This window comes from Streptomyces sp. NBC_00631 (genome assembly GCF_045206895.1).
Taxonomy (GTDB): domain Bacteria; phylum Actinomycetota; class Actinomycetes; order Streptomycetales; family Streptomycetaceae; genus Streptomyces.
Genome location: NZ_CP107734.1, coordinates 10891257 through 11076837, shown reverse-complemented (window position 1 = coordinate 11076837; position 185581 = coordinate 10891257). Strand labels below are relative to the sequence as shown.

Annotated in this window: 150 protein-coding genes, 1 tRNA gene and 36 pseudogenes (1 of these 187 running past the window's edge); 87 read left to right on the top strand and 100 right to left on the bottom strand. The window is 68.7% G+C overall.

Features of this window, described 5'->3' with window-relative positions:
• Positions 1-545, bottom strand: a 545-nt coding sequence (locus tag OHB00_RS50080) for a S8 family serine peptidase (RefSeq protein WP_406445534.1), incomplete at its 3' end; no start/stop codon positions are given.
• Between the two features lie 253 nt (positions 546-798).
• Between OHB00_RS50080 and OHB00_RS50075 the strand changes: the two genes are divergently transcribed.
• A complete protein-coding gene (locus OHB00_RS50075; RefSeq protein ID WP_406429969.1) occupies positions 799-1521 on the top strand; it encodes a BTAD domain-containing putative transcriptional regulator in 723 nt (240 codons plus the stop codon).
• A 178-nt stretch (positions 1522-1699) separates the two neighbouring features.
• Entirely contained in the window at positions 1700-1939 is a 240-nt protein-coding gene (locus OHB00_RS50070; protein ID WP_406429971.1) for a hypothetical protein, read from the top strand.
• A gap of 2296 nt (positions 1940-4235) precedes the next feature.
• Here OHB00_RS50070 and OHB00_RS50065 read toward each other — a convergent pair.
• Both OHB00_RS50065 and OHB00_RS50060 read right to left on the bottom strand, forming a co-directional pair.
• Positions 4236-4508, bottom strand: a complete 273-nt coding sequence (locus OHB00_RS50065) for a hypothetical protein (protein WP_406429973.1) — start codon at positions 4506-4508, stop codon at positions 4236-4238.
• Complete coding sequence (locus tag OHB00_RS50060; protein ID WP_406429975.1) at positions 4508-4744, bottom strand: hypothetical protein; 237 nt, start codon at positions 4742-4744, stop codon at positions 4508-4510. Before OHB00_RS50060 ends, OHB00_RS50065 begins: the two co-directional genes overlap by 1 nt.
• Positions 4745-5023: 279 nt before the next feature.
• Between OHB00_RS50060 and tcmP the strand changes: the two genes are divergently transcribed.
• Complete coding sequence (tcmP, locus tag OHB00_RS50055) at positions 5024-6202, top strand: three-Cys-motif partner protein TcmP (protein ID WP_406429977.1); 1179 nt, start codon at positions 5024-5026, stop codon at positions 6200-6202.
• Between the two features lie 34 nt (positions 6203-6236).
• Here the strand turns inward: tcmP and OHB00_RS50050 are convergent, their stop codons facing one another.
• From OHB00_RS50050 to OHB00_RS50025, 6 genes and pseudogenes are all read right to left on the bottom strand, one after another.
• Complete coding sequence (locus tag OHB00_RS50050; protein WP_406429979.1) at positions 6237-6983, bottom strand: DUF5131 family protein; 747 nt, start codon at positions 6981-6983, stop codon at positions 6237-6239.
• A gap of 222 nt (positions 6984-7205) precedes the next feature.
• Positions 7206-7580, bottom strand: a pseudogene (locus OHB00_RS50045) (transcriptional regulator); the annotation flags it as partial.
• Between the two features lie 846 nt (positions 7581-8426).
• On the bottom strand, positions 8427-8909 hold the full coding sequence (locus tag OHB00_RS50040; protein WP_406429981.1) for a hypothetical protein: 483 nt from the start codon (positions 8907-8909) through the stop codon (positions 8427-8429).
• 19 nt (positions 8910-8928) lie between these two features.
• On the bottom strand, positions 8929-9582 hold the full coding sequence (locus OHB00_RS50035) for an RNA polymerase sigma factor (RefSeq protein WP_406429983.1): 654 nt from the start codon (positions 9580-9582) through the stop codon (positions 8929-8931).
• A gap of 191 nt (positions 9583-9773) precedes the next feature.
• A complete protein-coding gene (locus OHB00_RS50030) occupies positions 9774-10349 on the bottom strand; it encodes a transcriptional regulator (RefSeq protein ID WP_406429985.1) in 576 nt (191 codons plus the stop codon).
• A 1-nt stretch (position 10350) separates the two neighbouring features.
• Complete coding sequence (locus OHB00_RS50025; RefSeq protein WP_406429987.1) at positions 10351-11916, bottom strand: helix-turn-helix domain-containing protein; 1566 nt, start codon at positions 11914-11916, stop codon at positions 10351-10353.
• 571 nt (positions 11917-12487) lie between these two features.
• Between OHB00_RS50025 and OHB00_RS50020 the strand changes: the two genes are divergently transcribed.
• Entirely contained in the window at positions 12488-14968 is a 2481-nt protein-coding gene (locus OHB00_RS50020) for a Helicase associated domain protein (protein WP_406429989.1), read from the top strand.
• Positions 14969-16326: 1358 nt separating this feature from the next.
• Positions 16327-16851: a hypothetical protein gene (locus tag OHB00_RS50015; protein WP_406429991.1), complete on the top strand. Its 525-nt coding sequence runs from the start codon at positions 16327-16329 to the stop codon at positions 16849-16851.
• Positions 16852-17028: 177 nt separating this feature from the next.
• Here the strand turns inward: OHB00_RS50015 and OHB00_RS50010 are convergent, their stop codons facing one another.
• Positions 17029-17223, bottom strand: a complete 195-nt coding sequence (locus OHB00_RS50010; RefSeq protein ID WP_406429993.1) for a hypothetical protein — start codon at positions 17221-17223, stop codon at positions 17029-17031.
• 384 nt (positions 17224-17607) lie between these two features.
• Here OHB00_RS50010 and OHB00_RS50005 point away from each other — a divergent pair, with 384 nt between their 5' ends.
• The 7 genes and pseudogenes from OHB00_RS50005 to OHB00_RS49975 all read left to right on the top strand — a co-directional run bounded on the left by OHB00_RS50005 (position 17608) and on the right by OHB00_RS49975 (position 25724).
• Positions 17608-18663 (top strand): glycosyltransferase family 2 protein, encoded by a 1056-nt coding sequence (locus tag OHB00_RS50005; protein WP_406445536.1) that lies wholly within the window; start codon positions 17608-17610, stop codon positions 18661-18663.
• 93 nt (positions 18664-18756) lie between these two features.
• Positions 18757-19026, top strand: a complete 270-nt coding sequence (locus OHB00_RS50000) for a hypothetical protein (RefSeq protein ID WP_406429995.1) — start codon at positions 18757-18759, stop codon at positions 19024-19026.
• Positions 19027-19190: 164 nt separating this feature from the next.
• Positions 19191-21473, top strand: coding sequence for an NHL repeat-containing protein (locus OHB00_RS49995; RefSeq protein ID WP_406429997.1), 2283 nt, complete (start codon positions 19191-19193; stop codon positions 21471-21473).
• Between the two features lie 683 nt (positions 21474-22156).
• Positions 22157-23275, top strand: a complete 1119-nt coding sequence (locus tag OHB00_RS49990) for a DUF6192 family protein (protein WP_406429999.1) — start codon at positions 22157-22159, stop codon at positions 23273-23275.
• 3 nt (positions 23276-23278) lie between these two features.
• Complete coding sequence (locus tag OHB00_RS49985) at positions 23279-23707, top strand: RacP protein (RefSeq protein ID WP_406430001.1); 429 nt, start codon at positions 23279-23281, stop codon at positions 23705-23707.
• Between the two features lie 56 nt (positions 23708-23763).
• Positions 23764-24456: pseudogene (locus tag OHB00_RS49980) on the top strand (IS5 family transposase); the annotation flags it as partial.
• A gap of 66 nt (positions 24457-24522) precedes the next feature.
• Positions 24523-25724 (top strand): IS3 family transposase gene (locus tag OHB00_RS49975; protein WP_406430003.1). Its coding sequence is split into 2 segments (ribosomal slippage): positions 24523-24808 and positions 24808-25724, totalling 1203 coding nucleotides; the frame shifts between segments, so codons are not numbered across the junction.
• Positions 25725-25876: 152 nt separating this feature from the next.
• On the opposite strand, the gene OHB00_RS49970 is transcribed toward OHB00_RS49975, so the two are convergent.
• Positions 25877-26527: a TetR/AcrR family transcriptional regulator gene (locus OHB00_RS49970; protein ID WP_406430005.1), complete on the bottom strand. Its 651-nt coding sequence runs from the start codon at positions 26525-26527 to the stop codon at positions 25877-25879.
• A gap of 76 nt (positions 26528-26603) precedes the next feature.
• Between OHB00_RS49970 and OHB00_RS49965 the strand changes: the two genes are divergently transcribed.
• The 3 genes from OHB00_RS49965 (at position 26604) to OHB00_RS49955 (ending at position 29558) form a co-directional block, all read left to right on the top strand.
• Positions 26604-27623 (top strand): NAD-dependent epimerase/dehydratase family protein, encoded by a 1020-nt coding sequence (locus OHB00_RS49965; RefSeq protein ID WP_406430007.1) that lies wholly within the window; start codon positions 26604-26606, stop codon positions 27621-27623.
• Between the two features lie 431 nt (positions 27624-28054).
• Positions 28055-28894 (top strand): IS5 family transposase, encoded by an 840-nt coding sequence (locus OHB00_RS49960; protein WP_406430009.1) that lies wholly within the window; start codon positions 28055-28057, stop codon positions 28892-28894.
• A 124-nt stretch (positions 28895-29018) separates the two neighbouring features.
• A complete protein-coding gene (locus OHB00_RS49955; protein WP_406445532.1) occupies positions 29019-29558 on the top strand; it encodes an AAA family ATPase in 540 nt (179 codons plus the stop codon).
• A gap of 8 nt (positions 29559-29566) precedes the next feature.
• Here OHB00_RS49955 and OHB00_RS49950 read toward each other — a convergent pair.
• Both OHB00_RS49950 and OHB00_RS49945 read right to left on the bottom strand, forming a co-directional pair.
• Positions 29567-30384, bottom strand: a protein-coding gene (locus OHB00_RS49950; protein ID WP_406446346.1) for an IS5 family transposase whose coding sequence is annotated in 2 segments (ribosomal slippage) — positions 29567-30046 and positions 30049-30384 — 816 coding nt in all. Because the reading frame shifts where the segments join, the coding sequence is not laid out codon by codon here.
• An 80-nt stretch (positions 30385-30464) separates the two neighbouring features.
• Positions 30465-30584: pseudogene (locus tag OHB00_RS49945) on the bottom strand (IS5/IS1182 family transposase); the annotation flags it as partial.
• Positions 30585-30665: 81 nt separating this feature from the next.
• Between OHB00_RS49945 and OHB00_RS49940 the strand changes: the two are divergent.
• Complete coding sequence (locus OHB00_RS49940) at positions 30666-31037, top strand: VOC family protein (RefSeq protein ID WP_406445531.1); 372 nt, start codon at positions 30666-30668, stop codon at positions 31035-31037.
• A gap of 27 nt (positions 31038-31064) precedes the next feature.
• Here OHB00_RS49940 and OHB00_RS49935 read toward each other — a convergent pair whose 3' ends face one another.
• Together OHB00_RS49935 and OHB00_RS49930 are read right to left on the bottom strand one after the other, a co-directional pair.
• Complete coding sequence (locus OHB00_RS49935; RefSeq protein ID WP_406445529.1) at positions 31065-31886, bottom strand: class I SAM-dependent methyltransferase; 822 nt, start codon at positions 31884-31886, stop codon at positions 31065-31067.
• 236 nt (positions 31887-32122) lie between these two features.
• Positions 32123-32332 carry a hypothetical protein gene (locus OHB00_RS49930; protein WP_406445527.1) on the bottom strand — a complete coding sequence of 70 codons (210 nt, stop codon included), beginning with the start codon at positions 32330-32332 and terminating at the stop codon, positions 32123-32125.
• A gap of 304 nt (positions 32333-32636) precedes the next feature.
• On the opposite strand from OHB00_RS49930, the gene OHB00_RS49925 reads away from it, so the two are divergent.
• From OHB00_RS49925 to OHB00_RS49915, 3 genes are all read left to right on the top strand, one after another.
• On the top strand, positions 32637-33020 hold the full coding sequence (locus tag OHB00_RS49925; protein WP_406445525.1) for a ribosomal protein L7/L12: 384 nt from the start codon (positions 32637-32639) through the stop codon (positions 33018-33020).
• A 173-nt stretch (positions 33021-33193) separates the two neighbouring features.
• Positions 33194-33856 carry a hypothetical protein gene (locus OHB00_RS49920; protein ID WP_406445523.1) on the top strand — a complete coding sequence of 221 codons (663 nt, stop codon included), beginning with the start codon at positions 33194-33196 and terminating at the stop codon, positions 33854-33856.
• Between the two features lie 95 nt (positions 33857-33951).
• Complete coding sequence (locus OHB00_RS49915; RefSeq protein WP_406445522.1) at positions 33952-34536, top strand: YrhB domain-containing protein; 585 nt, start codon at positions 33952-33954, stop codon at positions 34534-34536.
• Here OHB00_RS49915 and OHB00_RS49910 read toward each other — a convergent pair.
• The gene (locus tag OHB00_RS49910) at positions 34518-34991 is read right to left on the bottom strand and encodes a hypothetical protein (protein ID WP_406445520.1); all 474 of its coding nucleotides are present in this window, start codon (positions 34989-34991) and stop codon (positions 34518-34520) included. The genes OHB00_RS49915 and OHB00_RS49910 overlap by 19 nt on opposite strands.
• 254 nt (positions 34992-35245) lie before the next feature.
• Here OHB00_RS49910 and OHB00_RS49905 point away from each other — a divergent pair, with 254 nt between their 5' ends.
• Positions 35246-36820: a hypothetical protein gene (locus OHB00_RS49905; protein WP_406445518.1), complete on the top strand. Its 1575-nt coding sequence runs from the start codon at positions 35246-35248 to the stop codon at positions 36818-36820.
• Positions 36786-36991, top strand: a pseudogene (locus OHB00_RS49900) (hypothetical protein); the annotation flags it as partial. The gene OHB00_RS49905 and the pseudogene OHB00_RS49900, both read left to right, overlap by 35 nt.
• A 51-nt stretch (positions 36992-37042) precedes the next feature.
• On the opposite strand, the gene OHB00_RS49895 reads toward OHB00_RS49900, so the two are convergent.
• Entirely contained in the window at positions 37043-38245 is a 1203-nt protein-coding gene (locus OHB00_RS49895) for an IS110 family transposase (RefSeq protein WP_406445516.1), read from the bottom strand.
• Positions 38246-38543: 298 nt separating this feature from the next.
• Between OHB00_RS49895 and OHB00_RS49890 the strand changes: the two genes are divergently transcribed.
• A complete protein-coding gene (locus tag OHB00_RS49890; RefSeq protein ID WP_406445514.1) occupies positions 38544-39650 on the top strand; it encodes an IS110 family transposase in 1107 nt (368 codons plus the stop codon).
• Positions 39651-39719: 69 nt separating this feature from the next.
• Here OHB00_RS49890 and OHB00_RS49885 read toward each other — a convergent pair.
• Positions 39720-40581, bottom strand: a pseudogene (locus tag OHB00_RS49885) (IS110 family transposase); the annotation flags it as partial.
• A gap of 92 nt (positions 40582-40673) precedes the next feature.
• On the opposite strand from OHB00_RS49885, the gene OHB00_RS49880 reads away from it, so the two are divergent.
• Both OHB00_RS49880 and OHB00_RS49875 read left to right on the top strand, forming a co-directional pair.
• Positions 40674-41156, top strand: a complete 483-nt coding sequence (locus OHB00_RS49880) for a helicase associated domain-containing protein (protein WP_406445512.1) — start codon at positions 40674-40676, stop codon at positions 41154-41156.
• Positions 41157-41638: 482 nt separating this feature from the next.
• A complete protein-coding gene (locus OHB00_RS49875) occupies positions 41639-41941 on the top strand; it encodes a chitin-binding domain-containing protein (protein WP_406445510.1) in 303 nt (100 codons plus the stop codon).
• Between the two features lie 356 nt (positions 41942-42297).
• Here the strand turns inward: OHB00_RS49875 and OHB00_RS49870 are convergent, their stop codons facing one another.
• From OHB00_RS49870 to OHB00_RS49850, 5 genes are all read right to left on the bottom strand, one after another.
• Positions 42298-42510 carry a DUF6207 family protein gene (locus OHB00_RS49870; protein ID WP_406445508.1) on the bottom strand — a complete coding sequence of 71 codons (213 nt, stop codon included), beginning with the start codon at positions 42508-42510 and terminating at the stop codon, positions 42298-42300.
• Positions 42511-42741: 231 nt separating this feature from the next.
• Positions 42742-43263 carry a hypothetical protein gene (locus OHB00_RS49865; RefSeq protein ID WP_406445506.1) on the bottom strand — a complete coding sequence of 174 codons (522 nt, stop codon included), beginning with the start codon at positions 43261-43263 and terminating at the stop codon, positions 42742-42744.
• Positions 43264-43361: 98 nt separating this feature from the next.
• A complete protein-coding gene (locus tag OHB00_RS49860) occupies positions 43362-44105 on the bottom strand; it encodes a Crp/Fnr family transcriptional regulator (RefSeq protein WP_406445504.1) in 744 nt (247 codons plus the stop codon).
• 2 nt (positions 44106-44107) lie between these two features.
• Positions 44108-44254 carry a hypothetical protein gene (locus OHB00_RS49855; protein WP_406445502.1) on the bottom strand — a complete coding sequence of 49 codons (147 nt, stop codon included), beginning with the start codon at positions 44252-44254 and terminating at the stop codon, positions 44108-44110.
• 1364 nt (positions 44255-45618) lie between these two features.
• Positions 45619-45834, bottom strand: coding sequence for a hypothetical protein (locus tag OHB00_RS49850; protein WP_406445501.1), 216 nt, complete (start codon positions 45832-45834; stop codon positions 45619-45621).
• A 997-nt stretch (positions 45835-46831) separates the two neighbouring features.
• Between OHB00_RS49850 and OHB00_RS49845 the strand changes: the two genes are divergently transcribed.
• The 6 genes from OHB00_RS49845 to OHB00_RS49820 all read left to right on the top strand — a co-directional run bounded on the left by OHB00_RS49845 (position 46832) and on the right by OHB00_RS49820 (position 51453).
• Positions 46832-47176, top strand: coding sequence for a hypothetical protein (locus OHB00_RS49845; RefSeq protein WP_406445499.1), 345 nt, complete (start codon positions 46832-46834; stop codon positions 47174-47176).
• Positions 47177-47880: 704 nt separating this feature from the next.
• Positions 47881-48510, top strand: coding sequence for an RNA polymerase sigma factor (locus OHB00_RS49840; RefSeq protein WP_406445497.1), 630 nt, complete (start codon positions 47881-47883; stop codon positions 48508-48510).
• A gap of 196 nt (positions 48511-48706) precedes the next feature.
• Positions 48707-48955: a hypothetical protein gene (locus OHB00_RS49835; protein WP_406445495.1), complete on the top strand. Its 249-nt coding sequence runs from the start codon at positions 48707-48709 to the stop codon at positions 48953-48955.
• A 209-nt stretch (positions 48956-49164) separates the two neighbouring features.
• Positions 49165-49494 carry a hypothetical protein gene (locus tag OHB00_RS49830; protein WP_406445493.1) on the top strand — a complete coding sequence of 110 codons (330 nt, stop codon included), beginning with the start codon at positions 49165-49167 and terminating at the stop codon, positions 49492-49494.
• 665 nt (positions 49495-50159) lie between these two features.
• A complete protein-coding gene (locus OHB00_RS49825; protein ID WP_406445491.1) occupies positions 50160-50321 on the top strand; it encodes a hypothetical protein in 162 nt (53 codons plus the stop codon).
• A gap of 658 nt (positions 50322-50979) precedes the next feature.
• The gene (locus tag OHB00_RS49820) at positions 50980-51453 is read left to right on the top strand and encodes a VOC family protein (RefSeq protein ID WP_406445489.1); all 474 of its coding nucleotides are present in this window, start codon (positions 50980-50982) and stop codon (positions 51451-51453) included.
• A 33-nt stretch (positions 51454-51486) separates the two neighbouring features.
• Here OHB00_RS49820 and OHB00_RS49815 read toward each other — a convergent pair whose 3' ends face one another.
• From OHB00_RS49815 to OHB00_RS49805, 3 genes and pseudogenes are all read right to left on the bottom strand, one after another.
• The gene (locus OHB00_RS49815) at positions 51487-52422 is read right to left on the bottom strand and encodes a DUF5996 family protein (RefSeq protein WP_406445488.1); all 936 of its coding nucleotides are present in this window, start codon (positions 52420-52422) and stop codon (positions 51487-51489) included.
• Between the two features lie 291 nt (positions 52423-52713).
• Positions 52714-52821, bottom strand: coding sequence for a hypothetical protein (locus OHB00_RS49810; protein ID WP_406446344.1), 108 nt, complete (start codon positions 52819-52821; stop codon positions 52714-52716).
• 70 nt (positions 52822-52891) lie between these two features.
• Positions 52892-53464 (bottom strand): annotated as a pseudogene (locus OHB00_RS49805) (TnsA-like heteromeric transposase endonuclease subunit); the annotation flags it as partial.
• A 512-nt stretch (positions 53465-53976) separates the two neighbouring features.
• Here OHB00_RS49805 and OHB00_RS49800 point away from each other — a divergent pair.
• Both OHB00_RS49800 and OHB00_RS49795 read left to right on the top strand, forming a co-directional pair.
• On the top strand, positions 53977-54468 hold the full coding sequence (locus OHB00_RS49800) for a hypothetical protein (protein WP_406445486.1): 492 nt from the start codon (positions 53977-53979) through the stop codon (positions 54466-54468).
• A 152-nt stretch (positions 54469-54620) separates the two neighbouring features.
• Complete coding sequence (locus tag OHB00_RS49795) at positions 54621-55193, top strand: GNAT family N-acetyltransferase (RefSeq protein ID WP_406445484.1); 573 nt, start codon at positions 54621-54623, stop codon at positions 55191-55193.
• 108 nt (positions 55194-55301) lie between these two features.
• On the opposite strand, the gene OHB00_RS49790 is transcribed toward OHB00_RS49795, so the two are convergent.
• Positions 55302-55775 (bottom strand): glutaredoxin domain-containing protein, encoded by a 474-nt coding sequence (locus tag OHB00_RS49790; RefSeq protein ID WP_406445483.1) that lies wholly within the window; start codon positions 55773-55775, stop codon positions 55302-55304.
• Here OHB00_RS49790 and OHB00_RS49785 point away from each other — a divergent pair.
• The 6 genes and pseudogenes from OHB00_RS49785 (at position 55660) to OHB00_RS49760 (ending at position 61285) form a co-directional block, all read left to right on the top strand.
• Positions 55660-56340, top strand: coding sequence for a transposase (locus OHB00_RS49785; RefSeq protein ID WP_406445481.1), 681 nt, complete (start codon positions 55660-55662; stop codon positions 56338-56340). The two genes, OHB00_RS49790 and OHB00_RS49785, sit on opposite strands and share 116 nt — an antisense overlap.
• Before the next feature lie 83 nt (positions 56341-56423).
• Positions 56424-56666, top strand: a pseudogene (locus tag OHB00_RS49780) (helix-turn-helix domain-containing protein); the annotation flags it as partial.
• 200 nt (positions 56667-56866) lie between these two features.
• Entirely contained in the window at positions 56867-57166 is a 300-nt protein-coding gene (locus tag OHB00_RS49775; protein WP_406445479.1) for a putative quinol monooxygenase, read from the top strand.
• 168 nt (positions 57167-57334) lie between these two features.
• Entirely contained in the window at positions 57335-58195 is an 861-nt protein-coding gene (locus tag OHB00_RS49770; RefSeq protein WP_406445477.1) for a helix-turn-helix domain-containing protein, read from the top strand.
• A 576-nt stretch (positions 58196-58771) separates the two neighbouring features.
• Positions 58772-59716 (top strand): GNAT family N-acetyltransferase, encoded by a 945-nt coding sequence (locus OHB00_RS49765; RefSeq protein WP_406445475.1) that lies wholly within the window; start codon positions 58772-58774, stop codon positions 59714-59716.
• 333 nt (positions 59717-60049) lie between these two features.
• Positions 60050-61285, top strand: a complete 1236-nt coding sequence (locus OHB00_RS49760) for an IS701 family transposase (protein ID WP_406445474.1) — start codon at positions 60050-60052, stop codon at positions 61283-61285.
• Between the two features lie 224 nt (positions 61286-61509).
• On the opposite strand, the gene OHB00_RS49755 is transcribed toward OHB00_RS49760, so the two are convergent.
• Positions 61510-61785 carry a carbohydrate-binding protein gene (locus OHB00_RS49755; protein ID WP_406445472.1) on the bottom strand — a complete coding sequence of 92 codons (276 nt, stop codon included), beginning with the start codon at positions 61783-61785 and terminating at the stop codon, positions 61510-61512.
• Between the two features lie 200 nt (positions 61786-61985).
• A pseudogene (locus OHB00_RS49750) lies at positions 61986-62252 on the bottom strand (glycoside hydrolase family 30 beta sandwich domain-containing protein); the annotation flags it as partial.
• A 158-nt stretch (positions 62253-62410) separates the two neighbouring features.
• Here OHB00_RS49750 and OHB00_RS49745 point away from each other — a divergent pair.
• Entirely contained in the window at positions 62411-62599 is a 189-nt protein-coding gene (locus OHB00_RS49745; RefSeq protein ID WP_406445470.1) for a hypothetical protein, read from the top strand.
• A 26-nt stretch (positions 62600-62625) separates the two neighbouring features.
• Here the strand turns inward: OHB00_RS49745 and OHB00_RS49740 are convergent, their stop codons facing one another.
• The 4 genes and pseudogenes from OHB00_RS49740 to OHB00_RS49725 all read right to left on the bottom strand — a co-directional run bounded on the left by OHB00_RS49740 (position 62626) and on the right by OHB00_RS49725 (position 67904).
• On the bottom strand, positions 62626-63441 hold the full coding sequence (locus OHB00_RS49740; RefSeq protein ID WP_406445468.1) for a hypothetical protein: 816 nt from the start codon (positions 63439-63441) through the stop codon (positions 62626-62628).
• A 432-nt stretch (positions 63442-63873) separates the two neighbouring features.
• Positions 63874-64281, bottom strand: a pseudogene (locus OHB00_RS49735) (carbohydrate-binding protein); the annotation flags it as partial.
• A 72-nt stretch (positions 64282-64353) separates the two neighbouring features.
• Positions 64354-65910 (bottom strand): annotated as a pseudogene (locus OHB00_RS49730) (carbohydrate-binding protein); the annotation flags it as partial.
• A gap of 734 nt (positions 65911-66644) precedes the next feature.
• The gene (locus OHB00_RS49725; protein WP_406445466.1) at positions 66645-67904 is read right to left on the bottom strand and encodes an ROK family protein; all 1260 of its coding nucleotides are present in this window, start codon (positions 67902-67904) and stop codon (positions 66645-66647) included.
• Positions 67905-68067: 163 nt separating this feature from the next.
• Between OHB00_RS49725 and OHB00_RS49720 the strand changes: the two genes are divergently transcribed.
• The 6 genes from OHB00_RS49720 (at position 68068) to OHB00_RS49695 (ending at position 76675) form a co-directional block, all read left to right on the top strand.
• On the top strand, positions 68068-69384 hold the full coding sequence (locus OHB00_RS49720; RefSeq protein WP_406445464.1) for an ABC transporter substrate-binding protein: 1317 nt from the start codon (positions 68068-68070) through the stop codon (positions 69382-69384).
• 5 nt (positions 69385-69389) lie between these two features.
• Positions 69390-70385, top strand: a complete 996-nt coding sequence (locus OHB00_RS49715) for a carbohydrate ABC transporter permease (RefSeq protein WP_406445462.1) — start codon at positions 69390-69392, stop codon at positions 70383-70385.
• A gap of 25 nt (positions 70386-70410) precedes the next feature.
• Positions 70411-71250: a carbohydrate ABC transporter permease gene (locus OHB00_RS49710; protein WP_406446342.1), complete on the top strand. Its 840-nt coding sequence runs from the start codon at positions 70411-70413 to the stop codon at positions 71248-71250.
• A gap of 20 nt (positions 71251-71270) precedes the next feature.
• Entirely contained in the window at positions 71271-72629 is a 1359-nt protein-coding gene (locus OHB00_RS49705) for a GH1 family beta-glucosidase (RefSeq protein ID WP_406445460.1), read from the top strand.
• 208 nt (positions 72630-72837) lie between these two features.
• Positions 72838-75360: a beta-glucosidase gene (locus OHB00_RS49700; RefSeq protein ID WP_406445459.1), complete on the top strand. Its 2523-nt coding sequence runs from the start codon at positions 72838-72840 to the stop codon at positions 75358-75360.
• 100 nt (positions 75361-75460) lie between these two features.
• Entirely contained in the window at positions 75461-76675 is a 1215-nt protein-coding gene (locus tag OHB00_RS49695) for a glycoside hydrolase family 1 protein (RefSeq protein ID WP_406445458.1), read from the top strand.
• 381 nt (positions 76676-77056) lie between these two features.
• On the opposite strand, the gene OHB00_RS49690 is transcribed toward OHB00_RS49695, so the two are convergent.
• A complete protein-coding gene (locus OHB00_RS49690; protein ID WP_406445457.1) occupies positions 77057-78202 on the bottom strand; it encodes a LacI family DNA-binding transcriptional regulator in 1146 nt (381 codons plus the stop codon).
• A gap of 468 nt (positions 78203-78670) precedes the next feature.
• Between OHB00_RS49690 and OHB00_RS49685 the strand changes: the two genes are divergently transcribed.
• The 6 genes and pseudogenes from OHB00_RS49685 to OHB00_RS49660 all read left to right on the top strand — a co-directional run bounded on the left by OHB00_RS49685 (position 78671) and on the right by OHB00_RS49660 (position 86560).
• Complete coding sequence (locus tag OHB00_RS49685; RefSeq protein WP_406445455.1) at positions 78671-79945, top strand: sugar ABC transporter substrate-binding protein; 1275 nt, start codon at positions 78671-78673, stop codon at positions 79943-79945.
• Positions 79946-79948: 3 nt separating this feature from the next.
• Positions 79949-80911 (top strand): carbohydrate ABC transporter permease, encoded by a 963-nt coding sequence (locus OHB00_RS49680; protein WP_406445453.1) that lies wholly within the window; start codon positions 79949-79951, stop codon positions 80909-80911.
• A gap of 11 nt (positions 80912-80922) precedes the next feature.
• Positions 80923-81813 (top strand): carbohydrate ABC transporter permease, encoded by an 891-nt coding sequence (locus OHB00_RS49675; protein ID WP_406445452.1) that lies wholly within the window; start codon positions 80923-80925, stop codon positions 81811-81813.
• A gap of 135 nt (positions 81814-81948) precedes the next feature.
• Positions 81949-83943: pseudogene (locus OHB00_RS49670) on the top strand (carbohydrate-binding protein); the annotation flags it as partial.
• A gap of 24 nt (positions 83944-83967) precedes the next feature.
• Positions 83968-84375: pseudogene (locus OHB00_RS49665) on the top strand (carbohydrate-binding protein); the annotation flags it as partial.
• Between the two features lie 460 nt (positions 84376-84835).
• A pseudogene (locus tag OHB00_RS49660) lies at positions 84836-86560 on the top strand (SpoIIE family protein phosphatase).
• A gap of 329 nt (positions 86561-86889) precedes the next feature.
• On the opposite strand, the gene OHB00_RS49655 reads toward OHB00_RS49660, so the two are convergent.
• Together OHB00_RS49655 and OHB00_RS49650 are read right to left on the bottom strand one after the other, a co-directional pair.
• Entirely contained in the window at positions 86890-87681 is a 792-nt protein-coding gene (locus OHB00_RS49655) for a hypothetical protein (RefSeq protein WP_406445451.1), read from the bottom strand.
• Positions 87678-88313, bottom strand: coding sequence for an ABC transporter ATP-binding protein (locus OHB00_RS49650; RefSeq protein ID WP_406445450.1), 636 nt, complete (start codon positions 88311-88313; stop codon positions 87678-87680). Before OHB00_RS49650 ends, OHB00_RS49655 begins: the two co-directional genes overlap by 4 nt.
• 195 nt (positions 88314-88508) lie before the next feature.
• On the opposite strand from OHB00_RS49650, the gene OHB00_RS49645 reads away from it, so the two are divergent.
• Together OHB00_RS49645 and OHB00_RS49640 are read left to right on the top strand one after the other, a co-directional pair.
• Positions 88509-89735, top strand: coding sequence for a flavin-containing monooxygenase (locus OHB00_RS49645; protein WP_406445448.1), 1227 nt, complete (start codon positions 88509-88511; stop codon positions 89733-89735).
• A gap of 682 nt (positions 89736-90417) precedes the next feature.
• Positions 90418-91416, top strand: a complete 999-nt coding sequence (locus tag OHB00_RS49640; RefSeq protein ID WP_406445446.1) for a hypothetical protein — start codon at positions 90418-90420, stop codon at positions 91414-91416.
• Positions 91417-91960: 544 nt separating this feature from the next.
• Here the strand turns inward: OHB00_RS49640 and OHB00_RS49635 are convergent.
• Together OHB00_RS49635 and OHB00_RS49630 are read right to left on the bottom strand one after the other, a co-directional pair.
• Positions 91961-93238, bottom strand: a pseudogene (locus OHB00_RS49635) (IS701 family transposase).
• A 52-nt stretch (positions 93239-93290) separates the two neighbouring features.
• A complete protein-coding gene (locus OHB00_RS49630; protein ID WP_406445444.1) occupies positions 93291-94412 on the bottom strand; it encodes an IS630 family transposase in 1122 nt (373 codons plus the stop codon).
• Positions 94413-94541: 129 nt separating this feature from the next.
• On the opposite strand from OHB00_RS49630, the pseudogene OHB00_RS49625 reads away from it, so the two are divergent.
• The 3 genes and pseudogenes from OHB00_RS49625 to OHB00_RS49615 form a co-directional block, all read left to right on the top strand.
• Positions 94542-94712, top strand: a pseudogene (locus OHB00_RS49625) (ATP-binding protein); the annotation flags it as partial.
• Positions 94713-94894: 182 nt separating this feature from the next.
• Positions 94895-95746, top strand: coding sequence for a class I SAM-dependent methyltransferase (locus tag OHB00_RS49620; RefSeq protein WP_406445442.1), 852 nt, complete (start codon positions 94895-94897; stop codon positions 95744-95746).
• Between the two features lie 140 nt (positions 95747-95886).
• A pseudogene (locus OHB00_RS49615) lies at positions 95887-96354 on the top strand (transposase); the annotation flags it as partial.
• Positions 96355-96385: 31 nt separating this feature from the next.
• Here the strand turns inward: OHB00_RS49615 and OHB00_RS49610 are convergent.
• Positions 96386-96673 carry a hypothetical protein gene (locus OHB00_RS49610; RefSeq protein ID WP_406445440.1) on the bottom strand — a complete coding sequence of 96 codons (288 nt, stop codon included), beginning with the start codon at positions 96671-96673 and terminating at the stop codon, positions 96386-96388.
• Between the two features lie 534 nt (positions 96674-97207).
• On the bottom strand, positions 97208-98053 hold the full coding sequence (locus tag OHB00_RS49605) for a hypothetical protein (RefSeq protein ID WP_406445438.1): 846 nt from the start codon (positions 98051-98053) through the stop codon (positions 97208-97210).
• Positions 98054-98472: 419 nt separating this feature from the next.
• Here OHB00_RS49605 and OHB00_RS49600 point away from each other — a divergent pair.
• Together OHB00_RS49600 and OHB00_RS49595 are read left to right on the top strand one after the other, a co-directional pair.
• Positions 98473-98713, top strand: a pseudogene (locus OHB00_RS49600) (helicase associated domain-containing protein); the annotation flags it as partial.
• 338 nt (positions 98714-99051) lie between these two features.
• Positions 99052-99710: pseudogene (locus OHB00_RS49595) on the top strand (transposase); the annotation flags it as partial.
• A gap of 385 nt (positions 99711-100095) precedes the next feature.
• Here OHB00_RS49595 and OHB00_RS49590 read toward each other — a convergent pair.
• Positions 100096-100550 (bottom strand): annotated as a pseudogene (locus OHB00_RS49590) (lamin tail domain-containing protein).
• Between the two features lie 476 nt (positions 100551-101026).
• Between OHB00_RS49590 and OHB00_RS49585 the strand changes: the two are divergent.
• Positions 101027-101977 (top strand): hypothetical protein, encoded by a 951-nt coding sequence (locus tag OHB00_RS49585; protein ID WP_406445437.1) that lies wholly within the window; start codon positions 101027-101029, stop codon positions 101975-101977.
• Between the two features lie 4 nt (positions 101978-101981).
• The gene (locus OHB00_RS49580) at positions 101982-103160 is read left to right on the top strand and encodes a CapA family protein (protein ID WP_406445435.1); all 1179 of its coding nucleotides are present in this window, start codon (positions 101982-101984) and stop codon (positions 103158-103160) included.
• 29 nt (positions 103161-103189) lie between these two features.
• Here the strand turns inward: OHB00_RS49580 and OHB00_RS49575 are convergent.
• Positions 103190-103654 (bottom strand): annotated as a pseudogene (locus tag OHB00_RS49575) (LysR substrate-binding domain-containing protein); the annotation flags it as partial.
• Between the two features lie 124 nt (positions 103655-103778).
• Between OHB00_RS49575 and OHB00_RS49570 the strand changes: the two are divergent.
• Together OHB00_RS49570 and OHB00_RS49565 are read left to right on the top strand one after the other, a co-directional pair.
• Positions 103779-103940: a hypothetical protein gene (locus OHB00_RS49570; RefSeq protein ID WP_406445434.1), complete on the top strand. Its 162-nt coding sequence runs from the start codon at positions 103779-103781 to the stop codon at positions 103938-103940.
• Positions 103941-103954: 14 nt separating this feature from the next.
• The gene (locus tag OHB00_RS49565; RefSeq protein WP_406445433.1) at positions 103955-104464 is read left to right on the top strand and encodes a hypothetical protein; all 510 of its coding nucleotides are present in this window, start codon (positions 103955-103957) and stop codon (positions 104462-104464) included.
• 323 nt (positions 104465-104787) lie between these two features.
• Here the strand turns inward: OHB00_RS49565 and OHB00_RS49560 are convergent, their stop codons facing one another.
• The 5 genes from OHB00_RS49560 to OHB00_RS49540 form a co-directional block, all read right to left on the bottom strand.
• Positions 104788-105252 carry a transposase family protein gene (locus OHB00_RS49560; protein ID WP_406445432.1) on the bottom strand — a complete coding sequence of 155 codons (465 nt, stop codon included), beginning with the start codon at positions 105250-105252 and terminating at the stop codon, positions 104788-104790.
• Positions 105174-105557, bottom strand: a complete 384-nt coding sequence (locus OHB00_RS49555) for a GNAT family N-acetyltransferase (RefSeq protein WP_406445430.1) — start codon at positions 105555-105557, stop codon at positions 105174-105176. Before OHB00_RS49555 ends, OHB00_RS49560 begins: the two co-directional genes overlap by 79 nt.
• Before the next feature lie 154 nt (positions 105558-105711).
• Complete coding sequence (locus tag OHB00_RS49550) at positions 105712-106425, bottom strand: alpha/beta hydrolase (protein WP_406445429.1); 714 nt, start codon at positions 106423-106425, stop codon at positions 105712-105714.
• Between the two features lie 47 nt (positions 106426-106472).
• Positions 106473-108095 (bottom strand): alpha/beta fold hydrolase, encoded by a 1623-nt coding sequence (locus OHB00_RS49545; protein ID WP_406445427.1) that lies wholly within the window; start codon positions 108093-108095, stop codon positions 106473-106475.
• 4 nt (positions 108096-108099) lie between these two features.
• Positions 108100-108804 carry a hypothetical protein gene (locus OHB00_RS49540; protein WP_406445425.1) on the bottom strand — a complete coding sequence of 235 codons (705 nt, stop codon included), beginning with the start codon at positions 108802-108804 and terminating at the stop codon, positions 108100-108102.
• Between OHB00_RS49540 and OHB00_RS49535 the strand changes: the two genes are divergently transcribed.
• Positions 108794-109489, top strand: coding sequence for a hypothetical protein (locus OHB00_RS49535; RefSeq protein ID WP_406445423.1), 696 nt, complete (start codon positions 108794-108796; stop codon positions 109487-109489). The genes OHB00_RS49540 and OHB00_RS49535 overlap by 11 nt on opposite strands.
• 94 nt (positions 109490-109583) lie before the next feature.
• Here the strand turns inward: OHB00_RS49535 and OHB00_RS49530 are convergent, their stop codons facing one another.
• A complete protein-coding gene (locus OHB00_RS49530) occupies positions 109584-110339 on the bottom strand; it encodes a hypothetical protein (RefSeq protein WP_406445421.1) in 756 nt (251 codons plus the stop codon).
• Positions 110340-111383: 1044 nt separating this feature from the next.
• Here OHB00_RS49530 and OHB00_RS49525 point away from each other — a divergent pair.
• A complete protein-coding gene (locus OHB00_RS49525; protein WP_406445419.1) occupies positions 111384-111989 on the top strand; it encodes a hypothetical protein in 606 nt (201 codons plus the stop codon).
• A gap of 672 nt (positions 111990-112661) precedes the next feature.
• Here OHB00_RS49525 and OHB00_RS49520 read toward each other — a convergent pair.
• From OHB00_RS49520 to OHB00_RS49510, 3 genes are all read right to left on the bottom strand, one after another.
• Positions 112662-112895, bottom strand: coding sequence for a hypothetical protein (locus OHB00_RS49520; RefSeq protein WP_406445417.1), 234 nt, complete (start codon positions 112893-112895; stop codon positions 112662-112664).
• Positions 112896-113547: 652 nt separating this feature from the next.
• Positions 113548-113892: a hypothetical protein gene (locus OHB00_RS49515; protein WP_406445415.1), complete on the bottom strand. Its 345-nt coding sequence runs from the start codon at positions 113890-113892 to the stop codon at positions 113548-113550.
• Between the two features lie 1053 nt (positions 113893-114945).
• Entirely contained in the window at positions 114946-118701 is a 3756-nt protein-coding gene (locus OHB00_RS49510) for a hypothetical protein (RefSeq protein ID WP_406445414.1), read from the bottom strand.
• A gap of 144 nt (positions 118702-118845) precedes the next feature.
• On the opposite strand from OHB00_RS49510, the pseudogene OHB00_RS49505 reads away from it, so the two are divergent.
• The 4 genes and pseudogenes from OHB00_RS49505 to OHB00_RS49490 form a co-directional block, all read left to right on the top strand.
• A pseudogene (locus OHB00_RS49505) lies at positions 118846-119168 on the top strand (transposase); the annotation flags it as partial.
• A gap of 343 nt (positions 119169-119511) precedes the next feature.
• Positions 119512-120075 carry a hypothetical protein gene (locus OHB00_RS49500; RefSeq protein ID WP_406445412.1) on the top strand — a complete coding sequence of 188 codons (564 nt, stop codon included), beginning with the start codon at positions 119512-119514 and terminating at the stop codon, positions 120073-120075.
• Positions 120076-120319: 244 nt separating this feature from the next.
• Complete coding sequence (locus OHB00_RS49495; protein WP_406445410.1) at positions 120320-120700, top strand: peptidoglycan-binding protein; 381 nt, start codon at positions 120320-120322, stop codon at positions 120698-120700.
• Positions 120701-120980: 280 nt separating this feature from the next.
• Entirely contained in the window at positions 120981-121889 is a 909-nt protein-coding gene (locus OHB00_RS49490; RefSeq protein ID WP_406445408.1) for a peptidoglycan-binding protein, read from the top strand.
• Between the two features lie 464 nt (positions 121890-122353).
• Here OHB00_RS49490 and OHB00_RS49485 read toward each other — a convergent pair whose 3' ends face one another.
• From OHB00_RS49485 to OHB00_RS49435, 11 genes and pseudogenes are all read right to left on the bottom strand, one after another.
• Positions 122354-122563 carry a hypothetical protein gene (locus OHB00_RS49485; protein ID WP_406445406.1) on the bottom strand — a complete coding sequence of 70 codons (210 nt, stop codon included), beginning with the start codon at positions 122561-122563 and terminating at the stop codon, positions 122354-122356.
• Positions 122560-123396, bottom strand: a complete 837-nt coding sequence (locus OHB00_RS49480) for an antibiotic biosynthesis monooxygenase (protein WP_406445404.1) — start codon at positions 123394-123396, stop codon at positions 122560-122562. The genes OHB00_RS49485 and OHB00_RS49480 overlap by 4 nt, the downstream gene beginning before the upstream one ends.
• A gap of 13 nt (positions 123397-123409) precedes the next feature.
• A complete protein-coding gene (locus tag OHB00_RS49475; RefSeq protein WP_406445402.1) occupies positions 123410-123814 on the bottom strand; it encodes an SDR family oxidoreductase in 405 nt (134 codons plus the stop codon).
• A gap of 64 nt (positions 123815-123878) precedes the next feature.
• Positions 123879-124142, bottom strand: a pseudogene (locus OHB00_RS49470) (SDR family NAD(P)-dependent oxidoreductase); the annotation flags it as partial.
• 86 nt (positions 124143-124228) lie between these two features.
• The gene (locus tag OHB00_RS49465) at positions 124229-125209 is read right to left on the bottom strand and encodes an aldo/keto reductase (protein ID WP_406445400.1); all 981 of its coding nucleotides are present in this window, start codon (positions 125207-125209) and stop codon (positions 124229-124231) included.
• A 90-nt stretch (positions 125210-125299) separates the two neighbouring features.
• Complete coding sequence (locus OHB00_RS49460) at positions 125300-125629, bottom strand: carboxymuconolactone decarboxylase family protein (protein ID WP_101403394.1); 330 nt, start codon at positions 125627-125629, stop codon at positions 125300-125302.
• A 44-nt stretch (positions 125630-125673) separates the two neighbouring features.
• Positions 125674-126930, bottom strand: coding sequence for an MFS transporter (locus OHB00_RS49455; RefSeq protein WP_406445398.1), 1257 nt, complete (start codon positions 126928-126930; stop codon positions 125674-125676).
• 126 nt (positions 126931-127056) lie between these two features.
• Positions 127057-127344 (bottom strand): annotated as a pseudogene (locus OHB00_RS49450) (aldo/keto reductase); the annotation flags it as partial.
• A gap of 213 nt (positions 127345-127557) precedes the next feature.
• A complete protein-coding gene (locus OHB00_RS49445) occupies positions 127558-128445 on the bottom strand; it encodes a helix-turn-helix transcriptional regulator (protein ID WP_406445396.1) in 888 nt (295 codons plus the stop codon).
• Between the two features lie 454 nt (positions 128446-128899).
• Positions 128900-130037: pseudogene (locus OHB00_RS49440) on the bottom strand (IS110 family transposase).
• Between the two features lie 2 nt (positions 130038-130039).
• Positions 130040-130666 carry a TetR/AcrR family transcriptional regulator gene (locus tag OHB00_RS49435; RefSeq protein ID WP_406445394.1) on the bottom strand — a complete coding sequence of 209 codons (627 nt, stop codon included), beginning with the start codon at positions 130664-130666 and terminating at the stop codon, positions 130040-130042.
• Positions 130667-130833: 167 nt separating this feature from the next.
• Here OHB00_RS49435 and OHB00_RS49430 point away from each other — a divergent pair, with 167 nt between their 5' ends.
• Entirely contained in the window at positions 130834-131796 is a 963-nt protein-coding gene (locus OHB00_RS49430; RefSeq protein WP_406445392.1) for a zinc-binding dehydrogenase, read from the top strand.
• 225 nt (positions 131797-132021) lie between these two features.
• Here OHB00_RS49430 and OHB00_RS49425 read toward each other — a convergent pair.
• The 6 genes and pseudogenes from OHB00_RS49425 to OHB00_RS49400 form a co-directional block, all read right to left on the bottom strand.
• Positions 132022-132335: pseudogene (locus tag OHB00_RS49425) on the bottom strand (hypothetical protein); the annotation flags it as partial.
• A gap of 325 nt (positions 132336-132660) precedes the next feature.
• The gene (locus OHB00_RS49420; RefSeq protein WP_406445390.1) at positions 132661-133632 is read right to left on the bottom strand and encodes a Rieske 2Fe-2S domain-containing protein; all 972 of its coding nucleotides are present in this window, start codon (positions 133630-133632) and stop codon (positions 132661-132663) included.
• A gap of 338 nt (positions 133633-133970) precedes the next feature.
• On the bottom strand, positions 133971-134177 hold the full coding sequence (locus tag OHB00_RS49415; protein ID WP_406445389.1) for a hypothetical protein: 207 nt from the start codon (positions 134175-134177) through the stop codon (positions 133971-133973).
• A 78-nt stretch (positions 134178-134255) separates the two neighbouring features.
• Positions 134256-135263, bottom strand: coding sequence for an aromatic ring-hydroxylating dioxygenase subunit alpha (locus OHB00_RS49410; RefSeq protein ID WP_406446340.1), 1008 nt, complete (start codon positions 135261-135263; stop codon positions 134256-134258).
• 135 nt (positions 135264-135398) lie between these two features.
• On the bottom strand, positions 135399-136499 hold the full coding sequence (locus OHB00_RS49405) for a hypothetical protein (protein ID WP_406445387.1): 1101 nt from the start codon (positions 136497-136499) through the stop codon (positions 135399-135401).
• A gap of 274 nt (positions 136500-136773) precedes the next feature.
• Positions 136774-137859 carry a polyprenyl synthetase family protein gene (locus OHB00_RS49400; RefSeq protein WP_406445385.1) on the bottom strand — a complete coding sequence of 362 codons (1086 nt, stop codon included), beginning with the start codon at positions 137857-137859 and terminating at the stop codon, positions 136774-136776.
• Positions 137860-138602: 743 nt separating this feature from the next.
• Between OHB00_RS49400 and OHB00_RS49395 the strand changes: the two are divergent.
• Positions 138603-138986, top strand: a pseudogene (locus OHB00_RS49395) (transposase); the annotation flags it as partial.
• A 3-nt stretch (positions 138987-138989) separates the two neighbouring features.
• Here OHB00_RS49395 and OHB00_RS49390 read toward each other — a convergent pair.
• Positions 138990-139264, bottom strand: a pseudogene (locus tag OHB00_RS49390) (transposase family protein); the annotation flags it as partial.
• A gap of 987 nt (positions 139265-140251) precedes the next feature.
• On the opposite strand from OHB00_RS49390, the gene OHB00_RS49385 reads away from it, so the two are divergent.
• The 4 genes from OHB00_RS49385 to OHB00_RS49370 all read left to right on the top strand — a co-directional run bounded on the left by OHB00_RS49385 (position 140252) and on the right by OHB00_RS49370 (position 142329).
• Positions 140252-140530: a hypothetical protein gene (locus tag OHB00_RS49385; RefSeq protein ID WP_406445383.1), complete on the top strand. Its 279-nt coding sequence runs from the start codon at positions 140252-140254 to the stop codon at positions 140528-140530.
• Positions 140531-141296: 766 nt separating this feature from the next.
• Positions 141297-141503, top strand: a complete 207-nt coding sequence (locus OHB00_RS49380; RefSeq protein WP_406445381.1) for a hypothetical protein — start codon at positions 141297-141299, stop codon at positions 141501-141503.
• Complete coding sequence (locus OHB00_RS49375) at positions 141500-141883, top strand: hypothetical protein (protein WP_406445379.1); 384 nt, start codon at positions 141500-141502, stop codon at positions 141881-141883. Before OHB00_RS49380 ends, OHB00_RS49375 begins: the two co-directional genes overlap by 4 nt.
• A 188-nt stretch (positions 141884-142071) precedes the next feature.
• A complete protein-coding gene (locus tag OHB00_RS49370; protein ID WP_406445378.1) occupies positions 142072-142329 on the top strand; it encodes a beta-ketoacyl synthase N-terminal-like domain-containing protein in 258 nt (85 codons plus the stop codon).
• 111 nt (positions 142330-142440) lie between these two features.
• Here OHB00_RS49370 and OHB00_RS49365 read toward each other — a convergent pair whose 3' ends face one another.
• Together OHB00_RS49365 and OHB00_RS49360 are read right to left on the bottom strand one after the other, a co-directional pair.
• Entirely contained in the window at positions 142441-142602 is a 162-nt protein-coding gene (locus OHB00_RS49365) for a hypothetical protein (RefSeq protein WP_406445376.1), read from the bottom strand.
• Between the two features lie 95 nt (positions 142603-142697).
• Entirely contained in the window at positions 142698-143429 is a 732-nt protein-coding gene (locus OHB00_RS49360; protein WP_406445375.1) for a dienelactone hydrolase family protein, read from the bottom strand.
• Between the two features lie 586 nt (positions 143430-144015).
• Here OHB00_RS49360 and OHB00_RS49355 point away from each other — a divergent pair.
• Positions 144016-145222 (top strand): annotated as a pseudogene (locus OHB00_RS49355) (NF041680 family putative transposase); the annotation flags it as partial.
• 194 nt (positions 145223-145416) lie between these two features.
• On the opposite strand, the gene OHB00_RS49350 reads toward OHB00_RS49355, so the two are convergent.
• Positions 145417-146766, bottom strand: a complete 1350-nt coding sequence (locus tag OHB00_RS49350; RefSeq protein WP_406445373.1) for a ferric reductase-like transmembrane domain-containing protein — start codon at positions 146764-146766, stop codon at positions 145417-145419.
• A gap of 158 nt (positions 146767-146924) precedes the next feature.
• Here OHB00_RS49350 and OHB00_RS49345 point away from each other — a divergent pair.
• Positions 146925-147757 (top strand): annotated as a pseudogene (locus OHB00_RS49345) (IS5 family transposase).
• Positions 147758-148740: 983 nt separating this feature from the next.
• On the opposite strand, the gene OHB00_RS49340 reads toward OHB00_RS49345, so the two are convergent.
• From OHB00_RS49340 to OHB00_RS49265, 16 genes and pseudogenes are all read right to left on the bottom strand, one after another.
• Positions 148741-149337, bottom strand: coding sequence for an SMI1/KNR4 family protein (locus tag OHB00_RS49340; RefSeq protein ID WP_406445371.1), 597 nt, complete (start codon positions 149335-149337; stop codon positions 148741-148743).
• 84 nt (positions 149338-149421) lie between these two features.
• Positions 149422-150083 (bottom strand): annotated as a pseudogene (locus tag OHB00_RS49335) (IS5 family transposase); the annotation flags it as partial.
• A complete protein-coding gene (locus OHB00_RS49330) occupies positions 150084-150233 on the bottom strand; it encodes a hypothetical protein (protein WP_406445369.1) in 150 nt (49 codons plus the stop codon).
• Positions 150234-150566: 333 nt separating this feature from the next.
• A pseudogene (locus tag OHB00_RS49325) lies at positions 150567-151054 on the bottom strand (DeoR/GlpR family DNA-binding transcription regulator); the annotation flags it as partial.
• Between the two features lie 250 nt (positions 151055-151304).
• The gene (locus tag OHB00_RS49320; protein ID WP_406445367.1) at positions 151305-152897 is read right to left on the bottom strand and encodes an FAD-dependent monooxygenase; all 1593 of its coding nucleotides are present in this window, start codon (positions 152895-152897) and stop codon (positions 151305-151307) included.
• A complete protein-coding gene (locus tag OHB00_RS49315; RefSeq protein ID WP_406445365.1) occupies positions 152894-153751 on the bottom strand; it encodes a fumarylacetoacetate hydrolase family protein in 858 nt (285 codons plus the stop codon). Before OHB00_RS49315 ends, OHB00_RS49320 begins: the two co-directional genes overlap by 4 nt.
• Positions 153748-154641, bottom strand: coding sequence for a dioxygenase (locus tag OHB00_RS49310; RefSeq protein WP_406445363.1), 894 nt, complete (start codon positions 154639-154641; stop codon positions 153748-153750). The genes OHB00_RS49315 and OHB00_RS49310 overlap by 4 nt, the downstream gene beginning before the upstream one ends.
• Positions 154638-155576, bottom strand: a complete 939-nt coding sequence (locus OHB00_RS49305) for an alpha/beta hydrolase fold domain-containing protein (protein ID WP_406445361.1) — start codon at positions 155574-155576, stop codon at positions 154638-154640. Before OHB00_RS49305 ends, OHB00_RS49310 begins: the two co-directional genes overlap by 4 nt.
• Positions 155573-158248: a family 78 glycoside hydrolase catalytic domain gene (locus tag OHB00_RS49300; RefSeq protein WP_406445360.1), complete on the bottom strand. Its 2676-nt coding sequence runs from the start codon at positions 158246-158248 to the stop codon at positions 155573-155575. The genes OHB00_RS49305 and OHB00_RS49300 overlap by 4 nt, the downstream gene beginning before the upstream one ends.
• Positions 158245-160674: a beta-glucosidase gene (locus OHB00_RS49295; RefSeq protein ID WP_406445358.1), complete on the bottom strand. Its 2430-nt coding sequence runs from the start codon at positions 160672-160674 to the stop codon at positions 158245-158247. The genes OHB00_RS49300 and OHB00_RS49295 overlap by 4 nt, the downstream gene beginning before the upstream one ends.
• Before the next feature lie 49 nt (positions 160675-160723).
• Positions 160724-161722 carry an oligopeptide/dipeptide ABC transporter ATP-binding protein gene (locus OHB00_RS49290; RefSeq protein ID WP_406445356.1) on the bottom strand — a complete coding sequence of 333 codons (999 nt, stop codon included), beginning with the start codon at positions 161720-161722 and terminating at the stop codon, positions 160724-160726.
• The gene (locus tag OHB00_RS49285; protein ID WP_406445354.1) at positions 161719-163686 is read right to left on the bottom strand and encodes a dipeptide/oligopeptide/nickel ABC transporter permease/ATP-binding protein; all 1968 of its coding nucleotides are present in this window, start codon (positions 163684-163686) and stop codon (positions 161719-161721) included. The genes OHB00_RS49290 and OHB00_RS49285 overlap by 4 nt, the downstream gene beginning before the upstream one ends.
• Complete coding sequence (locus OHB00_RS49280) at positions 163683-164624, bottom strand: ABC transporter permease (protein ID WP_406445352.1); 942 nt, start codon at positions 164622-164624, stop codon at positions 163683-163685. The genes OHB00_RS49285 and OHB00_RS49280 overlap by 4 nt, the downstream gene beginning before the upstream one ends.
• Before the next feature lie 52 nt (positions 164625-164676).
• On the bottom strand, positions 164677-166194 hold the full coding sequence (locus OHB00_RS49275; protein ID WP_406445350.1) for an ABC transporter substrate-binding protein: 1518 nt from the start codon (positions 166192-166194) through the stop codon (positions 164677-164679).
• Between the two features lie 109 nt (positions 166195-166303).
• Positions 166304-167251, bottom strand: coding sequence for an alpha/beta hydrolase fold domain-containing protein (locus OHB00_RS49270; protein ID WP_406445349.1), 948 nt, complete (start codon positions 167249-167251; stop codon positions 166304-166306).
• 1 nt (position 167252) lies between these two features.
• Positions 167253-167798 (bottom strand): quercetin 2,3-dioxygenase, encoded by a 546-nt coding sequence (locus tag OHB00_RS49265; RefSeq protein ID WP_406445347.1) that lies wholly within the window; start codon positions 167796-167798, stop codon positions 167253-167255.
• Positions 167799-167968: 170 nt separating this feature from the next.
• Between OHB00_RS49265 and OHB00_RS49260 the strand changes: the two genes are divergently transcribed.
• From OHB00_RS49260 to OHB00_RS49250, 3 genes are read left to right on the top strand one after another with little or no spacing between them, the layout of a single operon-like run.
• Positions 167969-168772, top strand: a complete 804-nt coding sequence (locus OHB00_RS49260; RefSeq protein ID WP_406445345.1) for an IclR family transcriptional regulator — start codon at positions 167969-167971, stop codon at positions 168770-168772.
• Positions 168773-168789: 17 nt separating this feature from the next.
• Positions 168790-168918, top strand: coding sequence for a hypothetical protein (locus tag OHB00_RS49255; RefSeq protein ID WP_406445343.1), 129 nt, complete (start codon positions 168790-168792; stop codon positions 168916-168918).
• 6 nt (positions 168919-168924) lie between these two features.
• Positions 168925-170034, top strand: a complete 1110-nt coding sequence (locus OHB00_RS49250; protein ID WP_406445341.1) for a substrate-binding domain-containing protein — start codon at positions 168925-168927, stop codon at positions 170032-170034.
• Positions 170035-170094: 60 nt separating this feature from the next.
• On the opposite strand, the gene OHB00_RS49245 is transcribed toward OHB00_RS49250, so the two are convergent.
• Entirely contained in the window at positions 170095-170238 is a 144-nt protein-coding gene (locus OHB00_RS49245) for a helix-turn-helix domain-containing protein (RefSeq protein WP_406445340.1), read from the bottom strand.
• A gap of 334 nt (positions 170239-170572) precedes the next feature.
• Here OHB00_RS49245 and OHB00_RS49240 point away from each other — a divergent pair.
• A tRNA-Met gene (locus OHB00_RS49240) sits at positions 170573-170649 on the top strand.
• A 227-nt stretch (positions 170650-170876) separates the two neighbouring features.
• Here the strand turns inward: OHB00_RS49240 and OHB00_RS49235 are convergent.
• Complete coding sequence (locus tag OHB00_RS49235) at positions 170877-171209, bottom strand: WhiB family transcriptional regulator (RefSeq protein ID WP_406445338.1); 333 nt, start codon at positions 171207-171209, stop codon at positions 170877-170879.
• Between the two features lie 274 nt (positions 171210-171483).
• Here OHB00_RS49235 and OHB00_RS49230 point away from each other — a divergent pair.
• Positions 171484-171819 (top strand): annotated as a pseudogene (locus OHB00_RS49230) (transposase family protein); the annotation flags it as partial.
• A gap of 213 nt (positions 171820-172032) precedes the next feature.
• Here OHB00_RS49230 and OHB00_RS49225 read toward each other — a convergent pair.
• Complete coding sequence (locus OHB00_RS49225) at positions 172033-172971, bottom strand: sigma-70 family RNA polymerase sigma factor (protein ID WP_406445336.1); 939 nt, start codon at positions 172969-172971, stop codon at positions 172033-172035.
• Positions 172972-172981: 10 nt separating this feature from the next.
• Positions 172982-174172 (bottom strand): NAD(P)/FAD-dependent oxidoreductase, encoded by a 1191-nt coding sequence (locus OHB00_RS49220; protein WP_406445335.1) that lies wholly within the window; start codon positions 174170-174172, stop codon positions 172982-172984.
• 242 nt (positions 174173-174414) lie between these two features.
• Here OHB00_RS49220 and OHB00_RS49215 point away from each other — a divergent pair, with 242 nt between their 5' ends.
• Positions 174415-174849 (top strand): HIT family protein, encoded by a 435-nt coding sequence (locus OHB00_RS49215; protein ID WP_406445333.1) that lies wholly within the window; start codon positions 174415-174417, stop codon positions 174847-174849.
• A 370-nt stretch (positions 174850-175219) separates the two neighbouring features.
• Here OHB00_RS49215 and OHB00_RS49210 read toward each other — a convergent pair whose 3' ends face one another.
• The 3 genes and pseudogenes from OHB00_RS49210 to OHB00_RS49200 form a co-directional block, all read right to left on the bottom strand.
• Positions 175220-175867: a tetratricopeptide repeat protein gene (locus OHB00_RS49210; protein WP_406445332.1), complete on the bottom strand. Its 648-nt coding sequence runs from the start codon at positions 175865-175867 to the stop codon at positions 175220-175222.
• A gap of 217 nt (positions 175868-176084) precedes the next feature.
• Entirely contained in the window at positions 176085-176366 is a 282-nt protein-coding gene (locus OHB00_RS49205; RefSeq protein ID WP_406445331.1) for a WD40 repeat domain-containing protein, read from the bottom strand.
• A gap of 42 nt (positions 176367-176408) precedes the next feature.
• Positions 176409-176684, bottom strand: a pseudogene (locus OHB00_RS49200) (WD40 repeat domain-containing protein); the annotation flags it as partial.
• A gap of 265 nt (positions 176685-176949) precedes the next feature.
• Between OHB00_RS49200 and OHB00_RS49195 the strand changes: the two are divergent.
• Entirely contained in the window at positions 176950-177072 is a 123-nt protein-coding gene (locus OHB00_RS49195) for a hypothetical protein (protein ID WP_406446394.1), read from the top strand.
• A 45-nt stretch (positions 177073-177117) separates the two neighbouring features.
• Here the strand turns inward: OHB00_RS49195 and OHB00_RS49190 are convergent.
• Positions 177118-177437, bottom strand: a pseudogene (locus tag OHB00_RS49190) (helix-turn-helix domain-containing protein); the annotation flags it as partial.
• A gap of 1010 nt (positions 177438-178447) precedes the next feature.
• Here OHB00_RS49190 and OHB00_RS49185 point away from each other — a divergent pair.
• The 3 genes and pseudogenes from OHB00_RS49185 to OHB00_RS49175 form a co-directional block, all read left to right on the top strand.
• Positions 178448-178930 (top strand): annotated as a pseudogene (locus tag OHB00_RS49185) (AraC family transcriptional regulator); the annotation flags it as partial.
• 208 nt (positions 178931-179138) lie between these two features.
• Positions 179139-179963: an alpha/beta fold hydrolase gene (locus OHB00_RS49180; RefSeq protein WP_406445329.1), complete on the top strand. Its 825-nt coding sequence runs from the start codon at positions 179139-179141 to the stop codon at positions 179961-179963.
• 673 nt (positions 179964-180636) lie between these two features.
• Positions 180637-181260 carry a hypothetical protein gene (locus tag OHB00_RS49175; protein WP_406445328.1) on the top strand — a complete coding sequence of 208 codons (624 nt, stop codon included), beginning with the start codon at positions 180637-180639 and terminating at the stop codon, positions 181258-181260.
• Positions 181261-181448: 188 nt separating this feature from the next.
• On the opposite strand, the gene OHB00_RS49170 is transcribed toward OHB00_RS49175, so the two are convergent.
• On the bottom strand, positions 181449-182531 hold the full coding sequence (locus OHB00_RS49170) for a hypothetical protein (RefSeq protein WP_406445326.1): 1083 nt from the start codon (positions 182529-182531) through the stop codon (positions 181449-181451).
• A gap of 48 nt (positions 182532-182579) precedes the next feature.
• Entirely contained in the window at positions 182580-183665 is a 1086-nt protein-coding gene (locus OHB00_RS49165) for an SPFH domain-containing protein (RefSeq protein ID WP_406445324.1), read from the bottom strand.
• A gap of 131 nt (positions 183666-183796) precedes the next feature.
• Here OHB00_RS49165 and OHB00_RS49160 point away from each other — a divergent pair.
• Positions 183797-183895, top strand: a pseudogene (locus OHB00_RS49160) (RNA-binding protein); the annotation flags it as partial.
• A 100-nt stretch (positions 183896-183995) separates the two neighbouring features.
• Here the strand turns inward: OHB00_RS49160 and OHB00_RS49155 are convergent.
• Positions 183996-185234 carry a 4-hydroxybenzoate 3-monooxygenase gene (locus OHB00_RS49155; RefSeq protein ID WP_406445322.1) on the bottom strand — a complete coding sequence of 413 codons (1239 nt, stop codon included), beginning with the start codon at positions 185232-185234 and terminating at the stop codon, positions 183996-183998.
• Positions 185235-185374: 140 nt separating this feature from the next.
• Positions 185375-185581, bottom strand: the end of a protein-coding gene (locus OHB00_RS49150) for an endonuclease/exonuclease/phosphatase family protein (protein ID WP_406446338.1). The gene runs 2190 nt beyond the window's last position; only the last 207 of its 2397 coding nucleotides appear in the window; its start codon lies beyond the right edge, outside the window — the gene reads right to left on this strand; its stop codon occupies positions 185375-185377.

Here is a 185581-nt window from a genome sequence, read left to right as displayed (position 1 = left end):
GATCCGGTTGCCCCAACCGCGAGCACGCTTGGCACTGCAGCGGGCACTTGCAGGCAGTCGCATCCGTCGTTGCCGGCGGCCGCGACGACGAGGACCCCTTGCTCGGCACATAGTCGCAGGGCTCGTCCCAGCAGTTCGTCCGGCTGCCCGTCTGGAACGCGCTCACCGCCGCTGACGTTGATGATGTGGGCGCCCTCCTGGACGGCGCGCTCGATGGCCCGGGCCAGATCCAGTTGGGGGACCCGGGCCTCGTCCCCGTCCCGGAACACCGGCAACAGCAGTCCCCGGCAGCGTGGGGCGATGCCGGTCACGCCCGTTCCAGGCTGTCCGAAGATCAGACTGGTGACGAGGGTGCCGTGCAGAGACATCGGCCCGGCTCCGGGAGCCTGGGTCACCAGTGTGTCGATTCTCGTCAGGTCGGCGCCCTCGAAGCAGGGGTGGGACAGCTCCACTGGCCCGTCGAGAATGGCAACGCACACTTCGGTGCTGCCAAGGAGCTCCTCCTGAGGGGCTTCCAGACCTCGAAGTACGGACCGGGCTTCCATCCCAACTCCCACTCGCTTGCCTTGTTCTGTCCGTGAGCATCCGCCAGCCCTGTGCGGCGTGCGTTGTCCGGACGGTGCAAGAGGCGTTCCGCGATCGTTGCCCGCGCATCATTCATGTGTTCTTGACGCAGGCCGGACAACGATCGCGGAACGCCTCAGAGGGCTTGAGGACACGGCCGCGGACCTGCGGCTGACGGGAAAGAGGTGGCTACACCCGGATGCGTGTGGCACATGCCAGTTGCACAGTGAGGATGTGTTGCTGAACGAAACTTCGAACGAAGTATCCCTCGAACTGCTGGGCGACTTTGAGCTCGTCTGCTCTGGTCACAGGGTGCGTCTGCCTGTCGGAGCTCAGCGTTTGCTGGCATTCCTGGGGCTGCAGAGCGACGGCATCCATCGAGGTGCCGCGGCACAGCAGATGTGGCCCGACTACCCCTGCCACCGGGCCGCCGCCAATCTGCGCTCAGCTCTATGCCAGGGAAGACGCACCGGCTGTGTCCCCCTCGTTGACTGCCTTGGGCAACGATTGCGGCTTTCGCCCCTAGTCCGCGTCGATCTGCACACGGTCGGCGCAGACGCACGGAAGATCGTCGATGGCCTGGGCCCGCCCCGCGACGCCGAAGCGCTCATCGACGACCTCACGCGGGAACTACTGCCCGACTGGAACGACGAGTGGCTGGATCTGGACCGTGAACGCTGGAACCAGCTGCGCCTCTACGCCCTCGAAGGCTTGGCCCAGCGATTGCTGGCGGCAGAGCAATACCTTCCTGCCCTCCAGGCTGCGCTTGCGGCCATCGCCATCGACCCCCTCCGGGAGACCGCCCACCGGATCGTGATCGAGATCCATCTGGCGGAGGGCAACGTAGCGAGCGCCGTACGGCGCTATCAGCACTACTCCGACTTCCTCTTGCGGGAACTCCGTGTGAGCCCCTCGCCGCAGATGACCAGCCTCCTGCAAGGCTTGCTGTCCGCCTAACACCTGGCCGGCATGCTGCGGTGACGCGGCCGTGACGCTCCTCGAACGCTGCAGGGAACATCTCCACTACGGGCCCGGCGGAGGCTGGTGGCCGCATCGGAGTCCCCATCGTTCACGGGGATGCAGGTGCCTCCCGCACAATCCTCCATTGGCGGGCTCCTGAATGATCAGAAAGGAGATGAACGTGGTGGACACTCGTTTCAACCAGGAAACGGAACGCAGGCCGGCCGGCCTGTCCATGCCCGTGCAGGCGCCACCCGTCTACCGCTCCGCAGCCGGCACCGCAGGCGCTGCCCCTGCCGGTGGCGTCCAAGCCGACGGCCTCGGGTCGTTTTTCGGCGGCCTCGTGGACGACCTGTCGCACGCAATCCCTGGATCTGGCGCCGTCGGTGACGTTCTGGGCTGGCTCGGCCTCTGAGGAACGTGGTGCCGGCGGCCCGGCGGCTGCCGGCACCAACGGCGGCGGAAGAGATCCTCGCGGTAAGCCGTAGCCAAACGGCATGCTCAGGCCGGTGGTCTCACCCCGCAAGGCGAGGCATCGAGGGAGCGGGTGCGCATGCTGTGGCCGCCGATGGCTTGCGCGGGGCGTGAAGAACACGGTGATCGCGAGAGAACTGCGCCTCAGCGGTCGGTGACGGGGCGACGCCGGTCCTGGCGGCCCGGCTCCCCGAGCTGAGCACCACAAGAGACCACACGCCCATTTTTCATCGGGCACGACGGCAAAACGAAAGGAGTATGATCATGATGTATCAGACTACGCGTGCCGAGGCAAGGCGCCGACCAGCCGCCGCACTCAATATGCCGCAGCAGGCGCCGCCCATCGACCGCACCGAAGCCGCCGCTGTAGGTGCCCCAAATGCGGCCCCTGGCGTCGAAGCAAACATGATCGCGCCGCCGTTCCTCGACTGGCCATGGACAGGGACAAACAGCCCATGGACGGGGACAGGGCCAGGGACAGGGCCAGGCTTCCACATCCCCCCCATCATCGCCTGACCACTTGTGAGCCGATGCGCTCGCAGCCGGTCCTCTTCGAGCTGTGAACGCCTGCCCTTTCGGGTTCTGAGGATGTGGTGTCGGCAGCCGTCGGCTGCCGACACCGACTCTCACGGTTGCGACCGTGAGAAGTCATGGAACCTGAAGAACGAACCCATACCGGCCTCATGGCGGCCACCGCATTCATCTCACGCTGGTGACGGTGACCCCCAGAGTGTGAGATAGCCCCGCGGCAGGCCGTGGCGACGAGGTACGCGCAAATCACGGTGCTCTTGCCCCGCGGGACCAAGCCAACATCACGGTGCTCTCGCCCCGCGGGACCAAGCCAACAAGGAGCGGTTGCACGGATGGGCCGCCAATGCTTGCCCAGGGCCGAGGAACGTGGTGCTCGCGAGAGGAATGCGCTTCAGCAGCGGGCGACGCAGTGCGCCGGTCCTGGCGGCCCGGCCTGAGCACCACAGATAGCCACTCGCCCGTGCGGTTTACGTCCCGGCCGAGCCAGCCGCTCGCCGCCCCCTCAATGTGGGACAGCCCTTAGTGGCTTCAGCAGCAGGTCCAGGCATCGGCGTGCCGGGCAGGTGATGTTTCTGCGTGACGGCAGCCGTTCATGCTGAAGATGGTAATGATCTAGCGTGCCGACACCAAATGCCCCTGAACCCCCAACTCATAAAAAGCACTGGTCGCAGCTTTCCCAATGGGTGACTGGCCACATCAAGAAGCTGCTGGGAGTCATCATTGTGGCGATCGTTGGGGTGGTAGCTCAGCAAGTCGCTGTGACGTGTTCCGCCACAAAGCCTCAACGGTCAACACAAGTTCATTACATCCGCCTTTTTGATGAGGAGGGAGGACTAGTTCCTCCCTTCAAAGTAACTGAGAGCATTAGTGGGGCCACATGTACTTCAGACTCCCACGGAAGCGGCGATCTCAACGCTTGGCGCTGTGGTACCCCAGATAACTACATCCGGGATCCCTGCTGGTCCACGCCGTGGAGTGCAGCAGGAGACCGTGACATGGCGTGCATTGATTCACCTTGGGACTACGGGGCACTCCTCTTGCTGGCACCCAAAGTATACGTAACGTCAGATTGGTCCACTTCGCCTTACCGGAAAAAGACCCCGTGGGCTCTGCAACTTCGAGACCCCACTAAACACAACCGATCACTTCACTGTGTATGGGTGCAGGGAAACGCAGTTCAAGAGATCTACGGTATGCGCATAAACTATTTCTGCTGGCCCATCGGGCATGAGTGGCAGACTTCGCACCTGGTTGCTAACGCATGGGGTGAACTTGACATGTCGCATTCTCTTTACAGAGTGGCCTTCACCGAAGTCGGAAGTAGTGAAGTTCGCCAAGCGGATGTCACGGACACGTGGCCTTGAGAGAAGCAGCCGAAGAAAACACCAGCTGCCAGCTGCCTATATCCGGCAAGCTGCTGGGCGGGTCGACAGGCGGCATGAACCGCATCCGGCAGGGGAAAGACGTCGCCGACCACCTTGTGCCCCCGGCGGCGGTCGGCCAGTACGAGACGGGAGCCGCCCGCCCGCGCCCCGACCTGGTACCGCACCTGGCGAAGGTCCTCGACGTGCCGGTGGGGTTCTTCATCGCCGTATGCCGGACACTATTCGCTCCGGGACCGCGTGGGAGAGTGCCGGTGTGGTTTCCGGTATAGGGGGCCAGTCGTCGGAGATGACTTCGGTGGCGCCGCCGAGCAGCAGCGTGGATCAGACCTCTATGTAGGCGACGACGACCACGGTGCGCAGGGCGGTGACGAAGTACAGGATTCGGACGGCTTCGACATCGTCGGTGTACTGGCGCAGCTGGGGGCCGGTGGTGTCGCCGGGGAGCGGCTGGCCGGCGTCGGGGTCGACGGAGATGACGACTAGGGCGCGGTCCAGGGCGTGGATGTCCGCCTCGCTGGTGATGTTCTCCAGCTGCTTGGCGGCGGCGTCGGAGAAGGCGATCCGGGCGCGGCGGGGTCCGTGTCCTTGAGGCATCAGGCGACGGCCGGCCGCTGCGCGGCGAGCCGGGCAAGGTGCGCCTCGCGCAGCTCTTCCCACGGGGTGCAGTCCTCGACCGCGGGCAGGCCGTTCTCGGCGATGTCCTCCAGGACGGCGGCGAACTGGTCCGCGCGTTCGCGGGTCTGAGCCGCGTACGCGCGGACGGCGTCGGCGGCCGCGGGCTCCAGCCGCTGCCGGACGACTCCGTCGGCGGGAGCCGGCTGGTCGGTCATCAGAGCCTCCAGGCACGGTACGGGCGTGTGCTCTCACGGTACCGCTGCGCAGGTGGAGCGGGGATGGGCTGTTGCCATCTGCGCCGGCTTCGGGCACTGAGGTAGGCGCTCACTCGAACGGGCTACGTCGGGAACCGGGGGCAGGGGCTGCGTGATCTTTTCCGGCGTAGCCGCTGCTGCTGGGGGGCGGGTGGCGTGATGAACCTCTTGTCGGGTTCGGGTGGGTGGCTGACCATGCATTAAAAACGGTTAGTTGAGCCGTGGTGGAGTGGGGGCTCTATGTCCAGCGGAACGGGTGGGGATTACTGGAAAGACAAGGCTCTGCCGAGCGTGTTCAAGCACGAGTTACTGAAGCGCTATTTGCCTCAGTTCGGCGGCATGACGGGGTCTCAGTCGCAGGACAAGCGTGTGGTCTATCTGGACGGGTACGCGGGTGAGGGCCGCTACGAGAACGGCGAGCCTGCCTCGGCGGAGATCGCCCTGCGGGTGGCCTCCTACTTCCGTGCCCGGCACGGAATCACCATGGAGTGCTTCTTTACGGAGGCCCAGCAGAAGTCGTTCGAGCGGTTGAACCAGGTTGTCGAGCACTACCAGGCCAGCAAGGTGGTGGCCCATGCCAGCCGCGGCGAGGTTGACACAGTTCTCGACAGCGTGGTTCAGCGGGCTGCGCGCGCGCCGCTGTTCCTCTTCCTGGACCCGTGCGGGCTGGTTCTGCCTCAGCGCCGGCTCGTGGATGTGCTGGCACGGCAGCGGCCGCAGAAGAAGCCGCCGACCGAGCTGCTGATGAACTTCAGCATGATGGCTGTGTGGCGCCTGGGTGGTCACGTCCGCTCCCCCAACGGCAACGAGAGGTCGTTGCAGCGCTTTGACGACGTGTGTGGCGGCCCCTGGTGGCGTGAGTACTTCGCCGAAGCCGCTGCCCCCACCGCGAAAGAGGGTGCTGCTGAGGACGCCATCGAGGCTGTGGCGGCCGAGTACTCCCGTCTGCTTGCCCAGCGCACCGGCATGTTCGTGCAGTCGGTACCGGTCTCCCACGATGCGCACAAACGCGCTGTCTATCGGCTGGTCTTCGCCACGCGCAGTCAGTACGGCCTGTGGGTGTTCGGCGATTCGGTCGCCCGGGCGCGGGACGAATGGTGGAAGACGCTGGATGCGCGCGAGGAGAGCGAGGGGAAGCTGGCGCTGTGGCCCATGCGCCCGGACCCGAAGGAGATCGCGCTGGGGGCGATTCCCAAGATCGCGGACAACCTGGAGAAGGTTCTGCTGCGCAGCCGGCAACCGGTGAAGCTTGTGGACCACACGTTGGAGATCTTCGGGGACTTCTACGGGCAGGTGACCGAGCCGGCGGCGCGCCAAGCTGTACAGCGCCTGCACAAGCAGGGCAAGACGCCGAGCGACGGTGCGGGTGTGAAGAGGACCCGGGAGATCACGGTCCATCCCAGGAGTGCCGCCGCATGACGGGCCGGTCCGGGCATCGCTGTGCCCGGACCGCTCACACGGCAACTGGCAGCGGCATCTGGTCCCAGGTACGGCCGTCGAGCTCGCGGCCGCCGGCCTTCGGTGTGCGGCCGCCCCACTGCTTGAAGAAGAACGCCACCTGCGCACGCTGGCAGGTGTCACGGATCTGGGTCACCCATGCTTCGTCCAGCGGCCGATGCCCCGGCCCGGATTCGCCTCCCGCGATGACCCAGTCGATGCCGGTCAGTTCCAGGCCATCCAAGGGACCCAGCAGCGGCTCACACGACAGGAATTTCACCTTCGCCGGCACCTGCCGCAGGTCGTCCACGCGCGGCAGTTCCTTCGCGCTCTCCACCGAGACGCCCATCCACAGGTTCTCCGGCCACTCCAGCCGGTCGGCAACCTGCCGCAGGCGCCGCGCCCGTTTGGTCAGGACCTGGTAGGTGTGCTGCGGGGTATCCGCGATCACGTCGAAGACGCGGCGCACATAGTCGAGCGGCACCCGGGCGTGAAACAGGTCGCTCATCGAGTTCACGAACACGGTGCGCGGGCTCTTCCACCCGTACGGCACCGCCAGCGCGTCTGGATGCACCGTCAGCCCGAAACCGAGCCCGGACGTCCGCGGGTCGCCGTCAGCCTGGTACTTCGGCGAGCCCATCGCTTTCAGCCGTTTCGCAAGCGTCAACGCGTAGCAGTTGTCGCAGCCTTCGGAAACGCGGTCACATCCTGTGGTCGGGTTCCACGTCGCCTCGGTCCACTCGATCGAACTGCGATCACCCACGGCCGGCCCTCCATCCCCTCGAACCGGACCTGTCCGCCCGAACCGCTGCGGCTTGTCGTGCCCAACGAGACGGCTCACGACCGGTACCGGCATCCAACCATCCGGCTTCCGTGCGGCTCCCATCACCCCATCGATAGAACAGAAGTTCCCATCCTGTGGGGTGATGGGCCCGCTGTAAAGGCGCCGTCATGCGGCGAACCCGATCTTGGTGACGTACTCGTACTAGCCCCACTGGGAACCGAGGTCGACGACCTGGTCGATCCACGCGTCGTCCAGCTCCTGCTCGGCCAGCGACCCACGCGGCGACGATCCGGTCCCACCGTCGCACGTTCAGGGTCCGGAACTCCACGGGACGCTGGCGCGGGCGGTCCACCTGTGACTGGTTGAGCGGGTGGAACTCCACGCGGGTGCCTCGCCCCTCGCGGTTGAGGCGGGCGAGCAGGTAGCGGGCGACGTTCTCGCGCCGGACCGTGCGGTAGGCCTGCTCGATCGCTGTGAGGCTTGCGCGCGACGGGTGCCGGCGAGCCAGGCCTGGACGGTCCGGTCCGGTCCGGTCCGGTCAGTGACGGTGAGGCCGGCCGCGCGGGCGGCGGCGCGGACTGGACGTTCCCCGAGTGGGCGGTGGCCATGCACGGCACGGTCAAACCCCACTACCAGCCCGAGGGTGTCTACGCGGGCACCCTGCTCGGCCGCCTGGAGGCCCTTCACAACAACCGGAGGATCTGGTGTGTGGGTGCTGGTAGTGCGGCTCGGCGGACAGAACCAGTTCTCGGTGGCGATGTTGCAGCACACCTAACCAGTGGTCGCCCGTGTGGGAGTTGAGGATGTGATGGGGGTCGGAATCTGTGGCTGGCCGGCGGGCGGTGCCTCGGCCGGGGTCGGTACCGGGGGCACGCTTGTCTGAAAGACGCTCGGGTCTTTCTCCCAGACAAGATAGAGCGCCGTAAGGATGCCGAGCCCTACTAGAATGGCTGCTCCCAGTCGCGGATTTCGGTAGGCGATATATACGCCCGCGCCCGCGAGTGCGAGAGCGACGATAAGAAGCAGGGTCATCGAAGCTGCCTCTTTTCTCGCGGTGAAGCATTTGCCGGATGGTTCATGAGGCTCCTCCTCGGTCTCATTATGAGGACGGAGCCACGGGTTAAAATATTTCAATCGAGTCAAGAATTATGAAGGGCTCGGACACCACCCCTCGTGGTGTCCGAGCCCTCTGCGTTACGTCGATCCCTAAACGTGATTGCTGGCTAGTTCGGGCCTTCCCCCTAGAAGGCCACGCCCCCTGTAGCCGGGATCAGGGATCGACGTACCCCCGAACAATCGGTTCACTACCTGATTGGAGTAACTAGGTCTCCTTAGGCAGCGTTGATTGATCACTATCATCTTTCCACTATCGAGACTTGTGGCTTTAGCGGCGCCACAAGTCGGACTGGCGCGCTGAGATTTTCAGCGTATTGAGCTCTGAAGCTGGTGGATGCTCTGCAGAACGCTGGGTCGTTCAGCAGATGGATCGAGGGCAAGTTCATCGACAATCTCGACGGCCACTTCGTCGCCAGCGTCTGCCGCGTGGAGCCACCACGCGAATGCTGCTATTTCGTCGTCGACCTGCTCAACGATCTCCGCGATCCTCCTTAGGACACCTCCCTTCCCCTTCTCCTGCTCTTCTTCCGATGCAGCTGTGGGGAGAAGGCCCCGCAGCTCTTCCAGGAGGTCCTCCGGTTTCGGGGGAACGAGCCATGCCTCCTGGTTGTCTTCCTCGGCCCCGGCTGGCTGCGGGCAGCTAACTGCCCTTGCTACACCGCAGGCTGCCGTGCCCCGAGCAATCCCTATCTTTGAGAAGAGTTCATCAAGGAATTGCTCGGGGTCGGGTCGGTCGCCTGAGGAAGATCGGGAGTTGAGCGCCAAGGTGAGCTTTTCTGCGATGTTCACTATGGCTTCCTCCCTTCTCTTAGTTCCTCTTGTAGGCTTCCTCAAGAGCCTTGAGGGCCCTTTTCTCGTAGCGGCGTGCAGTTGCCTCCGAGATACGGAGGACTGCTGCTACCTCTGCGATCTTGAGTTCCTGCGCGTAGCGCAGGTGGATAACCAGACGCCAAGTCGGATTCAAGGTTCGCAGGACATCGAGCATCCTGTTAAAGCTGTCATCGTCCTCGACGCGTGAGTATTCGTCGATCCCGACGATTACTTTCCTGGCATCTTCTTCTTCTCGTTCTTGCCGGGACTTTCCGCTTCGGATCGTGTCGATCGCCGCATTAGCGATGGATCTGTACGCATAGCCCCGGTTGTTCAAAATGCGAATCCTGAATTCCGGAGCGGGCCAATTTTTCCAGAACTTAAGGAATATGTCCTGGACCGCATCCTGCGCATCCCAGAGGTTGCCAGTGATCCGGTGAGCGACCCTGATGAAACTTGCCGTGTGTTCTTCGCAGTATTTAACGAAGTCGGCACAGGCTTCCGGGGATATCGCCTCTGTGGCGCGAGTGGCTATCTCTCGTCCAGAGTTCAGGCCCGGCGTGGCTTCCGGGTCTGGGGACTCGCTGGTGAACGGAGACGTTGAGGGCTCTCCGTCCTCCTGCGGGTCGTCGAAGTGGTCGCCGATCTTCATCGACGGCCCCCTTCTCGGTACGACCGGCTCGGCCCCCGTGTCCCAGAGAAGGCACCGAGTCCGATGGGCCGGGGCGGAAAACCCTGGCTTGTAAGGGATGACGGAGCAGCAGCACGGTTTCCGTCACCTTGGCCCAAGATCTTTTCCAAGTCGGCGACTTCGCTGGTCGGGCACCGGTGCGCAGCACGCTGTCATGCGGCGAATCCGATGTTGGTGACGAACTCGTACTGGCCCCACTGGGAGCCGAGGTCGACCACCGCATCGTCAACCCACGCGGTGTCCAGCGCTTCGTCATCGTCGGCGGCCCATGCAGCGACGATCCGGTCCCAGTGCCGCACGTTCAGCGTCCGGAACTCCACAGGCCGCTGGTGCGGGCGGGAGACCTGTGACTGGTTGAGCGGGTGGAACTCCACACGGGTGCCGCGCCCCTCCCGGTTGAGGCGGGCGAGCAGGTAGCGGGCGACGTTCTCCCGCCGGACGGCGCGGTAGGCCTGCTCGATCGCGGCGAGGTTCGCGCGGGACGGGGAGCGGGTGCCGGCGAGCCAGGCCCGGATCGTGCGGGGCGTTGCGGTGAGGCCGGCCTGGCGGGCGGCGGCGCGGGCGTGGTCGGTGCGGGTGAGGTAGTGCAGGCGGGCGAGCAGGCCGCGCCGGGCGGTGATCGGGGTCGCGACGTAGCCGGCGAGCGCGTCGAGCTGGCGGGCGACGGCTTCATGGCCCTTGATGCCGCGCGCACCGAACTTGCCGAAGTCGAGGTTGCGCTCGGGCATGTCAGGCCTCTTCCGGGGTCGGGATGCCGGCGTCGCCGACGGTGTAGACGTCCTTGACCTTGACCTCGGTCACGCCGCGCCCTTCGGGGAAGACAGCTTGCCAGTCGCCGGCCACGTGGAGTTCGTCGGTGCCCATGGCGCGGACGACCATGAGGCCTTCGTCGTAGGCGCGGTGGGCCTTCCACCACAGGTTCGCGAACGCCTGGCTGCGGATGAGGTGCATCCAGTCGGTGCGGTAGAGCTCGCGGTTGTAGTTCGACTCGCCCATGGTGGAGACGAACTTGGAGTACATGGCCTTGACGTACTCCAGCGTCACGTCGTCGCCGTCGGCGATCGCCTGGTCCCGGGCGTCTTTCAGGGTGATCCGGAACTTCTCCAGCAGCCCCTCGGTGGCCCCGGACGTCCACGACTCGTGGATCACGGGAGGGTCGCACAGGCCGTACTTCGGTCCCGAGACCCGCAGCAGCAGGCGCAGGGTCGGCTCGGTCACCCACAGCGGGCCCGGTTCGTCCCGGCTGCCGATCGGGTTGGGCAGGTAGGCGTCGTGGTCCCAGTCGGGCGGGGTGATCAGGTGGACACCGGCCCGGCGCCGGTCGTGCTGGTCGCCCTCGGAGTGCTCCAGCTGCCCGAGCGGCAGGTACGTCTTGAGCGCGGACAGGTAAGCGCCGTTGATGTCCAGCGCGGTCACCTCGTGGACGCCGGCCGGGAGTTCGGGCCGGGTCCATTTAGGGCGGGCCTCCCAGACCTGGTCGGCGCCGCGCGCACTCTGCTTGCGCAACACGTCCGGCAGCCACGGGTGCGCGACGACATCGTACCGGCCGCCCTTGCGCGCCTGGTCCAGGAGCGCCATCGCGTCCGGGATCGCCCGCTTCACCAGCGCCGCCGTCGCGCCCGTGACGTCCCCGCCGTACTCGCCGAGCGCGGCCTCAACCGCCGAGGAGATCCGCCCGGCCAGCGGGTCGGGGGCGTCGGCGGGCCGTACCCGGCGGCCGGCCGCAACGACCCTCACCCCGCGCGAGCCAGGCCGTGCCGACGCGGCGCAGCCCCGATCACGTGCGCCGGCAGCCGGAGCGGCCGTCGGCGCGGGTGCGGGTTCCGGCTGCGGGGCCGAAGCCGTGGTGGTGCACTCGGCGGGGTCCAGGTGCTGCGGGAACCCGGCGACCTGGTGGCGGGCCAGCTGCCCACACAGCACACAGGGCTGGGGCGCGGCGAGCAGGTCACCGTCGTCGCCGAGGTCCTGGTCGCCGTCGTCGGTGGTGGTCCCGGTGGTCGCGGCCGGGCTGGAGGCGGCAGTGGCCGTGCGGGTGTCGAGCTTGGCCTGTGCCTGCTCCAGGAAGTACGCGTACCGCTCGCGGGCCTCGCCGCTCGGGTCACGGCCGGCTTCCCAGCCGCTGAGCGTCGACGCGCTCACGCCGACCGCGCGGGCCACCTGAGCCCGCGACAGGCCGACGTCTTCGCGCAGTTGGCGCCGGAGTTCCGGGCGCAGCAGCGGGACTTCCTCCCGGACTCCGGCGAGCAGAGCGTCGATCGCGGCGCGGCCGGCGGTGTTGTTCGTGTCCCGGTCCATCGGGACTTCCTTCCTTGATCGCCCGTGTGGCGCTGTGGGGGCCGCTTTGCGTCCTGTACGGCAACAGGCGGAGGGGAAAGTCCGGCGGCTCTTCCGAAAGCATCGCCATAATAACTCGCTGTGAGGCATTATGGTGTCTGTAAGACGTCTTTCCCCAGTTCCCCGAAGGGCGCGTGCTGATGACCACGGACCCTCCCCCCGCCCTCTCTGCGCCCGCGTCAGAGGAGTTGTGGACCGTCTCCGTGGTGGCCGACTACCTGGGGTTCACGGGGGAATCGGCGACTGGTTCGGCCCGCAGGCAGCTGTCGCGGTGGGGCATCGCCGCTGTGGCACGGGAGCCCGGCCGGAGCGGTCAGTCGTTGTATCTGGCGGCGCAGGTCCGTGCGGCGCACGAGGCGCGCCCCGGGCGCGGTCGGCATGGAGCGCGCAGGACCGAGGGCGGGCGCTTCACGACATCCACGGGCACCCAGCACGGCGCCGCACCCTGCACATAGCAGGGCGGCCGTCCACGTCCCAGCGCACGGCCGCCCACCCAGTCACCAGAGCTCACCAGACCAGGAGGACGCCCATCGTGGCCGTCACGCTTCGCCCGCATCAAGTCGAGGCAGTCGGTGCGGTGCTGCGCCATCTCTCGGAGCAGCCCGGTGCAGGGATCCCGCCCGAGGGTCTGCGTACCCAGGTCATCGCCGCAACCGGGTCCGGCAAGACGCTGATCGGTGTGGCAGCCGCCGACCGCCTGTCCGCACGGCGGGTGCTGGTCCTGGTCCCGACGCTGGACCTGCTGTTGCAGATGGCGGCCGCGTGGCGGGCGGGCGGCCGTCACGGCGCAATGATCGGCGTCTGCTCGCTGCGGGGCGCGGACAGTCAGGGTCTGCCGTGCACGACGGACCCGGACGAACTGATCGCGTGGACGGCCGGCCCCGAGACCGTGACGGTGTTCGCGACGTACGCGTCGGTGGGCATGGGCACGCTCCAGCGGGCTCACGCCGCCGGGTTGAGGGTGTGGGACCTGATGGTCGTGGACGAAGCCCATCGCGTAAGTGGTGACGGTCTCAAGCCGTGGGCGGCCGTGCACGACCAGACCCAAGTCCCCGCCGTACGGCGGCTGTACATGACGGCGACGGCGCGGATCTGGGAGGCGGAGGGGGAGCGGCCGCGGCTGGTCGCGTCCATGGACGACGACTCCGAGGTGTTCGGACCGGTCGCCTACAAGCTAAAGCTCAGTGAGGCGATCCGGATGGGCCTGGTGGCGCCGTACCAGGTGCTGTGCCTGGACATCCGCGACCCCGACCTCTACGCCGCCCTCACCACCGAGGCGACCGGCTCCGACGCGGTCCGCGGGGCCCGGCTCGCGGCAGTGCAGACGGGCCTCATGCGGGCGGCCGTCGAGGAGCGGTTCAGGCGGGTACTGTCCTTCCACAGCAGGGTCGGCGAGGCGGAAGCCATGGCGGCCGCCGTCCCCGCGACGGCGGCCCGGCTCGCCGAGGACAACCCCGAGACGTTCCCGCCCGCCGGGCAGGTGTGGTCGGCATGGCTGTACGGCGAGCACGCACCCGCGCACCGCCACTTGGTCTTGGAGGAGTTCGCTTCCGACTACCTCGCAGGCCCCGGCCCGGACGGCACGGACGTACGGGCCGAGCTTCGGGTGCTGTCGTCGGTGCGGGTGCTGGGTGAGGGCGTCGACACCGATTGCGACGCAATCCTGTTCGCCGACGCCCGCGGCTCAATGGTCGACATCGTGCAGATGGTCGGGCGCGCCCTGCGCATGCGGCCCGGCGTCGGGAAGCTGGCCACGCTGATCGTCCCGGTCTTCCTCGGCGCGGACGAGGACCCGAACGAGCTGCTGACTTCCAGCGCCTACGGCAGCCTAGCCAAGATCCTCGGAGCGCTGAGAGCCCACGACACGGACACCATCGAAGCGCTCGCCGACCCCCGCGTGCGCAACGCCCGCCCAGTAGCGGACACGGACGACGACCGCGAGGATCAGGAGGACGGCGTCCTGGAGGAGGTCGCGCGGGTGGGTGCGGCGGCGGCCGGGGTGCTCAGGTTCAGCGAGGAACGCGATCCCGCTGCCCTCGCGCAGTTTGTCAGGCTGCGGGTGATCGACCCCGAAGCCGCGTACTGGCGGCGCGCGATCGAGGTGGCCACCCGGTGGCTGCGCGAGACCGGCAGCACCGAGCTGCGCGTGCCCTACACGTGGGTGTCGCCCGAGGAGTGGGGCGCGGCCGGAAATCATCCGCTGGGGGTGTGGATCGCGGATCAACGAAAGTACTACGCGGCCGGGACCCTGGAAGCCGCACGGGTGACCGAGCTCGAGGCGCTCGGGATGCTGTGGTCGGTGCAGGCGTCCGCGTGGGAGGCCGGACTCACCGTCGCCCGCGCCTACACCGACGCCCACGGCCACCTTCTCCCGCCCACCGGAGCCGTGTTCGGCGGGGACAGCTTCCCCATCGGGGTGTGGCTGAAGAACCAGCGTGCAGCGGCCAGGAAGACGGCGGAGAACGCCGAACGGCGCGCGGCCGGGGAAACCGTCCCCTACGCCGGAGAACTGTCAGAGGCCCGTGTGGAGACTCTCGCTGACCTCGACCCCGGGTGGTGCCCGACGGCATGGGACATCGGCTGGCAGCGCTCCTACCGGCTCACCCTCGCCCACCGGAAGGCAGGCGGCACGCTCCCGGCCGGACCCGGTGAACTCATCGTCCAGGGCGAAGACCTGGGCGCCTGGATCGCAGGGCAGCGGACTGTGTGGGACAAGCTCATGCCCGCACAGCAGTGGCTCCTGGAGTCGGTCGGGATCGAGCCTCCGGCGGAAGGTGAGCCGGTGCCGGGGGCGTCGCGGACGCAGGACGCACGGTGGGCCGCAAACCTCGCCGCCGCCCGCAAGTTCCACGCCCGCGAAGGCCACCTGTCCGTGCCCCGCAAGCACATGGAAGCCGTCAACGGCGTCGAGCACAAGCTCGGGGCGTTCCTCGACAACACCCGCCGCCGCGCCGCCAAACTCAGCGAACAGCGCCGCGCCGAACTCGACCAACTCGGCATGCGCTGGACCTAGAGCGCACTCAGACGGCTCACCCCGTAAAGATCCAGGGCGGGCCGTCGACGTGCGGGTGGTTGTGAAGGGCGGTCGCCTACGCGGCGAAAGGCTCCATGAGGCATCAGCCGAACGATCGTCCTCATAGGCAATAGGTGAGGCCCGGGGACACTGTCCCCTCCACAACCACACCCTCCACAACACAGGCAGACGGCCGGCCATTCCCCGGAGGCAGACAAAGCGGGAGGCGTACGCCGCGGTGCGCGGAGCGGACGCCTAGAGTGCCTGCTTCGACCCGGCTCCGTACGGGACACCTCTGCAGAGCGGACTTCAAATCGCCGCCGCCTGCCACCCACGCCTTCGGGACACCTCCGCAGGCGCGGAGCGGACAGCCCGAGCCAGCGGCGCAGCTCGTGCGTCTCCAGGACACCTCCGCGGGCGCGGAGCGGACGCGAGGCCGGCGCACGCTATCTCGCCGGCGTCCGGGACACCTCCGCGGGCGCGGAGCGGACGGATCCGTGGTGATCCAGGTGGAGGCCCTGTTCGGGACACCTCCGCGGGCGCAGAGCGGACTTCGCCATGGACTTGTCCCACGCGTCCACGTTCGGGACACCTCCGCGGGCGCGGAGCGGACCGGCGCTCGTGCTGCAGGGCGCGGCGCTGCATCGTGACACCTCCGCACGAGCGGAGGTGTCCCGCTGATCGGGGAGCGGAACCGGCTGCGCAAGGAGTCGGCTCCGCGCGAGCGGAGGTGTCCCGACCTGATCCGCAGCACGCTCGCCGCGTGGACGGTCGGCTCCGCGCGAGCGGAGGTGTCCCGTTCTGGGTCCAGGGGGCGGGCTCGGTGAACGCGTCGGCTCCGCGCGAGCGGAGGTGTCCCGTTGCCGATAGCCGTGCGCACGGTCTGTCGCGAGTCGGCTCCGCGCGAGCGGAGGTGTCCCGTAACCCGTCGACCAATTCGAGAAACGGACAACGTCGGCTCCGCGCGAGCGGAGGTGTCCCGCCCGTCAGAGCCCGGGTTGTCCACAGTCGGGTGTCGGCTCCGCGCGAGCGGAGGTGCCCCGGTCGAGGTCAGCGTCTCGTTGTTCTGGCTCAGGTCAGCTCCGCGCGAGCGGAGGTGTTCCGACCACGCCGGCCGTCAGATGGTGGACCGCTGGGTCGGCTCCGCGCGAGCGGAGGTGTCCCGCAGGCCGCCATCACCGCCCACCATCTGATGGCCATGGGCTCCGCGCGAGCGGAGGTGCCCCGTAGCCGCCCTGGCCGTCGGTGCGGTTCGGGTTGTCGGCTCCGCGCGAGCGGAGGTGTCCGCCGGCTCTTCTGTGGACAGAGGATGGCGGTCGACGGGGGATCATGGGGCAACGGTCACGGGAGGAGCGCGGGTGCGGCTGACGATCGACACCGAGACGGACACCTACGAGCAGGCGATAGCCGCCGTCCAGGCCGCGTTCGGGCTGCGCCCGGGCGTCCCTGCCGCCTGGCCGGACGCGCCGGACGCAGAGCCGCGCCCCGGCCCGCAGGACCTCGCCGACAACGACCTCGTCGACGGCTGGACGGACCAGCTGCTGTTCCACATGATCGCCTCTCTGGTGCCCGGGGCCCGGGCGGTCCTGCGCCGGATCACCGAGCTGGGCGGCACCGCCTCCTACGAGGACGTGCAGCACCACTTCGCCGATCGCCCGACGAACCCGATCCCGCCGTCGAAGATCGGCGGCACCCTGACCAGCGTTAAGGCGGCGCAGCGCCGCGTCGGCCCGGATGGCGCCGGCCCGCTCCTCCAGCGGGACGAACGAGCACGGCACTACCGCATCGACGACGTCCTCGTGGCCGGCCTCCAGCGGGCCTTCGCCCTGGCCGACACCCGCCCAGACCTGCTGCGCGGTGAACCGTCCGGGCCGACGACCTGACCGGTCGCGTCCACCGGGTCGCCGGCAGGCTCCGGTACCACGGGCGGACCGGGGGGTTCGGGCCAGCGGCACGGCACCGGATCCGGCCGGCGTGTGCTGGCCGTGGCGATGGATCCGGTGCCGCTGAGGAAATGGTTCGGGGCGGGCGGCGGTGTACCACCCGCAGGTGACCTTCGGTCAGCCGCGGCGCAGCAGGGTGATCTTCTGGCGGGCGGTGGAGATGGCCTGGGCGAGGTCGGCGCGGGCGGCTTCCTGTTTCATGGCCTGGGCGAGCTGGGCCTGGTGGTCCTGAAAGGACACCTTGAGGGCGGCGGTGGGGGCGGGCAGGGCCGTGTCCAGGTAGTCGTCGACGCGTTCGACGACCTTGGCCAAAGTGACCCAGGTGGCGGGGCGCGTACCTGCCTGGGTAGTGCGCCGGAGCGTAAAACGTGCCGGTTCTGTGCTCCAGCAGGCCCAGCCCCGGTCGGGTGACGGGTCCTGCGAGCCGCGCTCCTGGTGGAAGGCCTGCATATGCCGGGTGAACTTTTGCCCGGCGGTTCGCTGGACACCACCCCTTGAAGGCGGCCCATGGCCGCTGTGGCTGCGGCCTCCTGCCGCGCGCTGCCCGGGCAGCGCAGGAGCAAGGGGGCTGGCACGTCCATGCAGGCCGCGTCCCCTGTAGTCCCTTTGTGCGTTCGGTGACGCGTGCGCGCAGTCAGGAGCACGGTTATGCGAAGACGCAACGATCCTGCCCGCGTGCGGCCATCTCCCAGCGGTATGGCGGCGGTGCGGATTGTCGCGCTGATCCCCGCGCACAACGAGGCCGGCCGGGTCGGTGCGGCCATCGCCGCTCTGCGGGCGCAGAGCCGGGCGCCCGACCGGATCGTGGTGGTCGCCGACAACTGCACCGATCTGACCGCGGACCTTGCACGGCGGGCCGGGGCACAGGTGGTGGAGTCCGTGGGCAACCGCCATAAGAAGGCCGGGGCCCTCAACCAGGCCCTGGACCGGCTCTTCGACGGCCTGGCCGATCACGATCTCGTCCTGGTCCAGGACGCGGACACCACGCTCGCCTCGTCGTTCATCGCCAGTGCCCTCGAGGCGATAGCCCAGGATGTGGGAGCGGTCGGCGGGATCTTCTACGGCGAGCGGGGCGGCGGGCTGCTCGGTGTTCTGCAGCGGATCGAGTTCCAGCGCTATGCCCGGGAGATCGCCCGGCGTGGTTACCGGGCCGATGTGCTCACCGGAACCGCGACCTTGTTCCGGGTGTCGACCCTGCGAAAGATCAGGCAGGCGCGCCTGGACGGTGTCATCGGCGGCGGCGTCTCGTACTACTCGCTGGCCTCGCTGACCGAGGACGACGAGATCACCAAGGCGGTGCGCACGATCGGGTATCGCACCGTGTCGCCTGCGGGCTGCCGGGTGGTGACCGAGGTGATGACCACGGTGCCGAAGCTGTGGCATCAGCGGATGCGCTGGCAGCGCGGGGCGCTGGAGAACCTGCGGGACTACGGCTGGACGCGGGTCACCGCCCCGTACATGGTGCGCCAGGCCCTGATGGGGCTGTCGGTGCTGGCCCTGGCGCTGTATCTGTTCTTCACCGGCTGGATGCTGGCCCGCGGCCGTCCCGAGTTCTCCCCGTTCTGGGTCGCGGTCGGCCTGGTCTTCGTCGCGGAGAAGGTCGTCACCGCCCGCGGCGCGGGCTACCGGGCCCAAATGCTGGCGGGCACGCTCGCCATCGAGCTGGTCTACGACCTGTTCCAGCACGCCGTGTACGTCCGTTCCCTGTGGGACATGGTCCGCCGGCGTGAGGAGCGCTGGTGCGCGACCTGACGAAACCTGCGCTGCCCGCAGCGCCGTCCTCGATAGCCGCCCCGCCGACCGTGGTGGATGAGGTTGACGGACGGGAGATGAGGCGGGAGATCCGTGTACGCAGGCGTGCCCTTGGCCGGTGCGCTGGGAGCCGGCGGAGCGTCCGCGCTCGCCTCCCGGCGGCGTTCCGGCTTCGACACTTTCGCCACCGTGGTGGCGGCCACCACCCTGCTCATGGCCGGAGTGTCCGTGTGCAAGCTGCTCCCACGCCGCCGGGCCGGGACGGCCCTGCCCGGCATGCCGGTCCCCTTCGCGTCCGAGCGGCTGGCCTTCCGGCCGCCCGGAAAGCAACACACGCCCGGCGCCCGGCTGGAGATCACGTAACCCCCACTTCCCCGGCCGCCGCTGCGGGCGCCGCATGCACCGGCGTCCCCTTCCCACTCCGCGTCGCACACAGCCGAACGCGGTCATAAAGGCCCGGGACGCACCTAACCGTGCCGAAACAGCGGCCCGGGACGCGCCCCGCACCCCCCCCAGGAGGAACAACGATGACCACCACGTCCGCTCCGGCGGCTTTCCCCGACGGAACGATCATCACCGCAGCCGGAAACGGCGAAGCAGGATTCGTCGTGGACGGCGGCCCGGCCGTCGGCACCAAGCTCTACAACCCCTACGGCACAGCCGTGGACGGGGCCGGCAACCTCTACATCGCCGACGCCAGCAACCACCGGGTCCGGAAGGTGACACCTGGCGGGATCATCACCACGGTGGCGGGCAACGGCCAGGCCGGGTTCGTCTCCGACGGCGGCCCGGCCGTCGCCACCAGTCTCAACAACCCCTACGCGGTCGCGGTGGACGGGGCCGGCAACCTCTACATCGCCGACCACAGCAACCACCGGGTCCGCAAGGTGACACCCGGCGGGATCATCACCACCGTCGCCGGCAACGGCCAGGCCGGGTTCGTCTCCGACGGCGGCCCCGCCGTCGCCACCAAACTCCACTACCCGCTCGGAGTGGCGGTGGACCGGTCGGGAATCCTCTACATCGCCGACCAGAACAACCACCGGGTCCGCAAGGTGACACCCGACGGGATCATCACCACCGTCGCCGGCAACGGCCAGAACGGGTTCGTCTCCGACGGCGGCCCCGCCGTCGCCACCAAGCTCTACCACCCCTGGGGGGTGGCGGTAGACGGCGACGGGAACCTCTACATCGGCGACCGCTACAACCACCGGGTCCGCAAGGTGACACCCAACGGCGTCATCACCACCGTCGCCGGCAACGGAACCGCCGGGTACGTCGCCGACGGCGGCCCCGCCGTCGCTACATCGTTGCACTACCCCGCCAGCGTGGCAGTGGACGCGGCAGGCAACCTCTACATCAGCGACGGCCACAACCACCGCGTCCGCAAGGTGACACCTGGCGGGACCATCACCACCGTCGCCGGAACCGGCGTCGCCGGGTACATCGCCGACGGCGGACCGGCGGTGGGCCAGCAGCTCTACTACCCCTACGGCGTGGCCGTGGCCCCCTCCGGCGACCTGTACATCGCCGACGGCTCCAACCAGCGCGTGCGCAAGGTGTTCGCAGCAGCCACGATCACCCCGCCACCCCCGCCCATCGCCGACCTGTACGGCGAGCTCGTCCTGCCCGTCATGGTCCCCCGCCGCCAGGAGTTCGACCTCGGCGCCCGCATCCACAACCGCGGCCCCGCCATCGCCAGCGGAGAACACATCACCGTCGTCCTCACCCTGGCCGACGGCCTGGAAAGCGCCCGGGAGAACAACGGACGGCGCCTGACCCGCACTTTCCCCGGCACCGACCTGGCCCCAGGCAAAGGCACCCTGGACGGCGTGTTCCGCGTCCGCGCCCTCGACACCGCCAAACCGGGTACATACGAGTCCACCCTGGAGATCCAGTACGGCGGCGACCTCAACCTCAAGGACAACAGCTTCACCCTGCCCGTCACCGTCGTCGTCCCCGAACCAGTCGCCGACGAACGGGCCCTGACCATTTACCAGGAGAACATCCCCGAAACCGCTCCCGGCCAGGGTGCCCGCTTGCTGCTGCGCTACGTCTCACCCGTCGGCCAGCCCGTCAACCCCGGCATCATCACCCAGCGCTTCACCGCACCCACCGGCTTCGTCTTCACCGGCCGGCCCACCTACACCTACCCCGACACCGTCCAGGGCGCCATCACCGGCGAACTCGACCACGAGCTCTACGACTTGGGCCGCACCCTGGTCATCCGCGACAACCCGCACCTCAACACCACCGACACCGACGCCGGCACCCTCATCTACAGCCTCGGCCTGCGCGCCCAGCCCGACGCCGCCCCCGGGCTCACCAGCGACGGCTCGGCCAGCATCGGCCGCCGCTCCCCCGTCCAGATCCTGGCCAAGGTCACCGGCACCGCGGCCGAACCCACCCTCCGCATCGTCCAGAGCAAACTCGACCAGGCACGGGTCCGGCCCGGCCAGCAATGGGCCTACCCCGCCGTGTTCACCCTCACCAACACCGGACGTACCCGCCTCGGGTCTGCGGACATCGTCTTCACCGCTCCCGAGGGCCTGTGGTTCACCGAGAACCGGGTGATGACCTGGCGTGAAGGAGCCACAGCCGAGACCGAACTGACCGGGCAGCGCTCCAACGGCAACCGCACCCTGACCCTGCCCGGCGCAGCCCTCGACCTGGACGGCGGCAAGTGGACCGTCTTCTACCCCGAGATGGAGGTCGAATCCGACGCGCCGACCGGCGCGGTACGCGTCGGCATCCGGATCGGCACCCCGCCCATCGCCACCGGAAACGCCACCGTCACTATCGAGGCATAACCCCCAACCCCCACAACGGGCCGCAGACGGCACCGGCTCGGCAACGACAGCACGCCACCACTGACCAGCCGGTCCAAGCCGCCTGCACCGATCACGTGATGGCCTCCCGAGGCGCCCCGCCTCGGGAGGCCACCGTGAGCGCCTGTTCCTGAGTGCCTGCTTCTGATCCCCGGATTTGAGTAGCTTTGGGCCCTAGGCTGGCGGGGTGTCCGAGGACGCCGGGCAGGCCCGAGAGCGTGTGTGCGAAGGCTGCGGTGAACGGCTGAGGCCGGAAGCACGGCCGGATGCGGTGTACTGCTCCGCGGCCTGTCGTGCCAGGCAGTGGCGCCGGGGCCGCCGGTTGCGCAAGCGGGTGGCCGCAGAGTTGAGCGGTACCGGCCGGGCCAAGTGCCCCGAGTGTGGGGCCACTTGGGTGGCGGGGGTGGACCGGCGGTCGAACGCCGTCTACTGCTCGCCCCGGTGCGTCACGAGGGCCTGGAGGGCCCGGAAGGAATCGTTCGCTGAACGCTCACAGTGACCGCATCGCGAACGCATCCAAATCGCAACTCCGGCCAGATTCCGGTCAATTGCGATCGTTCGTTATGATCATCACATTTACGGTCTGACTCTCAGCGCAGGAAGCGGGCCGGGTCTTGCCACGGCCGCGGGGCCGTGCCCCGGTCCCGCGGTGGGTGGTGAATGCCATGCCCGAAGAGATCCAGGCGACCGAAAAGGTCGGCAGTGTCAGTGCGAACCGCTATGCGGAGATCGTGGCTGAGCTGCGGAAACTGGTCGAGACGTCCAGCCGCATCCAGTTCACGATCGGCGACTACGCACTTGAGGTCGAGCCGATGCGTGAACACGGCGGCTCCGCGCCGACCGACGAGCTGTTCACGGTGAAGGACTCGCTGTTCCGCCTGGCCGAGGACATCGGACTGTCGTACTCGACGGTGAAGACGGCCCGGTGGACCGCGTCCAGGTGGCCGGAGGACCGCCGGGTGTCGGGGGTGTCCTTCACCGTCCACAACATCCTGGCGGGCATCGCCGACGACGAGGAACGGTGGGCCACCATCCTCACCCCGCCCGAGGGCAGGTCCCGGTGGACTCCGGACGACGCCAAGCGCCGGACGGGCCGCCAGGTTGTCAAGCCCGTCACCCCGCAGGAGAAGGTCAGCGCGATCCACACCCTCGCCCAGGACGAGGAGGTCGCGGCCCAGGTCACCGGTGACCTCCTGCGCAGGCCGGCGGTTGTCGCGCAGGTCAAGGACGAGGACAAAGTCCGGGTGGTGGAGGAACTGACCCGTGAGGAGAAGGTCGCAGCCGCCGTCGCCCCGGACTTCCTGCGCCGCCCCGAGGTCGTGGCCCGGGTCGCAAAGGCGGACAAGGTGAAGGTCGTCGAGGAACTGACCCGTGACGATCACGTCGCCGCCGAGGTGACCACCGGCCTGCTCCGACGCCCGGATGTTGCCTTCCGTGCCATGTCGGACGACACCGCACGTCACCAGGTCAACCACGCCCAGGTCGAACGCGGCCGGCAGGCCCGCGAACACTTCGAGGAGACCAGCCCGGTCGCCCCCGCGATCCGCAACATCGACCGGTCGGTGGAGTTTTTGGACCTGGTCACCGCCTGCCACGCGTTCGTCGCGGCGGCCGGCCGCGTCGTCCCGGGCATGCGTGACCGCCAGCTCGGCGACGACGAACGCGTCATCGTGCACGAGAACGTCGCCCGCGTCCGCGCGACCCTGGACTGGATCGAGACGGCCGTCGACACCGGCAAGGTGGACGTCGACGGCGAGCTGGCCCGCCTCCTGCAAGGTGAGTAGGCGATGCCCCGCGATTCCGCGCGCAGATCACCCGCCGCCCAGCGACACGCCGACACCGTCCGGTTCGTACTCTCCGAGGCCCGCCCGGCCGGTCTGACCTTCCACCAGCTGGTCAGATCCAGCGAGCTGTCGCCCCATCAGACCCACGCGGGCCTGGCCTGCCTGCGGGACACCATCGCCGAACGCGGCTGGCCGCCCCTGATCTGGACCCGGGCGGACGGCTACAAGTTCTGCTCGGACGCGGCCGAGCTCCAGGCATACGAGGTCTCGATCATCCGGGAGAAGCTCACCGAGATCCGCCGGTTCATCACCGGGGTCGTCGCCCCGCACGCCGTCCTCCAGCCCAAGGGCCGCTGGATCAAGCACCTGAACACCCAGCTCAGCTCGGTCGAGTCCACGCTCGACGTGATCGCCGACTACATCGAAGCCTGACAGGCGAAGACGGCCGCTTCGCGGCCGGCCCCGCCCCCGTCCTGGAGGGATGAACGTTGCCGCGCAGGCGCTGCTACCCCTCCGACACCTGGGACGACGAATGGGCCCTGATCGAGCCCCTGTTGCCGACACCGGCCTGCGAAACGAAGGCAGGCGGCCGTCCCGAGAAGCATCTCCGCCGGGAGATCGTGGACGCGATCTGCTATGTCGTGGACACCGGATGCAAGTGGCGGGCCCTACCCAAGGACTTCCCGCCCTGGCGCACGTGTTACGGGTTCATGGCCCGCTGGGCCGCCGCCGGGATCGTCGGACAGATCCGCGACCAGCTCCGCAAACGGATCCGCCGCGAGATGGGCAAGGCGCCCGGCGCGGTCGCCACCGTCATCGACTCCCAGTCGATCAAGGCCGCCGAGACCGTCGGCAAGGACTCCCGCGGCTACGACACCGGCAAGAAAATCAACGGCCGCAAGCGGCACCTGGTCGTGGACACCAAGGGCCTGCCGCTGTTCGTGATGGTCACCCCGGCCGACACGACCGACCGCAATGCGGCCAAGGAAGTGCTGTTCCGGCTGCGGCTGATGCACCCCGAAATCACGATCGTCTGGGCCGACTCGGCCTATGCCGGACAGCTCGTGACCTGGGCGAAGACCTACCTGAACCTGACGGTCAAGACCGTCAGCCGCCCGAAGGACGCCTCCGGGTTCGTCGTTCTGCCCCGGCGTTGGGTCGTCGAACGCTCACACGCCTGGGGGCCTTGACCCTTGATCTTGGACACACGAGACACTGGATCCTGAGGATCTGAGAACGGACATCTCGTGGTCATGAAGAACCGTCCGCCGCAGTTCAAGGCGGACGCGGTCGCGCTGTACCAGTCGCGGCCCGAGGCGACGATCCGGCAGGTCGCCGCCGATCTGGGAATCAACCCCGAGACCCCGCGGAACTGGGTCCGGGCGGCCGGAGCGAGCCGGCCCCGGGGGCGCCGGGCGGAGGTGCCGACCGAGCCGTCGGCACCGTTGGAGGCGGAGAACGCCGCTCTGCGCAAGAAGGTCCGTGAGCTGGAGGAAGAGCGCGAGATCCTGCGGAAGGCGGCGAAGTATTTCGCCGGGGAGACGCGCTGGTGAACCGCTTCCAGTTCGTCGCCGACCATCAGCGCCGTCACGGCGTGAAGCGGCTGTGCACCATCCTGGGCATCGCCCGCTCCAGCTTCTACTACTGGCGTCGCACGGCCGCGATCCGGGCCTCCCGGCAGGCGGCCGACGCCCGCCTCGCCGCCCGGATACGGGCCGTGCACCGCGAGTCGGACGGCACCTACGGCGTCCCTAGGATCACCGCCGAGCTCCGCGAGGCGGGTGAGCGGGTCAACCACAAGCGGATCGCGCGGGTGATGCGGGGTGCCGGACTGGCGGGCGTGCGCTTGCGCCGCAGGCACCGCACCACTGTTGCGGACCCGGCCGCGGCGAAGGCCCCAGACCTGATCGGCCGCGACTTCACGGCAAGCAAGCCGAACACGAAGTACGTCGGCGACATCACCTATCTCCCGCTGGAGAGCGGGAAGTTCCTGTATCTGGCCACCGTCATCGACCTCGCCTCACGCCGCCTGACCGGCTGGGCGATCGCGGACCACATGCGCACCGGCCTCGTCACCGACGCCCTGGCCGCCGCCGAACGCACCCGCGGCAGCCTCGCCGGAGCGGTCATGCACACCGACCACGGAGCCCCATGCACCAGCCGGGCCTTCGCCGACGCCTGCCGCCAGGCCGGCGTCCGCCAGTCCATGAGCGCGATCGGCTCCAGCGCGGACAACGCGCTTGCCGAGTCCTTCAACGCGACCTTCAAACGCGAAACGCTCCAGGGCCGCAGGACCTGGTCCAGCGAACGCGAGGCCCGCCTCGACGCGTTCCGCTGGCTTCACCGCTACAACACCCGACGCCGTCACTCCCGCCTCGGACAACGCAGTCCCATCGCCTACGAGACAGCACTCGACACAACATCAACTAACGTGGCTCCAGCCGCATAACCCGTGTCCAAGATTCCGGGTCAAGGCCCGCCCAGCGGGACTGATCGTTCTCAAGGCCAGGGCCATCACCTTGGCCCGCACCGGCGCGACATCGCGGCCCTGACCACACTGTCCCACCCGCCGTCGACACCTGCCGGCGGCTTCATCACGTCTCATGATCCCTTAGCTGCGACGGTCTTCTGGTCACCGTCGGTCGGGGACACATCGAGGAGCCGCAGCATCGCGGGGAGCAAGTCACTCGTCAACGGATCTGGGGTGTCTTCGTCGATCGCGCCCTCCAGTGCGAGGCTTGTATAGCCGTGCACGAGTGACCACACTGCGTAGCTCGGCACCAGTGCGGGGTCCGCACTGTCCGGTAGCTGCGCATCCTGGCCCCGCAGGCCACGGTCCAGGGCGCGGAGCGCCCGGTGCTTCTGCTCGACCAGGTCTGGATCGTTGAAGTCGAACTGGGTCATACGCCACATCAGGTCGAACAGCGCGCGGTTGTCCCGGGCGAACGCAACGTATTCGGCCGAGAGCGCCGCGACCCGCTCCCGTACATCGCGCCCGACGACCTCCACCGCCTCCAGCCGGTCGCAGAGCTGGCGGTAGGCGCGCGTGGCGAGCGCACCGAGCAGCCCGCGTGCGTCGCCGAAGTGGTGCTTGGGAGCGGACTGCGACACTCCCGCCCGCCGCGCGGCCTCGCGCATGCTGAACCCGGCGACACCGCTCTCGGACAGCACTTCGAGCGCGCTGTCGAGCAGCGCCGCGCGCAGGTTGCCGTGGTGGTAGCGATCGCCGGCTCTCGATTCTTCGGTCGTCATCAAGTCCCCATCTTGACAGTGAGCAGACCTCTCGTAAACTGCTCACTGTCAAGATAGGGCGATCGCTGGGATAGATATGACGGACACGGTTCTTGTCACGGGTGTCTCGGGGTTCATCGGTGGTCACACAGCGGCAGAGCTTCTGCGGCGCGGATACGCGGTCCGCGGGTCGGTGCGGTCTCCGGCCCGCGCTGCCGAGGTTCGCGCCGCGATGGCGGAGGCAGGCGCAGACGACACGTTGCTGGAGATCCTGCAGCTCGACCTACTGTCGGACGAGGGATGGGCGGCCGCGACCGCGGGCTGCCGGTTCGTCCTGCACGTCGCTTCCCCCTTCGTCACGACGAAGCCGAAGGACCCAGAGGACTTGATCCGCCCCGCCGTACAGGGCACGACGCGGGCAATCGGCACGGCGCTCGACGCAGGCGTGGAGCGCGTGGTCGTCACCTCGTCTCTCGCGGCGGTGCAGTACGCTCCGGCGCGCAGAGATCACGTCTTCACGGCATCCGACTGGACCCCCCTCGACCGCCGCGGCCTCGGCGTCTACGTGGTTTCGAAGGTCCGGGCCGAGCGCGCGGCGTGGGACATCGCCGACCGACGCGGTGTGCGCGATCGGCTTGCCGTCATCAATCCGGGCGCGGTCATCGGGCCCCTCCTCTCCGACGACCCTGGAACCTCGGTCTCGGCGATCCAGCAGATCATGGCCGGCGCCCTGCCGATGGTCCCAGACCTGCGGCTCCCGTGGGTCCACGTGCGAGACGTCGCCGACGCGCACATCGAGGCCATGACCTCCGAAACGGCGGGCGCACATCGCACGATCGTCGCGACCGACCCGTCCTCGCTCATCGAGGTCGCCTCGGTGCTCCGCGAGAGGCTTCCCGAGGCGAGCGGGAAGATCCCCACACGGGCGATGCCGACATGGCTCACCTGGGCCGCGAGCGTGTTCGAACCTCAGCTGCGCGACAACCGGTGGCTCATCGGCTCGGCGCAGCGCTTCGACCACAACCCCGCCGAGGCGCTCTTGGCCCGCCCACTCCACTCGATCCCCGACACGATCGAGGAAACCGGCCGCAGCCTCGCCGAGCGCGGACTCGTCTGAGGCCACCCGGGAAACCACGCCGTGTGCCAAGCGCCCAGGCCTGGAAGCTCCCCTCACGGGCAGTCTTGGCCTACGGCCTCGGGTGTGCCTCAGTATCGTGGCCACCTTCGCGTCAACGATCGACCCGGTGCGTCAGCCCTGACGGGCTGACGCACCGGCACGGTGACATCAACTCACCGTTCGTATGTCATGTCAGCCTCAGAAACAGGCACTGAAAGAGCGTTTTGTCCCGGCGAGGTTGTTTGGTGGCGCTTCGAAGGGCGAGTAGGTCTGCGACTGCCGAGGCGAGAGTGGTCGATGCGGCCTGTGCGACAGGAGACGCCATATGTCTGACCGTTTGAGTCGAGTCGCTCCTGTCTGATCCCGAAGCGCCCCCGGTTGACGCTGTTTGCGCCCTGGGGATGCGTCGTGCCCGACGGTACTACCGAAACATGACGCGACAGCGCCCGTATCCCAGCGACCTGTCCGACGCCCGCTGGGAGTTGATCGGCCCCACCCTCACCGCCTGGCGGGCCGAGCGCAGAGGCAAGGGCCTGGACATCGGCCGCCCACCCGAGCACGACCTGCGCCGCATCATGGACGCCATCCTGTACGTCGACCGCACCGGCATCCCCTGGCGGTATCTGCCGCACGATTTCGCACCCTGGGAAACCGTCTACGGCTACTTCGCCGCCTGGCAGAAGGAAGGTGTCTTCGACCGGCTCAACGGCCTGCTTCGGCGCCTGGCGCGCGAAGCCGAAGGCCGGGATGCCGAGCCGAGCGCATGTGTCCTGGACGCGCAGAGCATCAAGACCTCCGCCAACGTGCCAGCGACCGGCCAGGGCATCGACGCAGGCAAGAAAATCGCAGGTCGCAAGCGCCATATCGGCGTCGACACCCTCGGCCTGCTACTGGCCGTCTGGGTGACCGCAGCGAGTGTCTCCGACAACACCGGCGGCATCCACCTGCTCACCCAGATCTCCGCCACAGCCCCTCGCGTGACCAAGGCGTGGGCCGACACCGGCTACCGTACGAAAGTCATCGACCACGGCGCCCGCCTCGGAATCGACGTCGAAATCGTCCAACGCGACCCCGGCGTCAAAGGGTTCAAGGTGCTCCCCCGGCGCTGGGTGGTCGAGCGGACCTTCGGCTGGCTCATGCACCACCGCCGGCTCACGCGCGACTACGAGACCCACCCCCACCGGTCCGAAGCCATAATCCACATCGCGATGATCGACCTCATAAGCCGACGACTCACCAGCGAATCCACTCCGAACTGGCGCGACACCTGAACCTCGAACCAAACAACCTCGCCGGGACAAAACGCTCTTTTAGAGGTCATCTCTTTTGGGACTCTGTGACTCTCGGTGAGAGAGCGCGCTCCAGGGCTCACGCTCCACGGCTTACGATGCCGGGATGCATGCAGGCAGCACGCGGGGCGCTCAGGCCCTCCTGATCAACGGCACCGTCGGTGTGGGCAAGACCACCGTTGCTGAGGCGGTGGGTGACCTTCTCGCCGACGCCGGGGTCCCTCATGCCGTGCTCGACCTCGACTGGCTGAGGAAGTCGTGGCCCGCTCCTCGCGGTGACCGTTTCAACTTCAGGATGCTGATGCGGAACCTCAGGAGCATCGCCAGCAACTACCTCAACGCAGGAGCGACGCGTCTCATACTCGCTGGCGTGGTCGAGCACCAAGACGAGCGGAAGCAACTGGCCGATGCGGTTGGTGTTGATCTCACGGTGTGCTGGCTGCGGGCCGAGCTGCCGGTCATCCACCAGCGCCTGGCCCACCGCCACGACAATGAGCCCGAAGCATTGCAGTGGCACCTGGACCGGTCCGCTGAACTGGACGGAATCCTCAGCCGGGCCGCGGTCGACGACTTCACCGTCGATACCACCACAAGCTCCGTCCCCGACGCCGCCGTATCCGTGATCAAGGCAGCCAACTGGCAGTGACTGCCGGACTACTGGGACGCCGCTTCTGGTCGGGTCGTCAGTCTGCGATAACAGATCAAAGTGGCGGCGATGCCGGTGAAGGCGAGGAAGTGCGCAGCCTTGCGCTCGTAGCGACGGTGCAGACGGCGGCACCCGGCAAGCCAGGCCACCGTCCGCTCCACGGTCCAACGGTGACGGCCGAGCCGCTGGGAGGACTCGACGCCTTTGCGGGCGATGCGCGGGGTGATGTTTCGGGTGCGCAGCCACCGGCGCAGGTGGTTGTAGTCGTATCCCTTGTCGCCATGCAGCTTGGCGGGCCGTCGGCGTCTCGGTCCGCGACGGGAGCGGATGGGCGGGATACCACGCACGAGGGGTTCGAGCCCCTGGCTGTCGTGGGTGTTCGCGGCGGAGATCCCGATCGAGAGTGGAAGACCGGACCGCTCGGTGATCAAGGGGATCTTTGATCCTTTCTTGCCGCGATCTACGGGATTCGGACCTGTCAGATCCCCCCTTTCACGGCGCGCATGTTCACTGAGTCGATCGCGCATCGCGACCAGTCCAGGGCGCCATTAGCGCCGAGCTCGTCCAGGATCAGGCGGTGGAGTTTGCCCCACACCCTGGCTCGGCTCCACTCGGTGAATCGCCTATGCGCGGTTGCTCCGGACGGGCCGAAGCTCGCCGGCAGCTGCCGCCACGTACAGCCTGTCGTGGCCACGAACAGGATCGCCGCCAGCACCTGCCGGTCCCCGTACCGGCGTCGGCCACCGCCCTGCGGTCGCACCGGCGCAGCCGGGACCACCCGCTGGAACAACTCCCACAGTCTGTCCGGCACCAGCCGTTCCACCATCGCCATCACGGCTGCCAGCCTAATAATCACGCCAGTTGAGACGATCACTAAGTCTTGCCCCATAAATGCTCTACGGCGTGCTGGACCGGCTCCGCACCTTCGCGCCGCAAAGCAATGACAAGCTTGCTGAATTGACGTGGGCTCAGCCCGGTGAACGGAGCTATCCAGGAGGGCTCCGACGCCATGATCACACCAGACACGACGAGATCATGTCACTCACGACCGGCAGGCACCATCTCCTTCCAGGGCCCGCTGTCCGACCCTCGACCTACGATGCCCGGATGCAGCCACACTTCACCGGCACCGCCCTGATCACCGACGATGTTCCGGCCCTCGCCGCTTTCTATGCCGCGGTCCTGGACGCAGATGTGGAAGGGAGCGGCCCCTTCGCCCGGGTGACGGTCCCCGGTGCCGTCCTGTCGTTCTTCTCCACCCAGGGCATGGAGTCGATGGTGCCCGGATCGATGGCCGCCGCTGCGAGCGGAGGCTTCACCCTGGAGTTCCAGGTCGCCGACGTGGACGCACGCCACGAACGCCTGCTGGCACGGGGGATCGAGATCCTCAAGCCGCCGACAACTCAGCCCTGGGGACGCCGCTCGGTCTGGTTGCGCGACCCGGACGGCAACATCGTGAACCTCTACCAGGAGGCGTGACGATCGCTCCCCTGCACCGCGGGGCGCTCATTGTGGGACAGCCTTTAGAGAGCTCCGGCTCAGACGTGCCTCGCGCCTAGTCGCGGCTGCGACCACCAGGTATCCATCGCTCTCGGGGTCGAAGGTGGTGGACTGCACCGTGAGCCCGACGCTCCGCAACTGCGCCACAAGGTCCTCGTACCGGTAGGGCCAGATGGACAACCGCTCCGAGCAGGCTCGCACTGCCCCATCCGGCTCGATCTGGGCGACCACGATCTCCAGGAAGTGTTCCTGCTCCCAGCGCTGCTCGATCTGCCAGTAGTAGCTGACGACCGCATCACGGTCGTTGCGGCGGATGAGTCGATCGCGGACGTCTACCCGTGAGCCGGCGGAGCGCACGAGCTCCCAGTTGCGTGAGTGGAGCACAAGGCGTCCGCCCGGATTCAGCAGCCGCGACATCGCTCCCAGTGCGGTCAGGCGCCCGGCTGCGCCCTTGGCGTGCCCGAGCGAATTGCCGACGCAGAACACCAGATCGAACGTGGAGTCCTCCAGGTGGTCGGGCAGCTCGTCCCAACTCGCGCGGAGGGCTCGAAGCGAGACACCCTGCTCGTCGGCGACCTTCTCGGTCCGGCGAACCATCCCATCACTGGCGTCTGCGGCGACCACGTCAAGGCCAAGACTCGCGAGACCGACGGCGAGCTGGCCGGTTCCACACGCACAGTCGAGGACGCGTGCGTTGGGCGGCAGAGAGCCCACGACATCGCTGTAGTAAACCGCGGCTGCCTTGGCGGGGGTCAACCTGTCGTCCCCGATCAGCCACTCGTATACGTCGGCAAGCGCCCCATAACCAGCCACCGCGATAACCTCCATCACTCGACGACGCGCGGGCTAGACCGCCCTGCGATTCGGACCTTGCGCCTCGCACTGTGCCGGGCCGTGTCAGCGAAGCATTGAGCAGGACCCAACCACTTCCGGCCGCTGAGACTCCACCGGATTTCGTGGGAAACCGCGACACGCCGCACCGACGCAGGTCCCCACTCCACCGGCGCCCCATCGGCCACGATGGGGACCGCGGCCAGCAAGCGCGCGTTCACTGCGGAGCGCTTTTAGGCACAGCCATCCAAACTGGTGCCGAAACGCCGCGTCCGGACGAAGGACCGCCAGCGACCGCCTCTACTGCCAAGTAGTTCGGAGAACAGCGAGGCCTTGCTGTCGGTGCGGGTGATCTTCGCGTCGGTGTCGCGGACCGCGTCGTCCAACGCCTGGTCCAGGGTGTACGACGTGGTGAGGGGTTCGGTGTCGGGCAGGATCGTCACGAGCGGGGTTCCTTCCGGGTCAGGCGGCCAGCCGGTGGGCGGCCGTGGGCAGGGTGTAGGTGGTCGGGTCCGCCGGGGTGCCGTCGTGGCACTCCAGGCACGTCCCGAGCGTCTTCAGCGGTACTGGCGCAGAGCACTTGTTCCGTGGCTGTCGTATTCCTGTGATGACGCTCTTTGAAAGTGGCTCTGGGCGCAGTTCCGTGAAGATCTCGATGCGTGGCAGCTCAGGGGACACCGAAAATTGACGGGCCGAGGGCTCTGTCCATCGACACACTGGGCCACGTACTCCGTCGCCGAAGGAGATGTGTCCGTGGAGGAGCCAGGGTTCGCCGTGCTTGTGACCGAGCCCGGGAAGGGCGGACAGGAGGCTCTGCAGGCAGTCAGAGCGGTGACCGGACTCAGCCTGTGGCGTTGCAAGCTTCTACTCGACCGCGCTCCTGTGACGGTTCTGGAGGAAGCCCCGCTCGACCGGGCGAGCGTGGCGGCCCGGCGGCTGCAGGACGCCGGCATCCCTGCAGCAATCCGCTGTACCTGGTGCGACAGGACGGTGCCCCGCGACGGGAGGCTGCTCGACCCAGGCCCCTGTGCATCCCGCTTCTGGCCGACCGCCCATTGCCAGGCGAACTGTCTCGCCAGCTGTGATTGCGAGTTCTGCAGCGCCTACGGGCCGACCGTCCTGACCCTGTGATTGCAGGCTCATCCCGGGACTGAATGATCCTGCGTGCGGCTCCTGGGGGTGGGACAGACCGGCTCGCTGAGATTCCCCACCCACCCCTCGCCGTCACGCACACCCCCTCATGCGGTCCTGACCGGTGCGGCACAATCACGGTCAACTGGGCAAGCAACGGTGGGGGTGGGAACGTGGGGCGTTTTGGCTCGCGAAGCCGACGTAAGGGCATACCGAACGAGCCGGCACTACTGGCGGCGGCTGCTGAGAATCCCGGTGGCAGCGTCGCCGAGATCGACCCGACGTATATCGACGACCCGAACGGCTACGTACCGCCCGAGGCAATCCGCGGCGCGTGGTTGGTGGACAGCAGCGGGAAACTGACAGGTGAGTACCAGGAGAATCCCCGTCACGGGGTGCCGCAGGACGACTTCAGCAAGCTCACTGACCCTGATCACTGGCTTGGCTGGCTCGGCGATGATCCCGCGATCGCCGTCCGGAAGGGCATCGAAGAGTCCTTGCGAGCCCAGGTGGCAGATGCAGTGGTCGAGTGGGTCAAGATCCTTGAGACGCCTCGGTTTCTCACAGGTGGGCGTCGACATTCTGAGGACGAACAGGTCATGTTGGTGACCCGCGCGGCACTCGCCGCGCCGTTTGCGTTGTCCGTGCGCACCACGCAGCACGGGCGTTCCATCCTTCTGGGGGTGTTCTCGTGGGCGGCGGTGAACCTCTCACCGCCCGGAGTCCGCAAGGATCGGCACTGGTTTGACCTGGGTGTGGAGCTCGACTGGGCCGGTGAACAGCTTCAAGGGCGGATCTACGAAATTGACGGTGCGGACGGCACCGCCGAGCGGTAGAGCGGGAAGTCACTCAGCACCGGCGGTCACGTACATGGCGCTGAGCCATGCGAATTCGCTGGTCGGCAGAGGGGCCGGTACGGGATGCTGCACGCGTGATCGAGCGAGAAGCCGCCGTTCGGGCAGTCGAGGACCAACTGGAGCGCGACTACCAGCAGTGGCGGGCTGTGAGCGCGGACGCGGTGAGGATGGCTGTGGTCCATATCGAGGAGCACGAGCTGGTGTGGATCGTCTCCTGGCAGTCCGAGGACTTCGTACGCACCCGGAACTCGAAGCACGCGCTCATCGGCAATGGGCCGTATCTGGTCGACCGCGTCGACGGGGGGCTGCACCAGATCGGCGTCGTCTCCGCGGTAACCGGAGAGTGGGAGGCCGACTACCGAGCTCGGATACGCGGGCTGCCGGTGCGCACTGCAGTGGACGATCTACACGATGCGCTCCGCGGAGTCGCCGCTACGCGCGGACGCATGCATGCTGTGCGGACACTGCGCCAAAGGCTGCCTGTGCTCTCGCCCGCGGAGGCCATCGAATACGTGAGCGCCTTGCTGGAGGGCGATGCGCCCGCGCGCCTCGTGGCCGTCGCCACCAAGGAACTGGTGGAGCCTCTCAACCCGGTGCTTGCGGTGAAGACCATTCTGAGCGGGGCGGCGATCCGAGCCGGTCAGAGACCCGAGGGGTGACTGGCAAGCCAGTCGGCGTGCCGATCGCGCATCTGGTCCCGTTCTTCGCGCGTGGTGAGGAAGACGTCGGCACCACCGTCGTAGGGGTGGTGGATGCGCTGCATGCGGGTGTCGGTGATGAGGATTCCCGCCACCTTGTCGTCGGCGGTATCTCGGAGCAAGTCGTCGATGCAGCCGCGCTGCCAGGGCCGGTGTGCGGCCAAGAGATGGCAGTACGTGCGGAACTCGGGGTCAGGATCGTCCTCAACCAGCAGGCTCTTCCAATACCCCGTGACGGGTTCCACTGACGGAACCTCGGCTTCGGTCGTCCAGAGCGGAGTGATCACATACACGTCCGTACCAACGAACAGCTCATCGAGGACGGTGTTGTAACGCTCCAGGACGATGGTGTACTCGCTCTCGTCCTCCGCATACCGCTTCGACTCCGGCAGGCTGTGAAAACGTGCCCTCGTCATCCCGAGCAAACCAGATCACTCCGCTCTGACGGGCATCTCGGAAGAATGCTGCCGCTTGCGAACCGCTCTGACTCATGCCACATGAGCCTAGCGTTCCCGGTCACTCATTTCGTTAGCGGTTCTTAGCCTGAGCTCCGCCGGGCGATCCAGGTATTCCCTCGGCCCTCCCGTCCCGGACACCGGCGTGAGTCGGGCCGTGACACCATCCGGCGTCAAGCATCCCGTCACTCTGGCGCCATGGCAGAGTAACCGTCGTGCACACGTCGAAGCGCATCACCACCAAGTTTCAGCGAATACCGGGCAGAGGTGCCTCGCGCCCGATCCGGTCCTTCCAGGTGGCGGTCGCGGTGGTGGTCCTCGTCATCAGCGCGCTGGCGGGACTCCTCGGCTGCTCGGCCTCGTCGGACACATCCCGTCCCGAGCTCGATGTGCCCTTCGTCTTCTATGTCTCGCGTGATCCCGAGGACAACCCGAGGTCGAGGTTCGGCATCAATGAGCAATTCGGGGAGCAAGGATCCGGCCATTACACGGTCGCCTTCGACGCGACGGACCTCAGGGGCGTCGCCGTCCTGAAAACAGGTCAGGACAACTGCCCGGTCCGGCTGCCCACATTCAGCTGTGGTGGTGAACTGGTCGATCGCCGGCACGGCGGGAGCGGGCAGTCCTTCCGCGTGAGTTCCGCGCACGGGGCCGGGGCGGGCGACTCGGCAGTGCTGCGTTACCGGTTGACCTCGCCGGGCCTGCCGAGCGTCACGGCGAGCACCCGCATCGTCGTCGGCAAGCCGGCGCTGGCCGTCGAGACTCGGGCGGACCGGGACGGCGTGACGCCGGGAGGACGGGTCGCCGTCTCGCTGACCCTGCGCAACACCGGGGACGTCCCCGCTCGCGGAGTCTCGCTCTTCATCAGTACCCGCGACGGTCTCCGGATGGCAGGCAAGCACCGCAACTGCCTTTATCGCGGCACCACATCGGCCTGGTGCCGGCTGCCCGCCGATGATGTCGTCATCCCGCCCGGAGCGTCCTACCACCTCGCCGCTCCCGAGGCTTTTACGCTCGCCGGCGACGCCACCTACCCAACCGTCACCTTCGAGGCCGCCGGCCTCGGGGAGGACTACGTCCCGCCGGAAGAGATAGCCTCGCAGTACAGGTCTGGACAGGGATCCGCACTCCGCTACGTACCCGGGGCCGGCCAGGAGGACGGCAAGGACGCGGGAGCCCCGCAAGCGACGGGCGAGAGCGCAGCGCACCTCCAGCTCGCTGTGCGCAGCACCAGCGACCTGGTTGCGCTCGCCGATACAGCGAGGGGGCCCGTCGGCAGTCAGGCGGACGTGCGGGTCGGCGTACGCAACGACGGCCCAGGCGCGCTTCCAGCCAAGGTCAAGGTCGAGTTCGCCGTTCCGGCGGGCACCACCGTCGTGTCGTCGCCGTACGACCCCGAGCGGGACGAGGAGGTGATCGACCAGGTCTGCCGGGCCCTCGCCGCCAACGGTGCGCCCCTTGCCGAAGCGTCCGTGAGGCAGCCGAGCGCCCGCCGGTACGTGTGTACAGCAGAGGCGGGGAAGGCGGGAGCCACCACGACCTTCCCCTTCACCCTCCGCATCGACAAGGAAATGGCGCATCGTGGCGGGCGGGTCACCGTCGCCGACGGCGACAGCCACCACCCGAGCAACGACCCGAAGACCGCCAACGACAGCGCCGACGTCGCGGTGTCCGTGTGGCCGGGCCCGGCTTGGGCCACTCCTGGCCTCTGTGCGACTGCCGGGATCGCCCTCGGGGTTTCCGTGCTCGTCGCGGCTCTGGCGACCTGGAGGCGCCGGCGCTCACGCTGAGCACGACGAGCGCGACGGCTTCCTCATCGCCACCGTCGGCCGGTGCGCTCTGCCCAATGAGGCGTATCACGCCGTCCCGAGCCTCACGGCATCGCCTTGGCCGACGACCCGTTCTTGAGCGCCGAGCAGGTTCTCGGCGGCCTGCTCGCCTGGTACGACAGCGCGCTCGCCTAGGGCGGGCGGCGCGGCAGCAGGCGGCGGGGGGTGCCTCTATGTCTTTCGTCAAGCGAGGCGTGGGGTTCTGGGTTCGTAGAAGGTGCCGTCGCGGAGGATCGCGAACAGCACGTTGACCCGCTGGCGGGCCAGGCGGAGAAGTGCCTGGGTGTGGGTCTTCCCGTGGGCCCGGCATCGGTCGTAGTAGGTGCGGGAGGCGGGGTCGTGCAGCACAGCGAACGCCGACAGGAACATCGCGCGTTTCAGTTGCCGGTTGCCGCCTCGTGGCGCGTGTTCGCCGTGGATCGAGGTCCCCGACGACCTTGTTGTCGGGGCAAGGCCGGCGTAGGAGGCCAGGTGGGCAGCGGTGGGGAAGCTGGTGCCGTCGCCGACGGTGACCAGCAAGGTGGCGGCGGTCCTGACGGCGGCCCCCGGAATCGAGGTCAGGACCGCGGAAAGAGGGTGGGCCTCCAGCAGCTGTCCGATCTGCGCTTCCAGGGCTCGTCGCTGTTCGTGGACGGCCGCGAGGGAACGGGCCAGGGACGGGATCACGAGGTCGAGGGTGCCGGTGCCCGGGACCACGACGGTCTGCTCGTCGAGCGCGTCGAACACCTCGTCGATCAGCCGCTGGGCCATGCGCGGAGCCTTGGGCCGTATCACCTCAACCAGCTTGCGGCGTCCGGCTTTGCGCAGGGCGGCTGGGGATCCGTAGCGTTCCAGCAGCCAGGTCACGGCGGGGTGGTCCAGGCGCGGGTCCAGGACGCGCTCCAGGCTGGGGTGGAACTGGGTGAGCAGGCCCCGTATCCGGTTGGAGGTGCGGGTGGCCTCGGCCGCCAGGTCCTGGTCGAAGCCGACCAGCACGGTGAGCTCGGCGGTGATCTCGTCGGTCAGTTCCAGCGAGCGCAGGGTGTGTGGCATGGTCCGTGCGGCGTCCGCGATCACTGCGGCGTCCCTCGCATCGGTCTTCGCCTCGCCCGGGTAGAGGTCGGCGATCCGCCGCATTGCGAGTCCGGGCAGGTAGGCGACCTTGCAGCCGGCGTCCCGGGCGACCGTCAGGGGCAGGGCTCCGATGGAGGCGGGCTGGTCCACGATCACCAGCACGGTGCCGGACTTCGCGGCCAGCTTGTCGAAGACGTCCCGAGGCCTCGGCTCGCTGTTGGGCAGCTGCTTGTCGAAGACCTCCTTCCCGGCTGGGGTGAGGCCGTGCCCGTGATGGGCGCTCTTGCCGACGTCCAGGCCGAGGAAGACGCCCACGTCGTCGATGTCGTCCAACCCATCCTCCCGAGCAGGGTTCGTGCGGTGCTGGCCAGGGCGTTGGCGTCGTATGCGCGCATCCACGTTATGCAGACCTGCCGCCCGCGAGCTGTCCGGCGTTGCGCCGGACCGAGCGGTGGCCGGACCTCTGACTTGTTGAATCGGACCCAGACGCGCGGTCTGCAGCCGTAGCGTCCAGGGTGCCGACCGGCACGGGCTCGCGTGACCTCATGCCGCCCCAACTCGGGCTGGCTCATGATGAGTTTGCCGCCGCCGGCCGGCACCCGCGCGGTGTGGCTCGACAGAGGCGTGACCAATGGACGCTGAGACTTCAAGTCAGAGTGCCCACCGCACCCATCCCATCCCGTTCGACCTGGGCAAGGTGCACGTGATCACTATCGGTATCGACCCCCACAAGTCGTCCCACACCGCCGTCGCCGTCGACGCCGCAGGACACCAGCTCTCCCAGCGGCGCTTCGTCGTCAACGCAGGGACCGTCCGACAGCTGATGCGCTGGTGCGAGCGGTGGCCCGAGCGCCACTTCGCGGTCGAGGGAGCCAAGGGACTCGGTCGCAGCCTCGCCCAGCAGCTGGCCTCCGCCGGCGAGCACGTGGTGGACGTGCCCTCCACCCTCTCCGCCCGGGCCCGGCTCCTGGCCACCGGCGGAGACCGCAAGACCGACGCGGCCGACGCCCTGCACGTCGCCCAGGTCGCCCTCTTCCGGCAGGACCTGCACAAGGTCGAACCGGAAGACCAGTCGACGATCCTGCGGCTGCTGACCGAGCGGCACGACGACCTGGTCAACGAACGCACCCGCATCATCAACCGGCTCCACGCCGTGCTGCGGGACCTGCTGCCCGGCGGTGCCCCCACCCGCCTGTCCGCGGAGAAGGCCGCCGCCCTCATGAAGGGCATCCGCCCAGCCACCGCCACCGATTGCTGCCGCCGTGACCTCGCTCGGGATCTTCTCGCCGACCTGCGACGCGTCGACCGGCAAGTCCGCGACAACGAAGCCCAGATGCACAACGCGCTAGCCGCCGCCCGCACCACGCTGACCGCCCTCCCCGGCCTGGGCACCGTGCTCGCAGCCAAGCTCCTCGGACACGTAGGCGACGTCACACGCTTCGCCACCGAGCACCACTTCGCCAGCTACACCGGCACAGCACCCCTGGACGCCTCCAGCGGCAAGAACACCCGCCACCGCCTCAACACCGGAGGCAACCGCGCGCTGAACTGCGTGCTGCACATCATCGCGGTCTGCCAGATACGCGACGGCGGCCGAGGCCAGGACTACTACCTGCGGAAAATCGCCGAAGGCAAGACGCCTTCGGAGGCCCGCAGAGCTCTCAAACGACGCCTGTCGAACGTCGTCTACCGCACCCTCAAACGCGACCGCCACAGGACTCTTCCTGCGGCCGCTTGACACACAGAGGCACTCATCAGCGTCTCCGACGGCACCTCCCGGGCCCGGTGACACCTCCTCATGTTGTTGTCAAGCCGCAGTTGTGACGCAGCCTGCTGATTGGTAGATCTCTCCGTCACGGATCATGGCGAACAGGACGTTGACGCGACGCCGGGCGAGTGCGAGGACGGCGTGCTTGTGTGTCTTCTTCTCGGCCCGCTTACGGTCGTAGAAGGCGCGAGACTCCGGGCAGGTGCGGATGCTGATCATCGCGGAGCGGTAGAAGACGCGTTGGAGGCCGCGGTGGTAGCGGCGGGGGCGGTGCAGGTTGCCGTTCACGTTGCCGGAATCGCGGGGGACAGGCGCGACGCCTGAGAACGCGGCGAGCCGGTCTGCGCTGGGGAACCGAGACAGGTCACCACCGGTGGCAGCGAGGAACTCGGCGCCCAGCAGCGGTCCGATGCCGGGCATGCTGGAGATCACTGGCGCGAGCTCGTGCACGCGAAATCGGGCTTCGATGAGTTTGTCCGTCCAGTTCGTGGATCTTCTCGTGGAGATCGAGCAACTCCAGCGCCAGGTCGCGGACCACACGGGCGATCGCGGCCTCGCCGGGTAGCCGAGTGTGCTGTCGTTCCGCAGCATCGACAGCGGCGGTAGCAAGGTCTTCCGCGCTGCGAGTCTTGCGGTTGCGCAGCCATGCTGTCAGCCGCCTGCGGCCGAGACGCCGTAACGCAGCCGGCGTCTGGTAGCCGGACAGCAGCACCAGCGGTCCCATGCTCGTCAGTTCCAGGGCGTGTTCCAGGGCCGGGAAGATGCTCAGAACCTGCGCGTGCAGACGGTTGGTCTTCCGTGTCCGTTCCTTCACCAGATCGGCCCGCCGGTCGGTCATCACCCGCAGTTCGGCGGTCAGTTCGCTCTCCGGGGTCAGGACGTGGAGGTCGCGGCGCATACGGTGCGGCGGCCCGCAAGGCGGCTGGGAACGCCGAACGGCGGGCCGCCGGGGAAACGGGCGTCCCATATGCCGGGGAGCTGTCAGATGCCCGTATGGAGGCTCTGTCCGAGATCGACCCCGGGTGGTGCCCGGCATGGGAGATCGGATGGCAGCGGGTGCTTCGGCTCGTCCTGGCCCATGTGAAGGCCGGCGGGGCGCTCCCGGCCGGGCCGGGTGAACTCATCGTCCAGGGCGAGGACCTGGGCCTGTGGATCGCCGCGCAGCGTGCCGGATGGGAACGGCTGATGCCCGCGCAGCAGTGGCTCCTGGAATCGGTCGGGATCCAGCCCCCGGCGGAGGGGGAGCCGGTCGCGGGTGCGCCCCGGACGCAGGACACCCGATGGAACGCCAACCTTGCGGCGGCGCGCCAGTTCCACGCCCGTGAGGGGCACCTGTCGGTGCCCCGCAAGGCGGTGGAGATCGTGGACGGCGCCGAGCACAAACTCGGTGCCTGGCTCGACAACGTCCGCAAGAGGGCCGCCAAGCTCAGCCCCCAGCGCCGCGCCGACCTCGACCAGCTCGGCATGCGCTGGTAGCCGGTGCGACTGGACATGACGGTGGCCCGCTCCGTGAGATCCGGGACGGGCCACCGACGTGTGCGTGGTCGTGAAGGGCGGTCGCCTACGCGGCGAAAGGCTCCATGAGGCTTCAGCCGAACGATCGTCCTCATGGGCAATAGGTGAGGCCCGGGGACACTGTCCCCTTCACAACCACGCTATCTGTAACGCGGGCAGATAGCCGGCCATTCCCCGGAGGCAGGCGAAGCGGGCAAGGGCCGCCGCCGGCCGGCAGTCGGCCCGCCCTGGACTTCCGGGACGGGCCACCTGCTGGATCGGGTCAGCGTCGGCTCTGGATCCACACGACCAGGAGGCTGACGGCTCCGCTGCCGACGCCGTACGAGGCGCCGCGGATCATCTGATCCTGGACAGTCCGCCCATGTCGCGCCGCCACTGCGTGTCCACATGGGCCACTGAACCGTTCCTCTTGCTGATCACTAACGCATGACGTCGGAGGTACCGTGGCCTCGCCTCTCTCCCGCATCGCTGCCAGTGCCGCGCTCGTACTGGCCGGCGTTGCCGTACCCGTGGCAACTGCGCAGGCGGCTGCCCCGGTCGCTCCGGCACCGCACGAGTTCCAGTGCCAGTCAAAGGGGCGCTTCGGAGACCCGGACGCCCCGCACAAGTTCTACGTGTGCAGGGACTGCGGGAACGGTGTGTTCGTTCGGTACCGCTTCGCGTGCCCCGGCATCACCGTATGGGACCCGGCGATCAGGGGATGCAAGGGGCCGTGGGATGTGGCACTGGAGGGCACGGCTTCCTGAGGCAGGCACACGGCTGGGCCGACAGAGAATGGCGCTGCCGCTCGGCACCGCCCCGGCCGCCTCAGTGAGTCTCACTGAGGCGGCCGGGAAGAGGACGAGGTGTTCCCGTTCGATTTGCCAACGGCGGCACTGCCTCCCGAAGTGGTTTACAAACGCTGCTCAAACCTCTGAGCAAAGCCAACTCGCCAGATCGAACTCGCCGAGCACTTCAGCGCCTGCCCGACCAGCCCATCACGTCACCTACGCCCGCTGAAGACACAGGCCGGGCCCACCGCTACGGGGGAAGGTGGGCCCTACCGCCACGTTCCCGCACCACCGCCAGCGCACGGCATTCACACCTCGTCTGGCCCGGCCGGTCACGAACGGGCTGCCGGCTGGCGCAGGTCCAGGTAGCAGCGCAGCCGTACGCCGGGCTCGCCCGCGTCCCGGGTCGTGCGCTGCGCGGTCGCCGTCGCCCACCGGTCGGCGAGCGGCTGCTGGAAGGCAAGCGCGGTCTCGTCGTCGGCGGCCGCGACGTGGACGACGACCCAGCCCGGTTCGCTCACCTGACTCTCGTGGATCGGGTGCATGTACCGCACCACGCCCGGATCTCCGGCAGGGTTCCGCTGATCCTGCGTCTTCACCCGACCGAGTCGCCGGCACGCTCCTGGTCCCGGCACCACCGGTGGATGTAGGGGTTCGGGGCAGCGGCACGGCACCGGATCCGGCCGGCGCGTGCCGGCCGTGGCGATGGATCCGGTGCCGCTGAGGAGATGGTCCGGGACGGGCGGCGGTGTACCGCCCGCAGAGGTGACCTTCTGTCAGCCGCGGCGCAGCAGGGTGATCTTCTGGCGGGCGGTGGAGATGGCCTGGGCGAGGTCGGCGCGGGCGGCTTCCTGTTTCATGGCCTGGGCGAGCTGGGCCTGGTGGTCCTGAAAGGACACCTTGAGGGCGGCGGTGGGGGCGGGCAGGGCCGTGTCCAGGTAGTCGTCGACGCGTTCGACGACCTTGGCGAGCTCGGGGCGGACGGCCTCGATGTGGTCGGTGATGCCCCGGAGCATGTCACCGGTCTGGGAAATGTCGTCCATGTCCTCGGCGCGGCTGGGCTTCTTGGCCCTGCGGCACTGAGCCTTGTAGAGGTCGGCGAGCCACTGGTCGGGTTCGTCGTAGGCGGTGTTCTCGGTGTCGGTCTGGCGGATCTGCTTCATCCAGGCGAGGACCTCCTGGTGGTGCAGGAGGGTGTACAGGGCGAGCGCTCCCATGAGGAAGGAGAAGGCGATACTCGCCGCGAGGGAGCCCGCGCTGGTGCCGATCGCCAGCGTGGTGCTGTTCATCGTCGTCATGTGGGTCCGTTCACGGGCGCGCCGCCTCCGGGCGGGTGTGCGGCGCGGCAAAGGGGGTTGGTGGGTCCGGATGGGTCCGGAAAGTGCCGGGGGTGGTGTCAGGCCCCGACGAAGTGGGACAGGCTGTCGACGTCGCGGACGACGAACTGCCGGTAGCGGGCCTCGATGACACCGTGGTGGCGCAGTGTGCGCAGGGCGTTCTCCGTGGTGGAGACGGCGAGCTGGAGGGCTGCGGCGATGTCTTTCTGGCCGGGGCCGGTGATGACGGTGTGGCGGGACGTGCGGGGGTCGGGGACGCCGACGGTGTCGGCGAGGTGGGCCAGGAGGCGGCTGACCCGTTCCAGGGGCGGTCGGATGGCCATTCCGTAGACGACCTCGTCGGTGCGGCTGCGGTCTTCGAGGCTGCGCAGCAGGGCGAGCCGTGCCTCGTACAGGCGGCGCTCGATGAGGGCGTTGAAGTACCGGGCGGCGCAGGGGATGACGACGGTGTCGGTGAGGCAGCGGGTGTCGACGCAGGAGGTGGGCTCGATGAGCGCGGCTTCGCCGACCAGCTGGCCGGCGCCCCTGAACCGGGTGATGGCGGGGATGCCGGCGCCGGTGCCCAGCGGGTACCGGTCCTGGCGTACGACGCCTTCCAGGACGATGTAGACGTAGGGGTGTTTCGGTCCCATGGGCAGCAGCTCGTCGCGGGCGAAGGCGCGGCTGTGCAGGCCGGTCTGGAGCAGCTGGTGCCAGGTGCCCGCGGAGCGCAGGTTCAGGTGGTGCAGGAAGCTTCCCTCGGGCTTGCCTTCGTGGGCGTGCAGGAGGTCGGTGGGCCGGGAGGCGTCGATCGCGGGAGGCATGCTCACTCCCCCGCCCTGGACGCGGTGGTGGCGCGGGTGCCCGCGTACACGCGGCCGGGGGCGCGGTGGTGACGGCGCGTCATGCGCGGCGCGGCGCGGCGGCCCGGAGGGGACGCGGGCACGGCGCCGCAGGAGGTGGCGGTGGCCATGGTGTCTTTTCCTTATTCGGTTTGATCGTTCGGGGACCCCGCTGTGCAGCGGGGTCCCCGGTGGTGGGTCCTTCGCCTCTCCGGGAGGTGGTGCGTGCCCGGTGGTGTGGTCCGGGCGGGGTGGAGTGACGTGAGACGGGATAACGCTACCCCCCGCCGCGAGCCAAGAGCTAGTCGCGTTTCCGAAGGGGAGGCGGGGGCGATTGCCACGGCACCAATCCCCCATCCATGGGGGATTGTTACGGGCCGCTCCAGGTGGGGGCGGAGAAACCCTTTCTTTTCATTTTCATGAATCCCAGGGTTTCGCATGCAGATATTCATGCGGGGCCATGAAAAATTGTCCTCAGGTGACCTACAGGCAGCCCACATGCAAACGCGCAGCAAAAACGGGAGGCCCCAGGGCACCACCCCCAGGACCTCCCGGAAAGGGTCCGGACCCACCAGGATCAGACCGGTGTCCAGTAAACACCACCGACCGCACTAAGGTCACTCCCGATCCACCGCCAGATGGTCTCTACCGCCAAAACTAGCAGTGGAAACCCCCCACCTGCGGGGTTTTGACATGCCCGGCACATGCCACAGGACTTGTCAAGGCGGCGCTCCGCAACCCTCCGAGGATCGCCCCTTTTGTGCCCCCTGGGGCGAGACGCTCCCGCCCACCAGGGACCCTGAGAGCGCTACCAAATGATTATCGACGTTCAAGAGTCAACAAACCCGATCAGCAGACGCCCGCACCGGCGCCCGCCGGCCGGCCGCGGGTACGGTCATCGAACGGACGCCCCATCCCGCCGTAATGGGCCTCTCAACATTCCACCGGCCGCATCGAACCGGAATGCAAGCCGCATAGATAATTCTGGCGCCTTCACTCACCACGGGATATCGGGCAGTAATCAGCGGGCGCGAGCGGCCAGATTTCCGAATGTCGACTGATCCATAATGCCGCCCGCCACCGCCCCCGCACCGCACCCCGCCGGCACCCGGAGCCGCTGCTCACCTTTCAGACCGTCAGGTTTGTTACAGAGCCGACAGGTTGACGTCCGAGGCTGAGCGGACACGGCAGATCGGATACGGAAGATAACCATGTGAACACATGGAGTAACGTGCGTCACGCTGCGAGCCTCCGCATCCGCCGGGCGCGCGCCTTCGCGCCCTCCGGGCGCCCCATGCCTCACCTCGTGCGCGGCCCCGGCAACGCGCTCCGGAGCACGCCACGGCCGATCCCTGCACTGCTCCCGTCGCCCGCCGGACGGACCAACCCCGGCGGCCGGTCTCCGGGGTCAGGAGTAGCCGGCCCAACCGGCACTGACGTGGGTTCCGGTCGGTTTCAGGTCAGGCCGGTGGAGATGTCTGTCGCCCTGTCCGCCCTAGTCGGCGAGGACGCCGGCGCGGCCTTTCGGCGGACAGCGGGGGCTCAGGACCGCATCTGTGGTCAGTTGCCCGGCAGGACGTGGAGAACGCCGACGGCCCCCCACGCCGGCCATGAGCGCAACGCCGAGCTCCGGCGCCCGGTAGGCGAGACAACCGGCGACGACCCCGACGATGATGAGGACGACGGCCCGGACATCGGTCTGACCGTTCATATGGAGCCTCCTGGGTTCCGGCCCGCCGCGTCGCTTCCGCCAAGTCGCCCTGCAGCGGGCTCTCTTCGTCCCGGCGGCAGGCCGGGCCTGTTGCCCCGCGGACTCGATTACCGGGTTCCCCGTGCACCTATAAAGGGAATATGGGGCCAACAGGCCCCGTAAAGCCGCAGAAGGGAAGTGCATCCGCTGCGGGCGGGGCCGTGCAGGGGGACGCACATGGAAGACAGCGCAGCTCAGGGCCCGTATGACCCAGCTCTGTGGAAGCTCACCACGGAATCGGCGAACGGCGGGGAGGTGGTACCGAAGGAGCGGACCGAGGAGTGCACGGTGTTCCTCATCTGGTTCCGGGCGTGTGTGCAGCGCGGTGAGTGGACTTCGCTCCACCAGGCCACTGCCGACATCGAGGAGAAGGGAGTGGTCGGGCCACGGTTGAATGTCAGCCAGACGACACTCTCGCGCCGGCTGAAGGGTGAGCACTTACCCCGCCCGGGCTCCTTGCGTGCAGTCGCCCTCGCGCTCAACATCCACATCAGGACCGCCCAGGAAAAGGGCGAGTTGCTGTTCGTCCAGCCGGTCTCCGACACGGAGCTCGCGGAGGGACTCCGGCTACCGCGGCACGGGCCCGCGCGGTGTTCGATCCGCACACTGAAAAACCGGCTCACCGAGGCCGAACGGCAGCTCGCCCTGGCACGCTTGGGCGGCACTCGTGCTGCCGTCCCTGCCAAAAGCGGTGCAGCTGCAGAACGAATGGCATCCTCGTCCCCAGCTGCGAGAGCGGATTCCGGCGGCACGGCATCCGCTGCACCGCGAGAGCACGTGCGGGAGACCGCCAGCGCGGATGCACCGGGAACGCCGGTCACGTCGGCGGACGCCACGCGAAGCGCAGGACGGGCCCCGGCAGCAGCGCCGGCGGGGGCCCCGCCCCGCCCCCGTCCCACCGCCCCCGTCGAATCTCCGACAGCAGGGCCACTCACCCTCCTGGCCGGCCGGGGTCGCCGTGACCACGGTGCTCGCCGTCATGGCTATCGCGGCCACCGCCACGGGCTCCGGATTCGGCCAGTTGGCAAGCGCGCAGCACAACACCATCCGGCAGTTGGCCGTCTACTCGCTCATCGCGACCGTCACTCTGTGGGGGCTGGGAGTGATCATGCTCGTGGGCCTGGGCGAGTTCCGCTTCACGTCCTTCCATCCCAGGAGAGGCCGGGTGACCGAGGCCGGGGCGATCAGCTGGATGTTCTGGACGGGGGTGGTCTGTACGCTTCTGGCCGTCTTCCTGCCTCATTGGATCGGTGTGCCCGACGGGTGGGGAAGATGGCTGCAGTCCCCGCTCAATCCGGACTGACTGCCTGGTCCCGCTCGCCGAGGCCTGGGACTTTGGCGCCTGCGCATGGACCGCCAAGGAGCGCGAGGCCTCCTTGCCGGCCTTGGGCCGGTTGGAGGCCGCGGAGACGGCGATCAGCGCGCGGGGCGTCGAGGTCGTCGGCGTAGGCCTCGCAGGCGATGCGCGGCGGTTACGCGAAGGCCATAACGGATCCTGCATATTGCCATGGCTACCGGATGCCACGTCCATGTATGCGATGAATGCGCAAGATTGACGGTACGTCATCGGCAGATCCCGGATGCTGTGGCGGGACCGCCGGGACGGACCGTCAGGCTCGGGCCGTCACCGGAAAGTGCGTAACTGCCACCGAGTTCACGCCCTCTGCAGACATCACGCCGGCACCTGCCCTCCGGGAACGGCCCTCCACAGGCTGCCGCCGCCGCACGCGCGGTACCGCGACCACCTGCCCGGCCGCGCGACCACGCACGACGTGACCCCGCTCGCCCCGGCGCAGGGGCGCAGGCCGCGGGCTGACCAGCCCAGGAGGCGACCACCACGCCATCGCCCGCCCCGCGGCGCGTGTGGATGCCGTCCGATGGGCACACCCTGGAGAGTCTGTGGTGCACGTCACACAAACGGATTCGGTGGTCCGGCGACTGGACGTAGTGCGGGACCAGCGGGGGGGCTCTCGCGCTGACGCGTCGATCACGACCACGAGGACCCGAATGAAGAAGCTCAAGCTGCTCCCTGGCCAGCGCAAGGCGAGCCTTCTCCCCTTGCTGTGCCCGGAGGGGGAGCTCCCCGAAGCCTCGCGCCCGCAGTGGAGGTACATCGAGGCCAACGAGCCGTCGTTCCGTCGGCACGTATTCGCCAACGTCGGGGAGGTCCACGAGGGGGACGTCTCGGACAAGACCTTCAAGAGCCTGCACGGCCGCCTCAAGCGCGGGCCCGTCGAGGACGAGATCAAGGACTACGCCTGGAAGTCCTTCCACAACGCAGTACGCAAGTTCCACACCGTCCTCGCCGAGCAGCGCAAGCGGGAGCTGCTCATCGGGGACCAGGTGTGGGCGCTGGAGGAAGCCCCGATGCCCGTGGCGGGCTATCCGGTGGACTTCGACCTGGACTCCGTTGCGGCCACCGTCGAGGCCCGGCTGGAGATGAAGAAGTACAGGGAGGCGCTCTCCTCAGAGCTGAGCCCGGGAGAGCTGATCGCCCTCGCACTGGTGAAGTTCGACGGCTACACCTCACCCCAGGCGGCGGAACTCCTGGGAATCACGGACGGGGCCGTGCGCAACGCGGTGCTCCGCGCGAATCGCAAGGCGAAGGCGCTGGGCGCAGAGCTCGGTCTCGCCTGATTGCCAAGCATCCTCTCCCCCGGGTGCACGTCCCGCAGCGCGCTGCGGGACGTGCACACCGAGGGTGGGCTGCTTGCCAGCAGTCTCCCGCCGGAAGAAACGCCGACATACACGAGCAAGCACACAAGAACGCTCAGACAAGTACACAGAATCACGAACCGGTGAACACGGAACTGGGCACTACAAGATGGGGTGAATGGTGACTCACTACAAGGACCGAGCGCTGGCGATGCGAACCATCGTCGAGTTGCTGCGTTACAAGATCTACCGGGCCCGGGACTCGCTCCTGATGGCGATCCTGTCGTTCAAGGCGGATCTGCTTCCCGCCCGGACGCGTTCCTCTCAGCCGGTCCGGGGGGCCCGGCTGGGCATGATCGCAGTGGTCGCTTTGGCGGGATCATGGATCGTCCAGCGGTCGGGCCAGGGAGGCGTGCCGCGCCCCTGAGCCCATCACCAGCCCATCAACGGTACCGAGGGGCGTCGGCGGGCCGGTAACTCAGATCTCGTAGGGCCGGGCCTCCTGGAAACAAACGCCAGGGGACCCGGCCCTACTGGTGTTTGTGCAGGGGCACGCAGGGTGCCCCCACACCGCCAGCTCGACCGGCTCCGACACCACGAGCGGCGGGAACTGCGACACCTTGGAGAAACAGCTCCATGACCAGCATCTCCCAGATCGCCGGCGCGGCTCACAACCCCCCGCACAGCAAGGTCCTCGGCGTGCAGATCGAGAAGGCGAAACGCGACGTCGTCGAGCAGCGCAGCCGGGTGAAGAAGCTGCGGCGAGAGCGCCGCCTGGCGGTGCGCCGGGAAGCCGCCGTCCGGTGCCGTACGCACACCCGCCGCGGTCTCTTCTGGATCGGCAACACGGCCTTCGTCGCCGCGATGGTGTGCTTCGCCTCCGGCCTGCTCGCGGTCGGCTTCCAGCTGGCGCAGTTCGCCTTCGGGGCCTGGGTCGCCGCCCTACAGCTTGCCCCGCAGCCCTGACAGGGGCGCAGGCCGCGGGCGATCGCAGGGGGTGAATCGCCCGCGCGCAGGTCTATCGCTCTGCGGGGGGAGGGTGTCCCGCCGGGAACCGCCGACGAGATGTGGTCCGTGCTCCGACTACCCGTCGGCGATGTGCAGCGCGGTGTCCGGGCGGCAGACCGGACAGGCCGGCACCCCGCCAGCGGCCAGAAGGCAGCGGGGTGCCGGCCTGGCCGACCGGCTGTCTCCGGCGGCCGGCCATCCCGCAGTCGCCGGCGTGCACGACCAGCAGGTGACGGCCGCGCAGTGGACGGACTTCACGGGCGTCAGCGGACACATGCACGTGCCCGAGAACGTCCACGGCGGCCCCGGGCGCGATCGACTTCGCCCGGATCGTCAAGTACGCCAAGGCCGAGCCGGCCCGCGCAGGACCTGGGGCGACACCGGCCGGCTGAACGTCCGCGACTTCCACAAGCTGCGCAAGGAGCTCCGCCGCGACGCCGACGGCACCCCCGGACCGCCGACCTGGCGCCTGCTCTTCTCCCGACGCCTCCTGACGCCTGCGGCACCCCGGGGTGGAGCGGACTCCACCACCGGTCCGGGTGGCCGCATCCTCCTGGCGGCGCACCGGCCGCGGCAGGGTTGTTCCCACAAGGCCAGCCCCTCCGCACGGACAGGACGTCACGATGCCGCACACCAACGCCGCCCCGGTCCGCAAACCCCGCACCGCCCGCCCGGCCCCGGGCACCCCCGCCCCGGCCCGCCCGGCCACGACCACCCACGTCATGCCCCTCTGGGAGGCCACGGCCCTGCTCTTCGCTCCCGCCAAGAGCACGGAACGACCCTGAGCCGCCGCCTCACCATGCACAACCAGAAAGAGCACCGGGCCACCACCCCCACCGCCCCCGGCCCGCCTAGCCATTTCGGGGGCAGTAGGAACAGGTCATCGGCCCGGCTCATCCCTCCGCTTCGTCTCCGTTCCCGTCGTCGTCCAGCCCGGGAGCGTCCGGGTCGCGCAGCGACCGCTGCAGCTGCGCGCGAGTTGTGACTGGGCACGGCACCTGGCACGGACGGACAACTCCGGTGCTCAGATCAGCCGCGGCAGAACCGGCCGGCCGCCAGGCCCGGCGCTACCCGAAGGCACTATCCCGTCCGAGGTCCTTTTCGTGGGGTTCTTCGGCCGCTTGTTGGGCCGGTAGCTGGGGCCGTTCATGACCCGGCTCTGGCCGTCTTCCAGAACACCCTCTACTGCCTGTACCGCAAGGACCAGTGGGGAGCGCCCCAGCCCGGTCAGGGCTGACGACGGGCGGTCTCGGACAGTAAGGACGGCGGCGCCGTGAGGACTACAACCCCGCGGCGCCGTCGTTGTGGTCGGGGCCGCTCGCCCGCGTGTCGGTCCAGTCCCCGGGGCAGGCGCTCGGCTGCCCGCTGTGCCGGCGGGGCCGTGCCCGGCGGGCTCTGCCGGAGGGGAATGCCGGGCGGGGGCTCCCGCCCTACGCTGGCCATATGTCCGATTTCATCGCCGCCGGCGCCTCAGCCGACGACCTTCCCGCACCGGCCGAAGGTCTGCTGCTGACGCACTTTCTCACGGTCGGCGACGTCCCTCGCTCGCGGGCGTTCTATGCCGACGTGCTGGGCGGGCAGGTGGTGCTGGAGGAGAACCCCTGCATCATCAAGGTCGCCAACAGCTGGATCATCATGAACCCGGGCGGCGGGCCCACGGATGACAAACCCGACGTCGTACTGCGCCCGCCGGAGGACCGCCACACCGCCTCCAGCTTCCTGAACGTACGGGTGGCGGACATCCACGGCTTCTACGCGGCAGCCCGCGCCAAGGGAGCGGAGTTCCTCACCCCGCCCATCGACCGGCGCGCCGAGCTGCGCTGCTACATGCGCGACCCGGACGGCTACCTCATCGAGGTCGGCCAGTCCACGGGCCTGCTCAAGGGCATCCTGGCGCGCACCGATACCGAAGCCTGACCACTGCACCGCGCTGCACGCTGACCGAATGCGTCAGAAGCGACGGACCGGGTCCGTGATTCCGCTGGGGCACGCAAACGCCGCGATGTCCCATCCGGCGCGTCCGGCCCCGGCCTGGTAGGCGCTTTCGTAGAAGGAGAGCACGGCGGCACGTGGATCGGCCTCGGCGCGGGCCGCGTCGTAGCGCAGTACGGCCAGGTGGCTGTCGCCGCGCGCGACCCACTGCGCGGACGCCGGGCTGAGCGGTGCTTCGGCCAGGCCGGCGGGCTCGGGGGCGGTGTACGAGTAGAACGCGGGCTCGGGAAAGGTGTCGTCGCCGAACCAGAAGCCGAAGCTGATCACTTCCGAGGAGTACGCCTCCCGGGTGACGGGGTCGGCCTGCCGGGGCTGGTCTGCCCGGCGCCCGGAGAACCGGCTGTGGGCGATGTCGAAGGTGTGCCAGAAGTGGTGCACCGGGCTGGCCTTTCCCGAGAAGCCCGCCGCGAACTCCTCCAGCACGGACGCCACCTGGCTCAGCACCCGCCAGTAGCGGTTCGCGGCCACCGGGTCGTAGGTCGCGTGCTCGGTGTCCTCGGCGAACGGCCGGTCGGCGTCGGACAGGTCGAAGGGCCTGGGAACAGCGATGTCCACCCGGACGCCCAGCGCGGCCAGAGCGGCCAGGGTCTGGTCGTAGAAGGACGCGACGCACTGGCCCGCAAGCGGAAAGGACCGCTCTTCGCCGTCCAGCGTCATGACGGCGAGCCGGTGGTCGACGAAGTCGAAGTCGACCGTGAAGATCGGATTCCCGTCGACCTGACCCATCGGACGGGTGGTGATACCGCGCCCGGTGACATGGAACGGGACGTTCCACCAGTGGTTGCGCCGGGCGCTCGCGGCCAAGCGGATCTTGCCGACAATTTGCGCGAAGCGGTGCAGCGTCTCCTTCGTGTCCCGCCACTCCGGCAGCGGTGCCGGCGGGAACAGCTCCATCGCCTGCCCCTTCCCGCCCGGCGCTCCCGCGGCGGCCGGGCCGTCTCATCATGACCCCACAGGGAGACATCCCGCACGCCGCCGAGGGAGCGGTTCAGTCCCGCCGCCGCACGGCCGCCACCCAGGTCCCGCCGTCGTCCGGCCAACGGCGGGAAGCCGGCGGGCCGCGTCAGAGACAGTCACGGGCTCATACAAGCCCTCTTCCCGGCCGCCTCAGTGAGACTCACTGAGGCGGCCGGGGCGGTGCCGAGCGGCAGCGCCATTCTCTGTCGGCCCAGCCGTGCGCCTGCCTCAGGAAGCCGTGCCCTCCAGTGCCACATCCCACGGCCCCTTGCATCCCCTGATCGCCGGGTCCCATACGGTGATGCCGGGGCACGCGAAGCGGTACCGAACGAACACACCGTTCCCGCAGTCCCTGCACACATAGAACTTGTGCGGGGCGTCCGGGTCTCCAGGTGCCGTCGTTCAGCGGCCGAGCCAGGTCGATGGCCAAGCGGCGCTGCCAGATCAGGTCGAGCAGGTGGGCGCGGGCCGCCGCGGGCACCTGCGCCACTGCCACGAGCCGTCCCAGCCTGACCGGCCCTGCCTGCGCACCGGCCAGCAGACGGTCTCGAACGCCCAGCGGATCACGCATCGCCCGGCGCCGCGCGGCGACCGCTTCGATCACTTCCGCCACGTGCGGCCGCCAGCCCACCACCAGCAGGCAGGACCATCCCGCAGCGACAGCTAAGCGCGCCGTCGCCGCGAACTTCACCGCATCCGCCCGCTGCACCCGAGCGGCAGGCCGGACGTCCACGATCTTCACCCCACCACCGTCGTCAAAGATTGCGAAATCCGGCACGTGCGCCACCCAGCCGCCGGCCAGACGGAACCGCAACGGGAACGGCTGCGACACCATCTCCTGGACCTCCGCGGCGAAGTCCGCCATCAGGAGCAGCCTGCGTTCGGCCAGGCTCTCCAAGCCGTGCAACCGGCCCGTAGAGGCGCTGTAGCCCAACCCGGGGCGGTGGCGCCGCCCAGACCACCACGTGAACCGTCGCACCGGAACCACCCCCGCCGGCACAGGGCCCGAAGACAGCCCTGCCGCCGGAAACACGACCTCGGTACCGTCCGCCGACCACGTAGCCGACCACGCCTCCAGCAAAGCGCCCGCGACCTCCGCCCCGATCGCACCCGTGACCCCGCACGGCAGAGCAAGGGCATCCGACCCGACCAGGTGCGACCACGCCTCCCCCGGCCCAGGAGGCCCAACCCACAGACAGCTGCCCACACCACCACCGCACCACGCCTGCGAGGTGCAAAGCCGGGAACCGGCGAAACACCCCAGGTCAGCCCTCTTGGCCGCTACCCTGCCCGCCAACTCGCATGCACAGCCCGACAACACCAGTGCTCATCCGGCAGATCTAGCGCTCGGTCACACGAGTGAGGCCCGTGATCAGGGGCCGGTGCAGAAGTAGTCCACACCGTCCTGCACGGCGGCCGCGGCGGCCTCGCTCCTCACGCTCGCTTGTTCGATTATTGGTTCGGCAGCGTGGCGGAGGAGGTGAGCGCCGGATGGGTGCGGAGTCGACGGGGCGTCGGCCGGGTGTGGTGATGCATGTGCGCTGCCCGGACCGGCTGCCTGAGGAGACCTGGCGGCAGGTCCTGGAGCAGCTGCATGAGCTGTCGCCGGTGGTGCAGGCCCTGCCGTCCACGGCGGCCCTGGCCGACCTGCGCGGCGCGCTGCGCTACCACGGCGCGACCGCCTCCCACCTGGGGGAGATCCTGCGGCTGCGGACCGTCTCCCGCTACGGCGTCGACGTGCGCGTCGGCATCGGCCCGACCGGAAGCCGACAGGTTCGCGGATTCCTGAAGGCCCAAGGCAGAGAACTGGACGGCCACCCGAAGGCCGAGACCGCGATCGTCCAGCCGGTCGGGTCAGCAGCGCTCGTGGGCCCTGCGCTCGGGAGGGGCCAGGTAAGGCTCCGGCGCGGGTTCGGTCGTGTCCCGTCCGAGCCGCCCTGTCTCGTACCTGAAGATGAGCGGCGACACGGGGCAGTTCCTTGATGGTTGCGTCGGTGGGAGGCGACTCTGTGCCAATTTGTGCGACCGTGACGGAGAGCTATCGATCTTTGGGTCTCTTTCCGATCACATGATGTCCATCAGGCCCTGTCAGCGTCGGTTTCGGGTCAGGTAATCGACGACGGACGGACACGTGCATGTTCCCCGAGACGGTGCTGCACACGGGACGACTGATCCTCCGCCCCTTCACCGATGCCGCCATCAAAGACCCGCAGGCGAGTCGCGACGATGCCCTCACCCAGCGATGGCTCCCTCTTCCCCGGCCTTACACGCTGGATGACGCGACCGCTTGGTGCACTAGCGTGGCCCGTTCCCTTCGCGAGTCCGGCGACGGCATCCACTTCGCGGTAGCGGACGCCCGTACCGGGCGGCTGATGGATACCGTCGGGCTGAAGAGGACCGACTGGCGAGCCCAGGTGAGTGAGGTCGGCCACTGGATATCCCCCTGGGCCCGCGGCCGCGGGGTCGCCGCCGAGGCAACCCGGGCATCGGCCCAACGGCTGCTGATCGGCCAGGAGTTCCAGCGTCTGGAACTCCTGACCGCCACCGAGAACACCGCTTCCCAGAAGGCCGCGATCAAGGCCGGCTTCCACCGCGAGGGCCTCTTGCGAAATGCAGGCTCCGTCCACACCGGACGGGTCGCCCTCGTGCTGTTCTCCCCGCTCCCACACGACCTCATGAGAACAAGCTGCACTTCCGACGCTTCGTGAAGTCTCATCACACTGTCCGCCGCGGGTCATGGTGCACAAGCTCAGCTTGACTTTTAACCTCCATGCACCTGGGTCTGCGAGTGCTTCTCCGTAGGGCGCGGTTTCTGTTCACGCGGAAGGGGAGAGCTGTTCGCGCACCCACTCTGGATCGGGGTTGGTGTGTGGCCGGCCCGCCACGACGACGGTCGGCACTGAATCGTTGCCGTCGTTGGCTGCTCTCACCGCTGCGGCTCCTGCCGGATCGCCCCAGATGCTGACCCAATGCAACTGGCGGGCGCTGCGGCCCAGCCGGACGCGCAGTCGTATGCAGTACTTGCAGCCCGGCCGCCAGAAGACGACCGGCCGGCCGTCGACCGCGCTGCGGCGTTGTGCTTCCTGCACCACGATGCCCGGCACGAGGCATTCGACTTCACGTCCCACTTTCGGGGGGACTTCTACGAATCCCCGACCCTGGCGCGGTGACACGTTGTTCGAAGTCGCGGACCCGATGCTCTGCGAGAACGGGCCGGTGACCTCGCCGGTCGACCCGACGCTGCTGGCCGAACACCGGCGTGGGCACGGCGCGCTGTACGACGCGCTCAACCAAGGCCGCGTCGACGCGGACAGGCTGCGCACGGCACCGGCCAGGCTGCCGCCGCCCAAGGCCGCCGACGGGCACCCTGTCCTGGCCGCCGATGTCTCACCGTGGCTGCGTCCGGACGCGCCGACCAGCCCGGACCGCCCGCTCTGCCACGTCCACGGACCCTCGGGACGCTCCACTGGCCAGTTCATTCCCGGCCGGCCGCACTCCTTCGACACCGTACCGGAGACGGCCCACACCTCCTGGTACCACCTGCTGGACACGGTCCACCTCGGCCCCGACGATAATGTCACCGAACTCACCACCAAGCAGGTCCCGCCCGGCTTTCGCGGCCTCGACATCGAGAGCCAGGACATGGTGACGCTCGACGCGGACGCCTATGGCTATGCCCTCGGCGTCGTCAAAGGTCCGCTCAACGAACAGCGCCGCGCGGGCCTGACGCGGCTGATGACCGTGTTCGAGCGGGTCCTTCCGGCGATCGACGACGAGTACGCGACCACGTACTACACGCACGTGCACAACATGGCTGCTATAGCCGCCGAAATCGAGGCCCAGCGCGACATGTAGTCCTCTGACATGGAACGTTCGGCTGGGCGATGATCGGGACGGTTGGATGTGCGGTGACGTCCGATCCGATCGCTGGGGGTGTGGTGGCCGAGCCTGTCCGTGTGCGCAGACTGACCGACCAGGAGGGGCAGAAGCTGCAGCAGATCGTGCGCCGGGGCAGCACCAGCACGGTGCGTTACCGGCGGGCGAAGATGCTGCTGGCCTCGGCCGGCGGCAACCGGGTCCCGGTGATCGCCCAGCTGGTCCAGGCCGACGAGGACACCGTCCGTGACGTGATCCACCGGTTCAACGAGATCGGCCTGGCCTGCCTGGACCCTACGTGGGCGGCTCTGGAAGTCCTTCGGGGGTTGACGCCGGAGCCGGTGTCGTGCGTGGTGGCTGGTCAGCAGTCGCTCGTAGATTAGCGTCCATGGGGTGTGGGCGGCAGTTCGTCCAAGGGGCGGGGTATCCGCAGCACTGCTGCACCTTCGAACATGTGCCCGGTATCCTCCTGGGCGCGTCCCGTTCGTGACTTAAGAGGAGTGACATGCGCTACGGCTACATCGGTTCGATGAAGGTCAAACCCGGTCACCGCGCGGAGGTGGTCGCCGTACTGGTCGCCGGCGCTGACGGTCTGCGCAAATCGGGATGCCATCTCTACGTCGTGACTGAATCGGCCACCGACGAAGACACCGTGTGGGTGAGCGAGGTGTGGGAGAGCAAAGAGCATCACGACGCGTCGTTGCAGTTGCCCGAGGCGAAGGCTTCCATCAGCAAGGTTATGCCGCTCCTGACAGGTGAGTTCACTCGTCAGGAGACGCACGTCGCGGGCGGTCTCGGTATCTAACCGCGGCAGTGTTGCCGCCAAGTCATCCTGCCCGACGCGCCGGAGATCGGGTGCGGGCAGGCTGCGGTCCATCGTGATCCGCTTCTCCCGATCCGCCTGCCTGCCTTGCCCGTTGCCGCTGCCCGCCCGATAGTCCTGCGCGCCGCCGAGCGTGAGCGGCTGAAGAACATGGCCTACGGCCACAAGACCGAGCATCGGCTGCGGATGCGCGCCAAGGTGGTGCTGCACGCCGCACGCGGGCGCTCCAACGCGCGCATCGCCCGCGAGACCGGCCTGCACCCGGACACGGTCCGCTGCTGGCGCGGCCGGTTCGCCGCGCACGGGCTCGGCGGTCTGAGTGACCGCGAGCGGTCGGGGCGCCCGCCCGCGTTCACCGCTCTCCAGGTTGCCGAGGTCAAGGCGCTGGCCTGCCGGCTGCCCGCCGGGACCGGCACGCCGCTGTCCCGCTGGTCTTGCCCGGAACTGGCGCGCGAGGCCATGGCCCGGGGCATCGCCACGTTCGTGTCGGTCTCCACCGTGCGCCACTGGCTCCGGGACGACGCGCTCAAGCCTTGGCAGCACCGCTCCTTGATGTCACTCTGGGCGGAGGCCGTACTCGGCCAGCCACCCGAGCAGATCTTGGCGAGAGGTCTCGACAAGTCGTCCGCCAGTGAAGCGGACGTCGTTCGTCACCTCTGCCACGCACTCAGGCGGAGGAACGAAGGACTGCGCCTCCTCATCAGTGGTGAACTCGGCTTCAGCAAGGACCAGACCCTGCAGGGGACCGTCGAAGACATCGAGGCCCAAGGGAGGCACGCTGAAACGCGTCTTGGACAGCACCGCGGCCGGCAGCGAGGCGAGCAGGTCGTACTCGGCCGGCGACAAGTAGGTGTTAGTGATCAGGCCCTGAACACCGCCCGGACGAGAGATCGGCACTTTCTGTGTGAGCTTGCGTTCGCAGCTGCCGTCTGGGAAGTCGGCACGTCGCAGCCGCAGACGTGTTCCCACCAGATACCGGTCGGTGATCACACGGGTGACCGTCACTGTTGACGGCGTCGGCGGTTTGGCCAGCAGGAACCGTCTCTCTCGCTCAACGCGGGCATACTTTCCCGGGCAAACCGACTGACCTTGAATCCCACCAGCCTTGTCCATCATCAGGACAGCTTCTCAGCTGCTTCTCCCCGTTCGCCTCGCCCTCCTCCCGATACCGATACTGCCCAGTCCGGCGAGAAGTGCGCCCGGCCAGTATCAGCGAGACTGACAAAAGACAGCTCAGCAATCCGACCCTCACCAGGCTCGGTGACACACCCTTGCTCTGCCGACCATCCCCCACAGCACGTGAGACTCCAGCGGACGAGCCGTGTCACTCCAAGACAACGGCTCCCAGCTCAGAGACCTTTGGCCAGCGAGCCTCGATGAGACCGGACAATCGAAAACGGATTGCGCACAGGGGCTGCGGTTGGATAGACGTTGCGAACGAGCCCCTGCCGCAAGGGTGAGGGGCACGACAGCGAGAGGAGGGATAAGCCGATGATCCCCATGATCACCGCGCTTGCGTCCTCCCGGGGCATGGACCGCGTCTGACCCCGGAGCGGACGGGCGCCTTCACCGGAGCGTGCCTCAACCGTGAACCAGAACGACCTGACCATACGTCCGATCAACGGACCCGAAGAACTCGATCTCTTCTCTCAACTGCCCTACGTCCTCAACGAGGAACTGGCAGACGACCTTGCCGTCGGCCGACGACGCCCGGAATGGATGTGGGTCGCCCTGCGCGGTGACCGCCTACTGGCCAGAGCTGCCTGGTGGAGCCGAGTCGGCAGCGACACACCGCTCATCCTGGATGTCCTCGACATCGACGACAACGCCCCGAATCCCGATCACAGCGACATCGGGGTGCGGCTTCTGCACACCGCGATGGCCGCCACCCTTTCGAACGGGTCGTGTCCCCCTGAGTACAGCCGTCTCGTCCCGCCGGACTGGCGTGAGAACACACGGACCAGAGAAGCCGTCGAGAACCGCATGACGGTACTGGAACGGACCGGTGCCCGGCTCTTCGTCGAACGGCTGCGCCTGGAGTGGCATCCGGAATCGCCAGTCCCGAAGCCCACCGACCGCCTTGCGTTCCGGCCGATCCGCGGCGCCGATGAACTCGTGGCACTGATGGCCTCGGTCATGGACGGAACGCTGGACGCACATGGCCGTGACGACCTGACCCGGATGTCCGCCCAGCAAGCGGCCGCCAAGCACTACGAGGACGAGCTGGCCCGCTACACAAGCCCACGAGACTGGTGGCGGATCGCAACGCTGCCCGACGGAGAGCCAGTGGGGTTCGTCCTCCCGGCCCACAACGGCTACAACGCGATCATCGCCTACATCGCGGTCCTTCCCACGCACCGCGGCAATGGCTACATCGACGACCTACTCGCCGAGGGCACCCGCGTCCTTGCCGAGCAGGACGTCCCTCGCATCCGCGCGTCCACAGACCTGGGCAACGCCCCCATGGCGAACGCCTTCCATCGCGCTGGATACGTCAATTTCGGGCGCGAGATCAATATGACCTGGAGCTGATCGACCACCGGGCAGGTGCTCCAGAGACGGCGCTCCCGCAAACGCCCGGGCTGCCTCAGCTCCGAGAGACAACCCCAGCAGCGATGTCTCAATCGATCTGAGGCAGCCCTCGTCACCTGGCCGCAATGCCTCAGATCGATTGAGACAGGACAATCACGCCGTGACAACCCGAGCCCCACTAGTACTCCCGCAGCGCTTCGCTATCTGGCCTGGTCAAAGGCGTCGTCGGGAGTGTAGTTGGCTGATGGCCCATCAGGGGCGGTCTCGCCGGAGTGCCCCTCCAACGAGTGGCACCGTGCACTGCCCAAGCTGTGATGAGGGCAGCCTTCCCGCGTGATCGACGACCTTGCCGACGCGACCTGGGACCGTGAACTCGACGACCTCTTCCTGCGCATCGGCCACCGTTTCGGCCCCGCCGACCTGCGACGCCGCATGCGCGACTACGTCCGCGCCCTGCTCGGCCCGGTCGGCCGCAAAAACGGCTGGCAACTGGCCGAGCACGCCGGCCACCGCACCCCCGACGGCCTGCAGCAGTTACTGAACGGAGCCACCTGGCAAGCCGACGCTGTCCGCGACGACCTGCAGACATACGTCGCCGACAACCTCGGCGAGGACGGCGGGGTGCCCATCCTCGACGACACCGGCTTCATCAAGAAAGGCTCCACCTCCGCCGGCGTGCAGCGCCAGTACTCCGGCACCGCCGGCCGCACCGAGAACTGCCAGATCGGCGTCTTCGCCGCCTACGCCACCTCCCTGGGCCGGGCCCTGGTGGACCGCGAGCTGTATCTGCCCAAGTCCTGGACGAACGACCGCGAACGCTGCCGCGCTGCCAAGATCCCTGATGAGCGGGTCTTCGCCACCAAACCAGAGCTGGCCAGGGCCATGGTGCTGCGCGCACTCGCCTCGCCACTGCCGATCGCCTGGGTGACCGCTGATGCCGCCTACGGCCAGGAATGGCGCTTTCGCCGGATGCTGGAAGAAACCGCCGTCGGCTACGTGCTCGCCGTCCCGAAATCCCAGCAGGTACCGCGCTGCGGACGCATCGACCACCTCTTCACCCAGGCACCGGATGAGGCATGGGAGAAACGCTCGTGCGGCGACGGCGCCAAGGGCCCTCGCGTCTATCACTGGGCAGCCGTCCAACTCCCCGTGATCGAGGACTTCGACGGCGAGTGCCCCACCCATCACCGCTGGGCACTGGCCCGGCGCAGCATCAGCAGACCAGATGAGATCGCCTACTACCTCGGCTATGCCCCGGCGGGCACCGGCGTCGACCAGCTCGTGCGCGTTGCCGGGCGGCGGTGGGCGATCGAGGAGTGCTTCCAGGCCGCGAAGAACGAGTGCGGCCTGGATGAGTACGAGGTCCGCCGCTACGTCGGCTGGATGCGGCACGTCACCCTGGCCATGCTCGCGCACGCCTTTCTCGCGGTCACGGCGGCGCAGGCGGCGGCAAAGGGGGATGCAGAAACGGTTCCACCCTGGTCCCGCTCACCGTGGCGGAAGTCCGCCGGCTCCTGGCAACTGGCCCCGCGCACCGGCCCCGCCCGCCCCTTCGCATCCACGCCATGAGCTGGTCACGCTGGCGGCGAAGGCGGCAGGCCGTCGCCAGGCACTGCCACTACCGGCGACGGTGCCACTCGTTGGAGGGGCACTCCGGCGAGACCGCCCCTGATGGGCCATCAGCCAACTACACTCCCGACGACGCCTTTGACCAGGCCAGATAGCGAAGCGCTGCTGGAGTACTAGGAACATGGCGCCCGGCGCTGTCGCGGCTCGGCAGAGTGCGTCGACGCTCAGTGTGTGAATGTGAACCAGTTGACGTTGACGAAGTCGGCGGACTGGCTGCTGGCGAACGTCAGATAGACGGTGTGGGTGCCGGTGACTCCGGAGAGGCCGGCGGATTTGGTGGTCCAGGTCTGCCAGCCACCGGTGTTGGTGATCAGGATGGTCGCGATGGGCGTGCCGGTGCGTGAGTCGAGCCGGACTTCGACCTGGCCGCTAACGCTGCTCGCGGCGCCGGAGGCCACCCGGATCTTGACCTGGGTCGTGGCTGTGGTACCGAAGGCCACGTTGTCGTACTCAGCCCAGTCGCCATTCGCGAGCCAGCCGATGTCTCGATCCCGACGCCGGAGGCGTAGGTGTATGCCTCGGCCTGGATGGTGCCGTACGCGTCGGTGCCGGGGCCGATCGGTAACGAGGCCGGCCAGACGTAGGTGCCTGTCGTCTTCGCGGGGATCGTGTGTGTGAGCTGCTGCCCCTGGCTGCGCAGGGTGAAGTTCTGGGGCGAGGAGGTCTGGTTGATGACGACGGTGGCCACCGTGTTGTCGGGGTTGAGGAAGGCCACTGTGGTGATGGTGTCGGTGCTGCCGTAGTCGCTCCAGATCCGCTTCGCTCCGCGCTGGATGAACTTCGAGAACTGCCCGAACAGGTAGTACTCCGGCAGGGCCCAGTACGTGTCGCGGTCGTTTGGGTCCTGGACGAGCGGGGTCGGGTCGGGGGTGCCGTACTGCTGGGTGGCCCGGTTCTGGTCGAGCATCGTGACCCACGAGACGTAGCCCGTGGACCAGTTGCGCAGGTACTGGGCGATTCGGTCCGTGCCCACTGTGCCCCACAGCATTCGTTCAGTCATGATCATGTCAATTTTGGGTATGCGGACTTCATCTGCGACATCACGCCGGGGTCGCCGGAGTAGTCGTGCCAGGCGATCGCGTCGGTGTGGTCGTAGGCTTCGGCGACGTCGGCACCTACCTCACCTACATGCTCGGCAGTAGCGCGGGGTCCCAGGCCCAGATCTTCGTGCCGAGGCCGGCCGCGTCGAACTCCGCGCGCATCGCGTTGACGAGCTGCTTCTCCTGCTGGGCCGAGACGAGCGTGCTCGGGTAGTGGCCCGCGGGCCAGCCGGGTTCGTTCTAGGGCGAGACGGCGTGGATCGTGATGCCCTGCTCGGCGTACGCCTGGACAGTCATCCGGCAGTAGCGGGCGAGGACGGGGATGTACTGGTCCAGCAGGTGGCAGTCGATGAGGCTGTTGTTGTCCTTCATCCAGGCAGGGGCACTCCAGGCCGTGCCGAAGACGATGAGGTCGGGGTTGACCTGGAGGGCTTCCTTGAGGGTCGAGATGACGTGGTTGTCGATGTCTTTCTGGATGGAGAAATTGGCCAGGGTGGGATCAGCCGGCCCGTCGTCATTGGTGTAGAACGGCGGGTGGCTGAAGTCGGACGTGCCGAGGCAGATGCGGGCGAGGTCGAGCCCGGCGCCCTGAGCGGGATCGAAGAGCGCCGCGATGGCCGCGGCCCGTGCGCCGTCACTCATCAGCGACAGGTTGTGGATGGTCGAGTCCTCCATCGAGGAGCCGATGCCGAGCACGCCTTGGTATGCCGTCCCAGGGTCGATGGTGACCACCTGGCCGGAGTCAGTGCCCGAGGCGACCAGGGCGATGTCGTCCCGTCGGGTGAGCTTGCAGGCGACCACGGCGAGACCGGTCGCGGGGTCGGTGTACCAGGTGCCGCTCTTGGGCGCGTAGCCGCTCGCGGTGGACTCCGAACTCCAGGTCACCTGGGCGGAACCGGCGGCGAGCGCCTGGCGCGGTGCGGCACCCGCCCGGCCCGGCAGGATGAGCGCGGATCCGGCGGCCGCCACGGCGGCGGCCATGAACGTGCGACGTCTGAGGCCGGTGCGGTCCGTCGGGGACGGTGGTTGCGCGGGTGTGGAATCGGATGGGGACATGGGGCGGCTCCTTGGGGTCTGAGCTCGCCGTCCCGGGCGAGCGCAGGCTGGTCGGGGAGGTACGTTGCCCCGGCAGGTGCTCGGTCGAAGGCAGTGGGGTCCGCGTGAACCGGGAGCCCGAAAGGGTGCCACGCCTTAGTTCAAGCCATTATGGAAGCTCTCTCAGGTGCCGGGCGTGAAGGTGTCGGACACGGCGGATTGCATTCGCCGGGGCCCGGCGGTCGCTCACGCGCCGTGCTCGTCGGCGCGGTGCGCAGGCAGCTCGAGAGCCGACCCGGTCAGCCGTAGCCCCTGGACGATCTGCGGATCACGGCGTGAACTGACGTCCGGGGCTTCAGCAACGTGCGTGGCGCTGCCGAAGCCCCGGACGGGTGCGTCAGAGACGGCGAGCGTCCCTGGCGCGGGGAAATCGCCCTGACTGCGGGGAGGCGGTCAGCGGGCGAAGGAGAGCCAGTTGAGGTTGGCGAAGTTGTCGGACTGGTCGCTGGCAAAGGTCAGATAGACCGTGTGCGTGCCGGTGACGCCGGAGATGGCCGCCGACTGTGTGGTCCAGGTCTGCCAGCCACCGGTGTTGGACACCGTGATGGTGCCGACCGGGGTGCTGGTGCGGGAGTCGAGCCGGACCTCGATCCGGCCGCTGACGCCGTCGCCGGCGCCGGAGGCCACCCGCGCCAGGAACTTGGTCGCCGCCTTCGTTCCGAAGACCACGTCGGGGTACGCGGCCCAGTCGCCGTCTGCGATCCAGCCGATGTCCGTCCCACCGCCGGTGTCTCCGGTCGGCTCGCCGGTCACGCCCGAGGCGTCACCGTAATCCTCGGCCTGGATCGTGCCGTAGGCGTCGGTGCCATTGTCGTGGGTGAAGGTGAACCAGTTGAGGTTGACGAAGTCGGAGGACTGGTCGCTGGTGAAGGTCAGGTAGACGGTGTGGGTGCCGGTGACGCGGGAGATGGCGGAGCTCTTCGTGGCCCAGGTCTGCCAGCCGCCCGTGCCGGACACCTTGACGCTGCCGACCGGCTTGCTGCTGCGGGAGTTGAGGCGGATGTCGATCCGGCCGGTGACACCGTCGGCGACGCCGGACGCGAGCCGGACCTTGATCTGGGTCGCGGCCTTGCTGCCGAAGGCAACCTTGCCGTACTTGACCCAGTCGCCGTTGCCCAGCCAGCCGATGTCCTCACCACCGCCGGTGTCTCCGGTGACCTCGACGGCGACACCGGAGGCCTCGTCGTACGCCTCGGTCTGGATCCTGCCGTAGGCGTCGGTGGTGGCGGCGCGCGAGTTCGCGGGTGTCCAGACGTAGGTGCCGGCGGTCTTCGCGGGCAGCGTGTGCGTGAGCTGCTGCTCACCGCTGCGCAGGGTGAAGTCCTGGGACGACGCAGTGCCGTTGATGACGACGGTGGCGATCGTGCCGTCCGGGTTGCGGTAGGCGACCGTGGTGACGGTGCTGGTGTTGCCGTAGTCGCTGAAGATCCGCCTCGCGCCGCGCTGGATGAACTTCGAGAACTGGGCGAAGAAGTAGTACTCGGGCAGGGCCCAGTAGGTGTCACGGTCGGTGGTGCTCTGGACGAGCGGGGTCGGGTCGGGCGAACCGTAGTTCTGGGTGGCCCGGTTCTGGTCCAGCAGGGTGACCCAGGAGATGTAACCCGTCGACCAGCTGCGCAGATAGCGCGCGATGCGGTCGGCGCCGTCCGTGCCCCACAGCATCCGCTCGGTCATGATCATGTCGAGGTCGGGATAGCTGGTCTTCATGAGGGACATGGTGCTCGGGTCGCCGGAGTAGTCGTGCCAGGCGATGCCGTCGGCCTGGCGGTACGCGTCGCTGTACCCGGAGTCCCGGTCGCCGAGCAGGTCGGAGATGTACGTCCCGATGTCGCCGAAGTTCCAGTCCCAGGCCCAGATCTTGGTAGTGATGCCGTGCGCGTCGAACTCAGCGTGCATGGCCTTGATGAGCTTCGCCGACTGCTGCGCGGAGACGAGCATGCTCGGGTAGTGGCCCGCGGGCCAGCCGGGCTCGTTCTGGGGGGTCACGGCGTGGATGTGGATGCCCTGCTTGGCGTACGCCTGCACGATCTTGCGGTAGTAGCGGGCGAGGGTCGGGATGTACTCGTCCAGCAGGTGGCCGTCGATGAGACTGTTGTTGTCCTTCATCCAGGCCGGCGCGCTCCACGCCGTCCCGCAGATGGTGAGCTTCGGGTTGATCCGAAGGGCTTCCTTGAGGGTCGAGATGATGTGGTTGTCGATGTCCTTCTGGATGGAGAAGTTCGCCAGGGTGGGGTCGGCCGGGCCGTCGTCGTAGGTGTAGAACTCCCCGTGGCTGAAGTCCGAGGTGCCGAAGCAGATCCGGGTGAGGTCGAAACCGGCACCCTTGCCGGGGTCGAAGAGAGCCTGCAGCGCCTTGGTACGCGCACCCTTGCTCATCAGCGACAGGCTGTGGATGGTCGAGTCCTCCATCGACACACCGATGCCGAGCATCTTCTGGTACGCCTTGCCCGGGTCGACGTCGATCACCGTCCCGAAGTCCTTGCCCGAGCGGGTCAGGGCGAGGTCGCTCTGCCGGCTGAGCTTGTGGGCGACCGAGGCAAGACCGGTGGCCGGGTCGGTGTACCAGTTGCCGCTCTTGGGCGCGTAGCCGGTCGCCGTGGACTCCGAAGTCCAGGTCACTTGGACCTTGCCGGCGGTAGCCGGACGGCTCGGGGCGGCGCTCGCCCGACCCGGCAGCGCGAGCACGGACCCCACCCCGGCCGCCGTGGCGGCAGCGGCGGCCATGAAGGTGCGGCGGCCGAGCGGGGACCCGTCCTGCGGGGAAAGCGGATGCGCGGGTATGGAGGCAGACGTGGACATGGGGCGGCTCCTTGAGGGTGCTGGGCTCGCCATCCCGGGCGAGCAGAGCTGCGCCGGGGAGGTGCGCAGCTCTGGGCACGCGGCCGGTAACACGCCGCAGGCCCACGTGAACCCCGACACTTAGGGCGTCACGAATTAATTTAAGAAGTAACGGAAGCACCCTTCAGGCGTCAAGGTCTCGGCCATGGCCGAATTGAATCCATAGCTTCCGGATGGGGCCGCTCGCACAACTCGGCGACGCGGCGATAAACCCGAGAGCATCGAGGTCGCGGCGTCGGCACAGACCCGGCTCGCGAGCTGGGCCGATGACCTCCCCGCGAGGACGTGAAGGACTTGTACGGCCGCACGTCGGGCTCCCTGCCCGATCAGCCGGCCGCGCCCTCGCGTTCACGCCTACGCGTGCCGCGCTGTCCGCCCCGGGCGAAGAAGTCGGCGAGAGGCAGGGTCGCGGCGCCGACCGTGACCGCATCCGGGCCGAGCTTGCCGAGGTCGATGGAGACGCGCTCGGCCGGATATCGCAGGGCGTACGCTGCGGCATGCCGGCGTACGGCGGGCAGGAAGCGGGTGCCGAGCAGAACCCCCACCCAGCCGCCGATGAGGATCCGCTCGGGCTGGAAGAGGTTGATCAGGTCGGACAGGCCGGCGCCCACGAACTCGGCGGCTTCCTCGAGGACAGTCAGGGCCACCGGGTCGGCGTCGGTGCCCTCGGCCGGGTGGGCGGCAGCGAGCATAGCCGCCAGTGCGGTCTCCTCGTCGACGCCCTCCGGCGGGCACCCGCCCCCCTCGCGCCAGCGGTCCAGGAGTGCCCCCGCGCCCGCGTACGCCTCCAGGCAGCCCAGCGCGCCGCAGCGGCAGCGCCGCCCCCGGACTTGCACGGTCACGTGCCCCCACTCCAGAGGCCGGCCGTACTCGACCTCCTCGGTGACGAGGCAGGCGCCGATGCCCGAGCCGAAGAGGGCGACGATCGCGTTGCGGCAGCCGCGGCCGGCGCCGAACCACATCTCGGCCTGACCGAGCGTCCGGGCACCGTTGTCGATGAAGTACGGGACGGAGTCGGGGAGTTCACAGGTCGAACGCAGCAGGGATTCGAACGGGACGGCGTCCCAGCCGATCGTCTGGCCGTGGACCACGGCGCCTTGCTCAGGGGTACGGGCCACGATGCCGGGGACACCGATGCCAACGCCCAGGAGCTGCTCGGGGGCGATGCCGGTCTCGGTGAGGATCTCGGCGATGCCGTCGCGGATGTGGCCGACGATGACCTCGACGTCGTAGCCGTGATGCTCCAGAGGCCGCTCGGTGCGGGCGAGCTCGGTAAGAGTGAGGTCGAAGAGCTCGACGCGGACACGGGTCTCGCCGACGTCGACGCCGATCATGTGGCCGCCGGAGGGTGCGACGCGCAGCAGGGTGCGGGGGCGGCCGCCGTCGGACTCGACGGTGCCGGCCTCCTCGACAAGGTCGTCCTCGACCAGTTCCGCGACCACGTTGCTGATGGAGCCGCCGCTCAGACCGGTGGCCGGTGCCAGCTCGAAGCGGCTCATCGGCCCGTCGAAATACAACCGTTGCAATACGGCGGTGCGATTGCCCCGCCGCAGGTCACGCACTGTCCGCCCGCTCCGCCCCGCCATGCTGTGTCCCCTTCGAATCGGCTCAACCTGCAAGATACCGCCGCCCCAGCCCTTGACGCGACTTTCCTTCGCGGCTTAAATCACGCTCTAAATTAACTCATGCGGTGTGGTTCCAGAAGCGAACGCACTCGTGAGTCAGCCCCCTGGAAGGGACGCCAGAGCCATGCGCAGAACCCGAGCCGCGGCCGCAGGTGCGGTCACCATCTCCCTGCTGACCGTCGTGACCGCCTGTGGCGGCGGCTCGTCGACGAGCGGCGGGTCCAACGAATCACCGAAGACCCTGACCTACTGGGCCTCCAACCAGGGTGCCAGCATCGAGGCAGACAAGAAGGTCCTCCAGCCCGAACTGGACAAGTTCGAGAAGCAGACCGGCATCAAGGTCAAGCTGGAGGTCGTGCCCTGGTCCGACCTGCTCAACCGGATCCTCACCGCCACGACCTCCGGCCAGGGCCCCGACGTCCTCAACATCGGCAACACCTGGAGCGCCTCCCTGCAGGCCACCGGCGGTCTCCTCCCGTGGGACGCGAAGAACTTCGCCAAGATCGGCGGCAAGGACCGCTTCGTCGACTCCGCGCTCGGCTCCACGGGTGCCCAGGGCAAGGACCCGGCGGCCGTACCGCTGTACTCGATGTCCTACGCCCTCTACTACAACAAGGAGATCTTCGCCGACGCCGGCATCTCCAAGCCCCCGGCCACCTGGGACGAGTTGATCGCCGACGGCAAGAAGATCCAGGCGAAGGGCAAGTCCGCGCTGGGCGCCGAGGGTTCGAACCTGTCGGAGAACATCCACCACGTCTTCGTCTTCGCCAAGCAGCACGGCGCCGACTTCTTCACCGCCGACGGCAAGCCCGACTTCACCAACGACAACGTGGTGGCCGCGGTCAAGCAGTACGTCGACCTGATGGCCAAGGACAAGGTCATCCCGACCGGCGACGCCGAGTACGCGCAGAACCAGTCCGTGAGCGACTTCGCCAAGGGCAAGCAGGCCATGCTGCTGTGGCAGTCGGCGGCGGCGAACCTCAAGTCGCAGGGCATGAGCGAGGACAAGTACGGCGTCGCCCCCGTCCCGGTGCAGTCCGGCACCCCGGGCACCGGCACCCAGGTCAACTCGATGGTCGCGGGCATCAACCTGGCCGTCTTCAAGAACACCGACAACCTCGACGGCGCCACCAAGTTCGTGAAGTTCATGACCAGCGACGCCGAGCAGAAGATCCTCAACACCGCCTACAGCTCCATCCCGCCGGTGAAGAGCGCCCAGGAGGACTCCGCCTTCAACGCCGGGGCCAACAAGGTCCTGAAGGACACCCTCGCCACCAGCGCCGCCGCGCTGCCCCAGGTCGCCGACGAGTCGCAGTTCGAGACGACCGTCGGTACCGCGGTCAAGGACCTGTTCGCCGATGTCGCGGCCGGACGCGCGGTCACCACCGAATCGGTGAAGGCGGCGCTCGACAAGGCCCAGCAGCAGATGCCGGCGAAGTGAGCACGATGACGACCACTGCCCCCACAGAGGCCGCCGTGCCAAAGACCCCTTCCGGGGCGGCGGAGCAAACGCCCCGCTTCCGCCGCCCCGGAAGGATCCGCCGCATCGGACTGCCGTACCTGCTCCTGCTACCGGCTCTGCTCCTCGAACTCCTCGTCCACCTGGTGCCGATGGTCATCGGCATCGTGATGAGCTTCAAGGAACTCACGCAGTTCTACATCCGCGACTGGGGCACCGCGCCCTGGTCCGGTCTGGACAACTACAAGGTGTCGGTGGACTTCGACGCCCCCGTCGGCCAGGCGCTGCTGCACTCCTTCTTCGTCACCGTCGCCTTCACCCTCCTGTCGGTCGGCCTGTGCTGGCTGATCGGCACGGCGGCGGCGATCTACATGCAGGACACCTTCCGCGGCCGCGGCCTGCTGCGCGCCCTGTTCCTGGTGCCGTACGCCCTGCCGGTCTACGCGGCCGTCATCACCTGGGTGTTCATGTTCCAGCACGACAACGGCCTGGTGAACCACGTCCTGCACGACCAGCTCCACCTCACCGACAAGCCGTCCTTCTGGCTCATCGGCGACAACAGCTTCTACGCCCTGCTCACCGTGTCCGTGTGGAAGGGCTGGCCGTTCGCCTTCCTCACCCTCATGGCCGGACTCCAGAACATCCCCGGCGAGCTGTACGAGGCGGCCGCCCTGGACGGGGCCGGGATGCGGCAGCAGATCCGCCGCATCACGCTGCCGTCCCTGCGGCCGGTCAACCAGGTGCTGGTGCTGGTGCTGTTCCTGTGGACGTTCAACGACTTCAACACGCCGTACGTCCTGTTCGGCAAGGCCGCCCCGGAAGCCGCGGACCTCATCTCGGTCCACATCTACCAGGCGTCCTTCGTCACCTGGAACTTCGGCACCGGATCCGCCATGTCCGTACTCCTGCTGCTGTTCCTGCTCGCGGTCACAGGCGTCTATCTCGTGGTCACCTCCCGAGGAAGGAAGCCGGCCGATGCCTAGCGCTGCCCCGACGCCCCGCTCCCCGATGGCGCCGCCCCGGACCTTCTTCTGGTCCCGGCGGATCTTCCTCACCCTGCTCACCGGCTTCGTCCTGCTGCCGGTCTACGTCATGGTCTCCAGCTCGCTGAAGCCCCTGGCCGACGTCACGGGCGAGTTCCACTGGCTGCCGAGCCGGTTGACCATCCGGCCGTACATCGACATCTGGTCCACGATCCCGCTCGCTCGCTACTTCATGAACTCACTGATCGTGGCGGGCGCTGCGACCGTCTGCTCAGTCGTCATCGCGGTCTTCGCCGCCTACGCGGTCAGCCGCTACGAGTTCCGCGGCAAGCGCGTCTTCACGGTCACCGTGCTCTCCACGCAGATGTTCCCCGGCATCCTCTTCCTCCTCCCGCTGTTCCTCCTCTACGTCAACATCGGCAACGCCACCGGCATCGCCCTCTTCGGCTCCCGCGGCGGCCTGATCCTCACCTACCTGACCTTCTCGCTGCCGTTCTCGATCTGGATGCTGATCGGGTACTTCGACTCGGTGCCGCGCGAGTTGGACGAGGCCGCGCTGGTCGACGGCTGCGGCCCGCTTGGCGCGCTCTTCCGGGTCGTCGTGCCCGCCGCGATCCCCGGCATCATCGCGGTCGCCGTCTATGCCTTCATGACCGCCTGGGGTGAGGTGCTCTTCGCGTCGGTGATGACCAACGACGCCACCCGCACCCTTGCGGTCGGACTCCAGGGGTATTCCACGCTCAACAACGTCTACTGGAACCAGATCATGGCCGCCTCGCTAGTGGTGAGCGTCCCCGTGGTCGCCGGGTTCCTGCTGCTCCAGCGCTATCTCGTCGCCGGGCTGACGGCGGGCGCCGTCAAGTGACCGATCTTGAAAGGACTTTCGTGAGCATCGACCTCGCCGCCCTCCCGCATGACTTCTTGTGGGGCACGGCCACGGCGGCCTACCAGATCGAGGGAGCCGTGTCGGAGGACGGCCGTTCGCCGTCGATCTGGGACACCTTCTCGCACACTCCCGGAAAAATCGCGGGCGGCGACACCGGCGACGTGGCCTGCGACCACTACCACCGCTGGCGCGAGGACATCGGCCTCATGCACCAACTCGGCACGAACGCCTACCGGTTGTCGATCGCCTGGCCGCGCGTGCTGCCCGGCGGCGACGGACCGGTCAACGCCAAGGGCCTCGCCTTCTACGACCAGGTGATCGACGCCCTGCTGGAGGCGGGCATCACCCCGTCCGTCACCCTCTACCACTGGGACCTGCCGCAGGTACTCCAGGACCGCGGCGGCTGGCCCACGCGCGACACCGCCGAGCACTTCGCCGCGTACGCCTCGGTCGTGGCCGAACGACTGGGCGACAGGGTGAACCACTGGACCACCCTCAACGAACCCCTGTGCTCGGCCTGGATCGGCCACCTGGAAGGCACGATGGCCCCCGGCCTGACCGACCTCACGGCCGCGGTCCGCGCCTCCTACCACCTGCTCCTCGGCCACGGCCTCGCCACGCAGGCGATCCGCGCCGCGTCCCCGTCCGCCCAGGTCGGCATCGTCACCAACCTCTCCACGATCCACGCCGCCACCGACCGACCAGAAGACCTCGCCGCCGCCCGCCGCATGGACGGACACACCAACCGCTGGTGGCTCGACCCGCTCCACGGCCGCGGATTCCCGGACGACATGCAGGAGGTCTACGGCGTCGAACTCCCGGAGCGGGAAGGCGACTTGTCGGTGATCGCCGCACCCCTGGACTGGCTGGGCCTCAACTACTACATGCCGAAGACCGTGGCCAACGACCCCACCGGTCCGGCCCCGCGAGTCCGCGAGGTCCCCCGCCTGGGCGTTCCCCGCACTGGCATGGACTGGGAGGTCGACGCCTCCGGCATCGAGACCCTCCTGCTCCGCCTCACGAACGAGTACGGCGCCCGCAAGCTGTACGTCACCGAAAACGGTTCCGCCTATCCGGACGTCGTACGCCCCGACGGCACGGTCGACGACCCAGAACGCCAGGAGTACCTGATCAGCCACCTGGCCGCCTGCGCCTCCGCCGCCCGCAAGGGCGCCCCACTGGCCGGTTACTTCGCCTGGTCCCTGCTCGACAACTTCGAGTGGGCCTACGGCTACGACAAGCGCTTCGGCCTGGTCCACGTCGACTACAAGACGCAGAAGCGGACGATCAAGGGCACCGGCCACCGGTACGCGGACATCATCCGGGCGCACGGGCAAAGGGGACGCAAGGCTGCCTGAGCAGCCGTCGGCCCGACCCACGCTGAGCCCTGCCCCGCCACGCCTGACCAGCGCGGCGGGGCAGGGTTTTTCTGTACGCCAGACGCCTGCCCGGAAGGCCGAGGCTGAGGTCGGAGGAGCTCGGAGGCTCTTTACAGCCCAGTTTCTATGCGCTTAGATTCCGCCGTACCGAAGAAGTTAAGCGCTTAGATCCGATGTAAGGACCTGCATGAGCCGCGCTGCCCTGCCCGATGACGCCGAGTTGGCCTGCCGTATCAAGGGCCTGGACCTTGAGTCGAAGGTCCGGCTGCTGACGGGCGCGAGCCTGTGGAGACTGCCGGCCGAGCCCCGCCTGGGACTGGCGGCGGTGACGGTGTCAGATGGCCCGCAGGGTGTCCGCGGCACCTTGGACGACCCGGACGAGACCGGTCTGCTGGCTCCGGCTCCCAGCGCGTTGGCAGCGGCGTGGGACGCGGACCTGGCCGAACGCCTGGGGGAGCTGTTCGCCGTCGAGGCGCTGCGCAAGGGTGTCGATGTCGTGCTGGCACCGGCAGTGAACTTGCAGCGCACGCCGGTCGCCGGCCGGCACTTCGAGTACTTCTCCGAGGACCCGCTGCTCACCGCGCGCGTGGCCGCCGCGATGGTGCGCGGTCTGCAGGGCCGGGGAGTGGGCGCGTGCCTGAAGCACTTCGTGGCCAACGACTCGGAGACCGACCGCACCCGTTACCGGGCCCGGCTGGACGAGCGGACACTGCGCGAGGTGTACCTGGCGCCGTTCGAGCAGGTCCTGGCCGAAGCCGGCCCGTGGAGTGTGATGGCCGCCTACTCCGGCGTCGACGACGGCACTCGGTCGGCGCCGATGACGGAACACGCGCGGCTGCTGCGGGAAGTGCTGAAGCAGGAATGGGGTTTCGCCGGGCCGGTGGTCAGCGACTGGTCCGCCACCGCGTCGACGGTGGCCTCGGCGCTCGGCGGCCTGGACCTGGTGATGCCCGGCCCGCACGGCCCCTGGGGCGAGGCGCTCGTTGCGGCAGTGCGCAGCGGCGAGGTGCCGGAGCAGCTGGTGGACGACAAAGTGCTGCGCCTGGCGCGCCTGGCCCGACACACCGGACGGCTTGAGGAAGCGGAGACTTTGCGCCCGTCCGCGGTTCCCCCCGTGCCGGGGCCGGAGGAGTTCGGCCTGCTGCGTGAGGTCGCCACGCGCGGCGCCGTGGTGCTGCGCAACGAGCGGGACCTGCTGCCCCTTTCCCCGCAGACACTGACGAGTGTGGCGCTGATCGGCCCGAACGCGGTGGCTCCCTACCTGCAAGGGGGTGGCAGCGCGTTCGTGCCCGCCGTCCGCACCGTCCCCTTCACCGAGGGGCTGCGCGCTGCCCTGCCCGAGCAGGTGCGTCTGAACGTGCACCGCGGCGGCGACTCCCGCAGGCGCGCGCCGTACGTGTCCCTCGACCTGCTGACGGACCCGGACACCGGCGAGAGCGGGCTGCGGGCCGACTTCTTCGATTCCGACGGCAACCTGATCGGCGGCGAGGTCCGCCGCGACGGCGACTGGAGCGCCTACGGTGCTGTCACCCCGGCCACCCGCCGCGTCGTCCTGCGAACGGTCGTCACCCTGAACGAGCCCGGCACGCACCGGCTGCAGGTCGGGTGCGTGGGCCGCTTCCGGGTGACGGCGGACGGTGACGACGTCTGGTCCGGGGACGACGACCGGGGCGTGGAGCTGGTACTCGACTCCAGCCACCACCACCCGCCGCTGAAGGACATCGATGTCCACGTCGGTGACGAACCGCGCCGCGTCGCCCTCGTGGTGGACCTGACCGTCGTCGAGACCGGCGGGCACAACCGCTTCGTCACCGCGCAGCTGCGGCACGCTCCCCCCGGGCCCACGCCGTACGAGGAGATCGCCGAGGCCGTGGCGGCGGCGGCCATCGCCGATGTGGCCGTGGTGGTGGTCGGCACCAACGAGGAGGTCGAGTCCGAAGGCTGGGACCGCACCGGGATCGACCTGCCCGGCCACCAGAACGACCTCGTCCGCCAGGTCCTGGCCGCCAACCCGCGCACGATCGTGGTCGTCAACGCCGGAGCGCCCGTGCTCCTGCCCTGGGCCGACGAGGCCCCCGCTCTGCTGTGGGCGTGGCTGCCGGGCCAGGAGGCCGGGCACGCGCTCGCCGATGTGCTGCTGGGCCGCGCCGAGCCGTCGGGCCGCCTGCCGTGGACGCTGCCGGCCAGGGCGGAGGACGTCCCTGTTCCTGACGCCCGCCCGCGCGACGGCATCGTCGACTACGCCGAAGGCGTCCACGTCGGCCACCGTTCCTGGGACCGTGCCGGACTCGAACCGGCCTTCCCCTTCGGCCACGGCCTCGGCTGGACCCACTGGTCGTACGAGTCCGTGGCCCTCCCCGAGCCGTCCGTCTCCGCCACTCTGCCCAGCCCCGCGGGCGGAGACGGACTCAAGCTGATCGTGGAGCTGACCAACACCGGACCGCGTGCGGGCCGTGAGGTCGTCCAGGTCTACCTGGAGCCGCCTCAGGACGGCCCCGACCGGCCGGTGCGCCTGCTCGCCGGCTTCGCCACCGTCCACGCGGAGGCGGGCACCCGCGTCACTGCCGAGGTCCACGTACCCGCCCGCATCTTCCAGATCTGGGACACCGCGACACAGGACTGGCACACCCCGCCCGGCCGCTACCGGCTCCTCGTCGGACGCTCCAGCCGCGACCTGCGCCTGGCCGTCGATACGACCACCGGCCCCTGAGCCCGGCCTCGTTGCTCCGCCCCGTGTCATCCCCCGCTTCCACGCGGACCCGCTATGAGCGTCGCTCTCGCAGTCGACGCGATGTTGGAAAGGCCCCTCCGTGTCCCCCACTTCTGACGGTCTCCCCTTCCCCGACGGCTTCCTGTGGGGAGCCTCCACCGCCGCCCACCAGATCGAGGGCAACAACGTCAACAGCGACTGGTGGCAGCTGGAACAGCGCGGCGGGTCCGCCACCCAGTCCATCGCCGAGCGCAGCGGCGACGCCGCCGACAGCTATCACCGGTGGCGCGAGGACATGGACCTGCTCGCCCAGCTCGGCTTCACCGACTACCGGTTCAGCATCGAGTGGGCCCGTATCGAGCCCGCCGAGGGACACTTCTCCCGCGCGGCACTCGCGCACTACCGGCGGATGGTCGAGGGTGCGCTGGAGCGCGGCCTGCGCCCGATGGTCACCCTGCACCACTTCACCGTGCCCCGCTGGTTCGCCGAGCGCGGCGGATGGACCGCGGACGGCGCCACCGCTCTCTTCGAGCGATACGTCACCGCCACCGCCCCCGTCATCGGCACCGGCGTCCGGCACGTGTGCACCATCAACGAGCCCAACATCGCCGCGATCTTCGGCGCCGTCCAGGAGCTGGGCACCGAGGAGCCCCTCCTCGCGGGCCTCCCACTCCCCGACAAAGCCGTCGGCGACGCCCTGATCGACGCCCACCACCTGGCCACGGCCGCAGTCAAGGCGATCTCCGCCGACATCCAGGTCGGCTGGACCGTCGCCAACCAGGTCTACCAGTCCCTGCCCGGCGCCGAGGAGGTGACCGCGGCCTACCGCCACCCCCGCGAGGACGTGTTCCTGGAGGCCGCCCGCGGCGACGACTGGATCGGCGTCCAGTCCTACACCCGAACCAGGATCGGCCCCGACGGCCCGCTCCCCACCGCCGAAGACGCCGAACGCACCCTCAACGGCTGGGAGTACTACCCCCGGGCCCTCGGCCACGCCCTACGGCACACCGCCGAGGTCGTCGGCGACATCCCGCTGATCGTCACCGAGAACGGCATCGCCACCGACGACGACAGCCGCCGCATCCACTACACCACCGGCGCGCTCCAGGAAGTCGCCGCCGCCCTGGAGGACGGCCTCGACGTGCGCGGCTACCTGCACTGGAGCGCCCTCGACAACTACGAGTGGGGCTCCTACAAGCCCACCTTCGGCCTCATCGCCGTCGACCCCCACACCTTCGAGCGCACCCCCAAACCGTCCGCCGCCTGGCTCGGCGGCCTCGGCCGCACCCGGACGCTGCCGCGGGCCGGCTCATAAGTCAGGCTCATACGTCAGAGGGAGACGGGCACGGACGGCGCGGGCCGCCGACATCGGCTGCCCGGCCGTGACCGGCCCAGCGACCTCTCGCAATGTGATGTCGGCGTGCTGGGAGGCTGCCACCAGGATCTTCCACGGCTCCGGTCGGCAGGCGAAGCCCGCCAGCAGTACATGGGGCTGAAAGATCACCTGGCTGCCGCCGTGCACGCACGGCGAGCCGGGCAGGAACGCGGGTCGCCCGGGTAACCGGCCGGGCGCCTGCCGGGAAGGACCGCCCACCTGGGGAGGTCGAGGCGGTCCTTCCCCGATCCCCAACGAGCCCTGGGCTCCCCCACGTTCGGGTTTCTGCCCGGCAAACTCGATCGGCTCGCAGCTGCGATCTCATCCCCGTCTCCCGCCGCCCTCGACCCGTGCAAGCTCAGACGCGACGCGTGAGCACCCGCAGCTCTCCCGCACCACCACCTGCACCGGAAGCCGCCGCGCGATCGGCGCCCCGGCCGGGTCGGCGATCCGCTCCAGCAGGATGTCGACCACAGCACGTCCCATCGCCTGCATCGGCTGGCGCACGGTCGTCAGCGCGGGCCGGACGATCCTCCCCGCCACGACCCCGTCGAACCCGGTCACGGCCACCTGCTCCGGGACCCGTACCCCCCGCTCCCCCAGCGCCTTCATCAGGTCGAGGGCGATCTCGTCGCTGACGCACACGAACGCCTCGGGCAGCGCGTCCCTGGCCAGGACGTCGGCGACAACGGTCTCCACCTGATGGTCGCCGACCAGTTCCGCGGGCTTGCTCGGCACGCGCAGTCCCGCCGCCCGCAGCGCGGACTTGAAGCCGGCGAACCGCTCCTGGGCGTCGAAGGTGTTCATGTAGCCGACGAACAGCAGATCCCGCATGCGGTGCTCGACGAGCAGGTGCTCCGTCATCGCGCGCATGCCGCCCCGGTTGTCGACCGAGACGGTGCTCAGGCCGTCGTCCTGCGGTCGCTGGGAGACGGCGACCACCGGTTTGGCGCGCGCGATGCGCTCCAGCACGTCGGCCGGGAGGGAGTGGTCGGGGAAGAGCGCGAGCCCGTCGACCCGTCCGACGATGTCGGTGACCCGGGTCGCGCCGTCGGCCTGACTGCCCCCGCCGATCAGTAGGGCGTACCCGCGCTGCCAGCACTCGAGTTCGACACCGCGCTGCACCTCATGGACGTAGAGCGGGAAACGGCGATAGTCGTCGCGGTCCTCCCGCACCACCGGCACCGTGGCGCGCGAACGCGTGCCGGCCCCCACCGTGGTGCCGAGCGCTTCGTCCGGTTCCGGGAGGAAGACGTCGTACGCGTACAGGCCCAGCGCCCCGGTGTGGCCATGGGCCAGTCCGCGCGCGCTCGCGCTGGGCACGTAGTTCAGCTCGGCGGCAGCCGCCTCGACGAGTTTCCGGGTTTCTTCCTTGACCTTGTGGGGGCGGCGGAAGGTCATCGACACGGTCGCGATGGACACCCCTGCGCGTTCCGCCACGTCGTAGACCGTCGGAGCTTTGGCCACGTTCCCCCTGCCTTTCCTCGGCCTTCTGCTGCCGCCATGTTATGCGCTTAGACCGGGCACGGGGCCATGGTCTCCCCGGTGCCGGGAACGAGATCTTGGCGGGATCCGGCCGGTGACGGTGACAGGCCGATCGCGACGTGCGGATCCCGGTACGACGGCACCCGGGAGGACCGCCGACCCATGCCGAGGGCCTGGCCCCGGAGCGCCACGTGAGACTCCCGCCTCCTCTTGCCGCTGAGCTTTCCGCAGGTAGAGGTGTTGCCGCACAGGCCGCCCGGGCCCTTCGACCACACGCCGCCGGGGCGAGTGCCTGCCCGTCCAGGGCTGGATCGTAGCCGTAACGTGATCGGCATCGACTCTTTACAGCCCACCTCCTATGCGCTTAGATTCCGACCACACCGAGGATCTAAGCGCTTAGATCGATCCTCCGTCATCCGCGGTATGGCGCTTCCCAGGAAAGAGGCAGCAATGGTGCTCAGGAAGGCTTCTACGGCCGCCGTGTGCGTGGCCGCCGTGTTGGTGGTGGCGGGCTGCGGGCGCAGTGACACCGGGTCGTCGTCGGCGCCCGCCGGTGCGGTGCCGTCCGGCAAGGTCACCGGCACGATCACCATGTGGGCGCAGGGCACCGAGGGGGACAAGCTGCCGGAGCTCCTCAAAGGCTTCGAGAAGGAGAACCCGGGGGTGAAGGTGAACGTGACCTCGATCCCCTGGGCCAACGCGCACGGCAAGTACCAGACCGCGATCGCGGGCGGTACGACGCCCGACGTGGCCCAGATGGGCACGACCTGGATGGCGGACTTCGCCAACGCCTTCCAGCAGGTGCCGAAGGGGATCGACACCACCGGGCTCTTCCCCGGGTCGATGGACTCGGCGAAGGTGAAGGACGCCACGCTCGGTGTGCCGTGGTACGTCGACACCCGGGTCATCTACTACCGCACCGACCTCGCCAATAAGGCCGGCTACAGCAGCCCGCCCAAGACCTGGGCCGACTTCCAGGCGATGCTCAAGGCGATGCAGACCAAGGCGGGCACCAAGTGGGGCATCAGCCTGCCCACCGGCGGCATCGGCAGCCTCGCCTTCCAGGGCGCGCTGCCGTTCGTGTGGTCGGGCGGAGCGGAGCTGATGAACAGCGACGGCACCAAGTGGACCCTGGACACCCCGCAGATGACCTCCGCGATGAAGTACTACCAGAGCTTCTTCACCAAGGGCATCGCCGACCCCAACGCCAGCTTCACCGACGGAGCGACGGAGTCGGGCTTCGTCAAGGGCACCACCGCAGCACTCATCAACGGCCCGTGGGAAATCAGCGCGCTCGACCAGGCCGGAGGCAAGGGCTTCGAGAAGAAGTACAGCGTGATGCCGTTCCCGAAGGGGCAGAGCGCCACCTCACTGGTCGGCGGCTGCAACCTGGCCGTCTTCCGCAACTCCAAGCACAGCGCCGCGGCCTGGAAGCTGGTGCAGTACCTGTCCAAGCCGAGCGTTCAGGCCAGCTGGTACAAGCTGACCGGTGACCTGCCGGCGGTGCAGTCCGCCTGGAGCGACCCGAGCCTGACCGCCGACCCGAAGCTGGCCGTCTTCAAGGAGCAGCTGAAGAGCGTCAAGGCGGCACCGAACAACACCGCCTGGAACCAGGTCAGTGACACCGCCGACCGGCAGATCGAACGTATCGTCAAGGGCACCGACCCGGCGAAGGCGCTGAGCGAGCTGCAGAAGAGCGCGGACTCCGTCGGAGCCGGGAACTGATCGATGGCGACCACTACCGCAAAGGCCCCGGCCGGCGACCGCCGCGCCGGCCGGGGCGCGGGGAGCCGTAAGACCCGCGGTGGCCCGTCGACCGCACGGCGACGGGAGGGACTGGCGGCATGGCTGTTCGCGCTGCCGTTCATGCTGGTCTTCGCCGTCTTCATGCTCGTCCCGCTCGTGTCCTCATTCCTGATGTCGTTCACCGACTTCAGGAGCACCGACGCGCAGACGCCGTTCGCGGTCGACTTCGTCGGCCTGCAGCAGTACACGAACCTGTTCGGCGATGAGCAGTTCCGCAAGTCCATGGTCAACACCGCGATCGTCGTCGTGGTGGGCATCCCGCTGACCATGGCCGTCGCCCTGGCGCTGGCCGTGGCCCTCAACAACGGGATCACCCGGCTGCGCACGGTGTTCCGGGTCGGCTTCTACACCCCCGTGGTGACCAGCATCGTCGCCGTCGCCGTCGTCTGGCGTTTCATCCTCCAGCCCGACGGGCTGCTCAACACCATGCTCGGCTGGATCGGCATCAACGGCCCCGACTGGCTGCACAGCACCACCTGGGCCCTGCCGTCGCTGATCGTGATGACCGCCTGGCGCAACATGGGCACGCTCATGATCATCTTCCTGGCCGGGCTCCAGAACGTCCCGGTCGAACTGCACGAGGCCGCGACGGTGGACGGAGCGAGCGCCTGGCAGCGCTTCCGACAGATCACCCTGCCGCTGCTGCGCCCGACCCTGCTGCTCGGCGCGGTCATGCTGTCGGTGGGCTACCTCCAGTTCTTCGAGGAAGCGTTCGTCATGACACAGGGCGGCCCACTGGATTCGACGTTGTCGGTGAGCTACTTCACCTTCAACCAGTTCGGCTTCGGCAAGTACGGCTATGCCTCCGCCGCCAGCTATGTGCTGTTCACCGTGATCGCCGCGCTGAGCCTGCTGCAGTTCCGCCTGCTGCGGCCGAAGGACTGAGGGCACCGAACATGACCCACTCGACAGCCACCCCGGACCCGGCCGCCGGCAAGCTCCGAGGCCGTAGCGCCTTGCCCACGGCGGCCCCGCGACGCGCCCGTGTCCTGACCTATGCGGTGCTGACCGTCGCCCTCGCCGCGACGCTCCTGCCGTTCGTCTGGATGCTCCTGGGGTCCTTCAAGACCCAGGGAGAGCTGCTGCGCGACCCCAGCGGCTGGCTCCCGCAGTCGCCGACGCTGCACAACTACACGACCTGGCTCGGCGACCTGCACATCGGCCACTACTTCCTCAACAGCCTGATCGTCGCCGTCTTCACCGTGCTGGGCAACCTGCTGTTCTGCTCCATGATCGGCTACGCGCTGGCCAAGATGGACTTCCCCGGCAAGCGCCTGCTGTTCGGCCTGGTCATGGTCACTCTCATGGTGCCCGGCGTGGTGACCTTCGTGCCGCTGTTCGTCCTCGTGGCCAAGCTGCACATGGTCAACACCTACCCGGCGATGATCCTGCCGTTCCTCGCATCGCCACTCGGGGTGTTCCTCATGCGGCAGTTCATGCTCGGCATCCCCGACTCGCTGCTGGAAGCGGCGAGGATCGACGGCGCCGGGCAGATCCGGACCTTCACCCGGATCGTCATGCCGCTGTGCGGGCCGCCGCTGGCCACCCTGGCGATCCTGACCTTCCTCGGCTCGTGGAACAACTTCCTGTGGCCGCTGGTCGCCGCCCAGACCGAGGACAAGTACACCCTCCCCGTCGCCCTCGCGCTGTACTCGCAGGGCCAGTACGGCACCCAGTACGGCCTGATGCTGGCCGGTTCGGTCCTGGTCATCGCCCCCATCGTCGCCCTGTTCATGGCCCTGCAGCGCTTCTTCGTCCAGGGCATCGCCACCGTCGGCCTCAAGTAGCCGCCAGACGCGGGACGCAGGCGCGAAAGCCGACCCGCGCATCCCAGGCACGCCCAAAAGCAGCCGCCCCCCACGCCTTCAACGGACGCTCGCCCGCCGGAAGGGCGAGCCCACCACACCCTCCGGAGCCGCTCCATGTCCACGCCCGCTTCCACACCCGCGCACCCGTCGACCCCGCAGGACGAGGACGGGTTCAGCCGCCGCGACCTGCTGACCGCCACCGCCGTCGTGGCAGCCGCGGGATCCGCGCTCGCGCTGCCGGGCCGGGCCAGTGCCGCTCCGGCGAACCGCCCCCTCGCCACCCCGAACCGCCGCCCGGCCACCGGCAAGGCCCAGGTGACGTGGAGCTCGGAGTCCACGGCGAGCGGCTACGCACCCAAGAGCCCCACCTGGTTCGCCGACCCGGAGGTCGGCCTGGCCGGTGTCTCCTACAAGCTCAGCCGGCGCAACGACATCGCCCTGACCTCCGCGGGCAGAGACTTCGGCACGGTCATCACCGTCGACCCGGCCAGGACGTACCAGAAGATGCTCGGCATCGGCTCCTCGATGGAGGACTCGACCGTCCACAACCTGTCCCTGATGCGCTCGGGCGTGCGCACCAAGGTCCTCCGGGCGCTCTTCGACCCCTCCAAGGGCGCAGGCTTCAACCTCACCCGGATCTGCTTCGGCGCGTCCGACTTCAGTCACGGAGACTTCTACACATACGACGACGGCCCGGCCGATCCGGCGTTGTCCCGTTTCTCCATCCAGAAGGACATCGACAACCACATCATCTCGACCCTCAAGGAAGCCCTCCGCATCAACCCGGACCTCGTCCTGTGCGGCACGGCGTGGAGCGCCCCGGCCTGGATGAAGGACAACAACAGCCTGATCGACGGCCATCTGCTGGACAAGTACATCCCCACGCTCGCCGTCTATTACCGCAAGATCGTCCAGGCGTACGCCAAGCAGGGCATCCCCCTCCACGCCGTCACCCCCCAGAACGAGCCGATGTGGCCGGCGGGCATCTACCCGAGCATGCTGGTCTCCCCGCAGCAGGAGCAGAAGCTCATCGACGCCATGCGCAAGGAGTTCGACGCGCACGGCATCAAGACCGAGATCTGGGGCTACGACTACAACTTCGGCGACGCCGACAACTACCTCCCCGGTCTGTACGGCAACGCCAAGTCCGGCTACACCGACGCCTACCGCAACAGCACAGCCATCGCCTTCCACGACTACTCCGGCGACCCGAGCCGGATGTCCCTGGCCAAGGCCGACTATCCCGACCTCGACATGATCATGACCGAGCGGATGTGGTGGGGCACCTCGGGCGCCGACCGGATCGCGCGGTACATGCGCAGCTCGTCGACCGGCTACCTCGCCTGGGTCACGATGCTCGACCAGAACCGCGACGCCCAGCATCTGGGGTCCCCCGACCCGACACCGTTGCTCCAGAACCCCGACGACCGCGACACCTGGTGGGCCCTGCCCGAGTACTACCTCTTCGCCCAGTTCTCGAAGTTCGTCCAGCGCGGCGCCCAGCGGATCTGGAGCGACTACGGCAGCACCGACACCATCACGACGGTGGCCTTTCTCAACCCGGACGACACGATCACGACCGTCGTGATCAACGGCAGCTCCTCGGCCCAGGAATTCACCCTGCGCAGCGGCAAGCAGCAGGTCATCGACAACCTCCCGCCGAAGACCGTCGGCACCTACGTCTGGCGATCCTCGGCATCGTCCGCCACCACCGTCGACGCGTACGGCACCATCCAGGCCGAGACGTACAGCAGTGCTGCCGGCGTCGGCATCGAGGCCACCGGCGACACCACCGGCGGTGAGGACATCGCCTACCTCGGCAACGGCGACTGGGCCGCCTACGACAAGGTCGCCTTCGGCACCAAGACCGCCACCCAGTTCAAGGCCCGCGTAGCCTCCGGTGCCGCCGACGGCGTCAAGGGCAGGATCGAGGTTCGCATCGACTCCCGCACCAGCAAGCCGGTCGGCAGCATCGAAGTGTCCAACACCGGCGGCTGGCAGACCTGGACCAGCAAGCTCACCGACATCTCCGGCGTCACCGGCACCCACACCGTCTACCTGACCTTCACCAGCGACGGCAAGGACGACTTCGCCAACCTCAACTGGTTCACCTTCACCCAGGACAACGGTACGGATGCGTACGGCACGATCCAGGCCGAGAACTATCTCAACGCCTCCGGCCTCGTCATCGAGAACACCGGCGACACCGGCGGCGGCCAGGACGTCGACTACATCTCCCCCGGCGACTGGGCCGAATACCCCGACGTGGTGTTCGGCGACAAGGCCGCGACCCAGTTCAAGGCCCGGGTCGCCTCCGGCGCCGGCAGCGGCGTCAAAGGCAAGATCGAAGTCCGGATCGACTCCCGCACCAGCGACCCTGTGGGCAGCATCGAGGTGACCAACACCGGCGGCTGGCAGACCTGGACCACCAAGTCCGCCGACATCTCCGACGTCACTGGCACCCACACCGTCTACCTGACCTTCACCAGCGACGGCAAGGACGACTTCACCAACATCAACTGGTTCAGCTTCGACCACTGATCCTTCGAAACGGAAGACCCCGCAGAAGGAAGCGAAAACGGTGCCGGACCATGTCGGTCCGGCACCGCCCCTACTCCGTCCGGCCTAGATCCGAGGCCGCTCGATCAACGACCAAGTGCGACGTTTCAGACGCCCTTGTCCGCAGGCTCCAAAATCGCCACGCACTCCACGTGCGACGTCATCGAAGGTCGGCCCGGAAGAGTCACGAAGAACACCAGTTCAGGGACCGTTTTTTGGACTCATTGCTCCGCGTGCGTGCGCCGAGAGCGTCAGACGAGCGTCAAGACCAACGGTCCACCCTCCTGATCACTCGTGACCGGCTCTCAGGACCTCGAGGACAGCCTCCTCCTGCACCACCAGGAGGTGATCCGAACAGTCGCAGCAGAGAAAACGAGCCGTCGACGCATGCCGGTATGCGATCGGGGTACACGAACCGATTCGGCTTGAGCGGAGGAGAGACATGGACGACGTCGCCCCCGGCAGGGAAAGTGGTCCCCTGTCCGTGGATCAGGCGCGGTCCGGCGCCCTGCTCGACGGAACGCTGGAGAACCTGCGGGCGTCCGCCATCGCGGTCGATGACGATGGCCTCATCATCGCGGTCAACAGCGCGCCCAAAGCCTGCTGGGCAGGGAAGCTCCAGAACTCGTCGGTGAGGACTTCCACGACGTGCTGCACCGGGACAGATACGGGAACTCGGTGCCGCGCACGCGCTGCCGGATGAGGAAGGCGCTCCTCACGGGGGACACCAGGCATGGTGACGCCGAGTGGTTCGCCCGCGGGGACGGGACACTCGTCCAGCTGTCCTGGCTGGTCACGCCCTACTCACCCGGTCCGGGCGGGACAGGTGCACTGGCGATGCTGTACGCGCCGGAGCAGCCGGACGTTCGCCACAGCGACGGCGGGCACTCCGCGCCGCTGACGGAACTGGACCGCCTGGCCCTGCTGGCGGAGACGACCACGCGGCTCACATCCACCCTGGACGCGGACGAGGCGCTGCACCGACTGGCGGCCCTTACCGTGCCCCGGCTAGCGGACTGGGCCGTGTTCGACCTGCTCACCGAACGTGATGAAGTGCGACGCGTTCTCGTGATGGAGCACAAGGACGGCATTCTCGTCGAACGGGACGACTTGCAAGGCCCGATGCCTCCCGTGCCGGCAGAGTCACCGATGCCCCTGTCACGGGCCCTACGCGGCGCGGCCTCCTCACTCGCCGGCCCCGCCACCTACCAAGGTCCGCCGGACTCCGGGCATAGCGGTCGAGCAGCAGCGCCTGTTCACCGCGACAGGAATGCACTCCGCCGCCATCGCACCCATTCGCGGACTGCGCGACGTGCTCGGCGTCATGACCCTGGGCCGCGCCCAGCGTCATGACGCCTTCACCCCTGCTGACCTGCCGCTGCTGGAGGACCTCACCCGCCGGGCGGGCCTGGCGCTGGACAACGCTCGCCTGTACCAGCGCCAGCGCAAAGTCGCCGAGACCATGCAACGCCACCTGCTGCCCCAGCTTCCCGTCCTGCCCGGGCTGGAGATGACTGCGCGCTACGTACCCGCTCCGGACGCCTCATCCGTGGGCGGTGACTGGTACGACGCCTTCGCTCTGGCCGCCCACGCCCCAGCACTGGCCATCGGTGACGTCGTCGGGCACGATCTCGACGCCGCAGCCGGCATGGCGCAGGTCCGCAACATGCTGCGCGCCTTCGCCTGGTCCCACCCCGAGGCCACACCCAGCGCCGTCGTCACTCGGCTCGACGAGGCAGTGATGCACATAGCCGAGGTGCCCATGGCCACCATGCTCCTCGCCAGGCTCACACTCGGCGACGACACACTGTGGCACCTACGCTGGACGAACGCCGGCCACCCGCCGCCCCTGCTCATCACCCACGACGGTCAGACCCGCTACCTCGAAGAGGCTCACCGCATACTCCTCGGCACCGGAGTCACCAGACCTCGCCCCGACGCCGTCACCGTCCTGCCACCCCAGGCCACGCTCCTGCTCTACACCGACGGACTGGTCGAATCTCCGCACCACTCCATCGATCATGGACTGGACCGGCTGCGCCGACACGCGGCCTCCCTCGCCCACCGCCCCCTCGACGCATTCTGCGACTTGCTGCTGGACCAGGTCCGCCCCAGCGACAACGATGACGACGTCGCCATGATCGCGCTGTGTACCCCCCTTCCGTAAGACCCGTCTGATCCGTGCGGGAGGCAGATCGAGTGGGGTTGAAGGGGGGCCGTCGAAGCTCCTAGGCCGGTGGGCTTTGGCTTCGAACGCCTCTCTCCCGCCGCGCGAAAGCTTCTCGCGGTGCGGGCCCTACAGTGCCCCGCCGGTGAGCGGGGCCAGAACGCAGTGTCCGCATGCCGGTTCGCCGAGGAGGACGGGCGCCGGGTCCTTGCGCTGCTCGCGGGTATCGGGCGCCCTGGTGTCCAGGTCTGCTCCGGCGTATGGCCATCACCTTCGACGGCGACTCGGCGCAGCAGGACACTGATCGAGGAAGACCGTCCTCACCGTGATCACCCTGCCTGGACCCTCGTCCTGCGGGACCACGGGGCGCGGGAAGGGCGGTGAGTGTGGAGGACGAGCAGCGCCAGGGCGCCGGTCGCTGCGGACCAGGCGAGGGAGAGCAAGCCAGGGGACCAGGCGCTCTGGGGAGTGAGGGTTGAGCTCAGCGCCAGCTGGTTCACGCCGTACAGAGGGAGGGCGGATACGCCCGCCACATCCATGAGTGTGTTGAAGACGGGATTTTGCAGGCCGGTGTCGACCAGGCTGAGCATGATGATGAGGAAGAAGCCCTCCAACTCGCCGCGGACCAGAGAACCGAGCAGAAGGCCGATCCCGCCGTAGACGAGGCCGGCGCCCGCGAAGGCCAGCGCCAGGGGTGCTGTGTGGCGTACGGGCAGAGAGACCCACAGCACGATCGTGGTGTAGAAGGCCAACACGGCGGCGGTGAGGGCGACGGCGGCAAGCTTCGCCAGCAGCATCGGCAGCCGGGGGTAGCCAGCCAGCAGCAGACGGCGGTCCATCTGCCGCGATTGGAAGGTCTCGGTGAAGGTGATGAAGCCGGCGACCATGGTGACGGCGCCCAGCGCGCTGGCCACCTGCCCCACCTGGCTGGCCGGAGCGGAGAGGGGGGCGCCGATGGCGTCCAGCCGGATGCGCACCACTTGGTCGGAGGTGCACAGGCGTGCCACAGCGATCCAGATGGGGATGAACGCGACCGCCAGAACCAGGGCCAGCCGGTTGCGCAGGTGGCCCAGCAGAGTACAGCGCAGCAGTTCGGTGAATGCCGTCCAGGAGAGCCTCAACGGTCGGTCTCCTCGAAGTGCAGACGGCCTTGGCGCAGGTGAGCGATCGCGTCGAAGTGGTGCAGGTCGTGAAGCAGGTGAGAGACCACGATGATCGACCGGCCCTGATCACGCAGGTCGGCGGCCAGGGTCCAGAACCGCTGGTGGGTGTCCCAGTCGAAGCCCTGGTAGGGCTCGTCCAGGACCAGCAACTGCGGATCGTGCATAAGGGCGATCAGCAGGTTCAGCTTCTGGCGCGTGCCGCCACTGAGTTCGCCGACCTGCTGTCGTCGGCAGCCGGTCAACGCCAGCAGTTCCATCAGCTCGTCGGCGCGCTCCAGTGTCGGCAGCCGATAGGCCATCTGGAACAACCGCAGATGCTGTCCGACGGTGAACGCGTCGTTCAGTACCGCCCGTTGCGGGCAGTACCCCACCGCCCCGGTCCGTGTCGCGGTTCCGCGGTCGGGTGCGAGGTGCCCCACGGCGATCTGCATCAGAGTGCTCTTTCCCGCCCCGTTCTCGCCGACGACTCCCACCAGGGTTCCGGCATACACGTCAAGATCCACATCGCGCAGGACCTGCCTGCCGCCGAACGCCTTGCAGACTCCGCTGATCCGCAGCCGTGGCCGATGGCGCGTGGTTACTGCCTGCACATGAGCCCCTCGAAAGATCGGGCAGATGTAACGAGCCGCCCCGGACGTTCCGGCCCTGGGCGAACCGATCCTCCGCGCGACGTCTGCCGCCCGGTGTCCAACGAGTCCGTACCGCCGGTGTAACGGCGGTCACCCGGTCTTCTGTAACTGCCAGTTGGGCGTGACGTACGGCGCGGTCTGCCGTTGTAGGAGGCGATGCCCCCGACACCACAACGAGACCTCAGCGCTCCCACGATCGTGATCGGAGCCGGCCCCCACGGCTTGGCGGCAGCCGCGCTACTGAACCGCTCCGGAGAGCCGACCGTGATCCTGGAACGGTCGCACGGCGTGGGAGCGAGCTGGGCGCAGCGCTATGACCACCTACGCCTGCACACCACTCCCGGCACCTCGAAGCTCCCCGGCCTGCCGGTGCCGCGCCAGGCGGGCCCGTGGGTGAGCCGGGACGACTATGTGCGATACCTGGAGCGCTACGCAGCCCATCACCGACTCGACGTCCGTGTGACCACCCCGGTGCAGCGCGTCGAACGGGCCGAGCCCGGTTCGGGAGCACAGTGGCTGGTCCACACCCCCGCCGGACACGTACCCACTGGCGCGGTCGTGGTGGCCACCGGCCGCTGCCATACCCCTGACCTCCCCCGCTGGCCCGGGCGTTCGACGTTCACCGGCACCCTGCTGCACTCGGCGCACTACCGCTCTCCGGCCCCTTACCGCGGGCAGGACGTCCTGGTGGTCGGCGCCGGTAACAGCGGTACCGAGATTGCAAGTGTCCTGGCCGGGGGCGGAGCTGGGCGGGTACGGATCGCAGTCCGTACCCCACCCAACATCCTGCCCCGCTCCAGCGCCCGATGGCACGCGGCCGGCCGGCTGACGGAGGCCCTCCCCCTCGCGTGGCGCGACCGCACCTCTCTGCTCACCCAGCGTCTCGCGGTGCCCGACCTGACCTCACGGGGACTGCCCCGGCCCTGCATCGGCCTGTACACCCGCAATGCCCGTGAAGGGGTCAACCCTGTACTCGATCACGGCTTCGTGGACGCCGTCCGGTCCGGTCGGGTCGAGCCGGTCGCGGCCGTCCAGGCGTTCGAGGGTTCCGAGGTAGTACTGGCCGACGGTACCCGGCTGCGACCCGACACGGTCATCGCCGCCACCGGCTACCGGCCCGACCTGCACGACCTGGTCGGGTCCCTCGGCATACTCGACGAGGCCGGGCATCCCCTCGCCACAGGGGCACGGACCCATCCTGAAGCCCCGCGCCTGTACTTCGCCGGATTCACCAATCCCCTCACGGGTGTCCTTCGCCAGGCGGGCATCGAGGCGCGCGCCATCGCCCGCGCGTTCCGCCACGAGAGGGCGCGGGCAACCCTCCCCGCCCCCCGGCTTGGCGACCGCCCGGCCGACGCACTCAACAGGCGCGCGTCGAGCTGACAGCGCTTCGGAAGCCTGGCCATTCTGCGGCGTTCCCGGCATGGCGATCGGACGCCGAGATGACGGTGGAGACAGGGCTGCACGCTTCGGCGGACCTGGGCCAACGAAGTTTGATCTGTGCCATCGAAGATTGATCACCAGTAACTTCGTGCCGCCGAAGTTTGATCGGCGCAGGGTGCTGGTGGCCAGGGGCGGCGGCGGGGCAGCTCGCGGATGCGTACGCAGATCCGGGCCGTGGAGCTTTTGACCTGGGGTTCTTCGAGGGTGGCGTACAGGTTCGGCGGCTGCCCGCCGCCTGCTGGGGTGTCCGTTTCGAGCTCGCAGTGCCAGTGCGTCCGTTCCGCTGGCCCAAGGGCGGAGCGTGTCGCGCCGAGGCGTAGTGGCTCAGCCCATCTGACCTGGGACGACTCGGTTGGATGGCAATGACCAGTACCGACCGGGTCGGGTGACTGCGGACACCACTGACACAGGACAGCTGTGACAGCGCGTGTTGATCGTTGTTACCCAAGGTTGATGATCAGTACGTTCGGGTCATCCAAGTCCGAGACGCGCAACCTGGGCATTTGACCTGTCCTCCATGAGGCCCGAACGAACCGAACCCGTCAGTGCCCAGCGCACGAGCGCCCGCGCCAAGCCGTTTCGAGGGGGGGGACTGGCCAGGCCGCGGTCCAAGGAGCGACGAGTGGCAGTATCAGACGTGTTCGGCATGCCGGATCCGAACGTTGAGTTGGCCGCGCGGGCTGGCGATGCGGCCGCAAGGAGACTGCTGGGCGAACATCACGATGCCAGGGGTTCATACGAGCTGGCCAAGCAGTGGCTGCTTGCTGCGGCGGAGGCTGGAGATCCGGAGGCGATGCATGACCTCGCCCAGCACTACAAGCTCAACTCCGAGCTGCTCTACTCCGAGCTGATGAAAGCCGGCCAGGCCGGGCCGCCCGTCATGGAGTACTGGCTGGGGCGCGCTGCAGAGGCAGGCCATGTTAGGGCGATGATGGACCTCGCTGACTTGTTGATGGAGAAGGGGCAGGCAACCGAGGCGGAACACTGGTACCGAGCAGCGATCGACAACGGCCGCACGTTTGCGCGCATCTACCTCGTCTCCCTCCTGATCAAGCAGGACCGTCTGGCCGAAGCCGAGCCGTATGCGAGGCTGGAGGCCCAAGCGGGCTCGTGGGAAGCTGCCCGACAATTGGCCGAGATCCTCGAAGAGCTCGGCCGGACTGAGGAAGCCGCTGTCTGGCGTTCGCAGGCCGAGACGCTGGCCCGCAGCACACCTTTCGTGCAGGGAGCGCCGGAACACGCGGTGGTGGTGGTGACCGCGGTGGTCACCACAGCCGTCGTGCCATTCCTTCAAGCCGTCACAGCCAAGATCGCCGAAGATGCTTACGGGCAGGTCCGGCAGCTGGTTCGCCGGCTGTTGCGCAGGAACGGCAGGAGCAGCGACAGGAACGAGGCGGCGTCGCCCTCTGCACCCGCCGAAGGCGCCGAACCGGGCCTTGCCATCCTCCAGGATCCGGATGCAGGCATCACGCTCTTCCTTTGGTCGAATGCGTCGGACGAGGCATTGAGGGCTCTTTCGTCGCTGGACCTGGCTGAGCTGACGCTCCATAGGCCGGGTCAGGGACAAGTTCACCTGGTGTGGCATCCGGCATCCGGCACGTGGCACATCCGCGGCTCATAGCGGATAGTGACCCACGCCACTCACGTTTCGATGGCACGGGCTCAAGGTTCCGTGGCACAGGACATTCGATGCCCTGTGCCACTGAAACTCGAGCGCGTGCCATTCAACCTTGTCCGGAGTGAGTCCGTGCCAGCGAACCTTGACCGAGCCGGTCAAGGCCGATGGCGTGACCACCGCGGTATCCGCCGCGTTCTTCAGTCGTGAAGACGACACTGATCAAGCTTGCGACCATGTCCGTGATGGCTCTTGCCGTCGCCTCGACCGCCGCGAACCCCGCCCAGGCTGTTCCCTCCTCGACACCTGTCCGCCCTGTAACTGCGCTGGACGGCCCCTCCGGGGGAGACGGGAATTCTCTCTGCGGGGTCAGCGGCATTCTCGGGTGGTTTGGGGGCATGATCGGTGGAACTGACACGTGCGGCGACGAAGACCAGGACAGCGCCTTCAGGCGCATTCTCTAGTAGGACTCCGTTAGGTCTGCCTTGATCTTGGTGTGGCCCTGCTGGGCAGAGGCTGGTGGCAGGTGGCGCAGACGCCGGTCAGCAGTTCAGCAGACCCTGGAGGGCGTCAAGGATCTGGTAGAGGGTGAGTCCGCTGTGTCGGCTTTTGGGGCCAGCCGCTGCTCGGTGAGGAAGGCATGGGCGGCGGTGACCAGGGTGACGTGGTGATGCCAGCCCGGCCAGGAGCGGCCTTCGAAGTGGTCCAGGCCCAGGCCGTGCTTGAGTTCGCGATAGTCGTGCTCGATGCGCCAGCGGATCTTCGCCACGCGGAACCAGATCGACGATCGAGGCGTCGTCGGGCAGGTCGGACAGCCAGAACCGGGTCGGTTCGTTCTCACCGTCGGGCCACTCGGCCAGCAGTCGCACCTCGGGCAGGACGCCGTCCCGCCGGCCGTGCCCGGCCACCGCGGCTGCCTGGGCCAGCCGACGCGAGCGTACCCCGGCCGGCCGGACCCGCACCGCGAGGAAGCGGGAGGTCATCGGGCCTCGGGAGCCTTCCCTCCAGGTCACCTCGCTGAAGGCTTCCCGTCCGGCGGCCGCGGCCAGTTCCGTCACCGTCATCGGTGGATGCCGGTAGCGGGGCACCGGCCGGCGGCCGGTGCCGGACCAGGCGGCGACAGCGGGAACCGCCTCATGCGGCTGGACGGTGATGTCGCCGCGAATGCCGACCACGTAGGCGTGTCCCCGCTCGGCCAGCCCAGCACGGAAGTCGGCGTTCTGGCCGTAGCCGGCATCCGCCACCACGACCGGCGGCATCAGTCCCATCCCGCCGGTTCGTCCAGGGCATCCAGTGCCAGCCGCCACTTCTCCCGGTGCCCGACGTCCTCGGGGATGCCGGTCCGCCGACGCCGAACGGCGTCATCCGCCCATTCCCGGGGTAGGAACAGCCGCCAGTTCAGCGGGCACGATGCCACGTCGGAGACCGCATGCACGCTGACCGCGACCTGGCAGTTGGCCTGTTTGCCCAGCGCACCGCAGTACTGGGGAGCGACCCCGACCGACATCCTGCCGTCCTTGGGGAACGACACGTCATCGATCGCCCAGGCGTCAGGGCCGATCTGCGGCACCATCCGCTCGGCGACCCGCCGACGCACCGGCACCGGATCCCACGTGGACTGGTTCACGAACTGCTGCAGGTTCTGCTCGTTGCCGTCCGGCAGCCGCGAGGCCATGGCCTGGATGGACTTTCGGCGACCGTCCATCATCAGTCCCCGCAGATAGCAGTCGCCCTTGGCCCGCTGGTCCTTCCGCGGCACCGAGGCGAACACATCCGCCACGAATAAGGCCAACACCGCCCGAACACGGTTCACTTCATGTGCGTCCACACACTCACCGTGCCCCTGAGCAAGGTCAACACACAGACCTAACGGAGTCCTACTAGTGTCCTGCGCCAGAGATCCGTCGGCAGAGGCGGGCGAGGGAGTCGAGGATCTCTTCGGCGGTCTTGGTCCAGATGAACGGCTTGGGGTTGTCGTTCCAGTCTTTGACCCAGGCCCGGATGTCGGCCTCCAGGGCATGGATGGTCTTGTGTGCGCCGCGGCGGATCATCTGGTGGGCCAGGTAGCCGAACCACCGCTCGACCTGGTTGATCCACGAGCTGCCGGTCGTGGTGAAGTGCAGTTCAAACCGGGGGTGTTTGGCGAGCCAGGCCTTGATGGCGGGTGTCTTGTGGGTGCCGTAGTTGTCCACGATCAGATGGACCTGCAGGTGGGCGGGCACCGTCTTGTCGATCCGGATCAGGAACTTCTTGAACTCCACCGCCCGGTGCCGGCGGTGCAGGGCGGTGATGACCTCGCCCGTGGCGACGTCGAAGGCGGCGAACAAGGTGGTCAAACCGTTGCGGACGTAGTCATGGGTGCGCCGCTCGGGCATGCCCGGCATTATCGGCAGCACCGGCTGGGACCGGTCCAGGGCCTGGATCTGCGACTTCTCGTCCACCGACAGCACCACCGCCCCCTCGGGCGGGTTGAAGTACAGACCGACCACGTCGTAGACCTTCTCCACGAACAACGGGTCCGTCGAGAGCTTAAAGGTGTCGGCCAGATGCGGCTTGAGCTGGAACTGCCGCCAGATCCGGCCGACGGTCGACTTCGACAGACCACTGTGCTCAGCCATCGATTTCCGCGACCAGTGGGTGGCGTTCTTCGGCAGTTGTTCCAGCGTGGTGACCACCACCGCCTCCACCTGATCGACGCTGATCACGGGCGGCCGGCCCGGCCTCGGCTCGTCAGACAGCCCGTCCAGCCGCTCGGCCAGGAAGCGCCGCCGCCACTTGCGGACGGTGTCCGCCGTCACCTGAAGATCCCGGGCGACCGCAACGATCGGCGGCACCTCCGGCCCCGCACAGGCCAACACGATCCGGGCCCGCAGAGCCAAGGCCTGGGCCGATGTCGCCCGACGCATCCACCGCTCCAACTCCGCCCGCTCCTCAGCAGACAGCAGCAACGGCTCCAGCTTCGGGCCCCGACGAGGAACTGACGCACCAGCAGCAGAAGTCACACAACTACTAACGATCAACTACTGGCGCAGGACACTAGTGCTCTGGCCGCATAGACACCTCACGACCCCAAGTCGTCAAGCCGCAGCGGCCAAGTCGGTTGGGAATGCGGTGTTCTCATCGAACAGTTCGCGTCGAACGAGAGTTTCAGCGGCTGGACCAAGACCTTCACCGACCCCCGGCTCTGCGCGGCCATCGTCGACCGACTCACCTTCGGCGGCAACCTCATCCAGACCGGCACCGAATCCTACCGCCTGGCCCTCACTCAGGCTCGGGCCGCCGCACACGACGCCTCCGGCTGACGTCGCACCATCAAACCCTTCCTCGGCGGAAGCTGTCGGCTCAAGAGCCTGTCAAGGCGGAGGCACCTGATCTTGCCCGTCGTGACCAGTACGGCGAATGTGCACGCCTGACCGACTGGCCGCGCATGAACCCTGGCTCCACTCATCAGCTCCCCTTGGGATCGATCATCTAGGCTGGCGCGGTGACTGATGAGCAGGAGCGGGTGCAGCCGTCGGGAGTGTGGGCCACGGCGGTGGGGGTGGCCCGGGTGCGGGCGCTGGAGACCGAGCGGGAGAACGCGCTGTTCCGTGACCCGCTGGCTCAGGCTTTCGCCGTCGCTGGCGGCCTGTGGCCCTCCTCGCCGCCGCTGCCCGATGACGAGGCCGCGCGACGCCGTCGGCTGGCCGTGGCGTTCTCCATCGTCATCAGGACGAAGTTCCTCGACGACCTGTTGCAGCAGGCCTCCGCGTCCGGGGTCCGGCAGGTCGTGCTGCTCGGCGCCGGCATGGACAGCCGGGCCTTCCGGATGGACTGGCCCGAGGGCACCCGGCTGTTCGAGGTCGACACCGCCGCGCCACTGGGCTTCAAGGCTTCGGTGCTGCGCCAGGAGCGGGCCGCCGCACGCTGCGAGCGGATCACCGTCGCGGTGGATCTGCGTGAGGACTGGCCAGGCGCGCTGGCCGCCGCAGGGCACGACCCGGCGGTGCCGACCGTGTGGATCGCCGAGGGACTGCTGATCTATCTGCCCGAGGACGCGGTGGAGCTGCTGCTGGCCCGGATCAGCGCGCAGTCGGCGGCGGGCAGTTGGATGGGGCTGACGTTGGGCTCGCGCGGCGTGATCGAGCGCTTCGGCGCGGACGCCGTGCCAGGATCGGCGGCGTCCATGTGGGTCTCGGAGATGCCCGACGACCCGGTGGGCTGGCTGGCCGGGCACGGCTGGGAGGCCGACAGCCACACCCTGCGCGAGCGCGCTGCCACCTACGGCCGCCCGATCAGCACCCCGCCGCAGCGTGAGGAGCGGCCCGGCGGACTGATCTCGGCGGTCCGCCGTTAGAGCGCCTCCTCCCGGTTCCCCACCGAGGACGTAAGCACATGACCGGTGTCAGTTCTCATCGACATTTTCCGGCCCTGTGATCATCAAGTGCTGCCCGGACTCGGTGATAAACGGTGTCGCACATCAGTTACGAAGCCAGCGTGCAGTACTTCCACGGCTGCTACTCGGTCGGCGACGACCGGCTGTGGGGCGTCAACCACCGTAGGAAGGGCGGGGTGAACACGCTGGCCGCGCTGAAGTCCATCCGTGCCGCCCGACCTGACGGCGCGCCGATCTACGTGATCCTGGACAACCTGTCTGCCCATAAAGGCGTCGATGTCCGCCGTTGGGCGACGAAGAACAAGGTCGAGCTGTGCTTCACGCCGACCTACGCGTCCTGGGCCAACCCGATCGAGGCGCACTTCGGACCGCTGAGGCAGTTCACCATCGCCAACTCCAACCACCCCAACCACCCGGTGCAGACCCGGGCCTTGCACGCTTACCTCCGGTGGCGCAACGCCAACGCACGCCACCGTGATGTCCTGGCCGCCGAACGCAAGGAACGCACCCGGATCAGGAGCGAGAGAGGTGTCCGCTGGGGCGGACGCACCCTCAAAGCCCCAGCCTGACCCGACCCGGCCGCGCGGTCTCAGCACCAGCTCAGTCGGACAGTGGTGGTGACGCAGAACCCTGCTCGGCCCTGGCCACTCGTTCCTCAAGGGCCCGGATGCGGTCGTAGAGATCGACCAGAGTCACGCCGTCGGCAACCACGCCGGGGCGCTGCCAGTGCCTGCGCACAAATTCCTCTCGGCTCTCCTGCTCCGACTGCTGGAATCCGGCCGGAGCCGAGACGTGTGGTGACGTCGCCGCGCCCCGCATGGACTCGATGCGCCGGAGCGAGGCCTTTTGCAGCTTCAGTACAGCCACCGCACCGAGCACGATGACCACGAGAGCAGCGACAGGTATCAGCAAGAACCAGCCAGCCGACATGAGAACCCCCCGAGTCCGTTGCACTATGTCGAATCGACCCTATCGGTCCTCGGCCACGTCCGGAGTCAGTCCTTCCGGTGGTGGTGCCGAAGCTTCTCTGCGGTTTCTTGACCCCGTGCCGCTTGTGTCGACGCAAACCCGGCCAACGTTCGCGGCCACCGCACTAGCCCCACCGGTCGCCCCGCCCAGCCCACAGCCCCCCGCCGGCACCCAGCCCCTCTTGCGCACCGCAATCCCGCACTCCAAGAATCACCATATAATCGAGCGATATAGATGAAAACGACCTCTGATCGTCGTTTCTCGTGGTGTCGTCGTCCCTGCAGTGAGCGTCGGGCGTCGCACAGTCAGTCATGCAGGGACTGGCTGGTCTTGACGTCGCACCTTCCCCGGGCTGGCGGAGCCGGGCAGGGCAACGCGGAAGCCCCGTGCCGTTCCCCGCGACGCGGAAGGCGGCACCGCAACGGTGTCGCCTTCCGCGTCGGCGGCGCGTGGTCAGTTGCTGAAGCTGAGGACTACGCAGCCGGCGCCACCGGCGCTGCCGTCGTAAGCGGTGCTGCGGCCGCCGTAGCCACCGGTGCCACCGACTCCGGCCTGCGCTCCGCACGCCTTGTAGGGCAGCGAGGTGCTATAAGGCACCGTTCCCCCGGCGCCGCCTGCTCCGCCGGTGTCGCTGGTAGTGCCGTCACTGCCGCTCTTCCCCTCATTGCCGACGATCCCGGTACCCGTGAACGTGCCGACCCTGCAGGTGGTGGTGCCGCCGGCGCCACCCCTACTACCCCGGCCTTCGTAGCCCTGGCCGTTGCCGCCGATGAAGATGCCCCGGCCGCCGCCGATCCCGCCGGCGGCGGGCAGGGCCTCCACGGAGGTGGGGTCCTCGGTGCTCTCTCCGAACGTGACCCTGGTCGTCTCCCCGATGCCGCCGCCGGATCCGTGTGTCGAGGCGCTGAGGCCGCTGCCGCTGCCGACGCCGCCGGAACCACCGGCACCGCCACGACCGACCTTGATCACGATGTCCTGGCCCGCGTGGTAGGGGCCGCCGCAGGTGATGATGCCGCCGGTGCCGCCTCCACCACCGCCACCGCCACCGAATCCGCCCATGCCGCCGCCTCCGCCCCCGCCCCCGCCACCTGCACCGATCAGCGAGACGGTCAGGATGTGGTACCCGCTCGGGCCCGTGCAGGTGTACTCCCCCGCGCGGTTGTAGGTGGTCGGCGCAAACGTGGTGCCGACCGCGCAGGCAGATGCAGCGGCCGCGGCCGCCTGTCCCCCGCCGCACAGCGCGCTGGCCGCCAGGGCCGTACCGGCCGCGCACAACGCGGCCGCCTTCTTGATGAACACAGCAGATCTCCCTCTGAATGAGTCGCTACTACGGGGTTGGTGCGTGGCCAGCACGCCACACAGCAGCCGGGCGTACACCATCCGCTCGGGCTCGAGCGTCAATGCCACTGAGGGCACCGCGCCTTGCGGGCGTGGCCGCCGCGTGCCCACTGCCAGCCGCTATACCTCTCGGCTTGCCGACGCCGGCAGCCACCCTTCGCTCCTGCGCACGCCCGTCTCCTCTCGTGATCACCACATCGGTGATCCGAGATCTACCGGTGCACGCGCCCCGTCCCGGCCAGCCCCGGGCGCACCTCACCCGGACGGCAGACGCACCTTCACCGGAGAAACGATCCTCACCCCCGCAAGTGCAGCAGAACCTCAACCAACAAACCCCCCGCCCAGCGTCAACCGGCCACCTCGCTCCCCGGCAGGGCGCGATGTGGGCGCAGCAGGCGTTCCAGCGCGGCTTCGCGGCCCTCACGCAGTGGGTGGAGCGGGAAGGCGCCGGCCGGCCGGCCGGCGCCAAGAGGCCACAGCGAAGAGATCACGGTCGACGGCGAGACGGAGCCGATGGTCGTGAAGCTGGGCGTATGGGTCTCCAACACCAAAGCGCGGCGCGACAAACACACGGCGGAGCAGCTGGACGCGCTGCACAAGCTAGGCATCGCCTGGGCGTGACGCCGGTACCACCCGACCATTGAGCCGGACGGTAGGAGCTGAGGCCCAGCATCGGGCGGGTCTGGGGAGAAATGGTGAGTTCGCCCGTGCCGACGCCGCAAGGGCCGGCCCCGTTCCTGACGATCCACACGGCGTCGTCCTTCTGACATTTGGAATCGCCCCATCGACGCGGGCGCAGTCGCGGTGAGCTCGGAGAAGCCTCCGCGGCCCAGAACGGAGCAATGCTCATGACCTGTGGATCGGCGTCGGGAGACATGCGAAGGGCCTACCTTCCCGAATGATCCTGTGATGGTCATCGAGTAGGCCGACGTTGGCGCGTCGGTCGGGAAGGCACGCCCGTGCTCACCGTAGTGAATGACGACGGCTCCACGCGAGACGGCTCCTTGATCGACGAGATCGTCCGTGAAGGCGCTCGGCGGATGCTGGCCGCCGCGTTGGAAGCTGAAGTCAACAGTTACACAGCCGAGTTGGCTGATCAACGGGATGGCGACGGTCGCCGTATGGTCGTGCGCAACGGCTACCACCAGCCGCGCAAGGTCACCACAGTCGCCGGGGCGGTCAAGGTCAGGGCCCCCGAGTGAACGACAAGCGCGTCGACGACTCCACCGGGGAGCGCAAGCGGTCCGCATCGGCGATCCTGCCGCCCTGGTGCCGGAAGTCCCCGAAGATCAGCGAGGTGCTGCCGCTGCTCTAGCACGGCCTGTCTTCTGGTGATTTCGTGCCCGCGCTGGAGCAGTTTCTCGGCTCCTCGGCCGGTCTGTCGCCAGCGACGGTGACGCGGCTGACCACGCGGTGGCAGGCCGACCACACCGCGTTCCAGGACCGAGACCTGTCCGCCACGGACTACGTTTACGTGTGGGCAGACGGCGTGCACCTGCGGATACGCCTGGAGGAGGCGAAGGCCGCGGTGCTGGTGCTGATGGGTGTGCGTGCGAACGGCACGAAGGAGCTGATCGCGATAGCGGACGGCTACCGCGAATCGTCCGAGGCGTGGGCGGGCCCCGCAGCGAGCCGTGGCGGGAGGCCGTGTCCACCGCACTGGTCGGCCCTTGGTGCGATCCACTGTGGGAGCCCGGGCACCTGCCGCACTCCGCGCTCGGCGCGCTGAAGGCCGAGGCGCGCGTCCTGCACCGGCAGTTGGTGCCGGTGTGGCGGCGGCGCACCCGGCATGGGCGGGTACTGTCCCTGGACGCCGACCTCGGCGGCCTGTCGCTGTACGACCTGGTCGCCGCCGACGTTGACCATCTGACGCACACGGCGGGCGGGGTGTTCGCGGACGAGCGGCTCAACCGCGTGCTGCGCCGCCTGGATCCGGCCGAGCTGCGGGTGGTGGTCGCGTACGCCGCGGGCGAGGGCACCACCTGGACGGAGGCCGCGGGGGATCAGCGGCGCATGCTGCTGCCGTTGCGGTGCTCCCCGCGGTCATCACTGCGGTGGTCGCGGTCGTCGCCGCGGTGGTGGCCCCAGGAGACCGCGTCGACCAGGCGGTCGCGGTCGTTGCGCAGGGTTGCGGTGTCGGAGTCGTTGTTCCACACGTAGGTGCGGCGGTCCTGGTAGACGTCGGTGGCGCTGTCGCGGCCCTCGCCGGTGTGGACGCGGACCGTGGCACGCCCGTCCAGGCGGAAGTGGCGGAAGGTGTAGGAGTGACCGGCCGCGTCCGTCAGAGTCCAGTGATCCAGGTTCACCGCTCGTACTGCACCTTGCTGATGACCACATCGTGGTGCGGACGGGCCGGGTGCTGGCCCGCGGCCGCGGCCGGCAGCGCGAACGCACCCATCACGGCGCAGGCCACGGCAGCAGCAGCGACCAGACGACGGGCGGAAACAGATACGGACATGGCCCCTTCTCTGGGCCGGACACCACCAGCACCTGCAGCAGTAAAACCGCAGGCCACCGATGGCGCGTTGTGCGGGTCGGCGGCCGGGTCGGCCGCGCACCCACACCCTGCCCACCATGCACAGGCGATGTGACGGTTACGCGAAGCCCGTAACGGATCCTGCATATTCCTATGACTCTCGCCTGCAACCTCCATGTATACGCTGAATACAGACGATTGACGGTTTGTCACCGGCAGATCCCGTACTGGCGCGGGATCACCGAGCCGGGCCGGTACGTCAACTGCTGCGCCAGGCTCGGGCCGTCACCTGAAAGTGCGTAACAGCCGCCGAGGTCATGCCCTCGCCAGGTATCGCGCCGGCACCTTCCCTCCCGGGACAACCCTCCGCGTCAGTCGGCCGCTCAGAGCGTGCAGTGGACGATCGCGTACACGGCCCCGGCCGCCGGTTGGCTTGAGCCGGCAATTAGCCTCGGCGGATGATCCCTGCGCGGCATCCGAAAGTCATCACGCGTCACCGTGACAGGCGCATCCTTGCCTACGTGGTGGACTCCGGCACGCCCGGGACGCTGGTACCCGCTGCGGTGTTCCAGCCGCAGGCCGACGACGAGGTCGTGGAGTCGGCAGTCCGGTCCGATCTTGAGCGCGTCGTGTACACCACCCTGAACAGGGTCGTCTGCCTTACGCGCGGTGGTGACCTCGTCTGGGCAGCCGACTTCGAGCCGCGATCCGCCGTGCGTCATGGTCACCGGCCTGGCTGCGCGCTGTCCCTGGACGGCCGGACGGTGTGGGTCTACCGGCCGGACGCGATGGCGGGACGCGCCGGCGCAGACCAGTGGATCGTGCACGACGCCGACAGCGGGGCGGTCCTTGCCCGGTGGGAGTTGGAGACCGTCGGGCACGGTGCCGAGCACCTTGTGCACCCCGTGGACGGCAGCGTCTACCTCGACATCGGAGAGGGCCAGGACGGCTCTGTCATTCTCCGAGGCACGATCACGGTTGCCGGCGAGCCGGATTTTGTGGCGTACCCGTGGAGCGACCGGATTCTCATCGACCTGGCGCCGGACGGGGAACAGTTCATGACCGTCGACCACGGACAGGAAGACGTCGCCTTCCACCGCCACCCCACCGGTGAGGTGCTCTTCACCTTGTCCGTCGAAACCTTCGGGTACGACCCGCAGGAGACCTTCGTGGAATGGAGCGGCGGCTACCTGACCCCGGATACAGCCATCGTCACCCTGGGCGGTCAGACCGAGGACGAGGAGGAGTGGTTCCGCTACCACCTGGTCGACGTACGCACCGGCACGCTCGGCGGCGAAATCCCCGTCGACGCGAGCAGCCCGTACGAGCTGCTGCCCTTGGGCGAAGGCTCCTGGCTCACCAATGGCCCCGTCGGCCATCCCGTCCGTTGGACCCCGCTCGTAACATGAGCCAATGATCAGGTCCGTGGAACAGCGTCGCCGGCAGTGGCGCGAGCGGCAGAAGCCGGTGCGCCGTCGCCGTCTGTTCGCCCTCGGTCTGGGCGGGACCGGCGTGGCGGTGATCGCGGCGCTCGTGTTCCGCGCCGGCGCCGAGGACGCGGCCTCCCTCGGGGCGGCCCGGACCACCCTCCGGACGACCGGGACCACGAGGCCCGGTGCACCGGCGCCGCCGCGCCCTGCCGGCGACGTGCGGATCGCCGCCGTGGGGGACATCGTCATGGGCTCGCTGCCGGACGACCTGCCGCCGGATGACGGCGCCTCGTTCTTCGACCCTGTCCAGGACCTGCTCGCCGGCGACGTGGTGCTCGGGAACCTGGAGGGCACGCTCACCAACGGCGGTTCCAGCAAGTGCGACCACATCGACGGCCCGAACTGCTTCGCGTTCCACGCCCCGCCGTCGTACGGCCGCTGGTTGAAGAAGGCCGGGTTCACGCTCCTGAACACGGCGAACAACCACATCGACGACTTCGGGGCGGAGGGGCGGCACGACACGTTCGCCGCGCTGCGCTCCGTGAACCTGCCGTTCACCGGCCGCCTGGGCCAGATCACCGTCCAGCGGGTACGCGGCCTGAGGGTCGCGGTGCTCGGGTTCGCTCCGGACCGAGGGGCGAACGACCTCACGGACATTCCCGAAGCACAGCGACTCACCGCCCGTGCCGCGGCGATGGCGGACATCGTGATCGTCACGATGCACGCCGGTGCGGAGGGCTCGGACCGCACCCACGTGGAACCCGGAACCGAGTATTTCCTCGGTGAGGACCGCGGCGACAGCTACCGCTTCAGCCGCGCGGTGATCGACGCCGGCGCCGACCTCGTCGTGGGCAGCGGCCCGCACGTGATGCGGGGCATGGAGTTCTACAAGGGCCGGCTGATCGCCTACAGCCTGGGGAACTTCTCCGGCTACAAGGTGCTCGGCCTCGGCGGCACCCTCTCCACCAGCGGCGTACTGCACGTCACCCTCCGCGCCGACGGCACCTACGTGTCCGGGCGCCTGCGCCCGACCCGGATCGTGGAGCCCGGCACGCCGGAGCCGGGCGGCGAGGCGATCGACCTCGTCTCCAGCGTGTCGGACGAGGACTTCGGCCGGCACGCCGCCCACATCTCGCCGGACGGGACGATCCAGCGCCCGTAGCCGGACGCCGGCAGGGTCGTCCGTGGTCGTCAACCGAGCTCGACGGCCCGGCGGCGGAGCGCCCCTTCCGCGGACGCGACCGCCCGCAGTTCCCTCACCAGCGCGCGTACGACGGCGGAGCCGGCCAGGTGGGAGGTGGTGACATAGCCGATCCGGCGGGTCGGGCGGTCGGGGCCAAGGTCGGTGATGCGGAGCAAGGCCAGGGCTTCGGCCAGGGAGAGGGCGGGCATGATCGCCATGCCGTGGCCCGCGCTCACCAGGGCGCGCACCGCGCCGTCGTCCTCGGCCTCGACGGTGGCCTTCGGGATCCAGTCCTGTGCGGCCCACCAGCCGCGGGTGTACGAGCCGCAGTTCTCGGCCCAGTCGACCAGCGGCAGCGAGCGCGGATCGGCGCGATACGACGCGTGCACCAGGGCGTACGACTCCTCGAAGAGCCCGCTCGCGGCCAGTCCCGATGACAGCGGCACCGAGCCGCCCAGCGTGGCGATGGCGAGGCGGCACCCCGGGGTGGAGCGGACTCCACCACCGGTCCGGGTGGCCGCATCCTCCTGGCGGCGCACCGGCCGCGGGAGGGTTGTTCCCACAAGGCCAGCCCCTCCGCACGGACAGGACGTCACGATGCCGCACACCAACGCCGCCCCGGTCCGCAAACCCCGCACCGCCCGCCCGGCCCCGGGCACCCCCGCCCCGGCCCGCCCGGCCACGACCACCCACGTCATGCCCCTCTGGGAGGCCATGGCCCTGCTCTTCGCTCCCGCCAAGAGCACGGAACGACCCTGAGCCGCCGCCTCACCATGCACAACCAGAAAGAGCACCGGGCCACCACCCCCACCGCCCCCGGCCCGCTGGCCTCCTTCGCCCGGTTCGTGCTGTTCGGCGGCGGCGTCGGCCTCCTCTCCAGCAGTGCCGTGACCCTGCTGGCCGACACCATGCCCTGGACGCTGGCCAACGCCGTGATCACCGTCGCCTCCACCGTCCTGTGCACCGAACTGCACGCCCGCTTCACCTTCAACACCGGCAAGCGGCCCGGCCGGCACGAACACTGGCAGTCCGCCGGCTCCGCCGCCGCCGCCTACGTCGTGACCTGCACCGCCATGTTCCTGCTCCACCTCTTCCAGACCTCCGGCACGCTGACAGAGCAGATCGTCTATCTCGGCGCCTCCGCCCTCGCCGGCCTCGGCCGCTTCCTCTTCCTGCGCCTGTACACCTTCGCCGCCGGCCACCGCAGCCGGACCCCGGCCACGACCCCGCCCCCGAAAGCGAGCCTCACCCCGCCGCCGCTGACTGTACTCGCCACGGCCTGACGCGGACGCGCCCACGATCCCGGCAGGACAACGGCCAACCCGGAGGGGAAACCGCCCTGCGTGTGCATGGCGGTCCCGGCAGCGGCGCGGGTGCCACCGCCGAGCGCGCCAGCAAGTTCCTGACGGCGGTCGGCTGCCGCGTTGAAGGTCCAGTTGTTCGCCGCGTTCACACGGGGCTGACGTGCGAGTCGTCGCTGTCCTGCGCGCACGGAGAACCCATTGAGACATTTTCAACCTGACGTTGCAGGTCGCGGGGCTGGCGTGGGTCGTGGATGGGGTGCTCTTGCCGGTCAGGGACGTGATCGTCGGCGGGTGATCGTCCGTCAGCGGCTGACTTCGGCGTTCGTCAGTACGAGCAGAGCGCGCAGAAGTGTGGTGGCGTGGCGGGCATTCATGCGGATCTTGGTGAGGATCCGCCAGTTCTTCAGGTCGGCGAAGCCATGCTCGTTCGCCGCGCGCTCGCGGCTGACCAGCCGGTTCGCCTCCTTCTGGGCGGCGGTGAGCGGATGGCCGCGGAACGCCCGGCGGCCGGTGATGATCACTGCATCGTCCGGGTCGTCGTCCAGGCCGACGAAGCCGAGGTCGGCGAGGGCACCGAGGGCGGCTTCCCGCAGGTGGGTGCTGATCTTGTTGTGGCGGGCGGTGGTGATCTCGCTGGAGCGTCCCGGCTTCGCCGACGAGATCCACACCAGGTTGCCGCGCTCGTCGGTCAGGGCGAGGAACAGCAGGCCGTGAGCTTTGTGTTTGCCCGAATGAGCGAGAGGCGGCGAAACGCGAGGTTCAGGCACGCACGGCCCGCTTCGCCGGCGATCCCGCGTCTTTGGGCCCGTGGGTGCAGGGCGAAACCAAGGTCGACCCCGTATTGGGGCCGATTTCGCAGTCCCACCCGGCCGAGAAACGCGTGCGTTGCGGCATCCCTGACCGCGAAGTCGCCGTAGCCGTGTCTAGCCCAGTGGGCGACGTGATCGTCGCACATCGTCTCGGCCGCAGACCGACTGTCCGCCCGGCCGGTCGCCAGCCATCGCATGACGCTGTCCTGACTGACCACAGCTTCGAAGAGATCCTCGCTGTCCCCTCGGCGAATCGGCTCCATCACAACCCTCTGGGTGCGCAGAACGGGTCCACTTAACCGGGCCACTCAGCAACTCCTCTCGACCGAGGACTGAAGGAGCGTACCCAGCGACTCAGGCCAGACCCCGCCGCTCGACAACAGGCGTCTTCAGCTACAACGCCTCTGTTACAGAACGTCATAGATCACCGGTTCCGACACAGCGTGTGACTCCTTCATTGGGCCGACGCGGCGTGTTGGCGGCGTGCAGCTCTTGCAGGAGTTCAACCATGAGATCGGGTTGTCCGACGAACGGGGAGTGGTCCGTCTGCCATTCACGCACGTGGGTGCAGCGCGAGGCCATCTTCCGTTGCAGGACCGGGTCGATGGCCCGGTCCTGTGTGCAGACGACGTAGGCGGAGAGTGTGCGCTTCCAGCTCTGCCGCTCCGGGATGCCTCGTCCGCAGCCGGGGGCTTGGGCACGCAGGAGGCCGACCGCCCAGGCGGCGAGAGGTTCGGGACAGTCGCCGTAGAGGGTGTCGGCAGCCCGGTCGGGGTGCAGGCTGGTCGAGCCGTCGGGCTCAGGGGTGATCGCGTCCTGGAGCTGCGGGGACGCGCCACCTAGACCGGCCGCGCTCTCGCCGACATCCGGCACGAAGGCCGCCAGATAGACCAGGTGGCCCGCCCCGCGCACCCCGGTGATCACTGATCCGCCGTAGGAGTGACCGAGCACAGTCGGAGGCTCTGGTAGCGAGTCGATGACAGCCTGGACCGCGGCTGTGTCAGCTGGCAATGAGCCCCGGTGGAGCTCGGGAACGACGACCTCGGTTCCTGCGCTCCGCAAGCGTTCTGCCACCAGGGCGAAGTGTTCGGGACGGTGATACAGGCCATGAACGAGCACTACGGCGGCCAATGCGCACGTCTCCTCGGGTCGGTGTCAGACGAGTGATCCAGGGCCGGTCAGCCGTATCGCTGCAGCAGTCCGTCCACGTACGCAGCCAGCCGTTCTCCCAGCACCTCGGACGTCAGGTCGTCTCGCCCCAGGTCACGCCACGGCCCGGCCAGCTTCGCCGCGTCGGGGCAGTAGTGCAGGGCATCGAGCAGCCGCCAGTACAGGTGGTCGGAGTCGTCCGCGAGGCCGCGGCCGCCGTGTGCCTCGTACCGCTCGCGGAAGTTCAGCCCGTACGCCGGCCCGTGCAGCAGCGCGAGCGCGGTCGAGCAATGCGCCACGTCCAGGTCGGCAGGTCCCCACGAGGTCTCGACCCAGTCCACGACACCAGTGATCCGCAGCCCCGTCCCGGCTCCCGTGAAGAGCACGTTCCCGGGGTGGAAGTCGCGGTGCAGAAAGCAGCCTTCGTACGGTGGCGGATTGCGGCGGATCACATCCACGGCACGCTCCGACAGAGAACCGTTCGGGGTACGGACGCGCTCCGGGGACGTCCACGCCTGGTAGGTGCGCGGTCTTTCGTCCGGTACGACGCCGTGGACGCGGACGAGCTGGGCCGCGAGCAGGTCCAGGCGCAGGTCGAGGTCCTCCTCGTCCACGCGGACGCGGCCCGGCAGCGCTGACATCAACAGGGTCGGGTGATCGCAATGTTCGGCCGTGGCGTCCACAGCGACGAACCCGGGAGCCGGGATACCTTCCCGCCCGGCGAGCAGCGCCAGGACGGACGCCTCACGGGCGAGCATTCCGGGGCCGTGGTGGCGGAAGAACGGCTTCACGAAGGTGCGTTGCACCAGGTCCGTGTCGTCGTCGAGCGTGAGCCGGCGCATCTGGGAGCTCCAGCCACCGGACAGCAGGCGCGAGTCGGCGACCGAGCGGCCGTGGCCGAGCTGCTTGGCCACCCACCCACGCGTCGCCGTCCAGCCACGGTCGTCGAGGCCGGTCAACACCGCCCCGACGAACCCCCGCCGGTCCTCAGCGCGATCGCGGAACCACATTCCCAGCTGGTGCTGCGCGTCCGGAAGGTCGAGCCGCGTGTACTGTGCGCGCGCGGTCAGCGCGTCCTGTACGGCCTCGGTCACCGCGGTCGGGATTACGGCGTCCGTGCCCGGCACGGCGAGCACCGCCCGGCCCTCGTACGCCCGCAGCACCTCAAGCGCGGGCGCCTTACGCCAGCTGTCCGGCTGCCGGATGATGCCGCTGAACGGGCCGTTCCCGTCCCCGAAGGGCACGTCCCACGCCTCGGCCGTATACACGGCGGGCGCGCACAGTCCCAGCGCCGCCACCCGATCTCCGTAGTGCCGGACGAGATCGGCCACGGTCTGGCCGCTCATGCTGAACCCCACCAGGACCAGCCGCCCGTCCTCCCCCGCGTACGCATCGATCACCGCGACGGCCTGCTCGAACCGTCGCCACAGGCTTAACTCGCTCAGTTTGCCGGTGCTTTCGCCGTGCCCGGAGAAGTCGAAGGCGACCCCTCGACAGCCGTGGGCCACGAACTCTCGCACCAGAGGAAGCAGTCGCTCCGTGCTGCTGGTGCCTGCGCCATGCAGCACCACGGCGGTGACCCCGGACGGATCACCGCCGTACACACCGCTGAGTCGTTCACCGTCGTGGTCGTGTGTGAAGTCGAAGAGCATGCCTCTATTCACTCACGCCGTGGCCTCCGTTCTTCGAGAGTGTCACCGCAAGCATCCGGCTCTGGTCTCCGCTCTTCGAGCGGCGGCTGAGTTCGGCGGCGTACTGCGCGCGGGGGCCGCCCGCGGCGGCGGCCCAGCCAGTGGCCGCTCCGATGGAGACGCCAAGGACCTCGCTGAGGACGGCAGGGGGCATCTGCGCTGCGAGGTCGATCAGCGCGCTGTTGCGTCCGAGCCGGGAAGGCAGACCGTAGGACGCGAGGCGCGTGCGCAGTTGGCGGGGGTTGCGGGGGCGGCCCGGGTGGGTGCCGGGCAGGAGCCAGGAGTGGTCAGTGCTCCGGCCGAGCGCGAGGGCGCCGTCGCGGTCTTCGGCGAGGTGGATCAGGAGTTGATCCAGCGGTGGGGGTACGGCGACAGGGTGAGGGCCGAGGGCGAGACGGACGCCTTCGTCGGTGGTGAGGACCTGGCCAGTGGTGAGAGCAGCGATCTTGGTGAGGGGCTGGCCATAAAGGAGGACAAGGAGGCCAGCGACGCGGTCGACAGCGGTGATGGAGTCGTCGTGCAGGAAGCTATGGACCAGGCGCCATCGGTCGGTGTCATCGGGCAGCGTCCGGTACGGCCTGCCGCTGGGCATCGGCGGGAAGGTGACCGGGCGTCGGATGTGGTTGTGGTGGGCTGCCCACCGGACGAAGCCGCGGGCCTTGAATCGCATCACGGTGCCCTCGGCGAGCCATGTGTCGATGTCGTGCTGGCTGCAGGCGGTGAGCGGGGCTCCGTGCTCGTGCAGCGAACAGCTGGTGGACCGGCACGGGGTGGAGAGTGCGCCAATCCGGGGGCTGCTGATCGACTACCTGGAGGAGCGTCGGCACCGGCTGGACTACAGCACGCTGGACAACCTGGCCCGCAACCTGACCCGGAACTTCTGGTCTGATCTGGAACGGCATCACCCCGGCATCGCTTCCCTGGATCTGCCCCCGGAGGTGGTCACCGCCTGGAAGGAGCGCCTGCGCACGCGGGTCCAGCGACGCAGACGCCTGGACGGCACCGCGGAGGAGACGGTGGTCGAGCGTGCCGACCGGGCCCTGCTGATGATGGCGGTGCGCGCGTTCTATCTCGACATCGCACGCTGGGCGGTGGAGGAACTGGCCCGCTGGGGGGGAGGCCGCAAAGCTTCCAGTTGCCGCCCTTTTGATAGCGGCCTGCACACCCCTCCTTACCCTGGCTGGAATTCCTCCCGAGATCACACTTTCTGTAAGTGGTGCGCTCGGATTCGTGATCCTTTCAGTGGTTTACGGCCGTCGTGCATACGAATTTTCGGGACTGCTCGCGACATTTCGCGGAAATTAGGTATGCGAAAGAGCAGTCCGGGCGCCGGTTCGCCTGGATCCAGCCGGTGAGCCTTGGGACGACCCAGTAGGGCGGGTCTCACCGCCGCCGCCATACAAACCGGGCTGCGTGCAGGCGGCTCGCACCCCGCCACGCTGCAGTGGGCTACTTCTCTTCCGCACCTTCCTTGCCAGATGCGTCCTTGGGTTCGCCCTGCTTCAGCGAGTCCCCTACTTGACGAGGCACTGGATCGGTTTCCCTCGTGGTGATGTGCATTGCGGTACCGAGGACAGACTCAATGATCCGGTTACGAAGCCCCTGATCCAGGCTCGTTTTCGCCATGCGTTCTGCCGTCAGATAATACCCGGTAACAACAGGTTGATCGAAGTACCGACTCAGCTGATCAATAGACTTCTCATACATGCGCATGTAGGTGCGATTAATGTATGCGGATACGGCGGTGGAGATTGCGGCGATGGCGCCGCTAAACCCTTTGGTGTACAGTCCGTCATTTTTGAGGCCGACCCATAGACACACGCCAACCACTAGCAAACCTGCCGTAGCGGCCAACTGGCCTGACCGGAAGGACTGGGCAGCCTGTCTGGTCACGATGTCGTGGTATCGAAGCACCTCTTGGCGATTCAACTCAGACAGGATCCCCAACTGTCTGTCCTCGCCTCGAAGATCATTGAGTAGCTGATCCTCTCTGTGAGGATCGAAGTGATTCCACGCAACACCAAGAAAAAGCCCCGAGACGGTCACTGTCAGTCCGAAGACTACTACAGCAACTGGAATGGAGAACCAGTACGACGCATCCGCAAGCCAGCCGAAGAAGACAACCAAACCTCCGGCTGAAAAGGACGTGAGAATCACTGCGACATTCTGTTGTTTTTCAGTTATGTAGGCCGGACTCCTGGCCATGTTCACCCTCCCCCGAGCGTGTGCGTGAGCAGGAAGCTAGCACTCCGACCTGCCGAGCGAAGCGGCTTTGCCGGGTTAGGGTGACCTGCAGCAGCACCTGGACGAGCCCTCTTCCGGCGCGGGTTCACCCGTGCCTGACATGCCGCAGGCCTCTCGGGCACCACCCTCCGGGGCCTGCTGTCGGCGAAGATCCCCCCAGGATCAAACCGTTGTGAGAGCACTCTATCGACCCAGGCGCAGCACGCCAGGAAGTCATTCGCTCTGGTGCCCGGATGTCGCACCAGCGTGGTGAACACATCCAGTTCGCCTCCCCCGCCGCCCGGTTGCTCGCCGTCCAGTGCACGTTGCGCGCCGACGCCCGTGGTCACGCTCGCCTGCCTGCGGGTCTGCCGCGCGGTGTGCCTGCGCGGACGCAGGGAAGTCTGGGAGGAACTCGCCAACGGAGCCTGGCTGCCATGCCCCGACCTCAGGCCCACACAGGTGGAGGTACAGCTGCTCGACGCCACCGTCCTGGACCAAGTTCCCGGCCGCAGATCACGCTGCCGCGCCGCCCACTGGGCACTGCTCCCCACACCATTGCGCCTGCCCATGTCCTCGCCACCTGCGCTGCGTCTGATCACTCTGATCCTGTCCGCGCACAGCACCGACCGCACCGTGTGCAGCATCGGCATGGATGCGCTCACCCGCCTGGGCGGGTACTCCTGGGAACAGGCAGCCGAGTTGCCCGACCGTCTGGTCGCCCTGCGGGCGCTGACGGCCTGGTGTCCCAACCGGGAGACAGACGAGGTGTCGCGGGAATCGCGCCCGCCTCACACGGAGCGGGGACCCACCACATGGCTTCCGCAGCTGCCCCGTCATAAGCTCTCTCGCGCCGCGACGATGTCCATCCGAGAGCACATGGCGCTGCCCACCGCACAGCGGAAACAGGGCTTCCCACCCGTAATATCGCTGAGTCGGAGCATACTGCGGCCAGAGCGTCCTTTCTGACGCGCCGCAACTGACCCAGCGAGGCTTCGCCAAGGCCAGGAACCCGAGGAGCGAGCGATGTCCGAAAGCACCACCCACACCACCGAGTTGACTTCGCACTACGTCAGCCAGATAACCAGCGACCTCGAACGCAACGCCAAGGAGCAGGAACGCATCACAACGGAACTCGCAGCGCTGCAAGAGCAGTTGGATACGCTGCAGCGAGACCACACCGTCCTGCTCAACATGCGGCAGGCACTTGGTGCCCCGGCCTCCCCGCCCGAGCCGACCAGCGCCGGCAGCGCCACAGTGCCTTCCCCCAGGAAGAAGCCGGCGTCTGTGTCCGGCACACGCCCGTCGGCCAAGGAGGCACCGTCGCAACGCTCCCAGGGCAAGACGGAGGTCGCGAAGACGGCGCAGCCCACTCTGGTCGACCTCATCCACCAGCATGTGGCCGAGCAGAGCGAGCCCCGTTCCGCGGCGGAAATCGCCGAGGTACTCAGGCAGGCCCACACCGAGCGCACCATCGACACCAAGGTCGTGCGCACCACCCTCGAAAACCTGGTGGCCAAGAGCCGCATCCAGCGGACCAAGCAAGGCTCCTCGGTGTTCTACACCGCCGCCGGTACACCGGAACCGACGGCAGCATCCAAGGACGAGGCACAGCCCGAAACTACCGCATGAGCCTGATCCACGGCCGATCCCGGCGATGACGCCACCGCCTTGGTTCAGCGTCCCTGGCCACGGCGCTGGGCGGGACGCGCGGTGCGGCGCGGCCGGCGGGGCCGGTGCATTTGGCCGTCGGCCGGCTGGGCGGTGGGTGAGGAGAACCCGCCAGGGACAGCAGGCCGTTCAGACACCGGCACCTGCGCCGCCGGCACCTGCCCGTCTTGCCGCTGATTCGCGCGTGAGGGCCGGGTGACGCGTGCCAGGACCCGGGCGTTGGGGATCAACGGGGCACACGCCTCACAGACCTCTTCCAGCGTCCAGACGCGACCTACAAGCAGATCGTGCTGGAGGACGAGGGCCACGCCGCCCGCGCAGTGGACAGCCGTGTCGGGGTGGGCGGCGCACTGCGAAGAGCCGCAGTGGCACCAGGCGTTGACATGAACGGAAGCCACCCGCGCATGGGCGGCGGCGTGCTGCGCGGCGAACACCCGCAGCCCCGCCACATCCCTGGAGCGGGGCGGCATCCGGCATGCCGCGGTGCTGCAGGTGACCGTGGCGGTCCGGTCGGCGTGCCCGGTCAAGCGGATCGTCCACACCCGGCCGGGGACACGCTCGCTAGAAGGCTCACTGGCAGCAGTCGTCACAAGTGCCCGTTCCTGAAGGGATCAACGGCGGTGAAGCAGTCCACTATGAGCTACCCGGCAGCTGCACGCCGACGCAGCCGCCGATAATGCCGGCTCCATCCGCGTGCTGCAGAAGTGCGGGTTGGGAGTGCAGCCATGCCAGCAGGTGCCGGTAGCCTGCAGGCGTGGTGGGGAACGCCTCGGTGGCCAGGTGCCGACCGATGGTGTCGATGACGGCGGCCTGGTGGACGTCGGTGTGGGTGTCGATCCCGCCGATCACCTCGATGGGCTGTGGCATGGCGGCCGGGTTGTTCCTTCCGTGCGTGGAGTGTGGGCACGCACGCACCGGCCCGGCGGACGGACACGGCTGTGATGGGACCGCTTCGGTCAAGCTCCTATGAGGTCACGGTCGCTGAACCGGTGCGCGCAACGGCACCGCTCGGAAGGCCGACCATTCAGAGTGAGGACAACCAGAGCGTCAATCGGGGATCGGGTCAGACCCTCGAGCGCTGCCTCCCGCATCCTCACAGTCGGGGATCTTGGACGAGCCTGAGCACGATGGGTGTCATCCGCGTCCGACCTCCTGTGCAGGTGCTCTGAGCGTGAGGCCTTCCGGGCCCTGGCGCGGCGGCGCGGCCGCACGGCCGAGGAACTGGTACGCCGTGGCAGCTTCGCCGACCACTCTCTCTGACCAGAGCCTCCTGTTTCCGGATCCGGCCACCGCCCCGGCACCGTGGACGCCGACTGCTGCCCCTTGTCACCGGAGCTCGCCCGAGCGGACAGCGTCGATCGAGTAGCAGCCACAGCGGCTGGCACCCTCTCGCGAGCACTGCCGGCAACGGGTCAGCCGAGGGCTTGTCACGAACCGAGCGGGATCAGCACTCGCTCGGCAACAGGGCAGTTCCTTACGGCGGCATCGCAGTCATCGTCCTGTGAAGTGCTGCCGGAGATCAGTCGCTGGGCCGGAACCGGAGCGCCGACCAGGTGTCGTCGATGGCGATCTGTCGCACAGGCCGCACGCCGTGCTCGCTGAGCACGGCGGCCAGAGTGTCGCGGTTGAGATCCGTGCCGAGCTTCCCGCCCTTGGGGTAGGCCACCCAGGCGAGGGCATCGCGCCGTGCGGCGGCGAGCGCTGCCTGCGTGTCCGCCCCGAGGAGGTCACCGGAGGTGGTCACAAAGGCGAGCACCGCATCAGCCGAAGCCGGCTCGCCCGTGGCCTCGATCTCCACAGGGACGTCGTCAGGCTTGCCGAGCACGACGACGCTCTGCCCGGGCTTGATCTGCAGCTTGCTCATGAGGGACACCCGCTGATCCTGCCACCTGGGTTGGGCCTCGCGTCGGCAGGGGTGAGGCGGTCTCTTTCAGAGCAGATCCGGATGTGGCCCTGGCCCGTGGGAAGGTCAGCTGCCCGTTCCTCGCCGGCCATCCGCTGCTGGTCCCGGTACAGGGTGTCCAGCCGGACTTCGGGAGTGACGGCCCCGCCCAGGGTGATCGATGTCGTGGCGGTGAGTGGGGCCATAGAGTACCGGACGGGAGAACGGCTGGACCGGGTCGGCAGGTGCAGGCAGGCGACACCGGCAGGGAGGTGGGCGCGCATGCACTCCGTGCCAAACACGGCCGCTACACACCCGTGCTCAAGCTGCGCCTGCACACCCTTGCGGCCTCCTTGTCCCAGACGGTTGCCTGGCACCGCTTCGACCTCGGCCGCCACACCCACGCCAGTCGGCACTGGTTCGCCGGGCTGCACCACACCCCCGCCGCCGGCGACCGCGACAGGGGCGCCGGCCTCCTGAGCCACTCGCCTACCAGGCCGCCTGGCGCAGCGACCACACGACCACGGCCCGCATTCTGGAACACGCCCTCACCCGTGCCCAAGACCCCGCCGCCCGCTGCCTCCTCCAGCTGCGCCTCGCCTGCACCCTCGCCGCGCGCCACGACCGCAGCGAGGGCCGCGCAGTACTGCGCGCACTCGGGGCGGCCGAACAGCACCTGGCCGATACCGGCACCGACCGGCCCTCCTGGTGCGTCTGGATGTCCGAAGCCGTTATGCGATCTGTCAACCTGTCTCAACGCCGAGGTGTCTCACAGCGGATCTACGTCCTGGCATCGTGAGTCAGCACAGGACGACGGGCTGGCCCGCCACCTGGTTTGTGTGAGTATCCGTATCGTGCTCTTCGGCGAGGTCCTGGTCGGTACGGTGGCCTGGCTGGTCGCGGGCCGGGCACGGCAGCCGCGGGAGCAGTGGTCGCGCCGGACGACAACCCGGAGTTCCTGCAGCCGGATGATCCGCGCACCGACTGAGATCAGGTGCGCCTTCCCGCTCGCGGTCCCGGGCGCGGCATGCGTCGTCACGGGCATGGCGGTAGATAGCGCAGTGTGCCCACGTACTGCCGCCACTGCTTGCGTGTCACAGGGGGCGTGGCGGCGGTGCAGATCCGCTGGATGGCTCGGTCGGCATCGGTCTCCCAGAAGAGGGTCGCGCCCTGACCGCCGGTGAGCAGGGTGTGGCCGTCGGGACCGAACGCCAGCGCCTGAAGGCCGGTGACAGCGACGCGGACGGGGTCGGTCAGAGGCCTGAGGTGGTCGCCAGTGATGTCCCACAGCCGCCAGGTGTCGTCATCGGCGGCTGTGGCCAGTACGTGGCCGTCAGGGCTGAACGCCGCGGTCACGGCGGTGGTCCCGAGGGCGGCACCGACGTCCCGGGGGTGCGCGGGGTCGCGTACGTCCCACAGTCTGACGTGACTGCCGTCCTGGCCATTGGCCATGGCGAGGAGGCGGCCGTCAGGGCTGAAAACCGGTGTGCTCCCCTCGAAGGAGTGGCTGATCCGCCGCGGGTGCGCGGGGTCGCCCACGTCCCACAGGCTCGCCCCGGAGGCGTCACTGGCGACCGCCAGATGCCCGTAGGGGCTGAACGCAACTTGGTCGATGTCGCCGTCCGAAGGGTCGGAGGGTAAACCGGGGAGGCGCCGCGGGTGCGCCAGGTCATGCAGATCCCACAGTTGCACCCGGTCCGCGCTTTCGTCCGTGAGGTGGCCGGTGATGACAGCAGCCAGGGTGTGACCGTCAGCGCTGATGGTGAGCTCGCCGATGCCGGTGGGGGCGGGCAGCGGTGCGGTCAGGGGGGTGGGGTTCAGGGGGTCGGTGATGTCCCAGAGACGTAGCGTGCCGTCGTCGGTTGCCGTTGCGAGTACCGGGCCGGCCGGGCTGAAGGCCAGCGCCTCGGTGTGGTCCTCCGGGTCCATGGCGGCGTTGACGACCCGTCGGGGATCGGCGGGTTCGCGCATGTCCCACAGCCGGAGGACCATGTCATCACCTCGCGTGACCAGCAGGTGGCCGTCGGGGCTGAAGACCATTTCGGAACTGCCGGAGTAGGCCAGCTCGGTGAACGGCAGAGTCCAGATCTGAAGCTTGTCGCCGTTGCCTATGGCCAGATGCCGCCTGTCGGGGGTGAATGCCATCGAGAACGCCGTTTGCTTCGAGTGGCCGAGGGGCCGGCCCAGCAGGACAGGGTCCGCGGGGTCGGTGATGTTCCACAGGCGGACGGCGTCCTCCTGGGCGAGAGCGAGGATGTTGCTGTCGCGGCTGAACATCGCGTCCGTGCTGGTGGCATCGTCTGACAGGGGGGTGTCGATCCGGTGGGTGTTCGACGGGTTGCGCAGGTTCCAGAGGGCGACTGTGCCGGTGTCGCTCACGGTGGCCAGCGTGCTTGCGTCAGGACTGAAGGCGATCGACATGGCGTCGCTGCTGAACCGATGGCCGATGCGCCGGGGGTGGTCTGGATGTCGGGTGTCCCACAGCCGCAGGGTGTAGTCGTCGTCCGCGGCGGCCAGGAGGTGCCCGCGGGGGCTGAACGCCACGACGGTCCCCGGCAGGGGACTGCCCATCGTCCTCGGGTGTGCGGGGGCACGGATGTCCCACAACCGGACCTTGTTGTCCTCGGTTGCGGTGGCCAGGGTCTGCCCGTCGGGGCTGAACGTCAGAGCCACGGTCCCGACACCGTGGGCGGTGTTGAACGGGGAGCCCAGCTGCCGGGGTCGGGCGGGATCAGTGACGTCCCACAGCCAGGCGGCGTTCGTATCACCCTGCGCGGCGGTGGCCAGGAGGTGCCCGCGGGGGCTGAACGCCATGGTCGTACCCGGCAGGGCGGGGCCCACGCGCCGTGGGTGGGCGGCGTCGTGGGCATCCCACAGCCGGATCCTGTCATCGGATCCCACCGAGCCCAGGACCTGGCCGTCAGGGCTGTAGCCCACCTGGTAGACGGCGGCGCCGGCACCATGAACGGTACTGGACAACGGGGTGGTGGCGGCGCTGATCAATCGCGTGTAGGTCTGCGGTGATCGGCGAAGGCGGTAGGCGGTGATGTCGAGCTGTGCGGCCAGCGACACGTCCTGGCTTTCCGGGGGCACGTCCGTACCGCGCAGCTGGTCGGCTTCGGTGGTGATTTGCCGGGATACGGCGGTGTCGCGCTGATTGTGGGCCGTGGTGCGTTGCTGGAACGCGGTGGCTGCAGCGCCTACGGCGATCAGGGCCAGGACGGACAGGGCCGCGATAAGCGACTGCAGCCGCCGCGTGGTACGGGCGGCTGCACGCTGGTCCCGCAGGCGTGCGTCGACGCTGGCGGCCAGGAACCCCTGCTCCAGCTCGGTGAAGTAGCGGCTGCGGTCGGCGGCGGGGAAAGCTTCCTCGGCGGCCGCAAGGCGGGTGCCGCGGTACAGGGCACCGGGGTCGCGGCCCACATCGTCCCAGCCGGTGGCGGCGGCCGTGAGCTGGCGGTGCAGGCGCAGGCGGTCGCGTTCGGCGTCGATCCAGCCACGCAGACGGGGCCAGGCGGTGATGAGGGCTTCGTGGGCGAGATCCACGGCGTCGTCGTCGAGGGTGAGCAGCCTTGCGCGGGTGAGACGTTCCAGGACGGTGGTGGCATCGTTCGGGTCGCCCAGTTCGAGTTCGGCGCGCGGGGTGGGGCGTCGGGTGTCGGCGGTGCCGTCGCCGGGCGTGATCAGGCGGAGCATGATGCGCCGGGCGAGGTCGGCCTGAGCGACGGTGAGAGCGGTGTAGAGGTCTTCTGCGGTGCGGGCGATGGCGCCGTGCAGGCCGCCGGCCGCCTCGTAGGTCTCGACGGTGAGGGCGCGGCCCTTGCGGCGGCGCCAGGTCTCCCGCAGGGCGTGGGACATCATCGGCAGCGCGCCAGGTTCGCCGTCGACCTCGTCGAGAATCCGTGTTGTCAGGGCGCGCTCCACGATCGTCCCCCCGTTCTGAGCGGGTTTGACGATGGCCTCACGCAACTCGTCGCGGCTCATCGGTCCAGCCAGCACGGTGCCGTCCTGCAACGCGGCCGTCAGTCCAGGATGTTCTGCGCAGCGGCCGAGGAAGTCAGCGCGTACGGCGATGACGACGCGCAGCCTGCTGGTGGGATCGCCGGCTGTAAGGAGGCGGTCGATGAACTCGTTGCGTTCGCTCTGGTCGGTGCAGAGGGTGTAGAGCTCTTCGAACTGGTCGACGATCAGCCAGGTGTCGCCGTCGGCGTCCTTCGGTATCAGGCGCTGCTCGTGGGTGCGCAGGGGATGTTCGCCCGGGGTGATGAGGCGCAGCGCGGCCGCCTGCGGACCGGTCGGGTCCGGGGTGCGCAGACGGGGGATCAGGCCGGCGCGCAGCAGGGATGATTTGCCGCTGCCGGAGGGGCCGAAGACGGCGGTGAAGCGGCGGGTGCGGGTCAGTTCGAAGAGGCGGTCGGTGAGCCTGTCACGGCCGAAGAACCGGTCGGCGTCGCCGGGTTCGAAGCGGGCCAGGCCCCGGTAGGGGGGCTCATTGTTCTCGTCGGCGGTGCGTGGCTCGGCCGCCACTTCCGCAACCGTCTGGCGCCACCGCGCCTCCCACTCCTCCAGGTCGCCCCCGCAGGCCTGGACGTAGGCCAGCACCACCGGCAGCGTCGGCAGCCGCTCCCCCGCGGCCGCCTGGGACAGTGTGCTCGCCCCCTGATTCGTGCGCTCAGCCATCACGCGGTACGTCGGACTCCCGGCCTCCGCCCGCAGCTTGCGCAACTCGACAGCAAACCGTGCCACCGGCCCCGCACTCGGATCCAGCGGGCTTTCCGGCCGCCCTGCCATCGACGACTCCCCTCGCCGCCCCCGCTTCCCCCGTGGACGCGGCGTCGTGGCTCGGTCAAGGTACGCGTGCCCGTGACAAGAGAACAAACAAGCAGCGCTGTCTTTGGCCAGCGCCGCCACTCCTCGCCGTGACCGTGGCCTGCAGGCACCGACACGTTCATGGCCACCGGCCGCCCGGCCCACGACGAACAGGTCCCGCCCGCATCACGCGGACGCATCCCGACGGGGGCCACGCTGAAGGAGCGCTTGGCCCGCGAGCCGCGGACCAAGCCCGGCCGAGCCGCCTACAGCCGCCGGAAAGCCATCGTCGAACCCGCGTTCGGCCAGATCGCCACCTGCCACACGACCGCCAACTCCTCCTGCGCGGCGAGGACGGGGCCCGCGGAGAGTGGAGGCTGCTGGGTGCCTGCCGCAACCTCCGCAGGGTCTTCCGACACATCGGAACCGCCGGACTCGCCGCCGCGATCGGCTCACCGGCCCGGCCACCGGCCGCCCCCGCCGAGCCACGAAACTCAGCAGCACACGACGCTACCGAGCACTCCAGGCCGCAACCGGGCGATCACCATCGATCCCCTGTGGACACGGCGCGATGACCCACCACGCCAGGCACGCAACGCACGTGACGGAAGGCAAACCACAGGCACCTTCTTTGGTCAGCGGCACGCGCCATGCCCGCGACCTGCACTTCGGCCATTGATCAGGGTGGCGTCGTCGGCTGCCCATTCAATCTCCCGACGGGAAAAGTCGCAGTCACACGGCAACGGGCCGGCCACCTGCGGCCTGCCCGGCCGGGGAGAAAGGAAGCGGAGTATGAACGTGCACAAGCGGCTCGCGCTCGCGGCAGCAACTGCAGCGCTGGGGGCCGGACTGATGGGAACCGCGTCGGCGCAGGCGGCTCAGGTCCACAGCCCAGCGGTTCAGGCGGCGTCCGGATTCCAGAACTGGTCGTGCGGCTACAACAACGGCAAGGGCCTGGAGCCCCGTCCTCTCTCGCATGCCACCACGGACCACAAGCTCACCGTGGGACCGACGCTGGTCGAGCTGCGGAACGCCAAGTCGCACGGCACCTGGTTCGCCTGGGCACGTGTGAACGCCGGTATCGACGCCGCAACCGAACCCGGCACCCAGGTCTGGTTCGACTGGTCCGACGACCACGGCCGCAGCTACCACGCGTGCGGCAGCCCCTATCACAAGGTGATGCTGGACGCCGGCGTGGTCCAGCGCGAGGACGGCCCCAACTTCCAGGCACACACCCAGGCGGTCAACTGGGTCCGGGGCCGCTGGGTGAGGGTCTGCGGCGCCTACTGGCGCTTTCACTCCAACGGCGTTCCGTACGTGGCGAAGAGCGCCTGCTCCAAGTGGTACGCCAGCTAGCACGCAAGCAGGCGAGGCGGCGCAGCGGGCGCGGGGATCCTCGCGCCCGCACCTCCGCCCCAGGTACCTCGGCCATGCCGAGTCCGGCGCCGCGGGCTTCGCGCACGGAATGCGCGCGCCTCACAGCGGAGATCACGGTCCTCCCGCGTCACGCGGATGCTCCATCAGCACCCACATGAGGCCGGACAAGTCACCTGCACCGGCCGGCAAGCACCAGCAACTCATCAGAAAAGAGACTGCTCGCATGCGTGTGTACCGCATCGGGAAGGCGGCGGGAATCACCGCCGCGACCGCGCTTCTGACGATCGGCACCATCAGCCAGGCTGCGGCGTCCCAGACCGCGCGGAACATCGGCGACGGATACCGCAACAACAAGCACGCAGTGTGGTGCGTGCAGCACTTGGTCAACGACGTCGCGAAGCGCTACGGACACGGCCGCCCTGTGGCCGAAGACGGCCTGTGGGGGCCGAAGACCAAGAAGTGGGTCAAGTGGTACCAGGGTTTTGACGGCTTGCACCGGGACGGCATCGTCGGCAAGGAGACCGGCGGCTGGCTCCTGCTTGACGGCGACTCGTACTACGGCGACCGCAACTACTGCTACAAGTACGTCCCCTCCCGGTTCTGACCCTTATGGGCTCACGCTCGTCCAGTACCCCGCCGTAGTGGGGGACGCAATGGGCACAGCGGTCTTCACGACGCGCTGGTAACGGCAACGATCGCCATGCCCTGGCGGCAACACGAACTGCGCCGGCGGGCCATCAGGTGCGGAACCGGTGCCGCCAGGGCTGACCGGCCGACAGTTCCCCAGCGCCGCAGCCCAACCCACCAGGCTGCCTCTGCGGCACCGCACTGCCGCCACGCCAGCGAGTCATCACCGAAACGACGACCTTGATTTGGAGTCTCCCATGACATTTGCTGTACGGCCTCGGCATCGCAAAGGCACCGCAGCTCTGGGCGTCCTGACCGCCGCGGTCGCGGCGACCGGCATGCTGATCTCCACGCCGAGCCCGGCCGTGGCAACAACCGCCTCCGACGTGAGGCTGGCGCAGAACGACCTCAACGGCCTGGCCTACAGCGCCGGGGCGGTCGACGGCATCTCCGGCGCCCGGACCAAGGCGGCCACCGAGTCCTTCCAGAGCGACCGCTGCCTGTCCGTGGACGGGATGATCGGCCCGCAGACCCTCGGCGGCCTGAAGAGCGTGGTGAAGCAAGTCCAGGCCAAGGCCAAGGTCGCGGCGGACGGAGCGTACGGCTCCGGCACCGCGGGCGCGGTGCAGCGGTACCAGCGTGCCCACCACCTCAGCGCGGACGGCATCGCCGGACCGGCCACCATGAAGTCGATGGGCATCACCCGCGTGGTGCCCGGATGCCACACAACCAGCGCGATCCGCACCAAGATCGTGCGGATCGCCAAGAGCCAGATCGGGGTGACGGAGAGCGGGGGCAAGTGTGTCCCGGGCAAGCCGTACAGCATCTGCGCCGACTGGTGCGCGGCCTTCGCCACCTGGGTGTGGCGCGACGCCGGCGTACGCATTCCGTTCATGAAGTCCGTGCCCAGCGTCTACGACTGGGCGGTCGCCCACGGCAAGTGGGTGGGCACCAGCAGGCTGTCCACCGCACGGCCGGGTGACCTGATCATCTTCGGCCACGCCGGCTACCGCTACCACATCGGCGTTGTCGACCATGTCAGCGGCCACTCCGTCCGAGTGATCTCCGGCAACACCGCCGACCCCGGCGGCTCCGGCCGGATCGGTGTCTACGACAAGACCTACACACTGTCCAGCTCGGTCTTCTACGGCCTGGTCCGCCCGTAGTCCCGTGGCCCGTCGTGGGTGGGCGGCCCGACGGCCGCCCGCCACCTTCGGTCCCGCAGCCATCCCGGACATCGTTCCGCTACGAAGGACTCCGTAACCGTCCACCGACTGATCATCGGGCCCGCCGACCTGACCCTCGGCGGGCCCACACCGTCAGTCCTTCGACCGCAACTGGTCCAGAGCATCGTGACCGACACCCTCTGCCTGCCTCCGGTGCGAACCTGATCAAGCAGTCGACGGCTGCCACCGCAGGCGCCTCGTCGAGCACGCCGCCAACCTGCTGGGCAGGCGAGTCGGGAGCCTTGACAGCGACCTCGGCCCCACCCCGAACCCCTGAGCCCGGGGCGCGGGCCCCGGCGTGCCTGAGGAACCCGCGGCGAGCCACTCGGCTCCGCCGAATGAGGGCAACTAGCGCGCTCCCACTGCTCCTCGCGGCCACCCGAACCGGCAGGTGACACGCCCGGTCAGCATGAGGAAGGGCTCGGGGCAGGAAGGACCGCGACGTTGTCCCCGGACCGCTGCAGCCGTTCGAAGGGACGGGTGTTCTGTATCTCCAGTTCGGCGTTGCGTAGGGTCAGGACCTGGATCTGGTTGGCGTAGGTGCCCACTGTGCTCTTGAGTTGGCGGGTTTCGGCGGCGTGTTCGCTGCGAAGCTCGCGCTCCGCCCTCTTCACCCGGGCGACTCCGCCCGCAGCTCCTCCGGTTCCGGACGACGGGTCCGCGGCGCTTGCAGGATCTCCTTCACCGCCTGTGCCACCGGCGAGCGGTAGCAGGAGGCCCGGGAGAGACCGGCCTTGGTGCACAGGTTCACGATCGTGCTCTTGCCGTCGGTGAGTTCGGGCAGCCTGTGCATCAGCCGCTCGAACGCCTCCATCAGCGCGCGGTCGATGGCGGTAAGCACACCGACGCTGGCCGAGAGACGGGCGAAGGTGCGCCGGATACGCAGTCGTGTCTCGTCGTTCACGCCGACCTCGCATCTTCTCTGGTGTCGTCCGTGGTGACGCTCTGGATGAGTTCGTCGAGTTCGGTGGCGTAGTCGGTCAACGCAATCACCTGCAGGCGGGCAGCGCCTCGCGTTGCCCTGCCGCAAGAGCAGTTGGGCGGCCATCAGGCCGAGGCCGTCGGTGGAACCGGTGATGAAGATGCGAGCCATGAGGATGTCCTGAAGGGTTCGGACCCCGACCAGTCGCTGGTCCGGGTCGCTGACCCGATTGCTGGTGGTGACCTTGAGGGGTACGGCGAGCAGCGGGAGGAGTTGCTCGACGACCTTCGTCACGTTCGGGTGCTCGGCGTGTTCCGCGACGGCTTCGGGCGAGGCCCAGCTGTCGACGATGTAGAAGGTGTCGGGCTCGTCCGACTGCTGGTAGAGGTCGTAGTTGAGGCATCCCGCCTCGGCCCGCGCGGGGCCCACGAGCTCCAGCAGGAGCTCCTTGACCCTGGCGCGGTGGGCCGCCTTGCCACGCACCTCGCAGCTGATGTGGCGCTCCGCCGACTTGACCGTGGTCATGTGGATTCCTCCGTCAGTTCTGGCCGGCGTAGACGCGGGTCATGCCGCCGTCCACGACGAGGTCGACGCCCGTGATGTAGCGGCTGGTGTCCGAGGCCAGGAAGACGAGGGCATCGCCGATGTCCTCGGCCGTCCCCACGCGTCCCGCCGGAATCTCCTTCGCGACGCGCTCGACGTAGGCGGCGATGCCGTCGTCGCTCAGCTTCTGTTCGTGGCTGTAGCCCTCGGTGGGCACCACTCCGGGGCTGATCGAGTTGACCCGGATGCCACGGTCCTTGAGGTCCGTCGTCCAGCTGCGGGCGAGGGAGCGTACGGCCGCCTTCGACGACGCGTAGACGCCGAACCCGGGCAGCCCCATGCCGGCGGTGATCGACGCGTTGAGGACGATGGCCGCGCCGTCGCGCAGGACGTCCGGCACGCTCGCTGTCGATCTGCTCCTCGGTCAGCTCGGCGAGGGGCGTGGCGTGTCCGCCACCCGCGTTGGCGAAGAGTATGTCGAGGTGGCCGTGCGCCGCCTTGATCGTTTCGGCGACGCGCAGCATGTCGCTCTTGCTCGTGACGTCGGCTCGGATCCCGGTGGCGGACGGGCCGAGCTTCTCAGCGGCGGCGTCGAGCACGTCCTTGCGCCGGCCTGTGATGTAGACAGTGGCTCCCTCTTCGATCAGACGCTTGGCGGCGCCGAAGCCGAGTCCGGTCGTGCCGCCGGTGACCAGGGCGATCCGCCCCTTGAGTGCCTGCGATTCCATGTGAACCTCTCCTGCTGGGCAGGGCCTTCCTGACGAAGCGCCTCGAACGACGCTTCGTCAGGAACGGGCCGATGGAGGCTGGTGACTTAACGGTTGATGGTCTTCTGCTGCGCTGCGGTGTACCGCTCGCCCTTGATCTGCACCTGGGCAACGGCCTCTTCGATACCCTTGAGGTCCTCGGAGGTCAGTTCCACGGTGTCGGCGCCGATGTTCTCTTCGAGGCGGTGCAGCTTCGTCGTGCCCGGGATCGGTGCGATCCACGGCTTCTGCGCCAGCAGCCACGCGATGGCGGTCTGCGCCCGGGTCGCCTGCTTGGCGTCCGCGATCTCACCCAGCAGCGCGATCAGTGCGAGGTTGGCCTCACGCGCCTCTTCCTCGAAGCGCGGCAGCACGTTACGGATGTCGTTGGCCTCGAACTTCGTGTCCTGACTGATCGCGCCGGTCAGGAAGCCCTTGCCGAGCGGGCTGAACGGCACGAAACCGATGCCCAGCTCTTCCAGGGTCGGCAGGATGATCTCCTCGGGCTCACGCCACCACAGCGAGTACTCGCTCTGCAGGGCCGTGACCGGCTGGACCGCGTGGGCCCGGCGGATGACGTCCTGACCCGCTTCGGACAGGCCGAAGTGCTTGACCTTGCCTTCCTGGATGAGATCCCGGACCGTGCCCGCGACCTCTTCGATCGGCACGTCGGGGTCCACCCGGTGCTGATAGAACAGATCGATGCGGTCGGTCTGCAGACGCTGCAGGGACTGCTCGGCGACCAGCCGGATCCGCTCCGGCCGACTGTCCAGCCCCGCTGCGGGGTTGCCGTCCTTGCACCCGAACTTCGTGGCGATGACGACCTGGTCGCGCACTGGCGCCAGGGCCTCGCCCACCAGCCTTTCGTTCGTTTCCCCGTACGCCTCCGCGGTGTCGAAGAGCGTCACACCGCGCTCGGCGGCCGCCCGGATCAGCTTGATGGCCTCACCCGTGTCCGCGGCCTGTCCGTAGCCGAAGGTCATTCCCATGCAGCCGAGCCCGATCGACGACACTTCGAGCCCGCTGTTTCCCAGTTCACGCTTCTTCATTTCGTTCTCCATTCGAGTGGCCGCGAGCGACGACAACGCACTGGCCGGTGTGGGTCCTGATGGTCGTGAGGTAGACGGGTCGGCGCGGGGTCAGCTCGCGTCGGCGCCCTCGACGATGTTCTTCAGCTGGGTGATCGCGGACATCGCGTTGGGCCAGCCGGCGTAGAACGCGATGTGGGTGATGGCCTCGACCAGCTCGTCCTTCGTCACCCCGTTCTCCAGGGCCTTCGGCAGGTGGAAGGCGAGCTGGTCGGCGCGGTAGAGGGCGACCAGGGTGGCGACGGTGATCAGGCTGCGGTCCCGCTGGGACAGGCCCTCGCTCGCCCACACCTCGCCGAAGAGGACGTCGTCGGTGAGCCGCACCAGTTCGGGCGCGAAGTCGCCGAGCAGCTTCTGTGCGGCGGTCTGTTCTTCAGCCATGGCGTTTCATCCTTTCCATGTGTTCGATCCGTTACAAAACGTAATCAGGCCGCCACGCTGCGGGCCTGAGCCTTGCGCGAGATCTCCTCGTCCGCCGCAGGCGGGGACACCTGAGGCGCGGCGGTCCGGGTGGCGCGCATCCCGGCGAGGACGAGCAGGGGAATCAGGCCCAGTCCGGCCATGACCGCACCCACCACCTCCGGTCCGGTCACGCCCAGGGAGGTGTCCAAGGTCGTGCCCGCCAGCCAGGAGACGAGGGCGATCCCCGCGTTGAAGGCCGACACCGTCAAGGCAGCGGCGAGGGCGGGCGAGGAGTGTCCGAAGCGCACGGCCAGCGGGGTGGCGATCGATGTGATGCCCAGGCCCGTCACACCCAGGAGCACCACCAGGACGACGGTCGCCACGGGGCTGGTGGACAGCGGGATCAGCAGGAGCAGCACCAGCACCGAGGCGACGGAGGTGGTGAGGAACGTGGCCAGCGGCTTGCGGTCGCCGAGGCGCCCGGTGATGTTCGTGCCCAGCAGAGCACCGACGCCGAAGCCGACCAGGACGAGCGGTACGGCTCCTTCGGGGATCCCGGTCCGCTCGGTGAGCAGCGGAGAGATGTAGCTGTACGCGGCCATGAAGCCACCCGTGACGAGGGCGGTGGCGGCAAGGACCAGCCACATACAGCCATGGCGCAGCACGGCGAGCTGGGAGCGGACGGAGGGGGCCACCTCGGCGCGTTCCGCAGCGGGGATGAACCGGCCGATGAACAGGGCAGCCACGCCCGCGAGGGCGGCCAGCGCCCAGAACGTGCCACGCCAGCCGATCGCCTGACCGACCCAGGAGCCCAGCGGCACACCGGCCACGATGGCCAGGCTCATGCCGCTCATCATCACGCCCATGGCGCGGGAGGCGGCGGCCTCTCCCGCGGCGGAGGTGGCCACGACCGAGCCGACGGAGAGGAAGGTACCCGTCGCCAGCGCAATGATCACACGGGCCACGAGCACGATGGGGAAGGAGGAGCTGAGTGCGGCGATCACGTGGCCGACAGCGAACACGGCAAGCGCCAGGACCAGGGTGGAACGCCTGGGCAGGCGCAGCGTGGCGATCGAGATCGTGGGCGCGCCCACGATCATGCCGACCGCGAACGCCGTGATCAGCAGACCGGCCGTGGAGACGCTGACGCCGAGGTCGGCGGACACCTCGGGCAGGAGGGCCGCGATGATGAACTCGCTGGTGACCATCACGAAGGTGCCGAGGGCCAGCAGCGGGACGACGAACGGCAGCCTGGGGGGCTTTTCTCGGTGAGAAGACATGCGGAGGTAGAGCCTTTGCTGAATGTGGGGGTGAATCAGGGGGCCGCGTCGCGGGAGCGGCCAGGTGCCGGCGCCGGTTCAGCCGAAGGAGTCGGCCTTGATGCTGTCCGGGTCGGGACCGCCGCGCAGGCCGGTGTCGAAGGCGCGCAGGGTCGCGTCGTGGCCGAAGTCCGAGAGCCACAGCTTGGTGGTCACGAAGACCTCGCCGCGGTCGACGCCGGAGGCGACGATGCCCTCGCCGACCTCCTTCTCGTTGCCGTAGACGGCGGCGGTGTCGATCAGTCGGTAGCCGTGCTGGAGCGCGGTCGTGACCGCGGTGGCGGACTCCTCCGGTGGGCTCTGGAAGACGCCGAGGCCGAGCGCGGGCATCTGCACGCCGTTGTTCAGCGTGATCATCGTGCTCTTGCCAGTCATGGTGGTTCCTTGCATGAGCGGGGACGGACCGATACGAGGTTCGATACCGGTCGGCCCCAAAGCGGGGCAGTGACCATGCAACCGGGATCGGACACGATGAGGGAGTCTTCGCTGTGAGGGGTAACAGCAGGGCCCTCAGCGGTATACACGCAGGCCAAGGCCCCGCCCTTGCTGCTGGCGGCAGCCGGAGAAGGCGGGGCTGTACAGGTCGGTTCAGTTCTCGGAGTCCGCCTCGGCGGCCTGTACATCCGCGGCCTCGGCCGTGGCGGACCAGCTCGCCAGCAGTTTCAGGGCGTCCTCGGCCGCGGAACCGGGGGCCGCGTTGTACAGCGCCACGACCAACCCCGAGCCGTCCGGCAGGTTCATCGATTCGAAGTCGAGCTCCAGCTCGCCGACGACCGGATGCCGGAACCGTTTCGTCCCGTCGTGGAAGACGTGTACGTCGTGGGCGCCCCACATCACGCGGAAGGCGTCGCTGCGGGTCGACAGCTCACCGATCAGGTTCGACAACTCGCGGTCGTACGGGTTCTTGCCCGCCTCGATCCGCAGCGCACCCACAGCGCCCTTGGCGATGCGTTCCCAGTCGACGTAGAACCGCCGGGCCGCCGGGCTGAGGAACGCGAACCGCAAGGTGTTCGCCCCGCAGACCGGATCGGCGTACATCTCCGAGAACAGTGCGCGACCGAGCGGGTTGGCGACCAGCATGTCGAACCGGTGGTTCTTCACGAACGCCGGCATGCCGGGCATCCCGTCAACGATGCGCTGCACGCTGGGCCGCACAGCCGGCCGGGCAGTCCGGCGCCGCACACGGGCGGGCGTCGTGTTCGCCGCTCGGGCCAGGTCGTACAAGTGCGTGCGCTCCGTGTCGTCGAGCCGCAGAGCCTGGGCCAGCGCCTCCAGGACGCTGTCGGAGACACCGCTGAGATTGCCGCGCTCCAGACGCGTGTAGTACTCGACGCTGACGCCCGCGAGCGTCGCGACCTCGTTCCTGCGGAGCCCGGCCACCCGGCGTTGGCCGTACACGGGCAGACCGGCCTGCTCGGGCGTGATCTTGTCACGGCGAGACTTCAGAAACGCACTGATTTCGGCGCGGTTGTCCATGAGGCCAGGGTAGGTTCGTCGCACATTGACTGAGAGACCCTGTCAGTACCCCTCACAGCAGTAACCCCCAACGCCAGCCCCTTTGGGTAGCGCGGAGTCGCAGGTCAGGGGGTCCGCCGCTGGATACCTGCCCGCCCCGGGGCGGGATGCGGACCACCTCTGTGAGACCACCGCAGTGAAGTACGCGACCCTCGCCCGCCAGCTCCTCTACGATCCAACCGCCCATGACCCGAAACCGACGGGTTCCCAGAATCCCGGCGCACCTCGGCCATGAACCAGAAGGGCCCTGTTCCTGACTCTTGGAGACCGCACGGCAGGTTCGCACTCAGAAGGAGTACGACGCATGCGAGTCGGGTGTGGGCGGCAGCCGAGGGACACGGCGGTGGCCGCTCGCCGTGCGCCTGTGGAGGCCGTGCACCCGCCCTGTCGACGCACTGATTCCTAATGCGGTCTGTCAAGCCGCGAGGGCCCTGGGAGGGGCGAGCTCGTAGCATCGCCCGTCGCGGAGGAGCGCCCAGAGGACGTTGACGCGGCGGCGGTCTGCCAGGGCGAGGACGGCCTGGGTGTGGCACTTGCTCTCGGCGCGTTTGCGGTCGTAGAAGTGGCGCGATTCTTCGCAGTGGCGGATGCTGAACAACGCCGAGGCGTAGAAGACGCGTTGGAGGTGGCGGTTGTATCGGCGCGGGTGCCGCAGGTTGCCGCTGATCTGCCCGGAATCGCGGGGCACCGGGGCGACGCCGCCGAAGCCGGCGAGGCGGTCGGCGGTGCCGAAGACCGTCATGTCGCCGCCGGTGGCGGCCAGGAATTCGGCGCCGAGGATGACGCCGAGGCCGGGCATGCTGGTGATTACGTCGAAGGCGTGGTGGTCGCGAAATCGGGCTTCGATGTCCTTGTCGAGAACGGCGACCTGTTGGTTGAGGGTCATCACCTCCCTCGCCAGCGTGTACACCAGCTGGGCGGCCAGCTTCTCGCCGGGCAGGCTGGTGTGCTGCCGTTCGGCGGCCTGGACGGCGGTTTCGGCGAGCCGGTCAGAGCGGACGACGTGGCGGTTGCGCAGCCAGGTCTCCAGCCGTTTGGCGCCGATGCGGCGGATGGCCGCTGGAGTCTGGTAGCCGGTGGGCAAGGTGAGCGGGCCGGTGTTTGGTGAGATCCAACGCCCGTTCCAGGCCGGGGAAGAGGCCGGTGAGTTGGGCGCGGAGCCGGTTGACCGTGCGGGTGCGGTCGGCGACCAGGTCCATGCGCCGGCTGGTGAGGATCTTCAGGCCGGTCACGGTGTCGTCGGCGGTGCGTAAGGGGTGCAGGTCGCGACGGACGCGGACCTGGTCGGCGATGACGGCGGCGTCCTTGGCATCGGTTTTGCCCTCGCCGCGGTAGCTCTCGGAGGCGCGGTGGATGGCCCTGCCGGAGATGTAGTGCAGTGGCTGGTCGTGGTTGAGGAGGATCGTGATGGCCAGGGCGGCTCCGCCGTCGGCCAGATCGATGCCCCAGGCCACCTTGTCGCCCAACTTCAGTACGTCGGTGAGGAGTTGGAGGCGTTCGGGTTCGTCGTTGGCGACGCGTCGTGACAGCAGGCGACGGCCGCTGTCGTCGATCGCTACGTGAGCTGCAGGCGCGGTACTGGCGGCAGCGGCGTAGGCGCTCCCGTCTCTGGTGCGGCGCGGAACGCTTCGATCATGTAGGCGGCGAAGCGGCGGGAGGCCGTGACCCGGGCGGCACGCGGCGTGTCTTGGAGGCCCCGGTGGGCCATGAGCATGAGGACCAGGTCGTCGACGACGAAGCCGGGGCGCAGCTGGCCGGTCTTCTGGGCACGGCGGGCCAGTTCGCCGACCGCGTGCAGAGTCCGCTCCCGGTCTGCGGCGAAGTCCATGGCCTCGGGGAAGGCCGTCATGAAGGCGTCGGCGAATCCCCTGCTGTGGGCGTGGAGTTCGCAGATCCGCTCGATCAGGCTCCGGAATCCGTGCCACGGGTCCGAGTCCGTAAGGGCGTCGCGGACGGCGGCATGGCAGGCTCGCCGCTGCTCGGCGAAGGTCTCCGCGAACAGTGCCTGCTTGGTCGGGAAATGCCGGTACAGCGTGGCGGGACCGACGCCTGCATGCCGGGCGACCTCGCGCATGGGCGCACTCAGGCCCTCTTCGCCGAACACCGCGCGGGCGGCGTCCAGGATGCGGGCCCGGTTGTCGCGGGCGTCGGAGCGCACGGTCTGAGGCAAATGGTTGGTCATCGCTTCTCACTTTAGCCAAACGGACGGGGGCGTCCGTTACGGTCCGATGGCGGTGCTGCCGCCCCGTCCCGGCACTTCGCCGGTGATGCCCCGGCTCTGGGAGCCGGCTTGACGCCCATGGCGCGCAGCAGCTGCGATCCGTCCCTCCACCAACCCGAGGAGCAGAGATGAAAGCCGTCGTGATCAGGACGTTCGGAGACCCCGATGGCCTGGAGGTCGTCGATGTCCCCGTGCCCGTTCCTGCCCCGGGGCAGGTGCAGATCGCCACGGAGGCGATCGGGGTAGGCGGCGTGGACGCCGTGATCCGCCGGGGAACGCTTGCCGCCTACGGCTTCCGGGAGGGCCATCTCCTCGGCAGCGAGGTCGCGGGAAGGGTCACCGCGGTGGGAGAGGGCGTGGACGCCTCATGGATCGGGCGGCGGGTGTGGGCGTTCACCGGCCTGTCCGGGGGGTACGCCGAGCACGCCGTCGCCTCGGTCGAGGACGTCCTTGCGCTGCCCGACGGCCTGACCGGCGCCGACGCGGTGACCCTCGGCGGCTCCGGCGTGGTCGCCCACTTCGCCCTGGCCCGGGCCAGTTTCACGCCTGGCGAGACGGTGCTCGTGCGCGGTGCGGCGGGCAGCATCGGGATCACGGCGGTCCAACTCGCAGCCAGGGACGGCGCGAACGCGGTGGCGGTCACCACCTCGTCGGCGGAGCGCGGCGCCCGCCTGCGGGACCTGGGCGCGACCCATGTCCTTGACCGCTCCGGCGAGGACGGCCCGGACGCACCGGCGGGCTTCGACGTGGTGATCGATGTCGTGGGGGGTCCCCAGCTTCCCCTTTTCCTGGACAAGTTGAACTCCAACGGGCGGTATGTGGCTGTCGGTGTAATCGGTGGGCAGCCGCCGGCGGACTTCGGCATGCGGCTGATGGACGCCTTCCGCAGGTCGTTGTCATTCGCCACGTTCAGCTCTGACACCGTGCCCGGCCCCGACCGGCAGGCCGTGCGGTCGTCCCAGTTCGCCGATGCTGCGCACGGGGACCTGCGCACGGTCGTGCACGAAGTGTTGCCGCTGGACCAGGCGGTGCTGGCCCACCGCGAGATGGACGCGGGGAAGGTGTTCGGCAGGGTCGTGCTGGCGCCCTGAGTCGGGCAGGGACGGCGTTCACGGCCCCGGGTGACGAAACGGGACCCGCTCAGGTCGTGGCTGATGCGCGGCGCTGACGGTCGCCATCGTCGACGCCGGGCAAGTACGTGGCGCGCCCCGTTACCACTGTCTCGTCCGGCATCAGGGTGCGCCGCCGTGCGGGGGCCGCGTGATGATGCCCAGTATGGCCGTGAGCCACTTTCCGACCTCAGCGTGATGTCCCCGGTGGAGGGCGAGAGTGGCTTTGACCAGGTCGTCGATGCGCGTGGTGCTGCAGCGGAGCGTGCGCAGCAGCCGCCACGTCTTCAAGGTTGCGATGACCTGCTCGCCGAGGGCGCGGATCTTGGCATGGGAGACGTACACGGCCCGTTGGCTGTAGGTGTGGCCGCACCGCAGGTGCCCAGGACAAGCATGACCCGTCGGCTGCGGGTCGGCCGGTGCCAGCGTGTTCCGCGCTCCTGACGCCGAGCGGCGAGCAGGCCGGTCAGGTAGCGCAGGGTCGCGCTGGACACATCGATTCCCGATGGACAGACAAGCACGTGAAGCTTCAGGCGAACAGGTTGATCCTGGTCGACAACCCATCTATCAGGAGCTTCATCTCCTCCCCAACACCGTTCTCACGCCGACTCGCCTGCCGATCGGCCACGTTGGAAACGGCTCACTGGCCCGTCCCGGGTGCGCGGAACCACGCGGATCACCGCATCCGCGTCCGCGGCACCTTCGACGACCAGCGCTGACAGTCCGGAAAACACCAGGCCCACAAGCTCGTCTACATCTCGCATGTAATGCCAACATGGCCGTCACTCTATTTCACAGCCGATTACCGGACTCCTGGCAGACCCGATACCAGGGACGACAAAACACTTACGAGAGATTCGTATAGAATTGATTAGCCCATCGACGGATGAGTGGAATGTGCTGTTCCCCATCGGTAGTGTGCTGATGAAGAAGGAAGGTCCGGTTCCCCCAGATGGGCGCGTCGTTTATGACTTGCCGACCCGAGCTGCGGCCAGTGAGGATGGTGAGCGCCTTGTTCAGGCTACGGGAAATTGCTGTGGGGACTCCTTCCGGCAGTCCGATGTTGGCGTATGCCATTTTCATGAATGTTGCGTCGCGCTCTTGGCGGGGGGTGTAGGCGGCGACCTCGATGGCATGGAAGTTGATTCCGGGGACCTCCAGATGGGCGACGAATACGTTCGGGCCGTGGAAAGTTATGGTGAGGTCGACCTTTGCTTTCTCTGTCTTGAACCAGAAACCGGCCACTTGGAAGTGCGTCGTAACCATGTGACCTTCGATCTTGGGGGGGCCGAAGGTCTCGGGTGGAGGCGTGTGGTGGACGAACTGAAAATGGGTGTAGTCGTGGGCGTTCTCGATGGCGTCGAGGCTGTGCCCTTGGAGGTTCTTTGTCCAGGCGTGGCCGGCGGGGTAGCCGCTTACGTCACATGCGGGGACGGTCCACCCGGGATCCTCGTCGTTGGAGTGGATCCATACATAGATGAGGCCGCCGCTTTCACTGGTCGGATGGGTGGTGAGCCTGGCCTTGGGGGGACGGGTGCCGACTCCGGTCCGCACGCAACTACCGTCGGGAGCGTAAGCGAAGTGGTGGAAGGGGCAGACGATATCGGCGCCGTCGACAAAACCGCCGACGCCGATGTTTGCGCCGAGGTGAGGACAGACTGGGTCGACAGCCCGGGCCTGGCCGTCGGCCGTGCGGTACAGAAGGATTTTTCGCCCAGCGACAACAGTATTCAGCACCTGGCCCCGGCGGAGTTTCTTGCCGAGTTCGACGCCGTACCAGGTGTTGGGATATCCGGTGGCGATGTTGTTTTCCGTCATGCTATCACTACCCCTTCAATAGTGCCGTTGACGTAGAGCCGTCTGACCTCTGATGGATTTTCGGAGGACGCACATTACGGACAGCGCGCCAGATTACGGTCCTCTCCGGCCCGGCATTTCCCTCTATGGGTGTCAGATTCTGGAAAAGCAGTTCCACGCCCTGGCGGCATGCATCGAGGACGCCCAGAAACATTTTTGGCGAACGAGCGTTTGCATTCCTTCCGTACTGCACGGCACGGCACGGCACGCAAGGATGAGCGACGAGATCCAAGGGCCCGAGCTGCGGAGCAGACCACCACAGTCGAGCAGCCTCGGTGTCGTTCGCCTAAGAGAATCCATCAATAGGCGCCTATCTGCCGAAACGCACCCCTGAGGGCGGGCTGCTGCTGCGGGCCCAGGACCGCCTCGGCGGGGAACTGCATCATGTCCGTGAGCTGCTGACGGACGTGCTGAGCGATCAGCGGGAAGGCCGGCACTCCGCCTGCGGGCGCTGTCTGGCTGGTCGCGCAGTTCCCGTGCCGCTTCGGGGCGCTGCCCAGCCGCACCCGGACTGCGCCTGCCCTGCAGAGAAGTGCCGGGACGTCCCGCCAGGGCTGCTGCGGTGAACGGGAAAACCGGCCCGGTCATGAGGCTGCTTCGCCTGAGTCCAGTGGTCCCTGTTCCGCAGCGCTCTCTCGCACCTCTTGCCCGGGGGCTTGGGGATAAAACTGCGTGGCCCACCTGCGGTAGTGCATCACCGGCCCGTCACCTTCGGCGAGCCGGGGGCGGGGCAAGTACCGCTTCGTACTCCAGATCGGGACGTCGCCTCCCTGCTCGGGATAGGTGAACTGCGACGCGTGGAACGATAGGGCGAGCCGTGCGATCAGCCGAGCAGCAGGACCCCGCAGCGGCCGGGGCACAAACCAGGGCCAGGGGACGCGGACGCTGACCGCAAGCCACAAGTGGATCCGCCATGGGGCAACGGGAGTGGGGTTGCCCCAGAACCGGAAGGTGATACCCAACGGCATCCGGGCCTCAGCCATGATGTCCCCCAGCCCGTGCAGGACGATCTTGTAATCCTCTGTCCGCACAGTCCCCAGGCCGGGGACACGGATCGTCAGGCGCAGAACGGTCCGGCAGGACGGGCCGTCCTCGGTCGGCGGGAAGGGGGCGCTGGCCGCGGCGGCGATGCCGCCGTGAAGGGTGGCGACGTGTCCGGTGTCGAAGACGTTCTCGCCGATCTCCTGAGGATGTCCGGCGAGCTCGGTGACCGAGCAGACCGGGGCTGTGTACCCGTCGTACGGCAGGTCGGGGATCTCCCAAGTGGGAGGAGCGCCGTCGCGGTGGTACCAGACCCAGATCAGGCCCGTCGCCTCCCGCACAGGCAGCACCGTCAGGGAGATTTTCGGTGTCTTGCCGTCGTAGGTGGTTCGTGTGCAGGCGCCATCGGGACCGTAGGCGAACTTGTGGAAGGGACAGACGAGGTCCTCGCCCTCCACCGTGCCTCCCCGCCCCAGGTGGGCGCCCAAATGCGGGCAGTAGGGGCGGATTGCGTGTAGGAGGCCGCTGCGGGTGCGGTACAGAACCACGTCCTGCCCTGTCAGCTTCCGGGTGATGACCCCGCCCGTCCTGACGGCGGAGGAGGGGCCCATGCAGAACCAGCTGTCAGGGTCAGGGAGCGGGCTGTCGCCGTCCGTATATGCGGGCGATGCTGGGTGGGAGCGGATGTGGTGCGTGCGGATTGTGGACCAGAACATGGCCTTCCTCCCTTGAAGCGAAGCCGTCGGTCACACCTGCAGGTTGTCCCACCACCAGGAGAGCGTGGGGTATGGCAACGGGTCTGCGCGCCTGGTGGCCGGTTCGTCGGCCCAGTCGATGGGGTCCTCGTTGTAGAGGAGTTCGGGGACTTCGGCCCGGCTGGCGTGGTTGTGGTAGCGGGTCACCCGCATACCCCAGTCGGCATTTCCTCTGATGGCGTGCCCGAGATCATCCAGGTATTGGCGCAGTGCCGGGCCGGCTACGGGCCGGATATGGTCGCGCAGTTCCAGGAACCGCAACATGATCCGGTCGCGGATCGCGACCGCTTCCCCAACTGCCTGCTCCAGCGGCAGGCTGTGAGCGCGCGCCACGACGGTGGCGAAATTCTGGTCGGCCAGGTTCCGGTGTACATCTTTGGGCAGTGAGTGCCGGTCGTTGTCCATCGCGGCGATCGTTCCGGCCATTTCGGTGAGAGCCTGCACCGCTGCGGAGTCCATCTCCTCCGGTGGCACCTCGATGCCGTTGGCGATCTCCGTCCACCCGATGGTGAGTGCTCCGGCGCACGAGCCAAGCCGCATCCCGAAGTAGCCGTTCAGGTCTGGGGTCTGCCCTGCCGCCCGGTTCCCGATCTGCCACTGCACTCCGAACAGCCAGCGGCGGTGGTTGTCGATCAGCCTCCGCTGGTGGGTGGTGGTGGACAAGGCCCGGGTCCGTCGCCCGATGTCGCAGAGGGCCGCCTTGTACGGGTCGGTGGACAGCGACGGTGCCGCGACGGCGGACAGTGAGGTCTCCCAAACGCGCTGTACTTCCCCGGCGTAGATACCGAAGGCACCCGGGTCGTGGCTCATCGGCCCCTCGTCGCAGAACGCATCGTCGAACGCGAACGCCCAGTACACCCACAGCGCGTATACCAGCAGCCCCTCGGCAGTGCTCGCAGGGGCGAAGCGGGCACAGAAGTCGGCAGAGCGGGTGGCGAGGAGCCAGGTGCGTTCCGCTTCGTTCCGGCAGAAGCCGAACGCGTCGATCCACTCGGTGCACAGCTGCTCGACGGCTTTTGCTTCGGGGTGGCGGCCCCCCTCGATGGGGCAGTAGAAGGGCGGGATGGCCAACCTTGCGTCGTCGTACGTCATGGGAGAGCCCTTCCGGTCATGAGGAACGCTCCGAGCGTCGTGAGGTCGGCCGTAGGCAGGCCTGCCTCATCGACGGGGGTCAAGGTCTTGTGCCGCCGGTTCCGCATCACCTCCTCCACCGGGTCTCGCCCCGACGGCAGGGCAGGTCCTGCTCAAACAGTTGGCCGTCCGTTTCACCGGGCGGGTCGCGGCGGAGCTCCAATTGCGCGGACGACGCCAGAGAGCGCGGGGGGCGGCCGGCAGGACGCTGCGGCGAGTGGCGGAGGTGGAGTGGTCATGAGGTCCTCGCGGTGGCGGTATCGGCTAGCTGTCGCAGGGCAGCGGTGGCGGCCGGCGGGCACGGTGCCGCATCTAGCGCGCGCACGGCCTGCGCGCGCCGAACGTTGATCATCCGTTCCAGCTCGTCCCGTGCACCGCTGGAGATCAGCACCTGGCGGATGCGATCGGCTCCGGCCCCATCCAGCTCCGGGTTGCCCAGCAGGGTCTGCAGCGTGCTCCGCTGGCCAGGAGATGCGCGCTGCAGTGCGAGGGCGATCAGGACGGTGTGTTTGCCATCGCGCAGGTCGTCGAGGCAGGGCTTGCCGGTGGTTGACGGATCGCCGAACACGCCCAGGATGTCGTCGCGCAGTTGGAAGGCCTCGCCGAGGGGAAGGGCGTAAGCACTCAGTGTTTCGTGCATCGCGGGCGGTGCACCGGCGAGGGCGGCTCCGATGTGCAGGGGCCGCTCGACGGTGTACTTGGCCGTCTTATACCGGACGATCTGCCACGCGCGATCCACGTCGCACGTGGGGCGGCCGGCAGCGGTGACGTCTAGGTACTGGCCGTACATCACCTCGGTGCGCATGACATCGAGCAGCGGCAGCACGGCGGCCAGTTGGCTGGAGGTGAGTCCGGCGTTGTGCAGGAGCTCATCCGACCAGGCCAAGGCGAGATCGCCGATGAGGATGGCTGAGCTGGTACCGAGGCGCTCGGCGGAGGGCGCGTTGTGGGAGACATCCTGGTGGCGGGCGAGGCGGCGGTGGACAGTTGGGGCACCCCGGCGGCTGTCGCTGTTGTCCATGATGTCGTCGTGAATAAGGGCGAAGGCATGGAACATCTCCAACGACGCGGCGGCTTTGAGTACGAAGGCGGGAGTGTCGTGGCCTCCGGCGGCCTGCCAGCCGATCACACACAGCAGGGGCCGTAGCCTCTTTCCGCCAGCAGCCAGGAAGTCGCGCAGGGTCAAGACGACCTCGGCGGGCATCCGCAGGTCCGTGGCCGTGCGGGTCTTGCACCGTAAGAAGTCGTCCAGGACCGTGGCGACCCATCTGCGGATGGCGGCCGACTGGGGCGGTTCGGCGATCACGGCGGTGCCGGTCATGTGCCCTCACTCTCCTCCGGGCATCGTGGCGATGTCGGCGCCGCAACGGCAGATCCGGTAGTTGCTGCAGAAACCCCGAGTCGCCCTCGCGCGCCCCGCCGGGGCCGTTAAACCACGCCGCCCATGACCACCAGGAGAAGGAGCGCGGGAAGGCATCCAAGGCGGCTTTATAAGACGGCCGGTGGTGGCGGTCGACTGGCTGACAGCCGCACGCGGGAACAGCTCTTCAGACGGCAGGGCGTGCAGCGGATCCGGCCCCCTCACCCCACCAGAACCGGGACGTCGTCACCAGCCCCCGGGCCGCCGGTTGACTCCGCCTGCACCTCAGCTCATGTTCCCGGCCAGACACCCTCTCGACAGCGCGGGCGTCACCAGCAGCACGCGGAGGCGTAACGGGGTGCACATGGCCATGAGGGAACCCATCCCTTCATCTGGGACCAAGACATATCCGAAGGATCCCCTCGGGATCCGTTGCTCGACAGGCGCATTGTGGGGGCAGACGACGCACGCAACTCCTACGGCTAAGAGCCGAGGCCCAGTTCGTACCCCCGCGACCAAGTCCGTGTCTCCCTGCGGTAGCGCGCGCCCCCTCAGCTGGAGAAGGGTAAATCTAACGGCGGATCCGACGATCACGGGAGAGGCGTCAAGTGACTGACAGCGCCGTGGAGTTGGAAACTGTGGAGCCTGTCGAAAGTGCCAAGCCCGGGCAGCTTGCGCCCGTGTCCGATGAGCAACTGGTCGCGATGCTGGTGGCGCGTGCCCGGTCGGAGGGGCTGCAGCTGACCGGGCAGGGTGGGCTGCCGCAGCAGCTGACCGAGCGGGTTTTGGAATCTGCCCTGGAAGGTGAGATCACCGACCACGTCGGCTACGAGAAGCACGATCCGGCCGGGAAGAACAACAGCAACAGCCACAATGGCACGCGGTCCAAGACTGTGCTGACCGATGTCGGGCCGGTCGAGGTGAAGGTGCCGCGTGATACGGCCGGCAGCTTCGAGCCGCAGATCGTCAAGAAGCGGCAGCGGCGCCTGACCGGGGTGGACGAGATAGTGCTTTCCTTGTCCGCGAAGGGACTCAAGCACGGCGAGATATCGGCTCATCTGGCCGAGGTGTACGGCGCCCAGGTGTCCAGCGCGCACCGCTTGGGCGAGGCCGGGGGCAAGGGCGGCCAGCAGTTCGACGGCCTCGCTCACGTACCGGTAAACGGTACTGAGGCTGATGCCGAACCCTGTGGTCAGCTGGGCGTAGTGTGTCCGCATCGCAGGTGGGCCAGGACCAGCAGAGCCTGCCGGCCCGTTCCGAGCCGGCGCCACCGTGTTCCGCGTTCACGCCGCAGGGCTGTCAGTTTCCCGGCCAGGAACCGCAGGGCTGAACTGGACAGATCCAGTCCCGATGGATAGACCAGCATGCGAAGCTCCGGGCGGACAGGTTGATCTTGGTCGACAACTCGTCTACCAGGAGCTTCACTTCGTCACGCACACGGTGCCCCGCTGCCATGCGGCCTGACCTGGGACGGGGGGCTTCGCACCGGTCTTCGGAGCGCAGGCAGCGGAAGCGCCACCCGTCGTCCCAGACCGAACTCCTCGGCCTCGTCGTCACTGACGACCGCAACTGCTCCTGCAGGGACCCCGGGCAGAGTGGCCACGCGGGACGCCACCGCCAGCAGAACCCTCTCTGGGGGTCCAGGCGAAGGCGGCGGCGACGAGCTTGGGTTCCATGGTGTTCACCAGGTCGACGAGGCACGCATGCCGTCGCAGTTGCCCGCACTCGCGGCAGGTCCGCGGGGGCTGCTTGTCCTGTCGGGGCCGGGAGCAATGTCCGCACCAGCCCGTCTCCTCGCGGAGATGTCCCTGCTTGCCGCAGCGAGGGCAGGGCTGCCGGTCGGCGAGCCGCTCGGCCTTTCGCCGGCAGACTCCGCAAAGCCGGTTATGGGCCGCACGGACGGGATGGCCGCACTGATCGCAGACGCGCGAGCAGGTGATGCACCGCCCGGTGCCCTCCTGAAGGACCCGGTCCTTGCCGCAGGACGGACACACCGCCTTCGCTGCCTGCTCCTGCATCCCGCGCCAGCACTGGCAGCAGTGCTGGCGGTCGCGATAGCCGACCGGGGCTCCGCAGACAATGCAGTCACGTTGCTTCTTGCCCACTGCGGTGCCCGCCTTTTACGCGGCCCCGGCCGCCGGCCTCGCGTGACCTGACCGGCCTGCTGCCGTTCGACTGTGCGGGGCCGGCAGGACCGCCCTCCTCGGGAACGTCGGCCCGGTGTGCCGCACCCCCGGTCGCCGCATGCCGCCCACGCCCACCCTGGGGTCCGTCGGGCTCCTGCGGTGGCGGCGGCGGAGCCGGGTACGGCCCGCAGGCCTGCGCTGCCGGAGCCGGGATCTACACAATGCCCGTGATCTTCATCGCGGATGGCCAGTCCGTCTATCAACTCAGCGAGAAGTTCGGGCAGTCCGACCTTGCCGTCTGGATCATCCTGGTTGTGATCTGGGTCAGGACAGCCGACTGGAGGCAGCCGTCCGTGGCTCAGGGCGAGGACCCGGAGCGCCTGCAGCAGGTCGGCCGCAAACGGTCGCGCTGGATGGCGGTGTCTCTCGTCGCCATTGCGCTTCTGTGGCCCGTTCTCGGCTTCTTCTTCCTCCTCAACTTCGCCTGCGACTTCGCCTCCTGCTAGCCCATGATGCTCGCGCGGGCGACTGCCCGCAGCACCTGTTCTGATCCTGTGCAGGTACCAGGCGTGCGTGTTCCGGCGGCCGGTCGGGGGCAGGCGCGAGGTCCCGGCGGCCGTCCGGTGAGAAGTGCATAGGTCTACCTGGCGGCACATGACAGCCAAACAGGACAATGGCCACCATCGCAGGGCAGGCCGCCGAAGGGTGGGGCCGGTCGCGGTACTGCGGGAGACCGCGGTCGGAGGGGATGTCGTGGTGGGGGCGTCAGGACGGCGCCGGTGACCGGAGAGCCGACGGCATCGCTGATCGCGCGCGGCGGCCGCCTACCAGCTGCCCGTCAAGGTCGTGCTGGGCCTGTGGATGTGCCAGGGCGCGCCCGTACGGCACGCGGCGGGCGGATGGGCGCGGGCCTCCGCGGAGCTGATACCGAACGCGGCCGGCCGTAACGTGCTCACCGCTGTGTGCGGCGTCGAGGCGCCGGTCCTGGCGCGGGCTCTTCCCGCATTCGCCGACGACGGCTCCGACAGCGGGCGACACGGGCCGCCTCCGGCCGGCGGGAAGCGGCCGGGGAGTGCGTAACAGCTGACCTAGCCCCAACGGGTACCGCGTCGGAGCAGGGAGGGCGCGACGGAAGGGCTTCGTACGAGGCTCCGGTCCGGGCCCAGGTCGGTGCGAGCACACACACCAGCTACGCCGCACTTCCCCTCCCCGCTCTTAGGTCCGCACCTGATTCGGTACTGCGATCGGTACCGAATCAGGTACCTTGGGGCCATGCCTGCACTCAATGTGGAATTCACCGAGGACGAGATGACGCGGCTGCGTGAGCGGGCGGCGCTGACGGGGCGGAGTCTGAAGCAGCATGTCCACGACGTGACCGTCCAGGAGGCCGACCGCATCTCCTTCGTGGAAGGAGCGGTCGCCGAGGCCGCCCGGATCCTGCCCGGCGTCACGGAGCGCTTCCCCGAGGGACAGCGGTGAGCCCGATCATCCGCGTCGACGTCGGCTGGGTCCTGCAGATCCAGTCCGCGATCTCCCCGCTGAACGTGCCCATCACGGACTGGGGAGCCCTGAGCTTCATGGCCGACCGCCATCAGTTCGAGCGGGAGCGCGGCGTCCTCTACTACGAGGAGACCGCCGCCCGCGCGGCGACCTTCCTGCACAGCGCGCTGCTGCTGCGCCCTTTCGCCGACTACAACCTGGTCATCGGGTGGGCCTGCACCAGCCAGTACATGCACGTCTCCGGCCAGCCCCTGCAGGCCAAGGACGAGGACCTGTACACGCTGGCCCAGGCGGTCCGCGGGCAGGAAGCCGACCTGCGGACCGTCGCGCAGCACCTGGAGTCCTGGCGCACTCTGTGACTCTGGCGCATTTCCGGTGGAACCATCACCCTCCTGCGCGCCCTGCTCGTCCTCGCAAACGCCGAGGTCCACAGGTGGCAGACGATCTCCCGAAGAAGATCACGCCCCAGATCGGCGCGAGTACATCACCGCGACCTCACACCAGCCCCGTGACCTGCGGAATCAGGATGAAAAACTTCCACTGAACCTTGAGTGGCCGCGGCCCCAACTCCGTCGTGAGCAGCGCGTGCGTGTCCGGTATGTCGGCGATCGGCACCGCGATGGACCTGCTGCGCGCCGGACGGTGGGGCGTGGCCCTCGCCGCGGTCGCTGAGTCCGCGCGCTGCACGGATCTCGCCTCGGCGTCCCGCCTGTTCGACACCGACCGGGCTGGCTTCGTCCTGGACGAGGAGCCGCCGTACTCGTCCTCGAACGGGCCGGGGATGCGCGGGTCCACGGCCGGCTGAGGCGCGAGATCTTGGTGAGGGGCTGGCCGTAGATGAGGACGAGCAGGCCGACGACGCGGTCGACGGTGTCGATGGTGTCGTCGTGAAGGAAGCGGTGGCCAGACGCCACCGTTAGTCGTCTGGCAGGGAGCGGCGCGGCTTGTCGCTGGGCACGGGCGGGAAGTCGACGGAGCGGCGGATGTGGCTGCGCCGGGCGGCCCACAGGACGAAGCCGCGGGCCTTGTACCGCACCCCGGTGCCGTCGGAAAGATAGGCGTCGATGTCCTTGAACACGGTCGCATCCCGGTACGCCGCCAGTGCACCCTTGCGGCCACGCTCCCACCGGGCACAGATCCCGATCGGCGCGTCACGGCGTACAGGCGGCGGTATCAGCCAAGGTGCCGGGTGAAGAACCGGAGCGTGCTGTCTGTCTCGAAAGCCGGAACCTCACCGTGCTTGCCGGGATTGGCGTGCAGCGTCTTCTCGGTTGAGGCGAAAGCGTCGAACAGTGCCAGGCTCTGGGGCCGCGGCACTCGTTCATCGTCCCACTGCACGAGGAACTCCACCGGAACGGTAATCCGCGCGGCGGTCTCGGCTGAGACCTCAGCACCGCCCAGGCCCAGCACCGCCGCCCGAACCCGAGACTCGGCGGCAACAAGCGGGACACCGATCACGCAGCCCAGCGACACCCCCCAGTAGCCAACTGGGCCAACGCCAACCTGATTGAGCTTCTGGACCGCGTTGAGAACTGTCTGCCATTCCGGCACGATCTGGCGGACAACGAGCGCCTGGAAGCCGGCGATCAGCGGGGCCAGTCCCTCACCGGCGTCAAGCCGGGCCTCGTACTCCGTCGCTATCCGGGTGAACTCCTTATGTTCCGGCCGGTCACCGTGGCTGGGCGCATCAACCGCCACCACGGCGAAACCGCACTCGGTCACGAAACGGCGCGCACGGTACACGATGTCAGGGGCCTTCTTGTTCTGACCGCCGCCATGCCCCATGGCAATCAGGGGGCGGGTCCCGTCGGCACCTTGAGGAGTCCACAGCACGCCAGGGATGTCGCCGAGGAGGAAGAGCTGTTCGAAGACACCGTCGGACGACGTCTCAGAGGTAATGCGCATAGCGTTTTGGGCCTTTCGAGGTGCCTGCGACGGGTGCTTTCGAGTGTGTTGCGCCGTAAATCACGAGCAACTTGCTAATGCGGCATCAGGCAACGGTCACCTTGTTCACGACCTTAGAGCTCATAACACGATCTTGTCGCGGTGCCCTGACTGGGCGTGACCGGTACGACGATTCTGCCGCTCGTGAGGTGTGAGGAACCGGCCATGGATCGTGGACGACGACTTGTGGGCGCTGATCGGGCCGCCACTGCCGCCGTGGCCGCAGAAGGCACCTGGTCCGAAGCACCACCCTGCCGTCGAGCGCCCCGGGCCGCAGATGCGGGCCGTCCTCGGCGACGGTGAGCGCGCGGTGCGCGGTGAGCGCGGGGACGCCGAGCGAGGCGCCGACGTCGAAACCGGTCTCGTCGGGCAGCGGCACGGCCCGATCGGCGGGTACGACGGTGAACTCGGCGGCGGTGCCGATGGGCCGCCCGGCAGCGGCCATGAACAGCCACACACGCTGACCGACCCGGCTCTGGTCGCCCCCCCCTCACCGACGGCGTCGATCGTGCCGGCGCCGGCTTCGCTGGGCACGACCATGTCGGCTGTGCTGGCCGGTCTGCCGATGCCGCGGGCCGCTGACGGCCGCCTGGTCCTGGCGGTCGACGTCAGCACCTGGCTGCGCCCCCGACGCTCCGACCAGCGCGGACCGCTTGTTCTGCCACGTCTACGGTCGCAGCGGACGATCCTCGGATCAGTTCATCCCCGGCCGGCCGTACTCGTGTGTCGCCGCCCTCGAATCGGGCCGGACATCCTGGTGCCAGCTCCTGGACGCCGTCCGTCTCAGGCCCGAGGACGACGCCACCGAGGTCAGCGCCGCCCAACTCCGCCGCGTGGTCGAGGACCTGATCGAGATGGGCCGCTGGCACGTCGGCGACCGCGGCATCCTCATCGTCTTCGACGCCGGCTACGACGCCCCGCGCATGACCCACCTCCTGGCCGGCCTCCCGGTCGAGGTGCTGGGACGGATGCGCTCCGACCGCGTCATGCGACGGCCCACGCCCACGCTCAAGGAGTACGCCCTGGCCTACCCGCAGGGCGGGCGGCCGCCGAAGCACGGCAAGGAGTTCCGCTTCGCCAAGCCGGACACCTGGGGTGGGTCGGACGAGGCAACCGCGCAGGTCACCGACCGGTACGGCACCGCCCGCGCGATGGCCAGGGACCGCATCCACCCCCGCCTGACCACCCGCTCCGCATGGATCGACCACACCGGCGAACTCCCCATCATCGAGGGCACGCTGATCCGCCTCCAGGCCGACCGCCTGCCCGCCGGAGGCGACCCGCTCCCGCTCTGGCTCTGGTCGTCCGCCACCGACCTGAACAGCGAAGACGTCGACGCACGCTGGCAGGCGTTCCTGAGGCGATTCGACATCGAGCACCTCTTCAGGCTGATGAAACAGACCCTCGGGTGGACCCGGCCGAAGCTGCGGACCACCGAGGCCGGCGAGCGCTGGACCTGGCTGATCATCGCCGCGCACACCCAGATCCGCCTCCCGCGCGGGGCAGCCGCCGACCTGCGGCGGCCGTGGGAGAAACCCGCCGAGCCCGGCCGACTCACCCCCGCCCGAGTCCGCCAGGGGTTCAGAAACCTCCGCCCACATCTCACCTGTCCGGCCCGTGCACCCAAACCCTCAACAACCGGCCTTGAAAGGCCACTTGGCTCCAAGAACCGGGGGCCCGCCACCCGCTACGGCGTCGGGAAGACAAGCAGACGACCCAAAAGCATCATCGAGCGGGACAGCCTCAGAGGTTAAGGGACAAGCTGAGAAGGAAAAGGATGCGCACAGGTGCCCCGGAGCGGATCGGCCACCTTGCCGCCCAGGCCTGGATGCGCGTCCGTGGCATGCCGATGCTCCCTGTGGACACAGAGCACTCTCGTCGCCGGGTGGATGGGATCGGTGGAGGACCGATCGGACTCGACGGTTGGCCCGTGTCGGCAGGCGGCTCATCAGCGGAAGGCGAAGTGCTCCGCGTGCAGGTGGTGCCGGGGGACGCCCTTGCGGTGGAGGGCGCGAGTGAGGTTTTCGACCATGGAGGCGGGGCCGCAGAGGAAGACGTGGGTGTCGGGGGTTATCGGTCCGGCCTGGGCTTGGATCCTGTCGGCGGTCAGGCGGCCGTCGCTGCGGCTGAACGTTGGGTGGAGCCGGATCTCGGGGCGGTGTGCTGCGGTCGCGGTGAGTTCTGGGAGGAACGGCGCATCGTCGGCGGTAGGGGCACAGTAGAAGAGGTCGGTGCTGGGCAGCGCTTCACCAGGGTAGGTGAGCCAGCCGAGAAAGGGAGCGATGCCGATGCCCCCGGCGATCCAGATCTGGCGGGGTCCGCCGAGGGTGTGGTCGAACATGCCGTAGGGGCCCTTGAGGGTTGCGGGGACTCCTTCGCGTATGTCCGCGTAGAGCTTGCGTGTGTCGCGGCCCAGGGCACGGATGGTGAGGCGTACCGAGCCGTCGGCCTGCGTTCCCGCGACGCTGAAGGGGTGTTCGTGCCAGCCGCCGACCCGCAAGTAGACGAACTGACCACCCGTCACGGGGAGCGCGGTCCTGCTGGTGGGCGTGAGGGTGAGGTCGAGGATGTCAGGTGTGGGCCGCTCGACACGGTGGATGGTGTAGTCGGCCCGGGGCTCTTTGTGGCGCAGTACCAGTTCGTCGTAGGCGTAGGCGACCATGCCGATGGTGGCCATGGTGACGTAGATCGCCAGGAGGGGTGTGGATCCGCCGATGATGAGGTCGAGGAACCAGCCATGGAAGAGCGCCGACAGGAGCAGCAGGCCGGTGAGGCGGTGCAGGAACAGCCAGCGCTCATAGGGCAGCCGGATGATGCGGCCGACCTGGCCGAGTGAGATGACGACGAGCAGGAACAGTCCGACGGCGGAGACGAGTCCGAGGAGGTGGCCCATCCCCACCAACGCGGCCTGGTGGCCGTAGCCGTATTGACTCCCGTCGAAACCGGAAGCACCGTGCAGGAAGATGTGGGGGATGAGCAGGAGCTGGGACCATATGGCGTACTGCTTGTGCTGACGGTACATGCGGTCCAGGCCGCCGAACCATTGCTCCAGCCACTTGAGGCGGGTGGCCAGCACCAGGGTGCAGGACATCAGGTACGCGGACAGGACGCCGGCGAACTCACCGACCAAATAGACGGTGCTGAGGCCCTCGGGCCTGAGCCGGTCCCAGGCCAGGGAGAGCACCACAGCTCCGGCCGCGACGGCCAGAGGTCCGGCACGGCGTTTCTTCAGGCGAGTGTCCAGGGGAGCACGCGCGATGTGGACGGCGAATATCGCTATCGCGATCAGAAGAGGCATCGGCTGACTCTCGGGTGGTTGGCGGTGCGGACCAAGGAGCGCTGGAGTAAGTCCGGGCGAGGGCCCGGCGGATCATCCGGTCGCGACCTAAACGCGTGTTCGGGTCCAGGCGGCTAGGGTCTGTCGTCAAATGATCTTGGGTGGTGGATCACGGTCGGGTGATACGTCGCCATGAACTGTCGGATGTCGAGTGGGAGTTCGTCCGCCCTCTGCTGCCTCGGTCGGAGCGAGGGCGGAAGCGGCTGGACGACCGGACGGTCATCAACGGGATCGTCTGGAAGCTCCGGACGGGCACGGCCTGGAGAGACGTGCCGGAGCGATACGAATCCTGGGCCACGCTGCATACCCGCTTCCGGCGATGGGCCGGGGACGGCACCTTCGAGTGGATGCTCCGGGAAGCCCAGGCGCGGGCGGATGCGGCCGGTGGGATCGACTGGCTCGTGTCGGTCGACTCCACCATCGTCCGAGCTCCCCAGCACGCCGCCGGAGCCCGAAAGGGGGGCTTCGAAACCCGGCACTCGGCCGCTCCAGAGGTGGGCTGACCAGCAAGATTCATCTGGTCTGCGATGCCGCCGGCCGACCGCTCGCCTTCGTTCTCACTGGCGGGAACACCAACGACTGCACCCAGTTCACCGCCGTGATGGAGGCGATACGGGTGCCCCGCATCGGTCCCGGCAGACCCCGCGTACGGCCCGATCACGTCCTGGGAGACAAGGGCTACAGTTCGAAGGCGATCCGGGCCTGGCTGCGGCGCCGGGGTTTCACGCACACCATCCCGGAACGAGCCGACCAGATCCACAACCGGGCCCGTCGCGGCAGCCTCGGCGGACGCCCCCCGACAGTCGATCGCGAAATCTACAAGCATCGCAACGTCGTGGACCGGTGCTTCAACCGCTTGAAGCAATGGCGCGGCATCGCGACCCGCTATGACAAGACCGCCGAGTCCTACCAGGCGGCCGTCACCCTCGCCGCACTGCTGATGTGGGCGTGACACTTTGACGACAACTCCTAGGACTCCCCTGCCGCCTATAATATTGGCTACACTGTATCCTTTTCTTTCGGCTTCAGTCCAGCCCCGACCCCATCGCGACACCTGGGAACCGGAGTAGCCACCGCCGCGCCGATGCGGCCACAGGCCGCACGGGCGGCGGCGTCAATCCGGGGGCGTCGTCCTGGATGCCGCTCGCCGCTCACGCGGACGGGTTGGGCACATCGGACACCGTGATGATCCTCGGGGTGACCGGAGCGGCTGGTGGCCTCGCTGTGCAGAACGCCGGAGCGTTCGGCGTGCGGCGCGTGATCGGCGTGGGCCGCGGTGGCGACAGCCTCAAGCGTGTGGCCGGGCTGGGCGCCGAAATGATGGACAGAGTTTGCAGCTGTCCGTTGTCCGCTCCGACGTCGCCGTTTCGTAGGCGAGAGCCGCGTGCTTGTTCTCGACGGACAGGACGGGTTGCATCAGGGTGAGGAACGGGGCGTTCCTTGAGTCGGGTGATGTTCGTGCTCCGGTTAGTTTTGGCACAAGTTAGATGTGTAATTCAGCAGTAGGGCTCCTTGACGTCGCTTTAACTGCGGCGACGATGATCGCGCGGCATGTGGCCCAGCGGCCCGCCGTACGCGTTCCCTCAGGCCGACGTCGCAGGCAGGGCTGCCGGTCGGCGAGGCCGGCAGCACCAGCCCCGAACCCGACGGAGTCCCACTGCCATGGGCGGCTGGTCCGACCGTTCCTGGCTGCGCTTCAGCCCGCGCGTGGTCGGTCCAGGGGCGCGCATGCCGGCCGGAAACCGACTGGGTGATTTCCCGAACAACACGAAGGAGCAGCAATGGTCGGTTCCCACGTGCACCTCGCACAGCGTCCAGTCATTCCCGGTTTTCACCCCGACCCGAGCGTCTGCCGAGTCGGCGGCATTTAGAGGTCGTCTCGTTTGGTTTGTTTTTCGCGTTGGAGCGTCATCCAGTTGCTGCGGTGGGACGGGCTTACATGCCGCGTTCCGGGCCGCTCCAGGACTCTGGACGTTCGGCGGCAGTCATCGGGAGCCTGCGTAGTTGCACCGGGCCGGGGTAGAAGGCGGAGCTGTTGGGGCCAGCCATGTCATCGCCGATGAGGTAGCGGTAGAGCCATTCGGCGAAGCTCATGCGGTGCTGCGACCAGCCGCCTCCCCCGTCCTCGACGAGGAGCCATGAGGTGTCAGACGCAGCAATGAGGAAGATCGTCTCTCCTCGGTCGGTACTCGCGATCGGCCACAGGCCGTCGCGGGTGCCGAAGCTCAGCTCCTTGAGTCCGAACAGCAGGCGAGGGTCCTCGTCCGCGTCGAGGTCGTCCAAGGACACCTCGGACCAGGCTCGGACCGTATCCCGTATTCGCTGGCCCAAGTTCCACCGCTCGGTCGCCGGGTGGGAGAGGAACAGATGGCCGTTGAGCTCGATCGGAGCGTATGCATCGACGAGAACCTGATAGTCGGACGGCAGTCGTACGTCGAACTCTGCGTGGAGTCGGTCCCACGCCGACGGGTCCGCATAGCGGTTCTGAGCCGGTCCGAGCATCGCCATCACGGCGGCCAGATAGTCAGGCACGGGCTACCTCGCTGGTGTACTCACACGGCCTCGGCGCGAAGAAGCAGTCCGAGGCCCGGGTGGGGCATCTGGTCACGCCATGGATCATCTCAGCCTCGGCACCGCCTTCGGCCAGGCCACCAGCCTGCGGTAACAGATCAGGGTTGCGGCGATGCCAGCGAAAGCCAGGAAGTGCGCGGCCTTGCCCTCGTAGCGGCGGTGCAGGCGGCGACACCCGGCCAGCCACGCCACCGTGCGCTCCACTGTCCAGCGGTGGCACCCCAGTCGCCGGGAGGACTCGATGCGCCTGTGCCGACAGCGCAGCCGCCGTCGCAGATGCTCGTAGTCGCACCCCTTGTCGGCATGCAGCTTTGCGGGCCGGCGTCGACGCGGTCCACGGCGCGAGCGGATGGGCGGGATGCCGCGAACGCGGGGTTGCAGGCCCTGGCTGTCGTGCATGTTTGCGGCAGAGATCCTGATGGAGAGGGGCAGTCCAGTCCTTTCAGTGATCAAGTGGATCTTTGATCCCTTCTTTCCGCGATCTACGGGATTCGGACCCGCAAGGTCCCCCGTTTCGTTGCTCGTATGTTCACCGAGTCGATTGCGCACCGCGACCAGTCCAACTTGCCGCGGGCGCCGAGCTCGTCCAGGACCAGGCGGTGGAGCTTGCCCCACACCCGTGCCCGGCTCCACTCGGTAAACCGCCGGTGTGCGGTAGGCCCCGACGGGCCGAAGACCGGCGGCAGCTGCCGCCACGTACAGCCAGATCATGGTCGGTGCTGGGTGCCGTCGCGGTACGCGGTGTAGGGGAGTTGGCCGGCTTGGAGGGCGGCGAAGTCCGCATGGGCCTGTTCGACGGCTTCTGGATGCGCCTCGCGCTTGGCATGCCCGGCGAGCGCTCGCTGGATGCCGGCCACCGAGGGGGGGTCCGCCCCTTGCGCTCGCCGTTAGGGATGATCAGGCCAGGCTGGATCTGCTCCACGGCCTCCCCGCGCCCGGCCCCGTCGCAACGGGGTGACTTCCGCTGTTGAGTGAGAACGAGTTGTGCGAAACACGCCGGAGCCGCAGGGTCTTCCGGGCCTACGGGTGATCTTGCTCCGGCGAAGGACCATTTGTGCGAACTGCCCTGCGAGGGCTGGGCGTTGGCGAGCACCAGGGTGTCCTGGCGTGATCGTCTCTCCCGGCGTGCCAGGCGGCTGTCCGTTACGTCGGCCGTTGCGTGCGGGTGGTGTGCTCGCACGGCATTGTGGTCAGACGGTTGCGACGACGGTGCCGGCGCCTTCGAGCGCGGTCACCTCGTCGGTGGATACGGTGATGTCGGTGACGAGGGTGTGCAGGAGTGTGGTGGGGCCGACGTAGACGTAGGCGATGTGGCCGAGCCTGCCGCCGTCCGAGGCGACGATGGTGCGGCGAGCGGAGGAGATGCTCGCTTTTTCACCGCGGCGTCGTCGAGGTCGTAGGCGGTCAGGCCGTCGGCCGCGCTCAGTCCGCAGCAGCCGATGACGGCGGCGTCGAAGCGCAGGGCGGCCAGGAAGGTGAGAGTGAGGGGGCCGGTGAGGGCCCCCTCGGCGGCACGGGGTTGTCCGCCGGGCACCACCAGCGTGGCCGGCCCGGGTGTCTCGCCGAGCAGGTGGATGGTCAGCAGGGACAGGGGCATCACGGTGATGGGCCGCTCGCGTAGGAGGCGGGCGCCCTCCAGGCAGGTGGTGCCGCTGTCCAGCAGGACGCTCTCGCCGTCGCCGCCTTCCCTTCACCGAGTTGGGCTTCGGCACGTCGGTCATCCGCAACCTCTACCGGGTCACGCCGGTCCACGACGCGACGGTCGCGTTCGATGCGGCGGGAGGCGGGCAGCCGGTGCTTCGACACCGCGCCCCATGACGGACTGGGCCCGGTGGAAGCCCGGCTGAGCACCTTCCCCCGAGGTCGGCCGCGACGCCGACCTCAGCTTGGTCTGCGGCGTCATTTACCGGCTGACGGCTGAAGATCTATCACTTTGTCAGGACGTCCATCAATGCTCCACGGGCCGTGTCGATCAGTCGTCCGGCGTGCGCCGCAGTAGCACCGCGCCAGGCTATGTGCTGGTCGGGACGGATGAGGAGCAGTGGTGCGCCGTACCGGTCGGCCAGGTCGAGTTCCGGGAGGTCGACGAGGATGAGTGGTACCCCACGGATATGGGCCGCCCGTTGCAGCGGGGCGGGATCGGCGGTCTCGGACAGGCGCAGCAGGGTGAAGCCCTCGCCGAGCAGGTCGTAGAGGGACCGTCCGTCGGGGAGCCAGGTGTGGGGAAGGCGGTTGCCGGGGCGTGCTGAGGGGTGGTACGTGGTGAGCTGGTGGGCCGGTGTCGGTGAGCCGTCGTCGACGATGACGGGTGAACCGGCGTAGTGGTAGCCGAGTACCAGGCCTTCGCTGTGGAATTCGCTGCGCTTGGCCTGGAGTGCGGTGGCCAGCTGGGCGTTGTCGGCGTCTGTGAAGGACGGGGCGAGCAGCTGTTCCTGAGCCGCGCTGTCGGCGATGGTCTGCGCGGCGACCGGCCGACGCTCGGGTTCGTAACTTTTCAGGAGCCCGGGGCCGCCCCAGCCATGGATGACGGCGGCGAGTTTCCAGGCGATGTTCACCGCGTCGCCCACGCAGGTGTTGTAGCCGTGACCGCCCCATGGCGGGTTGAGATGGGCCGCGTCGCCGACAAGGAAGACCCGCCCGGACTGGTAACGGTCGACGAGCATCATCCGGGCGACCCAGCGGTCAGTGGCGACGACCTGTACATCCAGATCGTCTGCGGGGCCTCCGACGAGCGAACGCACCAGCGCCTCGGGGGCAGGTCCGGACGCCCGCGTGTCGGCGTGTTGGACGATGGCCCACCATTGGTGCTCCAGATCGAGCCGGCCCATCAGCCCGGAGGCCTCGGGGCTGACGATCCAGTACTGCACGGCTGGATCCAGACTGATCCGCCGTGCCAGTCCAGGTGCGCGGAAGACGATGTTGAGGTTCGGGCGTTCTCCGGACGTCCCGGTGTACGTGGCGCCGATCGCCGGACGGCTGATCCCGCCCGCGCCGTCGCACCCCAGCAGGTAGTCGGCTTCGACGACGCGGGACGATCCGTCACCCGAGGAAACGGTGGCACGCACCCCGGCCACGTCATGATCGACGGAGGTGACGGTGTGACCGATGAGCACCTCCACCGCGGCGAGTTCGGAGACCGCCTTGCGCAACACTCGCTCGACGATCGGCTGGGGCACCTGCTGACCGGCCTCCGCCCAGTGTTCGCTACGGCCCTCATGGAGCCCGAAGGCGTTGCGGAAGCGGGTGAGTTCAGTGCCGAGCAGGGATGTGCAGAAGATGACGTCCTGGGACCATGCGACGGGCATCGGCGCTGCGGCACGCAGCCGGTCGGCCAGGCCCCACCGGCGCAGATGCTCCATGGTCCGGATGCTGGTCGTCTTGGCACGGGGCCTTCCGTCGTCGACGGTGATGCGCGGTTCCACCAGGCAGGTGCGCACCCCGCGCCGGCCGAGTTCGATGGCGGCCGCAAGTCCGGCCGGCCCGCCACCCGCTATCAGCACCTGTGCTCTCGTGTCCGTCACGCGCTGGACCTCACCGAGGCGTCGGTGACAGGGGTTCGCAGCAGGCCGAGCCGGTCGATCTCGACCTCGACGATGTCGCCAGGAGCCAGTAGACGTGGCGGCCTGCGGACGTAGCCGACTCCTTCTGGTGTGCCCGTGGCGATGATGTCGCCGGGATGGAGTGTCATGGTGCGGCTGATCCGGGAAAGCAACTCCGGTACGGCGAAGATCATGTCGCGGGTGTTGCCGTCCTGCATGACCTCGCCGTTGACCCGGGTGACCAGACGCAGACCGTCGGTGAGACTGCCCGCCTCGTCGATCGTGACGATGGGGCCGAGCGGGCCGCTGAAGTCGGCGTTCTTGCCGAGAGTCCACTGGGCGGTGAGCTTCTGCGCCGTACGGGCGGTGAGGTCGTTGAAGGCGGCGTACCCCAGCACTCCTGCCTCCGCTTCGCGCTCGTCCGCATCGCTGAGCCGGGCACCGACGACGGCCGCGACTTCGCCCTCCCAGTCCAGCCCCGGTTCGTTGTCGGGTACCGGCACCGGACGTCCGCTCACCGAGAGCGAGGCCGTCCAGCGTCCGAAGACGGTCGGATGCTCGGGCAACTGGAACGCGCCCTCGGCAGCGTGCGCACGGTAGTTGAGCCCGATGCACAGGACCCGTGCCGACGGCGGTACCGGCGGCTCCGGCATCACGTCCGCGAGCCGGACCGAGCCACGACGGACCTTGCGCGCCCGCTCCAGCCATCGCGGCAGGTCCTCGTAGAAGGCGACGGCATCCACGAGGGGAGACACGCGGTCGTCCACGACGACACCGACCATGACCTGCTGTCTGCCGCGCCGTGCCGACGGCGGACGCAATCCGATGAGCTTCACTGGACGGGTCCTTCCGCCACGAGCCGGATATCGAACCGGGCCTCCAGGAACGTGTTTTGGTCGCCCATGCCGAACCGGTGGGCCGTCGCCGGTTCGGTGCACGGCACGAAGGGCACAACGAGGGCGTCCTTGACGGCGAAGGCCGCGTCGGAGGCGAGATAGGGGTCCGCGTCGACGAAGACGTGGGTGGTGAGCGGCCGGTGGCCGGGCGCCTCGACCCTGAGATGGACGTGGGCGGGGCGCATCGGGTGCCGGCCGAGGGCACGGAGCAGCTCGCCGACCGGGCCGTCGGTCGGCACCGGGTAGCTGCTGGGTCTGACCGTACGGAACCAGTAGTCGCCGTCAGGGCCGGTGGTGAGCAAGGCCCGCAGATTGCCGTCGGGTTGCTCGTCGTCCTGGCTGTCGTACAGGCCCGTGTCGTTGGCCTGCCAGATGTCCAGCACAGCGCCGGCGAGGGGCGCTCCGTCGCAGTCGGTGACCCTACCGTGCACGACCGCGGCCTCGCCGCGTTCCCGCTCAGGGCCCTCCGCGATCCAAGCGCCCATGGGGCGCGGCGGTGCAGGTGAATGGAAGGGTCCCTCGACGGAGCTGGGTGTCATGGTGGGCGGCCCGGCATGGTTGACCTCGTCCACCGCTGAGGTGAGGCCCAGCATGTCGGAGAGCAGGATGAACTCGTTGCGGCGGTCGGTGCAGGCGCCTCCGGTGCGGACCAGGAAGTCCATGGCCCGCTGCCACTCGACTTCGGTGGGCCGGGTTTCCCGTACGAAGGCATGCAGGTGGGTGACCAGGCCACCGGCCAGCTCGCGCAACCGTGGGTCCTCGCCCTGGAGGGATCCGAGTACCTGGGCCAACAGTTCGTCGAGCTGCCGGTCGGCGGAAGTGATCGTCATCGGTTTTCCTCCCGTAGGTGCTGGGTCAGGAAGGCGACCGAGCGGGCGATCAGAGCGGGGATGTCGGGTGCGCCGACGAAGATGTGGCCGGCGCCCTCGACCGTCACCAGTTCGGATTGCGCCCCCGCCGCGAGCAGCGCCGCGTGCAGAAGGCTGCTTTGTTCCAGTGGTACGGGAACGTCGTCGGTGCCGTGGATGAGCAGGAAGGGCGGTGCGTCGGCGTTCACGTAGGTGACGGGGCTCGCCGATCTGGCCCGCTCCGGGGTGGTGCCGCCCAGCAGTTGCTCGATCGGGTCAGCCGTACCCGGCGGCAGGGACACGTCCGGGGGGACCTCCAGCTTTGGCATGGTGGTCAGGTCGCTGACTCCGTACCAGTCCACGGCGGCCCGCACCGAGTCGACGGGCTCGCCCACGACGGGGTCACCCTCCTGCTCGGCACGACCCGCGGTGAGGGCGAGAAGTGCCGCGAGGTGTCCACCGGCCGATTCACCCCATACACCGAACCGCTCGACGTCCAGGCCGAGTTGAGCGGCATGCCGACGCAGGTAGCGGACGGCGGACTTGGCATCCTGCAGTTGCGCAGGGAAGACGGCCTCGCCCGCGAGGCGGTAGTCGATCGAGGCGACCGCGATCCCGGCCTCCAGCAGCGCGTCGTAGACGGCGTCGGTCTCAAGGGTCGGTGGCAGATAGCGGCGATCACCGAACTGCCACGCTCCGCCGTGGATCCACACCACCACCGGATGCCTGCCCCCTCCCGCCGGGACCCACAGGTCCAACTGGAGTGGGCGGAAGCCGGGCGGGAGGGCATAACTGATCCCGGAATAGTGCAGCGAGCCGTCCTCGCGCACAACGGGGCCGACAGGTGGCAGGAACTCGGGTGGAGCCCACTCGGGAGGCTCGGAACCGGTTCGTTCCCGCTCGGTGCTGTGGGTCATCGGGGGGCTCCCGTCGTCGTCAGGGCGGCGGGCGCAGCACAAAGGTAGGTGTGCATGCCCGGAATGGCGGTGCGCCGCGTGCCGTCAGGCAGGACGACCTCGGCGGTGGTGCCCGGCGGCACGGTGACGTCGAGCCGGAAACGGTCGCCGTCGACTTCCCAGGCGGATTCGATCCGTCCGTATGGGCAGTGGTGTTCCGCTCGTGCCCAAGCAAGGCCGCCGCCCGGGCGCGGTGCCACGGTGAACCGCTGATAGCCCGGGAAGTCCGCGTCCGGTTCGATTCCGGCGGTGTAGCGATGCAGGAAGGAGACGACAGCGCCCTTGGAGTAGTGGCTGAGGGAGTCGCGTGGTGTGCCGTCGTCGGCCACACCCTCCCAGCTCTCCCAGATCGTGGTCGCGCCTCGGTCGATCATGTGCAGCCAGGACGGGGCGCTGTCCTGGAGCAGCAGCTCGTACGCCACGTCGAGGTGCCCGGTGTCGGCGAGCACCGACAGCAGGTTCGGGGTCGCGAGGAAACCGGTGCCCAGATGCGTACCGGCATCCCGTACGAGGTCGACGAGCCGCTCCGCGGTCCGGGCTCGCAGTTCCTTCGGCACCAGGTCGAAGGCGAGGGCGCGCACGTGGTTGGCCTGGGTGTCCGGGCGCAGCGAGCCGTCGGGCGCGACGAACTCGGTTCGCCAGGCGTCGCGTATCCGCTCGCTCAGCTCTTCGTACACCGCCGCCTCGTTGTCTCGGCCGATGACCCGCGCGATCCTCGCCGCCAGCCGGGTGGAGTGGGCGTAGTACGCGGTGGCGATGTCGGCCTTGTCGAGCTGCGCGTACTGGGGCAGGTCGTCGCCGATGTGCTCGCCGGGCACGAGCCATTCGCCCCAGTGGAACCCGGTGTCCCACAGATACCGCTCGTGCGGGGCGGGTTCGGCGGAGCGCAGGACCCGGTCCGGGTGGCGTGCTTCGCGTGCCGCGCGTTCGGTCCGTCCGAGCCATGCGGTCATGGTCGGCCACAGCTCCTCCAGCACGGCCCGGTCACCGTACGCGCGGTACATCTGCCAGGGCACGATGACCGCGGCGTCGCCCCAGCCGGCCGAGCCGTTGAGGTGGGCCACCGGGCCGTTCGGGCCTTCGGTGCGGCAGGCGGGCGAGATGTTGGAGACCGTGCCGTCCGGCCATTGGTCGGCGGCGACGTCGCGCAGCCACTTGGCCGAGAACCCGGCGACGTCGTAAAGGAAGGCTGCGGTCGGGGCGAACACCTGCCAGTCCCCCGTCCAGCCGGCGCGTTCGCGGGTGGGGCAGTCCGTGGGGATGTCGCAGACGTTGCCGCGCATGCTCCACACGGCGGCTTCGTGCAGCCGGTTGATCCGCTCGTCTCCGCACTCGAACCAGCCGGTGCGCCGCAGGTCGGTGTGGACCACCACGCCCCGCAGGTCGTCGGCGGTCAGCTCGCCGGGGTGGCCTTCGACACGGACATAGCGGAAGCCGTGTGTGGTGTGCCGGGGTTCGAAGGTCTCGCCCGGGCGGCCTGCCGAGACGACGTGGTCGACCTGGCCGGCCGGGAGGGGCTCGGGCAGGAAGGACAGGTCGACGCGGAGGTGGTCCGTCGTCACGTCGCCGTCGTGGCCGAGTGATTCGCCGTGCGTGAGGGTGAGGCGGGTGTCTTCGGGGCCGAGGTCGCGCAGCCGTACCCAGCCGTTGATGTTCTGGCCGAGATCGAAGACCTGCCGGTCGGGGCGCGGCCGGGTCACCGACACGGGGACGAGTTCCTCGACGCGCCGTACGGGCGGGGCCGGTGAGGTGACCAGCCCGGCGTAGCCGTGGTCGGCGACATCGACCGTCTCCCACTCCTGGCCGTCGTACCCGGGTACGTCCCATCCCGTGCGTGTCCGGCGCAGGTCGCTGAACTGGCCCGCGATGAGGTCGGCTTCGGCGATGTGCGCGGTGGCCGAGCGCCAGTGCTTTCCGGTGCGCACGACGGTCGTGGTGCCGTCTTCGTGTTCGAGATGCAGCTGCGCCAGGAACGACACCCGCTTGCCCCACTGGTCGTGGGCGCGGGTGATGCCGATCTGGCCGCGGAACCAGCCGTCGGACAGGATCGCCCCGAGGACGTTGTCGCCCTCCCGCACCAGTGCGGTCACGTCGTACGTCTGGACCTGAAGCCGTACGTCGTACTGCGTGAAGCCCGGCGTCAGTTCGGCGTCCCCGATCCTCTCGCCGTTGAGGAACGCCTCGTACAGCCCCTGCGCGGTGGCGTAGAGGCGGGCCCGGCGGACCGGGGACGTCGTCGAGAAAGGGGTGCGCAACAGATGGGCCGGGCGGTGTCCGGCGGGCGGCACCTCGGTCTCGACGGGCTCGATCCACAGGGCCTGCCAGTCGGAGGGGTCCAGCAGCCCGGTCTCGAACCAGGCCCACTCGGACCAGTCGCTCTCGCCGACGTCGGTCCAGACCTTGACCTGCCAGGTGATCCGCTCACCGGAGGCCGGTGGAGGGCCGCCGTACGGCACATGGACGCTGTCGGCTCCCTCGACACGGCCGGAGTCCCAGCCCTCGCCGGTTCTGATCCGATGGGCCAGCTGCACGCCGGAGTCGGCCGGAAGCCACCAGGAGAGCCGCGGCCGACGCGTGCCGATGCCCAGGGCGTGTTCCAACTGTTCGGCACGCAGACAGGTGGGCGAGTTCATCCTGAGACCACCGTTTCAACCGTGAGGATCGGCCGGCAGGCTGATCGGCTGGCGGAGAGAAGGAACGTGCCGCTCTCGGTCTGCCACTGACGACCGGTCACCGACCAGTGCTGGAGGGCCCGTGCGGCGATGCGTATGGGGACGTCCACGGCCTCGCCCGGGCCGGCCTCGGCGACGGCGAAGCCGGCCAGCCACAGTTCGGGGCGTTCGACGGCCGAGTCGGGCCGGGCGGCGTAGACCTGCACGACCTCCTTGCCGCGCCGCTCCCCGCTGTTGCGCACACGCACGGTGACGGTCAGGTCCTCGCCGGGGCGCACGTGGGCGGGTACGTCGAAGGACTCGTACTCCCAGGTGGTGTAGCCCAGGCCGTGGCCGAACCAGTACGCGGGTTCGGTGCCCGCGCGCAGGTAGGCGCGGTGGCCGATGTGCAGGCCCTCGGTGTACTCCAGCACTCCGTCCCGGGGGGTGGTGTTCCACACCGGGACGTCCTCGTCGCGGGCGGGCCACGTGGTGGGCAGCCGGCCGCCGGGCTCCGCGGCGCCGAGCAGTACGTCCGCCAGCGCGTTGCCCAGTTCCATGCCGGGGAACCAGGCCAGCAGCACGGCGGCGACCTCGTCCCGCCAGGGCATCTCCACGGGGGCACCTGAGTTGACCACGACGACGGTGCGCGGGTTGGCGGCGGCCACGGCGTGTACCAGGGCGTCCTGGTCGCCGGGCAGCCTCAGCGTCGTACGGTCGAAGCCCTCGCTCTCGACGGCCTCGGTGGTGCCCACGACGACGACGGCGACGTCGGAGGCGGCGGCGAGTTCGACGGCGCGGGCGAGCTGCTGGTCGGCGGGCAACCTGGGTTCGCCGACGACCAGGCCGACCCAGAACAGCATGATGTCCTGCCCCCAGGTGAACCGTAGCCGCACGTCGACCTTCTGGCCTTCCGTCAGCCGCCGGGTGATGTATTCCTGGGGCGCGGCGCCGACCACTGAGCCGATGTCGAGAGGGTCGCGGACGATGTGCGTTTCGATGACCGTCTCACCGTCGAGGTCGAGGACGAACGCGCCGACGCCGCTGACGCCGAGCTGCCAGTCGCCGGTGGTGTCGGCGGTGAAGACGGTGCGCAGTTCGAAGGAGACGCTGCCCTCCTCGACAGATTTCAGGTCGCGCACGAAGTGCGTGCCCGCCGTCGGCTCCTCTTTGAGGCACGCTCCGGTCGCGTCGAGCCACCGGAGGGTGCCGGGCTGGGAGAGTTCGCGGGCGCGGGGGGTCCGCAGGTCGTCGCTGAGGGAGGCCCCCGGCGCGGTGACCAGTTCGACGCGGTCGCCGAGTGCCGAGCGCAGTCCTTCCAGGGGGCTGACGACATACGGCGGGAAGACGGTCGCGCTGCCTCCGCCGAGCGGCCGGGCGTCCAGCGCTCCGGGGCCCAGCAGGGCGACGCGGGACAGGTCGTCGGTCGCGAGAGGCAGCAGGTCCCCGTGGTTGCGGACGAGCACCATGGCGGCGGTCGCGGCCTCACGGGCCAGTGCCGCGCCCTGCGCGACCGTGCCGGGGCCGGGGCGTCCGGCGGCGGCCGGGTGTCCGTCGAGGGCACCGACGCGGGCCGCCAGCCGCAGCAGCCTGCGCACCTTGTCGTCGATGGCGGCTTCTGGGACACGGCCCTCGCGCACCGCGGCGAGCAGCGGCTCGCCCCAGTGCTCCGACGGTCCCGGCATGGCCAGGTCGAGCGCGGCCGAGGCGGACTCCTCGGTGCCGTAGACGGCGCCCCAGTCGGAGACGACCAGTCCCTCCCAGCCCCACTCGTCCTTCAGGACGTCGCGCAGCAGCGGGCTCTCCGTCATGGGCGCGCCGTCGACGCCGTTGTAGGCGGCCATCACGGTCCAGGGACCGGCCTCGGCGACCAGATGTTCGAAGGGGGCAAGGTAGAGCTCGCGCAGGGTCCGCTCGTCCACCCGGATGTCGACCGAGGTGCGGTCGGTCTCGGAGTCGTTGGCGACGAAGTGCTTCGGGCAGGCACCGACCCCGTTGTCCTGGAGGCCGCGGACATAGGCGGCCGCCATCCGGCCGGTCAGGAGCGGGTCCTCCGAGAAGCACTCGAAGTGCCGGCCGCCCAGCGGGGAACGGTGGAGGTTGACCGTGGGGCCGAGCGCCACGTCGATGTCCTTGCGTACTGCTTCCGCGGCCAGCAGGCCACCCACCCGGTGGAGAAGCTCCTCGTCCCAGGTGGCGGCCAGAGCACTGGAGGAGGGCAGGTTGGCCGACCAGTCCCGCTCGTCCTCGATCGGGCCGCGGACGCCGACCGGCCCGTCGGAGACGCTGATCGGCCGCAGACCGATCTCCTCGCAGGCCTGTGTGGCCCAGGCGCCCGCGCCGGAGATCAGCCGGAGCTTGGTCTCCAGGTCGAGCTTGCGTACGAGATCGTCGAGTGTGGGGTCCATGGGAACAGCTCCTGGGGTCGTGAGCGTCGGGCAGTCGTCGAGGGGGAGGTCAGTCGGTGGCGTGATGGCAGGCGACATCGCTGTCACCGACCCGGCGCAGCGCGGGCCGCTCGGTGTGGCACACGTCGGTGGCGAGGGGACAGCGCGACGCGAAGGGGCAGCCGGCGGTGGAGGGAGTTCCGAGTCCGGCCGCTCCGATGCCCATCGCCTCGCGCGCGGCGCGCCGGGCCGCCTGTTCGGCGGGGCGGGGCACCGGCGCGGCGGCGGTGAGGGCCCGGGTGTAGGGGTGGCGGGGGTGTTCGACCACGGCCGCCGCGGCACCGGTCTCCATCACCTGGCCGCGGTAGAGGACGACCACCCGCTGGGCGAGGAAGCGGACCACCGCGAGGTCGTGGGCGACGAACAGGTACGACAGACCTCGCTCGTCACGCAGGTCGGCGAGCAGGTTGAGCACCTGCGCCTGGGTCGACAGGTCCAGCGCGCTCACCGGCTCGTCGCACACCACGACCTTCGGGTCGCACACCAGGGCACGGGCCACCGCGATGCGCTGCCGTTGACCGCCGGAGAACTGGCGGGGCCGGCGGTCGGCGGCGGAGGCCGGCAGCCCCACCCGCTCCAGGGCGGTGCGCGACCGCCGAGCCGCCTCCGCCTTGCCGATGCCCATCAGGCGCAGCGGCTCGGCGAGGGTCTCGCCGATGGTCATGGCGGGGTTGAGGGAGGAGTACGGGTCCTGGAACACCACCCGCAGCTGGGCCGCGAGGGCCCGCCGCCGGGCCGGGGCGGCATGGGTGATGTCTTCTCCGAAGAAGGAGATCGATCCACCGGTCGCGGGCTGGAGGCCCAGGACCGCCTTGCCGATGGTCGACTTGCCCGAGCCCGACTCGCCGACCAGGCCGATGGTCTCGCCGGGCGCGATGGAGAACGACACGCCGTCGACGGCCGGAGGCACCGGCTTGCGCCGGGAGCGGCGGCCGTAGTGGACGGTCAGGTCCCGCACGTCGAGGGCGAGGGTCTGCGCGGTGCCGGCCGGGGCCGTAGTGGTGCTCATGCGGGGGTCCTCTCGTCCGGGTGGGCGGCGGTCGCCGCGAGTTCGGTGGCTCGGACGCAACGGATGGTGCCGCCTCGGTCGGCCGCTTCCAGTGCCACGGGCTGCCCGCAGGCGTCTGTCGCGTAGAGGCAGCGGTCCTGGAAGCGGCATCCCTGCGGCCAGCTGCCGGGCGTCGGCACCTGGCCGGGGATGGCCGTCAGCCGGTGCGAGGGCGTCACGGCCTCACCCGCATGCGGGTTCGCCCCGAGGAGCGCCTTGGTGTACGGATGGCGGGGGGCGTCCAGCACCTCGGTCACCGTTCCGGATTCGACGATCTCGCCGGCGTACATCACCGCGACCTCGTCGCAGAGGTCGGCGACGACACCGAGGTCGTGGGTGACGATCACGACCGAGGTGCCCGACTGGCTGACGAGTGAACGCAGCAGGCTGAGGATCTCCGCCTGCACGGTCACGTCGAGGGCCGTGGTCGGCTCGTCGGCCACCAGCAGCTTCGGGCCGCCGGTCAGGGCGAGGGCGATCGCCACTCGCTGGGCCATGCCTCCGGACAACTGGTGGGGGTAACTGCTCATGACGGCCTGGGGGTCGACGATTCCCACCCGTTTCAGCAGGCTCACGGCGCCGTCCCGCGCCTCCGCGCGGGACAGTCCGCGCAGTCGCCGCAGCGGTCCGGTGAGCTGGTAGGCGACGGAGAACATGGGGTCGAGGGCGACCATCGGCTCCTGCGAGACGTAGGCGATCTCGCGTCCGCGGACCGGCCGCAGCCGTCGCTCGTCGAGGCCTGCCAGGTCGCGGCCCTGCCAGTGCAGCGCGCCGCCGGTGACCGCGACTCCGGCGGGCAGCAGTCCGAGTGCGGCCAGCGCGGTCATGGTCTTGCCGCAGCCGGACTCGCCGACCAGGCCGAGCACCCGGCCGGGCTCGACCCGGAAGGAGACACCGCTGACCAGCACCGGTCCGTCGTCGACGGCCACGGTCAGGTCGCGTACGTCCAGTACTCCCGATCCGTCGGGCTCGGCCGGCCCGGCGGCGGCCCCGCCGCCCCGCTTCTCGGCCCGCTGGGCGACCCGGGGCACTTCCTCCGGGTCGGTCAGGGCGTCTGCAATCAGGTTGGCGGCGATCACGGTCAGGGACAGCATCAGTCCGGAGGGCACCATCAGCCAGGGCGCGTCGTAGATGTGCTGGGAGGCCGTACCGATCATGGCGCCCCAGCTGGGCGCGGGCGGCTTCGGGCCGAAGCCCATGAAGGCGAGGCCGGACTGGATCAACAGGCCGATCCCGAACAGCAGGGCCGCCTGCACGGCCAGGACCGTCCGCATGCCCGGCAGCACATGGCGGAGGTTGACCCGCCAGGAGCCGAGGCCGTTGACCCGGGCCGCGTCCACGTACAACTGCTCCCGCAGCGAGCGCGCCACCCCCAGGAGCACCCGGTACATCCCGGAGGAGATCAACACGCCCAGCACGGTCATGATGAGCACGGTGTCCACACCGAACACCCCGATGAACGCGAGGATGATCACCGTGCCCGGCAGGGCCATCATGATCTCGGTGGTGCGGCTGATGACCGTCTCCGTGCGCCCGCCGCACTCGGCGGCGACGAGCGCCAGCGGGACGGCGACGGCGTAGGCCACGACCACGGTCAGCAGCGAGGCTCCGAACGTGCTCGCGCCGGCCGCGAAGATACGGCTGAGCAGGTCTCGCCCCAGCTCGTCGGTGCCGAGCCAGTGTTGGGCACTGGGGCCCTGGAGCGCGGCCGACAGCTGCTGGTCGTTGGTCCCGTACGGAATCCACCAGGACGCCGTGAGCGAGAGTACGACCAGCAGTGCCAGCCAGCCGAGTCCGAAGACGCCGCCCGGCCTGCGCAGCAGCAGGGGCAGCCGGTGCCGGGCGGGCTGCGACGCCTCGGTGACGGTGTGCTCGGGGTCTTCGAGCAGTTGTTGTGCCGGCTTGGCCTGAAGGTATTCGCTCATGCCGCACGCAACTTCGGGTTCAGCGCGCTGATCAGTACATCGAGCGCGACGTTGGTGACCACGACGACGACCGTCGCGATGATCACGACTCCCTGCACGGACGGGAAGTCGTGGGAGGTGACCGCGGCCTGGGCGACCTGTCCCAGACCCGGCAGGGCGAAGATCTGCTCGACGATCACGGTGCTGCCGAACAGCCCGACGAACTGCATGCCGAGCCCCGCCACCACGGGCACACTCGCGTTGCGCAACGCGTGCACGTACAGCAGCCGCCAGGGCGGAATCCCCGTCGCGCGCAGGGTCCTGATGTGTTCCTGCCCCAGGGCCTCGACCATGGAGGCGCGCGCCTGCCGGGCCACGAGGCCAGCCCCGCCGATCGCCAGGCTGAGCACCGGAAGGGCCAGGCTCTTCGCCCAGTCGACGGGCGAGTCCGCGAAGGGGGTGTAGCCGGTCGCCGGGAGCCAGCCGAGCCGGATGGAGGCGACGTAGACCAGCAGGATGCCCAGCCAGAAGGTCGGCAGGGACACCACGATCCCGGAGAAAGCGGTGATGAACCGGTCGACGAGACCGCCGCGGACCGCCGCCACCACTCCCGAGACGATGCCGAGCACACCGCTCAGGGCGGTGGCGCCGAGTGCGATGGCCGCGGTCACCGGGAGCCGGGACGCCAGGTCCGGGCCGACCTCGTTGCCTCCGGTCAGGGAGGTGCCGAGGTCGCCGCGGACCGCGTGGGTGATCCAGTCCCAGAACTGGACGGCCAGCGGCTGGTTCCAGCCGAGCAGTTCGTTCTGGGCGTGGATCTCTTGCGCGGAGGCTCCCGGGCCGAGCATCACCGCGCCCGGGCTGCCGGGAATGGAGTGAACGAGTGCGAAGGTCAGGACGATCACCGCCAGCAGCGTCAGGACCGCCATCGCGGCCCGCCGGGCGAGGAATCTGGTCACGGAGCCTCCTCCTTCCTCTTCTTGTTCGAGTGGTCCCCGACCGGGCCGGTCGTCAGGAGACCGGCTTGATCGAGGACAGCAGCGGGTAGGCGTCGTTGCCCGCGAAGGTGAGGGGCTTGACCTTCTTGGTGCTGTAACCGGCGTAGGAGTAGCTCTCGTACAGCGGGATCAGCCAGCCCGCTTCCACCAGGCGGGTGTTGAGCTTGGTGAGAGCCTCGGTCCGCTTCGCGCCGGTGGCGCCCGCGGCGGCGTCCGTGTACTCCGTGAGCTGCTTGTCGGTCGCCTTCTGGGTGTTCAAGAACCCACCGAGGACGACGGACTGCATGGCGACCACCGGGTCGGGCCAGTTGAACGTGAGGTAGCCGAGCGGGGTGGTGTTCACGGCCGCGAAGGCCTCTTCGGTGGAGGCGGCGGCCTTGAGTTTCATGTCGATCCCGACTGCCTTGAGCTGCTTCTGGATCGCTTCCAGGTCGGTCTCATTGGCCTGGCTGGTGATCACCGTGAAGGAGAAACCCTTGGCGTATCCGGCTTCGGTGAGGAGCTTCTTGGCCTTGTCCGGGTTGTAGCCCCAGGTGGTGTTGAGCGAGGCGTCGTAGCCGTCGAAGGAGGACGGGAAAGCGTTGGAGGTCGGCTTGTCGCCCTTGTGGAGTCCGCTCACCAGGTCCTTGCGGTTGACCGCGACCTGGATGGCCTGGCGGACCCTCTCGTCGCCGAACGGCTTGGAGACCGTGCCCTTCTTGTCGAAGACCGGCAGGGTCACCACCGTGCCGCCCAGGGAGGACAGCCCCGTGCCTCGCGACTTGACGAACGAGGAGGTCGATCCGGCGACCGCGGCGACGTCCACCTGACCGGAGACCAGCGCGTTGGCTCTGGCCTGCGGGTCCGGCAGGGCACGGTAGACGACGGTGTCGTAGGCGAAGGCGGCGGAGTTCCAGTAACCCTTCCTGCGCACCATCGTGTACTTGTTGCCCTTGACCGATCCCGACTTGTCGAGGGTGTACGGGCCCGAGCCGAAGGGTGCGGCGCCGAGCGCCTTGCTGTCGGCGAGTCCCTTGGCGCTGACGATCATTCCGGCGTCGGAGGCGAGCTGCTCCTGGAAGGTCGGCTGGGCCTTGGCGAAGGTGAGGACGACGGTCTGGTCGTCGGGTGCGGTGACCTGCTTGATCTCGGCCTGTCCGCCCTTGGCCATGTTCCCGTACGCGACCAAGGCGGCGTCATTGCGTCGGTCGAGGTTCTTCTTGACCACGGCGGCGGTGAGCTTGCTGCCGTCCGCGAAGGTCACACCCTTGCGCAGTGTGAGGGTCAGCTGCGTCTTGTCCTTGTTGTATGCGAACTTGGTGGCCAGGCTCGGCTTCACGCCGCCGCCGGCGGTCTTGACGAAGAGCGAGTCGTACACGCTCTCGAAGAACTGCCGCATCTCGGTGTACTTCGCGGGGTCGTAACCGTTTGCGGCCGAGTCGCCGTCCATGCCGATCGTGAGGGTGTCCGACGCGGACGCCGAGGAACCGCTCGCGGAGGACGAGCTGCAGGCCGTGACACCGGTGAAGGCGAGGGCGACGGTGGTTGCCAAGATGATGGTGCTTCTTGCCGAACTGCTTTTGAAACGATTCATTACGTGAGGCTCCTTTGCCTGCGGCCTGGGTGAGTCGATGCCGGCGGGGCGGGGAAGGGGGGTGGAGTCAGAAGGCGCGCACGGCGGCGGGAGGGCGGGGGGTGTGTGCCGCGATCGGGGCGCAGACGCGCTGGGCGAAGTCCAGGGCCTCGTCGAAGACGGTCCGCGGATCGGGCAGACCGGCCCACAGATGGTCCGCGGAGTCGATGAGCCGCAAGGTCACCTCGCCGCCGCAGGCCCGCAGCGCGTTGGCGAGCTGTTCACTCTGGGCGCTCGGGACGAACCGGTCGGCCGTGCCGTGGGCGAGCAGGAAGGGTGGAGCGGCGGCGCAGACGTAGGTGACCGGGCTCGCCTCCGCAGCAAGCCGGGGCGCCTCGGGGACGGGCGCACCGATCAACTGGGCCTCCCGGGAATCCGCCGCGTCGGGCACGGTCACGGCGTCGGGGCGGGACTGGCTCTGCATGGTCCGCAGGTCGGCGGGCCCGTACCAGTCCACGACACCGACCACGTCGGCGTACGGACCAGCCACCACGGGGTCGGCTTCCAGCTCCGGTCGGCAGGCCGTCAGTCCGAGCAGTGCGGCGAGGTGGCCGCCGGCCGACTCGCCCCACAGAACGACCCGTTCGGCGTCGAGCCCCAGCGCCTCGGCGTGCTCGCGCACCCAGCGCAAGGCGGCCTGGCCGTCGTGCAGTTGAGCGGGGAAGACGGCCTCCGCGCTGAGCCGATAGTCGATCGAGGCGACCGCGAAGCCGGCCGACGCGAGCGGGTCGAACGGACCGACCTGCCACGCCTCGAAGGCCGGCCCGAGCTGAGCCCGACTCCCGGTCCGCCAGCCTCCACCGTGGAGGAAGACAACGACCGGCACGGGACCCCCGGCAGGGTGCGCGGCGGGGAGGTGGAGATCGAGCAGGAGCGGTCGGAAACCGTCCGGTGTCGCATACTCGACTCCTCGCAGCAGCCGGGTGCCCGCCGGTGTGACTTCCGCGGTGGGCAGCGGCGTGGCGGGCCTGGCCATGTCAGCCGTCCAATGGACGCAGGTCGAACCGGAAGTCGTTGCCGTACTCGCGCGCGGCGCGGTCGATCTGCTCCGGCGAGGGGACGTACGGCGGCTGGGGCAGTTCCAGGGAGTCCGTACGGGTGCCGGATGCGGCGAAGAAGCGCTCGAAACCGCCGCTGGACACGCCCATGATCCGGGTGTCGTCGGCCTCCACACGGAAGGTGTGCAGGCAGCCGGCCGGTACGTAGCCGAAGTCGCCGGTTCCCAGCAGCTTCTCGTGTTGCTCACCTTGCGCGTCCCGGATCCACACGCGAGCCCTCCCGGAGAGCATGAAGAACGTCTCGTGGACATCGGCGTGCACATGTGTGGGGATCGCGTCGCCCTTGGGGGCGGCGTAGGTGAACACTCCAAACTGTCCACCGGTCTCGTCCTTGCTGAGCAGCACGGTGATCAGCGAGTCGAACAGGTGAGCCCGCTCCCCCTCACCTGCCTCCAGGAAGAAGGGCACAGGCTGGCCCGGAAGGGAGAACTGCTCCGCACCGCTCTGTGTGAACTCCGCAGTCATGGGTCTCCTCGGAATCGGTTCGGCTCGGAACCTGAGAGGCATCTCGTCGACGTGTGAGGTAAGAGTGGGAGATCGACCAGATCGGCACCAGCGGCAATTCCATTGAATGGCATGCGATCGAAACCTTGCCGCAATACACAAGAAGCGGCCCGGAGGGCGAGACTGCAGGCATGACGAACCCTCCCAGCGTCTCTCGGGGCCGCCGGCCGGCCCAGGGTGATCCGGTGATCGACCGGGCGTTCGCTCTGCTCACGGCCTTCAACGAGACCCGCCGCGCCATGACTCTCGCCGAGCTGAGCCGGGTCACGGACACACCGCCCAGTACGACACTCCGGCTCGCCCGGCGCCTGCTCCACTGGGGGGCTCTGGAACGGGACGCCGATGGCCGTTTCGTGGTCGGTCTGCGTCTGTGGGAGGTAGCCTCGCTCGCCCCGCGCGCCCACGGCCTGCGCACGGTGGCGCTCCCGTTCATGGAGGACCTGTACGAGGCGACGCACCAGCACGTGCTGTTCGCGGTCCTGGACGGCATGGAAGCTCTCCTGGTCGAACGGTTGTCGGCGCGCGAGGCCATCGATGTGCTGTACCGCGTGGGCGGCCGCCTTCCGCTGCATTCCACCGGTGTCGGTCTCGTTCTCCTTGCCCACGCCGACCCGGACTTCCAGGAGACCTACCTCGCCCAACCACTGGTCCACGAACCGGAAGGCGTGCCCCTCTCCTCCGCCGCGTTGCGCCGCGCCCTCGCCGAGGTGCGCCGCAACGGGATCGCCGTCGTCAACCGACGGGAACCTCGCCCGCTGCTCGCTGCCGCAGTCCCGGTACGAGGCGCGGACGGAGACGTCGTCGCGGCAATCTCGGTTGTCGTACCGGCAGGCCACACAGAGCCACGGTTCATCTCTCCCGCACTGCGGGCCACAGCCCGCGCGCTGTCGCGGGGCCTCGGGGCGCCCGTCTCCACCGCGCCGACTCTGGGCTGATTTCCGGACCGTTCGTGATGATCCGACAGGACGAACGGGGGTTCATCGTGCCGTACCTGCCGATCGGCGAGTACGGTCCGTACCCGGAGCGGCTGCGGCAGCAGTTCGAGGGTGTGATCTGGCGGTTCAAGACCGGCGGGCAGTGACGGGAGATGCCGCAGGAGTTCGGCGCCTGGTCGACCGTGCACAACCGCTTCCGGCAGTGGTGTGACGCCGGGGCCTTCGAGGCCCTGCTGGAGGGCCTGATCAGGGAAGCGGCGAAACGGGGTGATGTGGACCTGCCCCTGGTCAGTATCGACTCCACCACCGCGCGGGCACACCACGATGCCGCCGGGATGCACCTGGGCGAGGACGTCATCACCGCGTTGGAGAAGGCTGCCGCCGAGGAGGAGAAGGCAAGGTCAAAGGGGGGCAGCCTCGAAGAACAAAGCGGGCAGGACGTCAAAGCAGATCACGAGCGGGAGGAGCGACGACGTATCCGGCGTCGGCGAAGAGTCCGCCTGAAAGCCGTCACGGGATACGGCTTGCGTTCACTCACCCGGTCACATCACCAGATCAACGACCGCGGACCGGCAGATTCCGCCCTGCTCGTCGGCGGCGCGGTGCCCGACGCCACCTACCAGCGCCGCATGAACGACTACGCCAAGGCGCTCGACGCGGCAGGATCCCGGCTCGTGCTGTTGGGCCGTCCACCACTGGCCCCGGGCATCCCCGTCACCGTCGTCGACTACGACAACCGGGGAGGCGCCTTCCAAGCCGCCTCGCACCTGCTGGCCGCCGGACACCGGCGCATTCTCTTCCTCGGCGGACAGCATGGGCTGAGCAGCTCCGAGAAGCGCCGCGAGGGCCTTCAGGACGCCCTGCGTGCTCACTCGGTGGCCTACGATGCAGAGTTGGACGTTCCCGGTCAGTACACGCGCGCCTCCGGGTATCGCCGGGTGCGGGACGCACTCGAAGCCCGTCTGGACTTCTCCGCCGTCTTCGCCGCCACCGACGCGATCGCCGTCGGAGTGCTGGCCGCACTGCGGGAGGCCGGGCTACGTGTCCCCCGTGATGTCTCGCTGGTCGGCTTCGACGACGCTCCCTTCGCGGCGGACCTCACTCCGTCCCTCACCACCGTCCGGGTTCCCTACGAGGAACTGGGCCGCACCGCCGTACGCCTGGTCCTTGACCGCGAAGACGGCGCTCCCGACGACAACCAGGCCGTGCTGAGCACCCAGTTGATGATCCGGGATTCGGTGCAGCCATACAAGCGAGCTTGACTGCGTCCGGCATCCAGCTCGCGGGCCCAGATCTGGGCGGGCAGGAGTTCGGCGTACTCATCACCGTTGATCAGCCGCCCCACCCCCACCCCCACGCCTCTGCCGCCGCCACCGTTCCACCGATCTTTCAGACACCCTCAGAGCGGCAGCGACGGCCTTGTTTCCGTCTCCGGCTTCCAGCCGAGCCGCCACGTCCAGCCACACTCGCTCCCGGGCTTACCTCTCGGCGTCGGTCAAGCCACCGCCCTGCGCGTACCTCATGGTCACATCAGTACAGCGCAGAGGGCTCAACGGCAGTCGGCCAGGAGCTGGGCGCAGTCCCAACTGTCGCGCCTGGGTTAGCAGTGGGCCGATCGTCGGCCAATCGGCTGGCCCGGGACTGATCACCACCGACCACAGGTGTTGCTAACGCGCGTCGGAAGATTGCCGGCCGACTGCTGGAGATCGACTGACACTGCTCACGCAGTCCTGGAACCTACAGGCCCGGCGGTAAAACCCCGACCAGCGCCGCGCGCATGCCGTATGGTGGAGAAACCGACGCGGGGTGGAGCAGCTCGGTAGCTCGCTGGGCTCATAACCCAGAGGTCGCAGGTTCAAATCCCGCCCCCGCTACCAAAGTCCGGCCCCCGGCGACATCATGTCGCCGGGGGCCGGAGCCGTTCCGCAACTGGGCCCTGGGTCATACGCCGTCACCCGACGTACCCGGGTGCCGGGGCGCGTGCAGGGGGGCCGTTGCGGCGTCCAACAGGGCGCCGGTGCGCCGCCGTGTGGCCACCTAGCGCCATGTCCCGGGCGCGTGGGTGACCAGCATCGCGGCCGCGGCCCTCCGGTGGCGAGGGGGATCAGCCGGTCCGGGACCAGCCCTCGGTGCTGTCGGACGGCCGGCCGGCGGCAGGCCGTTCGTGCTCGGTGCGCGCGGTTTCCAGGAGTATCCGCCAGGAGGTCACTGTCGGGCGCCGGCGCAGCAGACTGCGCCTCTCCCGCTCCGTCATGCCTCCCCAGATCCCGTGCTCGATGCGGTTGTCCAGGGCGTAGGCCAGGCATTCGGTGCGTACCGGGCACCCGTTGCAGACGGCCTTCGCCCGGTTCTGGGCCGCGCCCTCGACGAAGAGGTCGTCGGGGTCAGCGGTACGGCACTTCGCCCGTGCCTGCCACTCTTCCTCACCTGTGATCATGCCTGTGCCGTCCTCTCCCCTGCCCCCGCCACGGGGGATGCACAGACCGTACGACAACCACACGAGAAGCAAGGCGCCCCGCGGGGCAGCAACTCCATCGGATGACAGCTCTGTTGACAGCGGTCGAGACGCGCGAGCGGCCGCGCGGACACCGGCCGAGAAGGACATCGTTGCCGTCCGGCAGCGCGGTCAGCCGGAACGGCGGGCAGGGCACGGAGCCCGACGTCGTACGCCGTCGCGCCGAGGGCGAGGACCACGAGCGGCCACACGAGCTGCCCCGCCCGGCGCTGTTCGCGACATCAAAGCCGCCCGCGCCCGCGGCATCATCGACGTCCTGACCCGTGCGGGCATCCGCTGCTGGGCAGACAAGGGCTACCAGGGCGCGGGAGGCACAGTCCGCGTTTTCTACCGCGGGCGGTGGGACACGCTGTCGGCCGGCCAGCGAGCCGTCAACGTCTCCTACGCGAAGATTCGCGCTGTCGGCGAGCAGGCCATGGCCACGCTTGAGCAGTGGCGCCTGCCACGGAAGCTCCGCTGCAGCACCACCCGCGTCACCGACACCGTGAAGGCCGTGCTTGCCCTCCACCTGGCCACCTCAGCATGTAGTTGAGGTGACTGTGAGAAATCGGTGGCCGGGCCCCTCGGGTCAGCCCTGGTCAGCCCTCCGTGACGATTCGTGGTTGGCCATCGGGAATCCGAATCTCATGGCCGAGTCTGATTCGGGACACCGACGTGCTTCGGCCTTGGTGCTGCTGTGCAGCGCGGGGGCCGAAGGGGTGCCGTCCTCGCTTCGACTCAGGTCACTGGATTCCGGTGGCTCTGGTCACCATGCGGTGATGACCGGCGCGTCGGGTTGGTGCTGCCGCCATGCCTCGTTGAGGCGCGCGAGCCGGTCCGCGGCGGCGATGCCGTGCAGGGACGCGACCTTGCCGTCGCTGACTTCGAACGCCACGACACCCACGACCCGGTCGTCGACCACAGCGAGGACGGCTGGGGAGCCGTTGACCAGCGCGACGTGGAACGCGGGAGAGCCGCCGGCCAGCCGCCGCTTCGCCGGCGTGGGCGTGAAGCCGGCCCGCACGTGGGCGGCGATGCGTTCGCGGGTGTTGTACCGCAGTAGCCGCCTGGCCAGTCCGTAGCCGTCCGAAATCGCGTTCGCGTCGGCGGTGAGCATCGCCACCAGCCGTTCGGTGCGCCCCGACGTGGCGGCGGCGAGCAACTCCTCGACGATCCGGCGCGCGGACGCGGGGTCCACCTCGTCGCCGCCGCGGCGCTCGGCGGTGACCCGGCGCCGGGCCCGGTGGACATGCTGTTGGCTCGCGGACTCGGTGATGTCGAGGATCCCGGCGATCTCGGCGTGGGTGTATGAGAAGGCCTCGCGCAGGACGTAAGCGGCCCGCTCGACCGGCGAGAGGCGCTCCATGAGAATCAGTACGGCTAAGGACACCGATTCGCGCTGCTCGAAGGTGTCGGCCGGACCGAGCATTGGGTCGCCCTCAAGGAGCGGCTCGGGCAGCCATACACCGGCCGCCCGCTCGTGGCGCGCCTGCGCCGAGCGGAGCCGGTCGACACAGAGATTGGTGACGACCTTGGTCAGCCACGCTTCCGGCACCTCGATACGTTCCCGGTCCGCGGCCTGCCAGCGCAGGAACATGTCCTGCACGGCGTCCTCGGCGTCGGCGGCCGAGCCGAGCAGACGGTACGCCAGCGAGGCCAGCCGGCCCCGGCTGGCCTCGAACCGCTCGATGGCTGCGCTGTCCATGCGGAGCAGCTTATGCGGCGGCCCTTACACCAGCCCGGTCGGGCGAGGTGGCCAGGCGGTGCCTGCGCTTGGGCATGCCGAAGGTCGGGTGGGCGATGCCCCACTCGGCCCCCTTGAGTACGCCTGACTTGAGCCGCGCGGCCATCCGGCCGCCCAGGTACCAGGACTTCGCCCGGACGTTCCCGTCCACCATCTGGAAAATCGCGTCCCGCCGCCCGAGGCTGATGTGATTGCCGTAGTACTTCAGCCCGGCAGCCGGGACCTTGCTGCCCGTCAGGCGCGCGATGATCGCGGCGGTTGCCTGCATGTTGGTGACGCCGGCCGAGGCGCAGGACATCGGCAGCGGCCGGCCGTTCTCGCCGATCGCGTAGGCGCAGTCACCGGCGGCGTAGACGTCCGGATGTGAGACCGAGCGCATGCTGCCGTCAACGACGATCTGGCCGGTCTCGGCGACCTTCAGACCGCTGCCGGCCGCGATGGGGTCCACGGCGAAACCAGCGGCCCACACGGTCACGTCGGCCGGGATGGACGTGCCGTCGGCAGCGAACGCCCGTGTCGGCTCGACGGCTGCGATGTCGGTGTGCTCGTGGACGGTGATGCCGAGCCGGTCGAAAGCTTGGCGCAGGTGGCGGCGGGCCTTCGGGGAGAGCCAGGCTCCCAGCTCGCCGCGGGCGGCAAGCGCGAGGGAGAGGTCGGGCCGGGACTCGGCGAACTCGGTCGCGGTCTCGATGCCGGTCAGCCCCTCACCGACGACCAGCACGGCGCCGCCCTCGCCCAGCCCGGCCAGGCGCTCGCGTAGACGCAGCGCCGAGGACAGGCCGGTCACGTCGAAGGCGAACTCGGCCACGCCCGCGACGCCATGGTGGGCCACGGCGCTGCCGAGCGTGTAGAGAAGCGTGTCGTACATGAGCTCGCCGTCGCCGTCCTCGCCGGTGACGGCGACGGTCCGGCGCTCGGGGTCGACGCCGGTGACACGCGCCAGGCGCAGACACACCCTGGTGCCCGCGAATACGTCGGTGAGCTTCCGGAACGTGATGTCCTGGCCGATCGCGAGCTGGTGGAGCCGCATCCGCTCAACGAAGTCTGGCGCGGCGTTGACGACGGTGATCTCGGTGTCGGCCGGAGAGAGCCGGCGGGTCAGGTTTCCGGCGGCGAAGGCCCCGGCGTATCCGGCTCCGAGTACCACTATGCGGTGCTTCATGACGTTGCTCCTGTCTCGTTCGCGTGACCTTTGAACGAGATGGCGCCTCGATTGCTGACAGGAGCGGAGTGTGACGCCGGTCACCGAACCAAGACGAGCGGCTGAGGGTGCCGGCTGAACGGGCAGTCGCTCGTTTGCGCCTTGCCGACATCTGTGAAGCCCACAGGACAGCAGCTCCAAGGCCTGCAGTCCGCGCCCGCCGGGCCCGGACCCTCGGAGCAGGCTGTGGCAGGGTTGGCGGCGTGGACTGCGTCTTCTGCCAACTCATCCGTGAGGGCACCGCGCGTTGGGTAGCCCGCGAGACTGAGACCTGTGCCTTCACCCCACTGAACCCGCTCGCGCCGGGGCACACGCTGGTTGTCCCCACCAGGCATTTCACGGACGTGTTCGACACCCCGCCCGACGTCCTTACCGCATCGATCACGCTGGTCCAGCGCGTCGCGGCTGCCATGCGCACTGCCCTGGACGCCTCGGGCGTCAACGTCCTGAGCGCCAGCGGACCGGGATCGGAACAGTCCGTTCCCCACCTGCACTTCCACGTCGTTCCTCGGTGGGTGGATGACGGGATCTCGACATGGCCGATCGGACGGTCCCGCCGCCGCCCCACCGGCGATCCACGCACGCAACTGGCCGCCGCGCTCAACCGTGACCACACGCGGGACCTGTACCACCCCTGACGGGGATGAAGCGCGACCACGATCGCATCAGCTCTGGCGGGCGCCAGGGTGAAAGGGGTCGCGATAGCCCTCGTTCCAGCGTTGATGCAGGTGAGGCCTGTACTCGTCGAGGATGGACTCTCGGTTGGCCTCCTTGGCAGCAGCTGGGCGATGTCGGTGGCGCGTGCGAAGCGGCGCACCGTGGAGTTGTCCAGTCGCAGTTCCGGGCGATCGCGGGCCGGGTCTTGCCTGCGGCCAGCCGTTCCTGTATCGCTGCTTAGCGCTCCGTGGTGCGGGCGGCCAGGCGCGGCGGGCGGCCGAGACTTTGACACCGGCCAGATGAGGAAGAAGCACCAACGAGTGGCTGTGACCAGCACCTCCCCATCTGGTCCTAGGAGCGGATGAGTGTGCGGGCTTGCTCGATCCACCCCGAGACGGCCTTGGCACCGCAGTTCTCGGCGACCGACTGTGCTTCGTCGAGGTGGTGGAACGCCGCCGTTGGGTCGCCGGTTTCCGCCGCGAGGTAGGCCAATGCCACCAGGCCCGCCGCTTCCCCGGGCCTGAAGCCGATCTCCCGGCGCAGTGTCACCGATTCGGTCAACCGCTCATGGGCCTGGTCGAAGTCGCCTGCGTCCTTGTCGGCGAAGCCGAGATGACGAATCGCATAGGACATCGTCATCCGGTCGCCGACGGATCTCGCCAGAGCGTAGGACCGCTCGAAGTACGGCCTGCCGGTGACTCCGTCACCCTTGACCACCTGGTGCCAGCAGCCGACCCAGAACAACGCATCCGCCTCACCCGACGCGTCCCCCAAACGCTTGTACAACTCGGCCGCGCGCTCGAACAGAACCACTTCCTCTCTGTTCTCCTCGCGGTCATTGAGGAAGCGGACGTGCAGAATCTTGCCCCGAGCCATGGAAAGCGGCGCCTCGACCGCGTCCAGCACGTCATCGGACCGGTCCAGCGCGGACGTGTCCCCGCCGAACATCGCCGCTTCGAACAGCTCTCCCGCACGTTCGACCCAGTCCTGCCCTTGCATACTCCTACCCCTCCCCGTTGGACGATGGCTGCGCCGAGGCTATCTCCGCCCTCCCGGCGGAAGGCGGGCATTGTTGGAGCAGGACCGCGCCGCCCCATGCGGCGGCCCTCGTAGGCACTGCGATCACACCGTCCCGCGCCGATCACCTGTGGAGCCCAGGAAAGTCGCGGCTTCCTGGGCCGTCGAGTCACCGATCGATCGTCCCACGCCGCCGATCTCAAACGCGGTCCGCGCGCCGATCGGCGGGCAGTGCTTGCTCTTGGCCGTGGTTACGGTCCTTGTGCCGGCTCTCGGCTCGCGACAGTGCCTGTCCTCCGGCGCCCCGCAGGGCCCAACGGTGCACCACCCCGTCGTCGTCCGCGCTCGTCAGGAGGGTGCCGTCCGAGGAGAACGCGACCGCGTGCAGCGGACTCTCACAGCTGGTGGGGAGGTCATCGGCCGGCTGCCCGGTGGCGAGGTTCCACAGCCGTACCACTCCGTCGGCTCCGCCACTCGCCAAGAGAATGCCGTCAGGGGAGAACGCCAACGCGTGCAGGGGGCTTCCGGAGCTGGTAGGGAGTACACCGACTGGCTGTCGGCTCGCCATGTCCCAGAGCCGCACCACCGCATCGTCGCCCGCTGCGGCCAGCAGAGCACCGTCGGGTGGTGAGAAACTCACCGCACGGACGGCGGCTCCGAGGGGGCCGGTGAGAGGCCGGCCGTCCGGCTGGCAGTTCGCCGCATTCCACAGCCGGGGGCCGCCCTCACGACTGCCGGTAGCGAGGTGCACGCCGTCAGGGGAGAACGCCACCGCATACACCGGTTGGTCGTGGCCGATGGGGAGTTCACCGGCCTGCTGGTAACGTGCCGGACGGACAGGCTAGGCCCCTCCCCCGCGCACAGGCGCGGACAACCGCGTTCAGCTGCGGCCACCTCGGGACGTACCCCGGTGCGGGCGTTCGGCCGCTCCTGTACGTCATTCACATGGGCAGGCTACGAGTGGCCTCTCATGGAGGACATGACGACCTCACCTTCCGAGCCTTGCGAGATCCCCGACCCGCCCCCCTGCCACGTCCGTCCCCCCTGCGGAGTCGGGCGGGACGGTGCGGCGCGAGCGGCTGCTCGATCTCGTCGCACTGCTCGCGCTTCTGATCCTCACGGCCATGCTGTACCTGCTGATCGACTCAAGTACAGGCATGGTCGTCGCAGCCGGGACCGCCCTGTAGACCACGTATCGCTGCAACCGGCGTGGCCCGTGGCCCCCTTGACGGCTTGGCGGGGCGGGTGGTGGCCGTCGCTCCGACGAAGTCCGCATCGTCAGGGCCGAGTCGGCGGAGACGGCGGCCTTGCGCCCTCGAGGGACCAGGCAGGCCAGGCCGATCTCGTTGAACCGGTGGATCACGCCCCGGACGGTGTCGTTGTCGGCCTGCACCAGCTGGGCGATCACCGGCACACAGTTCCCACCCGGAGAGGCTTGCAGCATTGTCGCTCGCAGGTAGCGCACCGAGTTGCCGCTGCCTCGACGTACGACCTGTTGCAGCTTCTGCCCCTCCTGGTCGATCAGTCCGCGCACGCGGACGGGCTCGGCCACCGCACCGCCACCGGTGGACCGGACGTCGCCGCCCGTCCAACCGCCACGATCACCAGACCGGCCAACCTACGCGGTCACAGCAGTACGTGCCCAGCCGTGGCAGGACGGCCTTATGGTGATCCGAAAGGGCGATGCCGCGTAGGCGTCCCAAGGCCGTCCGCTCAAAGCGGTGGCGGCCACGATGGCAGTCGGCGGTCTTCACCGCAGACGGCCGCCGACGACCAGCACGAGCATGACCTCACCCACCCATGCCACCCCCGTGACCTGCACGTTCAAGATGAACACAACTCATTGCCGTTTGGAACCACTTCCCGGGCCTTCTCCTTGACGGACGGTCGGGGCGCTTGGACGGATCGTCTGGCCGTATGAGGCACACCGCAGCGGTCGCAGAGAACAAAGGTGTCGTTCGAGCTGAACATTGCCAACTCGATGTTGTTGGGCTTCGCTGGGCGATCTGCAGCCTGCGTCCTTCGAGGTCGTGCCCGCGGACTTCGCGTCCTGGATCGAAATCGCTTGGTCCTGCTGCTTCGTGCTGACCGGACAGCGGACCGGTTCGCGCGGGTTGAGCCACGGCGCCGGATGAAGGACTCGGTACGGGGGCTGCTGTCGGACCTGAGCTGCCGCGGTCAACAGTGTCCTGATGGAACCGGAGGGTATGGCGGCGACAGCGGTGAACACATCGTCTCGTCGAGGCGCGCATCCCTCGCCCGCCTGGTGGGAGCGTCGGTACCGCGAGCCTTCACCGGCGCCGTGCACGTCGATCTGACCGTCTGCTCGGGACGGACCACCGCTTTGAGGGTGGAACGCACTGCCTCCCTGGCCCGCGACTCGATGGAACCGAGAGTTTTCATCAACGTCCAGCATGTCGGGTCGAGCATGGTCGTCCAGCACGACCGGGAAGCGGTGATCCAGCCCGGCGAACTCGTCATGTGTCCACGTCCCCCTACACACTGCTGAACGACGCCGGCATGACGGGCAGCTTCTTCAGAGTGCCGCATTCGGCGCTGGCGATGCCGCACGACGTGATCCGCGCGGCGTGCGCGGTCATCCTGAGCCCGGGGCATCCTGTGGCGTCACTGACCCACGACCACCTGCGCCGACTGGCCGCCGATCCCGCCCTGACCACCGCGGAGAACGCCGACCTCGTCGGTCGCCCGAGCATCGAACTCATCCGCGCCGTGATCACGACCCATCCGGGGTCCCCCGAACTCGCAGCCGAGCCCATTGCCGCCACCCTGCAGGTGCGCATCCTCGAACACGCCCGTAGGCACCTCCACGACCCCGGTCTGTCCGCCGAGCAGATCGCAGCCGCGCACTACATCTCGGTGCGCCAGCTCTACAAGGTGCTGGCCAGAAAGGACATCAGTCTCGGTGACTGGATCCGGACCCACCGCCTTGAAGCGTGCCGGCAAGCCCTCGCCGACGCCCCCGCCGCCGTAACCATCGGTGCCGTCGCACGACGCCACGGTTTCCGCGACCTGTCCAGCTTCAGCCGCGCTTTCCGTGCGGAATACGGGATGTCCCCCAGCCAATGGCGAAGGCGCGGCCAGGCATCGCGGCGCACTGTGCCAGAGGTGAACCCGGTTGTGCGTGCAGTGCACATTGAGGGTGTCACACGCCCCTTCTGCGGCACACGGGATGACAATGTGTCCGAAAGGTGCCTGAATTGCCATCGCTGTGAACGGACAGGGAGAAGCCACCATGCCCTCCATCACCACCTCCGACGGCCTCGACATCCACTACAAGGACTGGGGCTCGGGCCGGCCCATCGTGTTCTGCCACGGTTGGCCGCTCTCGTCGGACGACTGGGACCCCCAGCTGCTGTTCTTCCTCAATCAGGGCTTTCGGGTGGTCGCTGCCGACCGCCGCGGCCACGGCCGCTCCACCCAGACCGACGGCGGCCACGACATGGACCACTACGCAGACGATCTGGCGACGGTGGTCGACCATCTGGACCTGCGCGACGCGGTGTTCGTCGGCCACTCCACCGGCGGTGGAGAGGTGGCACACTACCTGGCCCGACACGGCCAGAGCCGGGCGGCCAAGGCCGCGCTGATCGGAGCGGTTCCGCCGCTGATGGTCCAGACCGACGCCAACCCCGGTGGATTGCCCAAGTCGGTCTTCGACGACTTGCAGGCGCAGCTCGCGGCGAACCGCACGGGGTTCTACCGCGCGCTGGCGGCCGGTCCGTTCTACGGGTTCAACCGTCCGGGACGTGAGCCCGACGAGGCGATCGTCGACAACTGGTGGCGGCAGGGAATGATGGGCGGCGCCAAGGCCCACTACGACGGGATCGTGGCGTTCTCCCAGACGGACTTCACCGACGACCTCACGAAGATCACGGTGCCGGTCCTCGTCATGCACGGCGACGACGACCAGATCGTGCCCATCGACGACTCGGCGCGCCTGTCGTCCAAGCTGCTGCCCAACGGGATCCTCAAGGTGTATCCGGGCTTCCCGCACGGCATGCCGACCACCGAGGCATCGACGATCAACGCGGATCTGCTGGAGTTCATCCGCTCCTGACCTCCGCGACGGCCTGCCCGCAGCAGATGGAGGGCCGGTTCAGCAAGGCACGCCATGCGCTGTCGATCGCAGACTCGATGGCTGCTCGGCGGCGACCGGTCCGGGACCATCGCGGTCGCCGCGGCCTCGGGCGCAGCGTCCTCGTCCTGTTCGTACCGCCGCAGTGGCACTGTTCCGCAAGGGCGCCGGCAGTTCACCGCCGCGGAGTTCGCCGGCGGACCCGTAATGATCATTGTCGAGACGCTCAGGAGAAAGCCGAGAGCTCCACAGGCCACTTCAGGGCCCGGTCGCTCAGCGCGGCCGGGCTCGCGCCGTGCGGCACGGCTGTTCCGCGGCGACTCTGCTCCGCTGGACCGCCTGCCGGCCGTGCGGGAGCGGGCCGGCAGGCGGCCGTCGTCCCACTGGCGCAGGCTGATGGACTGGAGTGGTTGGTGGACGTCGCGCTGACGCGGCCCGCCACTGTCCCTTGGTCCGAATCACTGGGTGTCGCCAAAACAGACTTGTTGTCAGCGACCTTGATGGGTCACTGTTCAGCTGGTGTCGAAGGAGGGATGCGCAAGGGAGTCGGTCGTGCTTCTCGGTTGCGGGTCGAGGCAGAGCATTCGATGGAGGGGGTGTTGTGGCCGGGCGAATACTGAGGTGGGGCCGTCTGGCGGTCCGGACCGCGTTGCTCATGGTGGGCATCACGGTGGTGTTCCTGGGGCTTGAGGTCGGCGCCGGCATCCTGCTGCACGCCACGCAGAACGTCTGGGTGACGTTGCTGGTGTATCCGCTGCTCTATCTCCTGACGTTTCCTCTCCTCGCTCTGATGGTGCCGGGCATGGAGGAGGAACCCAGGGGCTGGGGCGTCGTGGCGATGATCGTGGTGCCCATCGGTGCTCTGTTCGTGATGCACCTGACCCTCTCGGGCCTGGATCAGCGGGCGCTGCACGCCCACGGCCTGCAGGAGCGGGCCACGGTGACCGACGTGTACTGGGTCGATCAGGGCGCTGATCCCCCGACTCACGTCGCAGACCTGGCCGACCCGTCGGGACAGCCGCTTCCGGGCGTGGTGACCGGGGACGGGCTGAAGACCGGCCAGATCATCACCGTCACCGTGGATCCCCAGGGGAGGATCCCGGTGCTGCTGGGCACGCCTTCGACAGGTTCAGACAAGTTCCGGAAGGCGGCTGCCAGCGCGGGCGTCGAGATTCTGATCCTTGCCTTGGCGGCCTACCAGGGTGCCGCAGACCGGCTGGCCACGAAGACGAGAGACAAGCCGAAGCGAACGCAGAAGCCCAAGGACATCCCGGCATGACTCACCTGCGGCATCGGTCCCGACGTTCCCCGGCTCCTGCCCACACCGCTGCAGAGAGCCGCCGCCGGCAGATCGTCCGCGACGACGTCGGGGCCGTGGTGGCCAACTGTATCTGCGCTTGTTCGTAGCGGGTGCCCGGTTGCTGTTCCTGGTGCCGGGGGGTGGTCGTCCTGGGCCGGTCGGCGTCCTCAGTTGCGCAGCATCATCACGAGCAGGACCACCACGGCGATCAGCAGGGCGCCGCCCACCGATGCCAGGGTGATCTTCAGCGCGCTGTACGGCCGCTCGCCTATGACCTCGCCGGTACGGGCGTTGACCATCACCGGCCATGCCTTGCCGGCGTGCAGGTAGGTCAGGAACCAGACGGGCAGGAGCACCAGCTTGTACGTCAGGCCGCTGTAGGACGTGGACATCGAGTGCACCCGCTGCTCGTCGCCGCCGATGTCCCGCGTGCAGTCGGCGCGGATCACCGGCGCCATCCGCGCCTTCGCCGACTCCAGGCCGGTCTCCGGCTCGACGTCGTACCGGACGGTACGGAAGCCCGCCAGGTACTCCTCCTGGTAGGGAACCGTCTCCGCCAGCGGCCAGGGGGCCAGCTTGTCCAGCTCCTTCACCGGAACCTGGCTGCTGCCGGGTATCAGCACGTCGTCGAAGAACCGGCCGACCGTCCCGGACGTGTGGTGCCAGCGGGTGTGCTGCACACGCCGGGTGTTGCCCTCGGAGTCCTCCTCCTCCACCCAGTAGTGCTCGCCGCGTTCACCGGTGTAGTGGGTGGTGGTCTGCGCGTCGTACGTCCAGTGCGGCAGGTAGCTGCCCCGGAAGGTCTCCGCCTCGGTGACCTTCTTGAGGTCGTCGGGCGCGAACCAGCGGGATGTGGTCCACTTCGCCAGTGCGTCACGGGCCTGTTCCCGGCTCACCCCGAAGGGCAGCACCGCCTCGGGTACCACGCGCTCGGTGCCGGAGGCGTCGGCGACGAGCGGGGTGGCGCAGAACTGGCACTTGTCGCTGAGCGTGTCGCTCTCGGTCACCGCGTGGCAGCCGGGGCAGGTGTACACCTTGACCCGGTCGGGCGCGGAGGCCCGCTGGGGCAGCGCGGCCAGCTCCTCGATCGGGTGCTCGGTGACCTGCCGCGGCACCGGCGTGATGTCCTGCTCGTGCCTGCAGTACGGGCAGCGCAGCGCATACGTCCCGGGCGCGTACTCGCTGACCCCGCCGCACGCCTCGCACTGGAACGCCCGGTCGGGCGCCGGTGCGACATCCTGATCCGTCAACTCGCTTCTCCTTGTGACCTGTCGCCGGAAGATCCCGGGTGGCGGATCTCAGCCCTGCGGGGGCAGCGGCGGCGGGACGTCGGCGAGCAGTGGTGTCAGCTCCGGGACCTGGTCCGCGGGCTGCCAGGTGGCCTGTCCGCTGCGCCAGACCAGCGTGGTGCGGGTCAGGTTGCCGGCCGCCACCTGTCCGGCCAGCGCGCTCTCGTCGTAGGGGCCCTGCTGCTGTCCGCCGACGGCGATGAACCAGCGCGGCGCGGTGGGCAGCGGTGGCGGGACCGGGGCGGCCGCCGTACCGGACGTGCTCTGCACGATCCGCTGGCCCAGCGCCATGCCGACGCCCAGTCCGAGGGCGTCGCCGCCGGTGCCGGGGTTGGCGGCGGCGATCGGGATCGCGTCGGCCGCCTGGAGCTTGGCGTAGTCGTCGAGGTTGCCGGTGATCGTCATCCGGGAGCGGGTGTCGATCGCGGCCTCGACCTCGGGCGGGACGCTGATGTTCTCGATGTAGAACCGGGGGACGGCGATGCCGGTGGAGGACAGTTCCAGGGTCAGTGCGGTGGCCAGTTGCTGTCCGATGCCGTCCTGCCGGGCGGCGAGGTCCAGCAGCGGTACGCCGGACGAGCCCAGCGCGGAGCCCAGTTTGGAGACGATCAGCTGGCGCAGGTGCTCGCCGACCTCCTCGGTACGGAACTGCGGGTCGGTGCCGACGAGTTCGCGCAGCAGCGCGGCGGCGTCCACCACCTTGGCGGCGAAGGTGCCGAAGGCGCGGACCCGGACCATGCCGAAGTCGGCGTCCCGCAGGATCACCGGGTTCTGGGTGCCCCACTTGAAGTCGGTGAACTGGCGGGTGGTGACGAAGTAGACCTCGGCCTTGAACGGCGACTCGAAGCCGTGCTTCCAGCCCTTCAGCGTGGACAGCACCGGCATGTTCTGGGTCGAGAGGGTGTACGTGCCGGGCTGGTAGACGTCGGCCAGCCGGCCCTCGTTGACGAAGACGGCCACCTGCGACTCGCGCACCACGAGCCGGGCGCCCATCTTGATCTCGTTGCCGTAGCGCGGGAAGCGCCACACGATGGTGTCCCGGCCGTCGTCGGTCCACTCGATGATGTCGATGAACTCACCGCGGATACGGTCCATCAGCCCCACAACTGTCCCCCACTCCCCCACTCCCCGACGCGATCAGCTGACAGTATCCATGTTGCGGGTCGCGGGGCCACGGGCGGGACCGGCCCGGGGCCGCCGGGGGCTCCCTGGGCGAGGGGCAGGGCATGATCGGCGGACCATCCGAGTACCCGGAGCCCTGGGCGTTCCTGGAGTCACTGCACCGCGGCGCGTTCCTTTCCGGCACTGTCGCGGCGATCGAACGGGGCGACGAGATCACGGTGGTCGTCACCGAGATCGACCGGGAGCGGCGCAGGCTGCTCCTGCGCCGGCTGAGGGACGTGGAGCGTCTGTTCCCGTGAGGGGTCAGCGGTCCGTGGCCACGGGGTGGTCCTGGAGCGGGTCCAGGCCTGCCATCAGCTCCGCGAAGGCCTGTGCGGCCGCCGGCGAGGTGAAGAGGCGGTCGAGCCGGGCGCGGGCCAGGTTGCGCAGGAAGGGGCCGGAGAGGGTGTCGTCGCCGGCGTCGTGGACGGTCCGGGTGAGCCAGTGGGAGAACTCCTGGTCACTCCAGACGCGCCGCAGGCAGCGCTGGGAGTAGGCGCGCAGGGCGGCGTCGTCGTGGTCGCGGACATGGTCGCGCACGGCGCGGGCGAAGACGTCGGCGTCGTACAGGGCGAGGTTCATGCCCTTGCCGCCCATGGGCGACACGATGTGGGCGGCATCCCCGACCAGGAACAACCGGCCGTACTGCATGGGGTCGTGGACGAGACTGCGCAGCGGGAAGGTCTCGCGGTCGGTGATGGGCCCCGCGGTCAGGGCGGGGTCGCCCAGCCTTGTGCGCAGCGCGTCCCAGACACGGGCATCGGGCCAGACGTCGGGGCGCTCGCCGGGTGGGCACTGCAGGTAGTAGCGGCTGCTGTGCGGCCCGCGGGGGAAGTGTGCGGCGAAGCCCTGCGGGCTGACGGCGAGCAGAGGGTGGGCCGGGGGCGGGGCGTCGGCGAGGACGGTGAGCCAGCCGATGCCGTGGTCGAAGGCGTGGGCGGTGAGGACGCCGTCGGGGACGGCGGAGCGGGTGACGCCGTGATCGCCGTCGCAGCCGGCGACGAAGGCACAGGTGATCGTGTGCGGGGTGCCGTCGGCGGAGCGGTAGCGGACGGTGGCGCGGTCGCCGGTCAGGTCGTGCAGGCAGACGTCGGCCACCTCGTAGCGCAGGTCGCCGCCGTCGGCGAGATGGGCGTCGGTGAGCTTCTGGACCAGGACCTGCTGAGGACACAGACGCGCCCCGGGGCCTTCGGAGCCGTCGCTGTCGTCGACGAGGTGGCTCTCGCCGTCCACCCGGAACTCCAGGATGCCGTCGTGCGGTGGGCCGGCCAGCACCAGGTCGGCCAGGCCCCAGGCCTCGAACATCCGCACGGCGCGGCTTTCCACGATGCCCGCGCGCTGTCGCTGCGTCACGTACTCGCGGCTGCGGCGCTCCAGGACGACGCAGTCGATGCCGGATCGGCGCAGCAGATTCGCGGCGGTCAGCCCGGCCGGCCCCGCACCGATCACCACGACCGTCGCGGACTCCCGCACCTCACCCAAGTCCTGCTCCCCCACCGTCACGTGGCACCTCCCGGAGCAGCGTAGCCGAGTGCGGCCGACGGTGAGGGGGCATGCCGCGAGGCACGAGTGCCGTGCCGGAAGCGGCGCTTGGCCGTCCCGGGTGGGACGGCCGAGCGCCGCTCGGGCGGGGCGGTGAGCCGTTACGGCTTCACGCGTACGATCTGCGGGTCGTGGTCGCTGGTCTGCCCGGCGAACTCACTGTTGATGTGCACCACGTCGTAGTCGGCGTCGCGGCTCAGGGACGGGCTGGTCAGGATGTGGTCCAGGACCTGGGAGTTGCCCTCGTAGACGTAGGAGTAGCGCTCCTTGACCGGCAGGGTGTTCACCAGGTCGGTGAGGATCCTGCC

Bases quoted from the DNA above. Each gene is read 5' to 3' on its own strand.
- OHB00_RS49525 (WP_406445419.1), top strand. From the start codon at position 111,384: ATGTCCGAAAGCACCACCCACACCACCGAGTTGACTTCGCACTACGTC.
- OHB00_RS49825 (WP_406445491.1), top strand. From the start codon at position 50,160: ATGCCGCACACCAACGCCGCCCCGGTCCGCAAACCCCGCACCGCCCGC.
- OHB00_RS49935 (WP_406445529.1), bottom strand. From the start codon at position 31,886: ATGGAGGTTATCGCGGTGGCTGGTTATGGGGCGCTTGCCGACGTATAC.
- OHB00_RS49265 (WP_406445347.1), bottom strand. From the start codon at position 167,798: ATGACTGCGGAGTTCACACAGAGCGGTGCGGAGCAGTTCTCCCTTCCG.
- OHB00_RS49570 (WP_406445434.1), top strand. From the start codon at position 103,779: ATGCCGCACACCAACGCCGCCCCGGTCCGCAAACCCCGCACCGCCCGC.
- OHB00_RS49260 (WP_406445345.1), top strand. From the start codon at position 167,969: ATGACGAACCCTCCCAGCGTCTCTCGGGGCCGCCGGCCGGCCCAGGGT.
- OHB00_RS49995 (WP_406429997.1), top strand. From the start codon at position 19,191: ATGACCACCACGTCCGCTCCGGCGGCTTTCCCCGACGGAACGATCATC.
- OHB00_RS49960 (WP_406430009.1), top strand. From the start codon at position 28,055: ATGACGCGACAGCGCCCGTATCCCAGCGACCTGTCCGACGCCCGCTGG.
- OHB00_RS49520 (WP_406445417.1), bottom strand. From the start codon at position 112,895: ATGCCACAGCCCATCGAGGTGATCGGCGGGATCGACACCCACACCGAC.
- OHB00_RS49255 (WP_406445343.1), top strand. From the start codon at position 168,790: ATGATCCGACAGGACGAACGGGGGTTCATCGTGCCGTACCTGCCGATC.
- OHB00_RS49585 (WP_406445437.1), top strand. From the start codon at position 101,027: ATGATCCCTGCGCGGCATCCGAAAGTCATCACGCGTCACCGTGACAGG.
- OHB00_RS49675 (WP_406445452.1), top strand. From the start codon at position 80,923: ATGACCCACTCGACAGCCACCCCGGACCCGGCCGCCGGCAAGCTCCGA.
- OHB00_RS49300 (WP_406445360.1), bottom strand. From the start codon at position 158,248: ATGAACTCGCCCACCTGTCTGCGTGCCGAACAGTTGGAACACGCCCTG.
- OHB00_RS49295 (WP_406445358.1), bottom strand. From the start codon at position 160,674: ATGGACCCCACACTCGACGATCTCGTACGCAAGCTCGACCTGGAGACC.
- OHB00_RS49400 (WP_406445385.1), bottom strand. From the start codon at position 137,859: ATGACCGGCACCGCCGTGATCGCCGAACCGCCCCAGTCGGCCGCCATC.
- OHB00_RS49305 (WP_406445361.1), bottom strand. From the start codon at position 155,576: ATGACCCACAGCACCGAGCGGGAACGAACCGGTTCCGAGCCTCCCGAG.
- OHB00_RS49555 (WP_406445430.1), bottom strand. From the start codon at position 105,557: ATGGAGCCGATTCGCCGAGGGGACAGCGAGGATCTCTTCGAAGCTGTG.
- OHB00_RS49740 (WP_406445468.1), bottom strand. From the start codon at position 63,441: ATGTCCCCATCCGATTCCACACCCGCGCAACCACCGTCCCCGACGGAC.
- OHB00_RS50035 (WP_406429983.1), bottom strand. From the start codon at position 9,582: ATGAAGATCGGCGACCACTTCGACGACCCGCAGGAGGACGGAGAGCCC.
- OHB00_RS49700 (WP_406445459.1), top strand. From the start codon at position 72,838: ATGAGCCGCGCTGCCCTGCCCGATGACGCCGAGTTGGCCTGCCGTATC.
- OHB00_RS49290 (WP_406445356.1), bottom strand. From the start codon at position 161,722: ATGAGCACCACTACGGCCCCGGCCGGCACCGCGCAGACCCTCGCCCTC.
- OHB00_RS49360 (WP_406445375.1), bottom strand. From the start codon at position 143,429: ATGCGCATTACCTCTGAGACGTCGTCCGACGGTGTCTTCGAACAGCTC.
- OHB00_RS49940 (WP_406445531.1), top strand. From the start codon at position 30,666: ATGCAGCCACACTTCACCGGCACCGCCCTGATCACCGACGATGTTCCG.
- OHB00_RS49435 (WP_406445394.1), bottom strand. From the start codon at position 130,666: ATGACCAACCATTTGCCTCAGACCGTGCGCTCCGACGCCCGCGACAAC.
- OHB00_RS50030 (WP_406429985.1), bottom strand. From the start codon at position 10,349: ATGCCCGAGCGCAACCTCGACTTCGGCAAGTTCGGTGCGCGCGGCATC.
- OHB00_RS49990 (WP_406429999.1), top strand. From the start codon at position 22,157: ATGCCCGAAGAGATCCAGGCGACCGAAAAGGTCGGCAGTGTCAGTGCG.
- OHB00_RS49530 (WP_406445421.1), bottom strand. From the start codon at position 110,339: ATGGCCAGGAGTCCGGCCTACATAACTGAAAAACAACAGAATGTCGCA.
- OHB00_RS49380 (WP_406445381.1), top strand. From the start codon at position 141,297: ATGCCTGCACTCAATGTGGAATTCACCGAGGACGAGATGACGCGGCTG.
- OHB00_RS50060 (WP_406429975.1), bottom strand. From the start codon at position 4,744: ATGACCGACCAGCCGGCTCCCGCCGACGGAGTCGTCCGGCAGCGGCTG.
- OHB00_RS49270 (WP_406445349.1), bottom strand. From the start codon at position 167,251: ATGGCCAGGCCCGCCACGCCGCTGCCCACCGCGGAAGTCACACCGGCG.
- OHB00_RS49725 (WP_406445466.1), bottom strand. From the start codon at position 67,904: ATGGCGGGGCGGAGCGGGCGGACAGTGCGTGACCTGCGGCGGGGCAAT.
- tcmP (WP_406429977.1), top strand. From the start codon at position 5,024: ATGTCCAGCGGAACGGGTGGGGATTACTGGAAAGACAAGGCTCTGCCG.
- OHB00_RS49955 (WP_406445532.1), top strand. From the start codon at position 29,019: ATGCATGCAGGCAGCACGCGGGGCGCTCAGGCCCTCCTGATCAACGGC.
- OHB00_RS49545 (WP_406445427.1), bottom strand. From the start codon at position 108,095: ATGCTCTTCGACTTCACACACGACCACGACGGTGAACGACTCAGCGGT.
- OHB00_RS49770 (WP_406445477.1), top strand. From the start codon at position 57,335: ATGGCCTACGGCCACAAGACCGAGCATCGGCTGCGGATGCGCGCCAAG.
- OHB00_RS49310 (WP_406445363.1), bottom strand. From the start codon at position 154,641: ATGACGATCACTTCCGCCGACCGGCAGCTCGACGAACTGTTGGCCCAG.
- OHB00_RS49720 (WP_406445464.1), top strand. From the start codon at position 68,068: ATGCGCAGAACCCGAGCCGCGGCCGCAGGTGCGGTCACCATCTCCCTG.
- OHB00_RS49880 (WP_406445512.1), top strand. From the start codon at position 40,674: ATGGAGGCTCTGTCCGAGATCGACCCCGGGTGGTGCCCGGCATGGGAG.
- OHB00_RS49430 (WP_406445392.1), top strand. From the start codon at position 130,834: ATGAAAGCCGTCGTGATCAGGACGTTCGGAGACCCCGATGGCCTGGAG.
- OHB00_RS49410 (WP_406446340.1), bottom strand. From the start codon at position 135,263: ATGGGCCCCTCCTCCGCCGTCAGGACGGGCGGGGTCATCACCCGGAAG.
- OHB00_RS49465 (WP_406445400.1), bottom strand. From the start codon at position 125,209: ATGAAGAAGCGTGAACTGGGAAACAGCGGGCTCGAAGTGTCGTCGATC.
- OHB00_RS50070 (WP_406429971.1), top strand. From the start codon at position 1,700: ATGAACGTGGTGGACACTCGTTTCAACCAGGAAACGGAACGCAGGCCG.
- OHB00_RS49405 (WP_406445387.1), bottom strand. From the start codon at position 136,499: ATGACGTACGACGACGCAAGGTTGGCCATCCCGCCCTTCTACTGCCCC.
- OHB00_RS49710 (WP_406446342.1), top strand. From the start codon at position 70,411: ATGGCGCCGCCCCGGACCTTCTTCTGGTCCCGGCGGATCTTCCTCACC.
- OHB00_RS49965 (WP_406430007.1), top strand. From the start codon at position 26,604: ATGACGGACACGGTTCTTGTCACGGGTGTCTCGGGGTTCATCGGTGGT.
- OHB00_RS49180 (WP_406445329.1), top strand. From the start codon at position 179,139: ATGCCCTCCATCACCACCTCCGACGGCCTCGACATCCACTACAAGGAC.
- OHB00_RS49285 (WP_406445354.1), bottom strand. From the start codon at position 163,686: ATGAGCGAATACCTTCAGGCCAAGCCGGCACAACAACTGCTCGAAGAC.
- OHB00_RS49645 (WP_406445448.1), top strand. From the start codon at position 88,509: ATGCCCCCGACACCACAACGAGACCTCAGCGCTCCCACGATCGTGATC.
- OHB00_RS49890 (WP_406445514.1), top strand. From the start codon at position 38,544: ATGGACGCTGAGACTTCAAGTCAGAGTGCCCACCGCACCCATCCCATC.
- OHB00_RS49220 (WP_406445335.1), bottom strand. From the start codon at position 174,172: ATGAAGCACCGCATAGTGGTACTCGGAGCCGGATACGCCGGGGCCTTC.
- OHB00_RS49480 (WP_406445404.1), bottom strand. From the start codon at position 123,396: ATGACCACGGTCAAGTCGGCGGAGCGCCACATCAGCTGCGAGGTGCGT.
- OHB00_RS49500 (WP_406445412.1), top strand. From the start codon at position 119,512: ATGAACGTGCACAAGCGGCTCGCGCTCGCGGCAGCAACTGCAGCGCTG.
- OHB00_RS49455 (WP_406445398.1), bottom strand. From the start codon at position 126,930: ATGTCTTCTCACCGAGAAAAGCCCCCCAGGCTGCCGTTCGTCGTCCCG.
- OHB00_RS49910 (WP_406445520.1), bottom strand. From the start codon at position 34,991: ATGACGAGGGCACGTTTTCACAGCCTGCCGGAGTCGAAGCGGTATGCG.
- OHB00_RS49680 (WP_406445453.1), top strand. From the start codon at position 79,949: ATGGCGACCACTACCGCAAAGGCCCCGGCCGGCGACCGCCGCGCCGGC.
- OHB00_RS49830 (WP_406445493.1), top strand. From the start codon at position 49,165: ATGACCAGCATCTCCCAGATCGCCGGCGCGGCTCACAACCCCCCGCAC.
- OHB00_RS49800 (WP_406445486.1), top strand. From the start codon at position 53,977: ATGGGTGCGGAGTCGACGGGGCGTCGGCCGGGTGTGGTGATGCATGTG.
- OHB00_RS49870 (WP_406445508.1), bottom strand. From the start codon at position 42,510: ATGCACCCGATCCACGAGAGTCAGGTGAGCGAACCGGGCTGGGTCGTC.
- OHB00_RS49985 (WP_406430001.1), top strand. From the start codon at position 23,279: ATGCCCCGCGATTCCGCGCGCAGATCACCCGCCGCCCAGCGACACGCC.
- OHB00_RS49235 (WP_406445338.1), bottom strand. From the start codon at position 171,209: ATGATCACAGGTGAGGAAGAGTGGCAGGCACGGGCGAAGTGCCGTACC.
- OHB00_RS49850 (WP_406445501.1), bottom strand. From the start codon at position 45,834: ATGAACGGTCAGACCGATGTCCGGGCCGTCGTCCTCATCATCGTCGGG.
- OHB00_RS49420 (WP_406445390.1), bottom strand. From the start codon at position 133,632: ATGACGGAAAACAACATCGCCACCGGATATCCCAACACCTGGTACGGC.
- OHB00_RS50025 (WP_406429987.1), bottom strand. From the start codon at position 11,916: ATGGACCGGGACACGAACAACACCGCCGGCCGCGCCGCGATCGACGCT.
- OHB00_RS49565 (WP_406445433.1), top strand. From the start codon at position 103,955: ATGCACAACCAGAAAGAGCACCGGGCCACCACCCCCACCGCCCCCGGC.
- OHB00_RS49540 (WP_406445425.1), bottom strand. From the start codon at position 108,804: ATGCGATTCAAGGCCCGCGGCTTCGTCCGGTGGGCAGCCCACCACAAC.
- OHB00_RS49490 (WP_406445408.1), top strand. From the start codon at position 120,981: ATGACATTTGCTGTACGGCCTCGGCATCGCAAAGGCACCGCAGCTCTG.
- OHB00_RS49580 (WP_406445435.1), top strand. From the start codon at position 101,982: ATGATCAGGTCCGTGGAACAGCGTCGCCGGCAGTGGCGCGAGCGGCAG.
- OHB00_RS49775 (WP_406445479.1), top strand. From the start codon at position 56,867: ATGCGCTACGGCTACATCGGTTCGATGAAGGTCAAACCCGGTCACCGC.
- OHB00_RS49250 (WP_406445341.1), top strand. From the start codon at position 168,925: ATGCCGCAGGAGTTCGGCGCCTGGTCGACCGTGCACAACCGCTTCCGG.
- OHB00_RS49495 (WP_406445410.1), top strand. From the start codon at position 120,320: ATGCGTGTGTACCGCATCGGGAAGGCGGCGGGAATCACCGCCGCGACC.
- OHB00_RS49855 (WP_406445502.1), bottom strand. From the start codon at position 44,254: ATGGCCACCGCCACCTCCTGCGGCGCCGTGCCCGCGTCCCCTCCGGGC.
- OHB00_RS49715 (WP_406445462.1), top strand. From the start codon at position 69,390: ATGACGACCACTGCCCCCACAGAGGCCGCCGTGCCAAAGACCCCTTCC.
- OHB00_RS49460 (WP_101403394.1), bottom strand. From the start codon at position 125,629: ATGGCTGAAGAACAGACCGCCGCACAGAAGCTGCTCGGCGACTTCGCG.
- OHB00_RS49225 (WP_406445336.1), bottom strand. From the start codon at position 172,971: ATGGACAGCGCAGCCATCGAGCGGTTCGAGGCCAGCCGGGGCCGGCTG.
- OHB00_RS49835 (WP_406445495.1), top strand. From the start codon at position 48,707: ATGGTGACTCACTACAAGGACCGAGCGCTGGCGATGCGAACCATCGTC.
- OHB00_RS49210 (WP_406445332.1), bottom strand. From the start codon at position 175,867: ATGCAAGGGCAGGACTGGGTCGAACGTGCGGGAGAGCTGTTCGAAGCG.
- OHB00_RS49815 (WP_406445488.1), bottom strand. From the start codon at position 52,422: ATGGAGCTGTTCCCGCCGGCACCGCTGCCGGAGTGGCGGGACACGAAG.
- OHB00_RS49165 (WP_406445324.1), bottom strand. From the start codon at position 183,665: ATGGACCGTATCCGCGGTGAGTTCATCGACATCATCGAGTGGACCGAC.
- OHB00_RS49860 (WP_406445504.1), bottom strand. From the start codon at position 44,105: ATGCCTCCCGCGATCGACGCCTCCCGGCCCACCGACCTCCTGCACGCC.
- OHB00_RS49175 (WP_406445328.1), top strand. From the start codon at position 180,637: ATGGTGGGCATCACGGTGGTGTTCCTGGGGCTTGAGGTCGGCGCCGGC.
- OHB00_RS49515 (WP_406445415.1), bottom strand. From the start codon at position 113,892: ATGAGCAAGCTGCAGATCAAGCCCGGGCAGAGCGTCGTCGTGCTCGGC.
- OHB00_RS49820 (WP_406445489.1), top strand. From the start codon at position 50,980: ATGTCCGATTTCATCGCCGCCGGCGCCTCAGCCGACGACCTTCCCGCA.
- OHB00_RS49795 (WP_406445484.1), top strand. From the start codon at position 54,621: ATGTTCCCCGAGACGGTGCTGCACACGGGACGACTGATCCTCCGCCCC.
- OHB00_RS49350 (WP_406445373.1), bottom strand. From the start codon at position 146,766: ATGCCTCTTCTGATCGCGATAGCGATATTCGCCGTCCACATCGCGCGT.
- OHB00_RS50005 (WP_406445536.1), top strand. From the start codon at position 17,608: ATGGCGGCGGTGCGGATTGTCGCGCTGATCCCCGCGCACAACGAGGCC.
- OHB00_RS49865 (WP_406445506.1), bottom strand. From the start codon at position 43,263: ATGACGACGATGAACAGCACCACGCTGGCGATCGGCACCAGCGCGGGC.
- OHB00_RS49970 (WP_406430005.1), bottom strand. From the start codon at position 26,527: ATGACGACCGAAGAATCGAGAGCCGGCGATCGCTACCACCACGGCAAC.
- OHB00_RS49840 (WP_406445497.1), top strand. From the start codon at position 47,881: ATGAAGAAGCTCAAGCTGCTCCCTGGCCAGCGCAAGGCGAGCCTTCTC.
- OHB00_RS49510 (WP_406445414.1), bottom strand. From the start codon at position 118,701: ATGGCAGGGCGGCCGGAAAGCCCGCTGGATCCGAGTGCGGGGCCGGTG.
- OHB00_RS49445 (WP_406445396.1), bottom strand. From the start codon at position 128,445: ATGGACAACCGCGCCGAAATCAGTGCGTTTCTGAAGTCTCGCCGTGAC.
- OHB00_RS49685 (WP_406445455.1), top strand. From the start codon at position 78,671: ATGGTGCTCAGGAAGGCTTCTACGGCCGCCGTGTGCGTGGCCGCCGTG.
- OHB00_RS50065 (WP_406429973.1), bottom strand. From the start codon at position 4,508: ATGCCTCAAGGACACGGACCCCGCCGCGCCCGGATCGCCTTCTCCGAC.